General features: G+C 68.2%; 166 protein-coding genes, 2 tRNA genes and 4 riboswitches. Of the genes, 67 read left to right on the top strand and 101 right to left on the bottom strand.

Annotated features, from left to right (window positions below):
• Nucleotides 1–136: 136 nt before the first annotated feature.
• A complete protein-coding gene (locus NNZ72_RS09120; RefSeq protein ID WP_306766236.1) occupies nucleotides 137–928 on the bottom strand; it encodes a DMT family transporter in 792 nt (263 codons plus the stop codon).
• Nucleotides 929–1,205: 277 nt separating this feature from the next.
• Here NNZ72_RS09120 and gcvA point away from each other — a divergent pair, with 277 nt between their 5' ends.
• Nucleotides 1,206–2,114, top strand: a complete 909-nt coding sequence (gene gcvA, locus NNZ72_RS09115; RefSeq protein ID WP_257314980.1) for a transcriptional regulator GcvA — start codon at nucleotides 1,206–1,208, stop codon at nucleotides 2,112–2,114.
• A gap of 303 nt (nucleotides 2,115–2,417) precedes the next feature.
• On the opposite strand, the gene NNZ72_RS09110 is transcribed toward gcvA, so the two are convergent.
• The 13 genes from NNZ72_RS09110 to NNZ72_RS09050 all read right to left on the bottom strand — a co-directional run bounded on the left by NNZ72_RS09110 (nucleotide 2,418) and on the right by NNZ72_RS09050 (nucleotide 16,791).
• The gene (locus tag NNZ72_RS09110; RefSeq protein ID WP_257314972.1) at nucleotides 2,418–3,785 is read right to left on the bottom strand and encodes an LLM class flavin-dependent oxidoreductase; all 1,368 of its coding nucleotides are present in this window, start codon (nucleotides 3,783–3,785) and stop codon (nucleotides 2,418–2,420) included.
• Between the two features lie 11 nt (nucleotides 3,786–3,796).
• Nucleotides 3,797–5,062, bottom strand: a complete 1,266-nt coding sequence (locus NNZ72_RS09105; RefSeq protein WP_257314971.1) for an SfnB family sulfur acquisition oxidoreductase — start codon at nucleotides 5,060–5,062, stop codon at nucleotides 3,797–3,799.
• Nucleotides 5,063–5,135: 73 nt separating this feature from the next.
• Nucleotides 5,136–5,948: a MetQ/NlpA family ABC transporter substrate-binding protein gene (locus NNZ72_RS09100; RefSeq protein WP_257314970.1), complete on the bottom strand. Its 813-nt coding sequence runs from the start codon at nucleotides 5,946–5,948 to the stop codon at nucleotides 5,136–5,138.
• A 20-nt stretch (nucleotides 5,949–5,968) separates the two neighbouring features.
• Entirely contained in the window at nucleotides 5,969–6,628 is a 660-nt protein-coding gene (locus tag NNZ72_RS09095; protein WP_257314969.1) for a methionine ABC transporter permease, read from the bottom strand.
• On the bottom strand, nucleotides 6,618–7,679 hold the full coding sequence (locus NNZ72_RS09090; RefSeq protein WP_257314968.1) for a methionine ABC transporter ATP-binding protein: 1,062 nt from the start codon (nucleotides 7,677–7,679) through the stop codon (nucleotides 6,618–6,620). The genes NNZ72_RS09095 and NNZ72_RS09090 overlap by 11 nt, the downstream gene beginning before the upstream one ends.
• 5 nt (nucleotides 7,680–7,684) lie before the next feature.
• Nucleotides 7,685–8,914 (bottom strand): acyl-CoA dehydrogenase family protein, encoded by a 1,230-nt coding sequence (locus NNZ72_RS09085; RefSeq protein WP_257314967.1) that lies wholly within the window; start codon nucleotides 8,912–8,914, stop codon nucleotides 7,685–7,687.
• A 41-nt stretch (nucleotides 8,915–8,955) separates the two neighbouring features.
• Complete coding sequence (locus NNZ72_RS09080) at nucleotides 8,956–9,738, bottom strand: ABC transporter ATP-binding protein (RefSeq protein WP_257314966.1); 783 nt, start codon at nucleotides 9,736–9,738, stop codon at nucleotides 8,956–8,958.
• Between the two features lie 53 nt (nucleotides 9,739–9,791).
• Entirely contained in the window at nucleotides 9,792–11,138 is a 1,347-nt protein-coding gene (locus NNZ72_RS09075; RefSeq protein ID WP_257314965.1) for an ABC transporter substrate-binding protein, read from the bottom strand.
• 40 nt (nucleotides 11,139–11,178) lie between these two features.
• Nucleotides 11,179–12,507 carry an ABC transporter substrate-binding protein gene (locus NNZ72_RS09070; RefSeq protein WP_257314964.1) on the bottom strand — a complete coding sequence of 443 codons (1,329 nt, stop codon included), beginning with the start codon at nucleotides 12,505–12,507 and terminating at the stop codon, nucleotides 11,179–11,181.
• A 4-nt stretch (nucleotides 12,508–12,511) separates the two neighbouring features.
• Complete coding sequence (locus tag NNZ72_RS09065; protein WP_257314963.1) at nucleotides 12,512–13,579, bottom strand: branched-chain amino acid ABC transporter permease; 1,068 nt, start codon at nucleotides 13,577–13,579, stop codon at nucleotides 12,512–12,514.
• Nucleotides 13,580–13,582: 3 nt separating this feature from the next.
• Complete coding sequence (locus tag NNZ72_RS09060; protein ID WP_257314962.1) at nucleotides 13,583–14,464, bottom strand: branched-chain amino acid ABC transporter permease; 882 nt, start codon at nucleotides 14,462–14,464, stop codon at nucleotides 13,583–13,585.
• A complete protein-coding gene (locus tag NNZ72_RS09055; protein WP_257314961.1) occupies nucleotides 14,461–15,261 on the bottom strand; it encodes an ABC transporter ATP-binding protein in 801 nt (266 codons plus the stop codon). Before NNZ72_RS09055 ends, NNZ72_RS09060 begins: the two co-directional genes overlap by 4 nt.
• Nucleotides 15,262–15,384: 123 nt before the next feature.
• The gene (locus tag NNZ72_RS09050) at nucleotides 15,385–16,791 is read right to left on the bottom strand and encodes an LLM class flavin-dependent oxidoreductase (protein WP_257314960.1); all 1,407 of its coding nucleotides are present in this window, start codon (nucleotides 16,789–16,791) and stop codon (nucleotides 15,385–15,387) included.
• 533 nt (nucleotides 16,792–17,324) lie between these two features.
• Here NNZ72_RS09050 and NNZ72_RS09045 point away from each other — a divergent pair.
• The 5 genes from NNZ72_RS09045 to NNZ72_RS09025 all read left to right on the top strand — a co-directional run bounded on the left by NNZ72_RS09045 (nucleotide 17,325) and on the right by NNZ72_RS09025 (nucleotide 19,822).
• Entirely contained in the window at nucleotides 17,325–18,080 is a 756-nt protein-coding gene (locus tag NNZ72_RS09045) for an NYN domain-containing protein (protein ID WP_257314979.1), read from the top strand.
• Nucleotides 18,081–18,446: 366 nt separating this feature from the next.
• The gene (locus tag NNZ72_RS09040; protein WP_257314959.1) at nucleotides 18,447–18,656 is read left to right on the top strand and encodes a cold-shock protein; all 210 of its coding nucleotides are present in this window, start codon (nucleotides 18,447–18,449) and stop codon (nucleotides 18,654–18,656) included.
• Between the two features lie 135 nt (nucleotides 18,657–18,791).
• Nucleotides 18,792–19,016, top strand: a complete 225-nt coding sequence (locus tag NNZ72_RS09035) for a hypothetical protein (RefSeq protein ID WP_257314958.1) — start codon at nucleotides 18,792–18,794, stop codon at nucleotides 19,014–19,016.
• Between the two features lie 31 nt (nucleotides 19,017–19,047).
• Nucleotides 19,048–19,428, top strand: a complete 381-nt coding sequence (locus NNZ72_RS09030; RefSeq protein ID WP_257314978.1) for a DUF6481 family protein — start codon at nucleotides 19,048–19,050, stop codon at nucleotides 19,426–19,428.
• 118 nt (nucleotides 19,429–19,546) lie between these two features.
• Entirely contained in the window at nucleotides 19,547–19,822 is a 276-nt protein-coding gene (locus NNZ72_RS09025; RefSeq protein WP_257314957.1) for a hypothetical protein, read from the top strand.
• 171 nt (nucleotides 19,823–19,993) lie between these two features.
• On the opposite strand, the gene NNZ72_RS09020 is transcribed toward NNZ72_RS09025, so the two are convergent.
• Nucleotides 19,994–20,068, bottom strand: a tRNA-Gly gene (locus NNZ72_RS09020).
• A 219-nt stretch (nucleotides 20,069–20,287) separates the two neighbouring features.
• Here NNZ72_RS09020 and NNZ72_RS09015 point away from each other — a divergent pair.
• The 4 genes from NNZ72_RS09015 (at nucleotide 20,288) to NNZ72_RS09000 (ending at nucleotide 22,798) form a co-directional block, all read left to right on the top strand.
• Nucleotides 20,288–20,788: a prolyl-tRNA synthetase associated domain-containing protein gene (locus NNZ72_RS09015; protein WP_257314956.1), complete on the top strand. Its 501-nt coding sequence runs from the start codon at nucleotides 20,288–20,290 to the stop codon at nucleotides 20,786–20,788.
• 70 nt (nucleotides 20,789–20,858) lie between these two features.
• On the top strand, nucleotides 20,859–21,818 hold the full coding sequence (trxA, locus tag NNZ72_RS09010) for a thioredoxin (protein WP_257314955.1): 960 nt from the start codon (nucleotides 20,859–20,861) through the stop codon (nucleotides 21,816–21,818).
• Nucleotides 21,819–21,911: 93 nt separating this feature from the next.
• Nucleotides 21,912–22,595, top strand: coding sequence for an LON peptidase substrate-binding domain-containing protein (locus NNZ72_RS09005; RefSeq protein WP_257314954.1), 684 nt, complete (start codon nucleotides 21,912–21,914; stop codon nucleotides 22,593–22,595).
• Complete coding sequence (locus NNZ72_RS09000) at nucleotides 22,592–22,798, top strand: Trm112 family protein (protein ID WP_257314953.1); 207 nt, start codon at nucleotides 22,592–22,594, stop codon at nucleotides 22,796–22,798. The genes NNZ72_RS09005 and NNZ72_RS09000 overlap by 4 nt, the downstream gene beginning before the upstream one ends.
• 11 nt (nucleotides 22,799–22,809) lie before the next feature.
• Here the strand turns inward: NNZ72_RS09000 and nrdF are convergent, their stop codons facing one another.
• The 9 genes from nrdF to NNZ72_RS08955 all read right to left on the bottom strand — a co-directional run bounded on the left by nrdF (nucleotide 22,810) and on the right by NNZ72_RS08955 (nucleotide 32,878).
• Nucleotides 22,810–23,784 carry a class 1b ribonucleoside-diphosphate reductase subunit beta gene (gene nrdF, locus NNZ72_RS08995; RefSeq protein WP_257314952.1) on the bottom strand — a complete coding sequence of 325 codons (975 nt, stop codon included), beginning with the start codon at nucleotides 23,782–23,784 and terminating at the stop codon, nucleotides 22,810–22,812.
• A gap of 197 nt (nucleotides 23,785–23,981) precedes the next feature.
• Nucleotides 23,982–26,123 carry a class 1b ribonucleoside-diphosphate reductase subunit alpha gene (gene nrdE, locus NNZ72_RS08990; RefSeq protein WP_257314951.1) on the bottom strand — a complete coding sequence of 714 codons (2,142 nt, stop codon included), beginning with the start codon at nucleotides 26,121–26,123 and terminating at the stop codon, nucleotides 23,982–23,984.
• Nucleotides 26,120–26,518, bottom strand: coding sequence for a class Ib ribonucleoside-diphosphate reductase assembly flavoprotein NrdI (nrdI, locus tag NNZ72_RS08985; RefSeq protein ID WP_257314950.1), 399 nt, complete (start codon nucleotides 26,516–26,518; stop codon nucleotides 26,120–26,122). The genes nrdE and nrdI overlap by 4 nt, the downstream gene beginning before the upstream one ends.
• Nucleotides 26,519–26,529: 11 nt before the next feature.
• Nucleotides 26,530–26,751: a glutaredoxin-like protein NrdH gene (gene nrdH / locus NNZ72_RS08980; RefSeq protein ID WP_257314949.1), complete on the bottom strand. Its 222-nt coding sequence runs from the start codon at nucleotides 26,749–26,751 to the stop codon at nucleotides 26,530–26,532.
• A 245-nt stretch (nucleotides 26,752–26,996) separates the two neighbouring features.
• Nucleotides 26,997–27,213, bottom strand: a riboswitch (cobalamin riboswitch).
• Nucleotides 27,214–27,239: 26 nt separating this feature from the next.
• The gene (locus NNZ72_RS08975) at nucleotides 27,240–27,566 is read right to left on the bottom strand and encodes an acyl-CoA thioesterase (protein WP_257314948.1); all 327 of its coding nucleotides are present in this window, start codon (nucleotides 27,564–27,566) and stop codon (nucleotides 27,240–27,242) included.
• 18 nt (nucleotides 27,567–27,584) lie between these two features.
• A complete protein-coding gene (locus tag NNZ72_RS08970; RefSeq protein ID WP_257314947.1) occupies nucleotides 27,585–28,061 on the bottom strand; it encodes an acyl-CoA thioesterase in 477 nt (158 codons plus the stop codon).
• The gene (metE, locus tag NNZ72_RS08965) at nucleotides 28,058–30,388 is read right to left on the bottom strand and encodes a 5-methyltetrahydropteroyltriglutamate--homocysteine S-methyltransferase (protein ID WP_257314946.1); all 2,331 of its coding nucleotides are present in this window, start codon (nucleotides 30,386–30,388) and stop codon (nucleotides 28,058–28,060) included. The genes NNZ72_RS08970 and metE overlap by 4 nt, the downstream gene beginning before the upstream one ends.
• A gap of 102 nt (nucleotides 30,389–30,490) precedes the next feature.
• Nucleotides 30,491–30,697: riboswitch (cobalamin riboswitch) on the bottom strand.
• Between the two features lie 79 nt (nucleotides 30,698–30,776).
• Nucleotides 30,777–31,871, bottom strand: coding sequence for a TraB/GumN family protein (locus NNZ72_RS08960; RefSeq protein ID WP_257314945.1), 1,095 nt, complete (start codon nucleotides 31,869–31,871; stop codon nucleotides 30,777–30,779).
• A 71-nt stretch (nucleotides 31,872–31,942) separates the two neighbouring features.
• Nucleotides 31,943–32,878, bottom strand: a complete 936-nt coding sequence (locus NNZ72_RS08955) for a tyrosine recombinase XerC (protein ID WP_257314944.1) — start codon at nucleotides 32,876–32,878, stop codon at nucleotides 31,943–31,945.
• A gap of 307 nt (nucleotides 32,879–33,185) precedes the next feature.
• Here NNZ72_RS08955 and NNZ72_RS08950 point away from each other — a divergent pair, with 307 nt between their 5' ends.
• From NNZ72_RS08950 to NNZ72_RS08915, 8 genes are all read left to right on the top strand, one after another.
• Nucleotides 33,186–35,390: a primosomal protein N' gene (locus tag NNZ72_RS08950; protein WP_257314943.1), complete on the top strand. Its 2,205-nt coding sequence runs from the start codon at nucleotides 33,186–33,188 to the stop codon at nucleotides 35,388–35,390.
• Nucleotides 35,391–35,575: 185 nt separating this feature from the next.
• The gene (locus NNZ72_RS08945) at nucleotides 35,576–35,959 is read left to right on the top strand and encodes an AGROH133_08824 family phage infection protein (RefSeq protein ID WP_257314942.1); all 384 of its coding nucleotides are present in this window, start codon (nucleotides 35,576–35,578) and stop codon (nucleotides 35,957–35,959) included.
• A gap of 234 nt (nucleotides 35,960–36,193) precedes the next feature.
• The gene (locus NNZ72_RS08940; protein ID WP_257314941.1) at nucleotides 36,194–36,754 is read left to right on the top strand and encodes a F0F1 ATP synthase subunit delta; all 561 of its coding nucleotides are present in this window, start codon (nucleotides 36,194–36,196) and stop codon (nucleotides 36,752–36,754) included.
• Nucleotides 36,754–38,283: a F0F1 ATP synthase subunit alpha gene (gene atpA, locus NNZ72_RS08935; protein ID WP_257314940.1), complete on the top strand. Its 1,530-nt coding sequence runs from the start codon at nucleotides 36,754–36,756 to the stop codon at nucleotides 38,281–38,283. Before NNZ72_RS08940 ends, atpA begins: the two co-directional genes overlap by 1 nt.
• A 102-nt stretch (nucleotides 38,284–38,385) precedes the next feature.
• Nucleotides 38,386–39,267, top strand: a complete 882-nt coding sequence (locus NNZ72_RS08930; protein WP_257314939.1) for a F0F1 ATP synthase subunit gamma — start codon at nucleotides 38,386–38,388, stop codon at nucleotides 39,265–39,267.
• A 24-nt stretch (nucleotides 39,268–39,291) separates the two neighbouring features.
• A complete protein-coding gene (atpD, locus tag NNZ72_RS08925) occupies nucleotides 39,292–40,737 on the top strand; it encodes a F0F1 ATP synthase subunit beta (RefSeq protein ID WP_257314938.1) in 1,446 nt (481 codons plus the stop codon).
• 97 nt (nucleotides 40,738–40,834) lie between these two features.
• Entirely contained in the window at nucleotides 40,835–41,242 is a 408-nt protein-coding gene (locus NNZ72_RS08920) for a F0F1 ATP synthase subunit epsilon (protein WP_257314937.1), read from the top strand.
• 185 nt (nucleotides 41,243–41,427) lie between these two features.
• Nucleotides 41,428–42,855, top strand: a complete 1,428-nt coding sequence (locus tag NNZ72_RS08915) for a mannose-1-phosphate guanylyltransferase/mannose-6-phosphate isomerase (protein WP_257314936.1) — start codon at nucleotides 41,428–41,430, stop codon at nucleotides 42,853–42,855.
• 94 nt (nucleotides 42,856–42,949) lie between these two features.
• Here the strand turns inward: NNZ72_RS08915 and NNZ72_RS08910 are convergent, their stop codons facing one another.
• Nucleotides 42,950–43,726, bottom strand: coding sequence for a metallophosphoesterase family protein (locus NNZ72_RS08910; RefSeq protein ID WP_257314935.1), 777 nt, complete (start codon nucleotides 43,724–43,726; stop codon nucleotides 42,950–42,952).
• Nucleotides 43,727–43,971: 245 nt separating this feature from the next.
• Between NNZ72_RS08910 and NNZ72_RS08905 the strand changes: the two genes are divergently transcribed.
• Nucleotides 43,972–44,565: a transglutaminase-like cysteine peptidase gene (locus NNZ72_RS08905; RefSeq protein ID WP_257314934.1), complete on the top strand. Its 594-nt coding sequence runs from the start codon at nucleotides 43,972–43,974 to the stop codon at nucleotides 44,563–44,565.
• Here the strand turns inward: NNZ72_RS08905 and NNZ72_RS08900 are convergent, their stop codons facing one another.
• The gene (locus NNZ72_RS08900; protein ID WP_257314933.1) at nucleotides 44,566–45,204 is read right to left on the bottom strand and encodes a hypothetical protein; all 639 of its coding nucleotides are present in this window, start codon (nucleotides 45,202–45,204) and stop codon (nucleotides 44,566–44,568) included.
• Nucleotides 45,205–45,259: 55 nt separating this feature from the next.
• Nucleotides 45,260–46,054 (bottom strand): DUF6030 family protein, encoded by a 795-nt coding sequence (locus NNZ72_RS08895; RefSeq protein ID WP_257314932.1) that lies wholly within the window; start codon nucleotides 46,052–46,054, stop codon nucleotides 45,260–45,262.
• Between the two features lie 183 nt (nucleotides 46,055–46,237).
• Between NNZ72_RS08895 and ubiG the strand changes: the two genes are divergently transcribed.
• Entirely contained in the window at nucleotides 46,238–46,987 is a 750-nt protein-coding gene (gene ubiG, locus NNZ72_RS08890; RefSeq protein WP_257314931.1) for a bifunctional 2-polyprenyl-6-hydroxyphenol methylase/3-demethylubiquinol 3-O-methyltransferase UbiG, read from the top strand.
• On the opposite strand, the gene NNZ72_RS08885 is transcribed toward ubiG, so the two are convergent.
• From NNZ72_RS08885 to NNZ72_RS08865, 5 genes are read right to left on the bottom strand one after another with little or no spacing between them, the layout of a single operon-like run.
• On the bottom strand, nucleotides 46,988–47,566 hold the full coding sequence (locus NNZ72_RS08885; RefSeq protein WP_257314930.1) for a DUF3291 domain-containing protein: 579 nt from the start codon (nucleotides 47,564–47,566) through the stop codon (nucleotides 46,988–46,990). It abuts the gene before it with no gap.
• Nucleotides 47,566–47,994: a DUF1178 family protein gene (locus NNZ72_RS08880; RefSeq protein WP_257314929.1), complete on the bottom strand. Its 429-nt coding sequence runs from the start codon at nucleotides 47,992–47,994 to the stop codon at nucleotides 47,566–47,568. The genes NNZ72_RS08885 and NNZ72_RS08880 overlap by 1 nt, the downstream gene beginning before the upstream one ends.
• Nucleotides 47,991–48,848 (bottom strand): carbon-nitrogen hydrolase family protein, encoded by an 858-nt coding sequence (locus NNZ72_RS08875; RefSeq protein WP_257314928.1) that lies wholly within the window; start codon nucleotides 48,846–48,848, stop codon nucleotides 47,991–47,993. Before NNZ72_RS08875 ends, NNZ72_RS08880 begins: the two co-directional genes overlap by 4 nt.
• Before the next feature lie 11 nt (nucleotides 48,849–48,859).
• Nucleotides 48,860–49,114 carry a glutaredoxin 3 gene (gene grxC / locus NNZ72_RS08870; RefSeq protein ID WP_257314927.1) on the bottom strand — a complete coding sequence of 85 codons (255 nt, stop codon included), beginning with the start codon at nucleotides 49,112–49,114 and terminating at the stop codon, nucleotides 48,860–48,862.
• Between the two features lie 35 nt (nucleotides 49,115–49,149).
• Nucleotides 49,150–49,941 carry a ComF family protein gene (locus NNZ72_RS08865; RefSeq protein WP_257314926.1) on the bottom strand — a complete coding sequence of 264 codons (792 nt, stop codon included), beginning with the start codon at nucleotides 49,939–49,941 and terminating at the stop codon, nucleotides 49,150–49,152.
• Between the two features lie 64 nt (nucleotides 49,942–50,005).
• On the opposite strand from NNZ72_RS08865, the gene NNZ72_RS08860 reads away from it, so the two are divergent.
• On the top strand, nucleotides 50,006–50,878 hold the full coding sequence (locus NNZ72_RS08860; protein WP_257314925.1) for a class I SAM-dependent methyltransferase: 873 nt from the start codon (nucleotides 50,006–50,008) through the stop codon (nucleotides 50,876–50,878).
• Between the two features lie 10 nt (nucleotides 50,879–50,888).
• On the opposite strand, the gene NNZ72_RS08855 is transcribed toward NNZ72_RS08860, so the two are convergent.
• The 6 genes from NNZ72_RS08855 to NNZ72_RS08830 form a co-directional block, all read right to left on the bottom strand.
• Nucleotides 50,889–51,059: a Flp family type IVb pilin gene (locus NNZ72_RS08855; protein WP_257314924.1), complete on the bottom strand. Its 171-nt coding sequence runs from the start codon at nucleotides 51,057–51,059 to the stop codon at nucleotides 50,889–50,891.
• Between the two features lie 45 nt (nucleotides 51,060–51,104).
• Nucleotides 51,105–51,422, bottom strand: a complete 318-nt coding sequence (locus NNZ72_RS08850; protein ID WP_257314923.1) for a hypothetical protein — start codon at nucleotides 51,420–51,422, stop codon at nucleotides 51,105–51,107.
• A 99-nt stretch (nucleotides 51,423–51,521) separates the two neighbouring features.
• Nucleotides 51,522–51,944 carry an 8-oxo-dGTP diphosphatase MutT gene (mutT, locus tag NNZ72_RS08845; protein WP_257314922.1) on the bottom strand — a complete coding sequence of 141 codons (423 nt, stop codon included), beginning with the start codon at nucleotides 51,942–51,944 and terminating at the stop codon, nucleotides 51,522–51,524.
• Nucleotides 51,941–52,702 carry a GNAT family N-acetyltransferase gene (locus tag NNZ72_RS08840; protein WP_257314921.1) on the bottom strand — a complete coding sequence of 254 codons (762 nt, stop codon included), beginning with the start codon at nucleotides 52,700–52,702 and terminating at the stop codon, nucleotides 51,941–51,943. Before NNZ72_RS08840 ends, mutT begins: the two co-directional genes overlap by 4 nt.
• Before the next feature lie 30 nt (nucleotides 52,703–52,732).
• Nucleotides 52,733–53,968, bottom strand: a complete 1,236-nt coding sequence (argJ, locus tag NNZ72_RS08835) for a bifunctional glutamate N-acetyltransferase/amino-acid acetyltransferase ArgJ (RefSeq protein WP_257314920.1) — start codon at nucleotides 53,966–53,968, stop codon at nucleotides 52,733–52,735.
• Nucleotides 53,969–54,077: 109 nt separating this feature from the next.
• Nucleotides 54,078–54,956, bottom strand: coding sequence for a peptidylprolyl isomerase (locus NNZ72_RS08830; protein WP_257314977.1), 879 nt, complete (start codon nucleotides 54,954–54,956; stop codon nucleotides 54,078–54,080).
• 251 nt (nucleotides 54,957–55,207) lie between these two features.
• Here NNZ72_RS08830 and secA point away from each other — a divergent pair, with 251 nt between their 5' ends.
• The 3 genes from secA to NNZ72_RS08815 all read left to right on the top strand — a co-directional run bounded on the left by secA (nucleotide 55,208) and on the right by NNZ72_RS08815 (nucleotide 60,769).
• Nucleotides 55,208–57,925 carry a preprotein translocase subunit SecA gene (secA, locus tag NNZ72_RS08825; protein ID WP_257314976.1) on the top strand — a complete coding sequence of 906 codons (2,718 nt, stop codon included), beginning with the start codon at nucleotides 55,208–55,210 and terminating at the stop codon, nucleotides 57,923–57,925.
• Between the two features lie 155 nt (nucleotides 57,926–58,080).
• Nucleotides 58,081–59,508, top strand: a complete 1,428-nt coding sequence (locus NNZ72_RS08820; protein ID WP_257314919.1) for a lipopolysaccharide biosynthesis protein — start codon at nucleotides 58,081–58,083, stop codon at nucleotides 59,506–59,508.
• Nucleotides 59,498–60,769 carry a GNAT family N-acetyltransferase gene (locus NNZ72_RS08815; RefSeq protein ID WP_257314918.1) on the top strand — a complete coding sequence of 424 codons (1,272 nt, stop codon included), beginning with the start codon at nucleotides 59,498–59,500 and terminating at the stop codon, nucleotides 60,767–60,769. Before NNZ72_RS08820 ends, NNZ72_RS08815 begins: the two co-directional genes overlap by 11 nt.
• Before the next feature lie 144 nt (nucleotides 60,770–60,913).
• Here NNZ72_RS08815 and NNZ72_RS08810 read toward each other — a convergent pair whose 3' ends face one another.
• From NNZ72_RS08810 to sdhC, 18 genes are all read right to left on the bottom strand, one after another.
• On the bottom strand, nucleotides 60,914–62,569 hold the full coding sequence (locus NNZ72_RS08810; protein WP_257314917.1) for an AMP-binding protein: 1,656 nt from the start codon (nucleotides 62,567–62,569) through the stop codon (nucleotides 60,914–60,916).
• Nucleotides 62,570–62,680: 111 nt separating this feature from the next.
• On the bottom strand, nucleotides 62,681–64,087 hold the full coding sequence (lpdA, locus tag NNZ72_RS08805; protein WP_257314916.1) for a dihydrolipoyl dehydrogenase: 1,407 nt from the start codon (nucleotides 64,085–64,087) through the stop codon (nucleotides 62,681–62,683).
• 23 nt (nucleotides 64,088–64,110) lie between these two features.
• Nucleotides 64,111–64,863, bottom strand: coding sequence for an SDR family oxidoreductase (locus NNZ72_RS08800; RefSeq protein WP_257314915.1), 753 nt, complete (start codon nucleotides 64,861–64,863; stop codon nucleotides 64,111–64,113).
• Entirely contained in the window at nucleotides 64,860–65,351 is a 492-nt protein-coding gene (locus tag NNZ72_RS08795; protein WP_257314914.1) for a hypothetical protein, read from the bottom strand. Before NNZ72_RS08795 ends, NNZ72_RS08800 begins: the two co-directional genes overlap by 4 nt.
• Nucleotides 65,352–65,354: 3 nt before the next feature.
• Nucleotides 65,355–65,996, bottom strand: coding sequence for a LysE family transporter (locus tag NNZ72_RS08790; protein WP_257314913.1), 642 nt, complete (start codon nucleotides 65,994–65,996; stop codon nucleotides 65,355–65,357).
• Nucleotides 65,993–66,415 (bottom strand): VOC family protein, encoded by a 423-nt coding sequence (locus NNZ72_RS08785; protein WP_257314912.1) that lies wholly within the window; start codon nucleotides 66,413–66,415, stop codon nucleotides 65,993–65,995. Before NNZ72_RS08785 ends, NNZ72_RS08790 begins: the two co-directional genes overlap by 4 nt.
• A 99-nt stretch (nucleotides 66,416–66,514) precedes the next feature.
• The gene (locus NNZ72_RS08780) at nucleotides 66,515–66,919 is read right to left on the bottom strand and encodes an MAPEG family protein (RefSeq protein ID WP_257314911.1); all 405 of its coding nucleotides are present in this window, start codon (nucleotides 66,917–66,919) and stop codon (nucleotides 66,515–66,517) included.
• A 12-nt stretch (nucleotides 66,920–66,931) separates the two neighbouring features.
• Nucleotides 66,932–68,152 (bottom strand): 2-oxoglutarate dehydrogenase complex dihydrolipoyllysine-residue succinyltransferase, encoded by a 1,221-nt coding sequence (gene odhB / locus NNZ72_RS08775; RefSeq protein WP_257314910.1) that lies wholly within the window; start codon nucleotides 68,150–68,152, stop codon nucleotides 66,932–66,934.
• Nucleotides 68,153–68,204: 52 nt separating this feature from the next.
• Nucleotides 68,205–71,201 carry a 2-oxoglutarate dehydrogenase E1 component gene (locus NNZ72_RS08770; protein WP_257314909.1) on the bottom strand — a complete coding sequence of 999 codons (2,997 nt, stop codon included), beginning with the start codon at nucleotides 71,199–71,201 and terminating at the stop codon, nucleotides 68,205–68,207.
• A gap of 262 nt (nucleotides 71,202–71,463) precedes the next feature.
• Complete coding sequence (gene sucD / locus NNZ72_RS08765; protein WP_257314908.1) at nucleotides 71,464–72,366, bottom strand: succinate--CoA ligase subunit alpha; 903 nt, start codon at nucleotides 72,364–72,366, stop codon at nucleotides 71,464–71,466.
• A 5-nt stretch (nucleotides 72,367–72,371) separates the two neighbouring features.
• The gene (sucC, locus tag NNZ72_RS08760) at nucleotides 72,372–73,568 is read right to left on the bottom strand and encodes an ADP-forming succinate--CoA ligase subunit beta (RefSeq protein WP_257314907.1); all 1,197 of its coding nucleotides are present in this window, start codon (nucleotides 73,566–73,568) and stop codon (nucleotides 72,372–72,374) included.
• 13 nt (nucleotides 73,569–73,581) lie between these two features.
• Nucleotides 73,582–74,544 carry a malate dehydrogenase gene (mdh, locus tag NNZ72_RS08755; protein WP_257314906.1) on the bottom strand — a complete coding sequence of 321 codons (963 nt, stop codon included), beginning with the start codon at nucleotides 74,542–74,544 and terminating at the stop codon, nucleotides 73,582–73,584.
• A 174-nt stretch (nucleotides 74,545–74,718) separates the two neighbouring features.
• Complete coding sequence (gene zapE / locus NNZ72_RS08750) at nucleotides 74,719–75,912, bottom strand: cell division protein ZapE (RefSeq protein WP_257314905.1); 1,194 nt, start codon at nucleotides 75,910–75,912, stop codon at nucleotides 74,719–74,721.
• A 34-nt stretch (nucleotides 75,913–75,946) separates the two neighbouring features.
• Nucleotides 75,947–76,480 (bottom strand): protease inhibitor Inh/omp19 family protein, encoded by a 534-nt coding sequence (locus NNZ72_RS08745; RefSeq protein WP_257314904.1) that lies wholly within the window; start codon nucleotides 76,478–76,480, stop codon nucleotides 75,947–75,949.
• 145 nt (nucleotides 76,481–76,625) lie between these two features.
• Complete coding sequence (locus NNZ72_RS08740; protein ID WP_257314903.1) at nucleotides 76,626–77,405, bottom strand: succinate dehydrogenase iron-sulfur subunit; 780 nt, start codon at nucleotides 77,403–77,405, stop codon at nucleotides 76,626–76,628.
• A gap of 515 nt (nucleotides 77,406–77,920) precedes the next feature.
• Nucleotides 77,921–79,762: a succinate dehydrogenase flavoprotein subunit gene (gene sdhA / locus NNZ72_RS08735; RefSeq protein ID WP_257314902.1), complete on the bottom strand. Its 1,842-nt coding sequence runs from the start codon at nucleotides 79,760–79,762 to the stop codon at nucleotides 77,921–77,923.
• A 6-nt stretch (nucleotides 79,763–79,768) separates the two neighbouring features.
• Nucleotides 79,769–80,149, bottom strand: coding sequence for a succinate dehydrogenase, hydrophobic membrane anchor protein (sdhD, locus tag NNZ72_RS08730; RefSeq protein ID WP_257314901.1), 381 nt, complete (start codon nucleotides 80,147–80,149; stop codon nucleotides 79,769–79,771).
• A 10-nt stretch (nucleotides 80,150–80,159) separates the two neighbouring features.
• Entirely contained in the window at nucleotides 80,160–80,552 is a 393-nt protein-coding gene (sdhC, locus tag NNZ72_RS08725; protein ID WP_257314900.1) for a succinate dehydrogenase, cytochrome b556 subunit, read from the bottom strand.
• 300 nt (nucleotides 80,553–80,852) lie between these two features.
• On the opposite strand from sdhC, the gene NNZ72_RS08720 reads away from it, so the two are divergent.
• Nucleotides 80,853–81,287: a hypothetical protein gene (locus NNZ72_RS08720; RefSeq protein WP_257314899.1), complete on the top strand. Its 435-nt coding sequence runs from the start codon at nucleotides 80,853–80,855 to the stop codon at nucleotides 81,285–81,287.
• 3 nt (nucleotides 81,288–81,290) lie between these two features.
• On the opposite strand, the gene NNZ72_RS08715 is transcribed toward NNZ72_RS08720, so the two are convergent.
• Genes NNZ72_RS08715 through tsaD form a run of 5 tightly spaced genes read right to left on the bottom strand, consistent with a single transcriptional unit; the run spans nucleotide 81,291 to nucleotide 84,766 of the window.
• The gene (locus NNZ72_RS08715; protein ID WP_257314898.1) at nucleotides 81,291–81,989 is read right to left on the bottom strand and encodes a class I SAM-dependent methyltransferase; all 699 of its coding nucleotides are present in this window, start codon (nucleotides 81,987–81,989) and stop codon (nucleotides 81,291–81,293) included.
• Nucleotides 81,935–82,372, bottom strand: a complete 438-nt coding sequence (locus tag NNZ72_RS08710; RefSeq protein ID WP_257314897.1) for an EVE domain-containing protein — start codon at nucleotides 82,370–82,372, stop codon at nucleotides 81,935–81,937. Before NNZ72_RS08710 ends, NNZ72_RS08715 begins: the two co-directional genes overlap by 55 nt.
• A gap of 5 nt (nucleotides 82,373–82,377) precedes the next feature.
• Nucleotides 82,378–82,671, bottom strand: coding sequence for a YciI-like protein (locus NNZ72_RS08705; protein ID WP_257314975.1), 294 nt, complete (start codon nucleotides 82,669–82,671; stop codon nucleotides 82,378–82,380).
• A 17-nt stretch (nucleotides 82,672–82,688) separates the two neighbouring features.
• A complete protein-coding gene (locus tag NNZ72_RS08700) occupies nucleotides 82,689–83,675 on the bottom strand; it encodes an NAD(P)H-dependent glycerol-3-phosphate dehydrogenase (protein WP_257314896.1) in 987 nt (328 codons plus the stop codon).
• Complete coding sequence (tsaD, locus tag NNZ72_RS08695; protein WP_257314895.1) at nucleotides 83,672–84,766, bottom strand: tRNA (adenosine(37)-N6)-threonylcarbamoyltransferase complex transferase subunit TsaD; 1,095 nt, start codon at nucleotides 84,764–84,766, stop codon at nucleotides 83,672–83,674. Before tsaD ends, NNZ72_RS08700 begins: the two co-directional genes overlap by 4 nt.
• A gap of 73 nt (nucleotides 84,767–84,839) precedes the next feature.
• On the opposite strand from tsaD, the gene hemC reads away from it, so the two are divergent.
• The 8 genes from hemC (at nucleotide 84,840) to NNZ72_RS08655 (ending at nucleotide 91,376) form a co-directional block, all read left to right on the top strand.
• A complete protein-coding gene (gene hemC / locus NNZ72_RS08690) occupies nucleotides 84,840–85,769 on the top strand; it encodes a hydroxymethylbilane synthase (protein ID WP_257314894.1) in 930 nt (309 codons plus the stop codon).
• A 4-nt stretch (nucleotides 85,770–85,773) separates the two neighbouring features.
• Nucleotides 85,774–86,499: a uroporphyrinogen-III synthase gene (locus NNZ72_RS08685; protein ID WP_257314893.1), complete on the top strand. Its 726-nt coding sequence runs from the start codon at nucleotides 85,774–85,776 to the stop codon at nucleotides 86,497–86,499.
• A 77-nt stretch (nucleotides 86,500–86,576) separates the two neighbouring features.
• Nucleotides 86,577–87,821: a COG4223 family protein gene (locus NNZ72_RS08680; protein WP_257314892.1), complete on the top strand. Its 1,245-nt coding sequence runs from the start codon at nucleotides 86,577–86,579 to the stop codon at nucleotides 87,819–87,821.
• Between the two features lie 16 nt (nucleotides 87,822–87,837).
• A complete protein-coding gene (locus NNZ72_RS08675; RefSeq protein WP_257314891.1) occupies nucleotides 87,838–89,442 on the top strand; it encodes a heme biosynthesis protein HemY in 1,605 nt (534 codons plus the stop codon).
• 8 nt (nucleotides 89,443–89,450) lie between these two features.
• On the top strand, nucleotides 89,451–89,939 hold the full coding sequence (locus tag NNZ72_RS08670) for a tellurite resistance TerB family protein (protein ID WP_257314890.1): 489 nt from the start codon (nucleotides 89,451–89,453) through the stop codon (nucleotides 89,937–89,939).
• Between the two features lie 3 nt (nucleotides 89,940–89,942).
• The gene (locus tag NNZ72_RS08665) at nucleotides 89,943–90,659 is read left to right on the top strand and encodes a glutamine amidotransferase (RefSeq protein ID WP_257314889.1); all 717 of its coding nucleotides are present in this window, start codon (nucleotides 89,943–89,945) and stop codon (nucleotides 90,657–90,659) included.
• Between the two features lie 106 nt (nucleotides 90,660–90,765).
• Complete coding sequence (locus NNZ72_RS08660) at nucleotides 90,766–91,059, top strand: YggT family protein (protein WP_257314888.1); 294 nt, start codon at nucleotides 90,766–90,768, stop codon at nucleotides 91,057–91,059.
• Complete coding sequence (locus tag NNZ72_RS08655) at nucleotides 91,059–91,376, top strand: DUF167 domain-containing protein (RefSeq protein WP_257314887.1); 318 nt, start codon at nucleotides 91,059–91,061, stop codon at nucleotides 91,374–91,376. Before NNZ72_RS08660 ends, NNZ72_RS08655 begins: the two co-directional genes overlap by 1 nt.
• Nucleotides 91,377–91,434: 58 nt before the next feature.
• On the opposite strand, the gene ppa is transcribed toward NNZ72_RS08655, so the two are convergent.
• Nucleotides 91,435–91,968: an inorganic diphosphatase gene (gene ppa / locus NNZ72_RS08650; RefSeq protein ID WP_257314886.1), complete on the bottom strand. Its 534-nt coding sequence runs from the start codon at nucleotides 91,966–91,968 to the stop codon at nucleotides 91,435–91,437.
• Between the two features lie 155 nt (nucleotides 91,969–92,123).
• Between ppa and NNZ72_RS08645 the strand changes: the two genes are divergently transcribed.
• A complete protein-coding gene (locus NNZ72_RS08645) occupies nucleotides 92,124–92,735 on the top strand; it encodes a hypothetical protein (protein WP_257314885.1) in 612 nt (203 codons plus the stop codon).
• A gap of 6 nt (nucleotides 92,736–92,741) precedes the next feature.
• Here NNZ72_RS08645 and NNZ72_RS08640 read toward each other — a convergent pair whose 3' ends face one another.
• From NNZ72_RS08640 to NNZ72_RS08630, 3 genes are all read right to left on the bottom strand, one after another.
• Entirely contained in the window at nucleotides 92,742–93,248 is a 507-nt protein-coding gene (locus NNZ72_RS08640; RefSeq protein WP_257314884.1) for a GNAT family N-acetyltransferase, read from the bottom strand.
• A 206-nt stretch (nucleotides 93,249–93,454) separates the two neighbouring features.
• Nucleotides 93,455–95,281 carry a translational GTPase TypA gene (gene typA / locus NNZ72_RS08635; RefSeq protein WP_257314883.1) on the bottom strand — a complete coding sequence of 609 codons (1,827 nt, stop codon included), beginning with the start codon at nucleotides 95,279–95,281 and terminating at the stop codon, nucleotides 93,455–93,457.
• A 297-nt stretch (nucleotides 95,282–95,578) separates the two neighbouring features.
• The gene (locus NNZ72_RS08630) at nucleotides 95,579–97,666 is read right to left on the bottom strand and encodes a M3 family metallopeptidase (RefSeq protein WP_257314882.1); all 2,088 of its coding nucleotides are present in this window, start codon (nucleotides 97,664–97,666) and stop codon (nucleotides 95,579–95,581) included.
• Between the two features lie 347 nt (nucleotides 97,667–98,013).
• On the opposite strand from NNZ72_RS08630, the gene NNZ72_RS08625 reads away from it, so the two are divergent.
• On the top strand, nucleotides 98,014–99,093 hold the full coding sequence (locus tag NNZ72_RS08625) for a DUF475 domain-containing protein (protein WP_257314881.1): 1,080 nt from the start codon (nucleotides 98,014–98,016) through the stop codon (nucleotides 99,091–99,093).
• A gap of 69 nt (nucleotides 99,094–99,162) precedes the next feature.
• Here NNZ72_RS08625 and NNZ72_RS08620 read toward each other — a convergent pair whose 3' ends face one another.
• Together NNZ72_RS08620 and NNZ72_RS08615 are read right to left on the bottom strand one after the other, a co-directional pair.
• A complete protein-coding gene (locus NNZ72_RS08620; RefSeq protein WP_257314880.1) occupies nucleotides 99,163–99,303 on the bottom strand; it encodes a hypothetical protein in 141 nt (46 codons plus the stop codon).
• Between the two features lie 123 nt (nucleotides 99,304–99,426).
• Entirely contained in the window at nucleotides 99,427–100,068 is a 642-nt protein-coding gene (locus tag NNZ72_RS08615; RefSeq protein ID WP_257314879.1) for a LysE family translocator, read from the bottom strand.
• A 156-nt stretch (nucleotides 100,069–100,224) separates the two neighbouring features.
• On the opposite strand from NNZ72_RS08615, the gene NNZ72_RS08610 reads away from it, so the two are divergent.
• Both NNZ72_RS08610 and NNZ72_RS08605 read left to right on the top strand, forming a co-directional pair.
• Entirely contained in the window at nucleotides 100,225–100,710 is a 486-nt protein-coding gene (locus NNZ72_RS08610) for a MarR family winged helix-turn-helix transcriptional regulator (protein WP_257314878.1), read from the top strand.
• Nucleotides 100,707–101,924 (top strand): multidrug effflux MFS transporter, encoded by a 1,218-nt coding sequence (locus tag NNZ72_RS08605; protein ID WP_257314877.1) that lies wholly within the window; start codon nucleotides 100,707–100,709, stop codon nucleotides 101,922–101,924. The genes NNZ72_RS08610 and NNZ72_RS08605 overlap by 4 nt, the downstream gene beginning before the upstream one ends.
• Nucleotides 101,925–101,967: 43 nt before the next feature.
• On the opposite strand, the gene NNZ72_RS08600 is transcribed toward NNZ72_RS08605, so the two are convergent.
• Nucleotides 101,968–103,191, bottom strand: coding sequence for an argininosuccinate synthase (locus NNZ72_RS08600; RefSeq protein ID WP_257314876.1), 1,224 nt, complete (start codon nucleotides 103,189–103,191; stop codon nucleotides 101,968–101,970).
• A gap of 150 nt (nucleotides 103,192–103,341) precedes the next feature.
• On the opposite strand from NNZ72_RS08600, the gene NNZ72_RS08595 reads away from it, so the two are divergent.
• Entirely contained in the window at nucleotides 103,342–103,983 is a 642-nt protein-coding gene (locus NNZ72_RS08595; protein ID WP_257314875.1) for a LysE family translocator, read from the top strand.
• Between the two features lie 57 nt (nucleotides 103,984–104,040).
• On the opposite strand, the gene NNZ72_RS08590 is transcribed toward NNZ72_RS08595, so the two are convergent.
• The 10 genes from NNZ72_RS08590 to NNZ72_RS08545 form a co-directional block, all read right to left on the bottom strand.
• Complete coding sequence (locus NNZ72_RS08590) at nucleotides 104,041–106,647, bottom strand: capsular polysaccharide export protein, LipB/KpsS family (RefSeq protein ID WP_257314874.1); 2,607 nt, start codon at nucleotides 106,645–106,647, stop codon at nucleotides 104,041–104,043.
• 195 nt (nucleotides 106,648–106,842) lie between these two features.
• The gene (locus NNZ72_RS08585) at nucleotides 106,843–107,637 is read right to left on the bottom strand and encodes an ABC transporter ATP-binding protein (protein ID WP_257314873.1); all 795 of its coding nucleotides are present in this window, start codon (nucleotides 107,635–107,637) and stop codon (nucleotides 106,843–106,845) included.
• The gene (locus NNZ72_RS08580; protein WP_257314872.1) at nucleotides 107,634–108,515 is read right to left on the bottom strand and encodes an ABC transporter permease; all 882 of its coding nucleotides are present in this window, start codon (nucleotides 108,513–108,515) and stop codon (nucleotides 107,634–107,636) included. The genes NNZ72_RS08585 and NNZ72_RS08580 overlap by 4 nt, the downstream gene beginning before the upstream one ends.
• A gap of 118 nt (nucleotides 108,516–108,633) precedes the next feature.
• Complete coding sequence (locus tag NNZ72_RS08575; RefSeq protein WP_257314871.1) at nucleotides 108,634–109,587, bottom strand: ABC transporter substrate-binding protein; 954 nt, start codon at nucleotides 109,585–109,587, stop codon at nucleotides 108,634–108,636.
• Between the two features lie 232 nt (nucleotides 109,588–109,819).
• Nucleotides 109,820–111,058 (bottom strand): dual-specificity RNA methyltransferase RlmN, encoded by a 1,239-nt coding sequence (gene rlmN / locus NNZ72_RS08570; RefSeq protein WP_257314870.1) that lies wholly within the window; start codon nucleotides 111,056–111,058, stop codon nucleotides 109,820–109,822.
• A gap of 223 nt (nucleotides 111,059–111,281) precedes the next feature.
• The gene (locus NNZ72_RS08565; RefSeq protein ID WP_257314869.1) at nucleotides 111,282–111,785 is read right to left on the bottom strand and encodes an invasion associated locus B family protein; all 504 of its coding nucleotides are present in this window, start codon (nucleotides 111,783–111,785) and stop codon (nucleotides 111,282–111,284) included.
• A gap of 307 nt (nucleotides 111,786–112,092) precedes the next feature.
• Nucleotides 112,093–112,482, bottom strand: coding sequence for a YkvA family protein (locus NNZ72_RS08560; RefSeq protein WP_257314868.1), 390 nt, complete (start codon nucleotides 112,480–112,482; stop codon nucleotides 112,093–112,095).
• A 70-nt stretch (nucleotides 112,483–112,552) separates the two neighbouring features.
• A complete protein-coding gene (locus NNZ72_RS08555; RefSeq protein ID WP_257314867.1) occupies nucleotides 112,553–112,861 on the bottom strand; it encodes a 4a-hydroxytetrahydrobiopterin dehydratase in 309 nt (102 codons plus the stop codon).
• A gap of 156 nt (nucleotides 112,862–113,017) precedes the next feature.
• Nucleotides 113,018–113,743, bottom strand: a complete 726-nt coding sequence (locus NNZ72_RS08550; RefSeq protein WP_257314866.1) for a beta-ketoacyl-ACP reductase — start codon at nucleotides 113,741–113,743, stop codon at nucleotides 113,018–113,020.
• Nucleotides 113,744–113,828: 85 nt separating this feature from the next.
• Nucleotides 113,829–115,010, bottom strand: a complete 1,182-nt coding sequence (locus NNZ72_RS08545; protein ID WP_257314865.1) for an acetyl-CoA C-acetyltransferase — start codon at nucleotides 115,008–115,010, stop codon at nucleotides 113,829–113,831.
• Between the two features lie 245 nt (nucleotides 115,011–115,255).
• Between NNZ72_RS08545 and phaR the strand changes: the two genes are divergently transcribed.
• Nucleotides 115,256–115,834 (top strand): polyhydroxyalkanoate synthesis repressor PhaR, encoded by a 579-nt coding sequence (phaR, locus tag NNZ72_RS08540; RefSeq protein ID WP_257314864.1) that lies wholly within the window; start codon nucleotides 115,256–115,258, stop codon nucleotides 115,832–115,834.
• A gap of 57 nt (nucleotides 115,835–115,891) precedes the next feature.
• On the opposite strand, the gene NNZ72_RS08535 is transcribed toward phaR, so the two are convergent.
• The 4 genes from NNZ72_RS08535 to mtgA form a co-directional block, all read right to left on the bottom strand.
• On the bottom strand, nucleotides 115,892–116,299 hold the full coding sequence (locus NNZ72_RS08535) for a hypothetical protein (protein WP_257314863.1): 408 nt from the start codon (nucleotides 116,297–116,299) through the stop codon (nucleotides 115,892–115,894).
• Between the two features lie 130 nt (nucleotides 116,300–116,429).
• Entirely contained in the window at nucleotides 116,430–116,615 is a 186-nt protein-coding gene (gene rpmF, locus NNZ72_RS08530) for a 50S ribosomal protein L32 (RefSeq protein WP_257314862.1), read from the bottom strand.
• 148 nt (nucleotides 116,616–116,763) lie between these two features.
• Nucleotides 116,764–117,411: a glutathione S-transferase family protein gene (locus tag NNZ72_RS08525; protein WP_257314861.1), complete on the bottom strand. Its 648-nt coding sequence runs from the start codon at nucleotides 117,409–117,411 to the stop codon at nucleotides 116,764–116,766.
• Between the two features lie 68 nt (nucleotides 117,412–117,479).
• Complete coding sequence (gene mtgA / locus NNZ72_RS08520) at nucleotides 117,480–118,262, bottom strand: monofunctional biosynthetic peptidoglycan transglycosylase (protein WP_257314860.1); 783 nt, start codon at nucleotides 118,260–118,262, stop codon at nucleotides 117,480–117,482.
• Nucleotides 118,263–118,362: 100 nt separating this feature from the next.
• Between mtgA and NNZ72_RS08515 the strand changes: the two genes are divergently transcribed.
• Complete coding sequence (locus NNZ72_RS08515) at nucleotides 118,363–119,280, top strand: polyprenyl synthetase family protein (RefSeq protein WP_257314859.1); 918 nt, start codon at nucleotides 118,363–118,365, stop codon at nucleotides 119,278–119,280.
• A 5-nt stretch (nucleotides 119,281–119,285) separates the two neighbouring features.
• Nucleotides 119,286–120,341 (top strand): histidinol-phosphate transaminase, encoded by a 1,056-nt coding sequence (hisC, locus tag NNZ72_RS08510; protein ID WP_257314858.1) that lies wholly within the window; start codon nucleotides 119,286–119,288, stop codon nucleotides 120,339–120,341.
• Nucleotides 120,342–120,516: 175 nt separating this feature from the next.
• Here the strand turns inward: hisC and ispG are convergent, their stop codons facing one another.
• The 6 genes from ispG to NNZ72_RS08480 form a co-directional block, all read right to left on the bottom strand.
• The gene (gene ispG, locus NNZ72_RS08505; RefSeq protein ID WP_257314857.1) at nucleotides 120,517–121,770 is read right to left on the bottom strand and encodes a flavodoxin-dependent (E)-4-hydroxy-3-methylbut-2-enyl-diphosphate synthase; all 1,254 of its coding nucleotides are present in this window, start codon (nucleotides 121,768–121,770) and stop codon (nucleotides 120,517–120,519) included.
• 95 nt (nucleotides 121,771–121,865) lie between these two features.
• Nucleotides 121,866–123,056: an MFS transporter gene (locus tag NNZ72_RS08500; protein WP_257314856.1), complete on the bottom strand. Its 1,191-nt coding sequence runs from the start codon at nucleotides 123,054–123,056 to the stop codon at nucleotides 121,866–121,868.
• Complete coding sequence (locus tag NNZ72_RS08495; protein WP_257314855.1) at nucleotides 123,053–123,853, bottom strand: DeoR/GlpR family DNA-binding transcription regulator; 801 nt, start codon at nucleotides 123,851–123,853, stop codon at nucleotides 123,053–123,055. Before NNZ72_RS08495 ends, NNZ72_RS08500 begins: the two co-directional genes overlap by 4 nt.
• Nucleotides 123,854–123,991: 138 nt before the next feature.
• Nucleotides 123,992–124,735, bottom strand: coding sequence for a Bax inhibitor-1/YccA family protein (locus NNZ72_RS08490; RefSeq protein WP_257314854.1), 744 nt, complete (start codon nucleotides 124,733–124,735; stop codon nucleotides 123,992–123,994).
• A 143-nt stretch (nucleotides 124,736–124,878) separates the two neighbouring features.
• The gene (locus NNZ72_RS08485) at nucleotides 124,879–127,419 is read right to left on the bottom strand and encodes an ABC transporter permease (protein WP_257314853.1); all 2,541 of its coding nucleotides are present in this window, start codon (nucleotides 127,417–127,419) and stop codon (nucleotides 124,879–124,881) included.
• Nucleotides 127,416–128,123: an ABC transporter ATP-binding protein gene (locus tag NNZ72_RS08480; protein ID WP_257314852.1), complete on the bottom strand. Its 708-nt coding sequence runs from the start codon at nucleotides 128,121–128,123 to the stop codon at nucleotides 127,416–127,418. The genes NNZ72_RS08485 and NNZ72_RS08480 overlap by 4 nt, the downstream gene beginning before the upstream one ends.
• A 58-nt stretch (nucleotides 128,124–128,181) precedes the next feature.
• Between NNZ72_RS08480 and NNZ72_RS08475 the strand changes: the two genes are divergently transcribed.
• From NNZ72_RS08475 to NNZ72_RS08440, 8 genes are all read left to right on the top strand, one after another.
• A complete protein-coding gene (locus NNZ72_RS08475; RefSeq protein ID WP_257314851.1) occupies nucleotides 128,182–128,826 on the top strand; it encodes an arylesterase in 645 nt (214 codons plus the stop codon).
• Nucleotides 128,827–128,910: 84 nt separating this feature from the next.
• On the top strand, nucleotides 128,911–129,492 hold the full coding sequence (gene thpR / locus NNZ72_RS08470) for an RNA 2',3'-cyclic phosphodiesterase (RefSeq protein ID WP_257314850.1): 582 nt from the start codon (nucleotides 128,911–128,913) through the stop codon (nucleotides 129,490–129,492).
• Between the two features lie 88 nt (nucleotides 129,493–129,580).
• Entirely contained in the window at nucleotides 129,581–129,904 is a 324-nt protein-coding gene (locus NNZ72_RS08465) for a hypothetical protein (RefSeq protein WP_257314849.1), read from the top strand.
• A 103-nt stretch (nucleotides 129,905–130,007) separates the two neighbouring features.
• Complete coding sequence (locus tag NNZ72_RS08460; RefSeq protein ID WP_257314848.1) at nucleotides 130,008–133,211, top strand: helicase-related protein; 3,204 nt, start codon at nucleotides 130,008–130,010, stop codon at nucleotides 133,209–133,211.
• 3 nt (nucleotides 133,212–133,214) lie between these two features.
• The gene (locus NNZ72_RS08455) at nucleotides 133,215–133,634 is read left to right on the top strand and encodes an RNA-binding S4 domain-containing protein (RefSeq protein ID WP_257314847.1); all 420 of its coding nucleotides are present in this window, start codon (nucleotides 133,215–133,217) and stop codon (nucleotides 133,632–133,634) included.
• Between the two features lie 138 nt (nucleotides 133,635–133,772).
• On the top strand, nucleotides 133,773–134,111 hold the full coding sequence (fdxA, locus tag NNZ72_RS08450) for a ferredoxin FdxA (protein ID WP_257314846.1): 339 nt from the start codon (nucleotides 133,773–133,775) through the stop codon (nucleotides 134,109–134,111).
• A 366-nt stretch (nucleotides 134,112–134,477) separates the two neighbouring features.
• Nucleotides 134,478–135,047, top strand: a complete 570-nt coding sequence (locus NNZ72_RS08445; RefSeq protein WP_257314845.1) for a CarD family transcriptional regulator — start codon at nucleotides 134,478–134,480, stop codon at nucleotides 135,045–135,047.
• Between the two features lie 286 nt (nucleotides 135,048–135,333).
• A complete protein-coding gene (locus NNZ72_RS08440; protein ID WP_257314844.1) occupies nucleotides 135,334–136,194 on the top strand; it encodes an RNA polymerase factor sigma-32 in 861 nt (286 codons plus the stop codon).
• Nucleotides 136,195–136,276: 82 nt separating this feature from the next.
• On the opposite strand, the gene NNZ72_RS08435 is transcribed toward NNZ72_RS08440, so the two are convergent.
• From NNZ72_RS08435 to thiB, 4 genes are all read right to left on the bottom strand, one after another.
• Nucleotides 136,277–137,785, bottom strand: a complete 1,509-nt coding sequence (locus tag NNZ72_RS08435; protein ID WP_257314843.1) for a M48 family metalloprotease — start codon at nucleotides 137,783–137,785, stop codon at nucleotides 136,277–136,279.
• A 130-nt stretch (nucleotides 137,786–137,915) separates the two neighbouring features.
• Nucleotides 137,916–138,635 (bottom strand): thiamine ABC transporter ATP-binding protein, encoded by a 720-nt coding sequence (gene thiQ, locus NNZ72_RS08430; RefSeq protein WP_257314842.1) that lies wholly within the window; start codon nucleotides 138,633–138,635, stop codon nucleotides 137,916–137,918.
• Nucleotides 138,628–140,247 (bottom strand): thiamine/thiamine pyrophosphate ABC transporter permease, encoded by a 1,620-nt coding sequence (gene thiP / locus NNZ72_RS08425; RefSeq protein WP_257314974.1) that lies wholly within the window; start codon nucleotides 140,245–140,247, stop codon nucleotides 138,628–138,630. Before thiP ends, thiQ begins: the two co-directional genes overlap by 8 nt.
• Nucleotides 140,244–141,251, bottom strand: coding sequence for a thiamine ABC transporter substrate binding subunit (gene thiB / locus NNZ72_RS08420; protein ID WP_257314841.1), 1,008 nt, complete (start codon nucleotides 141,249–141,251; stop codon nucleotides 140,244–140,246). Before thiB ends, thiP begins: the two co-directional genes overlap by 4 nt.
• 37 nt (nucleotides 141,252–141,288) lie before the next feature.
• Nucleotides 141,289–141,401, bottom strand: a riboswitch (TPP riboswitch).
• A 152-nt stretch (nucleotides 141,402–141,553) separates the two neighbouring features.
• Between thiB and NNZ72_RS08415 the strand changes: the two genes are divergently transcribed.
• The 7 genes from NNZ72_RS08415 (at nucleotide 141,554) to NNZ72_RS08385 (ending at nucleotide 149,162) form a co-directional block, all read left to right on the top strand.
• Nucleotides 141,554–141,730: a hypothetical protein gene (locus tag NNZ72_RS08415; protein WP_257314840.1), complete on the top strand. Its 177-nt coding sequence runs from the start codon at nucleotides 141,554–141,556 to the stop codon at nucleotides 141,728–141,730.
• 691 nt (nucleotides 141,731–142,421) lie between these two features.
• Complete coding sequence (locus tag NNZ72_RS08410) at nucleotides 142,422–143,081, top strand: thiamine diphosphokinase (protein ID WP_257314973.1); 660 nt, start codon at nucleotides 142,422–142,424, stop codon at nucleotides 143,079–143,081.
• A gap of 3 nt (nucleotides 143,082–143,084) precedes the next feature.
• Nucleotides 143,085–144,902 (top strand): ABC-F family ATP-binding cassette domain-containing protein, encoded by a 1,818-nt coding sequence (locus NNZ72_RS08405; RefSeq protein WP_257314839.1) that lies wholly within the window; start codon nucleotides 143,085–143,087, stop codon nucleotides 144,900–144,902.
• A 277-nt stretch (nucleotides 144,903–145,179) separates the two neighbouring features.
• Nucleotides 145,180–145,257: riboswitch (SAM riboswitch) on the top strand.
• Between the two features lie 61 nt (nucleotides 145,258–145,318).
• A complete protein-coding gene (gene metA / locus NNZ72_RS08400) occupies nucleotides 145,319–146,242 on the top strand; it encodes a homoserine O-acetyltransferase MetA (RefSeq protein ID WP_257314838.1) in 924 nt (307 codons plus the stop codon).
• Nucleotides 146,243–146,373: 131 nt separating this feature from the next.
• Complete coding sequence (locus NNZ72_RS08395; RefSeq protein WP_257314837.1) at nucleotides 146,374–147,408, top strand: aldose epimerase family protein; 1,035 nt, start codon at nucleotides 146,374–146,376, stop codon at nucleotides 147,406–147,408.
• A 108-nt stretch (nucleotides 147,409–147,516) separates the two neighbouring features.
• On the top strand, nucleotides 147,517–148,161 hold the full coding sequence (locus NNZ72_RS08390; RefSeq protein WP_257314836.1) for a DUF47 domain-containing protein: 645 nt from the start codon (nucleotides 147,517–147,519) through the stop codon (nucleotides 148,159–148,161).
• Nucleotides 148,161–149,162: an inorganic phosphate transporter gene (locus NNZ72_RS08385; protein ID WP_257314835.1), complete on the top strand. Its 1,002-nt coding sequence runs from the start codon at nucleotides 148,161–148,163 to the stop codon at nucleotides 149,160–149,162. Before NNZ72_RS08390 ends, NNZ72_RS08385 begins: the two co-directional genes overlap by 1 nt.
• A gap of 61 nt (nucleotides 149,163–149,223) precedes the next feature.
• On the opposite strand, the gene NNZ72_RS08380 is transcribed toward NNZ72_RS08385, so the two are convergent.
• Complete coding sequence (locus NNZ72_RS08380; RefSeq protein ID WP_257314834.1) at nucleotides 149,224–149,634, bottom strand: hypothetical protein; 411 nt, start codon at nucleotides 149,632–149,634, stop codon at nucleotides 149,224–149,226.
• A gap of 83 nt (nucleotides 149,635–149,717) precedes the next feature.
• Here NNZ72_RS08380 and NNZ72_RS08375 point away from each other — a divergent pair, with 83 nt between their 5' ends.
• The 4 genes from NNZ72_RS08375 (at nucleotide 149,718) to NNZ72_RS08360 (ending at nucleotide 155,780) form a co-directional block, all read left to right on the top strand.
• A complete protein-coding gene (locus NNZ72_RS08375) occupies nucleotides 149,718–150,047 on the top strand; it encodes a hypothetical protein (protein WP_257314833.1) in 330 nt (109 codons plus the stop codon).
• Between the two features lie 384 nt (nucleotides 150,048–150,431).
• The gene (locus NNZ72_RS08370; protein WP_306766235.1) at nucleotides 150,432–152,141 is read left to right on the top strand and encodes a putative bifunctional diguanylate cyclase/phosphodiesterase; all 1,710 of its coding nucleotides are present in this window, start codon (nucleotides 150,432–150,434) and stop codon (nucleotides 152,139–152,141) included.
• Between the two features lie 65 nt (nucleotides 152,142–152,206).
• Entirely contained in the window at nucleotides 152,207–153,757 is a 1,551-nt protein-coding gene (locus tag NNZ72_RS08365) for a putative bifunctional diguanylate cyclase/phosphodiesterase (protein WP_257314831.1), read from the top strand.
• 229 nt (nucleotides 153,758–153,986) lie between these two features.
• Nucleotides 153,987–155,780 carry a calcium-binding protein gene (locus tag NNZ72_RS08360; RefSeq protein ID WP_257314830.1) on the top strand — a complete coding sequence of 598 codons (1,794 nt, stop codon included), beginning with the start codon at nucleotides 153,987–153,989 and terminating at the stop codon, nucleotides 155,778–155,780.
• Nucleotides 155,781–155,821: 41 nt separating this feature from the next.
• Here the strand turns inward: NNZ72_RS08360 and NNZ72_RS08355 are convergent, their stop codons facing one another.
• The 5 genes from NNZ72_RS08355 to NNZ72_RS08335 all read right to left on the bottom strand — a co-directional run bounded on the left by NNZ72_RS08355 (nucleotide 155,822) and on the right by NNZ72_RS08335 (nucleotide 157,745).
• Nucleotides 155,822–156,154, bottom strand: coding sequence for a type II toxin-antitoxin system HicB family antitoxin (locus NNZ72_RS08355; RefSeq protein ID WP_257314829.1), 333 nt, complete (start codon nucleotides 156,152–156,154; stop codon nucleotides 155,822–155,824).
• Nucleotides 156,151–156,405: a type II toxin-antitoxin system HicA family toxin gene (locus NNZ72_RS08350; RefSeq protein WP_257314828.1), complete on the bottom strand. Its 255-nt coding sequence runs from the start codon at nucleotides 156,403–156,405 to the stop codon at nucleotides 156,151–156,153. Before NNZ72_RS08350 ends, NNZ72_RS08355 begins: the two co-directional genes overlap by 4 nt.
• 75 nt (nucleotides 156,406–156,480) lie before the next feature.
• Nucleotides 156,481–157,065: a hypothetical protein gene (locus NNZ72_RS08345; protein WP_257314827.1), complete on the bottom strand. Its 585-nt coding sequence runs from the start codon at nucleotides 157,063–157,065 to the stop codon at nucleotides 156,481–156,483.
• Nucleotides 157,066–157,087: 22 nt separating this feature from the next.
• Entirely contained in the window at nucleotides 157,088–157,306 is a 219-nt protein-coding gene (locus NNZ72_RS08340; protein WP_257314826.1) for a hypothetical protein, read from the bottom strand.
• A 354-nt stretch (nucleotides 157,307–157,660) separates the two neighbouring features.
• Nucleotides 157,661–157,745: transfer RNA gene (locus NNZ72_RS08335), tRNA-Leu, on the bottom strand.
• Nucleotides 157,746–157,916: 171 nt separating this feature from the next.
• On the opposite strand from NNZ72_RS08335, the gene NNZ72_RS08330 reads away from it, so the two are divergent.
• Nucleotides 157,917–158,426, top strand: coding sequence for a disulfide bond formation protein B (locus NNZ72_RS08330; RefSeq protein ID WP_257314825.1), 510 nt, complete (start codon nucleotides 157,917–157,919; stop codon nucleotides 158,424–158,426).
• A 15-nt stretch (nucleotides 158,427–158,441) separates the two neighbouring features.
• Here the strand turns inward: NNZ72_RS08330 and NNZ72_RS08325 are convergent, their stop codons facing one another.
• Both NNZ72_RS08325 and NNZ72_RS08320 read right to left on the bottom strand, forming a co-directional pair.
• Nucleotides 158,442–158,999, bottom strand: coding sequence for an HNH endonuclease (locus tag NNZ72_RS08325; protein ID WP_257314824.1), 558 nt, complete (start codon nucleotides 158,997–158,999; stop codon nucleotides 158,442–158,444).
• 113 nt (nucleotides 159,000–159,112) lie between these two features.
• Nucleotides 159,113–159,769 carry a DNA-3-methyladenine glycosylase family protein gene (locus tag NNZ72_RS08320; protein WP_257314823.1) on the bottom strand — a complete coding sequence of 219 codons (657 nt, stop codon included), beginning with the start codon at nucleotides 159,767–159,769 and terminating at the stop codon, nucleotides 159,113–159,115.
• A 75-nt stretch (nucleotides 159,770–159,844) separates the two neighbouring features.
• On the opposite strand from NNZ72_RS08320, the gene gluQRS reads away from it, so the two are divergent.
• Nucleotides 159,845–160,753, top strand: a complete 909-nt coding sequence (gluQRS, locus tag NNZ72_RS08315) for a tRNA glutamyl-Q(34) synthetase GluQRS (RefSeq protein ID WP_257314822.1) — start codon at nucleotides 159,845–159,847, stop codon at nucleotides 160,751–160,753.
• On the opposite strand, the gene NNZ72_RS08310 is transcribed toward gluQRS, so the two are convergent.
• Nucleotides 160,700–161,641 carry a YihY/virulence factor BrkB family protein gene (locus NNZ72_RS08310; RefSeq protein WP_257314821.1) on the bottom strand — a complete coding sequence of 314 codons (942 nt, stop codon included), beginning with the start codon at nucleotides 161,639–161,641 and terminating at the stop codon, nucleotides 160,700–160,702. The genes gluQRS and NNZ72_RS08310 overlap by 54 nt on opposite strands.
• A 164-nt stretch (nucleotides 161,642–161,805) precedes the next feature.
• Between NNZ72_RS08310 and NNZ72_RS08305 the strand changes: the two genes are divergently transcribed.
• The 5 genes from NNZ72_RS08305 to NNZ72_RS08285 form a co-directional block, all read left to right on the top strand.
• Complete coding sequence (locus NNZ72_RS08305) at nucleotides 161,806–162,657, top strand: SDR family oxidoreductase (RefSeq protein WP_257314820.1); 852 nt, start codon at nucleotides 161,806–161,808, stop codon at nucleotides 162,655–162,657.
• 122 nt (nucleotides 162,658–162,779) lie between these two features.
• Nucleotides 162,780–162,977, top strand: coding sequence for a twin transmembrane helix small protein (locus NNZ72_RS08300; RefSeq protein WP_257314819.1), 198 nt, complete (start codon nucleotides 162,780–162,782; stop codon nucleotides 162,975–162,977).
• The gene (locus NNZ72_RS08295; RefSeq protein WP_257314818.1) at nucleotides 162,977–163,555 is read left to right on the top strand and encodes a cob(I)yrinic acid a,c-diamide adenosyltransferase; all 579 of its coding nucleotides are present in this window, start codon (nucleotides 162,977–162,979) and stop codon (nucleotides 163,553–163,555) included. The genes NNZ72_RS08300 and NNZ72_RS08295 overlap by 1 nt, the downstream gene beginning before the upstream one ends.
• Before the next feature lie 36 nt (nucleotides 163,556–163,591).
• Entirely contained in the window at nucleotides 163,592–164,377 is a 786-nt protein-coding gene (locus NNZ72_RS08290; RefSeq protein WP_257314817.1) for a rhomboid family intramembrane serine protease, read from the top strand.
• A gap of 139 nt (nucleotides 164,378–164,516) precedes the next feature.
• The coding region (locus tag NNZ72_RS08285; RefSeq protein WP_257314816.1) for an electron transfer flavoprotein subunit beta/FixA family protein at nucleotides 164,517–165,101 on the top strand (585 nt) is incomplete at its 3' end.

Below are 165,101 nucleotides of genomic sequence, written 5' to 3'. Positions count from 1 at the left end.
AACCACCACAATGACAAGAGGCCGGAACATCGTAACCGATGTTCCGGCCTTCCAATGTATAAGGGCCCGCCACGAGGGCGGGCCAAGTCCGCTCGGCGAATGGCCAAGCGGGGGGATTCTCGCATCTGTCCAACGATCATGCGGCCCGAGAGCCGGCGCGCTTGCCCGAAGCGGCGAACGCGAGCCCGGCGAGCACCAGTCCTACGCCCGCGGCGAACAGCAGCCCCAGTCTGTCCCCGAACAGGAATGCGCTGGCGCCGATGCCGAAGACGGGCTGAAGGTACTGGACGCTGGCCGCGACACGGGCGGGGACGACCTTCAGGAGATAGAGCCACAGGATCAGCCCGACGACGGTGACCATCACGCCGAGATAGGTGATGGCCGCCAGGGCTTCCGTCGTGATGTGGACAGGCTGCCGGGTCATTTCCCAGCCCGCGAGCGGCAGGACGGTCACGAGCCCGACCAGCATGTTCCACGCCGCGACGGGCATCAGGCCGTACTTCTCCGTCAGCTCCGCGCTCCAGATGTAATAGGTCGCGATGCTGGCCGACGAGACGAGCATCAGGACGACGCCGGAAACCGTCGTCCTCGACGTGTCGTCGACGCCCGGTCCGCTGCCGACGGCCACCAGGGCGATCCCGAGGAAGGCGGTGAGGAGACCGCCCCATTGCAACGGCGTCACCGGCTGCCTGAAGCGGATGGCGGCGAGGAAGACCATGAACAGCGGGATGGTCGCCGAAAGGATGGTCGCGACGGAGGCCGATGCGCCCTGCACGCCATAGGACTGGGCGACGTTGCCGAGCGTGATGCCCATGACGCCGAGCCCGATGACGCCGGGGATCGCTCGTCTGGGGAGCCGGAGCTTGCGTCGCGCCAGCAATATCATGAGCGGCACGGCGACCATGAAGCGCAGCGCCGTCAGCGTCATGGGGGGAATGCTGTCAAGGCCGAGCTTGGTGATCGGGATCGACAGCCCCCAACATCAGCGCCAGCAGGAACATGGCTCCGGCACTCTTCATCGAGAGGGAGCCCGATGGCATGAGAGATCGGGACGCGACGGCCGCGTCGAAGGAGTTCTGCGACATTTTCGAGAGCCTTCGGAATTGGCACCGGCGTGAGACTATGCCATGCATAGGCCGGGCTTCATCCGCTCGACAAACCATTTGTTCTCACAGGATGCGTGACGCCGGATCACGCATATGCCGATGGCCGATCCTCTTCCCCCGCTCCAGACATTGCGTGCCTTCGAGGCGACCGGGCGGCGCTTGAGCATGACGCTCGCGGCGCAGGAGCTTCACCTGACCCACGGCGCCGTGAGCCGCCAGATCAAGGCGCTCGAGGATCACCTGGGCGTGCCGCTCTTCCGCCGCCTGACCCGCAGGATCGAACTCACCGACGCGGGGCAGGCCTTCTTCAGCACCGTCACGCGGCTGCTCTCGGAACTGTCGCGCGAGTCCGAGGCGCTGCGCCGGAAAAGCGACACGTCCCGCCTGGTCGTCAATTGCAGCGTCTCCTTCGCGAGCAAGTGGCTAACGCAGCGCCTGCACCGCCTGATGGCGAACGTCCCGGACCTCGACGTCCATCTGGAGGTGACCGATGCACCCGTTGATTTCGTGGCGAGCCAGGTCGACGTGGCGCTGCGTTACGGGAACGGCATTTATCCCTTTGCCGCCGCCGAGCGCATCATGAACGAGACGGTCTCCCCCGTCTGCTCGCCCGACTATCGCGATAGGATGGGCGGGCTTACGGCCGTCGAGGACCTGGCGACATGCCGGCTCATCCACGAGATCGGCATGAACACCACGTGGGAGCGGTGGTTCGCCATGATGCATCTGCCTCATTCCGGCATGCGCGGCCCCGGATACAGTCATGGAAGCATGTCCATCGAGGCCGCGATCCGTGGCGGGGGCGTCGCGCTCGGCCGCAGCGTTCTCGTCGCGGAGGACCTCGCCGCCGGCCGCCTGGTATCCCTCTTTCCGCAGGCGCGGCTCGAGGTGGAGTGGGGCTACGACCTGATCTATCGGATCGGCAATCAAAACGACCCGAAGGTCCGCGCGTTCAGAAGCTGGATCCTGCAGGAAGTGCGGGAGTTCATGCGGGACATGCAGGGCTGAGGCATCCGCTTTTGGCACGAGCCGGAACGGATTCCGGTCTCGTCGGACATCACGCCCACCCCATGCGGCTGGCCTTTGGCGTCTCGAAGTGACTGTCTATCCAATCGGTACAGGGGCTGCCTTGCGTCGTCATCCGGACGGCAAGCTGGACGCTTCTATCAACCGCACCATTTTCTCGGATTTGTGATTTCCTGGTCCATGGATTGGTCCATTCCGAGCCGATTCATGCAAGGTCGGGCAGAATTTTCGATGCCGATGACCGTCTTTTACGGCCGAGCGATCTCGGATCAAGCATCTCCGCCCTTAATCCACCGCCGCGTTGCCGCTGCGGAACGCGGCGGCGGGGTGGCGGCGCGGGAGGCGATCGCCTTCCCCGAAAAGGCGGCTGCGCAGGGTACCCTCGCCATAGGCGGTCTTGTAGCGGCCGCGCTCCTGCAGCACCGGCACGACGAGATCGATGAAATCCTCGTAGCTCTCCGGCGCCACGGTGCGGGCGAGGTTGAAGCCGTCGACCTCGCCCTCGTCGATCCAGGCCTCCAGGGCATCCGCGACCTGGTGGGGGTCGCCGACGACCAGCGGGTAGCGCCCGCCGAGCGGCATGCCGGCGAGGATGTCGCGCTTCGTCCAGCCGCGCTCGCGGGCGAGATCGACCATGGTCTGCACGAAATTGCCCTTGCCGTAGGCGATCGGCTCGTCGAGGCCGTATTGCGAGAAGTCGATGCCGGTGCCGGCGGAGAAATGCGCAAGGCCCGCCTCGGGGCTCGCGTGGCGGGCATAGTCCTCGTATTTCTCGCGCGCCGCCTTTTCCGTCCGGTCGACGACGACGGTGATGCCGGCGAAGATGCGCACGTCGTCCGCCCGCCTGCCTTCCGCGACGGCGCCCCGGCGGATGGCGCGGGAGGCATCGCGGGCGACCGTCTTGTCCGGCGAGGAGATGAAGACGCATTCGGCGTGGCGGGCGGCGAAGCGGCGGCCGCGCCCGGAGGTTCCGGCCTGGTAGAGGACGGGCGTGCGCTGCGGCGACGGCTCGCTCAGGTGATAGGCCTCGGCGCGATAATAGGGGCCGTCGTGCCGGATCTTTCGCACGCGCGCGGGGTCGGCGTAGACGCGGGCGGCGCGGTCGCGGCGCACCGCATCGTCGTCCCAGCCGCCCTCCCAGAGCGCATAGAGGAGATCGAGGCAGTCGTCCGCCCGGTCGTAGCGGGCGTCGTGCTCGCCGAGCGCGGCTGCGCCAGTCGCGCGCGCGGCGCTGTCGAGATAGCCGGTGACGATGTTCCAGCCGATCCGGCCGTCCGTCAGGTGGTCGAGCGTCGACATGCGCCGGGCGAAGAGATAGGGCTCCTCGGCCTGCACGTTGACGGTGACGCCGAAGCCGAGCCCCTTCGTCACCGCCGCCATGGCCGAGACCAGCATCAGCGGGTCGTTGACCGGAAGCTGGATCGCCTCCCGCGCCGTGAGATCCACGGACTGCCGGTAGACGTCGTAGACGCCGACGATATCCGCCAGGAACAGGCCGTCGAACAGGCCGCGCTCCAGCGTGGCGGCCAGCGACGTCCAGTAATCGAGCCGGCGGTATTCGTCCGAGCGGTCGCGCGGGTGGGTCCACAGGCCATGGTTGATATGGCCGACGCAGTTCATGTCGAAGGCGTTGAGGCGGATTTCCCTCGCCATGGCGGTTCCGGTCAGATCCAGGAATGCAGCGGCGGCTGCACGCCGTTGAGGTAGTACTGCCCGACCGCGTGGAACTTCCACCGCACCGGGTCGTGCAGCGTGTGCGTGCGGGCGTCGCGCCAGAACCGGTCGAGATTGTGCGTGCCGAGCGTCGAGCGGGTGCCGGCGAGCTCGAACAGCCTGTTGGCGGCGGCGATCGCCACCTCCGTCGTCAGCACCTTGGCCTCGGCGACGGCGATCTTCGCCTTGGCGATCGTCTCGTCGCTGACATTGGCGATCGTCTCGTCGAGCTGCCGGCCGGCGCGGTCGAGCAGGGCCTCGGCGGCATGCAGGCGGATCGCCAGGTCGCCGATCGCGGCGATCGTGTAGGGATCGTCCGCCGCGCGGTCCGAGCCGCTGTCGATCCAGGGGCGGGCGTTGTTGCGCACGAAGTCGATGGTCGCCTCGATGGCGCCGCGGGCGATGCCGGCGTCGATTGCGGCATGGATGAGCTGGCTCTGCGGGCCGACGGCGCTCCGGTTCTCGTAGACGATATGGGCGGGCAGCACGCGCTCCGCCGGGATCACCACCGCGTCGAGGATCACCGTGCCGCTCGCCGTGGTGCGCTGGCCGAAGGCCGACCAGTCGTCGACGACCGTGAGTCCCTCGGCATCCCGGTCGGCCACGGCGACGACGACGTGCCCCTCCTCGTCGAGTGCGACGATCGGCACGAGATGGGCGAACAGCGCGCCGGTCGAATAGAACTTGCGGCCGGAGACCACGAAATGGTCGTCCTTGCGCACGAGCCGCGTCTCGAAGGCCTCGACGTTCTTGCCGCCGAATTCGGAGAAGGCGTTGCCGAGGCGCTTTCCGGATAGCACGGCGGCGAAGAGCTCGCGCTTCTGCGCCTCGCTGCCGGTCTGGCGGATGACGTCGATGATCTCGAAGCTGTTCTGGGCGATCTGCGTCAGCGACGGATCGCCGGCGGCGAGGATCGCGAAGACCTGCGCCAGCGTGACCTGCGAGACGCCGGCGCCGCCATAGGCCCTGGGAACGGTGATGCCCCACAGTCCGCTCTGGGAGAACAGGTCGACCTCCGAGAACGGCAGCCGCCGGTCGCGGTCGCGCTCCTTCGCCTCGGCGGAAAAGAGCGGCTTCAGCCGCTCGGCGACGGCGATCGCCTCCGCGTCGTCGCGGATGACATGCGCGGCCGCAGCCGGCGGGGCCGGCAGCCAGCCGGGCTCGCCGGGCGCGGGATCGGAGGAGGGAAGTCTGGTGGTTGCGGTGGTCGCGGTCATGGCCTTGCCGTCGTCGTCTCGTGGGAAAGGGCCGGGCCGCGGTCGTCGCGGCCCGGCGGCGAAGGGTGGAGCCTCAGAAGGCGGCGACGACCTGTCCCTGGTAGCGCTCCTCGATGAACTTGCGGGTCTCCTCGCTGTTCAGCGCCTTGGCGAGCTTGGCGACGCGCGGGTCGTCCTTCGTCTCGGGGCGCGTCACGAGATACTCGCTCCAGACGTTGTATCCGTCCTGGCCGCGGTCGACGAGGATCGCCTTGGAGATGTCGAGCTTGGCCTCGAAGACGTAGTTGCCGTTGAGGGCGGCGAGGTCGACCTCGCCCAGCGCCCGCGGCAGCAGCGCGGATTCGAGCTCGACGATCTTCAGGTTCTTCGGATTCTCGACGACGTCCTTGACGGTCGGCAGCGGATCGTCCGGCGAGGTCAGCTCCGGCTTGCCGGAGACCTTGATGAGGCCGAGCTTCTGCAGGATGAGGAGGCCGCGGCCGCCGTTGACCGGGTCGTTGGGGATCGCGACGGTGGCGCCGTCCGCAAGCTTGTCGACCGCGTCGATCTTCGTCGAATAGGCGACGAAGGGTTCGATATGCACCGGGACGATCGGCACGAGGTCCGTGCCGCGCTGGCGGTTGTAGTCGTTGAGGAACGGCCGGTACTGGTAGTAGTTGGCGTCGAGCTCGCCGGAAACGAGCTGGGCGTTCGGCTGGATGTAGTCGGTGAAGACGCGGATATCGAGGTCGAGCCCGTCCTTGGCGAGGATCGGCTTGACGAATTCGAGGATCTCGGCATGCGGGATGGCGGTGGCGCCGACGACGAGCTTGTCCTCGGCCCTTGCGGCACCGAGGGCGGCGAGCGTCAGGCCGGCGGCGATGGTGAGCGATTTCAGGATGCGCATGTGGTCCTCCTTAGCGCGGGTCATTTACGGGAGAAGTGGGCGACGAGGCGGTTGCCGCTCGCCTGGATGAGCTGGACGAAGACGATGAGGATCGCGACGCAGACCAGCATGATCTCCGTCTGGAAGCGGTGGTAGCCGTAGCGGATGGCGAGGTCGCCGAGCCCGCCGCCGCCGATGGCGCCGGACATGGCGGTGTAGTCGACGAGCACGATCGCGGTGACGGTGACGGCCGCGAGCAGGCTCGGCAGCGCCTCCGGCAGCACGGCGCGGAAGATCGTCTGCGTGGTCGAGGCCCCCATGGCGAGGCTCGCCTCGACGATGCCGCGGTCGACCTCGCGCAGCGCCGTCTCGACCAGCCGCGCGAAGAACGGCGAGGTGCCGACGACGAGCGGGAAGATCACGCCGCGGATGCCGAGCGAGGTGCCGGTGACGAGGATGGTGACCGGCATCAGCACGATCAGCAGGATGATGAAGGGCACCGAGCGGATGATGTTGAGCACGAAGGAGAGGCCGCCATAGGCGACGGGCGCCTGGAAGGGCTGCTGGCGGCCGGTCAGGAACAGCAGGATGCCGAGCGGCAGGCCGACGAGGACGGTGAGCAGCAGGGCGCCGCCGACCATGGCCAGCGTCTGGCCGAGTGCCGCGCCGATATCGCCCCAGTGGATGTTCTCAAACGACATGGCGCGGCCTTTCCTCGATCCGGGCGGGCGAAGCGGGAATGTCGCCGCCCTGCAGCTCCACGTCGACGCCGCTCGCCCTCAGCCCGGCGATCGCGCCGGCGACGTCGCGGCCGGCGAGCGAGACGATGAACTGTGCATAGGGCGCCTCGCGGATATGGCCGACGCGGCCGGCGAGGATGCCGTAATCGACGGCGTTCTCGCGGGCGATGCGGCCGAGGATCGGCTTGTGCGCGGCCGGTCCCGTGAAGGTGAGCCGCACGGTGCGGCCGCCGAGATCGGCGGCGGCCGCAGCGTCCAGCCAGCCGCCGTCCGGCTCGGCTTCCCGCACCAGCCGTAGCGTCGCGGCATGGCGCGGATGCAGGAAGACCTCGGTCACCGGCCCCTCCTCGACGACGCGGCCGCGGTCGAGCACGGCGACGCGGTCGCAGGTGCGGCGGATGACGTCCATCTCGTGGGTGATGAGCACGATCGTCACGCCGAGGTCGCGGTTGATCTGGCGGAGCAGGTCGAGCACGGCGCCGGTCGTCTGCGGGTCGAGCGCGCTCGTCGCCTCGTCGCAGAGCAGCACCTGCGGCTCGCAGGCGAGTGCCCGGGCGATGCCGACGCGCTGCTTCTGGCCGCCGGAGAGCTGGCGGGGATATTTGTGCGCATGCTCGGACAGGCCGACGCGGGCGAGAAGGGCGGCCACCCGCGCGGCGATCTCGGCCTTGCCGTACCGGCCGGTGAGCTCCAGCGGATAGGCGACGTTGCCGGCCACCGTGCGGGCGCTCAGCAGGTTGAAGTGCTGGAACACCATGCCGATCGAGCGGCGCAGCTCGCGCAGCCGCTCGCCCTTCGCGTCCGTCACCCGCTCGCCGGCGACGAAGACTTCGCCGCCGGTCGGCCGTTCCAGGAGGTTGATGAGCCGCACCAGCGTCGACTTGCCCGCCCCGGACGAGCCGATGATGCCGAAGATCTCGCCCCTGGCGACCGAGAGATCGATGCCGTCGAGCGCCGGGACCGGCCCGTCCTTGCCGGCGAAACTCTTGGAGATGCCTTCGAGCCGGATCATCGCCGTCAACCCGCGGCCGCGCCGATGCGCCACTGGTAGGGCGGCGGCGTGCCGTTGACGGCGAAGTCGCCGACGATGCGGTCCTTGTAGATGCGTGGATTGTGCGAGGCGAGCGTGCGGGCGTTGCGCCAGTGCCGGTCGAGGCCGTTCGGCTTGCGTGTCGAGGAAGCGCCGAGCGCATCGAAGGCGATGGTCGAGGCATCCAGGATGAGGTCGCTGACGACGGTTAGCGCCTGGGAGGTCTCGATCTCGGCGATCGCGTTGGCGCGCTCCTCAGCCTCGGCATCGCTGCCGAAATGGGCGCGGTATGCCCGCTCGATGGCGCGCGCCACCTGCAGCACGATCGCGCCGGCCGCATAGGCATTGCTGCGGATCCGGCCGATGACCTGCAGGACCTGCGGGTCCTGGCTGGAGCGCGGACCTGCAGCGTTGGAGTAATGGCGCACGCGCTTCGCGACGGCCGCCGCCGTCTCGTCGGCAAGTGCCCGGCCGATGCCGGCGAGCGTGGCGAGATGGACCGCCTGGTAGAAGGCAGCGCCGTAGCGGAACTGGTTTTCGTCGGCGACGACATCGGCGGGATCGACCGCGGCGTCCCTGAACGTTGTCGTGCCGCTGGCGGTCAAGATCTGGCCGAACCCGTCCCAGTCGTCGACCACCTCGACGCCCGGATCGTCGCGGCGCACCTGCACCGTGCTGCTCTCCCCGTCGAGGCCGGTCACGCCGACATTGATCCAATCGGCGAACAGGGAGCCGGTCGTGTAATATTTCCGGCCGTTGATGACGAACCTGCCGTCCTTTTCGGAAACCGCCGTCGAGAACGCATCCTGCCTGGCATCGCCGATCTCGGTCCAGGCGTTGCCGGCGATCTCGCCGCGGGCAAGACGATCAGTCCAGCGCCGGCGGTCGGGTCCTTCGGCCTTGTTCACGATATCCTCGGTGAAGCCGAAATGACCGCGAAGCGCCTGCGTGATGTTGGAATCCGCGGCCGAGAGCTCGATCAGCAGATTGAGCAGCTCGGGCAGCGTCGCGCCGAAGCCGCCTTCGGCCTCCGGCACGCGCAGCGCGCCGAACCGGGCCTCCTGCAGCTTGACGATTTCCGCGGCCGGCAGCTTGCGGCCAAGTTCGCGGTCGATCGCGCCGGCGGAAATCTCGGCGAAGATCGGACGGAATTTTTCGGCAAGGCTTTCGTAACGTTCCGACGGGCCTTCGCCCCAACCAAGATCAATCTGTGACATGGACATGCGTTTCCTAACGGTGGTGTGCGGGGGTGCGGCCGTCAGACCGCGTCTCCGAGATAGATGCGGTGCAGGTCGTCGCGCTTCGCGAGGTCCGCGGCCTCGCCTTGAAGCGCTATGCGCCCGGTTTCGAGAATGTAGGCGCGCGAGGCGTGGGCGAGCGAGAGGGCCGCGTTCTGCTCCGCGAGCAGGAAGGCCGTGCCCTTCTCCCGGTTGAGACGGACGATGATCCGGAAGATTTCCTGAACGATGCGCGGCGCGAGCCCCATCGACGGCTCGTCGAGCAGGACGAGCCGCGGGCGGGTGAGCAGCGCGCGGCCGATGGCGAGCATCTGCTGCTCGCCGCCGGAGGTGAGCCCGGCCTGGACCTTCCGCTTGTCCTTGAGGCGCGGAAACCACTCGTAGATGTCCTCGATCTGCCGCAGCAGGTCGCGCCGCCCCGGACGATGGAGGAAGGCGCCCGCGAGCAGGTTTTCCTCGACCGTCAGGTGCGGGAAGACGTGGCGGCCTTCGAGCACGTGCACGATGCCGCGGGCGGTGATGCGGTTGGCGGCGGTTCCCAGGATGTCCTCGCCGTCGAAGCGCACATGGCCGCGGCGCACGGTCGCCCGGTCCGCCGCCGCCAGCCCGGAAATCGCCTTCAGGACCGTGCTCTTGCCGGCACCGTTGGCGCCGAGCAGCGCCACGATCTCGCCGGCGCCGATGGTCAGCGACACGTCCGCGACGGCAAGGATCGCCCCGCCGTAGACGACCTCGATGCCGGACACATCCAGCAAAGGCTGCCCGGCAACGTTCGGTGCTGCGGTTTCAGGCGAAGTGCTCATCGTCGATCTCCAGGGAAGGACCGGGACGGTGTGCCGCCCCGGCCGGATGAAGGTCAATTGCTCACGTCGCGCGGCGTGATGCCGTGCTCTCTGGCATAGGCCTCGGATTTCGCGTCGATCAGCGGGCGGAGCGTTTCGCGGTCGGCCTGCACCCAGTCGCTGACGAGCTCCCACTTCTCGCCGTTCCACTGCTGCACGCGCACGGCGCCGCCGCCCTCGTGGTCGGCGGGCGTCAGCTGCAGGTTCTGGACGAGCCCGAGGAAACCGGCCTTCTCAAGTGCCGCGTCGTCCAGCCTGAGCTGTTCGAGCGACCACTGGCCTTCCTCGCCGGTGACCGGCCGGTTGCCGAACTTCGCCTGCGCCTGCCGGACGATCTCGACGGAGATCAGCGCGTCCACGAGACCGGAATTGTAGTAGACGCTGCCGAAGGCCTTGGTGTCGCGCAGGTCCGACTTGCCGGTGTCGATGATGTGCTGCTTCAGGCGCTTGTGGATCTCGAAATCCGCGCCGGCCGGGTAGGGCGTCAGCGCCAGGTAGCCCCTGGCGGCGTCGCCCGCCGGGATGACGTCCTCTTCGGAGGAGGCCCAGACGTCGCCGATGATGCGGTCGGCCGGGAAGCCGAAGCGCTGCGCGGTCTTGATGGCGACCGGCGTCGACACGCCCCAGGTGCGCAGGAACACCCAGTCCGGCTTCTGCTCGCGCACCTGCCGCCACTGCGACGACTGCTCGTTGCCGGGATCGGCGACCGGGATCTGGATGTTCTCGAAGCCGTATTTCTCCGCCAGCAGCGCCAGCGGGTCGATGGTCTCGCGGCCGTAGGCGCTGTCGTGATAGACGGTCGCGATCTTCTTGCCCTTGAGCTTGTCGTGGCCGCCTTCCCGCTCGGCGATGTAGTTCACGACGGCCGAGGCCTCGCTGTAGAACGTCACCATGACGGGGAAGATATAGGGGAACACGCGGCCGTCGGTCGCTTCCGTGCGGCCGTAGGCGAGCGTCACCAGCGGAATCCTGTCCTGCGCCGCGCGGTCGGAAAGCGCATAGGCCGCCGGCGCGCCGTTCGGGAAATAGGCGGAAACCGGCGCGCCGTTGAGGCCGCGCTTGAAGCGCTCGTAGCACTCGATGCCCTTTTCGGCGGTCCATTCCGTCTCGCATTCCTGCCAGACGATTGGCACGCCGTTGATGCCGCCCTCGACCTCGTTGATGTAGCGGTAGTAGTCGATGCGGCCCGCCCAGATCGAGGCGCCCGAGGCGGCGTAGGGGCCGACGCGATAGCTGGCGATTGGGAAGAACTGCTTGTCGCCGTCCGGTCCCGGCGTGGTTTCGATCGCCTGCGCCGTACCGGCGAGGATCAGCGTGGTGGCCGCAGCGGCGATCGCGCCGCGCAGAAGTGTCTTGAGCATGGAATATCTCCTGTAGCCGGCCGTGAACGGTCGTTCTCGATCAGTTGGTTTCGGTTTCGGGCGTGCGCGGCGTGATGCCGTGTTCCTTGGCGTAGGCCTCGGCGCCCGCCTTGATCAGCGGGTTGAGGAGCTCGTGGTCGGCCTTGATCCAGTCGGTCTGAAGGACCCACTTCTCGCCGTCCCAGCTCTGGATGCGCGCCGCGCCGCCGCCTTCGTGGTCGTGGGGCGTGATCCGGATCGGCTGCAGCAGGCCCTTGAAGCCGATCTCCTCGAGCCGCTTGTCGTCGATGGTCAGGTGCTCGAAGGCCCAGCGCCCTTCCTCGCCGTTGAGCGGACGGGCGCCGAAGTGCTTGTAGCCGGTGCGCAGGGCCTCCACGGCGAGCGCCGCGTTGACGAGGCCGATATTGTAGTTCACCGCGCCGAAGAGCTTCGGGTCGCGCAGATCCGACTTGCCCTTGTCGAGGATCTCGGCCTTGAGGCGCTTGTGGATCTCGAAGCCGGTGCCGCCCGGATAGGGCGCGAGCGCCGAATAGCCGACCGCGGCGGCGCCGGCGGGGATGGTGTCGGATTCGGAACCCGCCCAGACGTCGCCGATGATGCGGTCGGCCGGAAAGCCGAAGCGCTGCGCCGTCTTGAGCGCGACGACGGTGGAGACGCCCCAGGTGCGCAGGAATATCCAGTCGGGTTTCTGCTCGCGGATCTGGCGCCATTGCGGCGACTGCTCGTTGCCGGGATCGGCGACCGGGATCTGGATGTTCTCGAAGCCGTATTTCCCGGCCAGCACCTCGACGGCCGGCTGGCTGGCGCGGCCGTAGGCGCTGTCGTGGTAGACGGTGGCGATTTTCAGGCCCTTGAGCTTGTCGTGGCCGCCGACCTTGGAGGCGATGTAGTTGATGCCGGTCGAGGCCTGGCTGTAGTAGCTGAAGAGCAACGGGAAGGCATAGGGGAAGACCGTTCCGTCGACCGTCTCCGTCTTGCCGCCGGCCGGGTCGATCAGCGGGATCCTGTCGGCCGCGGCCTTTTCGAGAAGCGCGTAGGTCGCCGGCGTGCCGTGGGTGAAGAAGAAGGCGAGCGGTGAACCGTTCTTGCCCGCCTTCACGCGCTCGTAGACCTCGACGGTGCGGTCCGGGCTCCACTCGGTCTCGAATTCCTCGTAGTCGAGCTTCACGCCCTCGACGCCGCCTTCCACTTCGTTGATGTAGCGGAAATAGTCGCGCTCGCCGGCCCACCACAGTTCGCCGGAGGAGGCGTAGGCGCCGACGCGGTAGGTCGGCAGCGGGATGTACTGGCTGACATCGGCCGCCGAGGCGGGTGCGGTGCCGGAGAAGACGGTGCCGGCGAGAAGCGCGGCGATCAGCAGTCGTTTCATGGGTTCAATTCTCCTTGAGCGATGACGGGAAGAGGCTGCGGCGGCCGCCATTGGCACGCCGCAGGCCGAGCAGGCGCGACAGCCCCTCCGGTTCCTTGATGAGGAACCAGACGATGAGGATGCCGAAGATGGCCTTCTGGATGTTCTGGAGCAGGCCGGCGTCGACGCGGCCGCTGAAGACGTATTGGAACAGCCAGTCGAGGGCGAGCGGGAGCAGGCTGACGAAGGCCGCGCCGAGATAGGCGCCGCGGATGGTGCCGAGCCCGCCGATGATGATGATGAAGAGGATCTGGTAGGAGCGCGTCAGCCCGAAGCTCTGGACGCTTGCCGAGCCGAGATAGGCGAAGGCCCAGAGCGCGCCGGCGATGCCGAGGATGAAGCTCGACACGGCGAAGGCCTGGAGCTTGGCGCGCACGATCGGCACGCCGATCACGGCCGCCGCCGTGTCCATGTCGCGGATCGCCATCCAGTTGCGCCCCGTCTGGCTGCGCACGAGGTTGAACGACAGCAGCGTCAGCAGCGTGACGATGCCGAGCGTGAGATAGTAGCGGCCGTGCGGATGGTTGAGGTCGAGCCCGAAGAACGAGAGACCGCGCGACAGCGAGATCGTCGCGGAGGAGTTGCCGTTGTAGAACCACGGGAACTTGAGGAACAGCCACTCGAAGAAGAACTGCGCGGCGAGCGTGCTGACGATCAGGTAGAAGCCCTTGATGCGCGTCGAGGGGATGCCGAAGGCGAGGCCCACCGCGCCGGCGACGATGCCGGCGACGACGAGCGCGAGCGGCAAAGGCAGGTCCGGCACGCGGAGCTGGAGCGAGAAGGTGGCATAGGCGCCCACCATCATGAAGGCGCCGGCACCGAGCGAGATCTGCCCCGCGTAGCCGGTCAGGAGGTTGAGGCCGAGGCCGGCGAGCGAGAGGATCAGGAACGGCACGATGATCGCGTTGATCCAGTACTCGGAGGCGAGGAAGGGCGCCGCCAGCACGAGAGCCGCGGCCGCGGCCCCCGCCACGGCCTTGAGGCCGATGCTGTCCAGCGGTTCGGCCGCCGCGCGCACGTCTATCTCGGACATGGATCAGACCCTTTCGATTTGCCGTTCGCCGAACAGGCCGGCGGGGCGGATGAAGAGGAAGACCAGCGCGAGCGCATAGGCGAACCAGGACGTGATGCCGCCGCCGAGGAACGGGCCGACATAGGTCTCGGCCAGGCTCTCCCCCGCTCCGACGATCAGCCCGCCGACGATGGCCCCGGCAATCGAGGTGAAGCCGCCGATGATGAGCACCGGCAGCGCCTTCAACACCACGAGCGAGAGCGAGAACTGCACGCCCTGACGCGCGCCCCACAGCAGGCCCGCGACGAGGCCGACGAGGCCGGCGACCGTCCAGACGATCTGCCAGATGCGGTTGATGTCGATGCCGAGCGAGAGCGCGGCGCGCGTGTCGTCCGCCACGCCGCGGAGCTGGATGCCGATGCGCGTGCGATTGAAGAGCAGCGAGAGCACCACGACGAGCGCCAGCGCCACGCCGGCGGCGATCAGGTCGAACTGGCTGATCATGATGTCGCCGAGAAAGATCGGCAGGTCGTCGATGCCGAGGTTCAGCGCGCGGACCTGCGAGCCCATGATGCCCTGCGCCGCGCCCTCCACCACATAGGAAAGGCCGAGCGTCGCCATGAACAGCGTCATCGGGCTGCGGTTGGTGAGCGGGCGCAGGAGCAGCTTCTCGATGGCGATCGCGGTCGCGACCAGGAGCGCGATGGTCAGCGCGACGGCGCCGAAGGCCGGCACGCCCTGATCCGTCAGCGTGACGAAGGTGAGCGCGGCGAAGAGGAGAAGCGAGCCCTGCGCATAGTTGAAGACGCCGGAGGCCTTGTAGATCAGCACGAAGCCGATGGCGACCAGCGAATACATGGTGCCGGCGAGCAGGCCGCCGATCAGGGTTTCGACAAACATGCTCATGCGGCGATCTCCGCGTGTTCGGAGCCGAGGTAGGCGGCGATGACGTCGGGGTCGTCGCGGATCGCCTCCGGCGGGCCGTCGGCGAGCTTGCGGCCGTAGTCGAGCACCACGACGTGATGGGCGAGCTTCAGCACGATGCCGATGTCGTGCTCGATCAGCACGATGGTCAGCTTCAATTCCGTGTTGAGCCTTGCGATGACGGCGGCGATCTCCTGCTTTTCGGCGGCGTTCATGCCGGCCAGCGGCTCGTCGAGCAGCAGAAGGCGCGGCTCGGCGGCGATGGCGCGCGCGATCTCCACCTTCTTCTGCACGCCGTACGGCAGGGTGCCGACCAGGGTGGCGGCGTGGCGCTCCAGGTCGAAAAGCCGCAGCACCTCATGCGCCCGCTCGCGGAAGCGCCGTTCCTCGCCGCGCGCCCGCGGCAGGCGGAAGGCCTCCTCCACCAGCGTCGCGCGCGAATGGCGGGAAAGGCCGGCGATCACGTTGTCGAGCACGCTCATGCCGGAGAAGAGCGCATTGTTCTGGAAGCCGCGGCCGATGCCGCGCCGCGCCGCCTCCAGCGGATGCATGCGCCGGAAATGCTCGCCCTCGAAGACGATCTCGCCGGAATCCGGCACATAGACGCCGTTGAGGATGTTGAGCAGCGAGCTCTTGCCGGCGCCGTTCGGGCCGATCAGGGCGCAGATCTCCTGCCGCTCGACCTGGAAGGTCAGGTCCGAGATCGCCTTGACGCCCTTGAAGGACAGCGAGACGTTTCTCACTTCGAGGGCGGGAAGCGGATCTTCACGCATCGGCATCTGGCTCCGTCCTTTCGGTGGTGCGAGCGCATGGCTCCGCCCTCGCCGGAACCGGTCGTTCACGGCGTGGCAACTGTTTTTCCGGATGGATCGCCGGCCATCTCCGGCCGGCGCATTTTCCTGTCAGGCGGCGTGGCCGGCGGCTTTCGCGGCCTCCTCCCGCTTCACCCTTTCGATATCCCTGAAGCGATGGGCCGGATGGCTTTCGGGCAGATACGGCCCCTCGCCGAACAGCTTCTCGCGCAGCGTGCCGTCCCGGTATCCCGTCGCATAGACGCCGCGCTTCTGCAGTTCCGGCACCACGTAGCCGATGACGTCGGCGAACGTGTCGTGGGCGAGCGCATAGGCGAGGTTGAAGCCGTCGATATCGGTTTCCTCGACCCATTCCTGCAGGAGATCGGCGATCGTCGAGGGCGAGCCGACGAAGAGCGGCCCGAGCCCGCCGATGCCGCCCCATTTCGCCAGTTCCTCGATCGTCCAGACCTTGTTGCCTTCGGAAAGATGCTCGACGGCCGAGATGATGGCGTTCGTCTCGACCTTCCTGACGGTGTCGGCCGGCTTGTAGTGGCCGAAGTCGATGCCGGTCCAGCCGGACATCAGCACCAGCGCGCCGTCATAGGAGGCGTATTTGACGTATTCCTCGTATTTCGCCCGTGCCTTCTCGTCGGTCTCGTCGACGATGATCGTCGCCATGGCGTAGATCAGCACCTTCTTCGGGTCGCGTCCCTGCGCGGCCGCGCGCTGGCGGATGTCCGACACATAGGCGCGCGTTGCGTCCTTCAGCGGCGTCGAGATGAAGACGCATTCCGCGTGTCCCGCGGCGAACTGCTTGCCGGCGCCGGAGGCACCCGCCTGGAAGAGCACGGGCGTGCGCTGCGGCGAGGGCTCGCTGAGGTGATAGCCCGGCACGTCGAAATACTTGCCCTTGTGGCCGATCTCGTGGATCTTCGAGGGGTCGGCGAAGATGCCGCGCTCCTTGTCGCGGATGACCGCACCCTCCTCCCAGCTTCCCTCGAACAGCTTGTAGAGGACTTCCACATATTCCGTCGCCACGTCGTAGCGGTTGTCATGCGAGCGAAGGCCGCCCTGCCCGACATTCTTCGCGCCGCTTTCGAGATAGGAGGTCACGATGTTCCAGCCGACGCGCCCCTTGGTGTGGTGATCGGCCGTCGAAAGGCGGCGCGCGAAGGTATAGGGATGCTCGAAGCTGGTTGAGGCGGTGATGCCGATGCCGAGATGCTGCGTCGCCTGGGCGATCGGATTGGCGAGCTGCAGCGGATCGTTCACCGGGATCTGCACGCCCTGCAGCAGCGCGTTGTCGAGATTGCCCTTGTAGACATCGTAGTAGCCGACCACGTCGGCGATGAAGACGGACTCGAAGAAGCCCGTTTCCAAGAGCCTGGCGAGGTCCGTCCAGTATTCCAGATCCTTGTATTGCCAGGACCGGTCGCGCGGATGACGCCAGAGCCCCGGCGACTGGTGCCCCACGCAGTTCATCTCGAAGGCGTTGAAGCGTATGGTTTTCGTCATGAGCGGTCCCGATCATCGATTGATGCGGCACCCTAGAAGCTCAGGATCGATCAAGATAGGAAATCTATTATTTTTATAGATTTTATGTTGAAACAATTTTCTGCCCGGCGCGCCGCGCGAAACGTGTGAGGTTCATGAATCCGGAACCTGTTGATGGGCGATTGCGGAACCGATCTTCCGATCGCCGGCATGTCCGCCATCGGCGCGGGAAAACGCGGCTCCCGGCCTTGGACGGCAAAAGGTCGCGCAGATCCGGCGCGACACGGTCGCTATCGAGAATTCGGAATAAGATGGCGGGTCTCGACACCGCACAAGCCATATCGGCCAAATCAACGAGGGCAAACCGTGCGCTTCAATCGAGTTGCGAACAAGGCATGATCGATCCTTATGTCCCTCCTGGAGATTTGACATGCGACTATATTCGACCATCCTCGGAGGTCCGGTCGCGGACCGGCGGATTTTGCCGGCCGCAACCTGTGGCGATCCGAAGTCGTCGAAAACGCAACGTGCGTCCACCTGATAGAGAGTTCCCCATGCCGTCCGAATCCCGCTCGCCCCGCCTTGCCGTCCTGATCGATGCCGACAATGCCTCCGCGAAGATCGCGGACGGCCTGTTCGAGGAAATCGCCAAGATCGGGGAGGCCAGTGTCCGGCGCATTTACGGCGACTTCTCCAGTGCGCGTTCGAAGGCATGGGCCGACGTGCTGTCCAAGCATGCGATCATCCCCCAGCAGCAGTTCGCCTACACGACCGGCAAGAATGCGTCGGACATCACGCTCGTCATCGACGCGATGGACCTCTTGCACAGCGGCCGCTTCGACGGGTTCTGCCTCGTTTCCTCCGACAGCGACTTCACCCGGCTCGCGGCGCGTGTCCGCGAGCAGGGCATCGATGTATTCGGCTTCGGCGAGCAGAAGACGCCCGAGAGCTTCCGGCAGGCTTGCCGGCGGTTCGTCTATACGGAAAACCTGCTGCCGTCCGCGCCGGCGAACGAGCCCGAGGCGGCCCCGAGTGCGAAGTCGCTGCAGCCTCCGTCGGCTGCCGTGCCGATCATCCGGAAAGTCATCGCGCAGATGGAGAGCGAGGACGGCTGGGTTCCGCTCGGCACGGTCGGTACGCACCTGGCCAATCTCGCCTCCGATTTCGATCCACGGACCTACGGCTTCCGCAAGCTGAGCGATCTCGTCCGCAAGACGAATGCTTTCGAGATCGACCATCCCCAGGGTGGCGCGCTGCGCATCAGGATCAGGCCCGCGGCGCGGAAAAGACAGAAGGCCAACCCTTCGTAGCCCAAGGGCTGAGAGGGCTTGTCGGCATCATCGGTCGAGGCGCCCCGCTCCTCGTCGGGCGGGAACATGGCTGAGTGGTTTCGCACGGCACGATGAAGTCCAAAAGCCCGCAAGGCGGCAATCGCGACCTGCTCGCGAAGGGCCTCGGACTACAACCATGCACCGAGGAAAGCCGGTGCCCGAAAACTAAAAGTTGACAACCCGACGGTGCCGGCCTATATGCCGGCTGTCGATATTTGCTTGCTGAGCTTTGGTTATCGCGCATCTGGCAACCGCGCCCTGAACGAACCTTTTCTTTCAAAAATCGCTATCCCGTCTGCAGCGCCTCGGGCGCTGCGGTTCTCCTATGCCATGAAAGGGTTCGTCATGACCACCGGCACAGTTAAATGGTTCAATTCCACCAAGGGCTTCGGCTTCATCCAGCCTGACAACGGCGGCGCCGATGCGTTCGTCCACATCTCCGCCGTCGAGCGCGCCGGAATGCGCGAGCTCGTCGAAGGCCAGAAGATCGGCTACGACCTGGAGCGCGACAACAAGTCGGGCAAGATGTCGGCCTGCAACCTGCAGGCCGCCTGAACCATCCCGGTATCCGCTCTCCGTTGACCACGGATGTACCGGCAGTGTCGAGAGCACGATACCGGCAAGGTCAGGCAGATTGCCTGGCCTTTTTTGTTGCCGCGGCACCCTGCGGCGTCCAATCCGGAAAAGACCATGTCACAGACACATAGCAAATCCCGCCAGAAGGCGGAGATCGCCTTCGCCAATGCGCAATCGCAATTCTTCGCCCGAAACAGCGCCGTCGAGGAACTCGATTCCCTCGTCCAGGCCCGCGAGGAGAAGACCCGGCGGCTTCGTGAAGTCCGCCTTGCGAAGGAATTGAAGGACCGCGAGGCGGCGGCCGCCTCTCTCCTCGCGAAACGGGCCATGACGGCCTGACGTGTTGCAACGCCATCTCCAGGACAAAGATTTGAAAAACGCCAGAAACAACGACCTTTCCGATCGCCGTATCGCGGCCGCGGAAGCGAAGACCGCTCTCCTGAATGCCTATCGTGCGGCAGCGGCCGCCGCCGAACCCGCCAGATCGGCGAGACAGGCGGAACGCATGGCCGTCGCGGCGGCCAGGGAGGAGCGGCGTCTCGAACGCGAGCGGATGAAACGCGACGAGGCCGAACGCCGGGCGGCCGAGGCCGCCGAGCGGCAGGCGGCCGCGGATGCCGCAGCGCGCGCCGAAACCGATGCGCGCGAGGCAGCGGAAAGAAACCGCATCGCACGGGTGCTCGAGGACGAGGCCGCCCGCAAGGCCGAGCGCGATCGGCGCTACGCCAACCGCAAGGCCAGGCGGGCCTGATCGGCGGCGACGCCGACCGGTGCGGCGGATGCGGTTTCTTCCGACCTCGTTGCAATCTGCAACCACCAGCACGGCATGATCCGCTGCTGGAGATCCGTCACACCGAAAGGAGCCTCCCATGACAGAAAACACCGGTGAGCTCCAGGCAATCAACACAGCCTGGCAGATCGCGATTCAGGAAATCCTGCGGATGGTCATCCGCGACATGTATCACGCGGACGGGGAGGCTGCGTTCCTCGGAAACATCAAGCGCATCGAGGAGGCCGCCGTCGACAGCATCTACATGGATCTGCGGCTGCGCGGGACGGATGAATGGACGGAAGTGCTCGTCAAGGACAAGGCGAGCAATTTCGTCACCACGCTGCTGACATCGTTCACATTTGATCGCGCCTGATCAAGGCTGGAGAGCCTGTTCCCGGCCCGTACGAGCGATGCCTGCGCCCGCGGCATATTGGTTCTTCATGTGCCCCTCCGAATCGTATTGCGCCTGCAGCATCCTCGAATAACCACGCCGGAAAACACAAAAGCCTCGGGCAGAGCCGAGGCTTGGAGGGCTTAAGAGATTTGGAGCGGGTGAGGCGATTCGAACGCCCGACCCCAACCTTGGCAAGGTTGTGCTCTACCCCTGAGCTACACCCGCTCATCGTCGACGGCCGGGGGTAGTCGGTGGCCGAAGGTCGCTTTCGTTGCGGCGACGGGCGCTATATGGCGGAAGCCTCCGGCAAATGCAACAGGGAAAATTCGGATTCCGGAGAAAAATTCGGGGGCCTGTCCGCGGGCGGATCGGGCCGGCGTTGCGCGCGGGACGGCGAGGCTCTATCAGCGGGTATCGCCATTGCAGCAGACGAGAAGGACCGCCATGCAGCCGAAGACGGACAAGGATCTCTTCCAGTTTCTCGATCACCTCGGCATCGCCCACAGCACGAGGGAGCATGCGCCCGTCTTCACGGTCGCCGAATCGGTGGCGCTGCGCGACGAGATCCCCGGCGGGCACACCAAGAACCTGTTCGTGAAGGACAAGAAGGACAATTATTTCCTGCTCACCGTCGAGGAGCATGCGACGGTGGACCTCAAGACGGTGCACACGGTCATCGGCGCGGCGGGCCGCGTCTCCTTCGGCAGGCCGGAGAAGCTGATGGACTATCTCGGCGTCATCCCGGGCGCGGTGACGGCCTTCGGCGTCATCAACGACGTGGAGCACAGGGTGAAGATCGTCATCGACGAGGCGCTGATGGGCTTCGACGTGATCAACGCCCATCCGCTGCGCAACGACGCCACCACCTCGATCGGCGCGAAGGACCTTCTCGCCTTCATCGCGGCGACGGGGCACGAGCCGCTTGTCTTGAAAGTCGCGTCCTGACATACGATTTCAGGACGAGATCGCAACGGTACAGAAGGCGGGGCGGAAGCGCGCCCTGCGGGAGCAGAGCATGAGTGCAGGCGACAACCCCTATGCATCGCCCTATGGCGGCGCGATGAACGTTTCGGCCAATTACGGGGCGGCGCCGGCCGACGATCCCGTCAAGGACACGACGACGGCGAATTTCGGCCGCGACGTGCTCGAAGCCTCGCGCCAGCAGCCCGTCCTCGTCGATTTCTGGGCGCCCTGGTGCGGACCGTGCAAGCAGCTGCAGCCCGTCATCGAGAAGGTGGTGCGCGAGGCCGCCGGCCGCGTGAAGCTCGTCAAGCTCAACATCGACGACCATCCCTCCATCCCGGGCCAGCTCGGCATCCAGTCGATCCCCGCCGTCGTCGCCTTCGTCGGCGGTCGGCCGGTGGACGGCTTCATGGGCGCGGTGCCGGAAAGCCAGATCCGCCAGTTCATCGACAAGATCGCCGGCCCCGCCGGCGCGGACGAGCAGGCCGAGATCGAGGCGCTGCTCGCCGAGGCCGGGGCGCTCTTCGAGGCGAAGGATCTTGCGGGGGCCGCCGATCTCTACGGCGCGCTGCTGCAGGCCGATCCGGAGAACGCCCAAGCCCTCGCCGGCATCGCCGAATGCATGATCGCCGCCGGCCAGCCCGAGAACGCCCGCCAGGCGCTCTCCGGCCTGTCGGAGGCGCTTGCCGCCGATCCGGCCGTCTCGGCCGTCGTAAAGAAACTCGACCAGATCGAGGAGGCGCGCAAGCTCGGCGATCCGGCAGCGCTCGAACACGTGCTGGCGCTCGATCCGGACGACCATGCCGCCCGCATGAAGCTCGCCAAGATCCGCAATGTCGAGGGCGACCGCCAGGCGGCGGCCGATCATCTGCTGATGATCATGAAGCGCGACCGCACGTTCGAGGACGACGGCGCGCGGCGCGAGCTCCTGCAGTTCTTCGAGGTCTGGGGACCGAAGGATCCGGCGACGATCGCCGCGCGGCGCAAGCTCTCGTCGATCCTTTTTTCCTGAGGGCTGCCGCGGGCGTCCCTTGAGAAACGCCGTGCCCGCACCACATTGCGGAGAGAAGCGGCGGGGCCGCCGGGATATCGGGAAGGCAATGCCATGCATGTGGGAAATGCGCGCTATCTGAAGTCGGAGGACCTGCCCGAGGTCATCCCGGTCTTTCCGCTGACCGGCGCCCTGCTGCTGCCGGGCAGCCAGCTCCCGCTCAACATCTTCGAGCCGCGCTACCTTTCCATGATCGACGACGCGCTCGCCTCGCACCGGCTGATCGGCATGGTGCAGCCGGTCTTCGGCGAGTACCGCACCGACGACCCGGTGACCGACATGCCGGCGCTCTGCGAGGTCGGCTGCATCGGCCGCATCACCTCCTTCGCCGAAACGGGCGACGGGCGCTACATCGTCTCGCTGACGGGTGTCTGCCGCTACCGGCTGATCGAGGAGATGCGCGGCGACCGCTCCTACCGCAGCTTCCGCATCGCGCCCTTCATCGCCGACCTCTCCGGCGTCGACGACGAGGAGCAGAGCGTCGACCGCGAGGCGCTGCTCGCCGCCTTCAAGGCCTATCTCGACGCCAACAAGCTGGAGGCGGACTGGGAGAGCGTCGAGCGGGCGAGCAACACCACGCTCGTCAATTCCATGGCGATGATGTCGCCCTACGGGCCTGCGGAAAAGCAGGCGCTGCTGGAGGCCTCCGACCTCAAGACGCGGGCGGAGATGCTGATCGCGATCACCGAGATCGTGCTCGCCCGCAGCTACGGCGACGTGGACACCGTGCTGCAATGACGGCGCGGGGACCGACGGCCGCCGACACGAGCCGGGTCGATCCCCGGCTGCTCGAGCTTCTCGTCTGTCCGCTGACGAAGGGCCGCCTCGTCTACGACGCGGAGGCGGGCGAGCTCGTCTCGGAAAAGGCGAGGCTCGCCTATCCGATCCGCGACGGCGTGCCGATCATGCTGATCTCGGAGGCGCGCGAGATCAAGGACTGAGGCGGGCCGCCTCAGAAATCCCAGTCCTCGTCTTCCGTCGCCACCGCCTTGCCGATGACGTAGGAGGAGCCGGAGCCGGAGAAGAAGTCGTGGTTCTCGTCGGCGTTGGGCGACAGCGCCGAGAGGATGGCGGGGTTCACCCGGCAGGCCTCCGGCGGGAAGAGCGCCTCGTAGCCGAGGTTCATCAGCGCCTTGTTGGCGTTGTAGTGCAGGAACTTCTTGACGTCCTCCGTCAGCCCCACGCCGTCGTAGAGCTCCTCGGTGTATTTCGCCTCGTTGTCGTAGAGCTCCAATAGCAGGTCGAAGGAGAAATCCTTGATCTCCCGCCGGCCTTCCTCGGTCAGCCGCTCCAGGGCGCGCTGGAACTTGTAGCCGATGTAGTAGCCGTGCACGGCCTCGTCGCGGATGATGAGGCGGATCATGTCGGCGGTGTTGGTGAGCCTGGCGCGGCTCGACCAGTACATCGGCAGGTAGAAGCCGGAATAGAACAGGAAGCTTTCGAGGAAGACGCTCGCGACCTTCTTCCTCAGCGGATCGCCCGACGCATATTGCTCCATGATCAGCGCCGACTTCCTTTGCAGGAACTCGTTCTCCTCCGACCAGCGATAGGCGTCGTCGACGTCGGGCGTCAGGCAGAGCGTCGAGAAGATCGAGGAATAGGAGCGCGCGTGCACCGCCTCCATGAAGGATATGTTGGAGAGCACCGCCTCCTCGTGCGGCGTGACGGAATCCGCCATCAGCTTCACCGCGCCGACGCCGTTCTGGATCGTGTCGAGCAGGGTGAGGCCGGTGAAGACGCGGATCGTCAGCCTCTGCTCCTCCGGCTTCAGCATCGCCCAGGAGGGGATGTCGTTGGAGAGCGGCACCTTCTCCGGCAGCCAGAAATTGCCGGTGAGCCGGTTCCAGACCTCCAGATCCTTGTCGTCCTCGATGCGGTTCCAGTTGATGGCGCGGATGCGATTTGCGGGCTTGAATTGCATGTTCATCGATATTTCCTTTGAAGCGAGTGCATTTGGGCCCCCTCATCCGCCTGCCGGCACCTTCTCCCCGTGGGGGAGAAGAGACCCGTGGCCGACATTTCGCCCTTCTCTGCGGCCGAGATGGGCAGAACGGAGCCGCATCCCTCTTCTCCCCGTCGGGGAGAAGGTGCCGGCAGGCGGATGAGGGGGCCTTCCACCTGGGCTTACAAGGCGCAGGAGACGCAGCCCTGCACTTCCGTGCCCTCGAGCGCCATCTGGCGGAGGCGGATGTAGTAGATGGTCTTGATGCCCTTCTTCCAGGCGTAGATCTGCGCCCGGTTGATGTCGCGCGTCGTCGCCGTGTCGCGGAAGAACAGCGTCAGCGACAGGCCCTGGTCGACGTGCCGGGTGGCCGCCGCGTAGGTGTCGATGATCTTCTCCGGGCCGATCTCGTAGGCGTCCTGGTAGTAGTCGAGGTTGTCGTTGGTCATGAAGGCGGCCGGATAGTAGACGCGGCCGATCTTGCCCTCCTTGCGGATCTCGATCTTCGAGACGATCGGATGGATCGAGGAGGTCGAGTGGTTGATGTAGGAGATCGAGCCGGTCGGCGGCACGGCCTGGAGGTTCTGGTTGTAGAGCCCGCCCTCCATCACCGCCTTCTTCAATTCCAGCCAGTCCTCCCGCGTCGGGATATGGATGCCGGCCTCCTCGAAGAGCGCCCTCACCGTCGCGGTCGCGGGTAGCCATTCGGCTTCAGTGTATTTGTCGAAGTATTCGCCGGAAGCGTATTTCGAATTCTCGAAGCCCTTGAAGCTCCTGCCCTTCTCCACCGCCAGCCGGTTCGAGGCACGGATGGCGTGCCAGGTCACCGTGTAGAAATAGATGTTGGTGAAGTCGATGCCTTCCTCCGAGCCGTAGAGGATGCGCTCGCGGGCGAGATAGCCGTGCAGGTTCATCTGGCCGAGACCGATGGCGTGGCTGTCGTCATTGCCCTTCTCGATCGAGGGGACCGAGGAGATGTGGCTCATCTCGGAGACGGCCGTCAGCGCGCGGATCGCCGTCTCGATCGTCCGGCCGAAATCGGGGCTGTCCATCGCCGCGGCGATGTTGAGCGAGCCGAGGTTGCAGGAGATGTCCTTGCCCATCTTCGCGTAGGAGAGGTCGTCGTTGAATTCGCTCGCCTCGCTCACCTGCAGGATCTCCGAGCAGAGATTGCTCATGGTGATGCGGCCGGCGATGGGGTTTTCGCGGTTCACCGTGTCCTCGAACATGATGTAGGGGTAGCCGCTCTCGAACTGGATCTCGGCGATCACCTGGAAGAAGTCGCGCGCCCTGATCTTCTTCTTCCTGATGCGGCCGTCCTCGACCATCTCGCGGTACTTCTCCGTCACCGAGATCTCGGTGAAGGGCACGCCGTAGACGCGCTCCACGTCGTGCGGCGAGAAGAGGTACATGTCCTCGTTGTTCTTCGCGAGCTCGAAGGTGATGTCGGGGATGACGACGCCGAGGGAGAGCGTCTTGATGCGGATCTTCTCGTCGGCGTTCTCGCGCTTGGTGTCGAGGAAGCGCATGATGTCCGGGTGATGGGCGTGCAGATAGACCGCGCCCGCTCCCTGCCGCGCGCCGAGCTGGTTGGCGTAGGAGAACGAGTCTTCGAGCAGCTTCATCACCGGGATGACGCCGGAGGACTGGTTCTCGATCTGCTTGATCGGCGCGCCCATCTCGCGCAGGTTGGTGAGCGACAGCGCCACGCCGCCGCCGCGCTTGGAGAGCTGCAGGGCCGAATTGATCGCCCGGCCGATGCTCTCCATGTTGTCCTCGATGCGCAGCAGGAAGCAGGAGACGAGCTCGCCGCGCTGCTTCTTGCCGGCGTTGAGGAAGGTCGGCGTCGCCGGCTGGAAGCGGCCGGAGATGATCTCGTCGACGAGATCGCGGGCGAGCTGTTCGTCGCCGCGCGCGAGCGTCATCGCCACCATGCAGACGCGATCCTCGTAGCGCTCCAGGTAGCGTTTCCCGTCGAAGGTCTTCAGCGTGTAGGACGTGTAGTACTTGAAGGCGCCGAGGAAGGTCGGGAAGCGGAACTTCTTCGCATAGGCGTGGTCGAAGAGGTCGCGCACGAAGTTGAAGGCATACTGGTCCAGCACCTCCTGCTCGTAGTAGCCCTCGCTCACCAGGTAGTCGAGCTTCTCCCTCAGGTTATGGAAGAACACCGTGTTCTGGTTGACGTGCTGGAGGAAATACTGCCTCGCCGCCAGCCGGTCCTTGTCGAGCTGGATCCTGCCCTCCTCGTCGTAGAGGTTCAGCATCGCGTTCAGCGCATGGTAGTCCAGCGCGGCATTCGCCTTGGCGGATCGATCGAGCGTCATCGTGTCCAAAATCTTCCCAGTCCCTGTCTGACGTTGTCGACGTCCTCGTCCGTGCCGAGCAGCTCGAAACGGTAGAGGAAGGGCACCGCGCACTTCGCCGAGATGATGTCTCCGGCGATGGCGTATCCGGTGCCGAAATTGGTGTTGCCCGCCGCGATCACGCCGCGGATCAGGCTGCGGTTGCGGGCATCGTTGAGGAAGCGGACGACCGGCTTCGGCACCGCGCCCTTCGGTCCGCCCCCGCCATAGGTGGGCGAGACCAGCACGAAGGGTTCCCCGACCGCGGGCGGCTCCTCGCTCGCGTCGACCGGCAGCCGCAGTGCGCCGATCCCGAGCCTCTCCACGAAGCGGCGGGTGTTTTCCGACCGGCTGGAGAAATAGACGAGCCCGCCCATCGCCCCGGCTCTCAGGCGAGCGCGCTGATCATGTCGGGGCGGAAGCCGGCCCAGTGCCGCTCGCCGGCGACGACCACCGGGACCTGGCGGTAGCCGAGGTCCCGGACGAGCGCGAAGGCGTCGGCGTCCTCGGAGACGTCGACGACGGTATAGTCGATGCCCTGGCGGTCGAGCGCGCGGGTGGTCGCGGTGCACTGGACGCAGGCGGGCTTGGAGTAGACGGTGATGGACATGGCTTTCCTCGTATTGCGGCAGGAGGGCATGAAGGATCGTCCGGCCATCCGCCGATGGCCGTTGACGGGAAGGATGTGAAGGGCGGCCGCGCAAGGCGGCCGGTATCGCCGCCTACTCGCGCGGATGGGCTGGAAACAGGATCGACATGGACTTCACCCCGAAGCAGTTCATGCGGGACATTCGGGGAAACGGCGGGGCGGCGTCATTCCGCACTCCGTCGCTCGCCTGCCGGACACCCCGCCCGTGGACGTTGACGTGCGAGGCAGGTCTCCTGGCTTGCGGGTCGGCGCATGCGTCCACCTTCCCAAGGCATTGGCGCCTCAGTGGTGCAACGGACGAATGCTCGCCGCTTACAGTTGCGGGGGCAGCTCCGGATTGTCGCGGCCGTCATGGCCGCCCCGGATTCCCGTCTTAGCTTCCGACGCTTGCGAATCGGAAGAACCTCGAACACAAGATATAGTAGACGAGGTAAAAATTGCGTCAACAGCTATGACGGCTTGCCCACGATATCCCTGGGGACAACCGGCACCGGGCGATGATCGGCGCCGACGGCGACCATGACGAAGACACCCTGCGCCGTGCGCCGGCGCCTGCCGCTCAGCAGTTCCTCCGACCAGAGCTCGACCGCGATGCGCATGGACGAGCGGCCGACGTCCGCCACCCGGGCGACCACCTCGACGATCGAGCCGAGCGCGACGGGATGGCGGAAGTCGATGCGCTCGGACGAGGCGAGCACGCACAGGCGCCGCGAGCGGCGGGAGGCGGCGACGAAGGCGGCCTTGGTCATGAAGGCGAGCGCCTCTCCGCCGAACATCCGGCCGGAGCTGTTGGCCTAGTCGGCGAAGACGATGTCGGTCATCCGCACCTCGTCCGGCGGCAGCGGATCGTGCGACGCGGGCAGCGCCGGCAGGCTCCAGTCGGGCGCGAGCCCTTCCGCGCCGACGGCGACCATGTGGAAGATGCCCCGCGTGCACAGCACCCGCTCCGCGCCGTCGACCTGCTCGGCGGCCATCTCGACCTCCACCGTCAGCGACCGCCGTCCGGCCCAGACGGGCGTGGAGGCGAAGGTGACGATCTGCCCGACCTGCGCCGGCTTGCGGAACTCGACGCGCTCGCAGGACGCCGTGACGAACGGCACCCGGCCGTGGCGCGTGGCGGCGATGAAGGCCGCCCGGTCCATGTAGGCGAGGCCGGCGCCGCCGAACAGCGTGCCGTGATGGTTGGTGTCGCCCGGAAAGACGATGTCGATCAGCGTGGTGGGGGCCGGCCCGCCGGCCGGCTCCCCTTCCGATGCCTGTTCCCGCTTCATGCCGTCACCGTGCCGGCCAGCGCGTCGCCGCGCAGCCGCCGGGCCGCCTCGACCATGTTGACGAGCGCCGGCTTCACCTCCTCCCACCTGCGGGTCTTGAGGCCGCAGTCGGGGTTCACCCAGAGCTGGCCGTCCTCCAGGCGCTCGCGCGCCAGCCGGACGAGGGCGTGCATCTCGCCGGCCTCCGGGATGCGCGGCGAATGGATGTCGTAGACCCCGGGGCCGATCTCGTTCGGATAGCCGTGGCCCGTGAAGGCGTCGAGCAGCTCCATCTTCGAGCGCGAGGTCTCGATGGAGATGACGTCGGCGTCCATCGCGGCGATCGCCTCGATGATGTCGTTGAACTCGGAGTAGCACATGTGCGTGTGGATCTGCGTCGCGTCGTCGACGCCGCCCGCGCATATGCGGAAGCACTCCACCGCCCAGTCGAGATAGCGGCGCCAGTCCGCGCGGCGGAGCGGCAGGCCCTCGCGAAGCGCCGCCTCGTCGATCTGGATCATCGCCGCGCCCGCCTTCTCCAGGTCGAGGACCTCGTCGCGGATGGCGAGCGCGATCTGCCGGCACGCGGTCTCGCGCGGCAGGTCGTCGCGCACGAAGGACCAGTTGAGGATCGTCACCGGCCCCGTCAGCATGCCCTTCACCGGCTTCTCCGTCAGGGACTGCGCGTAGGCCCACCATTCGAGAGTCATCGGGTTCGGCCGCGAGACGTCGCCGTAGATGACCGGCGGGCGCACGCAGCGCGAGCCGTAGCTCTGCACCCAGGCGTGCTTCGTGAAGGCGAAGCCCGAGAGCTGCTCGCCGAAATACTGCACCATGTCGTTGCGCTCGAACTCGCCGTGCACCAGCACGTCGAGGCCGATCGCCTCCTGCCAGCGCACCGTGGCGGCCGTCTCGCGCTCGAGGAACGCCTTGTAGTCGGCATAGCTCAGCTCGCCCCTCTGGTGCATGGCGCGCGCCTTGCGGACGTCGGCCGTCTGCGGGAAGGAGCCGATGGTGGTGGTCGGGAAGAGCGGCAGGCCGAAACGGCGGTGCTGGATCGCCTGGCGCTCGGCGAAGGGCGCGTGCCGCCTCTGCGCCGCGCCGTCCAGTGCCGCGAGACGGCCCTGCACGAGCGGGTCGTGGACGCGCACCGAGGTGAGCCGTGCCCCGACGGCGCCGTCCGCCGCCGCCAGCCCGTCCCCGTCGCCCCCGGCATGGCGGCCGAGCAGGGCGATCTCCTCCAGCTTCTGCGTCGCGAAGGCGAGCCAGGAGCGCAGCTCGTCGTCGAGCGCGGTTTCGAGCGCCGTGTCGATCGGCACGTGCAGCAGCGAGCAGGACGGGGCGATCTGCAGCTTCCCCGCCCCGCGGCGGGCGATGGCGGGCGCGAGCCGCCGCGCCAGCGCGGCGAGATCGGCGCGCCAGACGTTGCGGCCGTCGATGACGCCGAGCGAGAGCAGCAGCCCGTCGGGCGCCTTGGCGACGACGGCGTCGAGCTCGTCCGGTGCGCGCACGAGGTCGACGTGCAGGCCCGCGACGGGCAGGGAGAGCGCGGTATCGAGATTGTCGCCGAGCCGCCCGAAATAGGTGGCGACCAGGAGGCGCAGGCCGGGCGCCGCCTGCGCGAGGCCGGCATAGGCGCGCCTCAGCGCATCGCGTTCCGCCCCGGAGAGATCGAGGACGAGCGCCGGCTCGTCGACCTGCACCCAGTCCGCCCCGGCCTCGGACAGCTCGCGCAGGATCCGGGCATAGACCGGCAGCAGGCGGTCGAGCAGGGCGAGCGGGTCCGAGCCGTCGCGCGTCTTGCCGAGCTTCAGGAAGGTGACGGGGCCGAGCAGGACCGGCCGGGTGTGGATGCCGAGCGCCCTTGCCTCCAGGAAGGCCTCGAGCGGCCGGTTCTCCGTCAGCGCGAAGGTGAGGTCGGCGGAGAGCTCCGGCACGAGATAATGGTAGTTCGTGTCGAACCACTTCGTCATCTCCAGCGCCGGCACGCCGTGGCCGCCGCCGTGATGGGCATGGCCGCAGGCGGCCCCGGCGCCGGTCGCGCCGCGCGCCATGGCGAAATAGGTGTCGAGGTCGACCGGGCCGCCCGTCCAGCCGTAGGCGGCGGGCACGGCGCCGACCATGACCGCGGTGTCGAGCACCTGGTCGTAGAGGGAGAAGTCGTTGGAGGGGATGACGTCGATCCCCTTTTCCCGCTGCAGCCGCCAGTTTTCGGCCCGCAGCCTTTTCGCCGCGTCGAGCAGCGACGCCCGGTCGGCCTTGCCCGACCAATAGGCCTCGAGCGCGAATTTCAGCTCGCGATGCCGGCCGATCCTCGGAAAGCCGAGATTTGCAGTCTGGATGGTCATTTCCTTACCCCGAAGGTTGTGGGCAAGGCATGGCGGACGCATTGGCGGGACGGCGCATACGGCGGCCGGTCGCAAAAGCGGCACACCGGGACACCCCGCCCGTGGACGTTATCTATCGCGGCAGGTCTCCTGGCTTGCGGGTCATGGCCGCCGCCCGTCTTCCCGAGGCGTCTTCCTCAGTGACATGGTGGACGACGGCTATCCGCCTACAGTTGCGGGGGCAGCTCCGGAATGGACGCGGATGCGCCGTGCCGGATTCCCTCTTAGCTCCGGACGGGAGTCCGGAGAACCACGATGGCGAAAGCATCGCGTAGCGGGAGGGATTCGTCAAGGCATATAAAGATATCTTTATATTGCGGCGCACATCTGACGCGCCGGCGGCATCGGATCATTGCGGCTTCACGGTCTCGGGCGTCACCGTGAAGCCCTGCCGCGCCAGCAGCGAGACGAGGCCTTCCTCGCCGGAAAGATGCAGGGCGCCGACCGCCATGAAGACGTTGCCGGCGGCAAGGAGGGGGGCGGCGCGCTCGGCCATGGTGTGGTTGCGGTCGATGATGATGCGCTGCTCGAATTCGGCATAGGCCGCGGCGTCGTCGCCCTCCTCGGGAGCCGCGGCGCGCATCATCGGCATGATCATGCCGGTGTCGCCGGAAAGATAGAGACGGCTCATCGTCTCGATGACGTCCTCCAGCCCGTCGCCGAGCGCGAGCGTCTGGACGAGGCCCTGAACCTGCGGCCCGAGCGGCAGCGAATCGAGGGCGGAAATCTGCTCGACCAGCGTTTCCAGGCCCTTCAGCGCCTTGCCTTGCGCGATCGCGTCCTTCGCCAGCTTCTGGTCGAGGAAGGCGGCGCCGGCGGTCTTGCGGGCGATCTCGCAGGGCGGCAGCGCCACGAAGCTCGCGATCATCCACGGCTTCATCCGGCCGACGGCGGCAAGCGACAGGCCGCGCCGCTTCAGGCCCTCCGTGAGCGTTTCGGCATCCTCCGCGTCGACGAGATCGGTGATCGTGCGGCCGTCGGTGAACATGGTGAGGTCGGGGCGTGCGAGGATCGCCGCCGCCGCCTTTTTCTCGTCGGCGATCTCGTCCGATTCGACGATGACGGTTTCGGCCGCCGCGAAGGCCGCGCGGGCGGGCTCCGGCATGGCGAGCACGCGGGGGTCGGTCACGTGCATGGTGCCGAGCAGCCAGGACGGGGCGGTGCCCGGCTTCTCGATCCTCCAGAAGATGCCCTTGCCGTTCGGCACGGCGTCCGCTTCGGCGCGCAGCGTCGCGAAGGCGGCTGGATCGTCCCGTTCGAGCCGTTCGAGGATGTTCCGGCCGCTGCAGGCGGGAGGCTCGGCCCGGGCGGGCGAAAGGGTGGCGAGCACGGCGAGCAGGGAGAGGGCGGCGAGCAGATGGAGCGCGGCCGTCAGCCAGAGCGTCGCGTCGGCCAGTCTGTCGACCAACCGGGCGGCGGGAGGAAGGCTTCGGGGGCCGGGCATGATCGAACTCCTGATGATCCGGCCGCGACCCTAGCGGCGACGGCTTCACAATTGCTTAACGTTTCACCGGATCAGGCGCGCGGATGCGCCCGGTCGTAGATTTCGAGGAGCCTCGCGGAATCGACGCCGGTATAGACCTGGGTGGTGGACAGGCTCGCGTGGCCGAGCAGCTCCTGGATGGTGCGCAGGTCCCCGCCGCCGGCGAGCAGGTGGGTGGCGAAGGAATGGCGCAGCGCATGCGGCGTGGCGCTGTCCGGCAGGCCGAGCGCGCCGCGCAGCTTCTGCATCTCGCGCTGGACGATGGCCGGCAGCAAGGGTCCGCCGCGCGCGCCGCGGAAGAGCGGGCCGTCGTCGGCGAGCGCGAAGGGGCAGAGTTTCACGTAGTCCTCGACGCCGGCGCGGGCCGGCGCGATCAGCGGCACGATGCGGGTCTTGCCGCCCTTGCCGGAGATGCGCAGCGAGGCCGGTGCGCCCGCGAAGTCGGCGGGCGTCAGCGACAGCGCTTCGGAGATGCGCAGGCCGCAGCCGTAGAGCAGCGTCAGTACGGCGGCGTTGCGGGCGCGCACCCACGTTTCCTCGGCCAGCTGCTCGCCGGCGTCGACCACGGCGATCGCCTGGCGGTCGGAGAGCGGCTTCGGCAGCGATTTCGGCTGTTTCGGCGAGCGCACGGCGGCCGCGCCCGCGGCATTGGCCAGCCCCTTGCGTTCGAGATGCCGCAGGAAGGAGCGCAGGCCCGCAAGGCCGCGGCCGAGGGTGCGCGCACCGGCGCCGTCGCGGCGGCGGGCGGCGAGGAAGGCGCGCAGGTCCGCCGGCCTGAGCGCGCCGATGTCCTTGAGCCGGGCGGGCGACGCCAGATGTCCCGTCAGGAAGGTGAGGAACTGGCGCGTGTCGCGCTCGTAGGCGTCGAGCGTGTGGGCCGAGAGCCGCCGCTCGCCGGCGAGTGCCGCGAGCCAGCCCTGCCGTTCCGCCATCAGCGCCGGATCGGCGATGACAAGAAGATCGTCCATGATCCATTCCCGGTTTGCACTGCGCAATCGCATGTGAAGTGCGGCGTCGCCCCTTGTCCCCTTCTCCCCAGCGGGGAGAAGGTGGCCCGAAGGGTCGGATGGGGGAACGCAAAGGAAAACCCTTGACTGTTCCTGCCTCCGGCCTCCCCCTCATCCGCCTGCCGGCACCTTCTCCCCGCTGGGGAGAAGGGGGAAATGGCGTCGTCTCATTCCATACGCGCTACGTTTCGTGCAAAGCATCGGCCAATTGCGTTAGGGATTCGCTAACGCTTGCGCTTGGGGCTGGTCGCCGCGCATGAAGAGGGACATGAAAAGCGATTCGACCGACCTTTTCGGGGAAAGGCCCCCGGCTCGTACCGTGCCCGTGATGGTGCCGGTGCCGACGCCGGCGCCCTATTCCTACGCCGTGCCGGAGGGCATGGCGGTCGAGCCGGGGTCTATCGTCAAGGTGCCGCTCGGGCCGCGCTTCGTCGCCGGCGTCGTCTGGGACGGCGGCGACGACGGCAAGGTCGAGCGCAAGAAATTGCGGCCGATCGACACGGTGTTCGACTGCCCGCCGCTGTCGAAGGAGATGCGGGAATTCCTCGACTGGGTCGCCGGCTACACGCTGACGCCGCCCGGCCTCGTCGTGCGCATGGCGCTGCGCGCGCCCGCCGCCTTCGATCCCGAGCCGATGGTGGAGGGCCTGCGCCCGACCGGCCACCGGCCGGAGCGGATGACGCCGGCGCGCGAGCGGGTGCTGGCGCTGACGGAGGACGGTCTTCCCTGGACGCGCTCGGGGCTCGCGCATGCCGCCGGTACCTCGTCGAGCGTCATCGACGGGCTTCTCGCCCAGGGCAGCTTCGAGACGGTGTTCCTGCCGCCGCCGCCGGTGGTCGCCGCGCCCGATCCGGACCATGCCGCGCCCCGCCTCGAAGGGCCGCAGACGGAAACGGCCGCGGCGCTCGTCGAGGGCGTGCGGGCCGGCCGCTTCGGCGTCAGCCTCCTCGAGGGCATTACCGGCTCGGGCAAGACGGAGGTCTATTTCGAGGCCATCGCCGAGACGCTGCGGGCCGGCCGGCAGGTGCTGATCCTGCTGCCGGAAATCGCGCTGACGGCGAGCTTCCTCGAGCGCTTCCAGGACCGTTTCGGCGCCAAGCCCGCCGAATGGCACTCCGACCTCGCCCCGCGCACCCGCGAAAAGGTCTGGCGGCAGGTGACGACGGGGCAGGTGCGCGTCGTTGCCGGCGCGCGCTCCGCGCTGTTCCTGCCCTTCGAGAATCTCGGCCTGATCGTCGTCGACGAGGAGCACGATCCCGCCTACAAGCAGGAGGACCGCGTCTTCTACAATGCCCGCGACATGGCGGTGGTGCGCGCGCGCATCGGCGATTTCCCCGCCGTGCTGGTCTCGGCGACGCCCTCGGTCGAGAGCCGCGTCAACGCCGATCTCGGGCGCTACCGCAAGCTGCACCTGCCGACGCGCTACGGCGACGCGGCGCTGCCGGACCTGCATCTCGTCGACATGCGCCGCCATCCGCCGGCGCGCGGCGGCTTCCTGTCGCCGGTGCTGCTGCGCGGCATCGCCAAAACCATCGAGAAGGAGGAACAGGCGCTCCTCTTCCTCAACCGGCGCGGCTATGCGCCGCTGACGCTCTGCCGGGTCTGCGGCCACCGCTTCCAGTGCCCGCAATGCTCGAGCTGGCTGGTCGAGCACCGGTTCCGCGGGCAGATCCAGTGCCATCATTGCGGCTATGCCGAGCGCACGCCGGAAGCCTGCCCGGAATGCGGCACCTTCGATCATCTCGCCGCCTGCGGACCGGGCGTCGAGCGCATCGCCGAGGAGGTGGAGCGGCATTTTCCGGACGCGCGCACCATCGTGCTCTCCTCCGACCTGATGGGCGTGAAGCGGCTGCGGCTGGAACTGGAGGCGATCGCCCGCGGCGAGGCCGACATCGTCATCGGCACGCAGCTCGTCGCCAAGGGGCACAATTTCCCGCTGATGTCGCTGGTGGGCGTGGTCGACGCCGATCTCGGGCTTGCCAACGGCGATCCGCGTGCCGCCGAGCGCACCTTCCAGCTGCTCTACCAGGTGACGGGCCGCGCCGGCCGCTCTGGGCTGAAGAGCCACGGCCTGATCCAGACCTACCAGCCGCTCCATCCCGTCATGCAGGCGATCGTCTCCGGCGACCCGGAGGCCTTCTACGAGCGCGAGATCGGCGAGCGCGAGAAGGCGCTGCTGCCGCCCTTCGGCCGGCTCGCCTCGGTGATCGTCTCGGCCGACAGCCGCGCCGAGGCGGAGGCGCATGCGCGCGGGCTCCGGCAGGCCGCTCCCCGCGTCGAGGGAATCTCCGTGCTCGGCCCGGCGGAGGCGCCGCTCGCCATGATCCGCGGCCGCCACCGCTTCCGCCTGCTCGTGCACGGCCGGCGCGGCAGCGACATGCAGGCCTTCATCCGCACCATGCTTGCCAACGGGCCGAAGGAGCGGGCCTCGCTGCAGGTGCAGCTCGACATCGATCCGCAGAGCTTCCTCTAGAATCTTCTGTGCGAACGGTGCCCGCCCGCTTCTGCGGCGCGCGCGCCTGCGCTAGAAGGGCAGTCGGTTCGGAAGACGGTATGGACGGACGGGGGTGCGGCTCTCCCCTTCTCCACGACGGGGAGAAGGGGAGAGCGGCGATGCCGCATTTCGTCTGAAAAGGCCTGGTGGAGAGAGGTGCGGCGATGGAATTCTACATACCGACGGAAACGGGCGAGCTCCTGGCCTTCCTCGCGGCGATCGCAAGCGGGCTTCTCGGCCTCTTCACCCTCTTCGCGCCCGGTACGGCGCTCCGGCTCGCCGGGCTCCAGCTGCGCGAGGCCACCCGCGAGGGCCTCGCCTTCGTCCGCTCGGCCGGCGGCTTCCATGCGGGCCTGTCGATCGTCGCGCTGCTCGTGGCGCAGAGCTGGATCTACATGGCGATCGGCGGCGGCTTCGCGCTCGCCGCCTTCGGCCGCATCCTGTCGCTGATGTCGGATCGGTCCTTCACGGCGAGGAACCTCGCCGTCCTCCTCGTCCAGGCGGTGCTTGCGGGCTGCATGCTGGGCTACGTTTTCGAGCTTTTTTGAGGGCACGCGCACGATCGCGTGATTTTTGCCGCTTGTGTGGCGGACTTATGGCGCATTCCTGCGGCAGGCGTGTTGCGAGTCCGCAGTTCCTATGCTAGACGAACCGCGAAATTCGGGGAAAACAGGCTAAAAAGCCTGAGAAAACCGAGGATTACCGCAACGATTCCAGGGCTTTGGTCGACGGCGCCGCCGCCGTCCGGAAGGCCCCGGACGATAACAGAGAAGCTCGAGCCCGTGGCAGACACATCCCAGCTTGTTTCCGGTGTCGCAGAAAGATACGCGTCCTCGCTTTTCGACCTCGCGCTGGAAGCCGGCTCGGCCGACGCCGTGGGTGCGGACCTGGACCGGTTCCAGGCGCTGATCGACGAGAGCGACGATCTCAAGCGGCTGATCGCCAGCCCCGTCTTCTCCGCCGAGGATCAGGCCAGGGCCGTCGCCGCCATCGCCGGGAAGGCCGGCATCACGGGCCTTGTCGCCAACTTCCTCAAGGTCGTGGCCGGCAATCGCCGCCTCTTCGCGGTTCCCGGCATGATCAGGGCCTACCGCACGATCGCCGCCCGTCATCGCGGCGAGATCACGGCGGAGGTCACCTCGGCCCATGCGCTGACCGCAGCGCAGGAAAAAGAATTGAAGGCGGCGCTGAAAGGCGTCACCGGCAAAGACGTGGCGGTTGCCGTCACCGTCGACCCGTCCATTCTCGGTGGTCTGATCGTCAAGGTCGGGTCCCGCCAGATCGACACCTCCCTTCGCACCAAACTCTCTACCCTTAAGCTTGCACTGAAAGAGGTCGGCTGATGGATATCCGCGCCGCGGAAATCTCCGCAATTCTCAAAGATCAGATCAAAAACTTCGGCAAAGAGGCGGAAGTCTCGGAAGTCGGCCAGGTGCTCTCCGTCGGTGACGGCATCGCCCGCGTCTACGGCCTCGACAACGTCCAGGCCGGCGAAATGGTGGAGTTCCCCGGCGGCATCCGCGGGATGGCGCTGAACCTCGAAAGCGACAACGTCGGCGTCGTCATCTTCGGTTCGGACCGCGACATCAAGGAAGGCGACACGGTCAAGCGCACGGGCGCCATCGTCGACGTGCCGGTCGGTCCGGAACTGCTCGGCCGCGTTGTCGACGCGCTCGGCAACCCGATCGACGGCAAGGGCCCGATCAACGCGACGCAGCGCGCCCGCGTCGACGTCAAGGCGCCCGGCATCATCCCGCGCAAGTCGGTGCACGAGCCGATGTCGACCGGCCTCAAGGCCATCGACGCCCTGATCCCGGTCGGCCGCGGCCAGCGCGAGCTCGTCATCGGCGACCGCCAGACCGGCAAGACCGCGATCATCCTCGACACGATCCTCAACCAGAAGGCCATCCACGACAACGGCCCGGACGGCGACAAGCTGTACTGCGTCTACGTCGCCATCGGCCAGAAGCGTTCGACGGTCGCCCAGTTCGTGAAGGTTCTGGAAGAGCGCGGCGCGCTGCAGTATTCGATCATCGTCGCCGCCACGGCCTCCGACCCGGCGCCGATGCAGTACCTCGCCCCCTTCGCCGGCTGCGCGATGGGCGAATATTTCCGCGACAACGGCAAGCACGCCCTCATCGGCTATGACGACCTGTCCAAGCAGGCCGTCGCCTACCGCCAGATGTCGCTGCTGCTGCGCCGCCCGCCGGGCCGCGAAGCCTATCCGGGCGACGTCTTCTACCTGCACTCGCGCCTGCTCGAACGCGCCGCCAAGCTCAACGACGAGAACGGCGCCGGCTCGCTGACCGCCCTTCCGGTCATCGAGACGCAGGGCAACGACGTCTCGGCCTTCATCCCGACCAACGTGATCTCGATCACCGACGGCCAGATCTTCCTCGAGACGGACCTGTTCTACCAGGGTATCCGCCCGGCCGTGAACGTCGGCCTGTCGGTCTCCCGCGTCGGCTCGTCGGCGCAGATCAAGGCGATGAAGCAGGTCGCCGGCTCGATCAAGGGCGAGCTCGCCCAGTATCGCGAGATGGCCGCCTTCGCCCAGTTCGGCTCGGACCTCGACGCCGCCACGCAGCGCCTCCTGAACCGCGGCGCCCGCCTGACGGAGCTCCTGAAGCAGCCGCAGTTCTCGCCGCTGAAGACGGAAGAGCAGGTCGCGGTGATCTTCGCCGGCGTCAACGGCTACCTCGACAAGATCGCCGTCTCCGACGTCGGCAAGTTCGAGCAGGGCCTGCTCGGCTACCTGCGCTCGGAAGGCAAGGCGATCCTTGACACGATCCGCAGCGAGAAGGCGATCAGCGACGACACCAAGGGCAAGCTCAAGGCTGCGCTTGACAGCTACGCCAAGAGCTTCGGCTGAGGCGAACCCCTTCGACGGCCCGCGCGCCTGAGGCGCGCGGGCCGATCAGGACCTTCGATTGACGCATGATCCTCGGGGATCGTGTTACAGGACGGAAAACGGATGCCTTCACTTAAGGATCTGAAAAACCGGATCGCCTCCGTCAAGGCGACGCAGAAGATCACCAAGGCGATGAAGATGGTCGCCGCGGCGAAGCTTCGGCGCGCCCAGGAAGCGGCCGAGGCCGCCCGGCCCTATTCGCAGCGCATGAGCGCCGTTCTCGCCAACATCGCCCAGGCCGTCGGCCAGGACGATTCGGCCCCCCGCCTGATGACCGGCACGGGCAAGGACCAGGTTCACCTGCTCGTCGTCTGCACGGCCGAGCGCGGCCTTTGCGGCGGCTTCAACTCGCAGATCGCCCGTCTCGCCCGCGACCATACCCGCAAGCTGCTCGCGGCCGGCAAGACCGTGAAGATCATCTGCGTCGGCAAGAAGGGCTTCGACATCCTGCGGCGCGACTTCGCCTCGCTGATCATCGATCGCATCGAGCTGCGCGACGTCAAGAAGATCGGCTTCGAGAACGCCGACCAGATCGGCCGCAAGGTCATCGCGCTGTTCGAGAAGGGCGAGTTCGACGTCTGCACCCTGTTCTACTCCGAGTTCAAGTCGGTCATCGCGCAGGTGCCGACGGCCCTGCAGCTCGTTCCCGCCTCCGCGCCGGCCGCCGTGGAGCAGGTCGAAGGCGCGACCGCGATCTACGACTACGAGCCGGACGCCGCCGCGATCCTCGGCGACCTCATCCCGCGCAACATCTCCGTGCAGATCTTCCGGGCGCTGCTCGAGAACGTCGCCGGCGAGATGGGTGCCAAGATGAGCGCCATGGACAACGCGACCCGCAATGCCGGTGAGATGATCAACAAGCTGACGCTGAGCTACAACCGTCAGCGCCAGGCTCAGATCACCAAGGAACTCATCGAAATCATCTCGGGCGCCGAAGCGCTCTGAACCAGAACAAAGAGGTTAAGGAAAATGGCTGACGCAGCTCTTTCCACCGGCAAGGTGACCCAGGTCATCGGCGCCGTCGTCGACGTGGCCTTCGAAGGCGAACTGCCGCAGATCCTGAACGCGCTGGAAACCGAGAACAACGGCAACCGCCTCGTTCTCGAGGTCGCCCAGCACCTCGGCGAGAACACCGTCCGCACCATTGCCATGGACTCGACGGAAGGTCTCGTGCGCGGCCAGGACGTGCGCGACACCGGCGCGCCGATCTCGGTTCCGGTCGGCGACGAGACGCTCGGCCGCATCATCAACGTCATCGGCGAGCCGGTCGACCAGGCCGGTCCGGTCGAGACGACGGCACGCCGCGCCATCCACCAGCCGGCCCCGGACTATGTCGAGCAGTCGACGGAAGCCCAGATCCTCGTCACCGGCATCAAGGTCGTCGACCTGCTCGCGCCCTATGCCAAGGGCGGCAAGATCGGCCTGTTCGGCGGCGCCGGCGTCGGCAAGACGGTTCTCATCATGGAACTGATCAACAACGTCGCCAAGGCGCACGGCGGCTACTCCGTGTTCGCCGGCGTGGGCGAGCGCACCCGCGAGGGCAACGACCTCTACCACGAGATGATCGAATCCAAGGTGAACGTCGACCCGCGCGAGAACAACGGCTCGGCCGCCGGCTCCAAGTGCGCGCTCGTCTACGGCCAGATGAACGAGCCGCCGGGCGCGCGCGCCCGCGTCGCGCTGACCGGCCTCACCATCGCCGAGGACTTCCGCGACAAGGGCCAGGACGTTCTGTTCTTCGTCGACAACATCTTCCGCTTCACCCAGGCGGGTTCGGAAGTGTCGGCGCTCCTCGGCCGCATCCCCTCGGCCGTGGGCTACCAGCCGACGCTCGCCACCGACATGGGCGCGCTGCAGGAACGCATCACCACCACCACCAAGGGCTCGATCACCTCGGTCCAGGCGATCTACGTTCCCGCCGACGACCTGACCGACCCGGCGCCGGCGACCTCGTTCGCCCACCTCGACGCGACGACCGTTCTGTCGCGCTCGATCGCCGAGAAGGGCATCTACCCGGCCGTGGACCCGCTCGACTCCACCTCGCGCATGCTCGACCCGATGGTCGTCGGCGAGGAGCACTACGAGGTCGCGCGCAAGGTGCAGGGCACGCTGCAGCGCTACAAGGCGCTCCAGGACATCATCGCCATCCTCGGCATGGACGAACTGTCCGAAGAAGACAAGCTGGCCGTCGCCCGCGCCCGCAAGATCGAGCGCTTCCTGTCGCAGCCGTTCCACGTCGCCGAAGTCTTCACCGGCTCGCCGGGCAAGCTCGTCTCGCTGGAAGACACGATCAAGGGCTTCAAGGGCCTCGTCAACGGCGAATACGACCACCTGCCGGAAGCCGCCTTCTACATGGTCGGCTCCATCGAGGAAGCCGTCGAGAAGGCCAAGAAGCTGGCCGCCGAGGCTGCCTAACAGCGAATAGGGAATAGGGAGTAGCGAATAGGGGACATGCGGACGCCGAATAGGAATTCCATTCGCTATTCGCTATTCGCTATTCGCTAAATGGGTCATGGCAACAGAATTCAACTTCGAACTCGTTTCCCCTGAGCAATTGCTGGTTTCCGGCCGCGTCAGCGAGGTCGTCATCCCGGCGAGCGAGGGCGAGATGACCGTCATGGCCAACCATGCGCCGGCCATGACGACGATCAAGCCTGGCGTCGTCACCGTCAAGGCGGCCGACGGCAAGACCGACCGCTACGTCGTCTTCGGCGGCTTCGCGGACATCCTGCCGACCGGCTGCACGCTGCTCGCCGAATCGGCCGTCCATGTCGACGACTTCAAGAGCGCCGACATCGCCAGGCGGATCGACGCCGCGCGCGCCGAGCTGGAGAAGGCCTCCGGCGACGAGCAGCGCTTCGGCCTGGAAAGCTACCTCGCCGAACTGACCACGCTGCAGGGCATCGTCGTTCCCGCCTGATCCTTTCCGCGTCTTCGCGACGACCGAAGCGGCCCGCCCCCGGCGGGCCGTTCGCGTTCGCGGGCCTGCCTTCGTATCGTTTGCCTTAACCACGCCTTGAGGTCTCCTCCCGTTTCGGGGAGAAAAGCGTTCCAATCCGGCACGTTTGTTGGTTCTATGCGCAAGGGCCGTCAGGGAAGGCAAGGATGACCAGCAAGATCGTACCCGTAATCATGGCCGGCGGTAAGGGAACGCGGCTCTGGCCGCTTTCGCGCGCATCCGCGCCCAAGCAGTTCCTCGAGTTCCTGGGCGAGAAGACGCTGTTCCAGAAGACGCTGGAGCGCGTGGCGGATACGGCGCTCTACGAGGCGCCCGTCGTCGTGACGAACGTCGACTTCCGCTTCCTCGTCGCCGAGCAGGCGCGCACGACCGGCATCGCGCTCGCCTCGATCCTGCTCGAGCCCGTCGCCCGCAACACGGCCCCGGCGCTTGCGGCGGCGGCGGTGCTGATCGAGCGGCTGCACGGCGCCGACGTGGTGATGCAGGTGCTCGCCTCCGACCACGAGATCGACGCGGGCGACGTCTATTTCGACTGCATCTCGCGGGCGAAGGCGGCGGCCGGCGCGGGCCGGCTCGTCACCTTCGGCATCACGCCGCACGAGGCGGCGACCGGCTACGGCTACATCGAGACCGGCGAGGGGATCGGCAACGGCGCCTATGCCGTGCGCCGCTTCGTGGAGAAGCCCGATCGCGCCCGCGCCGAGGCGATGCTGGCGGAAGGCGGCTATCTCTGGAATTCCGGCATGTTCATGCTGCCCGTCGGCCTCTTCCTGCGGGAGCTGCGCCAATATGCGCCGGAGGTGCTGGACGCGGCCGCCGCCGCTGTCGCCAAGGCGCGGCACGACCTCGACTTCGAGCGCCTCGACGAGGAGGCCTTCGCGCGCGCGCCCGACATCTCGGTCGACTACGCGATCTTCGAGAAGACGCCGATCGCCGCCGTGGTGCCGTCCTCCTTCGGCTGGTCGGATCTCGGCAGCTGGGATTCCGTCTGGAAGACCGGGCGGCGGGACGAGGCCGGCAACGTCACCGACGGCTCGACGACGCTCTTCGACACGCGCAACTCGCTCGTGCTGTCGCGCGACATCCACGTCGCCGTGCAGGGGCTGGAGGACGTCGCCGTCATCGCCAGCGAGGACGCCGTCTATGTCGGCCGGCTGGAGGACAGCCAGAACGTCGGTAGGCTGGTGAAGCTGCTCGCCGCGGAGGCGCGGACGGCGAAGCTCACCGAGACCCATCCGACCGCCTATCGTCCCTGGGGCGGCTACACGTCGGTGCTGAACGGCGAGCGCTTCCAGGTCAAGCGGCTGTTCGTGACGCCGGGCAAGCGGCTGTCGCTGCAGAAGCACCACCACCGCTCCGAGCACTGGATCGTCGTGCGCGGCACGGCGGAGGTGACGATCGGCGAGAAGACGGTCCCGCTGCGCGAGAACGAATCCGTCTATATCCCGCAGGGCGAGCTGCACCGCCTCGCCAATCCCGGCAAGATCCTGCTGGAGCTGATCGAGGTGCAGACCGGCTCCTATCTCGGCGAGGACGACATCATCCGCGTCGAGGACGAGTTCGGCCGCGGCTAGGGCATTTCCGGTGAAATCCGGTTCGCCGGAAAAGCTCTAGATTCTTGTTTTTTCCGCATTATCCGACGCCGACGCCGTTTTGGCTGGAAACGCTCTAGAGCAGCGCGGAGCCGTCCGGCGTGATGCGGATCGCTGTCAGGCGGCCGGTGGCGTAGCAGCCGGTGTCGATGCAGACCCGTCCCCGGCCGAAGACCGGCTCGCTGCCGGCGGTGTGGCCGTGGACGACGGTGAGCGGCAGGCGCGGCCCCTCGCTGAGGAACGGCTCGCGGATCCACAGCAGGTCCTCGTCGTCCTGGTCCTCGAGCGCGACGCCCGGCCGGATGCCGGCATGCACGAAGAGCAGGTCGCCGCAGGCGAGCGCGACGGGCAGGCTCTCCAGCAGCGCGACATGGTGCCCGGGCACGGCCTCGCGCAGGATGCGGCCGAGGTCGCCCGCCCTGCGTTTCAGCACGGCCGCCGGGTCTATCCCGTAGGAGCGCAAGGTCGCGTCCCCGCCGAAATCGAGCCAGCCCATGTTGTCCCCGGGGCTGCGGAGGAAACGCAGGAACGTGTCGTCGTGATTGCCGCAAAGCGCGACGCGCTCGATGCGGTCGGCATGGTCGCTTCTCGCCAGGTGGTTGAGCACGGCGCGGGAATCCGGCCCGCGGTCGATATAGTCGCCGAGATAGACGACGAGCGGACGCGTGAGCGCCAGGCGGCGCGCATCGGCGGCGATCCGATCCTCCAGCGCCAGCAGCGCCTCGAAGCAGCCGTGCACGTCGCCGATCGCATAGATCGGCCGCCCGTCCGCAATCTCCACGCGCCGCCGGCGCGCGACGGGCGCTTGCGGCGCGTCGGGCTGGCGGAAGATGCGGCGCAGGAGCGATCTCATGGTTCCGTCTCATAGCCGGGAAGCCGCGGCGAGTGAACAGGCAATGTGCCCGGCGGGAATCCGCAATTTCTCTAAAATTGTCCCTTTCGGCTTAAACGGCCCGAAAAACCTGTGCGTGTATGGATGTGCCGTCGGAGCGGCGGTGGACAGACCGTCGCGGCATGAAGCCCTTCCGGGGACCGGCGCGAGGCCGGGATGCGATCGTGAACACGGCGACGACGCCGGCATACGAGACGGGGATTGAAATGCTCAGGAAAGTCATTCTTGCGGCCGCGTCCGCGCTTCCGCTCCTCTTCGGCGTCCAGACGGCCGAGGCGGCCGGTCCCGCCGGCTTTGCCCGCGGGCTGCAGTCGAATACAGGCATCCGCTACATCGTCGCCCGTCAGGCGACGCTCGCACCCTTCGCCTTCGTCCGGTTCTGCAAGGACAATCCGGCCGATTGCGCGCGCGGCAGCGGTGCCCCGGTCGTCGCGCTCGATGCGGCGCGCGAGGGCGAGCTGCGCCGGGTGAACCTGTCGGTCAACCGCGCGATCCGCGCCGCCGGCGACGGCACGGGCCGCGATCTCTGGCAGGCGGACGTCGCAAGCGGCGACTGCGAGGATTTCGCGCTGACCAAGCGGCGCAAGCTGATCGCGCTCGGCTGGTCGCCGCGCGCGCTGCGTCTCGCCGTTGTGCGCACCGGCGCGGGCGAGGGCCATGCCGTGCTCGTCGTGAAGACGTCGAGGGGCGACCTCGTGCTCGACAACCGCACCGGCGCGATCAAGCCCTGGCGCCAGACCGACCTGAGCTGGGTCAAGATCCAGTCGGGCGACAATCCCCGCCTGTGGCACGCGCTCTGATCACCGGAGCGCCCGGCGCCGCCGCTCCGGCGGGCAACGGCCCGCGGCGCGGCATTCGGTGTCCGTCCAGATGCCGTCGCCGCGCCGCATCGCCTCGTCCTGCTTCGCCCTGAGCGCCGCCGTCGCCGCCCAGGCGGCACCCTTCCCGACGAGCGTTTCGGCGATGTCCCTGTCCTGCAGGCTGCAGGTCACGAAGGAAAGCGCGCCCGTCCGGTAGTCCTCGGCGCAGGCGAGCGTGCGGTTGGTGATCAGCCGCTTCAGGTAGAGCCGGGCCTGCTGGCCGCAGGCGGCGATGCGGCCGCCCGCGCCCCGGCAGAGCCGCCTGGGATCGACGGCGACGGCCCCCGTCAGCACGTAGAGATGCCCGCCCTCGCGAAACGAGCTGCTGTCGAAGACGGCGACGCGCGGCGTGATGCGGATGCGCGCGGGCATGATGCGGCGCTCCACGGCGATGCGCTCGTAGGTCTGCTTCTTCCGGTCGATGCGGACCGGCTTCTCGGTCCAGATCGGCGCATCGGAGACGAGGCCCGGCGGCAGGCCGTCCGCCATGGCGCCCGCGGCGGCGAGCAGCACGGCGAGCGCCGCCGCGGCAACGATCGCGCATCGCCGGCCTGCGCCCTTTTTTCGTGGTCCTGCCATCGCCTCTCCCGCGTCCCGCGTCGCGATCATGGCGGGCCCCGGCGCCGGCATCAAGTCACAGCGTGTCGGGAAGCGGCAGCCAGCGGCTGCGGTCGAAGTAGTCGGGAAGGTACGAACCGCGATTTCGGCTGCGGTCCGGCGTGATCAGGAAATTGTAGCGCGGCGTCTCGCTGAATTCCTTCTTGAGCTGGATGCGGTTGCCGAAGCGCACGAGGTCGAACTCCTTCAGCGCGCGGATGTCGGCGAAGATCTCCGGTGCCTCCTCCCAGCGCACCTCGTCGAGGAAGACGTCGATGGCGGCGATCACCGCCTCCGTCACCGCCGCCTGCGTCGCGCTGTCCTCGATGTTGAGCTTGATGCGGAAGGAGGAGATCCGCGTCTCGGCATTGCCCTTGATCGACAGGAAGGCGGAGGACGGCGGCCAGGGGCCTTCGCGCTCGCCCGGGAACTCGCGATAGGACATGCATTCCCAGCTTTCCCTGTCGAAGCTGCCGGCCTTCCAGCCGGAATTGACGAAGCCGGCCTTGCGCAGCGCCTCGCACAGCGCCTCCGGCGCCTTGCGGATCGTGCGTATGAACCGCCCGCTGTGCGGCAGGGCGACCGGCGCGATCAGCCGCTCCGACACGAGGCCCTTCGGCCGGGGAAGCCGGGGGCCGCGCAGCTCGTAGGGCCGCGGCTCGCGCCGTGCGGCCGCCGTCTCCAGCGGCGGATAGCCGAAGGAGACGAGGAGGCGGTTGAGGTTGCGGTAGTCGTTGGCGAGAAGCACGGTCGCGCCGATGGCGCCGGCGAGCAGGACAGCGAACAGCGCGAAGACAATCAAGCCCGATCTGCCCTCTTTCCGCTCCGTCATGCCGAACCGCGCCCGTGCGTGTGGCGATACGGCCGTCCCGGGACGGCCGATCTCATGCCCCAGATAGGCTACAAGCGCTGCCCCCGCAAGCGGGTGCGACCGGAGGTCCGCTTCGGCCCCTCTTGACATCCGCGCCGCGGAGGCCGACTTCACGGGCGGAACCGGACGCGAAGGAGACGAGCCATGAGCGAGGCAGCCCGCACGACCATCGACCAGGCCGAGGTCGACCGCTTCTCCGCGATGGCGGCGGAATGGTGGGACCCGACGGGGAAGTTCCGTCCGCTGCACAAGTTCAATCCGGTCCGCCTCGCCTATGTCCGCGATCTCGTCGCCGCGCAGTTCGGCCGCGACCCGAAGGCCCACCGGCCGCTCGAGGGCCTGCGCGTGCTCGACATCGGCTGCGGCGGCGGCCTGCTGTCCGAGCCGCTCGCCCGCATGGGTGCGGACGTCCTGGGAGCGGACGCGTCCGAGAAGAACATCGGCATCGCCAAGGCGCATGCGGCGGGAAGCGGGGCCGCGGTCGACTACCGGGCGGTGACGGCGGAGGCGCTGGCGGCAGCCGGCGAGACCTTCGACGTCGTGCTCAACATGGAGGTGGTGGAGCACGTCGCCGACGTCGACTTCTTCCTCGCCACCTGCGCGTCGATGGTGCGTCCGGGCGGCATGATGTTCGTGGCGACGATCAACCGCACGCTGAAGGCGGCCGCGCTCGCGATCTTCGCGGCCGAGAACGTGCTGCGCTGGCTGCCGCGCGGCACGCACCAGTACGAGAAGCTGGTGCGGCCGGAGGAGGTCGAGAAGCCGCTCTTCGCCGCGGGACTGACGGTGACGGATCGCACCGGCGTGTTCTTCAACCCGCTGTCCAACCAGTGGAACCTCTCGAAGGACATGGACGTGAACTACATGCTGGTGGCGCGCCGCGCCGCGGCCTGATCAGGCCTTCAGCGTCCTTGCGGCCGCCAGCAGGTCCTCCTGCCCGGCGGCATTGCGGCCGGCCATGGCCTTCACGTTCTCCCGGTCGACGGCGATGGCATCGCCGTCGGGACAGAACGGCGCCTTGAAGGTGAAGGCGCGCGGCGTCGGCCCGTTGTCGTGCAGATGCTCCAGGCGCTCCGCGCCGTCGGCCCAGACGGGCCGCGTGCCCTCCCTGACCCACCAGAACACGAGCGCCGGCCAGGCCTGGCGCCGGTTCCAGTTGCGGGCATGTTTCAGCGCGTCGGCGTGCACGCCGCTGTACGTGAAGGCCATCAGGGCTTCGAGACCGGTCCAGAGCGAGAGCGAGGAGGGGGCGTCGTCAAAGCCGCTGCCGCGGATGAAGCGCGGATAGACCTTCTCGCCCCAGCTTGCAGGCCCCGGCTCGCCGTCATAGCCGGAACGGCCGAGATAGCCTTCCGCCCGGCGCGCCGCCTCGAAATTCAGCGGCTCGCGCAGGCGGAAACCTTCGACGCGGGGGCTTTCGTAGTCGTCGACGTGGAGGCCGAAATTGTAGACGGCGAGGTGATGGCCGCGCATCAGTTCGCGTCGTCGGGAATGACGGGGAGCGGCGCGATCTCGACGCCTTCCTCCAGCAGCTCGCGCACCTCGTGCGGCGTCGCCCGGCCGATCAGGCCGCGTTCCTCGGCCTCGCCGTAGTGGATCTTGCGGGCCTCTTCCGGAAAACGGTCGCCGACGTCCTCGGCATTGGCGCGGATCGCCGCGACGACCTCGCGCAGGCGGTTCATCATCTCGCGCCGGCCGGCCTGCATCACCAGCTCCTGCCGCCGCTCCTCCCGGCGCGCGGTCGAGACGGACGGCGCCATCAGCTGCTTGGCGACATGGATGGAGCCGCAGGACGGACACGAGACGAGCCCCCGCTCCTGCTGGCGGTCGAAATCGCCGGCGGAACCGAACCAGCCCTCGAAATCGTGGCCGTTGTCGCAGGAAAGCTCGTAGCGGATCACGCGGCGACACCTCCCTCCGCGGGCGCGCCCACCTCCTCGACGGTGAACGGGCGGCCGTTCCTGAGGTTCGGGATCCTGTCGCGCGCGGCCTTGACGGCGGAGACGTCGATCTCGGCGAGCACCACGGCCTCGCCCGTGGGGCCGGCGGCGGCGAGCACACGGCCCCAGGGATCGACGATCATCGAATGGCCGTAGGTCTCGCGGCCGTCCTCGTGCACGCCGGCCTGCGCGGCGGCGACGACATAGACGCCGTTCTCGATGGCGCGGGCGCGCAGGAGCGTCTCCCAGTGCGCCTCGCCGGTCTGGCGGGTGAAGGCGGCGGGGACGGAGATGATCTCGGCACCGGCCTGCGCCTCGCTCTTGAAGAGCTCGGGAAAGCGGACGTCGTAGCAGATGGCGAAGCCGAGCCGGGCGAAGGGCAGGTGCGCCATCTTCGCCACCGAGCCCGGCGAATAGACCGCGCTCTCGCGCCAGCTCTCGCCGTTGTCGAGGTCGACGTCGAACATGTGGATCTTGTCGTAGGTGCAGATGCGCGCGCCGTCGGGACCGAAGAGGAAGCCGCGGTTGGCGACCTTGCCGTCGGCAAGCGCGATCGCCGTCGAGCCGACATGCAGGTAGATGCCGAGCTCGCCGGCAAGCGCGGCGGCGGTGCGGACGATCAGGTCGTCCGCCTCCGGCTTCAGGATGGCGCGAAGGCCCTCGCGGCTTCGCTGGACGGCGCCGGTCATTTCCGGCGTCTGCACGTAGAGCGCACCCTTGCCGGCCGCCTCGCGCACGAGCCGGCGCATCGTCTCGGCGTTGCGGACGGGATCGGTGCCGGAGCACATCTGCAGGGCGGCGATCGTCACCGTCATGGCCGTCCTCCTCAGACCGCCAGCAGCGGGTCGAGCTTGCCCGCGCGGTCGAGCGCGTGCAGGTCGTCGCAGCCGCCGACATGCCGGTCGCCGATGAAGATCTGCGGGAAGGTGGTGCGGCCGGAGCGCTGCATCATCTCCGCGCGCAGGTCCGGCGCATGGGTCGCGTCGTGCTCCTCGTAGGTGACGCCCTTCTCTTCCAGAAGCCGCTTGGCGGCGGTGCAGTAGCCGCAGAACTGACGCGTGTAGATGACGACCGAAGCCATGAATATCGCTCCAAGACAGGATAGACCGTTGTCTGTCATATAGGTCCGGGCAGGGCCCTTGCAAAGGTCAAAACCGTGACGTCGACGGCGCCTGCCCGTTTCAGCGCGCGGGTGACGGCCGAGACGGTGGCGCCCGTCGTGTAGACGTCGTCGACGAGCACGATCCGCCGGCCGAACAGCGCCTCGCGGCCCGCCCCGGTCACGGTGAAGGCGCCGCGCACGTTCTCCTCGCGGGCGCGCGGACCGAGGCCGATCTGCCGGCGGGTGCGCCGCGTGCGCCTGACGGCGTCGAAGCGGACGGGCTTTGCCGCGACATGGCCGATCGCCCGGGCGAGCTCGGCGGACTGGTTGAACTTGCGCGCAAGCAGGCGGAGGCGGTGGAGCGGCACGGGGATCACGAGATCGGCCGCCTCGACCGCGCCGTCCGCCGCGCGGACCATCCAGCGCGCCATCAGCGGCGCGAGGTCGGTGCGGTCGCGGTATTTCAGCGCATGGACGAGCGCTTTGGCATGTGCGTCGTAGAGGGCGGCCGAGCGCAGCCGGTCGAAGGGCGGCGGGTTGGCGATGGCGTCGGCGCTAAGGATGCCCGGGCCGAGATCGTGCGAGAACGGCGTGCCGAGCACCTCGCAATAGGGCCGCTCGATGAAGGGCACGGCCGACCAGCAGCGCGGGCAGAGGCCGGGCGTGTCCGCGAGCAGCACGCCGCAGCCGGCGCAGGCCGGCGGATAGACGACGTCGAGCGCCGCCCCGGCGAGCCGCCCGAGCCTGCGCGCGGCGCTCCGCCAGAGCGGGACGGACGGCAGCGGCTCGGCCTCGGCATCGCTCATGCGGTTGACAATAGCCCCTTCCGGCGGCCAAAGCGATGGCGTGACGATGCGAGGATGCCGCCCGATGGAAACGCTTTTCGACCACGCCCTGATCGACGCCAACCGGCGCCGGGCGCTTTCCGGCGAGCCGGCGGACTTCCTGCTTTCGCTGGTGGCGCGCGAGCTCGCCGAGCGCCTTGCCGTCATCGAGCGCCGCTTCGCACGCGCCGTCGAGCTGCACGGCCATACCGGCCTCGTCGCCCGTGCGCTGCTGGAGACGGGCAAGATCGACGCGATGGAGCGGGTCGAGAGCGATCCGCGCTTCTCGGCGCCGGACGAGGCGCTGACGGTCGCGCCGCTCGAGACGGTGCCGGTCGCGCCGCAGTCGGTGAACCTCGTCGTCTCGCCGCTGATGCTGCATCTCACCAACGACACGCCGGGCGTCTTCGTGCAGATCCGCCGGGCCCTCGCGCCCGACGGGCTGTTCCTCGCCGCCATCCCGGGCAGCGGCACGCTGCAGGAGCTGCGCGAGGTGCTGCTCGCCGCCGAAAGCGAGGCGACGGGCGGGGCGAGCCCGCGCGTCATCCCTTTCCCCGACGTGCGCGACATCGGCGCGCTCCTCCAGCGCGGCGGCTTCGCGCTGCCGGTCGCCGACACCGAGACCTATACGGTCCGCTACGATTCGATCTTTGCGCTGATGCGGGACCTCAGGGCCATGGGCATGGCCAACCCGCTGGCCGGGCGCAGCCGGCGGCCGCTTCCGCGCCGCGTCCTCATGCGGGCGGCCGAGCTCTATGCCGAGCGCTTCTCCGATCCGGACGGACGGGTGCGGGCGACCTTCTCGATCATCTACGTGTCCGGCTGGGCGCCGCACGAGAGCCAGCAGAAGCCCTTGAAGCCGGGCTCGGCGAAGATGCGGCTCGCCGACGCGCTGAAGCCGCCGTCCGGCCGCGGCTGAGGACGGGACCCTACGGCTCCACCTTGCCGGCGATCATGTTGAGCATGTCCTTCAGCGCCTCGCTGAAGTTGGAAAGGCCGGCGAGCAGCCCGACGGCGATCAGCGACACGAGCAGCCCGTATTCCACCGCGGTCGCGCCGGTCCGGTCGGCAAGGAACGATTTCAGCAGTTTCGGCGTCATTCCCCGTCTCCCGTGTCGGCCGCGTACGGCCTGGCTATCAAGCGTTCAGCAGCCGTTGTCCTCGCCGTTGCCGCGCACGATGCAGACGGCGCCGGGCATCTCCTGCAGGACGCTGCGGCGCACGGTGTAGCGCTTGCCGTGCTCCTGCGGGATCGAGCCCGTGGAGATCATGTCGAAGTCGTCCGGCACGTTCGCCATGATGCGCTTGTCCGTCTTCGACGAGAGCACGGGCGTCAGCACCAGGGCGAGCGCGATCGCCGCGGTACCGAAGAGGAGGGCGAGGTTGAGCGCACCGGTCCGGCTTGTGCCGGCCGGCGTCAAGTCCTTCTCCTGAACGGTTTCCCAGAAGTCTTCGTCACGCATCACAGGGTCTCGCAGGCATTGCAACGTTCAACGCCCATGTTTGACGGAGGATGATAAACGATTGCTTAACGGAGTGGCCGAAATCGGGGGAAACGGCGTTCAGAGCAGGTCCATCAGGAAGGGGATGAGCGGCTCGTCGGCGGGCGGCATGGGATAGTCGCGCAAGGCCTTCGGCCGGACCCATTTGATCGCCTGGCCCTCGCGCCCCTGCGCCGTTCCCTCGTAGCGGCGGCAGACGTAGAGCGGCATCAGCAGGTGGAAGTCGTCGTAGGAATGGCTGGCGAAGGTGAGCGGCGCTAGGCAGGCCACTTTCGTGCGGATGCCGAGCTCCTCGTCGAGCTCGCGGATCAGCGTTTCCTCCGGCGTCTCGCCGGGCTCGACCTTGCCGCCGGGAAATTCCCAGAGGCCGGCGAGCTTCTTGCCGGCGGGGCGCTGGGCGAGCAGGATGCGGCCGTCGGCGTCGAGAAGCGCGCAGGCGGCGACGAGCAGGATCGGCCGGGGGCCTTCGACGGTCTCGGTCATGTGGCGTCGGGTCCCCGGTAGCTGTAGCGGTAGGTCTCGCGGAAGCCCGCGCGGTGGTAGAGCGCGCGCGCCGGCGCGTTGTCGGCCTCGACCTGGAGCCAGGCCCGGCGCGCGCCCTTGAGCTTCGCCCAGCGCAGCGCCGCATGGAGCAGGGCCGTGCCGATGCCGCGGCCGCGCCGTTCGGGCGCCACGGCCATCTGCAGCAGGCCGGCGAGATCGTTGTCCTGCACGGCGAGCACCACGGCGGTCGGGCCGAAGCCCGCCTCCTCGAAGATGAACAGGCCGGTCTCGGGCTTGATGGCGTTGACGATCTCGGTGAGGCCCGGCTTCAGCGCCGGGTCTTCTCCGGCGACGCGGATGCGGGCGTCGACATAGCGGCCGACGTCGCGGCTCGGCAGGCGGTCGACGGCGTCCTCCTCGCGCGGCAGCGTGGCGAGGTCGGCCATCATCACCTCAGTGTGGCCGACGTCGGCCCAGCCGGCGGCGTCCATGAAATCGACGAGCTGCGGCGGGATGAGCGGCGTCTGCCGCACGAGCAGCGGCCGGCCGTAGTCGGCGAAGCGCTTGGCGGCCTTTTCGAGGCGGATGTCGATGTCGCGGCAGTCGCCGGGGTCGAGCGGGTTGATCGAGTTCAGCCGGCGCGAGGGGTGGCCGGCCGTCAGCCGGTAGAGCCAGCTTCCGTCATAGCGGGTGACGGCGGCCGGCCAGGCGCGGAAGCCGACCGCCTCCAGCCGGCGGACCGTGGGAAGATCGCTCATGGACGGATGCCCCGCGCCGCGAGCGGGCATTCAGCTGCGGTAGTCGCCATTGATCTCGACATATTCCTTGGTGAGGTCGCAGGTCCAGACGGTCGCCCGGCCGCTGCCGAGCCCGATCTCGACGCGGACCGGGATGTCCTCGCGCTTCATCACCGCGCTCACCGCCACTTCCGAATAGGCGGGGTCGCGCTCGCCGTCGACGGCGACGCGCACGTCGCCGAACCAGATGGCGAGACGGTCGCGGTCGGCCTTCTCGCCCGACTTGCCGACGGCCATGACGATGCGGCCCCAGTTGGCGTCCTCGCCGGCGACCGCCGTCTTGACCAGCGGCGAGTTGGCGATCGAGAGCGCGATGCGCTTGGCCGCCGCGTCGTCCTCGGCGCTCTCGACGGTGATCTCCACCATCTTGCGCGCGCCCTCGCCGTCGCGCACGACCTGGAGCGCAAGATCGCGCAGGAGGTCGTTCAGCGCGGCGCGGAAGCCTTCGAGCGCCGGGTCGGCCGCATCCGCGACCTTCGGCTGGCCCTCGACGGCGCCGGTCGCAAAGAGCATCAGCGTATCGGAGGTGGAGGTGTCGCTGTCGACGGTCACGCAATTGAAGGTCGGCTCGACGCCGGCCGAAAGCAGCGCTTGCAGCACGGGTGCGGGGATGTCGGCATCGGTGACGACGAAGGAGAGCATCGTCGCCATGTCGGGGGCGATCATGCCCGCACCCTTGGCGATGCCGTTGATGGTGACGGAAACGCCGCCGATCTCGGCCGTGCGGGTCGCGACCTTCGGATAGGTATCGGTGGTCATGATGGCCTTGGCGGCCTCGAACCAGAAGTCCTCCGTCGCGTCGGCGGCGAGGCGGTCGAGCACGCCGGAGAATTTCGTCGCGTCGAGCGGCTCGCCGATCACGCCCGTCGAGGCGAGGAAAACCTCGCCCTCGCTGCAGCCGACGGCCTTCGCGGCGGCCTCGGCCGTCATCGCCGTCGCCTCGCGGCCCCTGCGGCCGGTGAACGCGTTGGCGTTGCCGGAATTGACGATGACGGCGCGCGCCCTGCCGCCGGGCAGGTTGGCGCGGCAGAAATCGACGGGTGCTGAAGGGCACTTCGAGCGGGTGAAGACGCCGGCGGCGGCGGCCGGACGGTCGAAGACCATCATCAGCACGTCCGTGCGGTTCTTGTACTTGATGCCGGCGGCGGCGGTCGCCATGCGCACGCCGCGCACGGACGGCATCTCGGCGAAGGTCTTCGGGGCGAGCGGGGATACGGAGCCGGACATCGTCGTTTCCTGGAGGTGGAGCCTTTCCGGCAAGGCTGCGAGGCGGTCTTGCGTCCGGAAATGCGTGGATGCTCTGGGAGGGCCCGGCGGGCGCCGGGCCGGCTGTCGGTTACTGCTGCTCTTCGGAGCCGGCGTCTTCGCCTTCCGGCTTGTTGATCGCCTCGTAGGCGGTCTTCAGCGCCGGGTCGGCGATCTCGATGGGCGAGGCGGCCTTCGCCTTCTCCAGCAGGTCGAGATACTTGTCGCGCATGACGAGCTGGCGGACCTGGCCTTCCACCTGTTCCAGCGCCGGGGGCTGCTGCTTGCGCTTGTCCTCGACCTTGATGACGTGGAAGCCGAACTGGGTCTTCACCGGCTCCTTGGAATAGGCGCCCTTTTCCAGCGCGAAGGCGGCCGCCTCGAACTCGGGCACCATGCGGCCCTTGGTGAAGTAGCCGAGGTCGCCGCCCTCGGACTTGTTCGGGTCGGTCGACTTCTCCTTGGCGATCTCGACGAAGTCCTTGCCGGCATCGAGGTCGGCGATGACGGCCTTGGCCTCTTCCTCGGTCTTGACGAGGATGTGGCGGGCGTGCACCTCGTCCTCGGGGTTGATCGCGGCGATCTCCTTGTCGTAGCGGGCCTTGATCTCGTCGGCCGTGACGGAATCGACGACGTGCTTCTTGAAGAAGCTGTTGTGCAGCTCGCGCTCGGTCAGGAAGGCGACGCGCTGCTTGAAGTCGGCGTCGTCCTGCAGGCCTTCCTTCGCGGCGTCGGCGGCGAGCAGCTTGACGTCGATCAGCGAGGAAAGGGCGGCGACGCGCTTCTGCTCTTCGGGCAGGTTGGCGAGCTGCGGATCGAGGCCGGCGACGGCGTATTTCATCTCCGATTCGCGCACCTCGATCGTGCCGACCTTGGCCACGACCGGGTCGGCCGCGTCCTCCGCGCCGGCGGCGCCTGCGGCCGCAAGCGCGACCAGAGCGAAAGCGGCGAGCTTCGTGTACTTGAACATGGTGTAGGGACCTTTCACAATCCTTGCCGGAATCCAGGCCCGGAATCGGGCCGATATCCGGTGCCGGTCGGCTCAACACCACGGGAATGTGGCCGTTCTGGAGCCGCGTCAGCCGTTGACATCATTCGACCCCCCTCTTATCTGTCACGCAATCCCGCGTCCAGAACAGTTTCCGGGCGGTTCACGGCTTTGCGCGCATTTCGCGCGTCCTGGCGCGCACCCGGAGCCCCATGATAGAAAGGACCATCGCGATGGTCAGTCTCGGCGGTCTAGCCCGCAAGTTGTTCGGCTCCTCGAACGAGCGCCGCGTCCGTTCCTACAAGCCCCGCGTCGAAGCCATCAATGCGCTCGAGCCGCAGATGAAGGCGCTCTCCGACGAGGCGCTCGCCGCCAAGACCGTGGAGTTCCGCGAGCAGCTCGCCGCCGGCAAGACGCTGGACGACCTCCTCGTGCCCGCCTTCGCGGTGGTGCGCGAGGCGGCATGGCGCGTCCTCGGGCTCCGGCCCTTCGACGTGCAGCTCATCGGCGGCATGATCCTGCACGAGCGGGCGATCGCCGAGATGAAGACCGGCGAAGGCAAGACGCTGGTGGCGACGCTGCCCGTCTACCTCAACGCGCTCGCCGGCAAGGGCGCCCACGTCGTGACGGTCAACGACTACCTCGCCACGCGCGACAGCACGATGATGGGCAAGGTCTACGGCTTCCTCGGCATGACGACGGGCGTCATCGTCCACGGGCTCGACGACGAGCAGCGCCGCGCGGCCTATGCCTGCGATATCACCTACGGCACGAACAACGAGCTCGGCTTCGACTACCTGCGCGACAACATGAAGTACGAGCGCGGCCAGATGGTCCAGCGCGGCCACTTCTTCGCCATCGTCGACGAGGTCGACTCGATCCTCGTCGACGAGGCGCGCACGCCGCTCATCATCTCCGGCCCGCTCGACGACCGCTCCGACCTCTACACGCGGATCGACGCCTTCATCCCGATGCTGGAGGAGGCCGACTACGAGATCGACGAGAAGCAGCGCTCCGCCAACTTCTCCGAGGTCGGCACCGAGAAGCTGGAGAAGCTCCTGCGCGAGGCGGGCCTGCTCAAGGGCGAATCGCTTTACGACGTCGAGAACGTCGCCATCGTCCACCACATCAACAACGCGCTGAAGGCCCACAAGCTCTTCACCCGCGACAAGGACTACATCGTCCGCAACGACGAGATCGTCATCATCGACGAGTTCACCGGCCGCATGATGCCGGGCCGGCGCTATTCGGAAGGCCAGCACCAGGCGCTGGAAGCCAAGGAGCGGGTGACGATCCAGCCCGAGAACCAGACGCTCGCCTCGATCACCTTCCAGAACTATTTCCGCATGTACGAGAAGCTCGGCGGCATGACGGGCACGGCGGCGACGGAAGCCGAGGAATTCGCCAACATCTACGGCCTCGACGTGGTCGAGGTGCCGACCAACCTGCCGATCCAGCGCCTCGACGAGGACGACGAGGTCTACCGGACGGCCGAGGAGAAGTACAAGGCGATCATCGCCGAGATCAAGGAGGCCCAGAAGAAGGGCCAGCCCGTGCTGGTCGGCACGACCTCGATCGAGAAGTCGGAATATCTCGCCGAGCGGCTGAAGATGTCCGGCCTCAAGGACTTCCAGGTGCTGAACGCGCGCTACCACGAGCAGGAGGCCTATATCGTCAGTCAGGCCGGCGTGCCGGGCGCCGTCACCATCGCCACCAACATGGCCGGCCGCGGCACCGACATCCAGCTCGGCGGCAACCTCGAGATGCGGCTGGAGCGCGAGCTCGACGGCATGGAGCCGGGGCCGGAGCGCGATGCGAAGCGCGAGGCCGTCATCGCCGAGGTGAAGAAGCTCAAGGAGCAGGCGCTCGCCGCCGGCGGCCTCTACGTGCTCGCCACCGAGCGCCACGAGAGCCGGCGCATCGACAACCAGCTGCGCGGCCGCTCCGGCCGCCAGGGCGACCCGGGCCGCTCGAAGTTCTTCCTGTCGCTCCAGGACGATCTGATGCGCATCTTCGGCTCCGAGCGCATGGATTCGATGCTGCAGAAGCTCGGCCTGAAGGAAGGCGAGGCGATCGTCCATCCCTGGATCAACAAGGCGCTGGAGCGGGCGCAGAAGAAGGTCGAGGCGCGCAACTTCGACATCCGCAAGAACCTGCTCAAGTACGACGACGTGCTGAACGACCAGCGCAAGGTGATCTTCGAGCAGCGCATCGAGCTGATGGACGGCGAGAACCTGTCGGAGATCGTCGCCGACATGCGCCACGAGGTGATCGAGAACCTGGTGCGCCTGCACATCCCGGAAAACGCCTATGCCGAGCAGTGGGACGTCGCCGGCCTCAAGAAGGGCGTGGTCGAGCAGCTCAACCTCGACCTGCCGGTGGAAGCCTGGGCGGCCGAGGAGGGCATCGACGAGAAGGACATCCTCGCGCGCCTGACGCAGGCCGCCGACGAGGCCGCCGCCGCCCGCGCCGAGCGCTTCGGTCCCGAGATCATGACCTATGTCGAGCGCTCGGTCCTCCTGCAGACGCTCGACCATCTGTGGCGCGAGCATATCGTCAACCTCGACCACCTGCGCTCGGTGATCGGCTTCCGCGGCTACGCCCAGCGCGACCCGCTGCAGGAATACAAGTCCGAGGCCTTCGAGCTGTTCCAGGCGCTGCTCGCCAACCTGCGCCAGACGGTGACGGCGCAGCTGATGCGCGTCGAGCTGGTGCGCCAGGCGGCCGAGGCGCCGGAGCCGGACCTGCCGTCCATGGAAGGCCATCACATCGACGGCACGACCGGCGAGGACGATTTCGGCGAGGGCGGCTTCATGGCCGTCGACGTCGAGCCGCAGAACCGCGATCCCAACGACCCGTCCTCCTGGGGTCGCGTCGCGCGCAACGAGCCCTGCCCCTGCGGCTCGGGCAAGAAATACAAGCATTGCCACGGCGCCTTCGAGCAGGCGTAGGGAAGAAGCGCCTTCGAGGCTTCAGACGAGAGCAGGAGGCGGGCTCATCGTTTCCATGTGATTGATCTGCGGCCGCCCCGACCCAATCCTTTGTTAACCCTGATCTGCCAAGACTGTCCCGTTCAGTCTCGCGTTGCGTACGGGTTCCAGTGTTGATGGCGGTCATTCAGTCGGCGGAGAAGTTGCTGCCCTCCGGCCTGCGCGGCAAGGCGGACCCGCTCATGCGGGCGCTTGCGGTAATCCTCGCCGGCGACGATCCGCGCAGCCTCGCCCAGCGCATGGCGCTCGTCGCCTTCGCCATCCGCGTCGTCAGCGCGGCGATCGCCTTCGTCTCGCAGATCGTGCTCGCGCGCGTGATGGGCGAGTTCGAATACGGCATCTTCGTCTTCGTCTGGGCGCTCGTCGTCATCCTCGGCGACCTCTCCTGCCTCGGCTTCCACACGACGGTGATCCGCTTCCTGCCGGAATACGAGGGGCGCAGCGCCTATCCGGAGATCCGCGGCCTCACCTCCACGGCGCGCATCTTCGCGCTGCTCTCGTCGACGGCGCTGGCCGTCGCCGGCCTTGCCGGCCTCTGGCTCTTCGCCGGCTCCGTGCAGCACTACTACATCGTGCCGCTCTATCTCGGCCTGTTCTGCATGCCGATGATCGCGCTCGGCGACGTGCTGGAGGGCACCGCCCGCGCTCACAGCTGGGCGCTGGTGGCGCTGAGCCCGACCTATATCGTCCGCCCCGTCCTGATCCTCGCCTTCATGCTCGCCGCCATCGGGCTCGACGCGCCGCACACGGCGCTGACGGCAATGGTCGCGGCGCTCGCGGCGACCTACCTCACCACGGTCGCGCAGTTCTTCAACATCGTCCGCCGCCTCGGCCGGCGCTACGTCGCCGGCCCCCGCAAGGTGGAGTTCTCGCTGTGGATGAAGGCGGCGCTGCCGATCTTCCTCGTCGAGGGCTTCAGCTTCCTGCTCACCAATTCCGACGTCATCGTCGTCGGCCTCTATCTCGACCCGCAGAGCGTGGCGGTCTATTTCGCCGCCGCCAAGACGATGGCGCTCGTGCATTTCGTCTTCTTCTCGGTGAAGGCCGCCGCCGCACCGCGCTTCTCGGCGCTGTTCTCGTCGGGCGACCGGGCAGCGCTCGCGCGTTTCGCCGGCGAGACGGTGCGCTGGAGCTTCTGGCCGTCGCTCGCCGTCGGGCTCGGCGTGCTCGCGCTCGGCCATTTCCTGCTGTCGCTCTTCGGGCCCGCGTTCACGGCGGGCTACGGGCTGATGGCGATCCTCTTCGCCGGCATCCTCGCCAAGGCGCTCGTCGGGCCCGGCGAGGTGCTGCTCGTCATGTCGGGCGAGCAGGCGCTCTGCGCCTTCGTCTATGCTGCCGCGCTCGCCGCCAACATCGCCTTCAACGTCACGCTGATCCCGCTCTTCGGGCTCACCGGGGCGGCCGTCGCCACCGCCGGCGCCATGGTGGTGGAGGCGACGCTCCTGCATCTGGCGGTGCGGCGCAAGCTCGCCATCGTCCTCTTCGCCTTCGCCAATCCGCTGAAGGCCGCACGCATCAACGGGATGGACCACCATGACCGATAGCCACGGCTTCGACTACGCCATCGCCTCCGGCCGGGCGCAGGCGGCGCTCGCGCAGGCCGCGGCCGACGCGCAGCCGTCGGCGGAAAACCGCGTCGCCGTCGGCCGGCCGGGCCGTTCGCTCGCGCTCTATCCGGCGGCGGCCGGCTACGAGCTGCAGCAGGAACTGGATTTCCTCTCCAACCGGGCGATGGAGCCGAACGTCTTCTTCTCCGGCCGGTTCCTCGCCCCCGCCATGCCGCGCCTGGAGGACCGCACGGTGCGGCTCTCGGTGCTGCGCGACGAGGCGGGTGGGCGCAGCCGCATCCGCTTCCTGATGCCCTTTTCCGTGGAGAAGCCGGGCTTCTCCATCGGCGCCGGCATCATCCGCGCCTGGGCGAACCCCTTCGGCCCGCTCGGCACGCCGCTGGTCGACGCCGAGGAGGCGGCCGAGACGCTGGACAACGTGCTGGAGGCGCTGGCGTCGCAGAGCCTCCGGCTGCCGGCCGTCCTCGTCCTGCCCGACCTGCGCCTCAGCGGCCCCTTCGCGCAGCTGATGCGCACCGTGGCGATCGGCCGGAACCTGCCGCTGACGGTGACGGACACCTATCGCCGGCCGATGCTCGACAGCCTGCTCGACGGCCAGGCCTATCTCCAGGGCGCCATCTCGCCGGCGCATTTCCGCGAGCTGCGCCGGCAGTGGCGCAAGCTCGACCAGCTCGGCGAGCTCACCTACAGCGTCGCCCGCCAGCCGGCCGACATAAGGCTGCGCATGGAGGAGTTCCTGCTCCTGGAGGCGAGCGGCTGGAAGGGCCGCGCCCGCACGGCGATGATCAACGACCGCTACCGCGCCGCCTTCGCCCGCGAGGCGGTGACGAACCTCGCCGAGACCGACGGCGTGCGCATCCATACGCTCGACCTCGACGGCCGCGCCATCGCCTCGATGGTGGTCTTCATCATGGGCGGCGAGGCCTATACGTGGAAGACGGCCTACGACGAGGAGTTCGCGCGCTATTCGCCGGGCAAGCTGCTGGTGGCGGAGCTCACCGAATGGCACCTCGAGGACGCCAACATCGCCCGCTCCGATTCCTGCGCGGTGCCGGACCATCCGGTGATGAGCCGCTTCTGGGAGGAGCGGGAGGATATGGGCACGCTCGTCATCGGCCTCCTGGAGAACCGCGACCGCGACGTGCGCCAGGTCGCCGCCCAGCTCCATCTCTACCGCAACACCCGCAACGTCGCGCGCATGCTGCGCGACCGCATCCGCTCGCTCGCGCGGCGCTGATTTCTCCGGGAAGCGCGGCAAGCCCCTCATCCGGTCCTACGGGCCACCTTCTCCCCGAGGGGAGAAGGGAGGGATGGCGGCGTCTCGTTTTTCCCCTTCTCCCCGTGGGGGAGAAGGTGCCGGCAGGCGGATGAGGGGGGCTTGTCAGCCTGCCGCGCGGCGATCCTCCTGCCCCTCGTCCGCAGCCTGCTTGCGCAAGAGGTGGCGGATGACCTTGCCGGAGGTCGTGAGCGGCAGGTGGTCGACGAAGGCGACCTCGCGCGGATATTCGTGCATGGAAAGCCGCGACTTCACCCAGTCGCGGATCTCGGCGGCCAGCGCCGGCGAGGGGGGAAAGCCCGGGCGCAGCACCACATAGGCCTTGACGATCTCGGTGCGGACCGGGTCGGGCTTGCCGATGGCGGCGGCGAGCTGCACGGCCGGGTGGCCGGCGAGGCAGTCCTCGATCTCGCTCGGGCCGATGCGGTAGCCGGAGGAGGTGATGACGTCGTCGTCGCGGCCGAAGAAGGTGACGTAGCCCTCCGCGTCCATGCGGCCGAGGTCGCCGGTCGTCATCCAGTCGCCGACGAATTTCTCCGCCGTCGCCCTCTCGTTTCGCCAGTAGCCGAGGAACATCACCGGATCGGGGCGCCTGACGGCCACCTGGCCGACGCTGCCCCGCGGCAGCTCGCGGCCCTCGCCGTCGATGATCGCCACCACGTGGCCGGGCACCGGCTTGCCGATCGGGCCGGGACGCGAGACGCCGAGCTTGCCGATCGAGCCGAGCACGATGTTGCACTCGGTCTGGCCGTAGAACTCGTTGATGGTGATGCCGAGCGTGTCGCGCACCCATTCCCAGGTCTCGCGGCCGAGCGATTCGCCGGCCGAGCCGATGGTGCGCAGGTTGAGCCGGTATCTCTCGCGCGGGCGCTCCACCGCCTTCATCAGGCGCAGCGCCGTCGGCGGAATGAAGGCGTTGCGCACGTCCATGTCCTGCATGATCCGGTAGGCCATGTCCGGATCGAACTTCTGCCCCGGCGAGGAGACGACCGGCACGCCGAGCAGCAGCGCCGGCAGGAGCACGTTGAGCAGGCCGCCCGCCCAGGCCCAGTCCGACGGCGTCCAGATGCGGTCGCCCGGCTGCGGCAGGAACTCGTGGTGCATCTGGAAGCCCGGCACGTGGCCGAGCAGCACGCGATGTCCGTGCAGCGCGCCCTTGGGCGGGCCGGTGGTGCCGGAGGTGTAGATCATCATCGCCGGGTCGTCGGGTCCGCTGTCGACGGCGTCGAACGGTCCGGCATGGCCGGCGACGAGATCGTGGAAGGACAGGACGGCTGCGTCGTCGACCGGCTCCGTCGCGACGACGAGGTCGAGATCGGAGAGGTCGTCGCGGATCGCCTGCAGCCGCTGCCAGCCGAAGGCGTTCGTCACGACGGCGCGCGCGCCGGCATCCTTCAGGCGGAAGGCGAGCGCGTCGGCGCCGAAGAGCAGCGCCAGCGGTAGCGCGATGGCGCCGAGCTTGTAGATCGCCACATGCGCGACCACCGTCTCGAAGCCCTGCGGCAGCAGGATCGCCACCCGGTCGCCGGGCTTCACGCCCTTCGCCGCAAGCGCGCGGGCGAAGGCGTCGGACCGGGCGGCCAGCGCACCGTAGGTCATGGCAAGCGGCGGGGCGTCGGGCAGGAAATGCTGAAGACAGACCCGCTCCGGCTCGCGCGCCGCCCAGGCGTCGGAAACCGCCGTGCCGATGTTGAAGCGCGCCGGGATATCCCAGCGGAAATCCCGGTAGAGCTCCTCGTAGGTCGGCTTTTCGACAAGCATCGCGTCCGCTCCGTTTTGCTGCATTGCAATAGCACTTTCGCAGCAGGCGCGGCAATGACAGGATCTTGCCGTCGGACGCGGCCGGCTTCCGCGCGGCCGCGTCCCTGTTGCTCACATGTGGATCGGCTTGGCGAAGGTGGCGAGTGCCGCTTCCTTGACGGCTTCCGACATGGTCGGATGCGCGTGGCAGGTGCGGCCGAGGTCCTCCGACGAGCCGCCGAATTCCATCAGCACGGCGGCCTCGTGGATCATCTCGCCGGCGCCGAAGCCGACGATGTGGACGCCGAGCACGCGGTCGGTCTCCTTGTCGGCGAGCACCTTGACGAAGCCGTCGGTGGCGAGCATGGCGCGGGCGCGGCCGTTCGCCGTGAAGGGGAATTTTCCGACCTTGTAGGCGACGCCCGCCGCCTTCAGCTCCTCCTCCGTCCTGCCGACGGAGGCGACTTCCGGCTGGGTATAGACGACGCCGGGGATGACGTCGTAGTTCACGTGGCCGGCCTGGCCGGCGATGATCTCGGCGATGGCCACGCCCTCGTCCTCCGCCTTGTGGGCGAGCATCGGACCGCGCACCACGTCGCCGATCGCGTAGATGCCCTCGACACTCGTCTTGAAGTGGTTGTCGATCTCGATGCGGCCGCGGCCGTCGAGCACGACGCCCGCTTCCGCAAGGCCGAGGCCCTCGGTATAGGGCTTGCGGCCGGTGGCGATCAGCACGACGTCCGCCTCGATGGTGGTGGCCTCGCCGCCCTTGACCGGCTCGAAGGTCACTCTGGCGCCCTTGCCGGACTTCTCCACGCCCGTCACCTTGGCGCCGAGCTTGAAGTCCATGCCCTGCTTGGCGAGCATGCGCTGGAACTGCTTGGAAACCTCGCCGTCCATGCCGCCGAGGATCGTGTCGAGATATTCGACCACCGTGACCTTGGCGCCCAGCCGGCTCCAGACGGAGCCGAGCTCCAGGCCGATGACGCCGCCGCCGACGACGACCAGATGGCCCGGCACCTTCTCCAGCGCTATGCCGCCGGTGGAGGAGATGACGACCTTCTCGTCGATCTCGACCGGCACGCCCGGGATGCCGGCGACGTCGGAGCCGGTGGCGATGACGATGTTCTTCGTTTCGAGAACCTGCTCGCCGCCGTCCTCGCCGGTGACGGAGACCCTGCCCTGGCCGAGCACCTTGCCGGTGCCGCGGAAGGCGTCGATCTTGTTCTTCTTGAACAGGAAGGCGACGCCGTCGACATTGGCCTTCACCGTCGCGTCCTTGTGGCCCATCATCTTCGCGAGATTGAGCGTCGGCTTCACGCCGTCGATGCCGAGCGCCTCCATGCCGTGGGCGGCGTGGGCGTAGGTCTCGGAGGCGTGCAGCAGCGCCTTGGAGGGGATGCAGCCGACGTTCAGGCAGGTGCCGCCATAGGTGGCGCGCTTCTCGACGACGGCGACCTTGAGGCCGAGCTGGGCGGCCTTGATGGCGCAGACATAGCCGCCGGGGCCGGAACCGATAACGATGAGATCATATGCCATGACAAGTCCTTCCTGGACGGGGCCTAGCGGCCGCCGCTGACGTTGAGGGCGGCACCCGTCACATAGGATGCCGCATCGGAGAGAAGATAGAGGATGGCGTCCGCGACCTCGTCGGCGGTGCCGGGGCGCTGCATGGGGATGGACGCCGCCATCTCGCGCGCCCGGTCCGGCAGGCCGCCGGAGGCATGGATGTCGGTGTCGATGATGCCGGGGCGCACGAGGTTGACGCGGACGCCTTCCGCCGCGACCTCGCGGGCGAGGCCGACGGTGAAGCTCTCGATCGCGCCCTTGCTCGCGGCATAGTCGACATACTGGCCGGCCGCGCCGATCAGCGCCGCCATGGAGGAGATGTTGACGATCGCCCCGCCGCGCCCGCCGTGGCGCGTCGACATGCGCCGCACGGCCTCTTGGGCGGCGCGGAACGAGCCGATGACGTTGACGGCGAACATCCGCTCCAGCCGCTCGGACGAGATCTCGTCCACCCGCTGCGGCAGGCCGATGATGCCGGCATTGTTGACGAGCCCGTCGAGCCTGCCGAAGGTGCCGTCGACGGCGGAGAAGATCGAGGCGAGGCCGAGCTCGCTGCCGACGTCGCCCTGCACGGTGACGGCCGAGCCGCCGCCGGCGCGGATGTCGTCGACCACGGCCTCGGCGGCCGCGGCGTTGGAGACGTAGTTCACGGCGACCTGCCAGCCGGCAGCGCCCGCAAGCCGGCAGACGCTCGCGCCGATGCCGCGGCTGCCGCCGGTGACGAGAAGAACCCGGGCCTCGCTCATGCGTCGCATCCTTTCCGCGTGAAGACGTCCCAGGGGACGACGGTCGCCTTGCCCTGATCCCAGAGGCGGGAATAGCGCAGCGACGGGCCGAGGCCGGAAAGAAGCAGGCGACCGGCGGCCGCTTCGCCCTCCCCGGGCAGGAGGCCCGCCTCGTTCGCGCCGTCGAGCGCGTAGATCACGCCTTCCCAGACGGTGCAGGCGGCGATCTCCTCGCCCGTCGCGTCGCCTTCCGGGCAGTCGTGCAGGATCATGCCGTTGGAGCGCGCCGGGTCGTCGCCGGGCATGACGATGCCGTCGAGGACGGTGCCGCCCGCCAGAACCGTCAGCTTGAAGTGATGGCTCGTCGCCGCGGCGTCGGAGCCGACGGGCTCGAAGGCGAGCTCATAGGCGCCGTCGCGGTCCGCATAGACCGCCTGCTCCTGCCGGCATTCGGCGGCGCAGGCCGTGCCTGCGGCGAGCGAGGCGGCAAGGACGATGAGGGCGCGCATGGCTCAGTGCGCCTTCTCGGTCGCGAGCTTGATGCCGAGCGCGATGAAGACGAGGCCGCTCGCCCGGTCGATCCACCGGCTCATGCGCGAGAAGGCCGCCCGCATGCGCGGCGTCGTCATGAACAGCGCCACGCCGACGAACCAGGCGATGAGGCAGGTCGCCATCACGAGGCCGTAGCCGAACTTGACCGGGATCGGCGTATGGGCGCCGACCACCGTCGAGAAGATCGACAGGAAGAAGAACACGGCCTTGGGGTTCAGCGCATTGGCGAGGAAGCCGAGGCTGAAGGCCTTGAGCGCCGACTGGCGGGCCTTCGTCTCGCCGGCCTCCGCCGGTGCGACGGTCAGGTCGGACTTTCCGGCCCTGAGCGCCTTGACGCCGATATAGACCAGATAGGCGACGCCGCACCATTTGACGATGTTGAAGAGGTAGATCGACTGCGAGATGATCAGCCCCAGGCCGAGGATCGTGTAGGTGACGTGCATCATCAGCGCCGTGCCGATGCCGAAGGCGGTGACGACGGCCGCGCGGCGCCCGTGCACGAGCGACTGGCGCATGACCATGGCGAGGTCCGCGCCGGGCGAGACGATGGCGAAGGCGAAGATCGCCATCAGCGAGGCGAGTTCGATCAGGTAGCTGCTCATGTCTGCTCCAGCGGGGCGTTGAAGGCCCAGACGTGACCGAAGGGATCGGCGATGCGGGCGTAGCGGGCGCCCCAGAACGTGTCGGAGGGCGGCATCAGGCCCTGCGCGCCCGCCTCGACCGCCTTCGCGAAGGCCGCGTCCACGGCCGCCGGCTCCGGCAGGTTGACGCTGACGGCGACGGCGGTGCCGCCGATCGTCGGCGGGGCGCTGACGGACATGTCGAATTCCGGGAACTCGTCGTGCAGCATAACCTCGCCGCCGTAGATGGAAAGATTGGCGTGCATGACGCGCCTGCCGTCCTCGGCGAGCTGGCGGAACGTGTTCGCCGCACCGAACGCCCGCTCGTAGAAGGCGATCGCCTCGAGCCCGCCCCTGACGCAGATATGCGGCTGGAGCGGAGGGATGTCGGTGAATGCCATGCCTGCGTCTCCCGGAGCATGCCCGGCCGCCTTATCGTTTCGGCGACGGATCATGCGGTTAAACAAAAGCCCGGAGCATCCCGGTGCGCCGGACATGCCCTAGAGGATCAGGACCCCCGCCATGACCAGCAGACCGACGAGCGCGCCGAGCCAGACGAGCGACCGGACATAGGGGATGCCCGCCAGGTAGAGCGGAAGATAGACCAGCCTGGCGGCGAACCACAACCATGCGCCGGCAAGTCCCCATCCGGACGGGTCGCCCGAAACCGCCAGCGCCAGCGAAAGCGCCACGAAGGCGGGATAGGTCTCGCGGAAATTCGCCGAGGCGCGCGCGGCGCGGCCGGTGAGCTTGCCGGCCGGCTTGCGCGCGTCGTCGCGCGGGCCGGCGTTCCACTCGGCGCCGAGCTCCTTCGTGGCGAGCATGCCCTGGAGCCCGACATGGAGGACGAGCAGCAGCACGCTCCATGCGAGAAGCGGGAGAAGGGGCGAAGATGCCGCCTCCATGGGAGCCTCCTCTCAGAGATCGAGCACCAGCCGTTCCGGATCTTCCAGGCTTTCCTTGACGCGCACCAGGAAGGTGACGGCCTCCTTGCCGTCGACGATGCGGTGGTCGTAGGAGAGCGCCAGATACATCATCGGGCGGATGACGATCTGGCCGCCGACCACGACGGGCCGCTCCTGGATCTTGTGCATGCCGAGGATGCCGGACTGCGGGGCGTTCAGGATCGGCGAGGACATCAGCGAGCCGTAGACGCCGCCGTTGGAGATGGTGAAGGTGCCGCCCTGCATGTCGGCCATGGAAAGCTCGCCGTCGCGCGCGGCCTTGCCGAGGCGGCCGATCTCCTTCTCGATCTCGGAAATCGACATCTGGTCGGCATCGCGCACGACCGGCACGACGAGACCCTTGTCGGTGCCGACGGCCACCCCGATGTGGCAGTAGTTCTTGTAGATGATGTCGGTGCCGTCGATCTCGGCGTTGACGGCCGGCAGCTCCTTCAGCGCGTGGGTCACGGCCTTGGTGAAGAAGCCCATGAAGCCGAGCTTGACGCCGTGCTTCTTCTCGAACAGGTCCTTGTAGCGGTTGCGGAGGTCCATGACCGCCTTCATGTCCACCTCGTTGTAGGTGGTGAGCATGGCGGCGGTGTTCTGCGCGTCCTTGAGGCGGCGGGCGATGGTCTGGCGCAGGCGCGTCATCTTCACGCGTTCCTCGCGCGGCGCGTCCGCCTCGGAGGAGGGCGCGCGGGCGGCGACCTTGACCGGCTCGGCCGGGGTGGCGGCCGCGGTCGCGCCGCGGGTGACGGCGGCGATGACGTCGCCCTTCAGCACCTGGCCGCGCTTGCCGGAGCCTTCGACCTGATCGGCGGAGAGATTGTTCTCCGCGAGCATCTTGGCGGCGGCGGGCGCCGGCGGCATGGAGGAAGCGGCGGCCGCGGGCGCAGCGGCGGGCGCGGCCTCGGCCTTCTTCCCGGCGGCGGCGGGTGCTGCGGCGCCGGCGGAGGCGCCCTCGGCGATCTGGCCGAGCAGGCCGCCCGGGGCGACGGTTTCGCCGGCATTGGCGGTGATCTCCGACAGCACGCCGGAGGCGGGGGCCGGCACCTCGATCGTCACCTTGTCGGTTTCGAGCTCACAGAGCGGCTCGTCGGCCTTGATCGTGTCGCCGACCTTCTTGAACCAGGTGCCGACGGTCGCTTCGCTGACGGATTCGCCCAAGGTGGGGACGCGGATTTCGGTAGCCATGAGTTAGGTTCCGTTCGTGATTCTTTATCGTGGTTACATAGGGCGGGGCGGCTCAGCCGCCCAGCGCGTCCTCGAGGAAGGCTGCGAGCTGCGCGAGGTGCTTCGACATCAGGCCCGTCGCGGGCGACGCCGCGGCCGGGCGGCCGGTGTAGCGCACGCGCTGGTACTTGGCGTCGATATGGGCGAGCACCCATTCCAGATAGGGATCGATGAAGGCCCAGGCGCCCATGTTCTTGGGCTCCTCCTGGCACCAGACCATCTCGGCGTTGCGGAAGCGGGAGAGCTCGTTGATCAGCGCCTTGGCCGGGAACGGATAGAGCTGTTCCAGGCGCAGGAGGTAGATGTCGTCGATGCCGCGCTTCTCGCGCTCCTCCAGGAGGTCGTAGTAGACCTTGCCGGTGCACATGACGACGCGGCGGATCTTCGCGTCCTTCTGCAGCTTGATCGGGCCGTCCTTGATGACCTCGGCGTCGTCCCAGAGCAGGCGGTGGAAGGAGGTGTCGCCCGCCATCTCCGACAGCGACGAGACGGCGCGCTTGTGGCGCAGCAGCGACTTCGGCGTCATCATGATCAGCGGCTTGCGGAAGTCGCGCTTCACCTGGCGGCGCAGGATGTGGAAATAGTTCGCCGGCGTCGTGACGTTGGCGACCTGCATGTTGTCCTCGGCGCACATCTGCAGCCAGCGCTCCAGGCGGGCGGAGGAGTGCTCCGGTCCCTGGCCCTCGTAGCCGTGCGGCAGGAGGCAGACGAGGCCCGACATGCGCAGCCACTTGCGCTCGCCCGACGAGATGAACTGGTCGAAGACGACCTGCGCGCCGTTGGCGAAGTCGCCGAACTGCGCTTCCCACAGCGTCAGCGCGTTCGGCCGCGCCAGCGAGTAGCCGTATTCGAAGCCGAGCACGGCCTCTTCGGAGAGCATCGAGTTGATGACCTCGTAGCGGGCCTGGGTCGGCGAGAGGTTGGCGAGCGGGATGTAGCGCTCCTCGGTCTCCTGGTCGTAGAGCACCGTGTGGCGCTGCGAGAAGGTGCCGCGCTCGCAGTCCTGGCCGGAGAGGCGGATCTTCGTGCCCTCGACGCAGAGCGTGCCGAAGGCGAGCGCCTCGGCCATCGCCCAGTCGATGCCCTCGCCGGTCTCGATCATCTGCGCGCGGTTGTCCATGAAGCGCTGGATGGTGCGGTGGGCGTGGAAGCCCTCCGGGATGGTGGAGAGCTTGCGGCCGATCTCCTTCAGCTGCTTCATCGGCACGGAGGTCTTGCCGCGGCGCTGCTCGTCCTGGTTGTCGGCGGTGCGAAGCCCGGACCAGGCGCCGTCGAGCCAGTCGGCCTTGTTCGGCTTGTAGGACTGGCCGGCCTCGAATTCCTGCTCGAGGTTGGCGCGCCAGTCGGCCTTCATCTTCTCGAACTCGCCCTCGGTGATCAGGCCCTCGGCGATCAGCCGCTCGCTGTAGAGCTGCACGACCGTCTTGTGGGCGCGGATCGCCTTGTACATCTTCGGCTGCGTGAACGCCGGCTCGTCGCCCTCGTTGTGGCCGAACCGGCGGTAGCAGAACATGTCGATGACGACCGGCTTGTGGAACTTCATCCGGAACTCGGTCGCCACCTTCGCGGCATAGACGACCGCCTCCGGGTCGTCGCCGTTGACGTGGAAGATCGGCGCCTCGATCATCTTGGCGACGTCGGACGGATAGGGCGACGAGCGCGAGAAGGCCGGATTGGTGGTGAAGCCGATCTGGTTGTTGATGATGAAATGCAGCGTGCCGGCGACCCGGTGGCCGCGCAGGCCGGAAAGGCCGAGGCACTCGGCCACGACGCCCTGGCCGGCGAAGGCGGCGTCGCCGTGGAGCAGCAGCGGCAGCACCTTGACGCGCTCGCGCAGCGGGATGATGTCGCCCTCGAAGACGGTCGCCATCACGTCCTGCTTGGCGCGGGCCTTGCCCATGACGACCGGGTTGACGATCTCGAGATGCGAGGGGTTGGCCGTCAGCGACAGGTGCACCTTGTTGCCGTCGAACTCGCGGTCCGAGGAGGCGCCGAGGTGGTACTTCACGTCGCCCGAGCCCTCCACGTCGTCCGGCGCGTAGGAGCCGCCCTTGAACTCGTGGAAGACGGCGCGGTGAGGCTTGGCCATCACGTTGGTCAGCACATTGAGGCGGCCGCGGTGGGCCATGCCGAGCACGATCTCCTTGAGGCCGAGCTGGCCGCCGCGCTTGGTGATCTGCTCCAGCGCCGGGATCAGCGACTCGCCGCCGTCGAGGCCGAAGCGCTTCGTGCCCTTGTACTTGACGTCGATGAACTGCTCGAAGCCTTCCGCCTCGATCAGCTTCTGCAGGATCGCCTTCTTGCCCTCGGGCGTGAAGTCGACACCCTTGTCCGGCCCCTCGATGCGCTCCTGGATCCAGGCCTTCTCCTCGGGGTTGGAGATGTGCATGAACTCGACGCCGATGGTCGAGCAGTAGGTGCGCGTGAGGATGTCGACCATTTCGCGCACGGTCGCGTATTCGAGGCCGAGCACGTTGTCGATGAAGATCTTGCGGTCGAGATCGGCCTCGGTGAAGCCGTAGCTCTTCGGCGACAGCTCGTCGTAGTCCTCCACCGGGTCGGCGAGGCCGAGCGGGTCGAGATTGGCGTGCAGGTGGCCGCGGGCGCGGTAGGCGCGGATCATCATGATGGCGCGCACGCTGTCGCGCGCCGCCTGGTTGACGGCCGCCTGGTCGACGGGCGCGCCGGTCTGGGCGGCCGCGGCTTCCGCCTTCGCCCGCACCTTCTTCTCGATGACCTGCTCGGCGACGCCCCAGTTGCCGTCGAGCGCGGAGACGAGCTCGCCGTTGGCGGCGATCGGCCAGTTGGGCTTCTTCCAGGAGGCGCCCCGGGCGGCCTTCACCACATCGGAAGGCTGGTCCTCCAGCGACTTGAAGAAGGCCTGCCACTCCGCGCCGACCGAGGCGGGATCGGCCTCGTACCTGGCGTAGAGCTGCTCGATATAGGCCGCGTTCGCCCCGTCGAGGAAGGAGGTGGCGAGGAATTGCTCGTTGGCGTCTTGCCGTGCCATGGTGTCTTGCGGGCGTGGACCCGCCTCCCGAACGATCGTGTTGACCGGATTATCCCCGGCTTGCCGCCCGGCCGAGGCCGGGTAGAGACGGATCGGCCGATGATCTTAACCGGCCTTTCCTGCTTGTCAGCCCCTCATCCGCCTGCCGGCACCTTCTCCCCGAGGGGAGAGGTGACACTCGCCAAGGTCTCCGATCTCCTTCTCCCCGCCGGGGAGAAGGTGGCCCGAGGGGCCGGACGAGGGGGCTCCTGTGCTTTGCCGGTCAGCCCTTGAGCACTTCCACCAGCGTCTTGCCGAGGCGCGCCGGCGAGGGGGAGACGCGGATGCCCGCCTCTTCCATCGCCGCGATCTTGTCCTCGGCGCCGCCCTTGCCGCCGGAGATCACGGCGCCTGCGTGGCCCATGGTGCGGCCGGGAGGGGCGGTGCGGCCGGCGATGAAGCCGACCATCGGCTTCTTGCGGCCGCGCTTCGCCTCGTCCTTGAGGAACTGTGCCGCTTCCTCTTCGGCCGAGCCGCCGATCTCGCCGATCATGATGATCGACTGGGTCTCGTCGTCGGCGAGGAACATTTCCAGGACATCGATGAACTCGGTGCCCTTGACCGGGTCGCCGCCGATGCCGACGGCCGTCGTCTGGCCGAGGCCCTCGTTCGAGGTCTGGAACACGGCTTCATAGGTCAGGGTTCCCGAGCGCGAGAGGACGCCGACCGAGCCCTTCTTGAAGATGTTGCCCGGCATGATGCCGATCTTGCATTCGTTCGGCGTCAGCACGCCGGGGCAGTTCGGGCCGATGAGGCGCGAGGACGACCGGTCGAGCCTGGCCTTGACCTTGACCATGTCGGCGACCGGGATGCCTTCCGTGATGCAGACGATCAGCGGGATCTCCGCCTCGATCGCCTCGATGATCGCGGCGGCGGCCCCTGCCGGCGGCACGTAGATGACCGAGGCATTCGCGCCGGTCTTCTCCTTGCCTTCCGCGACGGAAGCGAAGATCGGCAGGGTCTCGCCCTTGGAGCCGGTCCAGTTCGTGCCGCCCTTGGAGGGGTGGATGCCGCCGACCATCTTGGTGCCGTGATAGGCGAGCGCCTGCTCGGTGTGGAAGGTGCCGGTCTTGCCGGTCAGGCCCTGGACGAGGACCTTGGTGTCTTTGTTGACGAGGATCGACATGGTTCTCAGGCTCCCTTCACGGCGGCGACGATCTTCTGGGCGGCGTCGTCGAGGTCATCGGCGGAGATGACGTTGAGGCCCGATTCGTTGATGATCTTCTTGCCAAGCTCGACATTGGTGCCTTCGAGGCGCACGACGAGCGGCACCTTGAGGCCGACTTCCTTGACGGCCGCGAGCACGCCTTCGGCGATGACGTCGCATTTCATGATGCCGCCGAAGATGTTGACGAGGATGCCCTTCACGGCCGGGTCGGCGGTGATGATCTTGAAGGCCGCCGTCACCTTCTCCTTGCTGGCGCCGCCGCCGACGTCGAGGAAGTTGGCGGGCTCGGCGCCGTAGAGCTTGATGATGTCCATGGTCGCCATGGCAAGGCCGGCGCCGTTGACCATACAGCCGATGTTGCCGTCGAGCGCCACATAGGCGAGGTCGTACTTGGAGGCCTCGATCTCCTTCTCGTCCTCCTCGGTCGTGTCGCGCAGGGCCACGATGTCCTCATGGCGGAACAGCGCGTTGCCGTCGAAGGAGACCTTGGCGTCGAGGACGCGCACGCGGCCGTTCTTCATGACGATCAGCGGGTTCACTTCCAGAAGGCTCATGTCCTTCTCGACGAAGGCCTTGTAGAGGATCGGGAAGAGCTTCTCCGCGTCGGCCTTCGCCTCGCCGTCCAGCTTCAGCGCCTCGGTCAGCACCTTGAGGTTCTCGGCGGTGACGCCCGCCTCCGGGTCGATCGCGACGGTGACGATCTTCTCCGGCGTGTCGTGGGCGACGGTCTCGATGTCCATGCCGCCTTCCGTGGAGACGACGAAGGCGACCTGGCCGACCGAGCGGTCGACGAGGATCGACAGGTAGAGCTCGCGGTCGATGTCGGCGCCGTCCTCGATGTAGAGGCGGTTCACCTGCTTGCCGGCGGGGCCGGTCTGCTTGGTGACGAGCGTGTTGCCGAGCATTTCCTTCGCGTTGGCGACGACCTCGTCGATGCTCTTGGCAAGGCGCACGCCACCCTTCGCCTCGGGGCCGAGTTCCTTGAACTTGCCCTTGCCGCGGCCGCCGGCGTGGATCTGGCTCTTGACCACGTAGAGCGGGCCGGGAAGCTTCTTCGCGGCGGCTTCCGCCTCGTCGGCGGAGAAGATGGCCACCCCTTCGGCGACCGGCGCGCCAAAGCTCTTCAGCAGAGCCTTGGCCTGGTATTCATGGATGTTCATGGGAGAGGTCCTATTACTTCAGCGCGGGGGCGATGTTGATGCAGGCTTCGCAGAGGCCGGCGACGGCGCCGACGGACTTGTCGAAGGCTTCCTGCTCGGCCTTGTTGAGGTCGATCTCGACGATGCGCTCGACGCCGCCGGCACCGATGACGGTGGGCACGCCGACATACATGTCCTTCACGCCGTACTGGCCGGAGAGGTAGGCCGCGCAGGGCAGCACGCGCTTCTTGTCCTTGAGGTAGGATTCGGCCATCTCGATCGCCGAGGCCGCCGGGGCGTAGTAGGCCGAGCCGGTCTTGAGCAGGCCGACGATCTCGGCGCCGCCGTCGCGGGTGCGCTGGATGATCTCCTCCAGGCGCTCCTTGGTGACCCAGCCCATCTTGACGAGGTCGGTCAGCGGGATGCCGGCGACGGTGGAGTAGCGGGCGAGCGGCACCATCGTGTCGCCGTGGCCGCCGAGCACGAAGGCGGTGACGTCCTGGACGGAGACCTTGAATTCCTCCGAGAGGAAGAGGCGGAAGCGGGCGGAGTCGAGCACGCCGGCCATGCCGACGACCATGTTCTTCGGCAGGCCGGAGAACTTCTGCAGGGCCCAGACCATCGCGTCGAGCGGGTTGGTGATGCAGATGACGAAGGCGTTCGGGGCATATTTCTTGATGCCGGCGCCGACCTGTTCCATGACCTTGAGGTTGATGCCGAGCAGGTCGTCGCGGCTCATGCCCGGCTTGCGGGCGACGCCGGCGGTGACGATGCAGACGTCCGCACCTTCGATGGCCGCATAGTCGCTGGCCCCGGTGAGCGAGGCGTTGAAGCCCTCGACCGGCGAGGACTGGGCGATGTCGAGGCCCTTGCCCTGCGGAATGCCGTCGGCGATGTCGAAGAGGACGATGTCGCCCAATTCCTTCAGGCCGGCCAGATGCGCCAGCGTACCACCGATCATTCCAGAACCAATAAGTGCGATCTTCCTGCGGGCCATGAAAGTTTCCTCTTGCTCCGACTGCGGTCCACCGTGTGCCAAGATGTCGCAAACGAGGGACCTTTCGGCGCAAGCCATTAAACCCCAATGCCTTAAAATTCAACCAATACTTTGGATGTGAGGTATTTCAATCGGTTAGATGTACTTTTTCTTACGTAAACGTAAGAATTTCCGTCATCGATCCGTCGTCGGAACGTCATATCGCGCGCGGTGGTCGGCGAGATATTCCGTGCTGCGGATCTCCATCAGCCGCGACACCGTTCGGTCGAATTCGAAGCCCTCCGTGCCCCTGCGGGTGACGAGCAGCGCCTCCGGACCTGCCGCGGCGGAGGCGAAGAGGCGCGCGCGCTGGTCGTAGATCGTGTCGACCAGGTTGATGAAGCGCTTGGTTTCGTTGCGCTTGTCGGCGCCGAGCGGCGGGATGCGGTCGAGGAAGAGCGTGTCGTAGCGCGAGAGGATCGCCAGGTAGTCGGCGGCGCCGAGCGGCTTTTCGCAGAGATCGGCGAAGGAGAAGCGCGCCGCCCGGCCCGCCGCCATCGGCACGGGAATGCTGCGGCCGCGGAAGGAGATGGTGTCCGGACCCGCCGGTCTCCCGGCCGTCGCGCGCATCCAGGCGGCGTCCATCGCCATGTCGGCCTCCGGGCCGAGCGGGTGGCGGAAGACGGGCAGGCCGGCGTCCTTCTCCATCCGGTAGTCGGTGAGGGAATCGAGGGCGACGATCTCGACATGCTGCTTCAGCAGGGACACGAAGGGCAGGAACAGGCCGCGGTTGAGCCCGTCCCGGTAGAGATCGTCCGGCTCCACGTTGGAGGTCGCCACGAGAATGCAGCCGCGGGCGAAAAGCTCGCCGAAGAGGCGCGACAGGATCATCGCGTCGGCGATGTCGGTCACGGAGAACTCGTCGAAGCAGAGGAGCCGCGCCTCCTCGACGAGGCTTGCGGCGACCGGCGGCACGGGATCGGCCTGCCGCGTCTCGCCCGCCTTCAGCGCCTGGCGGTGCTTGTGGATGCGCTCGTGGACGTCGGCCATGAACTCGTGGAAATGGGCGCGGCGCTTGCGCCGGACGGGTGCGAGCTCGAAGAACATGTCCATCAGCATCGTCTTGCCGCGCCCGACGCCGCCGTGGATGTAGAGCCCCCGCGGGGCGCTGGCGGTCGCCGGCTTGCGGGAGGCGAAGAGCCAGCCGAGCGCGCTCGACTTGCGCGCCGGGCGCTGGGCGTGGACCTCGGCGAGCAGCCGGTCGAAGCGCAGCGCGATCGCCTTCTGCGCGGCGTCGGGCTTCAGCTCGCCGCCGGCGACGAGGGCCTCGAGCCGGTCCGAAACGCCATGGTCGGGATACGTCGAGACCCTGTCCCAGTCCTTGCCCATGGGCGGAGGCTACCGTTTTCCTGGAGAAGAATGATCAGCGCGAGAGGCTGACGGGCTGGCCCGAATTGGTCGAGCCGTCGAAGCGCGAGTCGGCCGTCTTGTAGAGGCGGGCGATCGGGTTGCCGCCGCGGTCCTTCAGCACGACCTGCTTGCCGGCCACTTCCCACGAGCCCATCGTCGTCAGCTCGCCGGCGCAGCCGCGGGTGCCGCCGCGCGAGCCGCTGCCGAGGTTGGTGAGCGTCAGGAACATGTCGCAGGAGGAGGGGCCGTTCGAGACGCGCCAGTTGCCGACCATCGACTCCTTGGTCACGTCCAGCGCGCCGGCGGCGGCCGCGTCGGCGGCGCCGTCCGTCGGCGTCGCGGCCGCCATGTCGGTCGCGGGCTTCTCCGGGAACTGCGAGGTGTCGGTCGTCGGGTCGGGAAGCTGGCTGGAGGAGACGGTGCCGATCGGCTGGGCTTCCAGCGGCGTCACGGTCTGCTGTGTACTGATGCCGCTCATCGAGGTTCGCTGGCAGCCGGCCAGAGCAAGCGCAACCATCAATCCGCCCGCCACATGTACAATCCGCATGCCGAAACTCCTGATCTCCTGCCGGATACTGCTGCCGTGCAGCAATTCTTGTCGAATTAACGTGAATCGTCTACCCGAATCAAGACGACGCGGCCAGATTTGCCGGCCGCGCCCCTCACGTTTCGTGAATGCCCATCACGTCGGGTCAGAGCTGGCGCTCGACCATCATCTTCTTGATCTCGCCGATCGCCTTGGCCGGGTTGAGCCCCTTCGGGCAGGCCTGGGCGCAGTTCATGATCGTGTGGCAACGGTAGAGGCGGAACGGATCTTCGAGGTTGTCGAGCCGCTCGCCCTTGGCCTCGTCGCGGCTGTCGATCAGCCAGCGGTAGGCCTGCAGCAGCACGGCGGGGCCGAGATAGCGGTCGCCGTTCCACCAGTAGCTCGGACAGGAGGTCGAGCAGCAGGCGCACAGGATGCACTCGTAGAGGCCGTCGAGCTTGAGGCGGTCCCCGTGGCTCTGCTTCCATTCCTTGGCGGGCGTCGGCGAGACCGTCTTGAGCCAGGGCTCGATCGAGCGGTGCTGGGCGTAGAAGTTGGTGAGGTCCGGCACGAGGTCCTTCACCACTGGCATGTGCGGCAGCGGATAGACGCGGATCGTGCCGTCCACCTCGTCCATGCCCTTGGTGCAGGCGAGCGTGTTGGTGCCGTCGATGTTCATGGCGCAGGAGCCGCAGATGCCCTCGCGGCAGGAGCGGCGCAGCGTCAGCGTCGGGTCGATCCTGTTCTTGATGTAGAGCAGCGCGTCGAGCACCATCGGGCCGCAGTCGTCGACGTCGATGTAGAAGGTGTCGACCGAGGGGTTCTTCCCGTCGTCCGGGTTCCAGCGGTAGATGCGCAGTTCCCGCGTGTTGGCGGCGCCTTCCGGCTTCGGCCAGACCTTGCCTTCGGTGATCTGCGAGTTCTTCGGGAGAGCGAGTTCAACCATGTTTCTACTCCTCTATCGCCACATCATCCGCGAGCCCAAAGGCAGTGATCTTCGCCTCAGCTCGCGATTTATTAAGGAAGGAGCAATTCAATTCAATGTCGTAGTCACCGAGTTCTCTTTCAGTCCGCTTATTAAATAATGGAGTCGAACCGAATGTCTCGTGAAACTCATTGATTAGAAAAGCTTCGATATCCTTGTATGCGTTAGGAAAATTTTTCCTCCGGGGGTAACAATAGGAAATCTTGAAGCTTTTTAGGCTTGGAGTAAGTATCAAAAATTTTGATATCCATCCGAGGGCATGGTTGCTTATTCTCGATTTCCGTTCACTTGATCGTCCTGAGGAGTCGATATAGCAAACATTCGATGTGCCATTCTTGTAGCCAATCGGTAACTCTCTAGGTGTTTCAATTACATAAACATATCTTTCCTTCATATAAAGAAATTCATCTATAGAGGGTATATTACCTCTTGATGATTCAATCTCTATATTGACGTTGCGCCACTCAAGTTTCATATCAGTAAACCCTTGCCTTGGGCTCGATCTTCTTGGGATCGATCCCGTCGGCGATGAGGTCGGTGTGGACCGGGCGGTAGTCGAGCGTCACGTCGCCCGCCTCGTTCACCCAAGCGAGCGTGTGCTTGCGCCAGTTGACGTCGTCGCGGCCGCCGAGCGGGCCGGTCGCGTAGTCCTCGCGGGCATGCGAGCCGCGGCTCTCCTTGCGCGCCTCGGCGCCGTAGACCGTGGTGATGGCGTTCGCCATCAGGTTCTCCAGCTCCAGCGTCTCGACGAGGTCGGAGTTCCAGATCATCGAGCGGTCGGTGACCTTGATGTCCGGCAGCTCCTTCCAGATCGCCGTCATGCGGCGGCAGCCGCTTTCGAGCGATTCCTGGGTGCGGAACACGGCGGCGTCCTCCTGCATGGTGCGCTGCATCTTGTCGCGCAGCACCGCCGTCGGCGTGCCGCCGTTCGCGTGGCGGAGCCTGTCGAAGCGATCCATGATCTTTTCGCAGGACGCAAGGTCGAGCGCGGGGACCGCCTCGTTGCGGTCGATCACCTGGCCGGCGCGGATCGCCGCGGCGCGGCCGAAGACGACGAGGTCGATCAGCGAGTTGGAGCCGAGGCGGTTGGCGCCGTGCACCGAGGCGCAGCCCGCCTCGCCGACGGCCATCAGGCCGGGCGCGAGGCGCTCCGGGTTCTCGCCGTTCGCGTTCAGCACCTCGCCCCAGTAGTTGGTCGGGATGCCGCCCATGTTGTAGTGCACCGTCGGCAGGACAGGGATCGGCTCGCGCGTGACGTCGACGCCGGCGAAGATCTTGGCGCTCTCGGAGATGCCGGGCAGGCGCTCGTGCAGCACGGCCGGATCGAGATGGTCGAGATGCAGGTAGATGTGGTCCTTGTTCCTGCCGACGCCGCGGCCCTCGCGAATCTCCAGCGTCATGCAGCGCGAGACGACGTCGCGGGAGGCAAGGTCCTTGGCCGACGGCGCATAGCGCTCCATGAAGCGCTCGCCCTCGGAATTGACGAGATAGCCGCCCTCGCCGCGCGCGCCCTCGGTGATGAGGCAGCCGGCGCCGTAGATGCCGGTCGGGTGGAACTGCACGAACTCCATGTCCTGGAGCGGCAGGCCGGCGCGCGCGATCATGCCGCCGCCGTCGCCGGTGCACGTATGCGCGGAGGTGGCGGAGAAATAGGCGCGGCCGTAGCCGCCGGTCGCCAGCACCACCATCTTGGCGGCGAAGCGGTGGATCGTGCCGTCGTCGAGGTTCCAGGCGACGACGCCGGTGCAGCGGCCGTCGGCCGACATGATCAGGTCGAGCGCGAAATATTCGATGAAGAACTCGGCGTTGTTCCTCAGCGACTGGCCGTAGAGCGTGTGCAGGATGGCGTGGCCGGTGCGGTCGGCGGCCGCACAGGTGCGCTGCACCGGCGGCCCTTCGCCGTAGTTCTGCATGTGGCCGCCGAAGGGACGCTGGTAGATCTTGCCCTCCTCGTTGCGCGAGAAGGGCACGCCGTAGTGCTCCAGCTCGTAGACGGCCTTCGGCGCCTCCATGGCGAGGTACTGCATGGCGTCGACGTCGCCGAGCCAGTCGGAGCCCTTGACGGTGTCGTAGAGGTGCCACTGCCAGCAGTCCGGCGTCATGTTCTGCAGCGAGGCGGCGATGCCGCCCTGGGCGGCGACGGTGTGCGAGCGGGTCGGGAAGACCTTGGTGATGCAGGCCGTCTTGAGGCCCTGCTCGGCCATGCCGAGCGTGGCGCGCAGCCCCGCGCCGCCGGCGCCGACGACGATCACGTCGAAGGAGTGGTCCACGTACTGATAGGCCTTGCCGTTGGCCGCCGGAGGGGAGATCGCTGCCATGATGGGTTATCCTGCGAAGGCGATTTTGAGGACGGCGAAGAGACAGAGGCCGCCCACCAGGATCGCGAAGAAGGTGTTGAGCATGAGGAGCGCGATCTTCACGCCTTCCGCATGCACGTAGTCCTCGATGATCACCTGCATGCCGAGCTTCATGTGGTAGAGGCCGGAGATGACGACGAGGCCCATGAGGACGGCGACGATCGGGTTCGAGAGCGCCGCCGTCACCTGCGCATGCGAGCTGCCGCTGTGACAGACGAGGAAGCCGACGAAGAAGAGGAGCAGCGGCACGTTGGAGACGGCCGTCAGCCGCTGGCGCCAGAAATGCTCCGTGCCGTCCTTCGCCGAGCCGAGGCCGCGTACCTTGCCGAGGGGAGTGCGCATGTCCATCGGGGTCTCCTCAGCGGGCAAGCGTGCCGACGATCCAGATCGCGACCGTCAGGGCGACGGAGACGACCGGGGTGATGACGGCAAGTCTGGTGGAAAAATGCTTCTCGTAGCCGTGGCCCATGTCCCACATGAAGTGGCGCAGGCCCCCGAGCATGTGGTGCATCAGCGCCCAGGTATAGCCGAACAGGATCAGGCGGCCGACGAGCGTGCCGAAGAACCAGCTCACCCAGTCGTAATAGGCGGCACCCGAGGCGGCGGCGATCAGCCACCAGGCGACGAGGACGGTGCCGAAATAGAGCGCGGCCCCGGTGATGCGGTGCACGATGGACATCACCATCGTCGGGATCGGCTTGTAGACTTGGAGATGCGGCGAGAGCGGCCGGCTTCGAGTGACATTCGCCATCTGAACCTCACGGAACTCCGGAGAGCCAAAAACTGGACGAATTTTCTCCGGAATTGCAGTATGTTGTGCACAATGCAGTGATTGCGACGTTTAATCACCGGAAAGCGGAACCACAAGCCTCATTGCAGTGCAAAACGAATTTAATCGATTAGCCCTTTCGGGAGGGCCGACGGTCCGCGGACGGCTCCGCACGGGTTAACGATAAACGCAGAAATCCGGGCGGAATCCGTGACTTTCAGGGCTCCCTGCGCCAGATTGACGTTAAGGATTTGTTAAGCGTCATCCGGAGGGCAGGACAGAATGACTCTGTTTTCACCGACCCATGCGACCAAAGTTCTAGCGCTCGTCGCCGCCCTTTGTCTCGGTTCCATCGCTCCCGCGGCGGCGGGCGGAGGCGAACGCGGCGTCACCGAGTTCCGCGGCATTCACGTTCCCGCCTGGAAGCGGCACCGCCACGACGACCGCGACTGGCGGCGCGACCGCCGCGGCGATCGCCGGCACGCGGAGCGCCACCGCCGGCACCACTGGCACAAGGGCGGCAACTTCTACGGCGGGGCCGTCACGGCCTGGCGCGATCCGGGCAACGGCGTCTATTTCTATTTCGACAACGGCGACGTGTCCGGCCGGGTCGACGGCGTGTTCGACCGCCGCAGGCAGCGGGCGAAGGTCATCGAGGTGGTGCCGGGCAGCAACGGCTGCTCCTGGGAGGCCGGCGTCTGCGTGGTCCGTCCCTGAGCGTCAGGAGACGAAGCGCCAGACGGTCGTGCGCTTGACCTCGCTGTCCTCCAGCGCGCGCGTGACGGGCACGCTGTAGGTGGCGAGCGCCGCCATGCGATCGCGCGGGCAATAGGCCCGGCCGGGATCGCCGACGAGCACCGCCGCACCCCGCGCGGCGAGCGCGGAGAACCACGGCACGAGCGCATCGGCGAAGGCGCGGTCGTAGAAGACGTCGCCCGCCAGCACCACGTCCCAGCCCCCGTCGCGGCCGACGAGGTCCTCCGCCGTGTGGTCGAGCGCGACGCCGTTCAGCGCGGCATTGAGGCGGATCGCCGTTCCGCTCCAGGGGTCGATGTCGGCGCAAAGCACGGTCGCGGCGCCGGCCATGCGCGCGGCGATGCCGACGAGGCCGGAGCCGCTGGCGACGTCGAGCACGGATTTCCCGGAAACGAGCTCCGGATGGTCGAGGACGTGGCGGGCGAGCCCCTGGCCGCCGGCCCAGGCGAAGGCCCAGAAGGGTGGCGGCAGGCCGATCTCCTCCAGCTCCTCCTCGGTCTTCAGCCAGAGCTCATGCGCCTCGGTGGCGAGCCGCAGGCGGATCTCCGGCACGTGCGGCGGGGCGACGACGCCGGTATTGGCGCGGATGAAGGCCTCGGGATCCGTCTTCACGGGCTCTTCGGCGGGTCGTCGAGGCCGCCCATGCGGCAGACCTCCAGCCATTCCGCCTCCGTCACCGGCTGCACGGAGAGCCGCATCGAGGTGACGAGCGACATGTTGGAGAGCTTCGGATTGGCCTTGACGTCCTTCAGCGAGACCGGCCTCGGCATGTCGCGCACCGCGCGGATGTCGACGCAGTCCCAGCGCGGGTCCTCGCCGGCCGTGGTGTCGGGGTGCGCGAGCGCGCAGACCTCGGTGATGCCGACGATCTCCAGCCCCTCGTTGGAGTGGTAGAAGAAACCCAGGTCGCCGAGCTTCATCGCCCGCATGTTGTTGCGCGCCTGGTAGTTGCGCACGCCGTCCCATTGTTCGCCGGCCTCGCCCCGCGCTTTCAGCATCTCCCAGGAGAACTTGAAGGGTTCGGACTTGTAGAGCCAGTAGGCCATGGGTCTCACGCCTCCGGCTTGTTGAAGACCCAGTTCCAGGGCTTCACCTGGACGTCGGCGAAGAGGCCGGCCCTGGCATAGGGGTCGTTTCCGGCGATCGCGCGCGCCTCCTCGATCGTCTCGGCCTTCACCACGACGAGGCTGCCGTTCGGCTTGCCGTCGTCGCCGAGGAAGGGGCCGGCGAAGCCGAGCCGGCCTTCCGCATTGAGCGCGTCCAGATAGGCGAGGTGCTCGGGCCTCGTGTCGAGGCGGATCTGCAGCGCGCCCGGCTTGTCGGCGCAGAGGAAGGCGAAGTACATCGTGCGGTCCCTTTCTGTCATTCCTGGGTGATCGGGCGCGTCATAAGCCAGCCGATCGCGGTCTTCACGTCGAGCGTGCCGTCGATGATGCGGGCGACCGCGTCGGTGATCGGCATGTCGATGCCCTTCTCCGCCGCCACGCGCGCGGCGACCGAGGCGGCGAAGGCGCCTTCCACGAGGTCGCCCGATCCGTTCGCGGTGCCGTCGCGGCCGAGCGTGATGCCGAAGCGCAGGTTGCGCGACTGGTGGCTGGTGGCGGTGAGCACGAGGTCGCCGAGGCCGGAGAGGCCGGCGACGGTGGCGGCGTCCCCGCCATGGGCGGCGACGAAGCGGCCGAGCTCGGCGAGCCCGCGCGAGATCAGCGCCGCGCGGGCCGAATCGCCGAGCCCCGCCCCCTCGACGATGCCGCAGGCGATGGCGAGCACGTTCTTGAGCGCGCCGCCGAGCTGCACGCCGATGCGGTCGGTGGAGGGATAGAGGCGGAAGGTCGGGCCGGAGAGCGCCTGGGCGAGCCGTGCGGCGATTCCCGCCGTACGCGCCGCCAGCACCATCGCCGTCGGCAGCCCGCGGGCGATGTCGGCGGCGAAGCCGGGACCGGAGAGCACGGCGATCTCGTGGCCGGGCAGCTCCTCCTCCACCACGTCGGTCAGGAGCCGGCCGGTCGTCTTCTCCATGCCCTTGGCGCAGACGATCACGGCCGCGTCGGGCGCAAGCCTCTCGGCGAGGAAGCGGGCCGATTCCCGCTGCGCCTGCGAGGGCATGACGAAGAGCACGATGCCGGCGTCGCGCACGGCCTCCACGTCCGCCGTGCAGGCGAGCGTCGGGGCGAGCGGGATGCCGGGCAGCGCCTTCTCGTTTCGCCGCGTGCGCTGCATCTCGGCCATCGCGTCGCCGTTGCGGCCGATGAGGGTGACGTCGCCGCCGCCGGCCGCCGCGACGTTCGCCAGCGCCGTTCCGAACGCGCCGGCGCCGACGACGGCGATCTTCGCTTTCCTGCCGTTCATGCCTTCGCTCCCCGTTTGCCCGAGCCGAGAAGGGTCGCTGCCTGCCGGTCGAGCGGCCAGCGCGAGCGCGGCGCGACGGCAAGGTCGTCCGCTGGCAGGCCGGCGGCCATCCGCTCCAGCCCCGCCCAGGCGATCATCGCCGCATTGTCCGTGCACAGGTTGAGGGGCGGCGCGACGAAGCGGAAGCGGTGCGCGTCGCAGAGCGCCTGCAGCGTCGCGCGCAGCTCCGCATTGGCCGCCACGCCGCCGGCGACGACCAGCGCCGGGGTCGCGATCCCGGGATGGAGCGACCGGAACCGGTCGAGCCCGCGGCCGATGCGGTCCTTCAGCGTGCGCGAGACGGCGCGCTGGAAGGAGGCGCAGATGTCGGCGACGTCCTGCTCGGTGACGGGCGCGATCGACTCGGCCGCCTGCCGCACCGCCGTCTTCAGGCCGGAGAAGGAGAAGTCGAGCCGCGCCTCGCCGACGAGCGGGCGCGGGAAGGCGAAACGCTTGGGATCGCCATTCTTCGCCATGCGCTCCACCGCCGGGCCGCCGGGATAGGAGAGGCCGAGCAGCTTCGCCGTCTTGTCGAAGGCCTCGCCCAGCGCGTCGTCGATGGTGGTGCCCCAGCGCTCGTAGTCGTCGACGCCCTTGATCAGCACCAGCTGGGTATGGCCGCCGGAGACGAGCAGCATCAGGTAGGGAAAGGAGAGCCCGTCGGTCAGCCGGGCGGTGAGCGCATGGCCTTCGAGATGGTTGACGGCGTAGAGCGGCTTGCCGGTGGCGCGCGCGATCGCCTTGCCGGTCATCAGCCCGACGATCAGCCCGCCGATCAGGCCCGGCCCGCTGGTCGCGGCAATGGCGTCGACGGATTCCAGCGTGCGGCCGGCCCGCGCCAGCGCCTCGGCGATCAGGCTGTCCAGCGCCTCGACATGGGCGCGCGCGGCGATCTCCGGGACGACGCCGCCATAGGCGCTGTGCTCGTCGAGCTGGCTCAGCACGACCTCGCCGAGGATCTCGCCCCGGCCTGCGGCATCGCGCGCGACGACGGCGGCGGCCGTCTCGTCGCAGCTCGTTTCGATGCCGAGGATGGTGAGATGGGACGACATGAAGCACGCGGGTTGATTGCGGACGGCGGTAAAGCCGGTTACGACACCTCCCGGTAACAACGGATCAAGGCGGATGCAAACAAAACCTTTCAGGATCGGCACGCGCGGCAGCCCGCTGGCGCTCGCCCAGGCGCACGAGACCCGGGCGCGGCTGATGGCGGCCCACGGCCTGCCGGAGGAGATGTTCGAGGTCGTCGTGCTCTCGACCAAGGGGGACCGCATCACCGACCGTTCGCTGGCCCTGATCGGCGGCAAGGGCCTGTTCACCGAGGAGATCGAGGCGCAGCTTTCCTCCGGCGATCTCGACTTCGCCGTCCATTCGTCGAAGGACATGCCGACGAGGCTGCCGGACGGCCTGCATCTGTCCGCCTTCCTGCCGCGCGAGGACGTGCGCGACGCCTTCATCGGCCGCGCCGTGCCCCGCCTCCTCGACCTGCCGGAGGGCGCGACGGTCGGCTCGGCCTCGCTGCGCCGGCAGGCGCTGATCCGCAGGCTGCGGCCCGACCTCAACGTCATCGTCTTCCGCGGCCAGGTCGACACGCGGCTCGCCAAGCTCGCCTCCGGCGAGGCGGACGCGACGCTGCTCGCCTATGCCGGGCTGAAGCGGCTCGGCAAGCTCGACGTGCCGACGGAGATCCTCGATCCGGCCGTCTTCCCGCCGGCGCCGGCGCAGGGCGCGATCTGCATCGAGAGCCGGATCGGCGACGCCCGCACCGGCGACCTGCTTGCCGCCATCGACGACGCGGCGACGCGCGCGGCGGTCGCCTGCGAGCGCGGCTTCCTCGCCGCCCTCGACGGCTCCTGCCGCACGCCGATCGCCGGCCATGCGACCGTGGCGGGCGGCGAGCTCAGCTTCCGCGGCATGATCCTGACGCCCGACGGCAGCCAGTGTCACGAGATCGAGACGACGGGCCGCGCCGCGGAGGCCGCGGCGCTCGGCGAGGCGGCCGGTCGCGCGATCCGCGAGAAGGCGGGGCCGGGCTTCTTCGAGAGCTGGGCCTGACGCGATGCGCGTCCTCGTCACCCGACCGCAGCAGGCCGCGGCGAGGACCGCCGCGAAGCTCGCAGCGCTCGGGCACGAACCGGTGCTCCTGCCGCTGTCGCGCGCCGTCCACGACCGCGCGGCCGCCGCGGCGGCGCTCTGCGAACCGTTCTCGGCCATCGCCGTCACCAGCGCCGAGGCGGCCGGCCTGCTCGGCGATGCGCCGCCGGGCGCGCGGCAGCGCGCGGACATCCCCGTCTACGCGGTCGGCCATGCCTCGGCCGATGCGGTGCGGGCGGCGGGCTTCGGCCGCGTCGCGACGGCCGGCGGCGACGGACGCGACCTCGCCGGCCTCATCCTCCGCGAAAAGCCGGATTTCTCCGCCGGGCCGCTCCTCTATCTCGCCGGCGATCCGCGTGCGCCGGGCTTCGAAAGCCGGTTGAGGGAGGCGGGCGTGCCGTTTCGCACCGTCGAATGCTACCGCATGGAGCCGCTTGTGCCGGCGGCGGCGGAGATCGGGCGGGCGCTTCTTTCCCCGCCGCCCGATGCGGTCATCCTCTATTCGCGCGAGACCGCCGCCCGCTTCTTCGCGCTGGTGCCGGAGCGTTTTCCCGCGGCCCGCATGCTCTGCATGAGCCGCAACGTCGCCGCCGCCGTGCCCGCCCGTTTCGCCGCGGGGGTGGCGGTCGCCGCGTCGCCGGACGAGGAAAGCCTGCTTGCGCTGCTGCAAGTCCCGGCCGCGCCGGAGTAAATTGCCGCAAGGGTCTTTCCCTGACCGGCTTCCCTGTCTACCTTGTGTGCAATGCACATGATCGCGAGGAGACCGCCATGGACCCGGAAACCCCGTCCCGTCGCAAGCCGTCCGGCGAGGAGCCGGTGACGATCGACCTCGAAGCGGTCCGCGGGAACGCCCCGGAGGACGCGTCTCCGGAAGACGCGGTCCCGGAAGGCCTGGCCGTGGAAGACAAGGCGGAGGCCGACGTCGCGCCGGAGGCGCCGGCAGATGAGGAGACCGTCGCCGCTGGCGCCGACGCGGAGCCCGCTGCCGGGACGAACGACGAGCCCGAGCCCGTCGCCCGCGAGGCGGAGCCGGCGCGCGCCGAGCCCGTCGTGCCGCCGCAGAGGGGCAATACCGGTGCGCTCGCCGCCGGCATCCTCGGCGGCCTGATCGCGCTTCTCGGCGCCGGCAGCCTGCAATATGGCGGCTATCTTCCCTCGCTCGCGCCCGAGCGCGGCGACGGCGGCGCGGTCGCGACGCTTTCCAACGAGGTGGCGGCGCTGAAGACGCGCGTCTCCGAGGTCTCCACCCCGCCCGCCGTCGACCTGCAGCCGCTCGAAGCGCGCCTCGCCGCGCTGGAGGAGGCAAAGCCCGCCGAGGCGGCCGCGGCCGATCCGGAATCCGTCACGCGGCTCGAAGGCGAGGTGGGCCGGCTTTCCACCGACCTTGCGGCGCTGCGCGAGGCGATCGCCCGCACGACGGAGGCGGTGAGCGCGACCGAGAGCCAGCTTTCCGGCCGCATCGCCGCCGCCGAGGAGAAGCTGGAGGAGCCGCGCGGCGACATCGAGATGGCGCGCGCCGTGGCCGCGAGCGCGCTGAAGACGGCGATCGACCGCGGCGGCCCCTATCTCGCCGAGCTGGAGGCGCTCGCCTCCGTCGCCCCCGACGATCCGGCGATCGCCGGCCTGCGCGAGCATGCCGCCGTCGGCGTCGCATCGCGCTCCGATCTCGTGCACGATTTCAACGGGACCGCCGACCGGATCCTCGACGCCGTGCACCAGCCCGAGGGCGAGCAGGGCATCCTCAACCGCCTGATGGCGAGCGCGGCCTCGGCAATCCGGGTGCGCCCCGTCGGCAGCGTCGAGGGCGACACGCCGGAGGCGATCGTCGCGCGCATCGAAACCAAGCTGCAGAACGGCGACTTCAAGGGCGCGCAGATCGAATGGCAGACCCTGCCGGAGAAGGGCCAGGCGGCGGCGGCGGACTACAAGCGCGCGCTCGACCAGCGCGTGGCGGTCGAGGAGTTGATCGGCGGCGTCGTCTCCGGCGCGCTTGCCGGCGGCAACCAGGGTTGAGGGAAAGAGGGGCTTCATGATTCGTCTTCTGGTATTCGCGCTCTTCGTCCTGGCACTCGCCGGCGGCTTCGCCTGGCTCGCCGACCGGCCCGGCGAACTGTCGGTCGTCTGGCAGGGCCAGCGCGCCGACATGAGCCTGATGGTCGCCGCGACCCTCGTCGTCTCGCTCGTCGCGGCGATCATGCTTGCCTGGTGGATCGTCCGCGTGGTGCTGACCTCGCCGCACACGGTGCAGCGCTATTTCCGCGCCCGCAAGCGCGACCGCGGCTACCAGGCGCTCTCGACCGGGCTGATCGCCGCCGGTGCCGGGGACGCGGCGACCGCGCGCAAAATGCATGCCCGCACCAAGGGCCTGCTGCGCGCCGACCAGGAGCCGCTGATCCATCTGCTCGAGGCCCAGGCGGCGATGATCGAGGGCCGCTACGACGAGGCGCGGCAGACCTTCGAGCGCATGGTCGACGATCCGGAGACCCGCGAGCTCGGCCTGCGCGGCCTCTATCTGGAGGCCCGCCGGCTCGGCGCCGGCGAGGCGGCGCGCCAATATGCCGAGCGCGCCGCCGAGACGGCGCCCGGCCTGCCCTGGGCGGCCGAGGCCACGCTCGAATACCGTTCGCAGGCCGGCGACTGGGACGAGGCGCTGAAGCTGCTCGGCGACCGCCCCGCCGGCTCGCCGGAGGAGAAGAAGGCCCATGCCCGCCGCAAGGCGGTGCTGCTCACCGCCCGCGCGGCCGAGAAATTCGATGCCGATCCGAAGGGCGCGCGCGACGATGCCGCGCAGGCGCTGAAGCTCGTCGAGGATTTCGTGCCGGCCGGCCTCATCGCCGCGAAGGCGTGGCTGCGCGAGGACAACGTGCGCAAGGCGGCGCATCTGCTGGAGAGGCTCTGGAAGGCGACGGCCCATCCCGACGTCGCAAAACTCTACGTGCGCGCCCGCAGCGGCGATTCGGCGGCCGACCGGATGAAGCGGGCGGAGAAGCTGGAGGCGATGCGGCCGAACAATGCCGAGGCGCTCTACGTCGTCGCCGAGGCCGCGCTGGAGATGCGCGACTTCGACCGCGCCCGCGCCAAGGCGGAGGCCTCCGCGCGGCTTTCCCCGCGCGAAAGCGCCTTCCTGCTGCTCGCCGACATCGAGGATGCCGAGACCGGCGACCAGGGCCGCATCCGCCACTGGATGAACCAGGCGCTGAAGGCGCCGCGCGATCCGGCCTGGACGGCGGACGGCATCACGTCGGCCGAATGGCGCGTGGTCTCGCCCGTCACCGGCCGCCTCGACGCCTTCGAGTGGAAGACGCCGGTGAGCCCGATCGCGGGGCCGCTGGAGGAGGGCTCGGTCAACAGCGTCGACGAGGCGATCCGCACGCTGCCGCCGCTCGCCATCGAGACGAAGCCGGCGGAAGCCCGCAGGGACGAGCCGGCCGTGGCCGGGCCGGAGGCCGTTGACGTTCCGGCCAGGGAGGAGGCCGTGGCGGCGCTGAAGGAGAAGCCCGTGCCCGCCAGGGTTCCGGAGACCGCGGAGGAGGATGAGGAAGAGGCGCGGCCCTTCTTCGGCCTGCCCGACGATCCGGGCGTCAAGGGGGAGCCGGCGAAACGCGCCGCCTCCGGCACGTTCCGCCTGTTCTGAGGGCCTCCATGTTCGAACGCCTGCAGCAGTTCCTCGCGAGCCTCACCAGCGGCGACGCCAGGCCCGCCTTCGCCGCCGACGATCCGCGGGTCGCCGTCATGGCGCTCTGCATCCAGGTCATGGAGGCCGACGGAAAGGTGCTCGACGTCGAGAAGGCGACGCTGCGCAGCCGCTTCAAGGCGCTCTACGGCCTCGAGGAGGCCGAGCTCGACGCGCTGGTCGCCGCGGGCGCCGACGCCGAGAGCGAGGCGATCGACTTCTTCCGCTTCACCTCCGAATTGAAGCGCCAGCTCTCCGAGGAGCAGCGCATCGCGCTGATCGGGCTGCTCTGGGAGATCGTCTATGCCGACGGCGAGCGCAGCGAGATGGAGGACCACGCGATCTGGCGCATCGCCGACCTGCTCGGGGTCTCCGGGCGCGAGCGCATCATGAAGCGGCAGGAGGCGGCCGGGCGGGCCGGCGCCGCCGAGGCGCAGGGAGAACCGGACGAAGGCTGAGCCATGCTCGACGTGCCGCAGAAATTCCGCCGCAAGCGCCCCATCCTCGTCGTCCTGCACCAGGAGACGTCGAGCCCCGGCCGGGTCGGGCAGATGCTGCAGGCCATGGGCCATCCGCTCGACATCCGCCGCCCGGTGCTCGGCGACCCGCTGCCGGCGACGCTTTCGGACCATGCCGGCGCCGTCGTCTTCGGCGGGCCGATGAGCGCCAACGACCCGGAACCCTTCGTCTGCGCCGAGATCGACTGGCTGGCGGTGCCGCTTGCCGAGAACCGGCCGTTCCTCGGCATCTGCCTCGGCGCGCAGATGCTGGTGAAGCAGCTCGGCGGCACGGTCGCGGGCCACGCCGAGGGCTGGGCCGAGATCGGCTGGTATCCGCTGAACCCGACGCCGGCCGGCAGCCAGCTCATGCCCTGGCCCGGCATGGTCTACCAGTTCCACCGCGAGGGCTTCGACCTGCCGTCGGGCGCGACCCTGCTCGCCACCGGCCACCACTACGAGAACCAGGCCTTCCGCTACGGCGCCAACGCCTGGGGCATCCAGTTCCACGGCGAGCTGACGCTGGCGATGATGCACCGCTGGGTGGTGCGCGGCGCGCACCGCTTCGTGCTGCCGGGTGCGCAGGTCGGACGCGACCATCTCGACGGCCGCCTCGTCCACGACGCGGCGCTGCGCGCCTGGCTCTTCTCCTTCCTCGGCCGCATCTTCCACGAGGCCTGATTCCCGGGCCTTCCCCGTTAAACATGTTGACGCACGCCGGGGGCCTGCCCTTGCTGGCGGCGGCCGCAATGGCTACATGTCAGCACGCACGGAAACGGAGACGACAATGATCGCGGTCATCAACACCCTGTTGTTCATCATCAGCATCGCGTGGTTCCTGGTGATCGCCTCGGCGATCTTCTCCTGGCTCTACGCCTTCAACGTCATCAACACGAACAACCAGGTGATCGCCACCATCGGCCGCTCGCTCTACCAGCTCACCGAGCCGATCTACCGGCCGATCCGCCGCGTGCTGCCGAATTTCGGCGGCGTCGACCTGTCGCCGCTCGTGGTCCTGGTGATCCTGTTCTTCCTGGAGCAGATCGTGCGCACTGTGCTCGCCCCCGCGCTGCTCGGCTGATGGCGGCCGGCGCCGCCACGCGCCACGGCGACCACGTGCGCCTGACCGTGCGGCTGACGCCCAACGGCGGGCGCGACGCCTTCGACGGCCTGGAGACCGGCGCCGACGGCGAAAGCTATCTCAAGGCGCGCGTCAGCGCGGTTCCGGAGAAGGGCAGGGCGAACAAGGCGCTCGTCGCGCTGGTCGCCAAGCGGGCGGGTGTCGCGAAGTCGGCCGTCTCGCTCCTGTCCGGCGACACCCAGAGAAAGAAAATCCTCCGGATCGACGGCGACCCGGAGGATATCCTTGCGAGGCTGGAAGCGGCCTTTGCGGGTTAAAGCAATTCCAGCAAAAGTGCGAAGCGGTTTTGCGTCCGGAATTGCGTAGAAAAAAAGCCTACTTCTGCGCCTTGTAGCGCTCGATCGCCTCGACGATCAGCGTCTTGGCGACGTTCACGTCCTGCCAGCCGGCGATCTTCACCCACTTGCCGGGCTCCAGGTCCTTGTAGTGCTCGAAGAAGTGCTCGATCTGCTTCAGCGTGATCTCCGGCAGGTCGGTGTAGTTCTCGACCTTGTCGTAGCGACGGGTCAGCTTCTGCGCCGGCACGGCGAGGATCTTCTCGTCCTTGCCGCCGTCGTCCTCCATCACCATTACGCCGATCGGCCGCACGTTGATGACGCAGCCGGGGACGAGCGGGCGGGTGTTGGCAATCAGCACGTCGATCGGGTCGCCGTCTTCCGACAGCGTGTGCGGCACGAAGCCGTAGTTGCCGGGATAGGTCATCGGCGTGTAGAGGAAACGGTCGACGACGAGGGCGCCGGCCTCCTTGTCCATCTCGTACTTGATCGGATGGCCGCCGACCGGGACCTCGACGATGACGTTGATGTCGTCCGGCGGGTTCTTGCCGATGGAAATAGCATCGATGCGCATGGAGGCTCCCTCGGGATGCGGGTTTTCGGGTCGCGGCTTCCTAATGCGAATCCCGCCGCGGTGCAACATGACTTTCGCCGAAGCCGGAAATCGCGCCCGTCCGGCGAATAGAGCGCGGCGATCCGCCGTCTGCCGGTAAACAACAGGAGAAACCGATGCGCCCGACCGCCCTCCTCCTCTTCTCGTCCGCCCTTCTCGCCGGGGCTGCCGCCGCGGCGAACGAGAGCGCCTACAGCGAGCGCGATCTCGACGCCTGCGAGACCGTCGAGGAGACGGGCGAGGGGCCGAGCGTGACGCTGAAATGCGCGGGTCTCGGCGACCTGCCGGTCTATTTCAAGGAGAGCGACCTGCGCCAGAGCCAGGCCTACGGCCCGATCGGCGACGCCTGGCTCAAGGACGCCTTCGAAAGCTTCGGCCCGTTCAACCACAGCAACGCCCGCATCGAATGGCGCCTCGACGGGGCGGGCAAGGCCTTCGCCACCATCGTGCGCTGGTTCGTCGCCGATCCGGAGACGACGGGCGAGGACGACCAGCGCTACGGCCAGGTCCTCGTCGTCGCAACGGTGGCGACGGCGGAAAATCCGACGAGCTGCGCCGTCGGCTATGTCGATGCGCTGGCGAACCCGGATGCGAACGTTCTGGCGCGGCGGGTGGCGGACGACGAGGCCGGCGATTTCGCCTGCGGCCTCAACGAGCCGCAGTGGCACGGCAAGCGCGGCGCGCTCGCCGGCGAACCGACGCGGTGGCTGCCGGCGGCCGTCGAATAACGCCCGTCAGGTCCAGATGAAGCCGATCTTCGTCAGTTCCTTGTCGCCGAAATTCTCCATGCCCTCGGCGATGTCGAGGCCGCCGGCGGAGCGGAAGAAGCGGTCGGCGTGCTCGCTGTCCTCCAGGCACCAGACGATGAGGCCGTTGCAGCCGAGCGACTTCAGGAGCCGCCGCGCCTCGCCGAACAGCAGCCGGCCGAGGCCGATGCCCTGGTATTCGGGCCGGAGATAGATCTCGTAGACCTCGCCTTCCTGCGGCAGCGCCCGGGCGCGGTTGAGGCCGAGGGTGGCATAGCCCGCGATCGTGCCGGCGACGTCGAGCACGAGCAGCGTGGCGGGTCCGCGCGTCGCCCGGCGCCACCAGGTCTCGTCGCGGCGGTCGACCATCTGGAGAAGCGGCTTGTGCGGGATGAGGCCGCCATAGGCCTGCAGCCAGGCGATCCGGTGGGTCTCGGAGATCGCCCTCGCGTCCTGCGGCTCGGCGCGCCGCACATCGATCGACAGTGTCTTCATAACACAGACTTCTATTCGCCCACCGGCGCCGCAGGAATCCCGCCGACCCGGCAGGCTCCCCTTGCCCACAGGCAAGTTCGTCGCAGCACCGCGAAAAGTTAACGCCTTTTTAACGAATGTCACAAGCCGTAAAACAACGGTACACATGAAAAACCCCGGCGCGGGGCCGGGGTTCGCGATTGTCCCTTTCCGGAACGGGTGCCGCCTCAGGCCGCGCCGGCGGCGCGGCTCTTCTCGAATCGCTTGCGCTCGTTCGGGTCGAGATAGAGCTTGCGCAGGCGGATCGACTTCGGCGTCACCTCGACCAGCTCGTCGTCCTGGATCCAGGAGAGCGCGCGCTCCAGCGTCATGCGGATCGGCGGGGTGAGCTTCACCGCCTCGTCCTTGCCGGCGGCGCGGATGTTGGTGAGCTTCTTGCCCTTGAGCACGTTGACGTCGAGGTCGTTGTCGCGCGAGTGGATGCCGATGATCATGCCCTCGTAGACCTTCTCGCCCGGCTCGATGATCATCGGGCCGCGGTCCTCCAGGTTGAACAGCGCATAGGCGACGGCCTCGCCGGATTCGTTGGAGAGCAGCACGCCGTTGACGCGCCCGCCGATCTCGCCCTTGTAGGGCTGGTAGTCGTGGAACAGGCGGTTCATGATCGCCGTGCCGCGCGTGTCGGTGAGCAGCTCCGACTGGTAGCCGATGAGGCCGCGCGTCGGGGCGAAGAAGACGAGGCGCACGCGGTTGCCGCCGGAGGGGCGAAGCTCCACCATCTCGGCCTTGCGCTCCGACATCTTCTGCACGACGATGCCGGAATGCTCCTCGTCAACGTCGATCACCACTTCCTCGATCGGCTCGAGCAGCTGGCCGCTCTCGTCCTTGTGCATGACGACGCGCGGACGCGACACGGCGAGCTCGAAGCCCTCGCGGCGCATGGTCTCGATCAGGACGGCGAGCTGCAGTTCGCCGCGGCCGGAGACGAAGAAGGAGTCCTTGTCGGCCGATTCCTCGATCTTCAGCGCGACGTTGCCTTCGGCTTCCTTGAACAGGCGGTCGCGGATGACGCGGCTCGTCACCTTGTCGCCCTCGGTGCCGGCGAGCGGTGAGTCGTTGACGAGGAAGGTCATGGTGACGGTCGGCGGGTCGATCGGCTGCGCCTTCATCGGCTCTGAGACGGACGGGTCGCAGAAGGTGTCGGCGACGGTGCCCCTGGCGAGGCCTGCGATGGCGACGATGTCGCCGGCATGGGCCTCCTCGATCGGCTGGCGCTCGATGCCGCGGAAGGCGAGGATCTTCGAGATGCGGCCCTGCTCGATCAGCTTGCCGTCCTGGCCGAGCACCTTGACGGCCTGGTTCGGCTTGATGACGCCGGAATGGATGCGGCCGGTGATGATGCGGCCGAGGAAGGGGTTGGCTTCGAGGATCGTGCCGATCATGCGGAACGGGCCTTCCTCGACCTTCGGCTCCGGCACGTGCTTCAGAACGAGGTCGAGCAGCGGCGCCATGCCTTCGTCCTGCGGGCCTTCCGGGTTGACGTTCATCCAGCCGTTGCGGCCCGAGCCGTAGAGGATCGGGAAGTCGAGCTGCTCGTCGGTGGCGTCCAGCGCGGCGAAGAGGTCGAAGACCTCGTTCAGCACCTCCTCGTGGCGGCCGTCCGGGCGGTCGATCTTGTTGATGGCGACGATCGGCTTCAGTCCGACCTTGAGCGCCTTGCCGACGACGAACTTGGTCTGCGGCATCGGCCCTTCGGACGAGTCGACCAGCACGATGGCGCCGTCCACCATCGAGAGGATGCGCTCCACCTCGCCGCCGAAGTCGGCGTGGCCGGGCGTGTCGACGATGTTGATGCGGGTTCCCTTCCACTCGACCGAAGTGGCCTTGGCTAGGATGGTGATGCCGCGCTCCTTCTCGATGTCGTTGGAATCCATCACGCGTTCGGCGACGCGCTGGTTCTCGCGGAACGAGCCGGATTGCTTCAGGAGTTCGTCGACGAGCGTGGTCTTGCCATGGTCGACGTGCGCGATGATCGCGATGTTGCGGATGGACATTGGGTTCTATCTCTGAGGTTCAAGGGCGCGCGCAAAAAGGGAGGGCGCCGTCGTCAATGGCGCGCTCATACATGTTTTTCCGCAAATGCGAAAGGGGGCGCCTCAGCCACGCAGCTATGGCATAGGAACGCGACGTTGCCGCTTCCCTTCTCCCCGCCGGGGAGAAGGTGGCCCGGAGGGGGTGGAACGCACCGCATTTCGCCTGCGGCCTCCCCCTCATCCCGTTGCCGCGACCTTCTCCCCGGCGGGGAGAAGGGGGCACGACGCACCCTCATGGTTTTATCGGCAATCGTCGTCTCAGCCGTCGCTGCCGCTCAGCTCCTCGAACACGACAAGGCCCTTCTTGGCGAGCATCGCCTCGGGGCTCGGCAGCTTGCCGCGGAAGGCCTTGTAGGCCTCCTCCGGGTCGACCGAGCCGCCGACGGAATAGATGTGCGCCTTCAGGCGGCGCGCCGTGTCCGCATCGAAGGCGTCGCCCGTCTCGGTGAAGGCGGAGAAGGCGTCGGCGTCGAGCACCTCAGACCACATGTAGGAATAGTAGCCGGCCGAATAGCCGTCGCCGGCAAAGACGTGCTGGAAATGCGGCGTGGCGTGGCGCATGACGATGGATTGCGGCAGGCCGATCCGCTCCAGCACCTCCGCCTGCACCGCCATCGGGTCCCCTACGGGGCCGTTCGTGTGGAAGGCCATGTCGACCAGCGCGGAGGCGGTGAACTCGACGGTGGCGAAGCCGGCATTGAAGGTGCGGGCGGCGAGCACCTTGTCGAGCAGCGCCTGCGGCATGGCCTCGCCCGTCCGGTAGTGCACGGCGTAGCGGGTGAGGATCTCCGGCACGGTCAGCCAGTGCTCGTAGAGCTGCGAGGGCAGTTCCACGAAGTCGCGCGCCACGCCGGTGCCGGAGACGGAAGGATAGGTGACGTCGGACAGCATGCCGTGCAGCGCGTGGCCGAACTCGTGGAACAGCGTGCGCGCGTCGTCGAGCGAGAGCAGTGCGGGCTGGCCTTGCGCCGGCCTGGCGAAGTTGCAGACGTTGTAGACGATCGGGATCTCCCCCTTCGCCCCGTTCGGCAGCGGCAGGCGGTGCTGGCTCTGGTAGGCGCTCATCCAGGCGCCGGAGCGCTTGGAGGACCGCGCGAAATAGTCGCCGAGGAACATCGCCACCAGCCTGTCGTCGGCGTCGCGGATCTCGAAGACGCGCACGTCCGGATGATAGACCGGCACGCCCGTCTTCTCGACCGCGCGGATGCCGAACAGCCGTCCGGCGACGTCGAAGCAGGCGGCGATGATGTTCTCGAGCTGGAGATAGGGCTTCAGCTCGGCCTCGGAGAAGCTGAACTTCTTCGCCCGCAGCCTTTCGGCGTAGTAGCGCCAGTCCCAGGGCATGACGGCATGGTTGCCGCCTTCTTCCGCGACGAGAGCGGCAAGCTCCGCCTCCTCGGCGCGGGCGCGGGCGACGGCCTTCTCCCAGACCTGCATCAACAGGCCGTTCACCGCCTCCGGGGTCTTCGCCATCGTGTCGTCGAGCTTGAAGGCGGCGAAATTCGCGTAGCCGAGCAGCTTCGCCTTCTCCGCGCGCAGCGCCAGCGTCTGCCTGACGATCTCGCGGTTGTCGGTCTGCCCGCCGTTCGCGCCGCGCGCCACCCAGGCCCTGAACGCCTGCTCGCGCAGGTCGCGGCGGGCGGAGAAGGTCAGGAAGGGCTCGATGATCGAGCGCGACAGCGTGACGGCGTAGCGGCCGTCGGCACCGCGCTCGGCTGCCGCCGCCGCCATCGCGTCCTTGAGGAAATCGGGCAGCCCGTCGAGGTCGTCGCCGGCGTCGAGGAGGAGCGACCAGGCCTTCTCGTCGGCGAGCACGTTCTGGCCGAACCGGGCGCCGAGGCCGGCGAGCGTCTCGTTGATCTCGGCAAGCCGTTCCTGCTCGGGCTTGGCGAGCTTCGCGCCCGCCCGCACGAAGCCCTTCCAGTGCCGTTCCAGCACGCGGGTCTGTTCGAGGTCGAGCTTGAGGACGGCGCGGTTCTGCCAGAGCGCGTCGATGCGGGCGAAGAGCGCCGGGTTCGTGCCGATCCTCGAATAGTGGCGCGACATCTTCGGCGCGATCTCGCGCTCCAGCGCCTGGATCGTGTCGTTGGTGTCGGCGCCCGCCCGGCTCCAGAACAGCGCCGAGACGCGCGAGAGCGTGTCGCCCGCCGTCTCGAGCGCGGTGACGGTGTTGTCGAAGGTCGGCGTCGTGACGCTCTGCACGATCGCCTCGATCTCCGCCTCGTGCGCGGCGAGCGCGGCGTCGAAGGCCTGCGCGAAGGCCTCGTCGCGCACGCGGTCGAAGTGCGGCAGTCCGTTGAGGCCGGTCCAGTCGACGAGGGCGGGGTCGATGCGCGTTGCGGTCATGGGGTCCGGGTCCTTTGACGAATCGGTGTGCCCCGCGAATATAGAAACTGCAGCGGCCAATGCGAGGGGCCGGGGCGCTTTCCTGCGCTGCCGCGGCCTCTTGACGCGAAAACCAAGTTCGGGGAAAAGAGACCTACCCCGCAGCTTTTCGACATCGGTCGCTGCGGGCAACTTTGGTGCCGGGCCCCTCTGGCGAGAGTTTTACGGCGCTCTCGTGATGTCGGTACCGCCAGCAATCGAGCCGGCGGATTCAAGCACATGAAAATCCTCACCATGCCTCATCCGCATGCCCGCCTTGGCATGCGTTCTTCCGTTTCCGATTCCAGGCGCCTCGCGGAGGTGCGGTCATGATCGGCAAGGGCGCGGAAAAATCGACCCTCTCCTACCTCAAGTGGGCGTTCATCTTCACCGGCGTCGGCCTCGTGCTCGGCGCGTGGCTCGGCTGGCAGACGACCGGGACGCTCTCCGGCATGGCGACCGTCTTCTTCATCTGCGCCGTGCTCGCGGTCTTGGAGATCTCGCTCTCCTTCGACAACGCCATCGTCAACGCCAATAAGCTCAAGGACATGACGCCGGTCTGGCAGCACCGCTTCCTGACCTGGGGCATCGTCATCGCCGTCTTCGGCATGCGCATCGTCTTCCCGCTGCTGATCGTGGTCATCGCGGCCGGCATCGGCCCGTTCGAGGCGCTGCTGCTCGCCGCGCGCGAGCCGGCGGAATATGCGCGCATCATGCACGAGGCGCACCTGCCGATCGCCGCCTTCGGCGGCACCTTCCTGATGATGGTCGGCCTCACCTACTTCTTCAACCACGAGAAGGACGTGCACTGGATCGTCTTCATCGAGAAGCACATGGCGCGCTCGGCGACGGTCAAGGGCATCGAGATCGCCTTCGTGCTGATCCTGATCCTCGTCTTCTCGAACCTGCTCGAGGGGGAGGCGGCGGACACCTTCGTCTATTCGGCGATCTACGGCCTCCTGACCTTCCTCGCCGTCGAGGTGATCGGCGGCCTGCTCGACGCCTCGCAGAGGGCGATGTCGGAGGCGGCCAAGGGCGGCCTCGGCGCCTTCATCTATCTCGAGGTGCTCGACGCGAGCTTCTCCTTCGACGGCGTGATCGGCGCCTTCGCGCTGACGCAGAACCTCTTCGTCATCGCCATCGGGCTGGGCATCGGCGCCATGTACGTGCGCTCGATGACGATCATGCTGGTCGACAAGGGGACGCTTGCCGAATACCGCTACCTGGAGCACGGCGCCTTCTACGCGATCCTGATCCTGTCGGTGATCATGTACTGCCAGACGCTGGTGCACATCCCGGAGGTCATCACGGGCCTCGGCGGCGCGGGCCTGATCGGCATCTCGCTCTGGTCGTCGATCCGCTACAACCGCCGCGAACAGCAGGCGGAGGCACTCGCCGAGCGCGGCTGATTAACCCGAAACGAAAAGGCCCGCCGGTCGCGAGACCGGCGGGCCTTTTCCGTGGAACGGATCTGCGCGTCAGCCGCGCGAAAAATGCTCCTCGCGGCCGTAGGGACGGCGGCGGCCTTCGGCAGCCGCGGCGGCAGCGCTCGCTGCGCTCAACACGGCGAAGGCCCGGCCGAAGAAGCCGAGCGCGAAGGAATTGCGAAGCGTGGTCATCGGATTGCTCTCTTTTGCATCTTGAACGATCCGTTCATGCCCCTTTCGGGAGCGAAGGACAAGGCGGGCAAACTCAGCCCTGCCATGCAGGGCGCGCAGGCCGGCCGTCTCTGTTGCTCGGATTCAGGCCCGGCGCCAGCCGAGCAGGCCCGGCGCGGCATGCCAGACGGCCTGCACGGCGAAGCCGACGAAGAGCAGGCCGGACAGCCGCACGATCGCGAGCTCATGGCGGCGGTAGAAGCGGCGCACCAGCCCCGCGCCGATGATCGTGACGAGGATGACGTCGGCGATCAGGAAGCCGAGGAAGGAGACGCCGAGCAGCATCGGCAGGACGGCGAAGTCGAGCGCGTTGGCCGAGCCGGCGAGCAGTGCGGTGAAGGTGGCGAGCGCCACCGGATAGCCCTTGGGATTGGTCAGCCCGAAGACGAGGCCGCGGCGCAGCGGCCGCTCCACGGTCATCACCGCGCCGCCGTCGCTGCGCTTCCTCGCCGTCAGCGCCGACCAGCCGATCCAGGCGAGATAGGCGCCGCAGACGAGGCCGAGCACGTCGAAGACCGTCGTGCCGATCGTGCGCGCGCCGATGATGGCGACGATGGCGAGCGTCGCCCAGAGCAGGTCGCCGGCGAGATGCCCGCCGAGGAACAGCGCGCCGGCCCTGCGCCCCTGCCCGGCGCCGATGCCGAGCAGGGCGAGGAAGGCCGGCCCCGGGATCAGCACATAGAGGAGGGCGGCCAGGAAGGCGCCGGCAAGCATCGAAGCGGTCATGCGAAGGTCCCCGGAAACGTCCGCGCATTCCAAGCGGGCCCACAGGTTTTCGTCAAGGGGGCATCGGCTTTTCGCAGGGCAGCCATGCGCCGCCGCGCTTGCGGCACGATGCGGCTTATAATAAGGGAAGCTTATCATAAACCCGGAAAGGACCCCATGACGCCGCGACCCGATCCCGACGCCCTCGGCTTCGTCCTCATCGACGCCGCGCGCCTGCTGCGCGCCGCCTTCGAGCGCCGCATCGCCGGCGCCGGCCTCGGCATCACGCCGGGCGAGGCGCGCACGCTCGTCCATGCCGCCGCGCTGGACGGCAGCCGCCAGCTCGACATCGCCCAGCGCATGGGCATCGAGCCGATGACGCTGTCGACCTATCTCGACCGGCTGCAGAGCCTCGGCTTCATCGAGCGCCGGCCGGATCCCGCCGACCGCCGCGCCCGGCTGATCTTCACCACGCCCGCGGCCGACGCGCTGATCCGCGACGTGCGCGTCGAGCAGGTCGAGCTGATGACGCAGGTGACGGCGGGGATCACGCCCGAGGACCGCGAGCTGGTGCGCGAGAGCCTGAAGCGCATGCGCGCCAACCTGCGCGCCATCGAGGAGGACCAGCAGGCCCTGCCGCTCGCGAAGGAGGCCGGCCGATGACGGCGCCGCGGATGAGCGAGCGGCGCACGAGCATCATCGCCGCCTTCCTGGTCGCGCTCGGCCCCGTCTCCATGGCGCTCTACACGCCGGCCATGCCGGAGCTCGTGAAAGCCTTCGCCTCGACGGACGCGGCGATCAAGCTGACGCTCTCGCTCTATTTCGCCGGCTTCGCGCTGGCGCAGCTCGTCTCCGGCACCATGTCCGACGTGCTCGGCCGGCGGAAGACGACGCTCCTCTTCATGGCCGTCTATCTCGCCGGCAGCCTGATGGCGGCCTTCGCCCCTTCCGTCGGCTGGCTGCTTGCCGGCCGGCTCGTGCAGGGCATCGGCGCCTCGGTCGGCATGACGGTGTCGCGCGCCATCGTCCGCGACCAGTTCACCGGCACGCAGTCGGCCCGGATCATGAACATGGTCGGCATGATGCTCGCCGTCGGCCCCGCCGTCTCGCCGACGCTCGGCGGCCTCGCGCTCGGCCTCTCCGGCTGGCAGTCGATCTTCTTCCTGATGGTGGGCTTCGCGCTTCTCGCCTGCTTCACCGTGCTGGTGTTCATGGCCGAGACGACGGTGCCGGATCCGGCCAAGGGCCGCATCGGGCCGATCCTGAAAGGTTACGGCCGGCTTCTCGGCAGCGCCCGCTTCGTCTCCGCCACGCTGGTCATCGCCGGCGCGGTCGGCGCGCTCTACGGCCAGGCGACGATCCTGCCCTTCGTGCTGATCGACCGGGTCGGGCTGACGCCGACCGAGTTCGGCGTCGGCATGCTGATGCAGTCCGGCTTCTTCTTCGCCGGCACGGTGGGCTTCCGGCTGCTCCTCAGGCGGGCCTCGCCCGCCGCCCTCGTCGCGCCCGGGCTCGGCTTCATCGCGGCGGGCAGCGTGCTCATCGCGCTCGCCTCGCATTTCGTCACGCCGACCTTCCTCACCGTCATGGGTCCGGTCGGGCTCTATGCCTTCGGCATCGCCTTCGTCATGCCGCACATGATGACGGCGGCGATGGAGCCGTTCCCGGAGATCGCCGGCTCGGCCTCGGCCATGATGGGTTTCGTGCAGATGGGGTCCGGCTTCCTCGCCGGCGTCGTCGCCGCGGCGATGGGCGTGCCGCTTATCGCCTTCGGCACGGTCATCCCGCTGATGGGCCTGATGTCGGTCGCAAGCTACGCCTGGTACCGCACGACGCTGCCGCGCGCCGGGGCGCTCGCGCCGCAGCCGGGCGAATGAGAAAGGCCCGCCGCCGGAACCGGCCGGCGGGCCTTGCGGATTTTCAGCCGCGGCGGTTGCGCGCGGCAAGCGTGCGCAGGCGCAGCGCGTTGAGCTTGATGAAGCCGGCGGCGTCCTTCTGGTCGTAGGCGCCCTGGTCGTCCTCGAAGGTGACGAGCTTGTCGGAATAGAGCGACTTGTCGCTCTCGCGGCCGATGACCATGACGTTGCCCTTGTAGAGCTTCAGCGTCACCGTGCCCTCGACATGCTCCTGGCTGCGGTCGATCGCCGCCTGCAGCATCTCGCGCTCCGGCGAGAACCAGAAGCCGTAATAGATCAGCTCCGCATAGCGCGGCATCAGCTCGTCCTTGAGATGCGCCGCGCCGCGGTCGAGCGTGATGCTCTCGATCGCGCGGTGTGCGACAAGCAGGATCGTGCCGCCGGGCGTCTCGTAGACGCCGCGCGACTTCATGCCGACGAAACGGTTCTCGACGAGGTCGATGCGGCCGATGCCGTTGTCGCGGCCGTAATTGTTGAGGGTCGCGAGCAGGGTGGCCGGCGTCATGCGCACGCCGTTGATCGAGACGGCGTCGCCGCGCTCGAAGCCGATGGTGATGGTCGTCGCCTTGTCCGGGGCGTTTTCCGGCGAGATCGTGCGCATGTGCACGTATTCCGGCGCCTCGACGGCCGGGTCCTCCAGCACCTTGCCCTCGGAGGAGGAGTGCAGCAGGTTCGCGTCGACGGAGAAGGGGGCCTCGCCCTTCTTGTCCTTGGCGACGGGGATCTGGTGCTGCTCGGCGAATTCGAGCAGCTGCGTGCGGCTCTTGAAGGCCCAGTCGCGCCACGGCGCGATGATCTTGATGTCGGGGTTCAGCGCATAGGCGGAAAGCTCGAAGCGGACCTGGTCGTTGCCCTTGCCGGTGGCGCCGTGGGCGATGGCGTCGGCGCCGGTCTTCGCCGCGATCTCGATCAGGTGCTTGGAGATCAGCGGCCGGGCGATCGAGGTGCCGAGCAGGTAGACGCCCTCGTAGACGGCATTGGCGCGGAACATCGGGAAGACGAAGTCGCGCACGAATTCCTCGCGCACGTCCTCGACGAAGATCTCCTTGATGCCCAGCATCTCGGCCTTCCTGCGCGCCGGCTCCAGCTCCTCGCCCTGGCCGAGGTCGGCGGTGAAGGTGACGACTTCGGCGCCGAGTTCGGTCTGGAGCCATTTCAGGATGATCGAGGTGTCGAGCCCGCCGGAATAGGCGAGGACGACCTTCTTCACTTGCTTGTGCGATGCCATGATGTCTGTCCGTCTGGTTGGATTGGCGCGCACTTTAGCCAGAACGCCGCGCGACACAAGCGCCGCCCCGGCGTCTATTCGATTCCGCTTTCAAAAAAACGGCGGCGGATGTATTTCCGGCGGATACCGCGCCATCGGAGCCTTGCCGAAATGGACTTCCTGCCCAGCCTGCCGACGCTTCTCGCCTTCACCGCCGCAAGCCTGCTGCTCGCCGCGACCCCGGGTCCGGACATGACGCTGTCGATCAGCCGGGCGCTGTCGCAGGGCCGCGGGGCCGCGCTCTACGTGGTGCTCGGCACCAGCCTCGGCATCGTCGTGCACACGCTGCTCGTCGCCTTCGGCATCTCGGCGCTGATCACCGCCTCGCCGGCGGCGTTCACGATCCTCAAGACCGGGGGTGCGGCCTATTTGCTCTGGCTCGCCGTCCAGGCGATCCGCCACGGCTCCAACTTCTCCGTGAAGGCGGCGACCGGGCCGCGCGGCACGGTGCTCGCCAACGTCTCGACGGGCTTCTGGGTCAACCTGCTGAACCCGAAGGTCATCATCTTCTTCATGACCTTCCTGCCGCAGTTCGTCAGCGCCGGCGACCCGGACGTCACCGGCAAGCTGGTCTTCCTCGGCTTCTTCTTCATCCTGATCGGCATGCCGGTGAACGCCGTCGTCGTGCTGGCCGCCGACCGGCTGTCGACCTGGCTGCAGGCGAACCGCAGGGTGCTGCGCGGCATGGACTACACCTTCGCCGGCGTCTTCTCCGTCTTCGCGGTGAAGATCTTCCTCACGCAGTCGCGCTGAACCGTTTTTTCATGCAATTCCGGACGCAAAACCGCTTCACGCTTTGCTCGAATTGCTTCACACCCCATAGGCGGCCTTCGCCCGTTCGGCCCGGCGGTCGAGCGGCAGCGTCCGGCTGGCTGCGACGAGCTCCGCCTTCTTCCGGCCGATGAAGGTGACGAGCTCCTCGATCTCGACGCGCTGGTGCGTCTCGGGGTTCACGTAGCGCGACGCCTCGATATAGGCGAAGTGGAAGATCTCCTCGACGCTGCGCCGGCGCGTGCGCCGCGGCACCGGCCTGTGGTCGACGGTGACGCCCCAGCCCGAATAGAAGGGCGCGCCGTAGCAGTGCACCGCCTTGCCCGCCATCAGCGCCTCGAAGCCCATGAGCGAGGAGACGGTGAAGACCGCGTCGGCAGGCTCGATCAGCGCGTAGGGGTTGACGTCCCGGTCGACGAAGAAGACCCGCTCGCGCTCGTGGTCGGGAAGCTGCGGCAGGGTCTTCGTGAAATAGCCCGCCGCGCCGCCGCCGATCGCGTCGGGATGCGCCTTGATGAGGATGTCGTGGTCGGGATGGCCGGTGACGGCGTCGAGGAGCATCCGCTCGAAGCTGTCCTCGTCCGCCAGGCTGCCTGAGATCGACAGGTCGCCGCGGCGCTGGTCGACGACGAGCACCTTCGGCCGCCCCGGCCGGCCGGCGGCGACCGTCTCGTCGGGCGCGTGGTTGTATTTCGATACCCGCGCCCCGACGATCTGGCGGATCGCGCCGAGCGCGCGCCGGCGCTCCATGTTGGTGAGCTCGCGCCCGCCCTGCAGCAGCCGTTCCAGCCCCGAGGGCCGGGTCGCGTCGTAATGGGCGGTCGTGTCGTCGACGATGACGGAGAGGCTCGGCTCTCCGGACAGGCCGATCTTGACGGAGCGGATGAAGCCGTCCTCGACCACGGCGACGGGCCGGCCGAGCAGCCGGGCGACGGAGCGCTGGTTGTCGCCGGCGCCGTTCTCGCCGGCGCCCCAGTGCAGGAAGACGTCGACCGAGGCGACCTCGGCGAGCGAGGTCGACAGGCTGCTTCTCAGCGTGCGGATGTTCAGGAGCTTCGGCAGGAAGTAGCGGGTGGTCCCCAGCGCCTCCTCGTCGCAGTCGATGGCGACGACGTCGAGCGCCTCGCCGGCGACGAGCCGCTCGACCGCCGACGGCGCGGTCGCCACCGCCGCCTTCCCGGTCGCCACCTCCGTCAGGTAGGCGCGGATGCGGTCGGCCGCCCTGCCGTCGAAGGCGCCGACGCCGAAGAGGCCGGCCGCCCAGCGCATGCCCTCCTCGTCGTGGGCCCAGGTGCCGGCGAGCATCGCGTCGAGGATCGGCCGCGCCTCGTCCGCCGAGCGGGCGGCCGGTATGCCGGCGCGCTCCCAGAACTGCTCGAACTCGACATATTTCATCGACAGCGCGTAGCGGCCGAGCAGCAGGCCCTCGAACAGCATCGTGCTGTTGACCGACGTGACGACGTCGCAGTGGTACAGCGCCTCCTCGGGGCCGACGAGGTAGCAGGTCGCGTCGTCATAGGCCCCGTGCGCCGAGCGCAAGAGCGTGTTGCGCAGCACCAGGCCGAGGATGTCGTCCTTGGAGGGCGGCAGGCGGACGATGAGCTGCGCGTCGTTGTCCTCGCAATAGGCGATGAGGTCGGCGATGGCGGCGCGCTGCGAGTTGCGCGCGACCGTCGTGTCGAGCTGCGAGTCGAGCGGCTGGGAGGCGAAGAGGATGATCTTGCGCTCCGGATCGAGGCCGAACAGCGTGCAGAACTGCTTGCGCGTCAGCAGCGGCCTGTAGTCGTGATAGGTGTCGAACTTCGGCGCGCCGACCGCGGTGAAGCGCTCGGCCGGATAGCCGCGCTCGACGAAGATGTCCTTCTGCAGGCCGCCCCAGCCGAGCGTCACGTCGGACACGGGTATGGAGGCCTGGCTGGTCGGGTCCCAGTAGTACTTGTCGCGGTCGACGAACACCGACTCGTGCGGGATGAGGATCGTCGGGATGCCGAGCTCCTTGCAGACGCCGACGATGATGCGCATCACCGGCGCCCAGTCGAAGGTGACGATGACGCCGGCGATCGTCGCGCGGATCGGCACCAGGCGGCGGATGACCATCTGGCGATAGAGGTCGGGATTGGCGCGGGCGAAGCGCAGGATGGTGCGGCGGGTGTCGTTGTTGTCGACGTCCTTCATCATGTCGAAGGGGAGCAGCTCGTAGCTGTCGCTCTCGATGCGGCTGATGAGCGCGTCGCCGTGCTCGGCGATCCACGGCACGTAGAGGAAGACCGGCTTGCCGGAGGCGAGGGCCGCCTTGGTCTGCGCCGTCGGGCGCGACTGGAACCAGGCGGGGATCGCGCGCTCGCCCTGCGTGGCGCCGCTGGTGCCGGCGGGCGGCGTGGTGAGGAAGCTTGCCGGGATGTCCGGCCGCGTCAGGTTCAGGTCCTCGACGGGGATGCGGTGGCGGGTGCAGAAGCGGCGGATGAAGTCCGGCAGCCGGTTGCCGGCGTGGTAGACGCGCGCGCGGGCGTCGGAGAGCAGCCACGGCATCCACTTGATGTAGAACTCCAGCCGCGACGGCGCGCCGTTGCAGGCGCGCACGCGTTCGCCGGGGAAATATTGCAGCAGCACTTCTTTCGGGGCCTTGCGCACGAAGAAGGCCCGCATCGGCTCCTCGTGGGGTCGGATCCTGTCCAATGGAATGCGGCCGTACCGGTAGAGTGTCTTTCCAACCTCCAGTGCAGCGGTGGCGATCACGATCAGTCCTCTCTGCGGCGGCGCGGGGGCGCTGCCGATATGCTCCAAAACGGGCGGAGGGTAATCGCGGATTGCTACAGTTTTTTTGCAGTCGGCGTTTTTGTGTCAGCCGATCAGCAATGCGTCGTCGTCGAGCGTCTGGCCGCGCATCTTGCGGAACATGGCGATCAGGTCCTCGACCTGGAGCGTCTTGCGGCTGTCGCCGGTGACGTCGAGCACGATCTCGCCGCCGTGCAGCATCACCGTGCGGTGGCCGTAGTCGAGCGCCTGGCGCATCGAATGCGTCACCATCAGCGTCGTCAGCTTGCGTTCGGAGACGATCTTCTCTGTCAGCGTCATGACGAATTCGGCCATGCCCGGATCGAGGGCGGCGGTGTGCTCGTCGAGGAGCAGCACGTCGGAGCCGGCGAGCGTCGCCATCACCAGCGAGACGGCCTGGCGCTGGCCGCCGGAAAGCAGGTCCATGCGGTCGCCCATGCGGTTTTCGAGGCCGAGGTTCAACTCGGCGATGCGCTCGCGGAAGCGGGCGCGGCGGCTCGGGCCGAGCGCCGGCGCGAGGCCGCGCCGCTCGCCGCGGCGGGCGGCGAGCGCCAGGTTCTCCTCGATGGAGAGCGCGCCGCAGCTTCCCGTCAGCGGGTCCTGGAAGACGCGGGCGACGCGGCCGGCGCGCTGGGCGGTGCCCTGCCGCGTCACGTCGACGGTGCCGATCGTCACCCGGCCCTCGGTGGCGATGACGTCGCCGGCGAGCACGCCGAGCAGCGTCGACTTGCCGGCGCCGTTCGAGCCGATGACGGTGACGAACTCGCCCTCGGCGATCGTCAGGCTGACGCCGTTCAGCGCCTTCTTTTCCAGCGGCGTGCCCCTGCCGAAGACGACCTTGATGTCGGAGACGGAGATCATCGGGCGGCTCCCCCGCGGCGAAGGCGCGGCAGCACGAGCGCCACGGTGACGAGCAGCGCCGTCACGAAGTTGAGGTCGGAGGCCTTCAGCCCGAGCACGTCGGAGGAGAGCGCGAGCTGGATGGCGATGCGGTAGAAAATCGAGCCGAGCACGCAGCCGATCAGCGCCATGAGGATGCCGCGCGCGCCGAACAGCGTCTCGCCGATGATGACGGCGGCGAGGCCGACGACGATGGTGCCGACGCCGGAGGTGACGTCGGCGAAGCCGTTCGTCTGGGCGAAGAGCGCGCCGCCCAGCGCCACGAGCGCGTTGGAAAGGGCGATGCCGAGGTAGATCTGCCGGTCGGTGCTCACCCCCTGCGCGCGTGCCATGCGCGGGTTCGCCCCGGTCGCGCGCATCGACAGGCCCGCGTCGCTTTCGAGGAAGCGCCAGACGACGACGACGGCGACGACGACCAGCACGCCGACGAAGAGCGGGCGGACGTAGAAGTCGCGCAGGCCCAGGCCGAAGAAGGGGCTGATCATCGTCTCGGCATTGATCAGCGCGACGTTCGGCTTGCCCATGACGCGCAGGTTGACCGAGAAGAGGGCGATCATCGTCAGGATCGAGGCGAGCAGGTGGAGGATGCGGAAGCGCACGTTGAGCATCGCCGTCACCAGCCCGGCGACGGCGCCCGCCACCATGGCGACGGCCGAGGCCAGCCACGGGTTGAGGCCGGCGATGATCAGCACGGCCGCGACCGCGGCCCCCAGCGGAAAGGACCCGTCCACGGTGAGGTCGGGAAAGTCGAGAACGCGGAAGGTCAGATAGACGCCGATCGCCACGAAGGCGAAGACCAGCCCCAGTTCGACGGCACCCCAGAAGGCAATCAGGCTCACGGTTTCGGCTTTCTCTCGTTCCTGCGGTGAGAAGAATGGCAGGGGCTTTAACGGATCAGCCGCCGCCGGGCAAGCCGGCGGCGGCTGATCGCTGTTCCGTCGATCGTCGCGGGAACGCTTATTCGATCACGCGGGTGGCGCGGGTAAGCACGCTCTCGGGCACCGTGACGCCCATCTTGGCGGCGGCGGCCTTGTTGACGACGAGGTCCGTGCCGGCGGCAACCTTCACGGCGATGTCGCCCGGGTTCTCGCCCTTGAGGATGCGCACGACGACCTCGCCCGTCTGCTTGCCGACGTCGAAATAGTTGAAGCCGAGTGCGGCGAGCGCGCCGCGCGAGACGGAGTCCGTGTCGGCGGTGAAGAGCGGCAGCTTGCCTTCCTCGGCGACGGCGATCGCGCCTTCGAGCGCCGAGACGATCGTGTTGTCCGTCGGCACGTAGATGGCGTCGGCGCGGCCGACCAGCGCGCGGGCCGCACCCTGCACCTCGGCCGACTTGGTGGCGGCGGATTCGACGATTGTCAGGCCCGCCTTGTCGGCCTCGGCCTTCAGCACTTCCAGCAGCGAGACGGAGTTGGCCTCGCCGGAGTTGTAGAGATAGCCGATGGTCTTCGCCTCGGGCAGGATCTCCCGGATCAGCGCGATGTGCTCGGCGACCGGCGACATGTCGGAGAGGCCGGTGACGTTGCCGCCGGGCTTGTCCATGTCGCTCACGAGCTGCGCGCCGAGCGGGTCGGAGACGGCGGTGAAGACGACCGGGATGTCCTTCGTCGCCGAGACGACGGCCTGGGCGGAGGGCGTGGAGATCGGCACGATCACGCTCGGGCCCTCGCCGGCGAACTGGCGGGCGATCTGGGCGGCGGTCGCCGGGTTGCCCTGGGCGGACTCGTAGAGGAAGGTCAGGTTCTCGCCTTCCTTGTAGCCGGCCTCGGCGAGCGCCTCCTTGACGCCGTCGCGGGCGGCATCGAGGGCCGGGTGCTCGACGATGGCGGTGACGGCGACGGTGACGTCGTCGGCCTGCGCGGGCAGCGAGATCGCGAGCGTTGCCGCGAAAGCGAGCAGAAGTGAGCGCATGAATGGTTCTCCCTGGACTGATTTCGGGCAATCTCTAGGCAAAACCGCCGCCCGGATCAATTGGCGGAAGCCGCTTCACCGATCACATTTTCTGATGGGAGTAGGCGGCATGGCCCCCAATCCGCCTGCCGGCACCTTCTTCCGAAGGGGAGAAGGGGAAAATCATCGGCGCCGCAGTTCCCTTCTCCCCGCCGGGGAGAAGGTGGCCCGAAGGGCCGGATGAGGGGTATCCTCAGTCGTCCTCGCCGTGGCCGATGATCATCATCGCCTCGAAGGCCATGCGGTCGACCTTGCGCATGCGCTCGGATTCCGACTTCAGCTGGCCGCAGGCGGCGAGGATGTCGCGGCCGCGCGGCGTGCGGATCGGCGAGGCGTAGCCGGCCTGGTTTATGAAGTCGGCGAAGCGCTCGATCTGCTCCCAGTCCGAACACTGGTAGTTGGTGCCGGGCCAGGGATTGAAGGGGATAAGGTTGATCTTCGCCGGGATGCCCTTCAGCAGCTTCACCAGCAGCTTGGCGTCCTCCAGCGTGTCGTTGACGTCCTTCAGCATCACGTATTCGAAGGTGATGCGGCGCGCGTTCGACAGAGAGGGATAGGCGCGGCAGGCGTCGAGCAGCTCCTTCAGCGGATATTTTTTATTGATCGGCACCAGCATGTCGCGCAGCTCGTCGCGCACGGCGTGCAGCGAGATCGCCAGCATCACGCCGATCTCCGAACCGGTGCGGTAGATCTCCGGCACGATGCCCGAGGTCGACAGTGTCACCCGGCGCTTCGACAGCGACAGCCCGTCGCCGTCGGTGGCGATCAGGAGCGCCTGCTTGACGTTCTCGAAATTGTAGAGCGGCTCGCCCATGCCCATCATGACAATGTTGGAGACCTTGCGGCCCTCCGCCGGCACGATGGCGCCGGCCGGCGTGTCGCGGTCGGGGAAGTCGCCGAGCCGGTCGCGGGCGAGCAGCAGCTGGGCGAGGATTTCCTCCGCCGTCAGGTTGCGCACCAGCTTCTGCGTGCCGGTGTGGCAGAAGGAACAGGTGAGCGTGCAGCCGACCTGGCTGGAGATGCAGAGCGTGCCGCGGCCTTCCTCGGGGATGTAGACGGTCTCGATCTCGACCGGCCGGCCGGCGCCGCGCGGGGGGAAGCGCAGCAGCCACTTGCGCGTGCCGTCGGCGGAGACCTGCTCCTCGACGATCTCGGGACGGGCGATGGTGAAATGCTTCTTCAGCATCTCGCGCATGTCCTTCGACACGTTGGTCATGTGGTCGAAGTCGGAGACGCCGCGCACGTAGAGCCAGTGCCAGAGCTGGCTGACGCGCATCTTCACCTGCCGCTCGGCCACGCCCCTCTCGGCGAGCGCGCGGCCCATCTCCTCGCGCGAAAGCCCGATCAGCGAGGGCTTCTCGGCGGCGGGGATGTGGCGGGCGGCCGGCGCCTTCACCGGCGCGGCCGTATCGAGAAAGTCCATGCTCGTCATCGTTCGTCCTGCTCCGGCAGGCCGCGAGCGGCATCCGGGGTAAAGATCATGCTCGATCTGGAATGCGGGCGTCGGGCCGTATCGCCGGTCCTGCGGCGCGCCCGTATCGCCGGCCTTTAGCATTGTTCGGGGGCCGAGTCACCTGTTTTGCCGGGACCCCGAAAAAGCGCACGGGCCGGCGTCGCCCGCCGGCCCGTGCGCATGCGGATGTCCGCCGGACGGCTCAGCGGCAGCTCTCGATCTGCTTCAGCGCCGCCGAGATGCCGGAGAGCGAGTAGGAATAGGAGGTGCCGGTGCCGCGCCGCGAGGTCGCCTTCACGGTCATGTCGCGGCCGCCCTTCATGGCGGCGACCAGCGCCGGCTCTTCCGCCGCGTTCTCGACCCAGGCGGAGTTGCCCTTCGTGAACATCACGAAGTTGCGGCCGTCGATCGTCACGTTGACCTTGGAGTTCTCCTGCAGCGGATAGCCCATCATCGCCTGCGGCTCGTAGCTGATGTTCTGGCCCGGGCGCTGCGAGACGAGGAAGAAGATGTCGCCGTGGTCGACGCCGGCGGGAGCCTTCTCCTTCGGCACGGAGAGCACGTAGCAGACCTTGCCGTTGCCGGCCTGGTACGAATAGGCGCCCCAGGCATTGAACTGCTGAATGCGCGTCGGCGTCTGCGCCGAAGCCACGCCGGCTGTCGCGAGAACCAGGGCGAGTGCGGTTGCGAGCTTTCTTACGTACATGTTTTCCTGCCGGTTGTCTTGCCAGTGAATTGCCCGATTGAAGGAAGAGCCGGGCCATGCATGATCACGATTTGATTTATTTTGACTTAATTCAGGTTACCAAACCGTCAACAGAGGCTCAATTCGCCGGAGCCTGCGCGCCGCGAAGAGACTGGCATGCCTCGCAACCGGCGGCTCCCCCCGCCCTTCTGCGCATGCGCCCCCAAGTCCCTCGATGGTCCGAAGGCAACCCGTCCGGCGACTAAGGCGGAAAGAATCGGGCAAGAGTTTGACCCGATCCGCGACAGGAGCCGTGACGGGGCGGCGATCAGCGCGCCGCGCGGGTCTCCGGCTCGTCCGTCATGGCGATGTCGGCGGCGCGGTAGTGGTCTTCGCGAATGTGGCCGCGGATGGCGGCGAAGGCCGCCGTCAGCACCGCCACGTCGTCGGAGAAGCCGACGAGGGCGAAGACGTCGGGGATGCCGTCGAGCGGCAGGACGAAATAGGCGAGCGCGGCGAGCAGGATGCCGCGCACCCTGGTCGGCGTCGCCGGATCGAGCGCGCAGTAATAGGCGGCGACTAGGTCGCGGGAAAAGGGGACCTGCCGCATGGCGCGCTTCAGGACCGGCCAGAACCGGCGGCGCACGCGTTCGCTCTGGCGGCCCTGCTCCGCCTCGTCGCCGGGCAGGAGAATTTCGCCGATCTTCACCTCGTCCATGCGTGCCTCCTTGGGATGGCGCCGCCGGCTCGTGCCGGCAGGCTGCATATGGGAAGCGCCGGTCCCCGCGTCAACCGGCCGCACGGGCGGCGGCGGCCTTGTCCATCGCCGCGGCGAGCTTGACGTCGAGCTCCGTCAGCCCGCCGGCGTCGTGGTTGGTGAGGCGCACGTCGACGCGGTTGTAGACGTTGAACCATTCGGGATGGTGGTTGAACTTCTCCGCCGCGAGCGCGGCCTCGGTCATGAAGCCGAAGGCCTCGCGGAAGGTCTTGAACCGGTAGGTCCTGGTGATGGAAATCCCGTCGTCGGAGAGCGTCCATCCCGATAGGGGCTCCAGCGCCGCACGAATCGCGTCCTCGTCCAGTCGTTCCTGTTTCATCGTCCTTCTCCTGTCGGGTTGCCCCTCATCCGGCTGCCGCCACCTTCTCCCCTCAAGCGGGGAGAAGGAGATGCCGTACCGGTTTCCGTATCAAGGGAAACCGCGGCCTCTTGTTCCCTTCTCCCCGACAGGAGGATGAGGGGCGATCTTCCGCCCTCACACGAAGAACTGGCCGCCGTTCGCCGAGATCGTCGAGCCGGTGATGAAGCCGGCGTCGTCGGAGGCGAGGAAGACGACGATGCGGGCGATCTCCTCCGGCTCGCCGAGGCGGCCGACGGGGATCAGCGGGATGATACGCTCGTTCAGCACCTTCTCCGGGATCGCGCGCACCATCTCGGTGCCGATATAGCCGGGGCAGATGGCGTTGACGGTGATGCCCTTGGCGGCGCCCTCCTGGGCGAGCGCCTTGGTGAAGCCGAGGTCGCCGGCCTTGGCGGCGGAATAGTTCGCCTGGCCCATCTGGCCCTTCTGGCCGTTGATCGAGGAGATGTTGACGACCCGGCCGAAGCCGCGGTCGCGCATGCCAGACCAGATCGGATGGGTCATGTTGAAGAGGCCGGTGAGGTTGGTGTTGACGACGGCGGTCCACTGGTCCGGCGTCATCTTGTGGAACATGGCGTCGCGGGTGATGCCGGCATTGTTGACGAGGACCTCGACGGGGCCGAGGTCGGCCTCCACCCGGCCGATGCCCTCCACGCAGCTCTCGTAGCTCGACACGTCCCACTTGTAGACCGGGATGCCGGTCTCCGCCTTGAAGGCGTTGGCCGCCTCGTCGTTGCCGGCATAGTTCGCCGCCACCCTGTAGCCGGCCGCCTTCAGCGCCACCGAAATGGCGGCGCCGATCCCCCGCGAGCCGCCCGTCACCAATGCTACCCTGCTCATGTGCTTCACTCCCCTGTCGTCGTTTTTGTTCGGCCCGGCGCCCTGCGGCGACGGGCCCTGGCACAAGCGAAGGGCGGGCCTCCGCTCAGAGGCGCTCGACGCAGAGCGCGATGCCCATGCCGCCGCCGATGCACAGCGTCGCAAGCCCCTTGCCGGCGCCGCGCCGCTTCATCTCGAAGAGCAGCGTGTTGAGGATGCGGGCGCCGGACGCGCCGATCGGATGGCCGATGGCGATGGCGCCGCCGTTGACGTTGACGATCGAGGGATCCCAGCCGAGGTCCTTGTTGACGGCGCAGGCCTGGGCGGCGAAGGCCTCGTTGGCCTCGACGAGGTCGAGGTCGCCGACCGACCAGCCGGCCTTCTCCAGCGCCTTGCGCGAGGCCGGGATCGGCCCGGTGCCCATGATCTTCGGGTCGACGCCGGCCGTCGCCCAGGAGACGATGCGGGCGAGCGGCGCGATGCCGCGGCGCGCGGCCTCCGCCTCGGTCATCAGCAGGGCCGCGGCCGCGCCGTCGTTGATGCCCGACGCGTTCGCCGCCGTCACCGTGCCCTCCTTGTCGAAGGCGGGCTTCAGCTTGGCCATGGCGTCGATGGTGGCACCGTGGCGGATGTACTCGTCGGCGTCGACGGTCACGTCGCCCTTGCGGGTCTTGACGACGAAGGGGACGATCTCGTCCCTGAAACGGCCTTCCTTCTGGGCGGCCTCGGCCTTGTTCTGCGAGGCGACGGCGAAGGCGTCCTGCTCGTCGCGCGAGAGCTGCCACTGGCGGGCGATGTTTTCCGCCGTGGTGCCCATGTGGTAGCCGTGGAAGGCGTCCGTCAGGCCGTCCTTGATCATCGTGTCGATCAGCTTGTAGTCGCCCATCTTCACGCCGGCGCGCAGGTGCGCGCAGTGCGGCGCCATCGACATGGATTCCATGCCGCCGGCGACGATGATCCTGGCGTCGCCGGTGGCGATCTGCTGCATGCCGAGCGCCACGGCGCGAAGCCCCGAGCCGCAGAGCTGGTTCATGCCCCAGGCGGTCGCCTCCTGCGGCACGCCCGCCTTCATCGCCGCCTGGCGGGCGGGGTTCTGGCCTTCGCCGGCCGGCAGCACCTGGCCGAGGATCACCTCGTCCACCTCGCTTGCGGAAACCCCCGCGCGCTCCAGGGCCGCCGAGATGGCCGCCGCGCCCAGTTCGTGGGCGGGCGTGTTGGCGAAGGCTCCGTTGAAGGAGCCGACTGCCGTGCGGGCAGCGCTGGCGATGACGATGGACGGAGTGCTCATGGTTGCTTCCTCTTGTTGGGCCGGCGGCGCAACAGGCGCAACCGGCCGATACCCTTGGATCGAAACTGGCAAAGCTGCCGGGGAGAGTCAAACGCGTAATCGGCACTAACGCGAAAGTTTAATGAGGCGATCGTGAAGGACGCCGGCCCCGCCGCAGCGCACAATTCGATTGTCAGGCGCCCTTTTTTGCGGATACTCGGGAAACCGAGAAAAAACATTGGAATACGGGGAACGAGGAGACCCAGATGGCCAGGAACGACGGGCAGATCGTCATCAAGAAATACGCCAATCGCCGGCTCTACAACACCGGGACCAGCACCTATGTCACGCTCGACGACCTGGCGGTCATGGTCAAGAAGGGCGAGGACTTCGTCGTGCAGGATGCGAAGTCCGGCGAGGACATCACCCATTCCGTGCTGACCCAGATCATCTTCGAGCAGGAATCCAAGACCGGCAACACGCTGCTGCCGATCTCGTTCCTGCGCCAGCTCATCTCCTATTACGGCGACCAGATGCAGATGGTGGTGCCGAGCTATCTGGAGCATTCCATGCAGGCCTTCGCCGAGCAGCAGGCGCAGATGCGCGAGCAGATCAACAAGGCCTTCGGCGACACGCCGCTCGGCAAGAACCTGCAGGTGCCGATCCAGATGGTCGAGGAGCAGGTGCGCCGCAACACCGAGCTGTTCCAGCAGGCGATGCAGATGTTCTCGCCCTTCGTCAACGCGCCGCAGCCGAAGGAGACGAAGAAGGCCGAGGCCAAGGACATCGACGAATTGAAGGAGCAGCTGCGCGCGCTGCAGACGCGGCTCGATAACCTGGGCTGAAGCGGTTCCGGCAAAAGCGCGAAGCGGCTTTGCGTCCGGAATCGCGAAAACTGAGGGCTAGAGCCCGATAGACAAGTCCCGGCTCGCCGTGCGGATGGAGACGGCGAAGCCGGCGATGACGTCGATGAAGCAGATCGTCATCAGGATGAAGAAGATCTGCGTCGCCGCGCCGCGCACGAGCAGGAACTCGACCAGGAAGACGACGAAGAGCACCATCGACAGCATGTGGTCGAGGAGCGCGCGCGAGCCCGGCCGCGTCGCCTTCAGGATCTCCAGGAACAGCAGCGCCAGCGCGATGACGATCAGCAGGTCGCCGAAGGACATGGTCCATGTCGTGCCGGACAGCATGTTCATCGCCATCACGTCGCTGTCGAGCACGGCGATGCCGCCCTCGCCGAAAAGCCCGGTCATCGCGAGATTGTAGAGGGCGAACGGAATGATCAGCAGCGGTATGGCGAGAAGCATGAGCGGCGTATCCCTGTGAATGCCGTCCGGCCGGGGAATCGGCCGCGTCCGGCAGACTGTCGCCCGCGGCGCCGGAAAAGAAAAGGGCCGGTCAAGCCGGCCCCGATCCCTGGCTGATGCCGGAACGCGCTTATGCGTTTTCCTTCGGCGTCAGAACCTGGCGGCCGCGGTACATGCCGGTCTTCAGGTCGATGTGGTGCGGGCGGCGCAGTTCGCCGGAGTTCTTGTCCTCGATGTAGGACGGAGCCTTGAGAGCGTCGGCGGAACGGCGCATACCGCGCTTGGACGGGCTCGTTTTTCTTTTCGGTACAGCCATTTCACTTACTCCACGGTATCGGGCGAACATGTCCGGGAGGCCTTGGAACGGCCGGAAAAGACATGTCTTCATCTCGGAAAGTCGGCGGGCTTATACATGGCAAAACCCCGCTTGACCAGTCCCCGCGCCGTTTTTTTCGTCTTGCGCGTCACGCCTCGTCCTCGGGCACGATCCACGGCTCGGCGCGTGCGGCGGCCTCCCATTTGCGCCAGGCGGGATGGGCCTTCATCCGTTCCATATAGGCGAGCGCCGTCTCGTCCGCCGTCAGGCCGTAGGTCTCGAAGCGGTTGACGACCGGCGCGTACATGGCGTCGGCGGCCGAGAACGCGCCGAACAGGAAGGGGCCGCCGGAGCGGGCGAGCGCCTCCCTCCAGATCGCCGTGATGCGCGCGACGTCGTCCGCCACCCCGTCCGGCAGGTCGATCTCCCGGCGCGGGCGGCGGATGTTCATCGGGCAGGCGCCGCGCAGCGCCCGGAAGCCGGAGAGCATCTCCATCGAGATCGCCCGCGCCGTCGCCCGCCGGGCGATGTCCCTCGGCCAGAGGCCGGCCCCGGGGAAGAGGTCGGCGACATATTCGATGATCGCCAGCGATTCCCACACGCGCACGTCGCCGTGGTGCAGCACCGGCACGCGGCCCGTCGGCGAGAGATCGCGGAAGGCCGGGTTGCCGGCCGGGAAATCGAAGGGGACGAGATGCTCCGTGAAGGGGATGCCGGCCGCCTCCAGCGCGATCCAGGGCCGGAAGGACCAGGAGGAGTAGTTCTTGTTACCGATGTGGAGGACGAGGTCCGGCATGGCAGCTCCTTGCGATCGGGACGACTTTAGGATGCCGGGCGCGGGCAGGCCAATGAAAAGGCCTGACCTCACTCATAAAGGCATTTGATGTAGTCGCCCGAGCGGCTGGCGCGCCGCTCGTTGAGGGTGGCGAGCCGCTGCAGGCCGCGGCCCGGCTTGCCGGCGTTGCGCTCGATCGGGTTCGGCAGCGAGACGGCGAGAAGGGCCGCCTGGCGGCGCGAGAGTTTCGACGCCGGCACGTTGAAATGGTGGCGGGCGGCGGCCTCGATGCCGTAGACGCCCGGCCCCCATTCGACGATGTTGAGGTAGATCTCCATCAGCCGGCGCTTGCTCCAGACGAAGTCGGCGACGACGGCGAGCGGCAGCTCCATCGCCTTGCGCAGGAAGGAGCGGCCGTTCCAGAGGAAGAGGTTCTTAGCCGCCTGCATCGGGATGGTGCTCGCGCCGCGCGTCGGCTCGCCGGCGAGCGCGTCCTGGACGACGGCGTGCATCTCGCGCCAGTCGACGCCGGCGTGGCTGCAGAACTGCCCGTCCTCCGACATCATCACGGAGCGCACCAGGTTGGGCGAGATGTCGTCGAACTCCACCCATTGCCGGTCGTAGCCGCGCAGCAGCACGAGGTCGCGCAGCATCAGCGTGGAGACGGGGCGGACGAATTCGAGCGTGTAGAGGAGGATCAGCAAGTAGGGAAGCGCCGCGAGCGCCAGCACGAGGAGCACCAGGCGCTTCCAGCCGCGGCGCAGCCGCCCGATCAAACCGCCATCCTCACCGGTCTCGGTCCCCGTGTCTGCGCGTGTTTCCGGAACGATTTCCAAGAGCGGGCGCCCGTCCTTCCATGGTTGCGCCTTCATACCGCCAAGACCCGGCGAAAACCAGCCTCCGGCGCGAATCTTTGCGGGACGACGGCGGCATGGCGTTGCCTCGTGCGGACGCCCGTGCCAAAGAGCGGCCATGAGCGAACGACAAGACGAGTTCCTGAACCGGCTGAGGGCCAACGCGCAGGCGGTGGAGGCCGTGCTCGCCGATCTTCTTTCCGGCGACTGCCGGCCGGAAGAGATCGCCCGGCCGGCGCGCCTGCTCGCGGCGATGCGGCACGGGGTGCTGAACGGCGGCAAGCGGCTGCGGCCCTTCCTCGTGGTGGAGACGGCGGCGCTGTTCCCGGCGGCCGAGCCGGCCGCGGCGCTGCGCGTCGGCGCTGCGCTCGAATGCATCCACTGCTATTCCCTCGTGCACGACGACCTGCCGGCGATGGACGACGACGATCTGCGCCGCGGCCAGCCGACCGTGCACGTCGCCTTCGACGAGGCGGCGGCGATCCTCGCCGGCGACAGCCTGCTGACGCTCGCCTTCGACACCATCGCCGCGCCCGAGACCCGGCTCGACGATGCGACCAAGGTGGCGCTCGTGCTGGCGCTGTCGCGCGCGGCCGGCATCGGCGGCATGGTGGGCGGGCAGACGCTGGACCTCGCGGCCGAGACCGATCGGCCGGAGGAGGCCGGCATCGTCACGTTGCAGGCGATGAAGACCGGCGCGCTCATCCGCTTCGCCTGCGAGGCGGGGGCGATCCTCGCCGGCGCCTCCGACGGCGACCGGCTGACGCTGCGGCGCTACGGCGAGACGGTCGGGCTCGCCTTCCAGATCGCCGACGACCTGCTCGACCTCACCGCCGACGCTGCCACGCTCGGCAAGGCGACCGGCAAGGACGCCGGGCGCGGCAAGGCGACGCTCGTCGCCCGCCGCGGCCAGGCCTGGGCCGAGGACCGGCTGCGCGCGCTCGTCGCCGAGGCCGGGACGCTGCTCGCCCCCTTCGGCGCGCGCGCCGAGATCCTGGCCGAGACGGCCCGTTTCATCGCGAACCGCAGGAGCTGACCGCCATGAGCAGGTTCTGGTCCCCCATCGTGGCGACGCTCTCGCCCTACGTGGCCGGCGAGCAGCCGCGCATCGACGACCTCGTCAAGCTCAACACCAACGAGAACCCCTACGGCCCCTCGCCGAAGGCGCTCGCCGCCATGCGCGCCGCCGTCGCCGACAGCCTGAAGCTCTACCCGGACCCGACGGCGCTCGCGCTGCGCCAGGCGATCGCCCGCCGCCACGGCGTCGCGCCGGACGAGGTCTTCGTCGGCAACGGTTCGGACGAGGTGCTGGCGCACGCCTTCGCGGCACTCCTGAAGCACGACCGTCCGCTCCTCCACCCGGACATCACCTACAGCTTCTACCCGACCTATTGCCGGCTGTTCGGCATTGCGGCGGAGGAGATCCCGCTCCGGGACGATTTCACCGTCGACCTCGCCGATTACGACCGTCCGTGCGGGGCGATCATCCTGCCGAATCCCAACGCGCCGACCGGCATCGGCCTGCCGCTCGCCGCGATCGAGGCGTTGCTGGCGGGGCATCCCGACCAGCCGGTGGTGATCGACGAGGCCTATGTCGACTTCGGCGGCGAGAGCGCCGTGCCGCTGACGCGCGGACACGACAACCTGCTCGTCGTCCATACGCTGTCGAAGTCGCGCTCGCTCGCCGGCCTGCGCGTCGGCTACGCCATCGGCCAGCGGCCGCTGATCGAGGCGCTGGAGCGGGTGAAGGACAGCTTCAACTCCTACCCGCTCGACCGGGTCGCGCAGGCGGGGGCCGCGGCCGCCATCGACGACGCCGAATGGTTCGACGAGACGCGCGGCCGGGTGATCGAGACGCGCGGGCGGCTTACGGGCGCGCTTCGCCAGCGCGGCTTCGAGGTCCTGCCCTCGCAGGCGAACTTCGTCTTCGCCCGCCATCCGGACCACGAGGGCGCGGCGCTGGCCGGGGCCCTGCGCGAGCGGGCCGTCCTCGTCCGCCACTTCGCCAAGCCGCGCATCGCCGATTTCCTGCGCATCACCATCGGCACGCCGGAGGAATGCGACCGGCTGGTCGCGGCGCTGGAGGAGATCGTCTGAAGGAAGACAAATCGGATGCGGCTTGCCCCTCACCCTAACCCTCTCCCCGCAAGCGGGGAGAGGGGACCTGCCCTGCGAATTGTAGGAGATGCGGGAAGCCGGCACGGCATATTTCCTTCTCCCCGTTTACGGGGAGAAGGTGGCCGGCAGGTCGGATGAGGGGCGAAGAGGCGATCTACTCCGCCGCCGCCCGGCCCGCGCCGTAGCGCTTCTCGATATAGTCGTTGACGAGCGCCTCGAAGTCGCCGGCGATGTTGGTGCCGCGCAGCGTCATCGCCTTCTTGCCGTCGATGTAGACGGGGGCGGCCGGCAGCTCGCCGGTGCCGGGCAGCGAGATGCCGATGTCGGCATGCTTGCTCTCGCCGGGGCCGTTGACGATGCAGCCCATCACCGCGACCTTCAGCGCCTCGACGCCCGGATACTTCTCCCGCCAGACCGGCATGTTCTTGCGGATGTCGTCCTGGATTTTCTGCGCGAGCTCCTGGAACACGGTGGAGGTCGTGCGGCCGCAGCCCGGACAGGCGGCGACGACCGGCAGGAACTGGCGGAAGCCCATCACCTGCAGGAGCTCCTGCGCCACCTGCACCTCGCGGGTGCGGTCGCCGCCGGGCTCCGGGGTGAGCGAGATGCGGATCGTGTCGCCGATGCCCTGCTGCATCAGGATGCCGAGCGAGGCGGAGGAGGCGACGATGCCCTTGGTGCCCATGCCGGCCTCGGTGAGGCCGAGATGCAGCGCGTGGTCCGAGCGCGCCGACAGCATCGCATAGACGGCGATCAGGTCCTGCACGGCGGAGACCTTCGCCGAGAGGATGATGCGGCTTCGCGGCAGGCCGATCTCCTCGGCGAGCTCGGCGGAGAGCAGCGCCGACTGGCAGATCGCCTCGCGCATCACCTGCTGGGCGGTGAGCGGGAAGCCCTTCTCCTGGTTCTCGTCCATCAGCCGCGTCAGCAGCTCCTGGTCGAGCGAGCCCCAGTTGACGCCGATCCGGACCGGCTTGTCGTGGCGGATCGCCGTCTCGACGATGGCGGCGAACTGCTTGTCCTTCTTGTCCTTGAAGCCGACATTGCCGGGGTTGATGCGGTATTTCGCCAGCGCCTCGGCGCAGGCCGGATGGTCGGCGAGCAGCTTGTGGCCGATATAGTGGAAGTCGCCGACGAGCGGCACGTCCATGCCGAGCCTGAGCAGCCGCTCGCGGATCCTCGGCACGGCGGCGGCGCTCTCGTCGCGGTCGACGGTGATGCGGACGATCTCGGAACCGGCGCGGAAGAGGGCGGCGACCTGCGCCACCGTGGCGTCGACGTCGGCCGTGTCCGTGTTGGTCATCGACTGCACGACGACCGGCGCGCCGCCGCCCACCAGGACGCCGCCGACGTCGACGCCGACGGAGACGCGCCGCGGCTTCGGCTCGAAATCGAAGGAGAAGGACATCGGGGGCCTCTTCGTTGAAAGCGGCGGCCGCGGCCTGCAGGGCGCGGCCTTTGCCCTCAGGTGGATCAGGAACGGGGGCTTGTCAACTCCCCGCCTCAATGCCCGCCGCGCACGTCCGCGTGAACGGCGTGGTGCGAGAGCAGCAGCACCACGACGAAGAGCACCGGCAGCAGGGCGAAGACGATGGCGAAGCCGGTGTGCTCGGCGATGAAGCCGATCACCGACGGGGCGAAGAGCGCGCCGGAATAGCCCATGACGGTGGTGACGGAGAGCGCCACGCCCTGGGCGAAGCCCGGCAGGTTGCCGGCCGCCGAAAACGCGATCGGCACCATGTTGGAGATGCCGACGCCGCAGAGCGCGAAGCCGACCATGGCGACCCAGGCGTTCGGCGCGAGGCCGGCGACGACCATGCCGACGGTCGCAAAGACGGTGCAGAAGCGCAGGGTCCTCACCGCGCCGAAGCGGTCGCGCACGTGGTCGCCGGCAAAGCGCATCACGGCCATGGTGAGCGAGAAGGCGCCGAAGGCGAAGCCGGAGAGCGCGATCGAGGCGCCGAGCTCGTCGCGCAGGTAGAGCGCGCCCCAGTCGAGGATCGCGCCCTCGGGGATCATCGAGAACAGCGCCATCAGCCCCATCAGGTAGGGCAGCGGCGTCATCGGCAGGCGCGCCTTCTGGCGCTCCTCGCTCGGATGCGGCGTGTCCGGCAGGATCGCCGGCCAGATGACGGCGAGCGCGGCGAAGCCGATCGCGGTGAGCAGGGCCGCATGGCCGATGACGCCGATGGCCTCGATCAGGAAGCCGCCGGTCGCCGCGCCGATGAAGGCGCCGAGGCTCCAGAAGGCGTGGCAGGAGGACATGATCGCCCGGCGCATCGTCTTCTCGACCTCGACGGCATTGCCGTTCATGGCGACGTCCATCGCCCCCATCAGGCCGCCGAAGAAGAAGATGGCGAGCGCGCCGGTCGGCACCGTCGGGGCGAGCGAGAGAAGCAGCATGGTCGACAGGAACAGGATCGTCGCGCCCTTGACCGTGCGCGTCGTGCCGAAGCGGGCGATCAGCACGCCGGCGATCGGCATCAGCACCAGCGAGCCGATGCCGAAGCACATGATCATCAGGCCGAGCGCCGATTCGCCGAGCGAGAGGCGGCTCGCGAATTCGGGGATCTTCGGCGCCCAGGCGCCGGCGAAGGTGCCGTTGAGCAGGAACAGGCCGGACACGGCGAGCCGGGTCGAAGGGAAGAGGGCGCCGGTGAGCGGCTTGCCGGGGGCGGTGGTTTCGGGGGTCATCGCGGGAGGTCTCTGTGTGCGGATGGCTGTTTTGCGCGGACGGTCTCGATGCCGGCGGCGGCAAGCGCTGCCGCCTCGGCCTCCTCGGCGTCCGCCTCGATCACGGCGTGCGCCACGCGCGCGAGCGGCACGACCGAATAGGGGGCGGCGGTGGAGAGCTTCTCGTTGGTCACGGCGACGAGCAGGGCGCGGCTCTTCGCGGCGAGGAAGCGCTTGTATTCCGCCTCCTCGAAGCTTTCCGCGGTCACGCCCGCCTCGCGGTCGATGCCGCAGACGCCGAGCACGAGGACGTCGGGGCGGAAGCATTCGGCATCGCGCATGGCGCTGGCGCCGATCGCCCCGCCGGCGCGCGGGTCGATCAGCCCGCCGATCTGGATCGTCGCGACGCCGCGCTCGAGGAGGGCGGCGGCGATCGCCGGCGCGTTGGTGGCGACCGTGAGGCCGCTTGCGGGCGAAAGGGCCCGGGCGATGGCGAGGTTGGTGCTGCCGGCGTCGAGGAAGACGGCCGAGCCCGGCGGGATGAGGGCGGCCGCGGCCTCGGCGAGCGCGGCCTTGCGCTCGCCGCCGGCCGCGATGCGCTCCGTGATCGGGCCCGCGGCGGGCGAGACGCGCAGCGCCCCGCCGTAGACGCGCCGGCAGAGGCCGGAGGCGGCCATCTCGCGCAGGTCCCGGCGGATCGTGTCTTCCGACACGCCGAGCTCCTGCGCCAGCTCGGCCGCGATCACCCGCCCCGAGAGGTCGAGCCTCCGGCGGATGAGATCCTGCCGTTCGCCGAGAAGAAGGTCCTGTCCCGTCACCTTTGCACCAGATCATGCATGATCGGGCGACAATGCGCACAAACCGGCAGAAACGTCAATCGTGCCCGGCGGGGCCGCGCAAACGAAAAACCCCGCCGTCTCCGGCGGGGTCCGTCGTTCCGTCCGTTGCCGGCCGGCTTACTCGCGGTTGCCGAGGAAGCGCAGCAGGAACAGGAACAGGTTGATGAAGTCGAGGTAGAGCGTCAGCGCGCCCATGATGGCCTTGCGGCCGGCCACGACGTCGTCATCGGCCTCGAAGTACATTTCCTTGATCTTCTGGGTGTCCCAGGCGGTCAGGCCGGCGAAGACCAGCACGCCGATCGCGGAGATCGCGAAGTCGAGCGCGGAGGACTGCAGGAACAGGTTGACCAGCGAGGCGATGATCAGGCCGAACAGGCCCATCACCATGAACGAGCCCATCGCGGAGAGATCCCGCTTCGTCGTGTAGCCGTAGAGCGACAGCGCGCCGAAGGCGGCGGCCGAGACGAAGAAGGTCTGGGCGATGCTCGCGCCGGTGTAGATCAGGAAGATCGACGACAGCGACAGGCCCATCAGGCCGGCATAGACCCAGAAGGTCGTCTGCGCGGCGGCGACGCTCATCGTGTGGATGCGGAAGCTCATGAAGAAGACGAGCGCCAGCGGAGCCAGCATCACCACCCACTTCAGCGGGCTCACGTAGATCGCCTGACCGAAGGCGGTCAGCTGGCCGCCGGAGAAGGCGGCCTCGGATGCGAAATAGGCGACGACGCCGGTGATGCCCAGCCCCAGCGCCATGAGGTTGTAGACCCGCAGCATGTATGCGCGCAGGCCCTGGTCGATGACGGCGCCGGCCTGGGTGCCGGCATGCGCCGTTCGGGTCTGGTAGTTGCGGAGTTCAGCCATGTTTTCCTCTCATAAAGTCCCGTGTCCTTTTACGGTGTCGGGCCTGCACCATGCGGGAGGCCCAGGCGCCGCTGCGGGGCTCCAGCTTGCCTGACGCAAATATGAGGATGAAATGCGCCGCGCACAAGGCCTTGAAGCACCGATCACAATTCCTTGAGCACGGGCGCCGCCTTCTGCCCGAGGATGCGCCACGTGCCGGCAAGGCCGATGCCGACCGTCACGACCAGCGCGGTCACGACCGTCAGCGCCGCCACGTCCGGCAGGAAGGCCGACGGCAGGTTCATGATGCGGGCGACCACGTACCAGGCCGCCACGCCCCCGGAGAACAGCGCGAAGACGGCGGTGGCGAGCCCCAGCATCATGTATTCGTAGCTGAAGGCGGTGATCAGCGTGCGCCGCGTCGCCCCCAGCGTCTTCAGCACGACGGCGTCGTGCACGCGGGCCCGGTTGCCGGCCGCGAGCGCGCCGGCGAGCACCAGCACGGAGGCGACCAGCGCGACGGCCGCGGCCGCGCGGATGGCGACCGCGAGCTGGCCGACCAGCTCGTTGACGACGTCGAGCGCGTCCTTGACCCGCACGCTGGTGATCGTCGGATAGGCGTTGGTGACGGCCTTCAGCGTCGCCGCCTCCTGCTCAGGCGTCGCGGAGGGATCGATCATCGTCGCCAGCCACGCATGCGGCGCGCCGGCAAACGTGTTGGGCGAGAAGACCATGACGAAGTTGATCGACAGCGATTCCCACTCGACCGTGCGGAAATTGGCGATCCGCGCGGTGATGTTGCGGCCGAGCACGTTGACGGTCACCGTGTCGCCGAGCTTCAGGCCGAGGTCGCCCGCCTCCTCCGCGGAGAAGGAGACGAGCGGCTCGCCGTCGTAGTCCTCCGGCCACCAGCTTCCCGCCGACAGCGTGGAATTCTCCGGCACGCGCCTGGCATAGGTGATGCCGCGGTCGCCGCGCAGCACCCATTGGCCCTTCGGCGGCACGTTGCGCGCCGTCACGTCCTCGCCGTTGAAGGCGGTGATTCGCCCGCGCAGCATCGGCACCTCGACGATCTTGCCGTCCGGCATGTTCGCCTTCAGGACGTCGCGGAAGCCGTCGAGGTCGGCGCCCTGCACGTCGACGAAGAAGAAGTTCGGCGCGCGCTCCGGCAGGTTGCCGGTGAGCTCGCGGCGCAGGTTGCCGTCGATCAGCGCCAGCGTGACGAGGAGCGCGAGACCGAGGCCGAGCGACAGCACGACGGAGGAGGTGAGCGCGCCCGGCCGGTGGATGTTGCCGATGGCGAGCCTCAGCGCCGGCGAGTTGACGCGCGGGCTCCTGCGGGCGAGCGCCGTCACGCCCCAGGCGACGAGGCGCAGCACGACGAAGGCGAAGGCGATCGCGGCGAGGAAGGTGACGGCGATGAAGCGGTCGTAGGCCGTCAGGATCGCCAGCCCCGCGAGCGCCGCCAGGAAGACGGCCGCGCCGAGGAGATAGGGCCAGCCGGGCAGGCCGGAGGGCTCGAAGCCCTGCTCGCGGAAGAGCGCGGTCGCCGGCACCTCGCGGGCGCGGCCGAGCGGCAGCACGGCGAAGGCGAGCGCCGTCAGGATGCCGAAGACGGCGGCGAGCAGCAGCGCCGACGGGTAGATCGCCGCCTCGGCGGGCACCGGCAGGAATTCGGCGAGGAAGCGCATGGCGACCATCGGCGTCAGCGCGCCAAGGACGAGGCCGATCGCGATGCCGACGGCGGCGATCAGCACGATCTGCGCGAGATAGATCGCCGTCACCAGGAAGGCCGGCGCGCCGAGGCACTTGAATGTGGCGATCACCGGCCGCTTGCCGTCGAGATAGGCGCGCACGGCGTTGGCCACGCCGACGCCGCCGACGATCAGCGCGGTGAGGCCGACGAGCGTCAGGAACTGCGAGAAGCGGGTGATGTTGCTGGTGAGGGCGGGGGCGGCGTTGCCGGAGGTGCGCACCGACCAGCCGGCGGCGGGGAAGGCCTCGTTGGCGCGCTCGCGGATCGCCGGCAGCACGGCGTCGGGATCGGCGAGGCGGATCTTGTAGGCGTGCTCGACGAGGCTTCCGGTCTGCACGAGGCCGCTTGCGGCGAGTGCCGCCTCCGAGACGAGGAGGCGCGGGGCGAAGCCGAAGCCTTCCGAGACGGCGTCCGGCTCGCGCGTCAGCATCGCCGCGATCCTCAGCCGCGCGGTGCCGATCAGCACCTCGTCGCCGACGGAGACGCCGAGCCGGTCGAGGAGCAGCGGCGCGACGATGGCGCCGTGGACGCTGCCGTCCTCGGCAAGCAGCTCGGCCGCGGGCCGCTGCGGCTCGGTCTCGAGCGCGCCGTAGAGCGGGTAGAGGCCGTCGACGGCCTTCAGCTCGACCAGCGTCTGGTCGGAGCCGTCCGGCAGGCGGGCCATCGAGCGCAGGCGGGTGGAGACGGCGACGGTGCCGAGGCCGTCGAGCCAGGCCTTCTCGTCCGCCGTCGCGGCGCGGTTGTTGAGCTCGAAGCGCACGTCGGCGGCAAGCAGCGCCTGGCCCTGCGTGGCGATGGCGCGGGTGACGGCGCTGGAGACCGAGTTGACGGCGGCGATCGCCCCGGTGCCGAGCGCGATGCAGGCGAGGAAGATGTAGAAGCCCCTGAGCCCGCCGCGCATCTCGCGCAGCGCCAGGCGGAGGGCGAGCGGAAGGCGGCGAAGGCTCATGCCGGCACCGCCTCGGCGGCGGCGGGCGCGGCGTCGCCGGCGATCTCGCCGGAGCGCATGCGCAGCTCCCGGCCGCAGCGGGCGGCGAGCGCCGGGTCGTGGGTGACGAGCACCAGCGTCATGCCGCGCTCGGCCTGCTTGGAGAAGAGGAGGTCGGCGATCTGCCGGCCGGTCTCGGTGTCGAGGTTGCCGGTCGGCTCGTCGGCGATCAGCAGTTTCGGCGAGGGCGCGAGCGCCCGGGCGATCGCCACGCGCTGCTGCTCGCCGCCGGAAAGCTGGCCGGGATAGTGGGTCAGCCGCTCGCCGAGGCCGACGGCCTCGAGCTCCCGCCTGGCGATGTCGAAGGCGCCGCGCACGTTGGCGAGCTCCAGCGGCACGGCGACGTTCTCCAGCGCCGTCATGTTGGGGATGAGGTGGAAGGACTGGAAGACGATGCCGATGTTGCGGCCGCGGAAATCGGCGACCCGGTCCTCGTCGAGATGCGTGAGGTCGACCCCGTCGATGACGATCCTGCCGCCGTCCAGCCGTTCCAGGCCCGCGAGCACCATGAGCAGCGTCGACTTGCCCGAGCCGGAGGGGCCGACGATGCCGACCGATTCGCCGGCGGAAATCGACAGCGAGACGCCCTTCAGCACATGCACGGCCGCGGCGGCGCGGCCCAGCGTCAGGTCGGCGTCGGTGAGGTCGATGAGGGTTTTGGCCAAGGAATTCTGCCCTATATATCACGGAAGACTGGAACGCCCGCAATCTAGGATCAGCCACATGCCGTTTAAAGCCGCCGTCGGATTTTTCGCCGCCCTTGCGATCACAGCTTTGTTATCCGCGGGTGCCGCGCGCGCGGCGCCCGTGCGCCTCGTCGGCTTCGGCGACAGCCTGATGGCGGGCTACCAGCTGCCGGCGAACGACGCCTTCCCGGTGCGGCTGGAGGCGGCCCTGCGCGAGAAGGGCCACGACGTGGAGATCGCCAATGCCGGCGTGTCGGGCGACACGACCTCGGGCGGGCTCGCCCGGCTCGACTGGTCGATCCCGGACGGCACGCAGGGCGTCATCCTCGAGCTCGGCGCCAACGACGCGCTGCGCGGCATCCCGCCGGCGGAGACGGAGAAGAACCTCGACGCCATGCTGGCGCGGCTGAAGGAGCGCGGCATCGCCGTCCTCCTCGTCGGCATGCTGGCGCCGCCCAACATGGGGCCGGACTATGCCGAGCGCTTCAACGGCATCTATGCGCGGCTCGCCGGCAAGCACGGCGCCGCGCTCTATCCCTTCTTCCTGGACGGCGTGGTGACGAAGGCGGAGCTGCAGCTGGAGGACGGCATGCATCCGAACGCCGAGGGCGTGGCCGTCATGGTGCGCGCCATGCTGCCTGCCGTCGAGGCGTTCCTGGCGTCGCTCGAAGATACCCCGTGAACAATTTTCGCGGGTGCGAAATAGGGGTTGCGCCGAAGGGCGATGCGTGATTCGCTGCAGCCATAGCCACAGGGGGAACTCGCCATGCCGAGACTGTTCGTCGCCCTCGAAGTGCCGCAGAGCGCGGCCCTCAGCCTCTCGCTCCTGAGAGGGGGCCTGCCCGGAGCCCGCTGGATCGATGTCGAGAACTTCCACATAACCCTGCGCTTCATCGGCGACATCGACGGGCGCACCGCCGACGAGGTGGTCGACCGGCTCGACCGCATCGAGCGGCCGGAATTCCAGCTCGCGCTTTCCGGCATGGGCTCCTTCGGCTCGAAGAAGCCGCATTCGGTCTTCGCCGGCGTCACGCCCGCGCCGGAGATGTATGCGCTGCAGGCGGAGATCGAGCGCATCTGTCAGCGCCTCGGCCTGCCCGCCGATCCGCGCAAGTTCACCCCGCACGTGACGCTCGCCCGGCTGCGCAACGCCCGCACCGAGGACGTCGCCCACTATCTCTCCGGCCGCGGCAACTTCCACACCGCGCCCTTCACCGTGAACCGCTTCGTGCTGATGTCCTCGAAGGAATCGGTCGGCGGCGGGCCCTACATCACGGAGGAGGTGTTCCCGCTCTACGAGGCCGCGCCCGGCCGCGAGGGTGCGGCACTGCACGACCATCCGCTTTGAGGCGGTCCCGCCCGTTCGAGGCAGGTCCCCGGCCCGCCGCGCGTTCTCCCCTGCCGTGCGGGGTGCGGTCGGCGGGGAGGGATGCCCCGTGAAACGGTTCTGGAAATGGCCGCTGCTGTCCCTCCACGTCCTCGTCTGGGCGGCGCTCGCCGTCGCCGCCTATTCGACGGCGGGACCCTACAGGTTCGCGAATTGCTGGCACCTCATCCCGATCTACATCCCGCCCGCGCAGATCCTGCTCGTCGCGATCGCGGTCGTCAGCCCCGTCGCCGTGCTGATGTCCTTCTTCTGTCCGTCGCTGCGCGGCCGTCCCGCCATCCTCCTCGCGTGGCACGGGGTGATCGTCATGGCGGGCCTCTTCGCCTGTTCCTACGCTGCCTACACGGCGGCCGGGCCGGTCAGCTGCCTGTAGAATCGCGGGCGCTTTCGCCCCGCCCCCTTGTCTTTGCCCGCCCCGATGGGCATCTGTGGGCCGGAATGGAAACCTGCCGGGGCATGTCTTGTCGCAAGCACCCATGATCCTGAGCGGCCGCGGCGTCACCGCGGTGCTCGGCCCGACCAACACGGGCAAGACCCACTACGCAATCGAACGCATGGTGGCCCACGAGACAGGCGTGATCGGCCTGCCGCTGAGGCTGTTGGCGCGCGAGGTCTACACGCGCCTGGTGGAAAGGGTCGGCCACCACAACGTGGCGCTCGTCACCGGCGAGGAGAAGATCACGCCGGCGATGGCGCGCTACTCGGTCTGCACCGTCGAGGCGATGCCGCGCGAGACGCGCGCCTCCTTCGTCGCCATCGACGAGGTGCAGCTCGCCGGCGACCTGGAGCGCGGCCACATCTTCACCGACCGGGTGCTGCACCTGCGCGGCCGCGACGAGACGCTGCTGCTCGGCGCGGCGACGATGAAGCCGATCCTCGAGCAGCTCCTCCCCGGCATCTCCGTCGTCGAGCGGCCGCGCCTGTCGCAGCTCTTCTATGCCGGCTCGAAGAAGATCACCCGCCTGCCGCAGCGCACGGCGATCGTCGCGTTTTCGGCCGACGAGGTCTATGCCATCGCCGAGCTCATCCGCCGCCAGCGCGGCGGGGCGGCCGTGGTGCTCGGCGCGCTTAGCCCACGCACCCGCAACGCCCAGGTCGCGCTCTACCAGGAGGGCGACGTCGAGTATCTCGTCGCCACCGACGCGATCGGCATGGGCCTCAACCTCGACGTCGACCACGTCGCCTTCGCCCAGGACCGCAAGTTCGACGGCTACCAGTTCCGCAACCTCAACCCGGCCGAGCTCGCCCAGATCGCCGGGCGCGCCGGCCGCCACATGCGCGACGGCACCTTCGGGGTGACGGGCCGCGTCGACCCGTTCGACGAGGAGCTGGTGAAGCGCATCGAGACGCACCAGTTCGATCCCGTCCGCGTGCTGCAATGGCGCACGGTGCGCTTCGACTTCTCCTCGCTTGCGGGCCTGCGCTACTCGCTCGACGCCGCCCCGCCTGTCGGCGGCCTCACCCGCGCGCTGCCGGCCGTCGACCAGCAGGCGCTCGACCATCTCTCCCGCTATCCCGACATCCGCGACCTTGCGACGAGCCCCGAGCGGGTCGAGAAGCTGTGGGAGGCCTGCGCGCTGCCGGACTACCGCCGCATCACGCCGGCCCAGCACGCCGACCTGATCTCGACGCTCTATGCCGACCTCGTCACGCGCGGCACGGTCAACGAGGATTTCCTGGCCGACCAGGTCCGCCGCGCCGACCGCACCGACGGCGAGATCGACACGCTTTCGGCGCGAATCGCGCAGATAAGGACATGGACCTATGTGTCGAATCGTCCCGGCTGGCTGGCCGATCCGACACACTGGCAGGAAAAGACGCGGGAAATCGAGGACCGATTGTCCGATGCGCTGCATGAACGGTTGACGAAACGCTTCGTTGATCGCAGGACATCTGTGCTCATGAAGCGCCTGAGAGAGAATGCGATGCTGGAAGCTGAAATCAGTGTGAATGGCGATGTCTTCGTGGAAGGACATCATGTCGGGCAGTTGGCCGGATTCCGGTTCACGCTCGCCTCGGGCGCGGAGGGCCCGGACGCCAAGGCCGTGCAGGCGGCCGCGCAGAAGGCGCTCGCGCTGGAGTTCGAGGCGCGCGCCGCGCGCCTGCACGCCGCCGGCAACGCCGATCTCGCGCTCGGCTCCGACGGCACGGTGCGCTGGCTCGGCGATCCCGTCGCCCGGCTTGCGGCGAGCGACCACGTCATGCGCCCGCGCGTCATCCTGCTTGCCGACGAGCAGTTGACCGGCAACGCCCGCGACCACGTCGCCGCGCGCATCGAGCGCTTCGTCAACCATCATGTCGCCACGGTCCTGAAGCCGCTCGACGACCTGTCGCGCGCGGAGGACCTGCAGGGGCTCGCCAAGGGCCTCGCCTTCCAGCTCGTGGAAAACCTCGGCGTGCTGTTCCGCCGCGACGTCGCCGACGACGTCAAGGCGCTCGACCAGGAGGCGCGCGCCTCGATCCGCAAGCACGGCATACGCTTCGGCGCCTACCACATCTTCATGCCGGCGCTGCTCAAGCCCGCCCCGGCCGAGCTGATCACGCTGCTCTGGGCCTTGAAGAACGACGGGCTCGACAAGCCCGGCTACGGCGACCTCATCCCGGTGCTCGCCGCCGGCCGCACCTCGGTCGTCACCGACCCGGGCTTCGAGCGCACCTTCTACAAGCTCGCGGGCTTCCGCTTCCTCGGCAAGCGCGCCGTGCGCATCGACATCCTGGAGCGCCTCGCCGACCTCATCCGGCCGCTCCTGCAGTGGAAGCCCGGCACGCCGCGCCCGGACGGCGCCTATGACGGCCGCCGCTTCATGACGACGACGGCCATGCTGTCGATCCTCGGCGCGACGCCGGACGACATGGAGGAGATCCTGAAGGGCCTCGGCTACCGTGCGGACAGCCTCAAGGCGGAGGAGGTGCAGGCCTTCCTCGCCGCGCAGGCGCCGGCCGAGCCGACCGCGGAGGCCGCGCCCGCCGAGACCGCCGACGAGCACGACGCCGATGCCGCCGAGCCGGAAGGCGAGGCACCGGCCGCCGCCGGCGCGGAGGAGGTTTCCGCGCCCGCCGCCGAAGAGGTCCCCGCAGCCGGGGACGCCCCTGCCGTGGCGGCCGAGGAAGCCGCTGCCGGCGAGACGCCGGCCCCCGCCGCGGCGGAAGCCCCGGCGGCCGAGGAAACCGTTGCCGGCGAGACGCCGGCCGCTGCCGCGGCGGAAGCCCCGGCGGCCGAGGACGCCGTTGCCGCAGAGGCACCCGCCGCCGAGGAGGCCGCGGCCGAGGGCGAGTCCGTCGAGGTGAAGCCGGTGCTCCTGTGGCGCCCCGGCTCGCGCCACGACAACCAGCGCCAGGGCCACCGCCACGGCGAACGCGAGGGTCGCGGCGAGCGGCGCGGCGAGCGCAATCGCGGCCCGCAGGGCGACCGGCGCGAGGGCCGCGGCAGCCGGCCGGATCAGGGCCAGGGCCAGGGGCAGGGCCAAGGACAGGGACAGGGGCAGGGCAGGGGCCGCGACGGAAAGCCGCAGGGCGGCAACCGCCCGGAGCGCGGCGACCGGCAGGATCGCCACGACCGTCACGGCAAGCCGCAGCAGCCGGCCAAGTTCGAGGCGCGTCCGCCGCGCAAGGAGAAGCCGATCGATCCGGATTCGCCCTTCGCCAAGCTCGCCGCGCTCAAGGAGCAGCTGAAGAAGTAGGCGATGGCGGACGACGAGGAACAGCCCGGCGGTCCGGCGCGCCAGCGCATCGACAAGTGGCTGTTCTTCGCGCGGCTGCGCAAGTCGCGTTCGCTCGCCGCCAGGTCCGTGGAGGCGGGCGACGTCCGCGTCAACGGCGTCGCGGTCCGCCAGCCGTCGCATGCGGTGCGGCCGGGCGATCTCGTCGTGCTGGCGCTCGACCGCCACGACGTCACGGTGAAGGTGCTCGCTTCCGGCGCGCGGCGCGGCCCCTACGAGGAGGCCCGCCGCCTCTACGAGGACATGACGCCGCCGCCCCCGCCGCGCGGGGAGCGGACCCTCTTCGCCCAGGCGACGCGCGAGCGCGGCAGCGGCCGCCCGACCAAGCGCGAACGCCGGGAGACCGACCGCCTGCAGGATTTTTCCGGCGACGCGGACGAGTAGAATTTCATGCCTTTCCGCGGCGGCAAGACGCATGCTTTGTCCTTGCAAAGCGCCGGCAAAGCCTTTACCTCACCCACCGGAACAGGCCTGCGGGTTGCGTGCGGACCCGCCCTGCCGCCGACGATTCTGGAGTGACGCATGACCTATGTCGTGACCGACAACTGCATCCGCTGCAAGTACACGGACTGCGTCGAGGTGTGCCCTGTCGACTGCTTCTACGAGGGCGAGAACTTCCTCGTCATCCATCCGGACGAGTGCATCGACTGCGGCGTCTGCGAGCCGGAATGTCCCGCCGAGGCGATCAAGCCGGATACCGAGCCGGGGCTCGACATGTGGCTGAAGGTCAATGCCGAATATGCCCAGGTCTGGCCGAACATCACGGTCAAGCGCGACGCCATGCCGGAAGCCAAGGAGATGGACGGCGTGGAGGGCAAGTACGAGAAGTATTTCTCGCCGAACCCCGGCGAGGGGGACTGAGAGCCGCCCGCCTGCGGCCGAAGCTGGGGAAAACGGGTCTGCTCCCGCCGCGAGGCGATAGGGCAGGCTTGATGACCCATGCGAAGCAAATTATTGATTCCGACACTTTTTTGTGATAGGGTCCGGATACTGATCCAAATCGCGGCATTCGTATGCCCGAGCACCACCACGAAAGCAAACGATCCCTTCAACGTCGCTCACCTCCCATAGGCAACCTCGCGTTGCTCACATGTGAACGCGTCGCAGGCCTCTTTGCGCATGGCTGGTCGGACCAGAGTGGTCACCCCGACGGTGCCCCCGTCTTTCCCGGGTCCTCGGACCCAACCCGGCCCCCGCCGGGAGCGTAACAGGGAGTAAGTGAACAGAATGACGACTCAGCAGAAGAAATCTTCCACGCGCCAGGGCTTCAAGACCGGTGAATCGATCGTCTATCCCGCCCACGGCGTCGGGCAGATCGTCGCCATCGAGGAGCAGGAAGTCGCGGGTATGAAGCTCGAGCTTTTTGTCATCGATTTCGACAAGGACAAGATGCGCCTGAAGGTGCCGGTGGCGAAAGCCGTCACGATCGGCATGCGCAAGCTGTCCGAGACGGACTTCGTCGAGCGTGCGCTGAAGGTTGTCCAGGGCAAGGCCCGCGTGAAGCGGACCATGTGGTCGCGCCGCGCCCAGGAATACGACGCCAAGATCAATTCCGGCGACCTCATCTCGATCGCCGAGGTGGTCCGCGACCTCTACCGCGCCGAGAACCAGCCGGAGCAGTCCTATTCCGAGCGCCAGCTCTACGAGGCCGCCCTCGACCGCATGGCCCGCGAGATCGCCGCCGTCAACAAGATGTCGGAGACCGAGGCCGTCCGCCTCGTCGAGACCAACCTCTCGAAGGGCCCGAAGCGCGGCAAGGCCGTGGAAGAGGACGAATCCCAGGACGAGGCCGCCTGACAGGCCCCATCCTTCCCGCCTTCTCAAGGAGCCCGGCCCGAAACGGCCGGGTTTTTTGTTGCCGGCCCTCCTCATCCGCCTGCCGGCACCTTCTCCCCGCCGGGGAGAAGGGTAAAACGAGACGCCGCGATCCTTCTCCTTCTCCCCGGCGGGGAGAAGGTGGCCCGAAGGGCCGGATGAGGGGGCTGCCCACCCGCTTTTTGTTGGAACCTTTTTCCCGCGCCGGCGTTCGTCGGCTCAAGCAACCTCCTCGTGCAGGAGGGTGGATGGCGTGGAGAGAAGGGCCATGACGACGACCACCGCAGACCGCCGGATGATCAAGTTCGCGATGTCCGCTCCCTATCTCGGCCGCGAGGAGGAGCAGGCACTGGCGCTCGCCTGGAAGGAGAACGCCGACCAGGAAGCGAGGAACCGCATCGCCACCGCGCACATGCGCCTCGTCGTCTCCATGGCCGGCAAGTTCCGCGCCTTCGGCCTGCCGCTCGCCGACCTCGTGCAGGAGGGCTATATCGGCCTGCTGGAGGCCGCCGCCCGCTTCGAGCCCGACCGCCAGGTGCGCTTCTCCACCTACGCGACCTGGTGGATCCGCGCCTCGATCCAGGACTACGTGCTGCGCAACTGGTCGATCGTGCGCGGCGGCACCAGCTCGGCGCAGAAGGCGCTGTTCTTCAACCTCCGGCGCCTGCGCGCGCGGCTCGCCCGCGGCGACACGCACCTGACGAGCGAGGCGGTGCACCGCGAGATCGCCGCCGCACTCGGCGTCAGCACCGCCGACGTGCGCACCATGGACGCGCGCCTCTCCTCCTCCGACGTCTCGCTGCAGGCGCCGCTCTCCGGCGGCGATGCCGACGGGGCCGACCGCATCGCCTTCCTCGCCAGCGACGCGCCGCTTCCCGACGAGCAGGCGGAGGGCTCGATCGACGGCGAGCGCCGGCGCGACTGGCTGCGCTCCGCGCTCGGCCAGCTCAACGAGCGCGAGATGAAGATCATCCGCGCCCGCCGGCTCGCCGAGACCTCGGCGACGCTGGAGGAGCTCGGCGTGATGCTCGGCATCTCCAAGGAACGCGTGCGCCAGATCGAGAACCGCGCGCTCGAGAAGCTGAAGGTCCTGCTCGTCAGCAAGACCCCCGAATTCGCCTACGCCTGACGGAAATAACCTCGCCGCATGACGCCACCCCCTCTGGCCGGCAGGCCAGAGGGGGGTGCGGCGCAACGCGCCGCCTATACCCTCACTCGCTGATGATCTTCACCCTGTCGCCGGGCCGGATGCTGCTCGTCGCCGAGAGCGCGTTGATCATCCGGAACAGGTCGAGCTTGCGGTCGGTGCCCATCATGCGCGCCGACAGCGAGGCGACGGTGTCGCCCGGCCGGGCGGTGACGACGCGCACGCGCAGCGGCTTCAGCGAGGCCGCCTCCTCCGCGCTCAGCTTGCGGAAGGAGGATCTCAGCACGGAGGCGGTCGGCGCGAGCGCCGCCGAGCCCTGCGGCACCGCCGTCAGGAAGCGGTAGATTTGGTTGTCGATCCTCACCACCGTCACGTCGAAGTCCCAGCGGTCGGCGGCGGCCCTCGCGGTCGCGGCCTCCAGCCCGTTGACGGTGATCGCGCGGATCGTCTCGGGACGCAGCCCCGTCACCCAGCCGCTGGAAATGTAGTTGACGAGGTTCTGCCGGCGGCTGTCGGCCACGCCGTCGAAGCGGATGGCGATGTCGCCCGGGCCGGTCGCCAGCACCGCGTCGGCCTTGTTGTCGATCTGGAAGCCGGCCGGCACGTCGAAGCGGATGCCGAGCTTGCCGTGCAGGAAGGTCTGGCCGCGCACGTAGCCCTCCTCCGGCGCGTCGCCGTAGAGCAGGCCGTCGATGCCGGCGAGATAGTAGTCGCGGCCGCGGTCGCCGACCGTGCCCTCCGCCCCGAAGGCGCGCGCGTGCCGGCGCGCGAGCTCGACGCGCTGCGGCGCGTTCGGGTGGCTCGACAGGAAGTCGAGGCTCTGGTCGGCCTCGGGGTCGACGGAGGTGAAATGGCTGTAGGCGGCCATCGAATCGAGGAAGCGCGCCGCCGCGTAAGGGTCGTAGCCGGCCTCGCCCAGCATGCGCACGCCGATCACGTCGGCCTGGAGCTCCTGGTTGCGCGAGAAGGCGGCGAGGCGCAGCTTGCCGCGCGCGAGCGCCTGCTTGCCGGCGATGTTGGAGGACAGCACCTCGGCCACCACGCGGCTGGCGATGACCTCGGCCTCCTCCATCTTCTGCCGCTGGATGCCGTGGTTGGCCGTCACGTGCGCCATCTCGTGCGAGAGCACGGCGGCCACTTCCGAGGCGTCGTTGGCGAGCGCGAGCAGCCCGCGCGTGACGTAGAGATAGCCGCCCGGCAGCGCGAAGGCGTTGATCGCCGGGGAATTGAGGATGGTGATGCGGTAGGACTGGTTCGGGTTCTCCGAAACCAGCGTCAGCGCGCCGGCGATGCGCGCGACCAGCCGCTCGGTCTTGGCGTCCTTGTACTCGCCGCCGTAGCTTGCGACGATGCGCGGATGCTCGCGCGCGCCCATCTGCGCGCGCGGGTCGTTCTTCTGCACCTCGTCGACGATCTGCGGGTTGGAGGAGGGCGAGACCGTCGGCTCGTAGCTCTGCTCGATCAGCGACTGGCAGCCGGCGAGCGTCAGCGCGGCAAGCAGCGTCAGCGCGGCAAGCGGCCGCAAGGCCCCGCGTCCGGATCGGTTTGCCGCAGTCTCTGTCGGTTGCGCCATCGTGCTTGCCCACACCCCTCGACCTCATGAGATAGACGCGCCGTACCCGGCCGGCAACTCCCAGTCGACAAAGGATTTTCCTTGTGGCTCCGGTGACACAGGGGGGCGTCCAAATTGTGGCGGCGCAGCATCAGACGGGGCCGTGGCCGAGGAAGCGGGCGACGGCCGGCGGCGCGCGGCGCGACAGGAAATCCTCCGCCGGCTCGTCGAGGACGATGGCGCCGTCCTCCAGGAAGATCACCCGCTCGGCGAGCCGGCGGATATCCTCCGGCTGGTGGGTGATGAAGAGCATCGTGCTGCCCGTCTCGGCGGTGAGCTCCGAGAGCAGCTTCGCCATCTCGGCGCGCATGGCCGGGTCGAGCGCGGCGAAGGGCTCGTCGAGCAGCAGGATCGGCCGGCGGCGCACCAGCGCGCGGGCGAGCGCCACGCGCTGCCGCTCGCCGCCGGAGAGCGGCCCCGGCAGGCGCCGCTCGTGGCCGCCGAGGCCGACGCGGGAAAGCGCGGCGAAGACCCGCTGGCGCGCCGCCGCGTCGAGCCGGAGCGAAGGGTCGATGCCGAGGCCGACATTGTCGGCGACGGAAAGATGGGCGAAGAGGTTGTTGTCCTGGAAGACGATCGAGACGGGCCGGTCGGCCGGGTCGCGGCCCGCCATGTCCTTGCCGAGGAGCGTGACGCTGCCGGTCGCCGGCGTCTCGAAGCCGGCGATGACGTTGAAGAGCGTCGACTTGCCCGCCCCCGACGGACCCGCCACGGCGACGGCCGCGCCCTCGGGGATCGCGCAGTCGAAGGAAAGCTGCTTTTCGGCGAAGCGCACGGTCACGCCGCTGAGGCGGATGGCGATATCAGGCATCGGCGGGTCCTTGGCGCCGGCGGTCGGCGGCGGTCGAGGGGAGCGTGAGGAGGAGGCAGAGCACGCCGAGCACCAGCGCGATGCCGGCGGCGTCCGCCGTGCGGTAGCTCGCCATGCGGGAGAAGAGCAGCCAGGGCAGGGTGACGAAGCCCTCGGCGCCGAAGATCGCCACGGCGCCGAGATCGCCGAGCGACAGCGCCATGGCGAAGGCGAAGGCGGTCAGGAACGGCTTCCTCAGCGCCGGCAGGTCGATCCAGCGCAGCCGGTGCCGTCCGGTGACGCCGAGCGAGAGCGCCAGCCGCGCCGTGCGGGCGAGGTGGGTGCGGTAGGCGGGCTCCAGCACGCGCACGACGAAGGGCAGCGCCATCATCGCGTTGATGACGGTGATCACCGCCGGCGCGAAGCGCCCGGTCTCGCCGAAGGGCCTGAGCACCAGGAACCAGCCGGTCGCCACCACCACGGGCGGCACCAGCAGGATCAGCGAGCCCATCGCCGGCAGCGCGCGGGCCATCAGCCGCGTCGCCGTCCCGGAATCCGCGGCGCCGGCGAGCGGCGGCACCAGCACGATCGGCAGCGCGATGGCGAGCGACAGGCTCGCCGAGGAAAACGAGATGGCGAGGCTCGTCACGAGCGCCCGGTGCAGGAGCGGGTCGAGCGCCAGCCGGCCGAAATCGGCGGCGAGCCCCGAGGCGACGGTGGCGGCGAGCGGTGCGGCGGTGAAGAGCGTGAAGAGGACGAGCACCAGCGCGTCGGCGGGCCTGCGCCTTCTCCCGTCGAAGCGGCGGATGGCGCGCCCGGCCGTCATGCCCTCCTCCGGCGGCCGGCCGAGGAGGGTGCCGAGCGACAGCAGGCTCGCGGTGACGGCGATCTGCAGGAAGGCGAGGAGCACGGCGCGCGGCGGGTCGAAGTCGAAGCGCAGCGCCTGGTAGATCGCCACCTCGATCGTCGTTGCCGCCGGCCCGCCGCCGAGCGTCAGCACGATGGTGAAGCTCGCCGCGCAGAGCATGAAGACGAGGCCGGCGATGCCGGGGATGACGCGGCGGATCACCGGCCATTCGATCAGCCGGAATGTGGCGCCGCCGCCCATGCCGAGGTTCGCCGCCGTCAGCCAGTATTCCGCCGGGATGCGGTCGAGGGCGGCGAGCATCAGCCGCGCGGCGAGCGGCATGTTGAAGAAGACATGGGCGATCAGGATGCCCGTCAGGCCGTAGACGCTGACGGGGCTTGCAAGCCCCGCAAGCCGCAGGAGATCGTTGACGACGCCCTGCCGCCCCCAGATCTCGACGATGCCGAGTGCGGCCACCAGCGCCGGCAGGCCGAGCGGCACGGCGGAGAGGCGCAGCAGCCAGACCCGGCCGGGAAAGGCGCGCTGGCGGGCGAGCGCCCGGGCGACGGGGATCGCCAGCAGGATCGACAGGACCGTCGACAGCGTCGCCTGCAGCAGCGTGAAGCGGGCGACGCGCCAGGTATAGGCGTCGAGCAGCGGCGCGCCCGCGCCGTCGGCATGGGAAAGCAGCACGACGGTCGCCACGCCGACGAAGGCGAGCACGAAGCCGAGGGCGATGCCCCCGGCGGCGCGCAAGGCCCTGCGTTCGGCGCGGGCGAAGATCATCGCGCGCTCATGACGGAAAGCCACTCGTCGATCCAGGCCTTGCGGTTCTCCGCGACGGCCTCGGGCGAGTAGAGGAAGGTCTTCTCCGGCTTCACCAGCCGGTCGAAGGCCTCCGGCAGCGGGTCGCGCGTGGCGGCGGCGGGCATCATCCAGTTGGTCTCGGGGATGATCGACTGGAAGTCGGGGCCGGTCATGAAGGCGAGGAAGTCGCGGGCGAGCGCCTTGTCCTTGCCCGCCTTGGTCAGGCCGGCGACCTCGATCTGCACGTAGTGGCCCTCGGCGAAGGCGGCCGCCTTGTAGCGCTCCGTGTTCTCGGCGATCATGTGATAGGCGGGCGAGGTCGTGTAGGAGAGCACCATCGGCGCCTCGCCCTTGGTGAAGAGGCCGTAGGCCTCCGACCAGCCGGGCGTCACCGTCAGCACGCGGTCCTTGAGCTTCTCCCAGGCCGCCCCCGCCTCGTCGCCGTAGACGGATTTCACCCAGAGCAGCAGTCCCAGGCCGGGCGTCGAGGTGCGCGGGTCCTCGATGACGATCTTCTCGTCCGGGTTCCCCTCGACGAGTTCCTTCATGCTCGCCGGCGGGTCCTTCAGCGTCTCGCTGTCGTAGACGACGGCGAAATGGCCGTAGTCGTAGGGCAGGAACGTGTCGTCGGAGAAGCCGCCGGGCACCGTCAGGCCCTCGGGGGAAAGCCCGTGCGGCTCGAAGAGGCCCGTCGCCTTCGCCTCGGCGATCAGGTTGGTGTCGAGGCCGAGCACGACGTCGGCCCGCGTGCCCGCGCCTTCGAGCCTCAGGCGGGTGAGGAGCTCGACGCCGTCGGCCACGCCGACCCAGGTCACCTTGCAGGCGCAGGTCGCCTCGAAGGCCTCGGCGACCTTGGGGCCGGGACCCCAGTCGGCGACGAAGCTCTCGTAGGTGTAGACGGTGAGCGTCCTCTCCTGCGCGAGCGCCGGCAGGGCGAGGGATGCGGCGAGCGCCGCGATCGGGGAAACAATGGTCTTGCGCATCAGCGCCTCCTTCTGTCCATGAACGGGAATAGGGCGCTGGTCCGTGCCGTCTAATCCCTCCGCCGGTACGAGCCGGATCAGGTTCTTCGGGTTGGCGGAACGCCTCTCAGCCGGCGGATCGGAAATCCGCAGGCACCCCGTTAGAGCAAGGCAAGGGATAATCCGGCTTCGGGCGGGGCGCAAGGGCGGGCGCCTCTTTTCGCCCTGTTCCGCGCGAAACAGCGGCGGACCGGGCGATGTGGGACGGTCCGGTCACCGGACGAGAGAGGCTCGTCCTTCCAGAGAGATCGGGAGAGACCCACATGCGCAAGATCGTCGTTTCCGCCGCCATCGCCGCCGTCGCCGCCATCTCCTTCGCCGCCCCGTCCGAGGCCGGCGACTACGGCTACGGCTACAAGCCCGCCTGCTTCGTCAAGAAGGTGGCGTCCTACGACCATTACGGCAACCGCGTCGTCAAGAAGATCAGGGTCTGCAGGTAACGGCCATCCCCGACCTCCCGACGAGGCCCGGATGTCCCTGCGTCCGGGCCTTTGCGCGTGCCCGCGGGATTTTTCGCGCGCGCCGTTTTCCCCGCCCGCCGGACCCGTGCCTACAATCGTCCCGTTCCGCCCTCGGATACGCTGCCAGGCGTGGCAGTGAGGCGGGACCGGCGCGGGCCGTGGGGAAAGGACGCAAGGCCTCACGGACCGGGTCCGCGGAAAATGGTCTCCCTCTGGCGAACCGGGGGCGGCGGCGGGGCGGCGGACCTCCCCCTCGTCTCCTCTGGTCAAGTCGCCGGGCGTGCCTGTGTGGCACACAAGACGGTGGATTTGCGCCGGGCGGCGTCCGGGGGTTCGACGAACCCGGTTCGCCCGGCGCAGGTGGAAGACGGTGCCGACCGGCGGTCATGGCTGCGGCATCGTAGGCCTGAGGGCGTGCATGACCCCTTCTGCGGAGGGGCACGCCACCGTTCCCACAAAGCCCGCTGTCGCAGAGAGGCCGAAGTCGCGGGCACAAACCGCCGAACGGGATGCCGGAGGGTGTCACGTTTCATACATTCAGATGCGGCAGCCTCCGGCGCCCCGTCCGACAGATCCTCGAAACCACGGCGGATCCCGCGCGTGGCCGCAGGCGTATCCGCCAAAATCTTTCCCTTTCCGCAGAACATGCGCTAAGGGCTTGCCCATGACCATGCCGGCATCCACAGACCAGACCTTCGTCATCCTTCTCGGCGGCACGCTCGAGGCGACGCCGCGGCTGCGGGCGGACCTCAGCGGCGCCCGCTTCGTCGCCGCCGACGGCGGCATGCGCCATGCGGCGGCGCTCGGCGTCACGCCGGAGCTGTGGGTCGGCGACTTCGATTCGACGCCGCCCGAGCTCGTCGCCGCCTGGCCGGAGGTCGAGCGCCAGCCCTATCCCGCCGCCAAGAACGAGACGGACGGCGCCATCGCGGTCGCCGCGGCGGCCGAGCGCGGGGCGCGGCGGATCCTGCTTGCCGGCGCGCTCGGCGGCGAGCGCTCCGACCACGCGCTGATGCACCTCATCCACGCCGTGTCGCTCGCCGAGCGGGGCTTCTCCGTCAAGCTCACCTCCGGCGAGGAGGAGGCCTGGCCGCTCCTGCCGGGGACGCGGGCGATCGACCTGCCCAGGGGCAGCCTCTTCTCGATCCTCGGCCTCCAGCCGCTCGCCGGCCTCGACCTTCGGAACGTGCGCTATCCGCTTGAGGATTTCTCGCTGCCCTTCGGCTCGTCGCGCACCGTCTCCAACGTGGCGGAAGGGCCGGTCAGCCTGTCGCTTGCCGCCGGCCGCGCGGTCCTCATCGCCCGGCCCTACGATCTTTCGGGAGCCTGAGCCTTGGCACCGCCCATCCTCAAACTCGACGACATCACCCTGAGCTTCGGCGGCACGCCGCTGCTCGCCGGCGCCGGCCTGCAGGTGGAGCCGGGCGACCGCATCTCGCTCGTCGGCCGCAACGGCTCGGGCAAGTCGACGCTGATGAAGATCGCCGCCGGCCTCGTCGAGCCGCAGTCGGGCGAGGTCTTCCGCCATCCCTCCGCGACGATCCGCTACCTGCACCAGGCGCCCGATTTCGACGGCTTCGACACGGTCGCCGCCTATGCGGAGGCCGGCCTCGGCCCGGGCGACGATCCCTATCGCGTCACCTACCTGCTGGAGCACCTCGGCCTCACCGGCGCCGAGGATCCGGCGTCGCTGTCGGGCGGCGAGGCGCGGCGCGCGGCGCTCGCCCGGGTGCTGGCGCCCGAGCCCGACATCCTGCTCCTCGACGAGCCGACCAACCACCTCGACCTGCCGACCATCGAATGGCTGGAAGGCGAGCTGCAGTCGACCCGCTCGGCCCTCGTCGTCATCTCGCACGACCGCCGCTTCCTCGAGAAGGTCTCGAACGCCACCGTCTGGCTCGACCGCGGCCAGTCGCGCCGTCTGAACCGGGGCTTCGGCCATTTCGAGGCCTGGCGCGACGAGGTGCTGGAGGCGGAGGAACTGGAGCAGCACAAGCTCGGCAAGGCGATCGAGCGCGAGGAGCACTGGCTGCGCTACGGCGTCACGGCGCGGCGCAAGCGCAACATGCGCCGCCTCGGCCAATTGCACGAGATGCGCGCCCGCCACCGCGGCCACCGGGGCCCGCAGGGCAGCGTGCAGGCGGGCGTCTCCGAGGCGCAGGAGTCCGGCAAGCTGGTGATCGAGGCGGAGAGGGTCGCCAAGAGTTTCGGCGGGCGCGTAATCGTCGCGCCCTTCTCGATCCGCGTGCATCGCGGCGACTGCATCGGCCTCGTCGGCCCGAACGGCGCCGGCAAGACGACGCTGCTGAAGCTTTTGACCGGCCAGCTCGAACCCGACGGCGGCACGGTGAAGCTCGGCACCAATCTGGAGATCGCCACGCTCGACCAGCGCCGCGAGGACCTGAACCTCGACGACACGCTCGCCCACTACCTCACCGACGGGCGCGGCGAGACGCTTCTCGTCAACGGCGAGCAGCGTCACGTGACGGGCTACATGAAGGAATTCCTGTTCCAGCCCGAGCAGGCCCGCACGCCGATCCGCAACCTGTCGGGCGGCGAGCGCGCCCGGCTGATGCTGGCGCGCATCCTGTCGCGGCCGGTCAACCTGCTGATTCTCGACGAGCCGACCAACGACCTCGACATCGAGACGCTCGATCTCCTGCAGGAGATCGTCTCCGGCTTTCCCGGCACCGTGCTCCTCGTCAGCCACGACCGCGACTTCCTCGACCGCACCGTCACCTCGACCATCGCGCCCGCCGACCCGGAGAACCCGGACGGCCGCTGGATCGAATATGCCGGCGGCTATACCGACATGATGGCGCAGCGCCGCGGCGCGATCGAGGAGAAGCGCAGGACGGAGAAGGCGGAGAGGACGAAGCCCGCCGCCGCCCAGCCCGCCGAGGGCAAGGCGAAGGGCAAGCTCTCCTACAAGCAGAAGTTCGCGCTCGAAAACCTGCCGAAGGAGATGGAGAAGACGCAGAAGGAGATCGCCGCGCGCGAGGAGAGGATGGCCGATCCTGCCCTCTTCTCGAAGGACCCTGCCGCCTTCAACAGGCTCGCCGCCGAGCTGGAGACGTTGCGGGCCGGGCTTTCGAGGATGGAGGAGGAGTGGCTGGAGCTGGAGATGCTGCGCGAGGAGCTGGAGGGGTAAGGTTTCATAGGGAATGCGGCGTAGCCGATCCCCTTCTCCCCGGCGGGGAGAAGGTGGCCCGAAGGGCCGGATGAGGGGGTGAAGCACGGTGGAGCAATCATGATTTCGCCTACGGCGTCCCCCTCATCCCGCTGCCGCGACCTTCTCCCCGCCGGGGAGAAGGGGCAAGCGGCGCTCCCATCATTCCATATGGAAGGCTCCCGAAATCTTCCCCACCCCCCGCCGCCGCCCCTATCATCAACGGCGTGGATTGATTCCCGGCCGGCACGGGTCTATTTAAAACGCTCGTGGTGATTTGGCCGGCCGGCTTGCAGCCACGTTAAACAAGTCGCTAAAGGGCCGCGCGAGGACAAGCCTTCCGTGGACCGGTTGCGACGACGTTGCGGCCGGTTTTTTGTTTGCGATCGAGTAGAGAGATGCCCATCAAGATTCCCGATACGTTGCCCGCCTTCGAAACCCTCGTCGGGGAAGGCGTGCGGGTGATGACCGAGACCGTGGCGATCCGGCAGGATATCCGCCCGCTGCAGATCGGGCTCCTCAATCTCATGCCGAACAAGATCAAGACCGAGGTGCAGATGGCGCGCCTCGTCGGCGCGACGCCGCTGCAGGTGGAGCTGTCGCTGGTGCGCGTCGGCGGCCACCGGCCGAAGAACACCTCCGAGGAGCACCTGCTCGCCTTCTACGACACGTGGGAGGAGATCCGCCACCGCAAGTTCGACGGCTTCATCATCACCGGCGCGCCGGTGGAGACGCTCGACTACGAGGACGTCACCTACTGGGACGAGATGAAGCGCATCTTCGACTGGACCGAGACCAACGTGCATTCGACGCTCAACGTCTGCTGGGGCGCGATGGCGGCGATCTACCATTTCCACGGCGTGCCCAAGCACACGCTCGCCGAAAAGGCCTTCGGCGTCTACCGCCACCACAACCGCAAGCCCTCCTCGGTCTATCTCAGCGGCTTCTCCGACGACTTCCAGATCCCCGTCTCGCGCTGGACCGAGGTGCGCATCGAGGACATCCGCAGGGTGCCGGAGCTCGACATCCTGATGGATTCCGACGAGACCGGCGTCTGCCTCGTGCAGGAGAAGGCGGGCAACCGGCTCTACATCTTCAACCACGTCGAATACGACTCGACCTCGCTTGCCGACGAGTATTTCCGCGACGTCGACGCCGGCGTGCCGATCAAGCTGCCGAAGAACTACTTTCCCCACAACGATCCGACGCTTCCGCCGCAGAACCGCTGGCGCAGCCACGCCCACCTGCTCTTCGGCAACTGGATCAACGAGATCTACCAGACCACGCCCTACGACCTGGAGAAGATCGGGACGGGCGCCTGAGGCCGGCGTCGCCTCCGAAAAGTATGATTTTTTAATTGCGGGCCGGCGGGATTTGCAGCAGTTTGCCGGCCTGTAGCAATTCCGGCAAAGGCGCGGCGGTTCCGCGCCCGGAATTGCGTCGAACCGAACGGATGCCGGCACAGGAGACGGACTTGGCAGACAACGAGATTTTCGGCCGCCTGCAGACCGGCGAAGAGGTGCGGCGCGTCACGATCGCCGGCGGCGGGCTGACGGCGAAGGTGCTGACCTGGGGCGCGGTCATCCAGGACCTGCGGCTTGCGGGCCACCGGCCGCCGCTCGTGCTCGGCTTCGAGGATTTCGCCCATTACCCGGCTCACTCCCCCTATTTCGGCGCGACGCCGGGCCGCTGCGCCAACCGCATCGACGGCGGCCGGCTCGTCATCGACGGTAAGGCGTTCCCGCTCGAGCGCAACGAGGGCGGCGTCAACCACCTGCACGGCGGCAGCGACGGCATCGGCCGCCGCAACTGGCGCATCGCGGGCGAGGGGCCGGACCACGTCGTGCTCGCCATCACCGATCCCGCCGGGCGCGCCGGCTATCCGGGGACGTGCGAGATCACCTGCACCTATCGCCTGCACGGCGACGGCGTCCTTTCGGTCTCCTACACGGCGACGGCCGACGCGCCGACGCCCGTCAACCTCTGCCAGCACAGCTACTTCATCCTCGACGACGGAGCGGACGCGCTCGGCCACGAGATCCGCATCGCGGCGGAAAGCTACCTGCCGGTCGATGAACACCTGATCCCGACCGGCGAGGTCCGTCCCGTCGCCGGCACGGCCTTCGACCTCACCCGCTTCACGCCGATGCGCCGGCAGGTGGAGCCGGGCGGCGTCGCCTTCGACCACAATTTCTGCCTCTCGCCCGGCCGCACCGCCAAACGCAGCGTCGCGGAAGTGCGCAGCCCCGCCTCGGGCGTGTCGCTCGAGGTTTCGACCACCGAGCCCGGCGTGCAGCTCTACACCGGCAGCAAGGTCGACGTGCCGGTGCCCGGGATAGAGGGCCGGCGCTATTCCGCCTTCGCCGGCTTCTGCCTGGAGACGCAGCTCTGGCCCGACGCGGTCAACCACCCGTCCTTCCCCGACGCGATCCTGCGTCCCGGCGGGACCCTGCGCCAGGAGACGGACTACGTGTTCCGCCGGAGCTGAGCGGGAATCCCGGTAAAAAGTCGCGGCCGGTGCAGAAACGCTCTTACCATGACGTGCACAGTCAATTATGACGGGCCGATGACAACCCGAGGCAAGTAAGAGACGCCCATGCTTTCGCTGTTCCGCAAACTGATGCCGCGCGAAGACCGTTTCTTCGATCTCTTCGAACAGCATTCCCGCACGGTCGTCGGCGCGGCCGAATCGCTGCAGGCGCTGCTCGCCGGCGGTCCGGACATGGAACGGCATTGCGAGCGCATCGTCGCGCTGGAGGACGAGGCGGACGACATCACCCGCGAGGTGCTGCTCGCCGTGCGCCGCAGCTTCATCACCCCCTTCGACCGCGGCGACATCAAGGACCTCATCCAGTCGATGGACGACGCCATCGACATGATGCACAAGACGGTGAAGACCATCCGGCTCTACGAGAAGACGAGCTTCGAGCCGGGCATGCAGGAGATGGGCGCCGTGGTCGTCAAGGCGGCCCACCTCATCGCCGAGGCCATCCCGCTGCTCGACCGCATCGGCCAGCACGCCGGCCGCCTCAGCGCCATCACCGAGGAGATCACCAAGGTCGAGGGCCGGTCCGACGAGCTGCACGACGAGGGCCTGAAGGGCCTCTTCCGGAGCTACGGCAGGACGGACCCGATGGCCTACGTGATCGGCCGCGAGATCTACGGCGAGCTGGAGAAGGTGGTCGACCGCTTCGAGGACGTGGCGAACGAAATAAGCGGCATCGTGATCGAGAACGTCTGATGGACGCCACGCTCGCCCTTCCGTTGCTTGCCGGCCTGATCGGCGTCGCCCTCTTCTTCGATTTCCTGAACGGCCTTCACGACGCGGCGAACTCGATCGCCACCATCGTCTCGACGCGCGTGCTGCGCCCGCAATATGCCGTGTTCTGGGCGGCCTTCTTCAATTTCATCGCCTTCCTGTTCTTCGGCCTGCACGTCGCCGAGACGCTCGGCACCGGCATCATCGACCCGGGCATCGTCACGCCGCTCGTCATCTTCTCGGCGCTGATGGGCGCGATCATCTGGAACATCGTCACCTGGGTGTTCGGCATCCCGTCGAGCTCGTCGCACGCGCTGATCGGCGGCCTCGTCGGCGCGGGCCTCGCCAAGACCGGCTTCGATTCCGTCGTGTGGACGGGCCTGCTCAAGACCGCGAGCGCCATCTTCATGTCGCCCGCCATCGGCTTCCTGCTGGCGCTCGTGCTGATCCTCATCGTCTCGTGGATCTTCGTGCGGCAGACGCCCTTCGCGGTCGACCGCACCTTTCGCGTCATGCAGTTCGTCTCCGCCTCGCTCTATTCGCTCGGCCACGGCGGCAACGACGCGCAGAAGACGATGGGCATCATCGCCGTCCTGCTGTTCTCGCAGGGCTATCTCGGCGACGAGTTCCACGTGCCCTTCTGGGTGGTCATCACCTGCCAGGCGGCGATGGCGCTCGGCACGCTGATGGGCGGCTGGCGCATCGTCCACACGATGGGCTCGAAGATCACCCGGCTCACGCCGATGCAGGGCTTCTGCGCCGAGACGGGCGGGGCGATCACGCTGTTCGGCGCGACCTGGCTCGGCATCCCGGTCTCCACCACGCACACGATCACCGGCGCGATCATCGGCGTCGGCGCCGCCCGCCGCGTCTCCGCCGTGCGCTGGGGCATCGCCGGCAACATCGTCATCGCCTGGATCGTGACCCTGCCCTCCGCCGCCGCGATCTCGGCGCTGTTCTACCTGGCAGTGGACGCGTTCTAGGCGGGCTCGCGGGGTGCGGGCCGAAGCTATGCCGGGGCGAGCGGTCGCCCTCGGCAGCCTCCTACCCTTCAGCTTCGCCGGGCTGAGACGGCGGCAACGGCTCCAGCGGCTTCTTCGCCAGCTCGGCGGCCGCCTGCGCGAGCTCCGTCAGTCCGCGCACGATGTCTGCGAGATGGCACAAGGGGGACCCGCCAGGTGCCGCTGCGTCACTGCCCGCTTCGCCGGAATCAGCTTCGCCGTCTTCTGCCGTCTGCATTTCCCGCCCTCCCCGTGCGGGATGTCGAATGCGCGGCGCGCTCGAAAGTTCCGGCAGGAAATCAGCCTTCAGCAAGGCGTCGGAATTGACGGGGAGGCGCGTCTTGCCGTCGCCGTGGACGAAGTGCCGTCGTCCTTCTTCTCCCGGCGTGGTTGGTCGGACCTCCATGATGCCATCGCACTCACCCCGCATTCCGCCGGCCGGCCGGCGCTTCATGGCAACAAGCCCCTGAATTTGCTTGCTGTCCCGGTCGTGTCGGCTATCTTTCATCCCGTTGGAACCAAAAGGAGGAGAAGGCCATGCGGCTGATGTCCATCATTGCCGTTGTCTCGGTCGCCGTATTCGCAGCCGGCTGCGTATCGGAAACCAGCTACAATCGCGCGCAGGAGATCGTGCGCGGAAGCCCGGCGGCGAAACGGGACGGCGTGAACAAGTGCTATGCCGGCGCCCGCAGGGCGTCTCCCGCCCGCAAGGCCGAGATGGCGAAGATCATGAACGTCAGCCCCCGCCGCGACGTCGCGCGCATCTATTGCCAGCGGGCGTTCAACGGTGTTGCGAGCGGACGCATCACCTATGACGACTTCAGAACGCAAAGCCCGCGCTTCATCCGGGTCATTCAAGGCCGGTGACGGCCGCGGCCGCCAAGGCCGGATCGCCGCGGCCGGATGCCGCGGCGGCTTCGATGCCGGAAGGCGCGGTGGACGCCTTGTCCGCCGCGTCTTCCCTGTCCTGAGCACGTTTCGGCCTTCCAGCACCGTCCGCGGGGCGTGCAGCGGTGCGGGCGGCGGTCCGCGAAACTTCCCGGCACCGAACGCCCTTCGATCCCTCCTGCCGCACGTTCCGGAGGGAGACCGACGCCGGAAGCGCTTCGGCGCGGCGTGGCGTCGATCGATCATTTTAGCAGCCGCGCAAATTAAGCGTTAACCGCGATTCGGCGTGGCGCGGAACATCTCGTCTCCTGACCGATTTTCCGTAGCAGGATTGTCTGGCCGCAGCGGGCGGGATCGGCAGGGATGGCGATGGACCAGTTGGAAAGGCATCAGCTCGGAAGGCTTGGAAGGGCGGCGGTCGCGCTCGCGGAGAAAACACCGGATGCGATGCTGGCCATGGATGCGGACGGGCGCATCCGCTTCCGGAACCGCGCGGCGGAGGAGATGTTCGGGATGGACGGCGCGGGCGCGGCGGGCCGTCTCTTTTCGTCCCTGCTGACGGCGCGGTCATGGTCGGCGGTCGCGGGCGAGCTGGCGAAGGCGAGGGAGAACCCTCGCTGGAAGGGGCGCGTGCTCCGGGTGGAGGCCTGCCGGGGAGGAGGAGAGACGTTTCCCGCCGAGATGTCGCTCGCCGTATGGCGCGAGGATGAAGGGGACCGGTTCGGCGTCATCGTGCGCGACGTGACGCGGCGCGATTCCGATCGCGAGAGGCTTCGCTATCTCACCCATTTCGACCAGCTCACCGGCCTGCCCAACCGCACGCGCTTTCTGGAGCGGATCGAGGAGGAGCTGCGGGGAGGCCGCGCCTTCACGATCCTGAAGCTCGGGCTCGACCGGTTCAAGGAGATCAACGCCTCGCTGGGGCTTGCGGCGGGGGACGCGCTCCTGCGCCGCGCCGGCGAGCGCATCGCCGAGGCCGTGGGACCGGACGCCTTCGTCGCGCGGCTCGGGGCGGACGAGTTCGGTGTCCTGTGGTCGGGCAGCGATGACCCGATGCGGGCGCGGACCGTCGGCGAATACGTCCTGTCGGTGCTGACGCAGCCTTTCGACGTGGAAGGGACGAGCTGTCATGTCGGAGCCAGCATGGGCGTCGTGCTCTCGCCGGCGCTGGCGCGCTTCGACACCGCGGACGCCGCGCTGAAGAGCGGGCTGCTGGCCCTCCACGAGGCGAAGAAGGCGGGGGGACGGCGGATGGCGCTGTTTCGCCCGCAGCATGGCGAGGAGATGATCGAGCGCCGCAAGGTGGAGGAGGAACTCCACGAGGCCTTCGCCCGCCGCGAGTTCGAGCTCCTCTATCAGCCGCAGGTGAGGCTGCGCGACCGGCGCATCGTCGGGGCCGAGGCGCTCATCCGCTGGCGCCATCCGGTGCGCGGGCTGCTCTCCCCGACGAGCTTCCTGCACGTCCTGGAGGCGAGCGAGCTCGCCGGCCCGGTCGGCGGATGGGTGATCGCCGAAGGGTGCGCCTTCGCGGCGGAGCTCATGCACGCCGGCAAGCCGCTGCGCATCGGGGTCAACCTGTTCGGCACCCAGCTTCGCGACGGCAAGCTGGCGGACGTCGTCACCCGCAGCCTGGCGGCGAGCGCCCTTCCGGCGCATCTGCTCGAGCTCGAGATCACCGAGACCACCGTCCTGGGCCTCGACGGCGAGATGATCGGCCCGCTGCGGCAGCTGCGCGCGATGGGCGTGGGCATCGCCTTCGACGACTACGGGACCGGCTATGCGTCGCTTAGCCTGCTGAAGCGCTATCCGCTGACGCGACTGAAGATCGACCGGGAGTTCGTCCAGAATCTCGAAAGCGACCCGAGCGACGTCGCCATCATCAAGGCCGTCCTCGCCATGGCGAACGCCCTCGACCTCAACGTCATCGCGGAAGGCATGGAATCGGAGACCCAGGTCGCCGTCCTCGAGAAACTCGGCTGCAGGGAAGCGCAAGGATATCTCTTCGGCAAGCCGGTCGACAGGCACGCGTTCCGCCGGATGCTGCTGGGAACGGCAACGCCGGCGGCCGCATAGGAAAAGCCATGGCAACAGCCTCGACGCCCTCCCCGTCCTTCTCATCGCGTCTGTGGAGATTTCTGGTGCGCAATCGCTTCGCAATCCGCGATCTGGGCCTGCTGCTCGCCGCCGTCCTCGTCGCCGCCTATCTCGTGTTCGAGCTGCGCGTCCTGATGGACGCGGACACCGACACGTTCGAGGAGCAGAGCTTCGCCCTGCACGAGGTCCTGGTCTTCAGCACCGTCCTGTCCGTGGGGCTGCTGCTCTTCGCGTGGCGGCGGTATGCGGCCCTGAAACGGGAGGTGGCGCGCCGCGTCGCGGCCGAGCAGACCGCCCGGCAGCTCGCCTACCAGGATCCCCTGACGGGGCTGGCCAACCGCCGGCAGTTCGAGGAGGCGCTCCGGCAGGCGGCGGGCTCGCCGCCGGCGGCCGGCCATGTCCATGCCGTCCTCCTCCTCGACCTCAACGGCTTCAAGCAGATCAACGACACCTACGGGCACGGCGCCGGCGACGAGGTGCTGATCGTCGTCGCGCAGCGGCTGCTGCGCGACGTGCGCGAGAACGATCTGGTGGCGCGGCTCGGCGGCGACGAATTCATCGTGCTGGCGAGGCACCTGCTGGGGCCGGACGATGCCGCCAGCATCGCGCTGCGGATCATCCAGGGGCTTTCCGAGCCGGTCGCGGCCGGCACGGTCCGGCACCAGGTCGGCGCCGGCATCGGCGTGGCGCTGCTGCCGGACGACGCATCGACGGCGGACGAAGCCATCCGCAAGGCGGATCTCGCCCTCTATCGGGCGAAGGCGGAGCGGCGGTCGACGTTCCGGTTCTTCGAGGAGGACATGGACCGGCTCATGCGCGAGCGCGACCGCATCGAGCGGGACCTGCGGCAGGCGCTGGAGGAAAGCCGGATACAACCGCGCTTCCGCCCGTCGATCGACCTGAAATCGGGCCGCATCGTCGGGTTCGAGGCCGTGCCGAGCTGGAGGACGGCGACCGAGGAAGAGATCCCGCCGGAGCGGTTTCTGCCGATCGCCGAGGAAACGGGGCTCGGCCACCGCATAGCCGCCGACATCCTGAAGGCCTCCTGCGAGGCCGCCGCATGCTGGCCGCAGGAGGTCGCGCTGTCGATCGACATCCTGCCCTCCCAGCTGAAGGACCAGGACCTCAGCGCCAGCATCCTGCGCACGCTGGACGACGCCGGCTTCGCGCCGGAGCGCCTAGAGGTGGACGTGTCGGAGAACCTCGTCGTGCAGGACCTGAACGCGGCCAAGCGAACGCTCGCCCCGCTGAGGGCGGCGGGCGTCAGGATCGCCCTCGACAATTTCGGGACGGGCTATTCCAACCTCTACCACATGCAGGAATTCGGCATCGACAAGGTCAAGATCGACCGGCGCTTCGTCGAGAACATGGTCGAGGACGACGCCGCGCGGATGGTGCGCGCCCTCGCCGGCCTGGGACACGGCCTCGGCCTCTCCGTCAGCGCCGACGGCATCCCCGAAGACGCCGCCGGCCACCTCCTGCTCGCGTCCGGCATTCGCGAGGGCCAGCCGCAGAGCGGGCTCGTCTCGGCGGCGGAGGCGAGCGGCATGGTCGCCGGGTCCCGCGACCGGTTCGCCTACGGAGAGACCAGGTGACGCGGCCGCGCCTCCGGGCGGCGGAGGAAGCCGATACGTCCGGCCCGGCACCGATCCGCCGCCGTCGGTCCTCTTCGATCTCCGTCCGGGCGGGTGCCGGCCGCCGGGGGCCTTCCTTCGCCGTTAACCCTGTGGCAAAAGAACGCGCCGCCCCGCCATCTTCGCGGCGGATTTGCCGGCGAGGAGACGGTATCCATTCTCCGCCCGGCCGGGCGACGACGCGACAGGCATGACGAAACACACGATCTCCCTCTCCATGACATCCACGCTTCTCGCCCGCACCGCGGGCGACCAGTGGATCGTCATGCCCGCCGTCTCGGTCCGCACCGCCGCGACGGCGGTCGACGCCGGGGGCACGGCCGCCGACCGCTCGCTCGTCATCGACGGCACGGTGGCCTCGACGGGCGGCGACGCCGTGCTCTTCGGCCACGGCTCGATCGCCGCCAGGGCCGGCCTCGTCTCGATCAAGGCCGACGGCGTCGTTTCCGGCAAGCTCGCGGGCCTCGTCGCCGCCGGCGCCGGCCTCGTCGTCCACAACGAGGGCACGCTGTCGGGCGGCACGCTCGGCGCCGGCCTCTCGGGCGCGGGCCTGAACCTCACCAATCGCGGCTCGCTCCTCTCCGCCGGCCTCGGCGTGACCGCGAGCGGCAACGACGCGCTCGTCACCAATCACGGCCTCCTGCGCAGCGTCGGCGATGCGCTCTCCGTGAAGGGCAAGGGCGCGATCCTCACCAATTACGGCGATATCCGCTCCACCGCCGGCGACGGCATTGCGAGCGCCGGCACGAAGGCGATCGTCACCAACAGCGGCACGGTCGACGCGCGGCTGGACGCGCTGGCCGTGACGGGAAGCGGCGCGACGATCACCAACAACGGCAGGATCGTCTCGCGCGCGGACGAGGGCCTCGTCGTCACCGGCGCGAAGGCGGTCCTCTCGAACAACGGCACGATCTCCGCGCAGAAGGACGCCGTGCGCCTCGACGGGGCGGGGGTGACCTTCGCCAACCACAAGACCCTCGCCTCGACGGCGGGCGAGGCGCTGGACGTCTCCGCCTCCGCCGCGCGCATCACCAACAACGGCACGATGAAGGGCGCGTCCGGCGTGCTGGTCGACGGCGCCGCCGCGGTGCTGGTGAACAACGGCACGGTGACGGCGACCGCCGCCAAGGGCATCGCCGTGGCGCTGGCCGGTCCGGGCCGGAACGTGTTTTCCAACAACGGCACGCTCAAGGCCGAGGGGCTCGCCTTCAAGGGCGGCGGCGGTGCGGAGACCGTGACCAACAACGGCACGATCCGCGGCAAGGTCGATCTCGGCGCCGGCAACGACGTCTTCGACACGCGCGGCGGCAAGGTGACGGGCTCCGTCGCCGGCGGCAAGGGCAACGACACCTATCTCGTCGCCGATGCGAAGCTCGCCCTCGTCGAAAGGGCGGGGCAGGGCAGCGACACCGTCCAGTCCGCCGTCAGCTACAGGCTCGGGGCGAATATCGAGAAGCTCGTCCTCCTCGGCAGCGCCGGCCTCGACGGCACCGGCAACGGCCTCGACAACGTGCTGATCGGCAACGGCGGCGCCAACCGGCTCTCCGGCGGCGCCGGCAGGGACGTCCTCGACGGCGGCAGGGGCAACGACACGCTGAAGGGCGGCACCGGCAGGGACAGTCTGGTCGGCGGCGCGGGCGCGGACACGCTCTACGGCGGAACGGGTGCGGACACGTTCGTCTTCAGGTCGGTCAAGGATTCGACGGTGTCGGCTTCCGGCCGCGACACGATCCACGACTTCTCGCGCAAGCAGGGCGACAGGATCGACCTCGGCGCGATCGACGCGAACGCCAAGGCCGGCGGCGACCAGGCCTTCACCTTCATCGGCGCGCAGAAGTTCGACGGGAAGGCGGGCGAGCTGCGCTACGAGAAGAAGGGCGGCGACACCTTCGTCCACGGCGATATCGACGGCGACGGGACCGCGGACTTCTCCATCAAGGTCGACGGTTCTCTCAATCTGACGAAGGCCGACTTCCTGCTGTAGCGCGCCGGGGAGGCATGACAGCCGGGGAAGAAGGGCCTGGCCTAGCCGGCCGCCCGGGCAAGCGCTTCTTCCGCCCATTGGTTGAGGCTCTTTCCGGAGAGCTCGGCCGCGATGGCCGCCCGGCGGTGAACATCGGGGCTGACCCGAAACATCATCTTGCCGGAATAGGGCTTCCGAGGCTCCTTGCCGGCCGTGGCGCAGGCTTCGAGATAATCGTCCACGGCCTCGCGGAAAGCCTCCTTCAGCCCTGCGACGGTATCGGAATGGAAGCCGACCACATCATCGATGCCGGCGATCCGGCCGAAGAAGATTTCATCCTCGCTGTCGAATTCGATGCGAGCGCTATAGCCATTGTAAGTCATGACGTTGGTCATGGCGTCACTCCTATGAGGGTGAGGAATTCGCGAGCGTCCTTGACCTGGTAACATTTGGCTTCCTTGTCCGGATGAGGGTGGTGGAAGCCGGCGACGTTGCCGTCCTTCACAAACCGAACATGGGGGCCGTTACCTTTAACGACTTCGCAGCCAGCAGCGACAAGAAGGCTCTCGATGTCGGCCCATTCGATCGTTCCCGAAGCCGGGCTCCTGAATACGGCCGCCAGGGTCTTCTTCTGCTTGCTGTTCATGCTAGCAATATAAGTCTTTGCGGTATATGCGCAAGCAGATTTTGCTAGCATCAGGTCCCCGACCGATGCCGACCGTCATTCATTCCATTTTACCTCGAGGTGCCCGCCAAGGGCCAAGACGCCACGGCTGATGGCCCTGAAATTCGGAGATTTGGTGCGATACCCGCGCGTCTGAAAGTAGCGTTTGGTGCCAGCCTCTTCATCCGCATCACGCATCGTCCAGTTCACGTCGTAGCAGCGGCAACGAAACTGATCGAGTGCGGGGACGCCCGTGATTTTATAGGGCTTCTTCTTTCGATGGTATCCGTAGTATCGGGCGGCCGCCTGGATATTGCGCCAATCCACCCCCGGAAATTCCCGGCAGATTATCTCTTTCGACGCCTCGGGGTAGAGTTTTCTCAGCTTCTGGCGGGCCGGCCATTCCCATGATTGACGGGGCTTAACCAGCCCGAGCTTTCGACAACGAGCCTGAATGGCAATGCGGGAACGGCCATTGAGAATCTGATAGAGGGCGAAGTAGTCGGGATGAAACAACCGGCAGATCAAATCCTCTTCCTCGGCCCATAGCCGATGTCCGCTTATGGAGAAACCGGTTCGCAGCATCCTGGCGCGGGCGCGCTCTGCCGACGCCACATTACGGGCAAGGTGGGTAAAATCCATTGATAAAGCCTGCTTTAGGCCGTTACGGCTTCTTGACCTTCATAACCCGATAGGAATTAAACGTCCCCGACTTGTCGGTAAATACATCCACCACCGCCCTGGGAAGGCCATTCAACTCCCTCAGCTTGTAGGCCAGATGCGCAAAGTCGAGCTTTAGCCTTTCAATCTCGCTTGCCCGAACCTCGACAATCCGTGCTTCTATTTCAGCTTTTTGGCGGAGAAGGTCATCAAGCTCAGACATTAAAATACCTCGGCTGAGTGGCAATCCGAGTCTTTTCTATGAAGCCAGCCGGCCGCGCCACTCTCATTCGCTCGCGGCCTTTCTGTCGATTTAAGAGACATGCTTCGCTGTCTCGTTGCGAGGCAAGAACGGGTGAAAAATTGATATTTCGATCATGTGAGCGCCGGCGATTTTTGTCAGGCAAGCTTAGTAGGCACTGTAGGCACCCCGTCTGCCTGAATTGGGGCCATCGACCTTTGCGCACTTATGGAACTGCTACTAGTTTCCTTCCAGCGGAAAGGTGGACGCAGAGGTGGAACGAGCGGAATAGAATCCGGCCAGCATATTGATTTAAATCATATTTCAACAAGGAAATGGTGCCCCATGCCGGAATCGAACCAGCACTCCTTTCGGAACTCGATTTTGAGTCGAGCGCGTCTACCAGTTCCGCCAATGGGGCACGGTGCGGCAGCGATTGCCGTTTACACGAAGGCCGGGCAGGCGGCAACGGGCAAATGCGGCGCGGGGTGCGACGATCACATGTCCGTGCGGTGATTTACAACGGCGCCGCACCTGATAGAACTGCCCGCCGTCCGGCCACGGCATCGGCCGGCCGATCCGGAAGGCTCCCATGACCGCATCGCTTACCCTTTCCCGCAAGACCAGCGCCGTCCTCCTTGCGCTCGGCATGGCCGCGACCGTCGGCGGCGCGCTCGCCTTCGAGCATGTCGGCGGCTACATCCCCTGCGCGCTCTGCCTGCTGCAGCGCGATCCCTATTATTACGGCATCCCGGTCGCCGTCGCCGCCGCCCTTTCGGCCGCCCTCGGCGGGCCGGCCTGGCTGACGCGCGGGCTTCTTGCGATCGTCGGCATCACGATGCTCGTCGGTGCGGGCATGGGCGTCTATCACGCCGGCGTCGAATGGGGCTTCTGGGAAGGCCCGGCCACCTGCGCGACGACGGCCCAGGCCGTCACGCAGGATGCCGGCGACCTCCTCGCCGACCTCAACGCCAAGCACGGGCCGTCCTGCACGGAGGCGTCGCTGCGCGTCCTCGGCCTCTCCTTCGCCGGCTGGAACGTGATCGCGAGCCTCATCCTCGCCGCGATCGCCTTTGCGGGCGTGCGGTCGGCCAAGGCCTGAAAAGCCGGAGCCCGGTCAGGGCTGGAGCTCGACGTTCCAGTAGAGGTAGTCCATCCAGCTCTCGTGCAGATAGTTGGGTGGAAACAGTCGCCCGTTGTTGTGCAGATCCTGAACCGTCGGTTGATAGGGCTTCTGCTGCGGGAACATGCCCGCCTGTCGCGGCAGCTTGCTGCCTTTCCTCAGGTTGCAGGGGGAGCAGGCGGCGACCACGTTCTGCCAGGTCGTCTCGCCGCCGTGGGCGCGCGGGATGACGTGGTCGAAGGTGAGGTCGTCCGGCGACCCGCAATACTGGCATTCGAACCGGTCGCGCAGGAACACGTTGAACCGGGTGAAGGCCGGGTGGCGCGAGGGCTGCACGTAGGTCTTGAGGCTCACGACGCTCGGCAGGCGCATCGTGAAGCTGGGGGACGAGACCGAATGGTCGTATTCGGCGATGATGTTTACGCGGTCGAGAAACACGGCCTTGATCGCGTCCTGCCAGGACCAAAGCGACAAGGGATAATAACTCAGCGGCCGGTAGTCGGCGTTCAGCACGAGCGCCGGCAGGGCCTGCGGTGAAACAGAAATCGTCAAGGGCGTCTCCTGAGCGATTCAGCATCTGCCCCTGTATATTAGGTCCGTTGTTACAGCATTGTGAAGCCGGAAAGAAAAGGCAAAACACAAGTTTCCGCCTCGCCGGCCATCGGTCAGCCCTCGAGGACCGGCACGGTTTCGCGCCGCATCTGCCGGGCGTAATAGGCCCAGAACAGCCGGGCGGAAACGCCGCGCCAGGGCGACCAGGCGGCGGCGATCCGGTCGAGCTCGGACGGCGTCGGGCGGGTGGGGAGGCCGAGCCCGTGGGCGACGGCGTTCTGCAACGCCACGTCGCCGGACGGGAAGATGTCGGGATAGCCGCCGCAGAAGAGCAGGTAGACCTCCGCCGTCCAGCGGCCGACGCCCTTCACCGCCGTCAGGAGGCGGATCGCCGTCTCCGGCTCCATCCGGCAGAGCGCGTCGAGGTCGAGCGCGCCGCGGTCGACGGCCTCGGCCGCGCGGCGCAGCGTCTCCGCCTTGGCGCGCGAGAGGCCGGCGGTGCGGCAGTCGGCATCGGTGAGGCCGAGGATGCGGTGCGGCGTGATCTCGCCGGCGATCTCCTCCAGCCGGCGCCAGATCGCGTCGGCGCTCGCGCGCGAGACCATCTGCGCCACGACGATGCCGGCGAGGCCGCGATAGCCGGGCGGGAGGCGGCGCAGCGGCACGGGGCCGGCCTTGTCGATGACGGAGAAGAGGCGCGCGTCGAGGAGGGCGAGGTCGACGAGACCCGCCGCGACATCCGCTTCCGTCACGATCCTGTGCAACTGCATGCGTTCACGGGCTCCGACCCGCCTGGGAAGACGCTTGACGCTTTTCCCGCAATCGCTCCCGTGCCAGAAGACCGCATGGAAACCGCTTTGTCAAAGAAACGCGTCTTTCGCTTCGCGCCGAGCCCGAACGGGCTGCTCCACCTCGGCCATGCCCTGTCGGCGATCCTCAACCACGATCTCGCCGCCGCCTGCGGCGGGCGCTTCCTGCTGCGCATCGAGGACGTCGACCCCGCCCGCTCGCGGCCGGAATTCGAGGCGGCGATCTACCGGGACCTCGCCTGGCTCGGGCTCGACTGGGAGACGCCGGTGCGGCGGCAGTCGGAGCATCTCGGCTTCTATGCCGAGGCGCTGGAGGGGCTGAAGGCGCGCGGGCTCGTCTATCCGGGCTTCCTCAGCCGGGCGGAGGTGCGCGCCCGGGCCGCCGCGCGCGAGGCGGCGGGCGGCGCGTGGCCGCGCGACCCGGACGGCGCGCCGCTCTATCCGACGGAGGAGCGCGATCTCGACCGGCAGGCGGCGCTGGCGCGGATCGCCGCCGGCGCGCAGCACGCCTGGCGGCTCGACATGGACAAGGCGCTGGCGCTGATGCCGGGACCGCTCGACTGGCGCGAGGAGGGGGAGGGGCCGGACGGCGAGACGGGCGCGGTGGCGGCGCGGCCGGAGCGCTGGGGCGACGTCATGCTGTCGCGGCCCGACGCGCCGGTAAGCTACCACCTCGCCGTTGTGCTGGACGATGCGGCGCAGGGGATCACCGACGTGGTGCGCGGGCAGGACCTCTTCCATGCGACGGCCGTGCACCGGCTCCTGCAGGCGCTGCTCGGCCTGCCCGCGCCGCGCTACCGGCATCACGGGCTGGTGCCGGGGCCGGACGGGAAGAAGCTTTCGAAGAGCAACCGGGACACGGGGATCTCCGCCTACCGGGAAAGGGGCGCCTCACCGGCGGACATCCGCGCCCTGCTCGCGGGCTATGGCTTCGTCCTCCATTGAGGCCTCCTCCACGGCCGCCTTGCGCACGCCGCGGATGCGGTCGAGGATCAGGTGCTTGACGCGGTATTTCATCAGCGCCGCGTTGATCTCCGCGCCGATGATGAAGATCGCGCCGATGATGTAGAGGAAGACCAGCGCGATCATGATCGAGGCCAGCCCCGCATAGGTGGAGACGTAGTTGGCGAAGGTCGCGAGGTAGGAGGCGAAGGCATAGGCGCCGATGCCCCAGAGCAGGAGCGTCAGGCAGATGCCCGGCAGCACGTCGGCGATCTTGCGGCGGCCGGCGGGAAGCAGCAGGTGCGAGGCGAGGAGGCCGAGGAAGAGCACGCCGATGGTGCCGACCAACGCCCAGTCCGCGACCGTGGCATAGAGGTGGGACAGCCAGGGCATCCAGTCGTCCGTCTTGCGCACGGCGAGCGGGGCGGCGACCAGCGCGATGCTGATGACGGCGAGGATCAGCACGCCGACGACGACGAAGCCGAGGCTCGCGAGCCGCGTCGTGTACCAGTAGCGCGTCTCGGCGACCCGGTAGGCGCGGTTGAGCGAGACGCGCAGCGCCTCCACCCCGTTCGAGGCGAAATAGGCGGCGGCGAGCACCGAGATCGTCAGCAGTCCGCCGCGCGGGATGGTGAGGACGGCGACGACCTCGCGCGAGATCGGCTCGGCGATCGATTCCGGCCAGGTGTCGAAGATGAGATGCACGGCCGTGTCGGCGAACTGGTCGGCGCCGAGGAAGGAGCCGAGCGCGGTGCCGAAGATCAGGAAGGGGAAGAGCGCCAGGAGCGTCGACAACGCGACATGGCTCGCCATCGCCCAGCCGTCATCCTCGGAAAAGTGCCAGATGGCGTCGAAGACGACCTTGTAGAGAAGGCGGATGGCAGTCGGCATCGGCAAGCGTCCGTTCATTCTTCGGCCCGGGGCGGGCGTCTTCAGATCCGTCTTGCGCAATCGGCGGCGAGCAAGGCCGCTGCGCAGGTTCGCCGGAATCGCGCCGGCAATTGTCAGTCCCCGATGAATATGGGAAACCGTGCGAAGATGTACAGGAAAGCGCCATGCCGTCTCAACCCGATGACAGAACTTCGCCGAGCATCCTGATCACCGGCTGCTCCTCCGGCATCGGCGCCCATTGCGCCCGCGCGCTGAAGAAGGACGGCTGGCGGGTCTTCGCCACGGTGCGGCGCGAGGCGGACCGGGCGTCGCTCGACGCCGACGGCATCGAGACCTTCCTGATGGACTACACGAAGGGGGAGACGATCGCCGCACTGGTCGACGACGTGCTGGCGCTGACCGGCGGCCGGCTCGACGCGCTCTTCAACAACGGCGCCTACGGGCAGGGCGGGGCGGTCGAGGACCTGCCCGTCGAGGCGCTGCGCGAGCAGTTCGAGACCAACGTCTTCGGCTGGCACGATCTCACGCGCCGCCTGGTGCCGGTGATGCGGCGCCAGGGGCACGGGCGGATCGTGCAGTGCTCGTCGATCCTCGGGCTGGTGCCCTATCGCTGGCGCGGGGCCTACAACGCCTCGAAATTCGCGCTCGAAGGCCTGTCGCTGACGCTGCGCATGGAGCTTGCCGGCTCCGGCGTGCATGTCAGCCTGATCGAGCCGGGGCCGATCGAATCGCGCTTCACGGCCAATGCGCTCGCGGCGATCGAGCGGCACATCGACGTCGAGAACTCCGTGCATGCGCGCGCCTATCGCGGCCAGCTCCGGCGGCTCAGGGGCGAGGGCAGGCCGGCGCGCGGCAAGCTCGGGCCGGAGGCGGTCTGCAAGGCGCTGCGGCACGCGCTGACGGCGAAGGCGCCGAAGCCGCATTACGTCGTCACGCGGCCGGCGAAGGAGGGCGTGCTGCTCAAGCGCCTGCTGCCGGCGGCGCTGTTCTACCGGCTGGTCGGAAAACTGAGCTGAGGGGACGAAACCGGAAACCGCGTGCTATTTGCGGCAGGCGCCCTATCTGCTAGAGCAAACCCGGCAAGTGCGCAGCGCTCGCGCTTCGGCACTTGCATGAATCAAACCCGGATCGTTCGGACATGTCCTCCTTCTTCACCTTCCTGACCCTGCTCGTGATGGGGCTCGTCGCCCTCGTGCTGGTGCGCGGCCTCGTCAACATGGCGAGGGGCGGCAGCGGCAACACGTCCAACAAGCTGATGCAGTTGCGCGTGCTCCTGCAGGCGATCGCCATCGTGCTGATCATGCTGACGCTGTGGATCACCGGAGGCGGACGCTGATGGTCAGGATCAACAGGATCTACACCCGCACCGGCGACAAGGGCACGACCGGGCTCGTCGCCGGCCCGCGGCGCAAGAAGCACGACCTGCGCGTCGCCTCCTACGGCGAGGTGGACGAGACCAATTGCTGCGTCGGCCTCGCCCGCCAGCATCTTTCCGCCGAGCCCGCGCTCGACGCCATGCTGATGCGCATCCAGAACGACCTGTTCGACCTCGGCGCCGACCTCGCCAACCCGGAGACCGGCAAGCCGCTCGACTACGAGCCGCTGCGCATCGTCCAGTCCCAGGTCGACCGGCTGGAGGGCGAGATCGACCTCCTCAACGCCGATCTCGAGCCGCTGCGCTCCTTCGTGCTGCCGGGCGGCACGCCGGCGGCCGCCGCCCTGCATCTCGCCCGCACCGTGGCGCGCCGGGCCGAGCGGCGCATCGTCGCGCTGCGCGACCAGGAGGGCGAGACGGTCTCCGACGTGGCGCTCGCCTACATCAACCGGCTGTCGGACTTCCTCTTCGTCGCCGCGCGCTGGATCAACGACCGGGGACGCAGCGACATATTGTGGGTGCCGGGCAAGAACAGGTAAGCTCGCATCCCAAGGCACCGGGCGCTCGGGGGATAGATGTTCATACCGCTGCACGACGCGAACTCCCTGAAATACATCAAGGTGCAATATGTCACGATCGGGCTGATCGCGGTGAACGTCGCGGTCTGGCTGGTGACGGGGCTCGCCTCGACGCAGGACGTCGCCGACGCCGCGGTGGTCGGGCTCGGCTACATCCCCGCCGTCGCCTTCGACTTCGCCGACCTGGAGCCGGCGCTCGTCCTCGTGCCGGAGGACGCGACCTACGTCACCTATGCCTTCCTGCACGGCGATTTCATGCATCTCGCCTCGAACATGCTGTTCCTCTGGGTGTTCGGCGACAATGTCGAGGACGCGCTCGGGCATTTCCGCTTCCTGCTGTTCTACCTCGCCTGCGCGGCGGCGGGCGCGCTCGCCCACGGCCTCCTCGAGCCGCAATCGGAGGCGCCGCTGATCGGCGCCTCGGGCGCCGTGTCGGGGGTGGTCGCGGCCTATCTGCTGCTGCATCCGAAGATCCGCGTCTGGGTGCTGGTGCTGTTCCGCGTGCCGCTGCGCCTTCCCGCCGCCGTGCCGATCGCGCTGTGGATCGCCCAGCAGTTCTACATGCTGGCCGTCGACGGCGAGCACGGCATCTCCTGGGGCGCCCATGTCGGCGGCATCCTGGCGGGGGCGGCGCTGGTCATGGTGATGCGCCGGCGCGGCGTGCCGCTTTTCGACCGGGTCATCGTCACGCCCGAAGCGGTGCGCCATGCCGACGCCGGGCCGGCGGCGACCGAGGAGGGAGGCGCGCGCGGCTCCGTCCCGCCGACCCACTGGGGACGCTGAACCGCCGCCGGGTTTTCCCCGCCGTGTCGCGCATGGAACATTGTATTTGGGGAAAAAATGCGTATCGATGTCGCCCATCGGCAAACAGGGCGCTCCCGGAAGGCGCATCCTCCCCGCGGGCATTCGAAGGAAGGAACTCATGAAGATTCTCGTGCCAGTGAAACGCGTCGTGGACTACAACGTGAAGATCCGTGTTAGGGCGGACGGCACGGGAGTGGAGCTTGCGAACGTGAAGATGTCGATGAACCCGTTCGACGAGATCTCGGTCGAGGAGGGGCTGCGGCTGAAGGAGGCCGGCAAGGCGTCTGAGGTGGTGGTGGTGTCGATCGGTCCTGCGAAGGCGGAGGAGACGCTGAGGACGGCGCTCGCCATGGGCGCCGACCGGGCGGTGCTGGTGGAGACGGACGACGCGGTAGAGCCGCTGGCGGTCGCCAAGATCCTGAAGGGCGTGGCGGAAGCCGAGCAGCCGGGGCTGGTCATCGTCGGCAAGCAGGCGATCGACGACGATTCGAACCAGACCGGCCAGATGCTGTCTGCGCTGCTCGGCTGGGCGCAGGCGACCTTCGCCTCCAAGGTCGAGATCGGCGACGGCTCGGCGAACGTGACGCGCGAGGTCGACGGCGGCCTGCAGACGATCTCGGTCAAGCTTCCGGCGGTGGTCACCACCGACCTGCGCCTCAACGAGCCGCGCTATGCGTCGCTTCCGAACATCATGAAGGCGAAG

This window comes from Shinella pollutisoli (assembly GCF_024609765.1).
GTDB classification, from domain to species: domain Bacteria; phylum Pseudomonadota; class Alphaproteobacteria; order Rhizobiales; family Rhizobiaceae; genus Shinella; species Shinella pollutisoli.
Note: the sequence above shows the minus strand (reverse complement) of the source record. Positions and strands in the feature narration are given on the sequence as shown.

Bases quoted from the DNA above. Each gene is read 5' to 3' on its own strand.
- NNZ72_RS08300 (WP_257314819.1), top strand. From the start codon at position 162,780: ATGTCCTCCTTCTTCACCTTCCTGACCCTGCTCGTGATGGGGCTCGTC.
- NNZ72_RS08665 (WP_257314889.1), top strand. From the start codon at position 89,943: ATGCTCGACGTGCCGCAGAAATTCCGCCGCAAGCGCCCCATCCTCGTC.
- NNZ72_RS08625 (WP_257314881.1), top strand. From the start codon at position 98,014: ATGATCGGCAAGGGCGCGGAAAAATCGACCCTCTCCTACCTCAAGTGG.
- NNZ72_RS09100 (WP_257314970.1), bottom strand. From the start codon at position 5,948: ATGCGCATCCTGAAATCGCTCACCATCGCCGCCGGCCTGACGCTCGCC.
- NNZ72_RS08630 (WP_257314882.1), bottom strand. From the start codon at position 97,666: ATGACCGCAACGCGCATCGACCCCGCCCTCGTCGACTGGACCGGCCTC.
- NNZ72_RS08970 (WP_257314947.1), bottom strand. From the start codon at position 28,061: ATGAAGCGGGAACAGGCATCGGAAGGGGAGCCGGCCGGCGGGCCGGCC.
- zapE (WP_257314905.1), bottom strand. From the start codon at position 75,912: ATGGGCAAGGACTGGGACAGGGTCTCGACGTATCCCGACCATGGCGTT.
- mutT (WP_257314922.1), bottom strand. From the start codon at position 51,944: ATGACCGAGACCGTCGAAGGCCCCCGGCCGATCCTGCTCGTCGCCGCC.
- NNZ72_RS08810 (WP_257314917.1), bottom strand. From the start codon at position 62,569: ATGCTTGTCGAAAAGCCGACCTACGAGGAGCTCTACCGGGATTTCCGC.
- NNZ72_RS08610 (WP_257314878.1), top strand. From the start codon at position 100,225: ATGACGCCGCGACCCGATCCCGACGCCCTCGGCTTCGTCCTCATCGAC.
- nrdI (WP_257314950.1), bottom strand. From the start codon at position 26,518: ATGGGCGGGCTCGTCTATTTCTCCAGCCGGTCGGAAAACACCCGCCGC.
- NNZ72_RS09080 (WP_257314966.1), bottom strand. From the start codon at position 9,738: ATGAGCACTTCGCCTGAAACCGCAGCACCGAACGTTGCCGGGCAGCCT.
- NNZ72_RS09095 (WP_257314969.1), bottom strand. From the start codon at position 6,628: ATGTCGTTTGAGAACATCCACTGGGGCGATATCGGCGCGGCACTCGGC.
- NNZ72_RS08975 (WP_257314948.1), bottom strand. From the start codon at position 27,566: ATGTTCGGCGGAGAGGCGCTCGCCTTCATGACCAAGGCCGCCTTCGTC.
- thiB (WP_257314841.1), bottom strand. From the start codon at position 141,251: ATGCGCAAGACCATTGTTTCCCCGATCGCGGCGCTCGCCGCATCCCTC.
- NNZ72_RS08440 (WP_257314844.1), top strand. From the start codon at position 135,334: ATGACGACGACCACCGCAGACCGCCGGATGATCAAGTTCGCGATGTCC.
- NNZ72_RS08855 (WP_257314924.1), bottom strand. From the start codon at position 51,059: ATGACGCCGAAACTGCTGAAATCGTTCCTTGCCGACCGGACCGGCGCG.
- secA (WP_257314976.1), top strand. From the start codon at position 55,208: ATGGTCAGTCTCGGCGGTCTAGCCCGCAAGTTGTTCGGCTCCTCGAAC.
- NNZ72_RS08745 (WP_257314904.1), bottom strand. From the start codon at position 76,480: ATGCGGATTGTACATGTGGCGGGCGGATTGATGGTTGCGCTTGCTCTG.
- NNZ72_RS08390 (WP_257314836.1), top strand. From the start codon at position 147,517: ATGCTTTCGCTGTTCCGCAAACTGATGCCGCGCGAAGACCGTTTCTTC.
- NNZ72_RS09000 (WP_257314953.1), top strand. From the start codon at position 22,592: ATGACGGCGCGGGGACCGACGGCCGCCGACACGAGCCGGGTCGATCCC.
- NNZ72_RS08585 (WP_257314873.1), bottom strand. From the start codon at position 107,637: ATGATCTCCGTCTCCGACATCAAGGTCGTCTTCGGCAGGGGCACGCCG.
- NNZ72_RS08360 (WP_257314830.1), top strand. From the start codon at position 153,987: ATGACGAAACACACGATCTCCCTCTCCATGACATCCACGCTTCTCGCC.
- metA (WP_257314838.1), top strand. From the start codon at position 145,319: ATGCCCATCAAGATTCCCGATACGTTGCCCGCCTTCGAAACCCTCGTC.
- atpD (WP_257314938.1), top strand. From the start codon at position 39,292: ATGGCTGACGCAGCTCTTTCCACCGGCAAGGTGACCCAGGTCATCGGC.
- NNZ72_RS08395 (WP_257314837.1), top strand. From the start codon at position 146,374: ATGCCGGCACAGGAGACGGACTTGGCAGACAACGAGATTTTCGGCCGC.
- thiQ (WP_257314842.1), bottom strand. From the start codon at position 138,635: ATGCCTGATATCGCCATCCGCCTCAGCGGCGTGACCGTGCGCTTCGCC.
- NNZ72_RS08820 (WP_257314919.1), top strand. From the start codon at position 58,081: ATGGCGGTCATTCAGTCGGCGGAGAAGTTGCTGCCCTCCGGCCTGCGC.
- sdhD (WP_257314901.1), bottom strand. From the start codon at position 80,149: ATGGACATGCGCACTCCCCTCGGCAAGGTACGCGGCCTCGGCTCGGCG.
- NNZ72_RS08340 (WP_257314826.1), bottom strand. From the start codon at position 157,306: ATGTCTGAGCTTGATGACCTTCTCCGCCAAAAAGCTGAAATAGAAGCA.
- NNZ72_RS08475 (WP_257314851.1), top strand. From the start codon at position 128,182: ATGCCGTTTAAAGCCGCCGTCGGATTTTTCGCCGCCCTTGCGATCACA.
- sucD (WP_257314908.1), bottom strand. From the start codon at position 72,366: ATGTCGATCCTCGTCAACAAAGACACCAAGGTCCTCGTCCAGGGCCTG.
- NNZ72_RS09110 (WP_257314972.1), bottom strand. From the start codon at position 3,785: ATGGCGAGGGAAATCCGCCTCAACGCCTTCGACATGAACTGCGTCGGC.
- NNZ72_RS08915 (WP_257314936.1), top strand. From the start codon at position 41,428: ATGACCAGCAAGATCGTACCCGTAATCATGGCCGGCGGTAAGGGAACG.
- NNZ72_RS08910 (WP_257314935.1), bottom strand. From the start codon at position 43,726: ATGAGATCGCTCCTGCGCCGCATCTTCCGCCAGCCCGACGCGCCGCAA.
- NNZ72_RS08680 (WP_257314892.1), top strand. From the start codon at position 86,577: ATGGACCCGGAAACCCCGTCCCGTCGCAAGCCGTCCGGCGAGGAGCCG.
- NNZ72_RS08685 (WP_257314893.1), top strand. From the start codon at position 85,774: ATGCGCGTCCTCGTCACCCGACCGCAGCAGGCCGCGGCGAGGACCGCC.
- NNZ72_RS09035 (WP_257314958.1), top strand. From the start codon at position 18,792: ATGTCACAGACACATAGCAAATCCCGCCAGAAGGCGGAGATCGCCTTC.
- NNZ72_RS09015 (WP_257314956.1), top strand. From the start codon at position 20,288: ATGCAGCCGAAGACGGACAAGGATCTCTTCCAGTTTCTCGATCACCTC.
- NNZ72_RS08415 (WP_257314840.1), top strand. From the start codon at position 141,554: ATGCGCAAGATCGTCGTTTCCGCCGCCATCGCCGCCGTCGCCGCCATC.
- NNZ72_RS08320 (WP_257314823.1), bottom strand. From the start codon at position 159,769: ATGCAGTTGCACAGGATCGTGACGGAAGCGGATGTCGCGGCGGGTCTC.
- NNZ72_RS09040 (WP_257314959.1), top strand. From the start codon at position 18,447: ATGACCACCGGCACAGTTAAATGGTTCAATTCCACCAAGGGCTTCGGC.
- atpA (WP_257314940.1), top strand. From the start codon at position 36,754: ATGGATATCCGCGCCGCGGAAATCTCCGCAATTCTCAAAGATCAGATC.
- NNZ72_RS08455 (WP_257314847.1), top strand. From the start codon at position 133,215: ATGGCGGACGACGAGGAACAGCCCGGCGGTCCGGCGCGCCAGCGCATC.
- thiP (WP_257314974.1), bottom strand. From the start codon at position 140,247: ATGATCTTCGCCCGCGCCGAACGCAGGGCCTTGCGCGCCGCCGGGGGC.
- NNZ72_RS08645 (WP_257314885.1), top strand. From the start codon at position 92,124: ATGCGCCCGACCGCCCTCCTCCTCTTCTCGTCCGCCCTTCTCGCCGGG.
- NNZ72_RS08830 (WP_257314977.1), bottom strand. From the start codon at position 54,956: ATGTTCAAGTACACGAAGCTCGCCGCTTTCGCTCTGGTCGCGCTTGCG.
- NNZ72_RS08930 (WP_257314939.1), top strand. From the start codon at position 38,386: ATGCCTTCACTTAAGGATCTGAAAAACCGGATCGCCTCCGTCAAGGCG.
- NNZ72_RS08460 (WP_257314848.1), top strand. From the start codon at position 130,008: ATGATCCTGAGCGGCCGCGGCGTCACCGCGGTGCTCGGCCCGACCAAC.
- NNZ72_RS09070 (WP_257314964.1), bottom strand. From the start codon at position 12,507: ATGAAACGACTGCTGATCGCCGCGCTTCTCGCCGGCACCGTCTTCTCC.
- NNZ72_RS08660 (WP_257314888.1), top strand. From the start codon at position 90,766: ATGATCGCGGTCATCAACACCCTGTTGTTCATCATCAGCATCGCGTGG.
- NNZ72_RS08900 (WP_257314933.1), bottom strand. From the start codon at position 45,204: ATGGCAGGACCACGAAAAAAGGGCGCAGGCCGGCGATGCGCGATCGTT.
- trxA (WP_257314955.1), top strand. From the start codon at position 20,859: ATGAGTGCAGGCGACAACCCCTATGCATCGCCCTATGGCGGCGCGATG.
- nrdF (WP_257314952.1), bottom strand. From the start codon at position 23,784: ATGAACATGCAATTCAAGCCCGCAAATCGCATCCGCGCCATCAACTGG.
- NNZ72_RS08885 (WP_257314930.1), bottom strand. From the start codon at position 47,566: ATGCGCGGCCATCACCTCGCCGTCTACAATTTCGGCCTCCACGTCGAC.
- NNZ72_RS08740 (WP_257314903.1), bottom strand. From the start codon at position 77,405: ATGGTTGAACTCGCTCTCCCGAAGAACTCGCAGATCACCGAAGGCAAG.
- typA (WP_257314883.1), bottom strand. From the start codon at position 95,281: ATGTCCATCCGCAACATCGCGATCATCGCGCACGTCGACCATGGCAAG.
- NNZ72_RS08515 (WP_257314859.1), top strand. From the start codon at position 118,363: ATGAGCGAACGACAAGACGAGTTCCTGAACCGGCTGAGGGCCAACGCG.
- rpmF (WP_257314862.1), bottom strand. From the start codon at position 116,615: ATGGCTGTACCGAAAAGAAAAACGAGCCCGTCCAAGCGCGGTATGCGC.
- NNZ72_RS08945 (WP_257314942.1), top strand. From the start codon at position 35,576: ATGGAATTCTACATACCGACGGAAACGGGCGAGCTCCTGGCCTTCCTC.
- NNZ72_RS08770 (WP_257314909.1), bottom strand. From the start codon at position 71,201: ATGGCACGGCAAGACGCCAACGAGCAATTCCTCGCCACCTCCTTCCTC.
- argJ (WP_257314920.1), bottom strand. From the start codon at position 53,968: ATGTCCGGCTCCGTATCCCCGCTCGCCCCGAAGACCTTCGCCGAGATG.
- NNZ72_RS08355 (WP_257314829.1), bottom strand. From the start codon at position 156,154: ATGACCAACGTCATGACTTACAATGGCTATAGCGCTCGCATCGAATTC.
- NNZ72_RS09120 (WP_306766236.1), bottom strand. From the start codon at position 928: ATGACGCTGACGGCGCTGCGCTTCATGGTCGCCGTGCCGCTCATGATA.
- NNZ72_RS08715 (WP_257314898.1), bottom strand. From the start codon at position 81,989: ATGGCTGGAGGTCTGCCGCATGGGCGGCCTCGACGACCCGCCGAAGAG.
- NNZ72_RS08670 (WP_257314890.1), top strand. From the start codon at position 89,451: ATGTTCGAACGCCTGCAGCAGTTCCTCGCGAGCCTCACCAGCGGCGAC.
- NNZ72_RS08780 (WP_257314911.1), bottom strand. From the start codon at position 66,919: ATGGAGGCGGCATCTTCGCCCCTTCTCCCGCTTCTCGCATGGAGCGTG.
- ppa (WP_257314886.1), bottom strand. From the start codon at position 91,968: ATGCGCATCGATGCTATTTCCATCGGCAAGAACCCGCCGGACGACATC.
- sucC (WP_257314907.1), bottom strand. From the start codon at position 73,568: ATGAACATCCATGAATACCAGGCCAAGGCTCTGCTGAAGAGCTTTGGC.
- NNZ72_RS08800 (WP_257314915.1), bottom strand. From the start codon at position 64,863: ATGAGCGAGGCCCGGGTTCTTCTCGTCACCGGCGGCAGCCGCGGCATC.
- NNZ72_RS08290 (WP_257314817.1), top strand. From the start codon at position 163,592: ATGTTCATACCGCTGCACGACGCGAACTCCCTGAAATACATCAAGGTG.
- NNZ72_RS08720 (WP_257314899.1), top strand. From the start codon at position 80,853: ATGACTCTGTTTTCACCGACCCATGCGACCAAAGTTCTAGCGCTCGTC.
- NNZ72_RS08535 (WP_257314863.1), bottom strand. From the start codon at position 116,299: ATGCTTCTCGCCATACCGCTGCTGATCATTCCGTTCGCCCTCTACAAT.
- NNZ72_RS08330 (WP_257314825.1), top strand. From the start codon at position 157,917: ATGACCGCATCGCTTACCCTTTCCCGCAAGACCAGCGCCGTCCTCCTT.
- NNZ72_RS08310 (WP_257314821.1), bottom strand. From the start codon at position 161,641: ATGCCGACTGCCATCCGCCTTCTCTACAAGGTCGTCTTCGACGCCATC.
- NNZ72_RS08790 (WP_257314913.1), bottom strand. From the start codon at position 65,996: ATGAGCAGCTACCTGATCGAACTCGCCTCGCTGATGGCGATCTTCGCC.
- NNZ72_RS09055 (WP_257314961.1), bottom strand. From the start codon at position 15,261: ATGCCGATGCGTGAAGATCCGCTTCCCGCCCTCGAAGTGAGAAACGTC.
- NNZ72_RS08370 (WP_306766235.1), top strand. From the start codon at position 150,432: ATGGCGATGGACCAGTTGGAAAGGCATCAGCTCGGAAGGCTTGGAAGG.
- gluQRS (WP_257314822.1), top strand. From the start codon at position 159,845: ATGGAAACCGCTTTGTCAAAGAAACGCGTCTTTCGCTTCGCGCCGAGC.
- grxC (WP_257314927.1), bottom strand. From the start codon at position 49,114: ATGGCTTCGGTCGTCATCTACACGCGTCAGTTCTGCGGCTACTGCACC.
- NNZ72_RS08600 (WP_257314876.1), bottom strand. From the start codon at position 103,191: ATGGCATCGCACAAGCAAGTGAAGAAGGTCGTCCTCGCCTATTCCGGC.
- fdxA (WP_257314846.1), top strand. From the start codon at position 133,773: ATGACCTATGTCGTGACCGACAACTGCATCCGCTGCAAGTACACGGAC.
- NNZ72_RS09105 (WP_257314971.1), bottom strand. From the start codon at position 5,062: ATGACCGCGACCACCGCAACCACCAGACTTCCCTCCTCCGATCCCGCG.
- mdh (WP_257314906.1), bottom strand. From the start codon at position 74,544: ATGGCCCGCAGGAAGATCGCACTTATTGGTTCTGGAATGATCGGTGGT.
- ispG (WP_257314857.1), bottom strand. From the start codon at position 121,770: ATGTCCTTCTCCTTCGATTTCGAGCCGAAGCCGCGGCGCGTCTCCGTC.
- NNZ72_RS09085 (WP_257314967.1), bottom strand. From the start codon at position 8,914: ATGTCACAGATTGATCTTGGTTGGGGCGAAGGCCCGTCGGAACGTTAC.
- NNZ72_RS08675 (WP_257314891.1), top strand. From the start codon at position 87,838: ATGATTCGTCTTCTGGTATTCGCGCTCTTCGTCCTGGCACTCGCCGGC.
- NNZ72_RS08850 (WP_257314923.1), bottom strand. From the start codon at position 51,422: ATGCGTGACGAAGACTTCTGGGAAACCGTTCAGGAGAAGGACTTGACG.
- NNZ72_RS08785 (WP_257314912.1), bottom strand. From the start codon at position 66,415: ATGGCATTCACCGACATCCCTCCGCTCCAGCCGCATATCTGCGTCAGG.
- NNZ72_RS08960 (WP_257314945.1), bottom strand. From the start codon at position 31,871: ATGCCCGGCCCCCGAAGCCTTCCTCCCGCCGCCCGGTTGGTCGACAGA.
- NNZ72_RS08795 (WP_257314914.1), bottom strand. From the start codon at position 65,351: ATGCGCGCCCTCATCGTCCTTGCCGCCTCGCTCGCCGCAGGCACGGCC.
- NNZ72_RS09090 (WP_257314968.1), bottom strand. From the start codon at position 7,679: ATGATCCGGCTCGAAGGCATCTCCAAGAGTTTCGCCGGCAAGGACGGG.
- NNZ72_RS09005 (WP_257314954.1), top strand. From the start codon at position 21,912: ATGCATGTGGGAAATGCGCGCTATCTGAAGTCGGAGGACCTGCCCGAG.
- NNZ72_RS08865 (WP_257314926.1), bottom strand. From the start codon at position 49,941: ATGAGCGATGCCGAGGCCGAGCCGCTGCCGTCCGTCCCGCTCTGGCGG.
- phaR (WP_257314864.1), top strand. From the start codon at position 115,256: ATGGCCAGGAACGACGGGCAGATCGTCATCAAGAAATACGCCAATCGC.
- hisC (WP_257314858.1), top strand. From the start codon at position 119,286: ATGAGCAGGTTCTGGTCCCCCATCGTGGCGACGCTCTCGCCCTACGTG.
- NNZ72_RS08700 (WP_257314896.1), bottom strand. From the start codon at position 83,675: ATGAACGGCAGGAAAGCGAAGATCGCCGTCGTCGGCGCCGGCGCGTTC.
- sdhA (WP_257314902.1), bottom strand. From the start codon at position 79,762: ATGGCAGCGATCTCCCCTCCGGCGGCCAACGGCAAGGCCTATCAGTAC.
- NNZ72_RS08955 (WP_257314944.1), bottom strand. From the start codon at position 32,878: ATGGACGATCTTCTTGTCATCGCCGATCCGGCGCTGATGGCGGAACGG.
- sdhC (WP_257314900.1), bottom strand. From the start codon at position 80,552: ATGGCGAATGTCACTCGAAGCCGGCCGCTCTCGCCGCATCTCCAAGTC.
- gcvA (WP_257314980.1), top strand. From the start codon at position 1,206: ATGGCCGATCCTCTTCCCCCGCTCCAGACATTGCGTGCCTTCGAGGCG.
- NNZ72_RS08560 (WP_257314868.1), bottom strand. From the start codon at position 112,482: ATGGACGAGGTGAAGATCGGCGAAATTCTCCTGCCCGGCGACGAGGCG.
- NNZ72_RS09050 (WP_257314960.1), bottom strand. From the start codon at position 16,791: ATGACGAAAACCATACGCTTCAACGCCTTCGAGATGAACTGCGTGGGG.
- NNZ72_RS08305 (WP_257314820.1), top strand. From the start codon at position 161,806: ATGCCGTCTCAACCCGATGACAGAACTTCGCCGAGCATCCTGATCACC.
- NNZ72_RS08905 (WP_257314934.1), top strand. From the start codon at position 43,972: ATGCTCAGGAAAGTCATTCTTGCGGCCGCGTCCGCGCTTCCGCTCCTC.
- NNZ72_RS08705 (WP_257314975.1), bottom strand. From the start codon at position 82,671: ATGTACTTCGCCTTCCTCTGCGCCGACAAGCCGGGCGCGCTGCAGATC.
- NNZ72_RS08525 (WP_257314861.1), bottom strand. From the start codon at position 117,411: ATGCCGGACCTCGTCCTCCACATCGGTAACAAGAACTACTCCTCCTGG.
- hemC (WP_257314894.1), top strand. From the start codon at position 84,840: ATGCAAACAAAACCTTTCAGGATCGGCACGCGCGGCAGCCCGCTGGCG.
- thpR (WP_257314850.1), top strand. From the start codon at position 128,911: ATGCCGAGACTGTTCGTCGCCCTCGAAGTGCCGCAGAGCGCGGCCCTC.
- NNZ72_RS08875 (WP_257314928.1), bottom strand. From the start codon at position 48,848: ATGACGGTGACGATCGCCGCCCTGCAGATGTGCTCCGGCACCGATCCC.
- metE (WP_257314946.1), bottom strand. From the start codon at position 30,388: ATGACCATCCAGACTGCAAATCTCGGCTTTCCGAGGATCGGCCGGCAT.
- rlmN (WP_257314870.1), bottom strand. From the start codon at position 111,058: ATGACGAGCATGGACTTTCTCGATACGGCCGCGCCGGTGAAGGCGCCG.
- ubiG (WP_257314931.1), top strand. From the start codon at position 46,238: ATGAGCGAGGCAGCCCGCACGACCATCGACCAGGCCGAGGTCGACCGC.
- nrdE (WP_257314951.1), bottom strand. From the start codon at position 26,123: ATGACGCTCGATCGATCCGCCAAGGCGAATGCCGCGCTGGACTACCAT.
- NNZ72_RS09045 (WP_257314979.1), top strand. From the start codon at position 17,325: ATGCCGTCCGAATCCCGCTCGCCCCGCCTTGCCGTCCTGATCGATGCC.
- NNZ72_RS08590 (WP_257314874.1), bottom strand. From the start codon at position 106,647: ATGCGGGCCTTCTTCGTGCGCAAGGCCCCGAAAGAAGTGCTGCTGCAA.
- NNZ72_RS09025 (WP_257314957.1), top strand. From the start codon at position 19,547: ATGACAGAAAACACCGGTGAGCTCCAGGCAATCAACACAGCCTGGCAG.
- NNZ72_RS08615 (WP_257314879.1), bottom strand. From the start codon at position 100,068: ATGACCGCTTCGATGCTTGCCGGCGCCTTCCTGGCCGCCCTCCTCTAT.
- NNZ72_RS08350 (WP_257314828.1), bottom strand. From the start codon at position 156,405: ATGAACAGCAAGCAGAAGAAGACCCTGGCGGCCGTATTCAGGAGCCCG.
- NNZ72_RS08555 (WP_257314867.1), bottom strand. From the start codon at position 112,861: ATGAAACAGGAACGACTGGACGAGGACGCGATTCGTGCGGCGCTGGAG.
- NNZ72_RS08575 (WP_257314871.1), bottom strand. From the start codon at position 109,587: ATGCGCTCACTTCTGCTCGCTTTCGCGGCAACGCTCGCGATCTCGCTG.
- NNZ72_RS08445 (WP_257314845.1), top strand. From the start codon at position 134,478: ATGACGACTCAGCAGAAGAAATCTTCCACGCGCCAGGGCTTCAAGACC.
- NNZ72_RS08485 (WP_257314853.1), bottom strand. From the start codon at position 127,419: ATGAGCCTTCGCCGCCTTCCGCTCGCCCTCCGCCTGGCGCTGCGCGAG.
- NNZ72_RS08860 (WP_257314925.1), top strand. From the start codon at position 50,006: ATGGAAACGCTTTTCGACCACGCCCTGATCGACGCCAACCGGCGCCGG.
- NNZ72_RS08565 (WP_257314869.1), bottom strand. From the start codon at position 111,785: ATGTACGTAAGAAAGCTCGCAACCGCACTCGCCCTGGTTCTCGCGACA.
- NNZ72_RS08385 (WP_257314835.1), top strand. From the start codon at position 148,161: ATGGACGCCACGCTCGCCCTTCCGTTGCTTGCCGGCCTGATCGGCGTC.
- NNZ72_RS08605 (WP_257314877.1), top strand. From the start codon at position 100,707: ATGACGGCGCCGCGGATGAGCGAGCGGCGCACGAGCATCATCGCCGCC.
- NNZ72_RS08375 (WP_257314833.1), top strand. From the start codon at position 149,718: ATGCGGCTGATGTCCATCATTGCCGTTGTCTCGGTCGCCGTATTCGCA.
- NNZ72_RS08380 (WP_257314834.1), bottom strand. From the start codon at position 149,634: ATGAAGCGCCGGCCGGCCGGCGGAATGCGGGGTGAGTGCGATGGCATC.
- NNZ72_RS08655 (WP_257314887.1), top strand. From the start codon at position 91,059: ATGGCGGCCGGCGCCGCCACGCGCCACGGCGACCACGTGCGCCTGACC.
- NNZ72_RS08840 (WP_257314921.1), bottom strand. From the start codon at position 52,702: ATGAGCGATCTTCCCACGGTCCGCCGGCTGGAGGCGGTCGGCTTCCGC.
- NNZ72_RS08410 (WP_257314973.1), top strand. From the start codon at position 142,422: ATGCCGGCATCCACAGACCAGACCTTCGTCATCCTTCTCGGCGGCACG.
- lpdA (WP_257314916.1), bottom strand. From the start codon at position 64,087: ATGGCATATGATCTCATCGTTATCGGTTCCGGCCCCGGCGGCTATGTC.
- NNZ72_RS08295 (WP_257314818.1), top strand. From the start codon at position 162,977: ATGGTCAGGATCAACAGGATCTACACCCGCACCGGCGACAAGGGCACG.
- NNZ72_RS09075 (WP_257314965.1), bottom strand. From the start codon at position 11,138: ATGCTCAAGACACTTCTGCGCGGCGCGATCGCCGCTGCGGCCACCACG.
- NNZ72_RS09060 (WP_257314962.1), bottom strand. From the start codon at position 14,464: ATGAGCATGTTTGTCGAAACCCTGATCGGCGGCCTGCTCGCCGGCACC.
- NNZ72_RS08345 (WP_257314827.1), bottom strand. From the start codon at position 157,065: ATGGATTTTACCCACCTTGCCCGTAATGTGGCGTCGGCAGAGCGCGCC.
- odhB (WP_257314910.1), bottom strand. From the start codon at position 68,152: ATGGCTACCGAAATCCGCGTCCCCACCTTGGGCGAATCCGTCAGCGAA.
- NNZ72_RS08500 (WP_257314856.1), bottom strand. From the start codon at position 123,056: ATGACCCCCGAAACCACCGCCCCCGGCAAGCCGCTCACCGGCGCCCTC.
- NNZ72_RS08595 (WP_257314875.1), top strand. From the start codon at position 103,342: ATGGACTTCCTGCCCAGCCTGCCGACGCTTCTCGCCTTCACCGCCGCA.
- NNZ72_RS08550 (WP_257314866.1), bottom strand. From the start codon at position 113,743: ATGAGCAGGGTAGCATTGGTGACGGGCGGCTCGCGGGGGATCGGCGCC.
- NNZ72_RS08490 (WP_257314854.1), bottom strand. From the start codon at position 124,735: ATGGCTGAACTCCGCAACTACCAGACCCGAACGGCGCATGCCGGCACC.
- NNZ72_RS08435 (WP_257314843.1), bottom strand. From the start codon at position 137,785: ATGGCGCAACCGACAGAGACTGCGGCAAACCGATCCGGACGCGGGGCC.
- NNZ72_RS09065 (WP_257314963.1), bottom strand. From the start codon at position 13,579: ATGTCCGAGATAGACGTGCGCGCGGCGGCCGAACCGCTGGACAGCATC.
- NNZ72_RS08920 (WP_257314937.1), top strand. From the start codon at position 40,835: ATGGCAACAGAATTCAACTTCGAACTCGTTTCCCCTGAGCAATTGCTG.
- NNZ72_RS08640 (WP_257314884.1), bottom strand. From the start codon at position 93,248: ATGAAGACACTGTCGATCGATGTGCGGCGCGCCGAGCCGCAGGACGCG.
- NNZ72_RS08620 (WP_257314880.1), bottom strand. From the start codon at position 99,303: ATGACCACGCTTCGCAATTCCTTCGCGCTCGGCTTCTTCGGCCGGGCC.
- NNZ72_RS08710 (WP_257314897.1), bottom strand. From the start codon at position 82,372: ATGGCCTACTGGCTCTACAAGTCCGAACCCTTCAAGTTCTCCTGGGAG.
- NNZ72_RS08815 (WP_257314918.1), top strand. From the start codon at position 59,498: ATGACCGATAGCCACGGCTTCGACTACGCCATCGCCTCCGGCCGGGCG.
- NNZ72_RS08950 (WP_257314943.1), top strand. From the start codon at position 33,186: ATGAAAAGCGATTCGACCGACCTTTTCGGGGAAAGGCCCCCGGCTCGT.
- NNZ72_RS08545 (WP_257314865.1), bottom strand. From the start codon at position 115,010: ATGAGCACTCCGTCCATCGTCATCGCCAGCGCTGCCCGCACGGCAGTC.
- nrdH (WP_257314949.1), bottom strand. From the start codon at position 26,751: ATGTCCATCACCGTCTACTCCAAGCCCGCCTGCGTCCAGTGCACCGCG.
- tsaD (WP_257314895.1), bottom strand. From the start codon at position 84,766: ATGTCGTCCCATCTCACCATCCTCGGCATCGAAACGAGCTGCGACGAG.
- NNZ72_RS08895 (WP_257314932.1), bottom strand. From the start codon at position 46,054: ATGACGGAGCGGAAAGAGGGCAGATCGGGCTTGATTGTCTTCGCGCTG.
- mtgA (WP_257314860.1), bottom strand. From the start codon at position 118,262: ATGAAGGCGCAACCATGGAAGGACGGGCGCCCGCTCTTGGAAATCGTT.